This is a genomic window from Vibrio sp. QJM3NY_15, from assembly GCF_057785995.1.
On record NZ_CM173518.1, the window covers coordinates 634,386 to 865,071 of the forward strand.

Consider the following 230,686-nt stretch of genomic DNA (forward strand, 5'->3'; position numbering starts at 1 on the left):
CCTACCAAGGCGTCGAACCTGGAACTCCTTGGGCGCAAGTACCTGATGATTTCCTTTGCCCTGAATGCCATTTAGGCAAAGAAGTGTTTGTGGAGAAGTAGCATGTCGAACATTGTAATTGTGGGTGGCGGTTTCGCTGCCCTACAAACCATCAAAATGGTACGTAAGCTTGACCAAGATATCGCGATTACTATGATCACCGCCGATGCCGGGGTTGAGTACAGTAAGCCGAATCTTTCGCACGCGTTCAGTCAGGAACAAACGCCGGAAACACTGGCTGTACATAACGCTCAACAATTGGCAGAGCAGTACAACGTGGTCATCAAAACCAAAGCACTTGTGAGCGAGATAGATACTGAGCAGCAGTGTGTTCATGTTGATGGCCAATCTATCCACTATTCAAAGTTGATATTAGCGACGGGCGCGACGCCTTTTATACCACCAGCGGAAGGGCTTAAACGCAGCGCAACCATTACGTTAAATAGTTTGGAAGAGTTCGATAAACACAAAGCTCAGATCGATCGCGCTCAACGCATCACTGTGATGGGTGGAGGCTTGATTGGGGTCGAGCTCGCATTCGACCTTCAAACTGCGGGTAAAGATGTCACGATTATCGAACCCGCAAGTTATCTATTGAATAACCTAGTGCCACCTTTCGTTTCGCTAGAATTGGAAAGGGAACTAACAAAAGCAGGCGTTACCGTCGAAACCGATTCTGCAGTGTGTCGCGCAACGTATCTCCCCGATGGAGTGAGGTTGCAAACCACTTCTTCTCGATTGATACGAACCGATATCGTGATTGCCGCAGCAGGGCTAAGACCAAACACACAGTTAGCCACACAAGCGGGAATAGAAGTAAACAAAGGGATTGTGGTCGATACCATCATGAGAACCAGTGTCGAAAATGTGTATGCGATTGGTGACTGCGCCGAAATAGAGGGGCGTGTGATGGCTTATCTTCAGCCCGCTATTTTGTCTGCAAACGTGTTGGCTAAGCAGCTGGCTCTGGGTAACGGAGAGAGCAAAGTGGGCGAAGGAAAGCTCAGCTTGCCTCACATCATCACTAAGGTGAAAACACCGAGTTACCCGATTCAACTCGCAGGGCGCGATATTCAAACCGCTCAGAGTTGGGAAACGCGATTCGATCCTAAAGGCATTGTCGCTAAGGGCTTTAATGAAGATAACCAGTTGGTTGGATTCATTGTCACGGGAGAACACACCAAAGCGGCTTTCCCTCTGCTCAAAGAGCTACAGGCAAGCTCACACGCATAGGCTCAATGACATACGCTCAATAATATACGTTGAATAAAATAAGCGGCATTCGCTAAAACAAAAAAAGCCAGTCAATCGACTGGCTTTCTTGTATCTGCATACTTCGTTATTGGTGCGTTCGCACTATCCAATAAACGAGATGTAACCTTGTAGGATAATCAGGTTAACGATATCGATAAAGAAGGCACCAACAATTGGCACAACCATGAAGGCTTGTGGCGACGGACCGAATCGGTTCACCAAAGAACCCATGTTCATTACCGCTGTTGGGGTTGCACCTAGGCCGAAACCACAGTGACCACCCGCCATAACCGCTGCGTCGTAGTTAGAACCCATTACTTTGAACGTCACAAAGTAAGAGAAGATACCCAACACCACAGCCTGAACCGCAAGGATAACCAAGAACGGAATCGCAAGGTCAAAGATGTTCCAAAGCTTAAGGCTCATTAGCGCCATCGCAAGGAACAGCGACAATGACACCGTACCAAGAATATCGACCGTTTCACTGTCGGTTTTATGCAGCTTAGTCACTTCAAAAACGTTAGTGATGAACACACCGATAAACAACGCGTAAACGAAGTCAGGAATCATCAACCAAGAAATTTCAAAAGTCGCCACCCACTCTTCTAGGTATTTCGCCCCCGAGATACAGATAAGAAGAATGAACAATACTTCAATCACCTTCTTCGCTGTTACTTTGTCTTCTTCATACTCGTTGTAAGTAACAAGCTCAGGAAAACGCTCGTGGGTTTGTGTGCCAGTGCCGTACTCAGATTCAAGCTGGTTTTTATCAATCAACTTTTGAGCGACTGGGCTACCGATAATACCACCGATAATCAAACCAAACGTCGCTGAAGCCATCGCGATTTCTAGAGTATTGGCAATGCCAAACGTGTCTGAAAAAGTTTGAGACCAAGCTGCACCCGTACCGTGACCACCCGAAAGCGTGATAGATCCAGCAATCAAACCCATCAAGGGTTCAAGGCCTAATGCCGTCGCAAGTGTTACACCCACACCGTTTTGGATAATGATGTAAACCGAAGCCACCCCTAAGAATAGGAATACCTTAGCACCACCTTTTATCAGTTGCGTGTAGTTCGCCGCAAGGCCGACCGTTGCAAAGAACATCAACATAAACGTGTTCTGCAGGGGCAAGGAAAACTCAAGATCAAGGCCGTTAAAGTGCAGGGCTGTAATAGCAAAAGCGACAATCAAGCCGCCGACAATGGGCTCTGGAATATTGTACTTTTTGAGAACCGGAAGCTTTGCATTGACGAAATGACCTAGAAACAAAACACTAATCGCGATTAGGAAGGATTCTAGTGGTCCAATTGAAATTAATTGATTCATATAACCTCTATTTTTTTACGTTCTCATCTTCCTTAATGAGTCTAGTTTTATCTGTAATTATTTGTGGTGCTCTACCTATATTTATACAAACTGGAGAGAAATTGTAGATTCGAAAAGCGAACACATTACTGCGCTCACTTGGTGTCATGTTAGTGACACGTTAACTTTTATAGGAGATAAAAGGATTTGTGACAACAATCACCTCCAAAAAGTTGATAACGGCGCGAGTATCCTTGCCGCTGACTCTGCTTTTTTAATACCTAAAAAAGCAAAAAGGAGCTATTGCTAGCTCCTCTTTCATCACCATCACTGGTAATTAGAATTTTTTCGGTGCGTAACCCGTCATAACTTCAATGCGAAGCTCTTTACCAATCTTGGTCATCGGGTGAACAATCACGAGCCCTTTTACAGACTTCTTAAGTTTACCCATATCCGCTTGCTCAGCTTTTGTGATTTCACGGCTAAATGGCATATCAATCAGCGATTTACGCTCTTGATTCACATCAAAGCTTTCTTTGTGTTTAAGCTGTGCAATTTTCTTAGTTAGCTTCTTAATCTCGTCTTCAAATTGACGAACAACAGGACGGTCATTACGAGTTTTAGCAGCCGCTAACTTGTTGCGACACTTGTCTAGACGGTTGTTAATTTGTTGAAGTTCGTTTTTAACACTCATAATAATTTCCTAAGATTAAGCAAGCCAATTCGGATTGGGGCGCGGAGTATAGCACAAGGGTTTACTTGAACCGAAATTTATCTGACAAATAGCCCTTAGAATGAAACATGATCTAAACTGACAATCAATCGCTCACCACTCAAGAGCTATTCATTCTAGGAAATATGGTTCACCATGAGATGGCTATTCACCCGATTATAAGGACATACGATGACATTATTGAAACAAACACTGACCTACAGCCTAGCCCTTGGTTCTGTGTTTGCCACGACTTATGCGTCCAGTGAAACATCCATTGATAATACGCTGCCCAACAACCTTATTGTCGAGTACGCACCACCTCAAACTGAACAAGAAAAACAGCTCAAGCGAGAGATTGAACTCAGTGGCATCAACGACACCGTCATTGACCTCTCCAACCAACTGTTCATGTTTAACCAGCCTTTGGTGATTCAATACGGCGGTGATGAAGGCCCACTCTACGATCCGCAAACACATCACGTACTTATCCCATACAGTTTTTACGCTGAATCACTCGCTTACTTCGAGAAGAACCAATACGAAAAAGAGTACGGAAAATCGGCACAAACGGGTGCCATCGATACCTTGCTTCATACGCTGCTACACGAAGCGGGGCACGGCTATATCGAAGATCAAAAGATCGCCATTCTCGGTAAAGAAGAAGATGCCGTAGATAACCTCGCAACAGTCTTGCTGCTCAACTACGTGGAACATGGCGGTGATGCCGCAATAAGTGCAGCCGATATGTTTGCTTTTGAGTCAGAAGACCGCCCGGAGTATTACGACTTGGGGGAATACATTGATGAACACAGCTTCGATCTCCAACGCTACTTCTCAACCCTTTGCCTTGTGTACGGCAGCGACCCTGAAGCTTATAAAAACTTGCTTGATGAAGTGGAAAACGACTATTTAAAAGATAGGAAAGAGTTCTGTATTGAGCACTTTGATGTGATCACTGGGAATTGGCACCAATACTTAAAAGAGAGTGATGAAGGTTAGTAGAATAGAGCGATATAAGAGGTCTCTATAACGGAATTACTCAACAACAGAATAGGATCAAGTTAGCGGCTCAAACACCTAGCTCTGAAGCCGCTATCACGCGATTTACCTAAACTTTGACTTTATACTTAAGATCTTGGGCTTCATCACCAGTCATGCCTCGAAAGCCCCAGCAATGCGATGGCTGCTCCTTGATGGTGATCTCGATATCAATGGGAGAGATAGACAGCTGCTTTTCTATTTCAGAAAATATCTTCTTAATCAGGCGCTTTTTGGTATTCACCGCTCGCCCTTCCATCATATTGATTTCTATGACGGTATAAGCTTCTGTTCGCCCTTCGGGATAAAAGAAATCATCTCTTTCTAATGGTACAAACCGATGCGCTCGTTTGTCATCAGGTAACCCCATCTCACTGTTCAAACATTGTTGTAAGACATTAGAAAGCTGTAACTTAATCGGATTTAAGCACTCTTTGATACCATAAATAACGATCATGACCATTCCTTTGATGTGATGTCAGGTAAAGAAGAACTAAGAGATAAGCAACGTAAGATAAGCGTGTCACTTGTTATCTACCCATTGACTAATTCTTAACCCATATTACCTAATGACGTAAGTTAAAAAAGGTTAAACCGATTAAAATGCGAATAAACGCGACAAAAAACCATGTCTCCCTCTCTCTAACTTCCTGTTCAATACATCACCCCACATTGATCGAACTTCAACGAGCACGCGTATACATCTCTGAATTACGTACGAATCAAATCAGTACAGACTCAATCATGTATGAACTAAGGAGTGCTATGTGCCGAATTCAGCTGAGAAGATCACACGGATAGAAACCGAATCAGAAACACCCGTAGAGACTTCTCAAGAGCTTGCGGTGTTTCCTCTCCCGTTATTCATTTTGCCAAGGGGCAGACAAAGACTGCGTATTTTCGAACCCAAGTATTTGAAAATGGTCGCTCATGCAGCCCAGGGAGACGGATTCATCATTGCGACTCAGGACAACACCAACTCCGAACGTCTGAGTTCTTGGGGGACAAAAGTGTCTATTGTCGATTTCAATATGTCCGATGACCAAATTCTGGAAATCGATGTTGAAGGCGAACAGTTGGTTCAGCTTCATTCGTCCTTCCGCGACACAGATGATTTAATCAAAAGTGATTTCCGCCCTTTACCTCACTGGCCACAACACAGCTATAAGGTGCCGAACGTGGTGACTGCATTTCTTGTCGAGTTGTTTCGAGAACACGATTCGATCAGAGCACTTTATCCCACTCCTGACTTTGAAAGCCCTCAATGGATCTGTGCTCGACTCCTCGAAATGATGCCTATCCCATTGGAAAAGAAAACCAAATTCACAGAACCCGCTAGTTTTCCGTCTTTAGTTCCCTTTTTGAATCAAATCATTACAGGGCAATAAGCACTTTTATTCACTATAATTTTGTATAGTAGAAATTAATTTAAAATAAAGTGATCCCTACTCTCACTCTTCACGTAGTGTCTATCAAATTCGCATGATGGTTAATTACTATGCAAGTGGAAAGCAGAAGAACAGGGAACGGCAAGGAGCATGTCATTATCCCCGACAACAAACTACCTACCGAAAGTAAGGTACCTACAGAGCTCTCAAGCTGGCTGATTTTGGTTGGTTCAGACAGAGATAAGCAGGCATTTACTTGTTTGTTTAAATTCTTTGCTCCCAAAATCAAGCGTTTTGGCATCAGTAAGTTGGGCGGTGAAGCCGCTGCCAACGAGCTAGTCCAAGACACGATGACCAACGTATGGAAGAAAGCGCATCTCTACAATGAAGAGAAAGGCGCAGCGACCACTTGGGTTTATACCGTTATGCGAAACGCCGCCTTTGATATGTTAAGAAAGGTGAAGGCGAAAGCAGAGCAAACCATCGCTGACGACATTTGGCCAATTGACGCCATGGTAGCCGAATCACAAAGTGATCAGCTTCAGTTTGGCGACCATCTAATGAGCCGTCATGTAATGACTCAAATCGAAAAGCTGCCTCTCGCTCAAAAAACCATTGTGAAAGGTGTCTACTTCCAAGAGTTATCGCAAGAGCAACTCGCCCAACAACTCGATGTCCCGCTTGGAACTGTTAAATCACGTCTAAGACTCGCACTCGCCAAACTAAAAGTTCACATGGGGGAACAAGACCATGATTAAACATCACCCAAATGCGGCAATCTTGAAAGATTTTGTCGATGGCAATCTAGCGGATTCGGTATCTTTGATTGTTTCTAGCCATGTTGAGCTTTGCGAACACTGTCAAAAACAAGTAAGCATGCTGACAGCGCAAGCCGCTGACTCAGTCTTTGAAAGCGATACATCTGCCTTTGAAAATGACACAACAGGGCTAAAACTGTCTGACAGCGAAATGGATGCGTTCCTATCTGACGATGGGGAGTTTGACTTTGATGCTATTGACCAGATTACAGCTGATTTATCACAGGCTGTCGAAGTCGTTGTTGAAGCGCAACAAGAGACAGTGTCTAACACAACCTTCACGATTCCTCGCGCACTCAATTCAGTCGCAAGAAAAGACTGGTTGAACTTGGGCAAGATTTCCCGCGCACGTCTCGATTTTGATGACGAATCACACCACACCAGCTTGCTACATATAGATAAAGACGGACAGGTGCCTTGTCACACTCATAAAGGCTTCGAGATCACGCTTCTTTTAGAAGGCAGCTTCGAAGATGAAATGGGCGTCTACAACAAAGGTGACTTCATCTGGTTAGATGGAGAACACACCCACCAACCTGCGACTAAAGAAGGCTGTGTGTGTTTAACCGTTTCAAGTGATGCCTTGTATTTCACTAAAGGGGTGAGCCAATTGTTCAACCCACTGGGTAAATACATTTATTAGTTTTAAAAGATTCACCGGATACGTCACAAGACTCATAGAGTTGGCTAGTAAGAGAAGTAAAAACCGAACTAAAGTAATGTTTAATAAGCAACAAAACACACAATATAAGAATAACAACGAGCAATGAGCGTAAGGAATTGACCAATGGATAAAAAAATAAAAATAGGCATTAGTGCATGTGTCGCCGGTCATAAAGTTCGGTTCGATACTGGCCATAAGCGTTCTCGTTTTTGCACAGACGATCTTGCAGACTACGTAGAACTTGAGCCAGTTTGCCCAGAGATGGGCGTTGGACTTCCAACGCCTCGTCCTACGATCCGTCAAACAAGAATGTTAGACGACATTATTCATGTTTCTCGACCTGATGGTTCTGGCGATGTCACCGATGAACTGATCGAGTTTGGGCAAAACTATTCAAAGAACAACCAACATATCGCAGGATTCATTGTGTGCCAGAAAAGCCCAACCTGTGGCATGGAGCGAGTAAAGGTTTACCACCACCACGGGCGTGGTTCTGAATCGACAGGCGTTGGCTTGTTTACTCAACAGGTTATGCAAGGCAATCCCCTCCTTCCAGTAGAAGAGAATGGTCGCCTCAACGATCCAATTCTGCGTGAAAACTTTATGACTCGTGTTTTCACATATCAAAAGTGGCTCGATCTTGTCGATGAAGGCGTCACCAAACACAAACTGATTCAATTCCACAGCGCTCACAAATATCTAGTGATGTGCCACCACATTGAAGGCTACAAGAGCCTGGGCAAACTTTTAGCGAGTAACGATTTAGAGATCGATGAGTTGGCTGAAAAGTACATCGAAGGTCTGATGACGGCGCTAATGCATCATGCAAACCGCGGCAGTCATGCTAATACTCTGCATCACTTGCAAGGTTACTTTAAGAAACAACTGAGCAGCGCTCACAAACAAGAGCTCACCAATCAGATTTCATCATTCAGAGAAGGCCTAGTTCCTCTGTTAGTCCCACTAACGCTGATCAACCACTATCTGATGGAATACCCAAACGAGTACCTAGAATCACAAGTTTATCTAAACCCGCACCCACAAGAACTTAAGCTGAGATACGGATATTGAGCGACATTCTATGGATAAGACGAGACCTGAGGATTCACGATAACCCAGCGCTCGTCTCTGCAGTTGAAAACGGCGTCTCTATCGCCGTTTTTATTTCAACTCCGCAGCAATGGCAACAACATCACCTTTCACCGATAAAAGCGGACTTCATTTATCGCCACCTGAAACAGTTTGAGTCACAACTCGCTGAATTCGGTATCACTCTGCTGCACCTCAAAGCCACAGACTTTAACGATCAAGCTACTCAACTCATCAACTTGTGCAAACAGGTCGATGCGACATGTGTGTATGCCAATTCAGAGCCGGAAGTGGATGAGCAGTTAAGAGACAAACGCCTAATCGCTACTGGTATAAAGCTGAAAATAACCGACTGCGATACGATTCTGCCATTAGGTAGCGTACTGAATAAACAAGGTGAGATGTTCAAGGTTTTCACACCTTTCAAAAACGCATGGTTAAAAGAAGTGCAAGCGAAAGGCATCATTTGCAGCCACGCTCCTGTGCATTCAAAAGGATCAGCGCAAGCAGGTTCATCTGAAACGGATTCGCTTCAGAATCCATCACAACTGAAACAATCGTTAAGTGGTTTTTCTGGCGAGTACGATTTCGACTTTCCGCGTACCGATTCGGAGCGTTGGCCACTAAGCCAAGACGTCCTTGAGAGCGTGATCCCCAATTTCTTAGCCAATAAAGTTAACGATTATTCTCGCCTTAGAGATATTCCATCGGTAAAAGGCACGTCTGGCCTTTCCCCTTACTTAACCATTGGCGCTGTGAGCCCACGATGGTTAGCGATTCAATTGATTCAACAACAGCCTGACTTGTTATTTGATACTCAGTTGCCAGCCTTTTCTTGGCTTAATGAATTGATTTGGCGAGATTTTTATAAGCATTTGATGTTCCACCATCCTAAACTGGTTAAAGGTGCGAACTTTCAGCAGAAATACAACGGCTTAGATTGGTATCACGATCACCCGAGCTTTAAGGCTTGGTGTGAGGGTAAGACAGGCTACCCATTAGTTGATGCAGCGATGCGTCAATTGGTTGAGACAGGCTGGATGCACAACAGGCTCAGAATGGTGGTGGCAAGCTTCCTAACCAAACACCTACTGATTGACTGGCGTTGGGGCGAGCGATTCTTTATGTCGCACCTTATCGATGGTGATTTCAGCGCGAATAATGGCGGTTGGCAGTGGGCTTCGAGTACTGGTTGTGATGCTCAACCTTACTTCCGAATTTTCAATCCAATCACCCAGAGTGAAAAGTTTGATCCGAAAGGAATTTTTATTCGTAAGTACATTCCAGAGCTGCAAAATATTCCTGATAAGCATGTGCATTTTCCACATGATTACATTGCAAAAAACGGAATTAACAGCGAATACTGGCAACCCATCGTTGAACACAAAGAAGCACGATTGAGAGCCTTAGCCTTTTTCAAATAATTAGAGTGAATATTATGGATAACTCTCTATGGCTTGATAACTTTCTCAACATGTATCGAGAACTCGGAACCGACAATTTCGACGTGCTAAAGACGGTTTATCACCCTGATATCGAATTCCAAGACCCACTGCATCATGTCAGTGGGATTGTCGCGTTAACTCATTACTTCGAGAACCTCTACACACAAGTCACTAGCTGTTACTTCCACATCGAACACACCTTTGAAGTGAAAGATGAAGCATCCGTTTATTGGACAATGCAATTCGCTCACAAACAACTCAACGGACAAAAGCCGATTGAAGTTCAAGGGCACAGTCATATTAAAATGTTGAACAACCAAGTGGTTTATCATCGCGATTATCTGGATGTGGGTTCTATGCTGTACGAACACATTCCAGTACTAGGTTGCGCGATCAAATCCATCAAAAAAAGAGCGAGCCGATAATGCGTATTATGATCACAGGCGCGACCTCAGGTATCGGCCAATCACTCGCTATAGATTATGCTCAACAAGGGCATCAGGTGATTGCTTGTGGCCGTAATCAAGACAAACTGCAAGCCTTAGTTGATTCTCACGAGACAGACTTATCGCACTCGTCAATTGACCCACTTTGTTTTGATTTGACCGATTACCACAATTTCCCAGCACTCGACCAAGATAAGCCGCTCGACCTACTGATCTTGAACGCGGGTGATTGTGAGTACATCGATGATCCTGTCAATTTCAACGCAGAGTTGTTCGAGCGCGTCATCAACATCAACCTAATTTCAATTGGCTACGCCCTTAAAGCTTGGCTAAAAAACATCAAGCCCGGCGGCCGCTTGGTTTTGGTCAGTTCAAGCGCGAGCTTTCTACCATTGCCAAGAGCCGAAGCTTATGGCGCTTCAAAGGCCGCTCTCACCTACTTAGGTAGAACACTCTCAGTTGATCTCGCCGAGCACAACATTCATGTCTCAATTGTGCACCCAGGCTTTGTTGAAACACCATTAACCGAGCGAAACTCCTTCGCTATGCCTATGATTATTAGTAGCGAGGCAGCCACTCAACGAATCGTAAATGGTATTGCTCAAGGAAAGAGCGAGATCGATTTCCCAAGACGATTCATATTGATAATGAAATTACTAAGAATGCTACCGACTTCAGTTTGGCAAAAACTCGCTTCAAGGATGGTATAACAATGAAAAAAATCGCCATTATAGGTTCAGGTATCTCTGGACTGACTTGCGCACATGTATTAGATAAGCACCACGACGTTACGGTGTTCGAGAAAAATGACTACGTCGGCGGGCACACTGCTACGGTTGATATTGAACACCGAGGCAAGGCGTTTTCAATTGATACTGGCTTCATCGTATTCAACGACAGAACTTACCCAAACTTCAACCAACTGCTTGAGCAACTCGCTGTCGAAAGGCAACCGACCGAAATGAGCTTCAGCGTACACAACACAACGACTAAGTTTGAATACAACGGCCACAGCATCAATTCGTTATTCGCTCAGAGGAGTAATATTTTCAAGCCTCAATTCTGGTCATTAGTGTCTGATATCCTCAAGTTCAATAAGCTGTGTAAAGCCCAGTTCGAAAGCAACCAATTCACGCCAGATGTTACCCTTGGCAACTTCCTGCGCGAGAATCAATTTTCCGACTTTTTTAGTCAGCACTACATCTTACCGATGGGTGCGGCTATTTGGTCGACAAGCTTAGAAGAGATGGAAGAATTCGAACTCAAGTTCTTTATCCAGTTCTTCTACAATCACGGCCTGTTAGACATTGCCAATCGTCCTCAATGGTATGTGATTCCCAAAGGTTCGCGTTCTTACGTCGAGATCATCCTTTCACGCTTGAATAAACCGGTCGCGTTAAACACCTCGATTAAGCAAGTCATTCGCCAACAGTCAGGGGTTACCATTGAATTCGAAGATGGCAGCACACAAGACTTCGACGAGGTAATATTTACGTGTCACTCAGACCAAGCCCTACGTTTGCTGGGCGACGCGACTGAACAAGAACAACAGGTACTAGGGGAGATCCCTTACAGCCGAAATGAGGTGGTGCTGCACACGGATACCAACCTGTTGCCCGACCGTAAACTGGCGTGGGCAAGCTGGAACTATATGCTAGATGGCAACAGCCAAAGACCTGCCTGTGTGACTTACAACATGAACATTCTGCAGGGCATTGAAAGCCAAGACACCTTCTGTGTAACCCTAAACCAAAGTGACGCAATAGCGCCTGATAAAATCATTCGTAGCTTTGTTTACCATCATCCGGTACTTAATTCGAACACGGTAGAAGCCCAACATAAGCGCGAGCAGATCTGCGGTAAAAACAACACCCACTTTGCAGGCGCTTATTGGTACAACGGATTCCATGAAGACGGGGTTCACAGTGCACTCGATGTGACTAAGCGCTTTGGTCTAGATTTGAGCACGAGCTCAGTACGATGAACACTCACACCATCACATCCGACATGGGGATCGCACCCGAAAAGAGTGAAGAGCTCAGCGGCATTTACTGGGGTAACGTACGCCATCGCCGCTTTGGCGATATTACTCATGAATTTAGCTACCAGTTGTACATGATGGGATTAGATCTCGATGAAATCCCTCAAACAACCACTCGCAGTCGCTTATTCGGTACTCAATGGTACAACCCGATTCGCTTTGTCGAATCGGATTATCTCGCTGAAAAAAAAGAAAATGTCACGACTGATGAACCTAAATCACTTAAGCAACGTATAGCATCCAAAGTACAACAACTTGGTGGGGTTTGGTCTGTATCAAACCGTGTGACAATGCTGGCTCAGTGCCGTTGTTTAGGGATTTATTTCAGCCCAATCAACTGTTTTTTCTGTTACGACGAAACTGGTGATTGTCGCTATATGTTAGCCGAAGTGAGCAATACGCCTTGGCGAGAAAGACACTATTATCTCATCGACATGCACAAAGAATTGAAAGTAAAAAAAGAGTTTCACGTTTCGCCGTTCATGGATTTAGACATGAACTATTTGTGGAAAATAAAACCACCAACGAAACGGACGTTAGTACACATCGAGAGTCATCGTAGCGACAAAATTTTTGATGCCACACTAGCACTCTCAAAGCAGTCGGTAACAAAAGCAAACATTAGGAAAACGGTACTGAAGATCCCAGCAATGACAATTAAGGTTGTAATGGGTATCTATTTTCAGGCTCTCAAATTATTTCTGAAAAAAGTACCGTTTGTGGCGCATCCAGACTCAGCGTCTAAAACGCCATAAAGACGTCTAAATTGAAGGCTTGGGTTGGCTTAACGAGACCAACAGTTCTAACCCTCAGCCAGTAAAACTAAATTTAAAACAATTTCTCAGCGAGGTTTCCATGGAACAGCTTGCAAAACAAAACAACAACGTAGAACAACAAGCTAAAGCCGTTGCTGTTTCAAGCAACTGCAAATATCGAGCTCTGATTTTCAAGGTTCTAGAACGTCTGCAATTCGCAAAACTCGAAGTAATAGAACGAGACAAGCATTCGGTGTTCGGAGACAGAGAAGCGACCTTAAGCGCTCAAATTGTTATCCATGATGCGAGCTTTTATCGAGATGTAGTAATGAGCGGCAGTATTGGTGCATCTGAGGCCTACATTGATGGAAAATGGACCAGCCCAGATCTCACCAAAGTGATTCAAATCATGGCTCGAAATCAAGCACAGTTAGACGAGCTTGATGACAAGACGCAATGGATTTCACGAATCAAAAATTTACTGCTACGCCGTAAGAACGCCAACACCGAGCAAGGCTCCAAACGTAATATTCTCGCCCACTACGACATTGGTAACGAGCTATATGAGCGCTTCCTAGACAGTTCAATGCAATACTCTTCTGCTATCTACAGCGAAGATGCGTTAACCCTGTCGAAAGCACAACAGAACAAAATGAAAACCATCTGTGAGCGTTTAGAACTGTCTGAATCAGATAACGTGGTTGAGATAGGCACTGGCTGGGGCGGATTGGCTATATTTATGGCTCAGCACTACGGCTGCCACGTTACGACCACGACCATTTCAGATGCTCAGCACGAGCTGGCAGAACAGCGAGTCAAAGCGCTCGGCTTAACCAACAAAATCACCCTACTCAAAGAGGATTATCGCAACCTCACTGGTGAGTATGACAAGTTGGTCTCTATCGAGATGATAGAAGCGGTCGGACATGAATATCTACAAACCTTCTTTGAAAAGTGCTCTTCTCTGTTGAAGCCTTCAGGGAAAATGCTGATTCAAGCTATCACCATTGCCGACAGTCGTTATGATAAATATCGTAAAGGCGTCGACTTTATTCAGAAGTACATCTTCCCCGGTGGTTGTTTACCTTCGGTTGCCGTGATGACTCAGCATCTTGCGACCAGCACCGACCTTGTCGTCCAAGAAATTGATGACATTGGTCTGCACTACGCTCGAACACTCAACGACTGGAACGTTGCCTTTGAAAACAGCTGGGAAGAGCTCGAATCATTAGGCTATTCAGAAGAGTTTAAACGCCTTTGGGTCTTCTACTTCTGTTACTGCGAAGGGGCATTCCTAGAGCGCGTGATCAGCACTCATCACCTTGTCGCAAGAAAACCTCGTTACTTTGGAGCAAAAGATGAAACGGTTTTGGATTATTAATCTCGTTCTGTTTCAAGCGACCTGGGTTTGCAGCGCCTTCTTTACCGCGCAAGCCCCGTTCGTCACGCCATTGATCGTGGTGGTTCACTTCCTTCTCTCTCCAACTCGCAGTAGCGACTTGAAAATACTCGTCTTATTACCATTGGGGCTATTGCTTGATAGCCTCATGCTCCACTTCGGTATTTTCGCCGTCGACTCTGAAATTGCTAATCAATCTTGGTTCCCAGTTTGGCTCATTTGCCTGTGGATCATGTTCTTAATCAGTTTTAATCACAGCCTGAATTGGCTTTTAAAGTGCTCAAAAGTGATCTTGTTTGTCATAGGGTTCGTAGCAGGTACTAGTAGTTATTGGGGAGGCATCAAAGCAGGCGCCCTTCTTACTACTTGGCCAGATGCATCGGTGCTCGCTGCCCTTGCAATAAGTTGGGGGATTTTGTTGCCCTTACTGGTGGCCGTTTACTCCAACTTAGTACAACCCAAAATGGCAACAACGAGGTGACTTATGGCTTTTCCACGCAACCCTACGCAAGCGTTCAAATCTGAGAGCGATAACAGTCGCGTTCGCACACAAGCAAGCGAGCAATCAAGAAATCGACTGTTTAGCTTAGTCACCTTAACCCTCATTTGCGCGGCACTCCTGTTCACCGGAAGCGCCAAAGCTTCCGCTGTAGACAATCTAAGCAAACGCGGCCAAGGTGAGATGAGCTATCTGTTTTGGACACTCTACTCAGCTGAATTCTACACGACCCCAACCAATTCTGAACGCGCTTTAAAGCTTGAATATTACCGCGCGATTGACAGCAAAGACCTCGTTGATGCCACCCAAGATCAATGGAGCAAACTTGGTTACTCCAACAACAATATCCAACGTTGGTTGAAGCCTTTATACGAGATGTGGCCTAACGTAGAAGCAGGAAGCACACTCACTATCCGCGTAACCGAAGACAACGTGAGTCGTTTTTACTTCGATGAACAGCCTATCGGTATCATCCAAGACAAGCAGTTTGGTGACGCTTTCTTAGCGATTTGGTTATCTGAAAACACCTCTGAGCCCGGTCTACGCAAACAACTTTTAGGTTTAAATAAATGAGTCCAAGAACAAAAATAATCAAACTCGCCCTGGCAATATTGTCTCTCGCTTGGCTAACAGGTTGTGGCTCTGCAAGTTTAGAGAACCACGCAGACACCACCCCAGAGCTCAAGCTGGAAACCTTCTTTGACGGTGAGCTGATGGCCTACGGCATCGTGCTTGACCGCTCTGGTAACTTACTGCGCCGCTTTGACGCCAAGCTCATCGCTACTTGGGACGGAGACAACGGAGAAATCAAAGAGTGGTTCTCCTTTGCTGATGGTGAGCGTTCAACTCGCGTTTGGAACCTCATCAAAACCGGTGACAACACTTACACAGGCACCGCCAACGATGTCGTGGGCACGGCATATGGAGAGACCCAAGGTTCAGCGCTTTATTGGAAATACGATTTAGAAATCGAAGTAGACGGTAGCACTTATGAAGTAGTGCTTGATGATTGGATGTTCTTGATGGACGACAAACGCCTGTTCAACAAAACCGAGATGTCTAAATTCGGCTTTAAAGTCGGTGAAGTGATTTTGTATATCGAAAAACTTTAATTAACTGGCGTTTCTGATTAGCAGTTCCATCAGCGATAACCTCGCCCCCAAAAGACAATCTCAGCCCGCAATGCAATCTCAACCCACAACAGAAAATTGTGGGTTGTTCTGTTTAATCCCTCGAATAGCATACCTGTATGCTCAAGCCTTTGTGCTAAGATGCGCCACCAGCATACAAATGGGCTAAACTCAGTTGAGCGAACGTGATACACAGTTCCACCAATTATGAGCACTTCCCCATTGGTTTCGCTAAGCGTAGATTCCCTACCATGAATAATTGAAAAGGCTTTAAAGCATGAGCAAGTTGACCTCAGCGGAGCGTAAAGCTCGCGACAATGAACGTTTCTCACAACGTGTAAACGACCGCAGAGAAAAAGGCGAAGACGTAGTTGCTTACGCACTGACCAACAAGAAAGCTGTAAAATTCCTGACTAAGTCGGAAAAGAAACGCTTCAATGAAGCAAAAGTCATTCGCCAAGAAGAACAGCGAGTGAAAGATCAAGAAGAGCTCAACAGAATCGAAGACTCATTCACGACCAAACAGTTCGACGACGAGTAATCTGATTTTCAAAAGCGCTGGCCCTATGCCGGCGTTTTTACTTTTTAGTGCTCCTTCTTTTTTCCTTCCTGGCTTACATCACTTTCTCAAACCTCAATTCTATCGAGCAATCTTAGTCATGAGCCTCAGCATCTTGGTCTTAGATCTCAGAAAACAAGCTTTCAAAGCCTTACTATCTCGATTCCATTCAACAATCCCGAGTCCCCATGATTTTAATCACCGGATCAAGCAGCGGTTTAGGCGCAGCTTTAGCTAAGCAATATGCGAGCGCATCAAACAGCCGTCAGCGCTTAATGATCACTGGCCGCAGCTCACAGCGTTTAGCTGAATTAGCGAAAAACCTGCCAGCAGATACCGTCAGCCAAACCTGTGATCTATGTGACCCGAACTCCGTGAGCGAACTGCTTGATGCCTTGCCAGAAACACCAAAACTGGTGGTTCACAGCGCTGGCAGTGGATACTTCGGTAAGATAGAACAGCAAGATCCAGCGGCGATCAGTGACATGCTAAAAAACAATATCGAGTCCTCGATATTTCTGATTCGCGAGCTGGTTCAGCGTTACAAAGATCAACCCGTCACCATTGCTGTCGTGATGTCGACCGCGGCTCAAGGCGCTAAAGCAGAAGAGTCCACCTACTGCGCAGCAAAATGGGCAGTAAAAGGCTTTATCGAATCGGTAAGGTTGGAGCTCAAAGGTCACCCGATGAAAATCGTTGCGGTTTATCCCGGTGGAATGGCGACAGAGTTTTGGGGAACCAGCGGCAAAGCAATGGATACTTCAAGCTTTATGACAGCTCAAGAAGCTGCTCAAATGCTGCAACAGGCGTTAACCAGCACTGAGCATGGATTTGTATCAGATATCACGATAAACCGCGGTTAACGGCTAATGAGAGCATCGAACAGGTAAACAGAGCTATTCGAGCTAATTATTTGTGAGGGTGAGCATGAAAGTGTGCGACAATGCTCGGCGTAAATTCATATTCAAGGTTTATTATGAAACTTCTAGTTCGTAACCTATCGCGCTCTACTGCTGAGCAAGACATCCGTGTTCTATTTTCTGAGTTCGGCTCAGTAAAAGAGTGCAGCCTAGTCTTAGACCAAAACACTGGCGAATCTAAAGGCTTTGCTTTTGTTGAAATGCCAGAGCATGAAGAAGCTAAAGCGGCACTAAACAAGCTGAACATGTCAAAGCTTGGCAGCAACACGATTCGTGTAAAAGTCGCTAACTCTTAATCGAGTAAACGCTTTATAAGCCGCATGGCTTAGCTTAACAGCAGCACAAGCACAGATGATAAAGCCCGTAACGATATGACGTTTTTCAGCGCAATATCGTTACGGGCTTTTTGCTGCTCGCGATTCTCTTTTCCCACAATTCGAATACGCCTACAACCCTTCATGCTCATCAATCGCACGCCTTGCTTCTGCCATTGAACATCCTGATTCCATCACTAACTGCGCGACCGTCATCGAGGGCGTAGCGGCTAACAACGATGCCAAACACACCACAGGCTTAGGCAGCACTTTGTCTATAGCAGTTGCTATCCAATCGTCTTTTTCATGAGTTAACATGGTTTTAAATTCAATGAGTTGATGATCTTGAGCCACCAACAGCCAGTTGCGTGAACGTCGAACTCGCTTCAACTGGCATCCACACTCAGTCGCATTCGCCATCACTTGGCTTTTATCACTCACACGATGTACAAAACTATTCAGTGGGACACTAAACATAACTCTCTGCCAACCAATCTCTACCAATCATTCAAGTGCTCTCGAACTACCACTCAACACTTCAATTCCATCTCAATAAAATCATGCTTAGAATTACACAGACACAAAAAAACCGCCAGTGATGCGCGAAGCAGCCTCGCGGTTTTTCGTACTTTACAGCCTAATGATCAGCATCAGCGGCTAAGCATTTTCAATTCAACATGGATAATCAGCAGCAGCTTTTTGAATCGCCTTTATCGCAGCAGTTTGAACTATCCTGACTTCCTCGCTCAAAACCCTCAATCGCATCAGCCAACGCAGTAAATGATTGCTCAATATTGTCACGCGAGGTGGCGATGTTCATTCGCATAAAATGATAACTCTCAGCGCCAAACCAACCGCCCGGCGTTAACCCCATTTTAGCTTGTTCAAACACCACACTTTTCAATTCATCTTCCGAAAAGCCTAAGCCTGAAAAATCAAACCACACTTGGTAAGTGCCTTGCGGTTGGAAGACTTTTAACTGAGGAATTCGCTGCTCTGCAAATTCGGTAATCCACTTAACTGTGCCTTGCAGATACGCCAACATACCATCTAACCACTCTTCACCCTTTTCGAAGGCAGCAATCGTCGCAAACGTCGTCAAGGCATTACCATGGTCAAGATACATCGCCGCGACATTGGTTTTGAACGCTTCAAATAGCTCATTGTTGTTGGTGTACACATAGCCGTTTGAGATGCTGTGCATGCCGAAGGTTTTCGCCGGAGAGCCAATCAAGGTGATGACCTTGTCGTAATCAAAGCTGGTCAAGCTCGTGAAAGCGTGACCTTCAAAGATAATGTCTGAGTGGATTTCATCGCTGATGATCAGCACATCATGGCGCTTGGCAATCTCGATGACGTGTTCAATTTCTTGCTGCGTCCACACACGACCCGTTGGGTTGTGCGGGTTGCAGAAAATCATCGTTTTTACTTTGTGTTCGATTATCTGCTGTTCCATACCATCGAAATCAATGCGGTAACCTTGCTCATCATTAATCAGTGGGCTGTTCACCATCTGACGATTAGCCTTGTTCACCAAGTTAGAAAACTGGTGATACGCTGGCGTATGGATTAGCACACCATCACCTTCATTGGTGAACTGGCGCAGTAACAACGCAATACCAGAAAGCACACCCGGCACCTGAACGAACTTATCAGCAGATAGGTTCAAACCATGACGCTTTGAATACCATTGCGACAGCGCTTCAAACACCGCTTGCTCATGAAATTCATAAGAGTACACACCACGTTCAACCAAACGATTCAGCTCTTGAGTGATCGGTTCTGCTACCTGAAAATCCATATCAGCCACCCAATATGGGAAGACATCAGTGGTGTTGTAGATACCTTGTAGCATCTGCGGTTTACTTTTAATAAACGCATTTTCGCCGTAGTTAGATGCACTGTTAAAGCTGGTCATATAGATTTCCCAAAGTTTACATTCGATAATTTGTAATCAAATCGATCACACTCATATCAGTAAGACGTTTTCTTTTTTGAAAAAGACGAAAAAGGCACAAAAAAACGTCATTAAAAACACGATTTATATCTTAAAGTGAGTGGGCGTTTGCTGATCGCCCCTAAGAATATCTATAAAGGCTCTGATTTTCTTCAAGTTATACATATCGCGGTGCACCAAAGCCCAAACAGGCATCGGCCAAACCAAACTGGAAGAAACTGAGATCAAATCCTCATCTCTCTCCACAAATTCCCTAGGCATAACCGCAATACCACACCCCGACTCCAAAGCTCGTGCGGCTACCTGAACACTCGAACACAGAAATACAACCTGCGTTTCTGGCACCGTGTCGTATATCCACTCATTCCACAGCAGATGTTGTGGCCTCTCTTTCATGGCGATAAAACGATGCTGCTGCCAGTTATTGTCTTGCGGTAATCCATACTGCTCGATATAGCTTTTGTGCGCGCACAACACCATCTCCACACTAGCGATTGGGAACACGATATTGTCTGGCGTCGTGGGTTTATCGCCACTACGAATCGCAATATCTGCCTCACCATATTCAAGGTTAAACTTCCTCAAATCACCAATAAAATCAACACGCATATTGGGATAACAACGCTGATATTGTTGGATAACAGGCATCAGCATACTTGCCATATCGTTTATTGCAGTAACGGTTAACGTGCCAGAAAGTGCCTGTTCTTTACTTTTGATTTGTGCGCCCAATTGCGAGAAGTGATTCTCTGTCACCTCACCTAAGCGCATGATCTCTAGCCCAGCTTCGGTCGGTAAATAACCTTTGTCATTTCGTTGGAACAACAACACACCAAGCTCAGCTTCGAGAGTGTCGATATGCCTCATCACGGTTGAACGGTGCACGCCCATTTCTTGAGCGGTCGCACTCAGTGTTTGGTGTTGAGCCAGCTTGTAGGCTGTTCTTATCTCATTCCACTTATCCATTTTCTCGCCTTTTCATTTAGCTGCCTCTCGAAGTTATACGTTGCAAAAATGCACACCTCCGTTTTATTTTCGCTCATTTATTACAAATATGAAACGCACTAAGCTATTTCCCCATAGATAAGTGGCTTCCGTGGTCGACAAAAGGCCTGCCGCAAAAAGACAAAGTATGAATAAAGGACAAAATATGAAAAAGGTAGACGTACTCATTATTGGTGGTGGTTTCGCAGGCGTAGCAGCCGCGCAAGAGCTTGAGAAAAAAGGCGTGAGTACGTTATTGGTTGATAAAAAAAACTACTTTGAAGTGACCTACGCGACTCTTCGTAATGTTGCAGCACCAGCGGTGACCAAAGACGATGCGAGAAAGCCCTACCAATCTTTCTTGAAAGGCGCTTTTCTTCAAAGTGGTGTCAGCGAATTAACACGTAACCAAGCCACATTGGATAACGGAAGTACCATTGACTTTAAGATGGCGATCATTGCTTCAGGTACTCGCTACCCGAGCATGCCAATCGCGAAATCGAGCTCTGCGTTCAACCTAACCGATCGCAACAACGAACTATTACAGCACAATCAAAACATCCAAAATGCAGAGAACATATTAATCATTGGTGGCGGGGTCGTGGGTGTGGAACTGGCAGGAGAAATCGCACACGCCTTCCCTAACAAAAAATTGGTTCTCGCACATAGAGGTGAAGCATTGCTTGATGGCTTCAAGAGCAAAACCAGAAGAGTCGCATTTCAGCAGTTAACAGCACTAGGTGTCGAAGTAGAATTTAACACGGGTTACCAAAACATCTCGGGAAGCTATATCGACCAACGAAGCGGTAAAACGGCAACCGCAGACATCGTATTCGAGGCGGTTGGCACCTTACCCAATAGTGAGTTCCTGCAAGCTCAGTTACCACACGTGTTAAATAACAAAGGCTTCGTCAAAGTGAATAGCCAGCTAGAGGTGTCAGGAGAAGACAACCTATACGCACTCGGTGATGTCGCCGATGTGGGCGAAGCAAAGCTGGGGTATCTTGCTCAGCAACAAGGGGAGTTCCTCGCTCGCCTGATCAGCAACAAGCTAAAGAGCAAATCGACAAAAGGTTACAAACGAAACCCATTAATGGCACTGATTCCAACAGGGCCAAAAAGCGGCGTTGCCGAGATGCCTTTTGCTGTTACAACCTTTAAACCTTTGCTCAATATGAAGCAAAAGGATTTGTTCATTAAGAAGGTTTACAGTGCCTTTGAAAGCTAAGCGCGTACTGCCAATTGGTTTTGACAGCGTTACGCATGCTTTATGACGCTACTTATGATTGGGTAGCGTTGCTTAGGCTTTAGCTTCTACCACAATTTCTGTTTTTACCGAGTTGGCAATAAAACAGTTTTTGTGCGCCAAATGATGCAGTTTGTCGAGTTGTTTGGCAGTCGGTACCTTAGAACCTGAGAACACAATGTCAGGTCGCAGAGTCACCTTAGTGACCGATGAGCAGCCTGATTCGTCTTCTTCCAACACACCAACGGCATCATCCACATAAGAGTCGATTACATACTTCTGCTTTGCAGCAATGCCCAAAAACGTCAGCATATGGCAACTAGACAGTGCCGCAATAAAGGCTTCTTCTGGATCAACGTTGGCCTCAACTGAAAACGGCAGTGGCACAACATGAGGTGACGACGAGGCAGGCACAGTGACACCGCCATCGAACTCCCACATATGCCCTCGGCTGTATTGGTTATCACTAAAGGCTTCATCGTCACCACGAGCCCAACGAATCACCGCACTATATTCAGACATAATCCCTTCCTCTATCCATTAGTTATCAAATAATTGGTTCTCAAACGACGAGTTATTTAGCGATCAGCAGGGTGATTGACACCATCATTAGTCACCACATCGCCAATATCAAAAGGGTTCACCCCTTCCAAACAACCGATGTTAAATCCATATTCATTAGGGCTTGAACGGCGTTGATGATGGGTATAGATACCGCAGTTTAAACAGAAGTAATGTTTCGCAGTGTTGGTATTGAATTGATAAAGCTTAAGATGCTCAGCGCCTTTCAAAATCTTAATACCATCCAACGCCACAGAACCCACAATCGCCCCTCTACGACGGCAGATAGAACAATCACAACGACGTGGCTTTTCTATCCCGTTAGGTAGGCTGAGCTCCAATTCGACAGCACCACAATGGCAGGTTGCCTTGTGAAAAGGTTGGATAACCGTGTTACCGACTACTTTCATTTCTCTCTCCAATCACGTCCCTGTATTGCTCGCATCATAACCAGTTCAAAGAACTCTGTCCTTAGGCTGACGTTGAGTTCGAGATATACGTCATGGGTTGAGAGGTGCCTCGGAATGGCGTGGAGAGTTTGAGGCAAGTTAAACACCCACGTCATTCCATATTGAAAAACGGAACCAAGTTACATAAAGAAAATTCCGAGATAAGTGATAACAACGACACCCAGAATCAGTCCAGAGAGCGTCTTACTAATTATTGGCAATTGAATAAAGCGGCTTAATCGATTTGATACAGCAAAGTCCTTCCCTCCCCAATCTAAACGCTTAAAATCGAAACATAAGCTGAGAAATAGAAGGTGGCAGGCTGTCACGATACGAGCATGGAAAAAATCCTCCGCACCAATCGCTATCATAAAGGATGCAATATGGCAGATAGCGAGAGTAAGTTTCGGCAAAACTGAGCGATACTCCACCAACAGCAATTGAATTAACCAAAAGCCATAAATCACTTTTAATTGCCAAGGAACCACTTCACCAAATAAGAGAATCTTGCCCTCTCCTAACAGCAAGGTTTGTTCACCCGTATATACCCAATAGGCAATTGTCGCCGCGAGCACCATCGAGATAAACATCGACAGGTAGGCCTGTTTTTTGAGTTGCACCAATACAAAACCAACAGACTGGAGGACAAAAAACACGACCAAACCTTTATCGACATACTCGACACTCAACCACTGACTCACTGCCATAAAACACAGTAGGTTAAACCCCATTTCGAGACCAAGGATTCGCTTTATCTCACTGGCGTTTTCGACTGGTTTTGTCAACGGCCAGAACAACACAGGCAAAACTAAAGTCAGAGCTAGTGCAAGCCAAATCGAGCTTTGCACAAGTAGATAGAAGCCACTGCCGTACACTAGGCAAAGAAGTAAAAATAGCCCGGATGATAAAGGAGAGTAGACACTTGATTTCATCGACGCTCCTCGCGTTCAGAAGAGACACGATCAACCAGATCTGCAGCACATAGATTGGCAGTTTCAATGCATCGTTCCAGCGTAACGGGGACTCGCCAAGTTTGTCTTGGATCAGACAGGTACTCACCGCTAAAAAAGACGTTAGAAAAGTTATTCATCGTTGTTGATAGCGAATTCTGAGCTGTCGGCTGAGTTAGTGCATGTTGCAGAACCCAATAACGGGATTGCCCACGCTCATTGGTCACCACGTCGCCACAAAAGTAATCGGAATATAAGGTTTCCAATTCTTGAGGTGTCACCATTTTCGCACCAAGACCAACTCTGAAACCTTGATAAGCAGAATGGTCGAGCAAATTTAATTGCCCAAAAAGCTGGAACAGTAATTCATCCTTTACCTGCTTCTCTGTACAAGACAACATCGGCTTTTGGTAAAGGAGGCCGAGCGCCTTATCAAGATCTGTCGCTGTTACCGATAGACATGTCACCTCTCCTTCAGACGTACTTCGAGTCGTCACGTGATAACTCAAGCCCCAAGGAGAATCGAGAACTAATCCCACCGTCCTATTCTTCAATATCGAAGGGACTTGAGAGAAATAGAACTGAAACCCGTGGCTCAGTACATACTCATAATTTAATACTGAACTGATCTCTGAGAATAAAGATTTGATAACGTGAGCGGGAAGCGCGAAGACGTAATAATCAGCTAAGACACGACAATCATTATGTAGCTGCACACTATCAATCCGAGTTCGTTTTTTATTGGGATAAATGGCTTTGGCTTTGTAGCCTAAGTGAAATTTAACGCCTTGCTTTTTAAGATGGTGAGTCAACGGATTAATAAGCGCATCACTAATCGGTTCTTTCATTCCCAAACTGTACGCGTCGGGAGCAGAGGCATGCAGTTCTCCATCTTTATTGTTGAGCAAATCCAAAATGGCCAACGCTGGCGTATCATCCGTTGCTCCAATCCAACCTAATAAGACCGAACGAAGGAAGCCAGCAAGTCCAGGCCTAGACTCATAAGAAAAAAACTCACTAACAGGAACCCCAAGCAGTTCCTCCATCGAATACGGTTTCTGTAACCTTTGCTTAAACCAAAGCGTGTCCTTTATGGGAACTTGAGCATAAAGCATTGAATACGCAGACTTTGCGTCGTCCCATAGCTTTTCAAAGCGGGAAAAATACCCGCGTTGAAACTGTATCGTCTTATTTTTTTGCGCCCAAGAAAACTGAACCATATTCTGGGGATACAGTGAATCTAAACAATTACCAGACTCACGAGGAACCTCTTTAAGGAAATTTATCAAGTTGTAGTTTTTGGCGAAAAACTGTCGATGAGTAAGCTCATGAACCAAGCCTCCCTCATCCACCGTTCCAACACATTTTCCTCCGGTGTAGAGCTCCTTATCGTAAACAGCCACATCGAAGCCTTGTTTTACACAATTATGAGCCACTGCTAAGCCAGAAATCCCAGCACCGAAAATGGCAACTTTGGGCCGCGTAGGGCCGGTGCTAACACCGACCTCACTTTCACTCTCATTGACATAATGACAGGTCATGTTTTCTCCTTAAACTATCGGTTCAAGATGACATGATTCGCGAGCTCTAAACGATATAGGTCGTGATTCGGAAGCTGATTCAATACTGGGTTGATGTCTAATTCAAACGGACTATTAGCCAGTGAACGACACATAATTAGGTCATCCCCAACAATCATCACTTTCGGTGTCGCACCCTCCCAGACAAGTTGTGCCGATAGGTTTAGATCACTGATATTAATTCCGCAATCGTAAGTGCGAGAATGCAAAATACCATTTTCTATTTCGTATCCACCAACTAACGCGATTGGATGCTGAACGGTCGGAAAGACTATCGACTCATTCACCTCAGTAGCTTGTTGAGTTGGGAAAGTTATAGCGTCTTCGGCGTGAACAAAAGAAGCAGCAAGAAGGGTCACGAAGCCAAGAACGTTTTTCATTATATTTCTCCATTATTATATTTATTAGCGGGAATGTTCCCAAATGAGAATCTATATCAAATTCAACATCACAACTATTGGCTTATGTATTTTAATTCTGTGAGAGATACACCATTGATAGGAAAGGCGCCGAGAAAGAAAAAACTGATAAATATTAGATGGTTAAATAGATAAAAAAGACAACAAATGACCAAATGGGTAGAAAAATAGCTCTACGAGAGTTTCTTTGACGTTGTGATTTATTCAGGCTCTGGATGAGGAAATTAATAAACCTGAATAATTACATGAGCTTTAAATCATAAAAAACTCAAATAACAACTCAAAGGCTTCCTTACTAACACATTGATTATTAAGATTTTATAAAACAGGGCAATCTCTCACCTAAACTTGCGAGAAGACAGCTTGATCTTTCCTTCCGACCTCTATTTTTAGCGGCAAAAGGGGATTACCTAGGAGGATATATTTCAATAAGGGTGAAGTACGAACGTGTGACGAACAGAGGGGATTGGTGTCATTTTCGATGAAGAGATCTTTTCACTGACAGACCTCTCATCATAAACATTTGCCGCCAGACAAAGCTGGCCAGCATTGAAGCTTCACTATTGATAAATTAACAATAATTGTTCTCAGCCTGACCTCTCGACCAAACCAGTAAAGTTCTCAAGAAGATAATCCAAAAACAGCCGAATACGTTTCGGCTGATATTTCTTGCTGATGTACACCACATTCAAGTCGGCACTCGATACTGAAGTCGAGGTGTTGAAGTTCTTCATGTAGCCATTAAGTAGCGTCACAAGGCGTTGGTTATTGATGTCATCTTGCACATCGAGTACCGACTTCAACGCTATCCCTTCTCCTTGCAATGCCCAGTATCGAATCACTTCACCATCGTCTGAAAAGCGCTTCGGCACAACCGTCACAGCCTTCTTCATATCATGATCTTGAAAGTGCCATGTCTTGAGCTCTTCATTGCTACGCAGCATAGCCAAACAGTCGTGCTCGACCAAATCTTGTGGTGTTAACGGCGTTCCATGCTTGGCAAGATATTCTGGTGAAGCACACAGCACTCGTCGGCTTGGTGATAAGCGTCTTGAGATCAAGCTACTGTCGACCAATTCCCCATAACGGATCACGATGTCCATGCCTGATTCAGCGATATTCGATAGGTGATCGTTCAAATACAGGTAGGGAATAACGTCTGGATGCTGCTGACAAAATTCCGACAAAATAGGAAGGATGTACTGCTTTCCGATGTCTTTAGGTGCTGCAATCTTTAGTGGGCCTTTAACCTCTTTGACGCCATTTTGAATCAGGTTTTCAGCCTCGCTAACGTTATCCAATATATCCAGACACGCCTTGTGATACAGCTCCCCAGAGTCAGTTAAAGACACATGTCTTGTGCTTCGGTTCAGCAGCTTCACACCATAACGCTCTTCCAACGCCTGAAGCCTTGCTGTCATGGTCGCAGGAGAAAGCCCTAACTCTCGCCCCGCCGCTGCTAACCCGTGATGCTTAACAATGCTCACGAACATCGCCATATCTGAAAACTTGTCCATTCACCTCTCCTACTATTCAGTTAATCCGAATAATGATTTTATATTTTAGCCAATTATCAAATTTAGTCGAATAAATATAATGACAACCATCAGCAGAACACGTAGGAATTCAGAACATGAACAACGAACTTACAAATCAAGAAAAGCACACATTCGTCATCATTGGTGGAACATCAGGTATCGGCAAAGCATTAGCAATGCAATTGAGAAACGAAGACAACACAGTACACATTGCCAGCCGACACACCGGCGTTGATATCAGCGATGAGAAATCGGTTTGTGAATACTTCGAATCGATCGGTGCATTTGATCACTTGGTGATAACCGCGGGGTCATACGCTCCCGCAGGAAAAGTGACAGACGTTGCTATCGCAGACGCAAAAGCAGCATTTGATACCAAGTTTTGGGGAAGCTTAAACGTAGCCAAGCACGCCGCACGTTACATGACTCCAAACGGCTCAATCACACTAACCACGGGCATGCTGTCACGCAAAGTAGTTGCTGGTACTTACGTAAAAACCGCGATTAATGCCGCACTAGAGAGCGTAACTAAAGTGCTTGCCAAAGAGCTATCACCGATTCGAGTCAACGCGGTCAGCCCCGGCCTTACCATGACTGAAGCCTACAAAAATATGGATGACTCAGCTCGTTCAACCATGTACGACAACGCGAAAAACAACTTACCAGCAGGCAAAGTCGGAGAGGCTAAAGATATCGCAATGGGCTATCTATTCGCGATTAACAACCCATACGTAACGGGGTCAATCATCGACATCGATGGCGGTGCTCTACTCGGCTAGCACTCCGCAAAGAAACAAAGAAGCAAAGAACAATCGTTAGGGCGTGTATCTAAACGTCCTAACAAACGAGAATTAACACAGGTACTTCACTATGAAACCAGAAGCGATCCATAAAGAAAAGATCCCATTCCAAGTTTGGATACTGACACTCGCAGCTTTTGCCATCGGCACCGCTGAGTTTGTTATTGCAGGCATCCTTCCACAAATTGCCACATCCCTTTCGATCACCGAAGGTCAAGCCGGATACCTAATCAGTGCTTACGCATTGGCTATCGTTATTGGTGGCCCGATCTTAACCATCTACCTCGCACGTTTTAACAAGAAGATGGTACTGATTGGCTTAATGGCTTTGTTCATCATCGGCAATATCTTGTCAGCCTTAGCTCCTAGTTACCCACTTCTACTTGCAAGCCGCGTTATCGCAGGCTTAGTGCAAGGTCCTTTCTATGGCATAGGTGCAGTTGTCGCGACCAATTTAGTGTCTGAGAAAATGGCAGGTCGTGCTGTTGGTCAAATGTTTGCTGGCTTAACACTCGCTAACGTTCTTGGGGTTCCCGCAGGAACTTGGGTGAGCTTGCAATTCGGTTGGCACACCACTTTCTTTACCGTAGCAGCACTTGGCACCATCGCCATGATTTCAATCTTAACGTCAATAAAATCTTCAGGTCACAGCGAAGCGAAAGACATCAAAACTCAGCTGTTGGCATTCAAAAATCCAATGCTTCTCATCAGCTTGGCGATCACCGCTTTTGCTTGGTCTGGCTTCATGACGCTTTACGGCTACCTTGCGCCTATCGCCATGCACATCACGGGTTACGGTCAAGAATCAGTAACTTGGATCTTAGTAATTGTTGGTGTCGGCTTAATCATAGGTAACACCTTGGGCGGACGCTCTTCTGACAAAGATTTAGGCAAAGCATCGATGTTTTGGGCTATCGCGATGATCGTTTCATTGGTAGTGGTTGGCCTTGTTGTAGACAACAAAATCCTATTCGTTGCAGCTGCATTTGTCTTTGGTATTGCATCATTTGCGAACGTTCCTGCTATGCAGCTTCGAGTAATGAACCACGGTGGCGAAGGCCAAGAACTAGCAGCAACCGCGAATATCTCAGCCTTTAACTTAGCCAATGCCTTCGGTGGCTTCCTAGGCGGCATGATACTCGACAGCCAACTAGGCGCAGGAATGATTCCATTCGCAGCCGTTGTTGTCCCAGTGATTGGTTTGTTGCTTATTGCAAAAGCCAACCGATCTGAAAAGCCACAAAACGACTCTATCTTCAGCCCTGCGGAATCGAAATAGTGACCACCGCACGCTAAATCAATCAACACATGACCGACACAAGGTAAATACCATGAGCAAATTATTCGAAACAGCAGAACTCAAAGATCTAGAACTACAAAACCGTGTGGTTATGGCGCCCATGACACGCGCTCGTACAAGCCAACCTGGAAACGTGCCAAACGACATGATGGCTACATACTACCAACAACGTGCCAGTGCAGGGCTAATCATCACTGAAGCGACACAAATCTCAGATGACTCTCAAGGGTACTCATTCACTCCCGGCGTTTACACAAGCGAACAAGTAAAAGGCTGGCAAAGTGTCACCTCTGCTGCTAAAGAACAAGGCGCAGCGATATTCTGCCAACTATGGCATGTGGGGCGCGTGTCTCATCCAACCTTTCAAAAAGGTGAACTGCCAATCGCGCCTTCGGCACTGGCTCCGGTAGAAACTCAGGTTTGGATTTCTGATGAGAATGGAAACGGCAACATGGTGGATTGCATTCAACCAAGAGAAATGACCCAAGCCGATATCGATCGTGTGGTTCAAAATTTTGCTGAATCAGCAAAAAAAGCGGTCGAGGCAGGCTTCAATGGCGTGGAAATCCACGGAGGTAATGGCTACCTCATCGATCAATTTCTAAGAACCAATTCGAACAAGCGTACCGACAACTATGGTGGCAGTCGCGAGAACCGACTTCGTTTTCTAATCGAAGTAGTGGATGCAGTGATTGATGCGATTGGTGCCGATAAGGTGGGCGTGCGTTTAGCCCCGTTCATCACCTTCAAAGACATGAACTGCCCAGACATCGTGCCAACGATTTTAGAAGCTTCAAAGGCGCTACAAGCACGTGACATCGCTTACCTGCATCTATCAGAAGCAGATTGGGATGACGCTCCAGTTATCCCTGAAAGCTTCCGTGTAGAGCTAAGAGAACTGTTTTCCAACACCATCATCGTCGCTGGCAGTTACACACCAGAACGCGCCGAAGAAGTGTTAAGCAAAGGCTACGCTGACCTTGTCGCATTTGGTCGCCCATTTGTAGCAAACCCAGATCTCGTATCACGCCTACAAAACGGCAGTGAACTATCCGATCTTGACGGCGCCACTCTGTTCGGCGGCAACGAAAAAGGCTATACCGATTATCCAGCGTTGTAGTTGGTTTTGAAGTGCTAACAATGCCTTAAGTTTTCCTTCAGGCAAAAGAAAGGCTCGCATGACTAGTGCGAGCCTTATGCAGTTTAGGGGGTAAACCACAATCTGATATTAATTAGGGGTAATTATTTAACTTATGAGCCAGTATGCACCTGTGCGCATTGATATTCTATTTTTAAATGATTCACAGCCATTAATCAATCGATAAAAGTTAGCGTTTGGTCAATTTAAACCACAATAGTTACAGTGATTTAGTGAACAGCGTCTAGAAATTCACCACAAACCCCATATAAATCAGATTTATAGACTTCTCATTTGCCAATAACTCTCACCATTAGTTGCGAGCTGACTGTGTAAATAATCAAGCGTATCAGCAACCTGTCCGGCAATGCCTTGGGGTGGGTTAAATAACAACAAACCACTTCCGATCAGGCGATCGTCACCCTTGGGATCTCGAAGACGAAGCTCCGATTTAATCGGACTTGGCAGCAAGCCATCTTTTACCGCTGTTACACAGTGGTTCAGAATCAGTGAGCTCTTGTCGTCCGTATAAAGTGGGTACCAAATCAAGGCAGATACCTTCTCAGATTGTTGATACGCCTTAACCAAGGCATCAATCACCGCAAGATATTCAGAATCGGTTTCATAGGGTGGGTCGATAACGATCAGGTGATGATTATCGTGCTTAGCTACATCATCAGGCAGCGCTTTAAGCCCATCGCCTGCGGTAATAGTGAGCTTGCTTGAGACATCAAGATCGCGTTGCAGCTTCTCAATGTTGGTTTGCAATAGGTCGGCTTCGTCTTGCTGGATGTCTGAAAAATAGAAGCTGTCTTGGCTGCGACCTTGTTGATATGCGATGGCAGCAGAACCGGGATACAAAGAGATAAGCTGATTCGGATTGTAGTATTCCAGCACCGACATAAAAGAGCTGAATGCCGACGGAAGATAAGCCTTGTTGTGCCACAAGTACCCGACCCCTTCCGCAAACTCGCCCGCGTGATTGCTTGGTGCTGTTGTGAGGTCGTAACATCCTGTACCTGAGTGCGTGTCGATAACATTGAGGCGTGAGTGTTGCTGCATTAATGATTTAACCAGTGCACTTAAAACTGGATGCTTGAGTGCATCCCCATGGTCGCCTACATGACATTGATGTCGATATTCCATTCCCTTACCTCATTTCTACTGACGTCATCTAAACATACTTCATATCATTGGGGCTTGCCTATTCAATCCATCATTTTTTGAAATAGCTTCTCTTTTCGCTAACTGTCTGACTCTTATAAAAAATAAAGCCCCTCGTTTTGTTATAAACGAAGGGCTTTATTGAAGTTACTGACTAAATCGTCTTGTGAACGAATAGATAACCTAAGGGTACTCACCCTCAACTTCTACTGGCGCTTTCACTTGGTAGTGACAAGGCTGTAGACCAAGTAGCTTAGGCAGTGTGATGCCGACAGAAACAGAAGACCACGTACCGCTGACAATGCCGACAACCAATGCAATAGCAAAACCTTGCAGCGCAGCGCCACCAAGTAGCCAAAGCGCAGATACGGTGATTAAAGTTGTTCCTGAAGTCACCATAGTGCGTGAGAAGGTCGCTTTAACCGATTCATTGAGCAGGTTATCCGTATCGCCGTTTGGATTGCCGCGCAGCATTTCACGCACACGGTCGGCAATGATGATCGAGTCATTCAATGAATAACCGAGAATCGCTAGCACGGCCGCCAATACAGTCAGGTTGAACTCAAACTGAGTAAAAGCGAACAAACCTAAGATAAGCGTCACGTCGTAAATGATTGCAGCAAGAGCACCAAGTGCCAAACGCCATTCAAATCGTACACTCAGGTACAGCATGATCATTAGGAAACACACCAATACCGCCAAGCCACCTTGGTCAACCATGTCTTGACCCACTTGAGGGCCAACTACACTGCTGTTAAGCACTTTTACTTGATCACTCACCGATGACAAAGCATCCACTAAGTTTGGCTGTGGCGCGTCTGTCAGTTGGCTGTAACGAATCGTCCAGCGATCTTGTTCTGCCATACCAACCACTTGAACGTCTTGTTGGAAAGCCGTATCAAGTTTGGTTTTTAACGCATCTTTGGTTACTTGATCAGAGAGCTGAACCTCGGCAACCACACCGCCAGTAAAGTCCAAGCCCCAGTTAAAACCTTTCACTGCCACCAGCATCACAGAGCTCATGAACAGCACAATAGAAATCACAGACATCACCTTACGAAGGCGAGTCATGCTGCTGTTTGAAATAGTCATATTTGAAATACTCATGCTTAAATTCTTACATCGTGGCGTTGGTCACGCCCCCAAACCAAATTGATGATCGCTCGTGAAGCAAATATGCCCGTGAACATACTGGTTAGAAGACCTAAGCCCAGTGTCAGAGCGAAGCCCTGAATCGGTCCATTACCAATGGTGTATAGCGCCACAGCAACAATCATGGTGGTGACGTTGGCATCGAAAATAGAAGAGAACGCACTGTCAAAACCACGGTCGATGGAGCTAGCAAAGCTGCGGCCTTCTTTCATCTTGTCTCGAATACGTTCGAAGATAAGCACGTTAGTATCCACCGCCATACCGACGGTCAGTACCAAACCTGCAATACCTGGCAGAGTTAAGACGGCACCCGGTAGCAAGGCAATCAAACCAAACAATGTGGTCATGTTAACCACCAATGCAGCGTTCGCAACCCAACCAAGGCGGCGATACCACAGCGCCATAAACGTTAGAGTCAGACCAAGGCCAAGCGCCAAAGCAGCAAAACCGTTGGTTACGTTTTCCGCACCCAAAGACGGGCCAATGGTACGTTCTTCAATGATGGTCACAGGCGCAGTCAATGAACCCGCACGCAGTAGCAACGCAAGCTCTTGCGCTTCAGCCAAGCTGCCTGCGCCAGTAATTCTGAAGCGGCTACCCAGTTGAGACTGGATGTTTGCCACACTGATCACTTCACTGTCTTGCTTGCTGTTGCCCGCTCTGTCACGACTGTACTCGCTGTACACAGTTGCCATTGGCTTACCGATGTTATGACGTGAGAACTCAGACATTTTCTTACCACCAGAAGAATCTAGGGTAATGTTTACTTCTGCACTGCCCATCTCACCAATGCCACTACGAGCATCGATAATGTGTTCACCGCTCAGTACTGCTTTGCGAGCGACAACGACACGGTTGCCATCTGTATCTTTTAGCGTTTGAGTATTGCGCGTTGCATTGTCGTACACCGAATAGAACGCCAATGAAGCCGTAGCGCCGATAACATCTTTCGCGGCTGCTGGGTCTTGTACACCCGGCAATTCAATACGAATACGGCTTTCGCCTTGGCGTTGAATCGATGCTTCTGTGATGCCTAATTCTTCAATACGGCTGCGCATTATTTGCAGGTTTTGTTGAACTGTTAGGTTGCGTAGCGTTCTTTGCTCTTCTTCAGACTGAGTTAACGTCAGTGACTTATCTGAACGATCACGTAGCCAATGTGGGAATTCTTCACGAATCAGCTTTTGTGCTTTTTCGAAATCGGCGTCGGTACGGAAATCAAACTGAACTTGGTTGTTCACCACTTTACCGCGTGCATAACGCACCTGACTGGTCACCTCGTCGACCATCGCTTGAGCTTGTGCGTGGTAAACCGGTTCCATGTCCACTTCTAATAAGAACTGCACACCACCACGTAAATCAAGACCTAACTGAATCGGTGCAAAGCCCATGTCAGTCAGCCATTTAGGTGCTGCTGGCTCCATCGCTAGCGCAACCGTCGCGTTGTCGAGGAAGCGCTCATTAAGTACTTCTTTGGCTTTCGCTTGTTGCTCAGCGTCTTCTAAAATGACCACTAAACGTTTGTCTTTTTGAAAGGCTGATTTGGCTTGAATGCCTTCGCTAGCAAGATATTGCGTCACTTGAGTGGCGTCGATCGTCTGCTCAGAACGGTTACTGATTTGAACCGAGGCGTCTTCGCCAAACCAAGAAGGTAGAGCGCTTAGAATCATGATGATGATGGTGGCAATAAGCACCACGTATTTCCACTTTGAGTAGTGGTTAATTTGTTTTCTTGGAATGCGTTTTTTCACAGTCAAGATCTCTCCTTTTTACCAATCACCGTAAACACGTGCTCAAAAATAGCGCCGGGAAAAAGCAGTGATCGAGCGTTTTAACCAGCTAGGATGGCCAGTTATTTACTGCGATTGGTATAACTAATGTTTTGCGAACACGAACGACAACTAGTCACAACCAAAACAAGCTGATTGAGTCATAGTGAGGCTAATAATTGTGTGTCGCTATATTGGGTTAATTGGCAAGTTCAACGGGCACGAGGCGACCATCGATACGACCAATTGAGGGTCAAACGATTAGCTAAGAAGTTCTCGGAAATGCGAGTATTGAATGTTGCCCTCTTTCCACCCAGAAAGCCGGGAAGACGGAGAACTCACAATGCTGGTCCAGTGCTGCTTGGAATCCAACAACGGCGTGTTGAAAAGCAGAGAAGCCAGTATTGAAGGGGGAGAGAAGTCGATCAGTAGATGATACGCAGGCTCAAGGTCGGCCACGCTTTCTTGCTCATTGCTGAGCATACGTCGAAAGGCTGTCGCTTGAAGACTCGATTCAGTGTCGTGATAGTTGGAACTATCATCTAATGACGTGGTGCCAAACTGAACCTTATCGCACTCTAAATAGGCCGACGGATTATCCGCAGTTGCCTGTTTACAAAGATTAGTCTGCGAAGATTGCTCTTGAGCCGAATGAATTTGAAATGGCTTAGAAGGAAACGAATAGCCGTTAGAATTCACTAAGCCAAAGCTCAGTAAAAACAACATTAAGACTAATCGGGTACCCAGTTTAAGCAATCTAATATCCAAACAACATTCTCGTAGATCGTCAATCTACAATACAAATGAAACGCTGTCTTGATTTAAAACATTTTTTTAGAAAATGATTCGATGCAACCGATTAAGCACCCTCGCAATTTAGATTTACATAGATCTAAAACGGCTTCACAACAGGTAATGGATAGATGTTATGAATGGTGGAAAAACAAGAAAGCCAAGCGGTGCTCGCTTGGCTTTGGGTTAAGTGTTTTTTTTTAGCTTTAGGCTTTAGGACGCATGATGTTCTTAACCTTACGGCTATTTTCACCAAAGATACTTTGCACTAGCGCATTCATCTCTTCTACAGAGACCGATCTCGCCACTCGTTCTACTTGAGACAAAGCTTCGATACCGTAGCCATGGAGCAGATAACGAGACACATACCACGCTTGGTCGATAGAGCTCTTCTCTAGAGGCGCGAAATCAGCTTCGAACTGTTTCACTACCGCTCGCATTTCCTCTTCAGAGACACCTTGCAGAAGGTCAGTAATCACCTTATCGATCGCCACTTCGACTTGATCAACGTTCTCCGGCGCTACCATCGCCCCGATAACCCACTCATAACTCGGTTCGCTATCTAACAACTTTGCATACGTATATGGCGAGTAATCTAAGCTCAACTCTTCACGAATATAAGTGTCTAAACGAGCCGCCAGCAAACGTTGCAGTAAGTCTTCCATGAAAACATCTTTTGCCGACATTTTAACTTCAATACTAGGCTCAGAGATAACTCTTAGGACGTACTCTGCGCTATTCACATTGTTGATCGCCAAATCAATGCGTGATTCAGTTGGCTGCTTGTAAGCCACCTTAAAGTCAGGAACCTCGGCTTTTTCTAATGGAATCGAAGCCAAGTATTGCTGAACCAAAGGCTTTAATTCACTTGGGTCGATATCACCCACAATCACCAATTGGTTATGTCTCAATTGACCAAACAGTTGCTGATGAAGATGACTAAGATCTTCCACAGAAACCGCTTCAACACGCTCTTTATCAACAAGATGATGACCACTTTCCTGACGATAAATATTGTGGTTTACCGCTCGTTCAAATTGGCCAACAGGGCTGCTCAAGAAAGATTCTCGACCTTGTACAAACTCCTGCTTCACTGCCTCTAATTGCTCGGGAACAATTTTAGGCGCAGTGATGAAGGTATACAGCGCAGCAAACGTATCTTTAAGCCCATCTTTATTAATATTAAATTCAATCCCATGGCGGGTGTTGCCAATAAAGGAATCGGCTCGAATATCTTCACGGTCAAAATACGCTAAAAGCTCAGAACCCGTAAATTCACCAACACCACTTCGAGCGAAGGTAGGTAACGCAACCTCAACGGCTGGGTATAAGCTTGGATCCAAAGCGGCTCTTCCACCGAGGCTCATGTACATCACACCAACATCATCACCTGCAAGATAATCGCGCAGATACCACATGTCGATACCATTGCTTAGCGTCCACTTTTGGATGTATGGGTCTACGGACATTTGTTCAGCAAGCACAACCTCGCCTTGCGAACTAGGTACAGCAAAGGCACTTGCTGTTCCAATCGTAAGCGGTGGAACTCCCGCCTCGCTATACGTGGCTTTTAAACTATCTAGAGAGTTGATGATCGCTGTTCTGTCTTCGGAGTCATCCATACCAATAACAAGGAAGTAATCATCAGAAAGTAGATTTTTGATGTTGTCGTTAATCACTTCAAGGCTCAAGTTAGCAATGAAGGCTTCCAAACTGACTTGGTAGTCTTTCTGTGATTGGACAATTCGATCAGTGACTAACGCTCTCGCTTTGTAGCTCGCATGTTCAACGCTGTCCATTTTATCCCAGTCATGCTCGATGTTATCCAGCAAGTCTTGGTAGTAGTGCTGCTCGCCAACAATATCCGTTTCCGAAACGCCAAAATCACGCAATGATGCCAATGTAGAAAGCAGATCTTGTTGGATCACTTCACGACCGCCAGCCGGAAACCCAACACTTATTGATGAATAATTCAGAGAGCCCATTTGATAGTTATCAGACGCTATCCATTGAGTTGGTAGTGCTGCATCATTGAATACAGCTTCTAATCGTTGTCGAATCAATTGTTGAGCGGTTTCATCCAACCAGCGTTGATGTTGCTGAGCATGATTTTCAACTCGATTTAAACCTCGGTTAAACGTCAGAGTGATGCTTGGCGCTTCTCTTCCTGCGTACTCAACATAATCATCTTCATTGAACGAGGTCACTTTCTGTTTTTCTGGTCTCGGCGTGTCGCCACGCTCCCAGTTCGAAAACTTTTCTTCAATGAGTGGAATCACGGTTTTGATATCCACATCACCAGAAACGACCAGTTCAACTATTTGAGGTTGATACCAAGTCTGATAAAAGTTGCTAATGCCTTGAGGAGTAGCATTCACAATCGACGATTTAGTGCCTAATGCATCCTGCGATTCATACGGGCCGCCTTCAATGAAGTGGTCAAAGAATTTCTCTCCGAATGACTTATCATCGAGGCGAGCCATACGAAACTCGCCAAGAACCACGCCTTTTTCTTTTTCAACTTCTGAACTTGATAGATCCAGACCGTCACCAATGTCTCGCATCCACGTCAGGGCAGACTGCAATTGGATGTTATCTGGCAAATCTAACTGGTATACCGTCTCTTCATAAGAGGTGTAAGCATTAATATCAGCACCAAAGCTAGCGCCTGCATCTTCAAATAAGCGAATCACGTCATTTTCAGAGAAATTTTTACTGCCATTGAATGCCATGTGCTCCAAAAAGTGCGCATAACCTTCTTGTTGGTCAGTCTCTTGGAACGAACCCGCGTGCACAACTAAACGAACAGATACGGATTCTTCATGATCTGGATAAACATGGTAGGTAAGGCCATTTTCTAGCTGGCCTGATGTCCATGCCGGATCCGGCTGGATTGGAGTTTCGGTGGTTTTTGATGTTGAGCTACAGCCAACTAAGGTGAGGCATACTGCCGCCGCTAAATAATATGTTTTCATAACAACCTCTTAATGTCATTCACCGACAATATACAGATTGAGTTAATGATTATTATTTAATATTTAACTCGATGAATACCTTTGTGATCTAGATCTTCATTTTATAAATCACCATGCGATATGTAAGATCGGCTGTGTTCATTTAAAGTGGCGTTTTAATAAGCGCCTAATGCATCCCTTTAAGCTTGTTTGCTACATACCTTTAAATAGCGCTTGCGAGGCGCGGCTGATAGGTAGTTTCTCGCCGGAAACATAAGCCGACATCTGACCTGAGAGCCCTTTCTTCACCTTATCAATGGCCGAGACTTTCACCACCACTGAGCGGTGGATCTGCCAAAACTCATCAGGATTGAGTTGGGCGATCAGCTCTTTTAATGATACGCGAAGAATGAACTCTTCTAGCGAACCTCCTTGACCCTTCTTAAATATAGACACGTACTTGTCTTCTGCTTTGAAGTAAGCCACATCATCGACGGCGATTAGGTGAATGTCTTCCCCAACACTGGCTTTGAGCCACGTGAGATATTGAGCTTGAACTTGCTGTGACGTCGATTGTGATAACTGCTGAAGTTGACTCATTAACGCCGTGATATCGGGCTGTTCTGGCGTAATACCTGATTGTGTTTGATTGCTCGACAGACGCGCTTGAACCTTCTGACATGTGGCGAGTAGACGCTCTTCGTTGATGGGTTTCAGCAGGTAATCCATCGCATTGTGTTCAAAGGCTTTAACTGCGTATTCGTCATAAGCCGTAATGAACACAATCAATGGCGGCGAATCTAGCTTGTTGAGTTGTTTCGCAAGCGAGATCCCATCCAGCTCCGGCATACGAATATCAAGAAAGACCACATCAGGTTCAAGCTGCTGAATACTCTGCATCGCCTCCAAACCGTTTTGTGCCTTACCTACGATCTCTAGCTCCGGCCAAACCTCAGCCAAGCTCTTGTCTAAGTGATGCCTTAACAGTGCTTCATCGTCTGCGATAATCGCCGTTACGCTCGGCTGTATTGCTGGGTTGTTCATGGTTAATCCTTTAAATTCACACTGTAAATCGTCTATTTTTCGTCACTGTTCTGTACTTTCTGGTGTGTCGTTCTAGACAACTGCGTCAGTCAGCGGTAACAAGATCGTCGAGACTACCCCGCCCTCAGTTTGTTCAGTAATCGTTAGGCTCGCCTTATCACCATAAAGGGTTTCGATTCTTTGACGGATATTGCTTAACCCAACACCATGCCCCGTATTCGCAGAGGGTGTCTTCAACCCAGCACCACTGTCTGACACTTCAATCTTCAACTGCTCTGCTTGTTGAGTAATACGAACATTCACTTGGCCACCAGCGGCTTTAGGCTCAATACCGTGCGTGAGTGCATTCTCGACCAAAGGTTGAATCAAGAAGGGCGGAATCACCTGTAAATCGCTAATCTCGTGTGTTTCAATCGAGAACGCTAAGCGCTCACCCAGACGTATCTTTTGAATATTAAGATAAGCGTCTAACAAGTCGACCTCTTGTGCGATGGTCGATTGCTCGGTGCGGCTGTTTTTCAAAGTCACACGTAACAAGTCGGTGAGTTTTTCGAGCATCAACTTAGCTTTCTCGCTATCACTCTCAATCAACACATTGATGGTCGCAAGTGTGTTGAACAAGAAGTGCGGTTCAATTTGGCTTTGCAGTTGCTTAAGCTGACTCAGCACCACCACCTTCTCTTGATCGGCCTGACGACGCTTGGCCACCTCCAATTCGTTATCAGCGCGTAGTTGTTGCTCTCGGGTATAGAAATAGTAATAACAAACCGAACAGAAGATCACACCGAGCAAGACTACGGATTTAAGGTCAGAGATATTGGCTCCAAAATATCCGTTCAACCAATAGTGCGCGTTCAAGGTACCAAAGGTCATCGCGATCACCATTGAGATACCCACTTCAAGCGTTCGGGATGTCCTCTTGAACAACTTCACTAAGATGAAAGAAGAACCCACTGCGCTGTAACCAAAGCCAAAACTGATCGCGAGGTTAACCACAAGGTCTCCGCCCCAAATCGTTTGAGTGGTGATGGCAATGACGAAACAAAACAGAGTGGTCAGCGTGAAGCTCTTAATCCATGAAAACTGACTGTTTGAAGAAGTGCTCATTAAAATCGTCCTTTGATATTTAAAAGAATCATATGACTATCGGGTAAGTTGGCGTAAGCAGAATCACTTTTACCGCCTAGAAAGCGTGCAGCAAGTTCCAAATCCAACGATGAATGGCCATTATCTAAAGCCTGATAGTTGAGCCACTGGGTAGCAATAAAGCCGCCGTCTTGAGGAGACAACATGACGTCGAATGTCGGCGTGATATCTTCGAGCCAGCCATGTGTCGAATCCAAAGACCAGTGAAACATGATGTTGTGTTGAACCAAATTAGCGTGTTGATAACCTTGAGCGTAAGAACCAGCCAGTGAAGCTTTCATCGGATTAACCGACAAAGACTCGGCACTTTCTATGGCACTTTGCCACTCAGAATTGCTCCAAGCGCGGCTATCAAACCAGTATTCCAAGACTACATTGTGCCCCGTGTCATTGGCCCATGTTAATCCGGCTAACGCTTGATAAGCTTCGCCCTGCTCTTCAAGATAAACCGGTTTAAGCATTGAATCAGGCTGACTGTAGCCAAGGCTTTGTCGCTGATAAACCATCGAACCATGAAACTCCCAAGCGAGGTTTAATACCGAAACTAAACTCGCCCCAAGCAAGCCGTGACGTACATCGTCGTAATAAGCGACCCACTGATACTCGTGATCACCTACAAGATTGTAACGACGTACCCCAAAGCCTTGTTGCTGATTCTGCTTTTCGAATTCATTCACGTCTTGGGAAGTCCATGATGAGTCGCTGTAAAGCAGTGTCCATTCGCCCGTCATATCGAACAGTGACGCCGATGCCACACCCGCGCCCTCTTCTGCCACAATACCCACAGGATTTTGGCGATAAGGTTTGATGATGTCTAACGGTCGGTAGCCATAACCCACGCCCCAATCCAAACGAACCTTGCCAAGTGTGACATCGAGGTAATGGTCACCTATTACTGAATTCGACAGCTCAACACCACCTTGCCAAAACAACTCACGCACAATGAATTCAGACTCAAAGCTCGCGTCTTGTTGTGGAGGATTGTTGCTCAGAATATCGTTGGCTTTCACTGCGAACAGACCAAGCCAATTACCATATCCAACCTCTAGATCCAGCAAGCCATTTAAAGACTGACGATTATCAGACGCTAAAGGGCTGAATGGCGACTCTCTCGATTCAACCGACTCAGCGCTAAGTTGCCAGTCCCACGCCAAGCTCAGATCGTCCGCCTCAACCGTGTTACTCACACAAGACAAGGCAAGCAAAGTAGCGATTGAAGACTTGATGTGGAATCGGCGATTGGAAGCTTTCATGACGTCCACCTACAGACCAGATACGCTGTTACGCGATAAATAAGCAGGGTTGTAATATTTGTCTTCCAAGCTTTTCTCAATCACTTCGCGGTACTCAATCACGGTTTTCTTGCTTGGTTGAATCTTATCGAGCAAGGTCATCGACACAACGGTTGGTAATCCATCTCGCACGCCTTCGGTAAACCACGCTTGCTTCGCCAGTTTACCTGAACGCAGATACATATCCGCTTTAACTGGAAACGCTCGGTCTACCGTTAACCACAGATCAATCGATTGATAGCTGGCACCCTTGGTTTTCGCCGCGAGCTTTAAGTGATGGGTATCGAGTGTCTCGCCAGTCGGCATCTCAACCTGTTGCTCAGCAACCCACTCACCTTGATAATCTTCACTCCACGTCAGCGTCGAGATATCCCCTACCGAGGCTTCACCTAATAGCTTTTGCATCGGTGTGATACGAATTGGTCGGCGAGATTTCGGCATCAACAACCAATAGTTATCTTCTATCATCAGCATCTTTTGACCTGCCTCAACGGCTGATTTAAAGACCACTAATGACTCTCGATTTGGTCTTGTGTAGACGTTGTATTCGCGGGTTTTGTCCAGTTGCTCGTCTTGATATAGCGCCACCAGAGAAACCACTTTAGACGCCTGTTCGCTGTTCAAGCGATAGCTATCCGCCTTCGCGATCATCTCCGTGACTTGTTGTGAATCGACTGCCCAACTTGGTGTCGATACTAGACCCAAAGCCAACACAGAACCTAAAATAGTGAGTGAACGAGTAAATTTATACATAAACCAGCGCCTCCGTGATTGGCTTATTCACGCCTTTGCGAGCAGAGAAATAAGCTGCCAGCAAACATATCGTCAGCACACCTAAAGTAGCGTAACCAACCAATTCTAATGAGAAGTAAATGTTGAGAGGGTAACCTTCGGTTCGACCCGGAGGTGGTGGCATTTGTATATCAACCACCAGCAATAACACCGACACTAAGCCACTCACTAACGCGCCAATCGCACTGCCAATCACAGCCAGCAATCCCGCCTCTTTTAAGAAGCCTGCCACGATTTCAGAAGGGTAACTGCCGAGTGCTGACAATGTGCCGATTTCACGAGTGCGTTCGGTCACCGACATGGTCATGGTGTTAAACAGCGACACGAACACCACCAATGCCATCACAGCACCCATGATGCCGAAGATCCGGTCGTAAAGGTCTTTAACCTTGGTGTAGAAAAACGCGCGATCTTGCCATGGGGTGATCTCTATCTTTGTGCCTTGTTCGCTTTGGCTCGCGCTATTTCGATCTAAAGCAGTTTGGATACGCTGTTGTACGGTCGAAGTCTTGCTTGTTTCAAATAGGAACACCGATAAAGTGCTGACTTTTTCTGAGGCCAAAAGCTCTTGCGCGGTCGTAATATGAACATACAGCTGACGCTTATCCAGCTCAGGCACGCCCGTCGAGTAGATGCCCTGCACCTTAAAATCAAAGGCATTCAAAGCGCCATCACTGGTGGTGGCAAGCAGTGTCACCCAATCACCAACGGCAACTTTGAGGTTACGAGCAAGGTCGGTTCCCAGCATCACTTGTGGCTCTTGGCTGTCGTATCTTGGGGATTTCACATCCGACAGGGTTTGACCGCTGCGCACATCAAGGAATGGTCCTTTCATATCGAACTCACGCTCATTGACGCCCGTTCCCATAAAAATAGTCGACTTGCTGCCGTTAGACACCAAGCCGCTGAAGTAGACTCGTGGTTGAACGCCACGCACATCACTGTCACCAATAATGCTCTTGGTTAGGGCTTGAACGTTGTCCAGACCATTGCTCAGCGGCATGTCTTCGTCTTGTTCAAAGTAACCCGGCGTACTCAAAGTAAGATGACCAGTATCTCGAGCGGTCGATTCTCTCAAAGATTCGTAGGTGTAAAGCCCGTAGCCTCCTGCCGACGTCAGCGCAAATACAGCAATCGCGATGATCAATACCGAAAGTAGACTGCGTCGACCATTTCTTAATAAGTTAAGCCACGCCAAACGCACCGAGGTTGGAAGTAAAAACGTGCTCATTCTTTGTGTTAACTTGCCCATGAGATCGCCTCCGTGGTTGCATCTTGTGACGCCAGTTGACCGTCTATAAGTTCAATGACTCGATCGCAGCGCTGTGCCATTCTCGGGTCGTGCGTTGCGACAAGAAAAGTCGTGCCCATTTCGTGGCCGAGCTCTTTCATAATGTCGATCACTAGGTTAGCGGTGTGACTGTCTAGGCTTGCGGTCGGCTCATCGGCAATCACTAGGCTTGGGTTGTGAATCAACGCTCTGGCTATCGCGACACGTTGTTGCTGGCCGCCTGAAAGATTGTCTGGGCGATGATGTACATATTCACCTAGCCCAACACGCTCTAACATATGTTGTGCTCTGCTCTGCTGTTCTTGTTTCGAGCATTGGTTCAACATCAATGGATAAGCGACGTTCTCAAGCGCCGTCATCACAGGAACCAGATTGAAACGCTGAAATACAAAACCCAACGACTGACGACGAAAACGTGCAGCAGCGATTTGCTCTGTTGGATACGGCTGGCCATCAATATTGATCTGCCCTCGATAGTCCATATCCAACAAACCAAGAACATTCAAAAGTGTACTTTTTCCAGACCCAGACGGCCCACACAAGGCCACCATTTCACCGCGTTGGATGTGTCCATCGACCCCGTTTAATGCATCAACACGTTGACCGCCAGTCACATACGCTTTGCCGATACCTTTAAATTCAATCATTTCGTTGTCCTCTGATTACCCATCATTCTTAAGCGTTCGCAGTTGTTAATGAGCTTTAGTAAACCGCTATTTAGCATTCGCAACGGTTAGTTGGCTTTCGCTATTAGGGCCTTCGCAGTCATAGTTTCGATATTGCCAGCATCGGCAGTTTCCATTTGTTCTAGCCACGCTTGTGCTTGCTTAAGATCTTCAGCACGAATCGACGCCGTGATTGCGTAACGGTAAATCCACGAGGTCGCAGCGAAGTGTTGTTGCTGGAAATCATCTTCCGCAAGTAACGAGAGGAACAGGTCATAACCACGATCGAAATGGTTAAACATGTCTGGCAGAGAGGTGTAAGTCACCGCAGCCATGGCGCGAGTTAGGTAAGAATCTGGCAGCCCTTGAACACGGGGTTGCTCATGAATCGGTTGGTCTTCGTCTTTAAGCAACACCAGTGATTTATCAATGGTCGACAAACCCTTTTCGACATACTTCATCTTGTTCCAAGGCAAGAACGCATCACGCCCCATCAGGGTTTCGGTGCTGCCTAGGTAAACCAAAGTCAGCGGTGTCGCGCCGTCTTGTTGCAACGTGTCGTTAAGGCGTTCGTAAGCCACTTCAACCAAATCTTCATTACCTTGCGCGGCTTGGTTGTAGATATCGAGCACGTCTGAACTTGGGTTCGCCAAAGCTAACGACGGTGCAAACGAAACAAGCGCAATCAGTAATGAACGCTTAAGCAGAGAAGTGGTAGAGCCTAAATTAAATGAGTGTGAAGTAGTCATGATTTCTAATCCCTTTCAAATGTTGACGTTGAAAGATTAACTAGAATTTGTCATGTAGTTTTACCAATGCGACGAATGGTAATTACGAGGAGTGAATGGTTTAGAGAGGGTGTGAGTGGAAAATTCGAAAAGAAAGAATAAAACAGATGGGTCAAACATAATCTGATATTGCCCACTTCAGGCCTTAATCAGAGCTGACTCATTTCTGCCCCATTGCGGGTTAGAGCTACAACTATTTCATGTCATCGTCATTTACAATTTCTGACAAGTTTCTTGCTCACGTACAATACACCCCCAATTTTTAGTCGCTTATAATATCGATCCATTAAATAGAATTAAGTATTTTCAGTTAAAATGTTCAGTTTTTTCAAAAAAGTCAAAAAGTCATACCGTGTCCACAAAACTTTAGGAATATACGGCGTAGACCCCGAATATGCTAGTAAGGTTATTACAGGTTTTGATTTTCACACATTAGACTCCAAGTACAGTGAATTCCGAGATGCCACTGACCTTGAGTATACTCTAATCTGTTTAGTTGAATTGTTCACACAAAAAGAAAAAGATCCAACGTCCAATGCCAGAGATATCGTCTGGTTAGCCGAATGGATTGAGCTACTACTTAACGATGAGTACATGATCCGACAACCTATCTTACAAATAGCGAATGAAGAGCTTCTTCTCGAAGAAAAACATGAGCCTAGAAACATTAATAACGGTTGTTCTAAGTTAAATTCATCAGAGTCTAGTGAAAATCATAAAAGTCCATTATATACCAGTAGAAAAGCATATTGTTGGAATTGCTTTAAGCCGTTGGATTCTTCAACAAACTCTGAGTGTAACTGCTGCGGGTGGCTTATATGCCACAAGTGTGGTTCGTGTACAAAAGAGAAGATTTGCTCGGGTTCACCAGTAAAGAAAAAAAGAAACTCACTCCATTTAAGTAAAGATGAGTCTATTCCTTTTATTCGTTCTGAGTCGCAATTGTTAGTTGATGCTAATGCACTTTTTAACAGTTTTTATAAAAGAGTAAATTCAGGAAGTAAGCTTACCTCTTTTGACATTCAATTCTTGAATATAGTACTCCAAGATGAACGAGTAGGATTAGACCAAATCCATAAAGAATTGATTTTCGGTAACCTTTCTATAGCTAGTATTGATTTGATAAAAAATAATTTGAGAGAATATCATCGTGATAGCATTGTGGCCAAACTAATCCATGAAGATCAAATAGTTAAGGAGAGTTATGAGAAGTCAAATCTTGATGAGTTCGGTGAATATGATAATTCTGAAGAGACCATTTATGGTACAAGTGGGCTTGAAGATAGTAATTGATCTGCACCATCAACACTGGACATCACGTTAAGTGATTCTCCATACCTGAAGTTATTAATAAATTGATAATATTCGACTTTACGAAAATGTTTTTTGTCCAATAGTGAGTTTCAGTACCAACGCTTTCAGTGCATTCCTAAGTTCATACAAACAAAAATAGCCGCTAATCAGCGGCTATTTTTAGCTATCTAAACGAAGCTTCTATTACTTCTAACTTCTACTTCTTCGTCTCTTCAATCACAGCTTTCATCAATACCGATGTATCCATGCGGCCTTGTCCTTCAGCAGACAGTGCCTTATAGGCGTTGTTGGTCTTTTCCGTCAATGGAAGTTGGATGCCTTGGCGCTCAGCTTCATCTAAGCAGAAACCTAAGTCTTTGATCATCCAATCAATGGCGAAGCCGAAATCGAACTTGTCTTGCGCCATTGTGGTGGCGCGGTTTTCCATCTGCCATGAACCTGCTGCGCCGTTTTTAAGACAATCAACCAGAGTTGGGATATCCAAACCTGATTTTTCAGCAAGTACCAAACCTTCAGATAAACCGTTCAATACACCCGCGATGCAGATCTGATTAACCATTTTTGCGCGTTGGCCTTGGCCGACTTTACCCATCAGAACCGACGATTTTCCGTAAGCTTCGAATACAGGTTGAAGGTCGTTGAAAAGCGCTTGTTCGCCGCCACACATGATGGTTAACACGCCGTTTTCTGCGCCCGCTTGACCACCAGATACAGGTGCATCCATAAAGCGAATACCTGCTTGCTTCGCAGCCACTTCAAGCTCTTCAGACAGAACTGCCGACGTTGTGGTGTGATCGACAAGAATTGCGTTTGGCTTCATTGCTGCCAATGCGCCTGTTTCGCTGGTTGTCATGCTGCGCACGTCGTCATCGTTGCCCACACAAACCAATACAACGTCAGCTTCCGCTACACATTCAGCCACAGATTCTGCCGCTTTACCTTGGTGTTTATCAGCCCAGTCTAGCGCTTTGCTGTGAGTGCGGTTAAATACCGTTACTTCAAAACCGGCTTTGACTAGGTGGCCTGCCATTGGGAAGCCCATAACGCCTAGCCCGATAAAACTTACTTTCATTTCTTTCTCCTTTTATTTGACCAAGTCATCGCTATGAAAAGATCGAACACTCTCAATCAATGCATCAATAAGCAGGGTCAAAGCCTTTGGCTGATATTTTCTTTCTTTGTACACTAAATACGCTTGGCGATCACCCCGATGGTACTCAGGGAGCACTTGAATCAGATTCATCTCAGGGGATACATGACGAAAAGGCAATGAAGCAAGCCCCAAGCCTTTTTGCGCCGCGGCCGCCACCGCATGAATATCGTTGACGATGAACTTGGGTTTAATCGTGATCATCTGCTCTAAGCGGTCGGATTTATAGAGCGGCATATCAAACACATCATCGACATTAATCCAATCTTGCAGCTCCAAATCGTCCGGCTTTTCTATTGTTTCACGCGAATCCAAATATTCTTGGCTCGCGAAAAATCCGTGTTTGGCCTTGAAAAGCGGACGAGCAATCATGCCTTCCATGTCTGAGATTTTAAACGTGATCAATAAGTCACGGTCGGTCTGTGGAATGAGCTGCTGCTGGCTCAGGGTCAGGTCGAGCTGAACGTTCGGATATTGAGTGAGGAATTGCTCTACTGTCGACCCTAGAAAGCCACTATAGAAGTTATGAGGCACTGCGAGCTTAATCTTGCCTTGGATAGCATCACGCTCTTCCAGCAAGCTATTAAAGCCTTGATGGATAGATTCCATGCCACTGCTCAGTGCAGCAAAGGCCGCTTCACCGTCTTTGGTGGCCACCAGCTCACGACCTTTCTTTTCTAAAAGTCGGATATTAAGACGCTCTTCCAATGCGGTTAATCGACGCGACATAGTCGACACAGGCAGTTGCAGCCGTTTCGAGGCCGATAGCAAAGAGCCCTCTTCAACCACAGCACAGAATAAGAACAGATCATCAATGTTTCCAAATATGGAATTCATACTTCTATATGTGCCTATTTTTCTCATTAATGGATAGGAGTAACCTTATCTCATCAACAACAGAAAATCACGGGAGAAACATAATATGAACAACAAACAATTTTGGGTAACCGCGATTTTATCCTCCCTAACCATGGCGACTATCATGTCTGGGTTAATTTCTGGCTACAAAATGGGATTCAGCCACGAATGGCCGCCAATCTGGATGCAAAGCTTTTTCATCGCTTGGCCTTGTGCCATCGTGCTCAACCTCACCGTGCTCCCTTTGATCAGAAAACTATCAGCATGGATTTGTCGCCCGAGAACGCTTTGCGTACCTGAAATTACGGAACGATGATCAAGGGTTATGTTCAAGGGTTATGTTCAAGGGTTATGTTCAAGGGTTATGTTCAAGGAGCTATGATCTAGAAGCTGCCATCAAAGAACTAAGTTCAAAAAGCTATTTCTATGGATAAACGCCTGAATTACGCCCATAAAAAAACCGAGCACTAGGCTCGGTTTTTTGTATTCTATATTCTACTCACAAGAGCAAAGCTATCAATTATAGATTGATATTACAGCTCTGCGTTGTGGTAAACCTGCTGAACGTCATCACAGTCGTCAAGCATGTCTAAGAACTTCTGGAACTTCTCAGAATCTTCTTCAGCTACTGGCGTAGTTGTTTGAGGAACGAAAGTGATTTCCTCAACGTCTAGCGTTAGATCAGGGAACGCAGTGTGTAGTGCTGTCTTCGTTTTGAAGAACTCAGTCGTTGGAGCGAATACAGTGATAACACCGTCTTCTAGCTCAACGTCAGTCACGTCTACGTCTTCCATCATTAGCGTTTCTAGGATGATCTCGTCATCTTCGCCTGCAAACTGGAATACAGCTTGGTGAGCGAACATATGAGAAACAGTACCTTCAACACCGATTTTCGCGCCAGTTTTAACGAAACATTGGCGAACGTCTTGGAAAGTACGGTTACCGTTGTCAGTTAGACAGTCAACGATTACGCTTGTGCCACCTGGGCCAAAACCTTCGTAACGAGCTGGTTGGAAGTCTTCACCGCCGCCGCCGTTCGCTTTATCGATCGCTTTGTCGATAACGTGAGCGGGTACTTGGTCTTTCTTCGCTTTAGCAATCAGGTGCTTAAGAGGTAAGTTCATGTCTGGGTCAGAGCTGCCGTTCTTAGCCAGTACGTAAATCTCTTTACCGTATTTAGAATAAACTTTAATTTTTGCGCCTGCAGTTTTCGCCATTGAGGCCTTGCGCACTTCAAAACTTCTTCCCATCGGGATCTTCTCTCTGATTCAATTAACGGTGCAAATTCTAGCAAATTACTGTGTCATTTCAATTCAACAGCTTTGCTGGGTAAGGTTTATCTGCGTTTATGCGACACCCATTACCCGTTTGTATTTTTCAACAGACTGATCAAACCAAGCCTTTTCTTCTGGATCACCTAGCTTCATTGCTTCTTCAACAATGGCTTCAGGGCCACATTTCGCTTGCTTCAGTTTCCATACAAGAAACGATGCTTGCTTATCCAGTTCGATTTTATTTTTCTCACTGGGTGGAAGGAGTGAAAGGTTGATAGACATTATTAGCCTTCGTCTGTAATACGCTTGGCCGAGAAATATATCATAGAGCAGCCTCATAAAACCAATACTATGAGCAATAGTGGGGGTTGTAGGACGAGAAAGCAGCAAGTCGCTGATGCAGGTCAAGCTAGTTTGGGAAAGAGTGTTTGGCTGAAGAGTGACTGTAATCGAAAAACAAAGGCTTTAAAGGTTAGCTTGTTGTGTTTGCTAGTTGGCATCTCACAAACGAATTGCGGATAGTGCCAAAATTTAGATTTGTGTGATGGTACCACTGAGATATTAAAAAAGTTGAATATCAATATTGAACAATGAATAAATACCCATATATATAGTGAGTATAATTTTATACGACTACTAGGGTAACAAAAATGTCGTTCATGTACGAATCTGCCGAACAAAGACTGTCTAAGAAACTAGCAGAAGAAAAAGAATACCTTTGGGATGGAATTAAATCATTAGAGAAAAAACTATCCGATACCCAAGAGTCGTTAAGTCAGTTAGAAAAATCAGCTCCCGAACATTACTCAAAAGTTGTTGGCGCTAGAAACAAAGTCACATCAATCAAAAAACAATCAGAAGCGCATCTACAGACGATTCACGACATAGCAAAAGCTATCGAAGAAGATAAAGAAAAGTTTGATGGTTTCAAGATTAGTATTCATGACAGCTTCGAGAAAATAGAGGGCTTTGAAAAAGATGCTGCGATTTTTTTAGAAAGTATCTCCAGCAACGAAAAAGAATATAGAGAAACGAAAGCCTCTATTGATAGCACTTTAGTTGAATTGGAAAAGTTAGCAGACGAGAAAGAACTACTAACAGATAGAATAACGTCAATCACAGAACAAGTGGAAACATCGGAAACGCTCTCAAAGAGATTGAAATCTCTGTTAAGTAACGCGGCAGATGAACGAAATGAAATTTCAGAAATCCATAAAGAGATATTCGGTTATACATTTGAAAACGAAGGTGGTGAAGTTAAAGCTGTTGATGGGTTGCAAAAGACGCTTGAATCTAGCTATCAAAAAATCAAAGAAGACCTATCAAATTTAAATGCTGCTGTCGTAAAATCTAAGGAGAACCAAGAGAAAACTCTACAATCTTTCGACGATGATTTTAATAAGCAAAAACAAGAATTTTTTGCCACAGCGGAATCACAAAAGAAAGCTATTCTTGATAAAATATCTTCGCTACTTCCTTCCGCTATGACAGCTGGGCTATCGGCCGCTTATGCAGACAAAATAAAGGTTGAACAAGAGCAGCTTATAAAACACGAATCATCTTTTAAATGGGCAATTGTCGGACTAATCATTTGTTCATCAATACCAGTTGCTTTCACACTCATTCGTGTAATGTTCTTCAAAGAAGATTTTTCGCAAGTGTTTGATGAAGCGCCCAGTTTGTTTTCAATGATGTTACCACTTTACGCTCCAATACTTTGGGTCGCGTACTCCTCTAATAAAAGTTATAAACTTAGTAAAAGGTTAATTGAGGAATATACGCACAAAGAAGTTTCTAGTAGAACATTTGAAGGTTTATCAACTCAAATTTCTAGCATTGGAGAAGATGATACAAGCGGTGAGCTCAGAACTAGACTGTTATTTAATCTACTTCAGGTGAATAGTGAAAACCCTGGCAAACTCATTTCTGATTATAATAATTCAGATCATCCAATAATTGACGCTATTGATAAAAGCTCTAAGTTAGCAGACTCTATTAAAAAGCTAGATAATGTACCTGTGGTTAGTCAATTGTTAAAACACTTAAGTGCCAGAGAGCAGGCTAAAGTTGACGAAAAAATTAAAGAGTCAAAAGCAATTTTAGAAGCTCAATTAAAGGATTCAAACGAAGAAAATCATGAATCTAAAAGACAATTAGATAGTTGAGACAAAGTAGATTTAATGTTGTGTGAGCCCTATAAATTTCTAGCTCAAGAGTATTTATATCGACTTCAAACACATTAGTCACTTTGACCAGTAATGTAGCTTCATCCTGTACTTTAATTGGTCAATGAACCTAAATAGCTGCCAACATTCAGTCTGAACATTGGCAGCTTTTTAGCATCGACTTTCTCAGTTCAATCAGAAACTATTCACTCACCACGAACACATCGCAACGTGAGGCGCAGATGAAGTCATTCTTGTGTAGGCCTTTGATTGAGTGGCTCCACCAAGTGACGGTGACTTTACCCCACTCCAATAAAATCGAAGGGTGATGGAATTCTTCTTCTGCCAACTCTGACACTTTGTTACTGAATGCCCATGCTTGTTTGTAGTTCTTAAACTTAAACACCTTCTCAAGCTGTGGGATGCCGTCTCTTTCGATGATCTGCCAATCAGACAACTCCAACAATAAAGACTGTTGCTCGTCTTTACTTAAGGCAATCGCGTCGATACTGCAGGCTTCGCATTTTTGTTCATTCAACATGTGTTGGTTCCTTGGGTTCAAAAAGTGGTGGTAGTAATCCCTCGTCTATCGCGAGATCAGCTTGCTGTACTAGGTTTTCCTGACTGATTTTGAATAGCTCAGACAGCTCATCAATCACGTAATATTTCGGTTGTATGATGTCGATGCGATAAGGGGTTCTCAAAACCGTTTGCAGATCGAACCGCTCACGAACGGCCAAATCCCCTCCCAACGCATACATGGTTTCCGCTGGAGACGAAAGAATGCCGCCGCCATAGATTTTCAGCCTATCGCCTTCTTTTACTAAACCGAACTCGACCGTAAACCAATACAAACGGGCCAGATACGCGCGTTGTTTGGCTGTCGCTGCTTGGCCTAGTTTTCCGTAATGCTCAGTGAATGTCGCAAAATCGGCATTGGTGAGCATGGCACAATGGCCGAAAATTTCATGAAAGAAATCAGGTTCTTGTAGGTAATCGAACTCATCTCGCGTTCTCAGAAATGTCGCCACTGGGAATTTCTTATTGGCGAGCAAATCAAAGAAACGATCGAAATCGATCAATGCAGGCACAGGCTGCACCTGCCAACCTGTTGTTTCCATTAGCACTTTGTTTATCTCTGGAAGCTGGGGAACTCTGTCTAATGGCAGATCCAGCAGGGTCAAACCGTGTAAATAGGCATCGCATGCGCGGTCGTGAATGACGTCCAGTTGCCTTTTCACTAAGTCGTGCCAAATGGCGTCTTCTTCGAGGCTCCACTCAACCCATCCCTCTTGGCTCACGGGCTTAGAATGATATTGAGTCATTACACACCTCCTTTCGAATGTCTCCCTTTAAGCCTATCTCCACTCCTTATATCCGCCAATTTGCGCGATTTTTCGAAACAAGCGATCGTGTAACATTTTATTTACACAATTCCGTCACACCCTTATTTTGCTGATCTTTTGACTTTGTAAAACCTAAATACCAGACTGAAAACGTTAACTTTTTGTTAAAGGTAAAGGAATGCACGAAAACAATAAGCCAGTTTGGCAGCCCTGCGACCAGCGTATCGCACACGCCAACGTAACCCAATTCATTGATAGCCTTGATCAACAGAGCGTACTCGGGCGGGAATTACAAAACTATGCGGATCTCCATCAATGGTCTGTGGAACATCCAGAGTCGTTTTGGCAGAACGTATGGCAGTTTTGTGGAATGGTTGGTTCGCAAGAAAATGACATAAAAATTCAAGGTGAAAGCCACTGGCAGCAGCCTAAATCGAATCGTGATGCGGTTTGGTTTCCGAATGCTCAAGTTAACTACGCCGAAAACTTGCTGCATTCAGCAAAAACGTTGCCAAACGAGCTTGCGATTTGGTTTGAGAATGAGCGTGGCGAGCAGCAAAGCTACACATGGCAAACCTTGGTTGAGGAAGTCTCTAGCGTTCAACAATGGCTTAATGATATTGGTGTTCAACAAGGTGATGTGATTGCTGCTTATACGCCTTATCTTCCTCAAACCGTGATTGCGATGTTGGCAACTACTAGCTTAGGTGCGATTTGGACATCGACCTCTCCCGACTTTGGCGTCGAGAGCGTGATTGAGCGATTTGGCCAAGTGAAACCCAAGGTGCTGTTCACCTGCGATGGCTACACCTTCAATGGAAAAACGTTCGATATGACGGACAAGAACAACGCCATCATTGAGCATCTCAGTGAACTAAAACAAGTGTGTCAGATCGGGTATTTACAAAAGAACAATTTTGAAAATGACGTGTCGCTCCAAAGCTGGCACAACATCATTAATCACTATCAGCCACAACCTGTGCGGTTTGTGCGTGTCGGATTCAATGAACCACTGTTTGTGCTCTACTCTTCCGGCACAACAGGCAAGCCAAAGTGTATTGTGCATTCTGTTGGTGGCACCACTATCAATCACCTAAAAGAGCATCAGCTTCATTGCGATATTAAACCGAGAGATCGCGTGTTCTACTACACCACTTGTGGTTGGATGATGTGGAACTGGCACGTCTCTGCGCTCGCCAGTGGGGCTTGTTTAGTGATCTTTGATGGTAGCCCGGTTTATCCGCAACCTAACGTTCTATGGGATTTAGCGCAGCGAGCTGATGTATCGACATTTGGCACCTCAGCCAAGTATCTAGAAGCGATCGAGAAGGCAGAGCTCTCACCTATCGACAGCCACAACCTTCCTAAATTAAGAACACTTTGCTCGACGGGTTCAGTGCTCTACCCAGAGCAGTTCGATTACGTCTACAAACACATCAAGCAAGACCTACATTTAGCGTCCATTTCTGGCGGCACGGATATTTGTGGCTGCTTTGTTTTAGGCAACCCTATTTCGCCAGTGTATCGCGGTGAGTGCCAACAAGCCGGGCTCGGGGTCGACATCGGGGTGTTCAATTCGTCTGGTCACAAGGTTAATTATGAACGTGGCGAACTGGTGTGTACAAACTCCCTACCCAACTTCCCTGTTGGCTTCTGGAATGACACCGGAGAGCGCTACCACAGCACTTACTGGGACAAGTTCGATAATGTGTGGCATCACGGTGATGAAGTCGCACAGAGCGAACATGGCGGCTACCTGTTCTACGGGCGAGGCGATACCACACTCAACCCCGGTGGTGTGCGAATTGGTACTGCCGAGATCTACCAGCAAGTGAACACCATTGAGGGCATCATCGATTCCATCGCCGTCGGTAAAGACATCGACCGTAATGAGCAGATATGGCTGTTCGTTCAACTACAGCAAGATGTGGATCTAGATGATAAGTTATTGGCAGCCATCAAAAGTAAGCTCAAATCATCATGCTCGCCAAGGCACGTGCCAAGCCAGATATTTGCGATCAGCGACGTGCCAAAAACGCGCTCTGGCAAGTTGGTGGAATTGGCGGTGAAACAGGTGATTAATGGCAAGAGTGTCGAAAACCTCGGGGCTATCGCTAACGCCGAGGTTTTGGAAGAGATAAAGCGTGTTGTTTCGCCTTAGTATTTAGACCAAGAACGTGGAGAGCTATCTCCAATTTTCACTTGGCTGTCAGATAACATCTAGAGTAAAGGCAGCCGATTGAAAACCGATGACTGAGTGAAGCAAGCAACGGGAGAAGCATTAAACACTGAACACTTTAAGCAGCCCTTGATTAGCCGATAAAAACCGAATCGAAACCACTCTTTAAGCTCGTGAGCCACCACCTCAGTTTTGCCCCATACCGTTTCTAAAGTTCTTAATGAGATCTGAACGTCATATTTAAAACAAAAATGTTAAATTATTCATTTTTTGGGCTGAGATAATATTCACTAAAGACGAATCATTTATACAAAAAAAGAGTCCACCACTGGATTGTATCCCAGCTTATGGATATTTAATCGAATTATAATAATTACCGTTTCCACAGCTCTATTTCTAGTGAAATGATAATTTGATAGCTATCACATTTAGAACCGTTATTTTCCCATACTATCTCGGCATGTTAATTACTTAAGAGTAATTAAAAAACTAGTCACTCCTATTAATAAGCTTGAATTTAATTATAAACAAGCAGTTAATCCCTACGTAAAATAAATAAAATCATTATTAAATGATCGGAGACATTATCATGCGCATAGTATTAGCTTTAGGCGGTAACGCTCTTTTAGCAAGAGGCCAAGCATTAACGGCTGAGAACCAACGTGAAAATATAATCAAATCAGCGGCGAGTATTGCAGCAATCGCACGCGAGCATGAGATTGTTATCGTTCATGGTAATGGCCCGCAAGTAGGTTTGTTGATGGAACAAAACGCGGCTTATAGCGAATATTCGCCAGAGACTACCCCATACCCAATGGATGTGCTCGGCTCTCAAACCTGTGGCATGGTGGGCTACATGTTACAACAAGAGCTCAGAAACATTGACCCTGAATTAGACGTAGCGACGCTAGTCACGCAAACTGAAGTATGCAAAAAAGACCCTGCGTTTGCTAACCCGACAAAATTTGTTGGGCCTGTATATACAGAGCAACGAGCTAAAGAATTAATGGCTCAAAGCACAATGCAGTTTAAAGCTGATGGCGAGTACTACCGACGCGTTGTGCCTTCTCCTATGCCAAAAAGCATTGTTGAAATTCAGCAAATTGAAACTCTTCTAGATACAGAAAACCTTGTTATCGCTTGTGGCGGCGGCGGTGTTCCCGTGAGTATTGAGCAAGGTAAGAGTACTGGCGTAGAGTGCGTCATTGACAAAGATCTTACGGCTGAACTACTGGCTGAAAAAATCCATGCCGACTTATTTATTATCTTAACCGATGGTTCGATTTTCCGTAACTATGGTAAAGAAGACCAAGCAGAAATGAAGCAAGCAACGCCTGCTGGTTTAGCAGAATTTTCATTCCCTGCTGGTTCTATGGGACCAAAAATTGATGCCGTTTGTAAATTCGTTGAAGCTGGCTTAGGTAATGCGGCGATTGGTTCATTATTTGATTTAGATAAAATAATCACCAATGAAGCTGGCACTCTGATAACGAAAGGCGAAGGTATTGTTTATTACTAAGATCATCGAGTAATAAATACTACTAATATGAAATCTATTACAAGCCTCTTATTTAATTATAATGAGGCTTATTTTATTAGGACCGTTTAATGCTAGTGAGATAAATATTCATAAAATTAGAAATTAAACCTGAAAATAATAAATACATAATATCTTTAAATATACCAAAGCGTTATTGTAACGAGACTTCATCCAAATAACGTTTCCGGTTCATAAAAAATAATTAAATATGTTTACATCGGTGCATTCGCATCCGCTTGGTTCTCTGGCATTGCATCAATAAAGGCGGCTAACTGATTACACACTTCGACAATCGAGTTAATTAACGGATACGGCGACATATCAACGCCAAAGCGCAGCGCGTTATACACCTGTGGCACCAAGCAGATATCAACAATACATGGTGAATCGGTGAGGCTATAAACTGAATCACCGTGTGCTTTTCTGTGCTTTGCCAACTTCTCTTCTAGAGCACAGAAACCTTGGCTCATCCAATAGTGAAGCCAATCCATTTTTGCCTCTCGCTCGCACGACAACTCTCGCTCCAAATACTGCAACACGCGCAGGTTATTAAGAGGATGAATTTCCATCGCAATGTCCTGAGCCATCGCCAGTGCTTGATAGCGCAGTGGTGTTTGCTCTGGAATCAACAAGGTGTCTGGGCTGCTCTCACACAAATAGTGTTCATCGAGATATTGAAGAATAGCCAGCGACTGATTGAGTTGAACGTCACCATCCACCAGCACCGGCACTAATTCACTGGCATTGAGCTCACGATATTGCGGATCATGTTGCTCGCCGCCATTACGCACCAAATGCACCGACTTCGACTCATAGTTGAGTTGCTTTAGGTTCAACCCAATACGCACTCGATAGGCAGCCGAAGAGCGCCAATAACCGTAAAGTAAAATGTTCTTGTTCACGATGCTCTCGCTCATACTGAAACCCTATTACGTGGATTATAGCACTCGATACTGGCTCACTTTTTGGTCTATCGCGCCAAAAATGGAATCGCCCGCCGCATCAAACATCTCAAGCTTAATCGAGTCACCAAACGACATGAATTGAGTCGACGGTTTACCATCGCGAATCGTCTCTATCATGCGTACTTCAGCAATACAGGAGTAGCCCACACCACCTTCCGCAATTGAGGTACCGTGGTCAGTGCCTTGCTTATTCGATACCGTACCTGAACCTATGATTGCACCCGCCGATAGTGGGCGAGTTTTCGCAGCATGGACTACTAGTTCAGCAAAGTTGAAAGTCATATCGACGCCCGCATTCGGACAACCAAAAGGCTGGTCGTTGTAGGTCGATATTAATGGTAAATGTACCTTACTGCCTTTCCACTGTTCACCAAGTTCATCGGGTGTGACGGCAACCGGAGAAAACGCCGAAGACGGTTTAGACTGGAAGAAGCCAAAGCCCTTCGCAAGCTCAGCGGGAATCAAGCCACGCAGCGACACATCATTCACCAACATCAGTAAACGAATCGAATCATGCGCCTGTTTAGCACTTGCGCCCATAGGGACGTCACCGGTCACAATCGCGACTTCTCCTTCGAAATCTATACCCCACTCATCGCTGGCAAATTCGATGTTGTCACGAGGGCCGATAAAGGCATCAGAGCCGCCTTGGTACATTAATGGATCAACCCAGAAGCTTTCTGGCATTTCAGCACCACGAGCCTTACGCACCAACTCAACGTGGTTTACATAAGCACTGCCATCAGCCCATTGATATGCGCGTGGCAGAGGCGATTCACAGTACTGAGATGCAAAGACTTCACTGCCAGTCACATGCCCGTAGTTTAACGAGGTGTATAACTCTTGTAACTGAGAAGCCACGCTGTCCCAGTTATCCAGTGCTACCTGCATGGTGGGTGCAAGGTGCATCGCATGGAAGATTTCAGTGGCAGCCACACACTGTTTGAGATCTTTACTCACGACCATCAATAAACCATCACGAGTACCATTTTTCTTGGTTGCTAATTTCATCTTTGCTGTCCCTTACTTCTCTTGCCAACTGTAGACATATTCTTTGTTTTCAACGCTATCGAGTTCATCAGAGAACTGCAGTGCATGGCGAGTATCGATCATCACCGCGACTTCATCGGTGAACTTCTTCTTGTGCGCTTGCCCCGCCTTGAAAGCTTTTGGGTGAGGCCCATGCGTGAAGCCCGCTGGGTGGAAAGTCACCATGCCCGCTTCAATATTGTCGCGACTGAAAAAGTCACCAGCGTGATAGAAGAGTACTTCGTCGTAATCATCATTGTTGTGGTAGAACGGCACTTTCAATGCACCGGGGTCGCTCTCAATCGGGCGTGGTACAAAGGTGCACACCACAAAGCCTGCGCCAACAAACGTAGTGTGCGCAGAAGGTGGCAAGTGGTAGCGATGTGACATCAGCGGTCTGATATCGCGCCAATTCACTTTCACCACCGCTAAGTCGCCATGCCAACCAATCGCATCCAATGGATTGAACGGATAGGTGATCACGCTGACTTTGTCGTGGCGCTTCACCTGAACCTGAGTCTGGTTTTCTGAATACTGAGCGCGGAATTGATCATTGATAGAAGGGATGTCGAGCACAGCAGGATCAAACACCGCGTGATTGCCAACCATGCCTTTCTCTGGCAAGGAGTAAGCCGCGTCTGTGTTCTCAATCATCAAGATAAACATCGGCTCGCTTGGCTCTAAACGCCAGTTGGTCGAGCGCGGGATCATCACGTAATCCCCTTCACTCACTGCTAGATGACCATAGTCACAATAAAGATCGGCGCTGCCTTGGTGAATGAACAGCAGCTCATCACCGTCGGAATTACGCACCAAGAAATCCATCTTCTCATCCATTCGCCACACACGAATTTTGCAGTCCGCGTTGTGCAAAAGATGAGGCACCGCCCAAGGGGTTATCTGGCTAGCTTTCTCCACCAGCGTAAAATCAAAAGCGCGAGGACGTAAATCGCCCTCCCACTCCGACCAACCTGTTGGGGCATGTTGGTGGTGAAAATGAGCGGCAGGGCCGAAGAATCCACTTCGGCCCGCCTCTCGCTCATAAATTGCCTCTTCGGGGAAGTCGGCATGCGCTTGTTTAGAGCACACACCCTCCCGATGAGGAAACGAGATCCATTTATGCATCGTCTAATACTCCTCGACGAATCTGGTCCTCTTCAATCGATTCAAACAGCGCTTTGAAGTTACCTTCGCCAAAGCCTTCGTTGCCTTTACGCTGAATGATTTCAAAGAACACAGGCCCAATTACCGTCTGTGTGAAAATTTGCAGCAAGATGCCGTCTTTGGTCGGCGCGCCATCAATCAGAACGCGTAGGTCGCGCAGCAAATCAGTGTCTTCCCCGTGGCCTTTCACACGATCGTCAACTTTCTCATAGTAGGTATCTGGGGTTGGCATAAAGTCCATGCCGCGATCACGCAGAGTTTTCACCGTTTTGTAGATGTCATCCGTAGCAAGCGCGATGTGTTGGATACCTTCGCCGTTGTATTCACGAATGAACTCTTCAATTTGTGATTTGTCGTCGGAAGACTCATTGATAGGAATGCGGATTTTGCCGCATGGGGAGGTCATGGCGCGGCTAACAAGGCCTGTTAGCTTGCCTTCAATGTCGAAGTAGCGGATCTCACGGAAGTTACCAAGACGCTCATAAAACCCAGACCACACATCCATATTGCCTTGTTTCACGTTGTGCGTGAGGTGGTCGATTTCATACAAGCCAACATTGGCTTCGGCCATGCGCTGTTCCGCATCGTCATAGAACCGGAAGTCGACGTCGTAGATGCTCTGCTTGCCATAACGATCCACAAAATAGAGCAGGCTTTCACCGATGCCGTAAATGGCAGGAATGCTCAGTTCCATCGGCCCTATTTCCGTTTTGTACTCTTCACCGCCGCCCTTAAACGCTTGCTCCATTGCAGCGGTTGCTTCATTGACACGAAAAGCCATACCGCACACCGATGGCCCATGCACTTTAGCGAACGCTTCCGCTTGGCTGTGAGGCTGTTCATTGACGATAAAGTTGATGTCACCTTGTCGATACAGCCAAGCCTCTTTTGAGCGGTGCTTGGCGATCTCAGCAAAACCAAGTGACACAAACAGCGCTTTAAGTTGCTCAATTCCCTTGTGGTCAACGGCCGTGTATTCAACAAACTCGAATCCATCCGTGCCAAGCGGGTTGTATGTATCCACCATGAACTTTCTCCTTGTACCTATTGGTTTTGTATTACTGGTTTTTATTACGTGACTTCTTATTGCTTGAAGAAGTGTGCGTGTTTTTTGTCCTTAATTAAATTTGGCCCACAAGCCGAGATAATGGAATGGGTGGAGGAAAATGGGCAATTTCGATGAAACCCTGTCAATTTGTAAAATATTTGTTACACACAAACCATCAAGACAAGAAAGTGAGTGCTATCAAGGGATTGAAAGATGGTGGTTTGATTTACAGCAGAGCAAGAGATGTTATTGAATTGTTACATGCATCCTTTTGTCAGCTAAGGTAATAAATCGAACATTAGACTGATGATGCAAAAAAGCCGCTGTAGTCAGCGGCTTGATGAGTTCTAGAGCGAACCTAATTCGAAGATAAGATTCTGTTTAATCCCAGTCGAGGATCGACCAATTCGGTTGATCAGCCAGTGCTTTCAAACGCGGGCATGGGTTTACCAAATAGGCAAAATCAGCGTGTTCACACAAAGGTAAGTCGTTGATTGAATCCGTATAAAAGTGAATGTCTGAGTAGTTAGTTTCTTGATTGTCTAACCACTCTTTTAAACGGGTGACTTTGCCTTCACGGTAGCTTGGCACACCTGATATTTGAGAAGTAAAACGGCCTTGGTTTTCAATCAAGTCGATACCGAGTGCATTCTCAATACCAACCTTACGACCGACCGCTTCCACTAAGAAAGTCACGCTGGCAGAGATGATCAACATGTCGATATCATCATTCTCAAGCTGCTCAATCAAAGGTTTCGACTGCTTAAACTGTCTAGGTAAAATATGCTGTTCAACACACTCTTCCACCAATGCGGTGACTTGCTCTGTTGGCATATCGGCCAAAGGCTGCATGGAAAACGTGAGGTAATCTTCCATGTTCAGTTTTCCTTCCGAATACAGGCCCATTAAGCGCTTATCTTCTTCAATAAAGTTGGGCGCAGTGGCAATGCCCTTTTCAACCAAGAACTCATTCCAAAGCATTGCTGCATCGGCATTGATCAGCGTTTCATCCATATCAAATACATACAAAGGTTTGAACATCTTAGGCTCTCACAGGTTGAATTTCGTTAAGGTTAAACAGGAGTTCAAGTTCGCTGCCGTTTGCCAACAGTCGTTCAGAGGAACGGTTAAGTAGGTCGACGGTTAATTCACACTCATCAACGTCCACTTGGTATCGAATCACGTTACCCAGCAGCTGGTGGTTGCGAATGGTGCCTGTTTTTGGCGCAGAGATATGCTCGCCATACTGTCGACCTTGCTCTTTAACGTAGATAGATTCAGGTCGAATCGCCACCTTCCATTCGGTTTCAATGTTGAACAGCTGCTTGGCCTTGTTCGCTTGCACCAAATTGTAATGCCCCATGAACCCTGCCACGAACTCATTGGCTGGCTGAGTGTAGATCTCTTCGGGTGTGCCGGCTTGCACGATCTCCCCTTTATTCATCAAGAAGATACGGTCAGACATGATCATCGCTTCTTCTTGATCGTGAGTAACGAAGATCGTGGTCAGGTTCATCTCTTTTTGAATATCTCGGATCTGTTGGCGCAAATGTTTACGGATCTTTGCATCCAGCGCTGAAAGCGGCTCATCGAGTAATAATATACGAGGCTTAACCACCAAGGCTCTTGCCAAAGCCACACGCTGACGCTGACCGCCTGATAGTTGATGTGGGTAGAACTTCTCTTTGCCCGTTAAGTCCACCAGCCCAATCACTTTCGCGACTTCGCGCTTAATCTCGTCAGCAGCAAGCTTTTTCATCTTGAGGCCAAACGCAATGTTTCCTTCAACCGTCATATTCGGGAACAGCGCATAAGATTGAAACACCATGCCGATGCCACGCTGTTGCGGCACCTGGTGAGTAATCTCTTCACCATTCACCCAGATCTCGCCACCATCGACCGGATTCAGGCCGGCCAAGCTGCGCAATAGAGTCGATTTACCGCAACCACTTGGGCCAAGCAGAGTAATGAATTCGCCCTTCTCGATGGAAAATTCAATCTCTTCAAACACTGTGTTGTCACCAAAGCTCTTGGTGAGATTTTTCGCATTTACATAGCTCATTATTTTGTTCCCTGGCTGAAACGACTTGCCAACCAAGTCAGTAAGAAAATAAACAGGAAGTACGTCATAACAAGGGCTGACGTGAAGTGGCCACTGGTTTGACGCATATTGTATAAGTAGATTTGCAGTGTCTCGTAGCGTGTACCGACCAAGATATTGGCAAACACGAACTCGCCCAATAGGAACGAGAACGACAAGAAAAGCGACGCCATTAAGCCTTTCTTAAGGTTTGGCAGAATAATCAATAAAAACGCCTTGGTCGTGCTTGCACCGAGTAGGTGTGCTGCGTCCATCAAGTCGCGCAAGTTGATTGCTTCAAAGCTGTTGGCAATCGCGCGATACATGAATGGCAGCGCGATGGTGAAGTAAGTACCTATCAGAATCCATGGCGTGCCTATCAGTGAGATTTCGCTATCGGCATACAGCTGAAGCAAACCTACCGACGACACCACAGGCGGCACAGCGAATGGTAATAAGATCAATATATTCATCACCTTGTCGAGTTTCGGGAAATAGTAAAACACCACGAAAATCGCAGGCAGAACCAACACCACACTCAGTGACAGCGCCGCCACACAGATAAACAGTGAACGACCAAAGGCTTGTAAGAAGCGAGGATCCGTCAGCAGGTTGATGTACCAATCTAACGTGAAGCCATCCGGCAGGATCGTTGCGCCCCATCGAGAGGAGATCGAGTAGATAAAGGTCGCTAAGATCGGGATCATCATGATGCCAACGACCGAATAGACAACCGTTTTGTGAAAGCGAGTATTTACGGTGTTCATTACTTTCTCTTCCCTGCGTAGCTTTTGCTGATCAGCCATTGGTTAATCACGGTGATGAAGGCCAGCATCGCCATCAGAATCACGGAAATTGCAGCGGCTAGGTTGGGTTCTAAGAACAAGTCGCCCGATACCAAGCTCGCGATTCGAATCGTAATCACGTTGTAGTTGCCCGAGGTCAACGCATACACGCTCGCATACGCACCAATCGCATTGGCAATCAAGATAATGAAGGTGCCAAACAAAGCCGGAGATAGCACAGGCAGCGCGATTTTGGTCCAGTACTGCCAAGTTTTCGCGCCAAGCAGTGCCGAAGCTGCTTGCCAGTCGTCACTCAAGGCATCGAACGCTGGATACAGCAACAACACCGCTAATGGGATCTGGAAATAGATATAAATCGACAGCAAGCCCCACTTGCCGTACAGGTCAAAATCTCCCAATAGCCCGTACTGCTTGAGCAATAAGGTGATCGCACCATTGGTGCCAAGGATGATGATGAAGGCGAACGACAAAGGTACGCCAGAGAAGTTGCTGCTCATGTTGGTAAACGCAATCACCGCATCGCGGATTTTAGAATCAACGCGGCGCAATGAAGAGACCAACAGAGTCGCGATCGCTAAACCAACAATACTCGACCAAATCGACAACCATAAACTGTTGCCAAAAGCCTGCATCATGAAGGCAGAATCGAATACTTCAGAGTAGTTTTCGAGAGAGAGCTCATCGTCATAGAAGAAGCTGTTGATCAGCACCCAAACCATAGGTGCCAGTTGGAACAGATAGAAAAACAGGGCGAAAGGCGCAAGCCACAAAGCGGGCTTGAAGCGTTGAAACAAAGATTTGGTTTTGGGTTGAAGCGCAGAGCCATCGCTCTGCGTGATTACAGAACTGCTCATAGGGCCAACAATTCCTGAGTGTAAGATTTATCGTGTTCAAGGTTTAGCAACTGACACACGCTGCCGCAGATATCGGTCTGTTTCACTGAACATTCTTGGTGTGTGAACTTGTCACCAATCACAAAGAATGGCACTTCACGCTCTTCAGGCAGAATGCCACCGTGAGACAAGTCATTGTTCATGCCGTGGTCACTGGTGATGATCACCTGGTAACCATCATCTACCCATTTCTCAAGGTAGTTCGACAGGTAGATATCCGCGCCACGTGCACTATTACGGTACTGGCGAGAATCCAACCCATGCTTGTGTCCAATATCGTCAATGTTCATTGGATGAATCAGCAAAAAATCAGGCTGATAAGTCACGCGCAGGTGCTCGGCATCCAAGAACAAGGCTTCATCTGGGTAGTGATCCCAGTGATAGAAACAGCCATGTTGAATGTTCATGGTCTCATCGTTGGTAAAGCGGTCACGCACAGCATCAAATGGCGCTCGGTTATACAACTCGCTCACCCAATGATATGCCGCTGCAGCCGTCACTTTACCTTGCGATTTAGCCAAGCTAAAGATCGACTCGTGATTCGACAAACGCACGATTTGATTGTTAACGATGCCACTCTCGACAGGGCGAACTCCCGTTAAAATGCACTCATACAGTGGGCGTGACATGGACGGCAATTCACATTGCACAGGGTAAAGCGTGGCACGCAGCTTGTTTTTTTGCGTGCTTATGATTTGCGAAGTGCCCTGTTGGCTCAGAGGAACGCTGTGGTTACTGTTTTTCGAGTCACTAAGTTCTAGAAGACCGTTCAGGTAGCCCATGCAATCACGGGCTACCTGATAATTCAGTCCATCTAGAACAACAAGGATAACCTTATTGCTCATGGTCTATTCTCTATTGCTTGTTTCTATAAGCCACCTACTACAGGTAGCGTGTTAAGCGGGGGTTATTGCTGGTGAATCAATACGCTTTCTTGCCATTGACGCGGCAGGCGGCGTGCTGATTTTTCCCATGCTGAGAAGTCAGTTACTGGGTGAACGTTGCTGTATTGCTCGTTTGAGATCAGCTTGTCTTGTACTGATTTAGGCAGCGTAACGTTGCTACGGATTGGACGCGCGTAACCTTCTGCTAGGTTGATTTGGCCTTGGTCGCTGAAGATGTATTCACGAGCCAACTTCGCCGCATTCGGGTTTTGTGCGTATTTGTTGATGATGGTGGTGTAACCAGAGATCACTGAGCCATCTTGTGGAATGCTTACAGTAAAGCGCTCACGGTCGATCTTGTCGCGGTAGTTCAGTGCGTTGAAATCCCACATGATCGCTACTTCCACTTCGCCTTTTTCAAGGTTCGCAATGCTTGGATCTGTGTAAGATAGACGACCTTGCTTCGCTAGTTCACCAAAGAATTTAATCGCTGGTTTCAGGTTCGACTCGTCACCGCCATTAGCAAATGCTGCCGCTAAAATCGCGTTGTTTGCTTGCGCGGCTACACCTACGTCACCGACTGTTACTTTGTAGTCGCCTTCTAGTAGGTCGCTCCAAGATTTGGGTGCATCTTCAACAAGGTTGTTGTTTGAGATGAACGAGATAGTACCGGTGTAAGCCAGAGCCCAGTGACCATCTTTATCCTTTGCCCAGTCTGGAATGTCATTCCAAGTGGTTGGCTTGTATGGCTGTGTTACGTCTTTTTTCACAGCGACACGTGCAAAGGCGAAACCAACATCACCGATATCTGCGGTTGCGTTTCTTTTCTCTGCTTCAAATTTTGAGATCTCTTGTGCCGAGCTCATGTCCGTATCCTGATGCTTCAAACCGTAGTTTGCTTTCAGGTCAGTCCATGTGCCTTTCCAGTTTGCCCAACTGTCTGGCATACCCACACTGTATACCGCACCCTCTTTTTGAGCGGCTTCAATCAGTGACTTAAGATCAGCATCCTTCGCCATCGCTGGCATTGAAAGTGTTGCCGTTATTAGCGTTGCGCCAATCAGTTTGGCTGGCGATACAGTTGAACGGCTAAGCAAAGTTTTCATTATCTCTATCCTTCTGGACTAGGTCAGTAAGTTCGTTTTGTATGCTATCGCCAGAGTGTGACGCTTTCGCGCAAGTTATTTGACAGTTAGGATGCATTTTCGTGGCAGTTATATTTCACTCATATGACAGTAAGCCTTTGTTTACTGTCACATTCCTGTTAACTCCATGGTTTACCTTATTAAGTACACGAACTTATGGACTAGATCAGCAATGAGAACATTGGGTACAGGGCAATCAGGGACACAGCTAGGCAGAATTAAGGCAAGCATCAGAGAACAGCTTCAAGCAGGCATCTTCACCGAGGGGCAAAAACTGCCATCCGAAAGAGATCTCAGCGAGCTGTTTTCCACCACACGAATCACGCTCAAAGATGCGCTGGTGTCATTAGAAACCGAAGGCTTGATATACCGAGAAGAACGCAGAGGCTGGTATGTGTCACCCGAACGGATTCGCTACAACCCATTGTCACGTTCTCACTTTCATCAAATGATTCGCGAACAACATCGTATTGCAGAAACAAGGCTGCTGAGCACCCGAACAGAAATGGCAGCGGGCGATTACGCCAAAGCGTTAGAGATAGAACAGATAACGCCGATACACGTCATTGAGCGATTACGCTTTATTGATGGCAGAGCGGTACTCTTCGTTGAGAACGTCTTGAAAGCACCGCTGTTTGAGAAGGTATTATCAGAAAACCTCACCATGTCGTTGACGGGTATCTACCGAGAAAAATACGGCTACGAAACCCAACGCTCGCGCTTTGACGTGGTTCCTACTTCAGCCCCTGCGCATGTTGCCAAGGCTCTGAATTTGGCAGAGGGCCAGCCAGTTCTTAAGATCTGCCGAGTGAACTACAAACAAGACGGTGAGCTAATGGACTGCGAACTGGAGTACTGGCGACCTGATTCTGTGGTGATCCATATTGATAGTATTGGGTAGCACGTAAGAAATAGATTAGAAAATAGGAAACCAGCACATACAAAAACTCCGACTGATTAGGTCGGAGTTTTTATTTTCAACGGTTCCGTTTGATGAGGAACTAACTAAACAATCTTTTGCTCATCTTCTTCTTTGGCCGAATCGGTTTCCTTAGATAAAAAACTGGCAACGATCTCTCTCAGTTTCCCTTGATTAACCGGCTTTGGTAAAAACTCATCCATACCCACATCAAAACACAAATGCTTGTCTCTCTGCACAACGTTAGCCGTCAGCGCGACAATTGGAATATGCTTTGAAGAGCCCTCTTCGATCGCTCTGATCTGTTTCGTCGCTTCGAAGCCATCAAGAACGGGCATCTGGCAATCCATAAAGATCATCACATAGTCATTGGCTTTAAACTTCTCGACACCAATTTCCCCGTTGTCCGCGATATCCACTTCAAGACCAAGCTTCTTAAGCATCATCTTAGCGACTTGTTGATTCACTCTTGAATCTTCAACGACCAACACTTTGCCGCTAAAAGAGGCGGTGACCGCCGCAGGTTTTGGTTCTTCTTTTAAAGCTGTTTTCTCAGGCTCTGCTGGTTTAGCAACAGCTGCCGGTTTGGTTTCTGGCACAGGCTCATTGTCTTTGAACGCCACCTCGCCTCGATTTGGGTAGGTGAAGGTCGAAGTATCTGCCGCTCTCGCTAGCACCTCACTGATGGTCCACTTAAGCTGGTTATCTTGATATGGGCGAGCAATGTAAGCGACAAAGCCGACTTGCTTGGCTCGAACTTCATCCTGCTTTCTTGGGTCAGCAGAGATCATCACCAACTTCGGACAACCTTTCTCAAAGCGTTCAAGCAAACTTCTGGCTAACTGGAAACCATCAATCGATGGCATCACCTTATCTATCAGCACTAAATCATAAGGCGTCGATTGAGCAATGGAGTCAGCCACCAGCGCTAATGCTCTCGAACCTGTCTCACAGCATTCCGATGTCACTCCAAAGGACTGCAGTTGCGTCGAAGTAATCCGCATGTTGAGCTGGCTATCATCCACCAACAGCACGGAGATCTTGTTAAAGTCGATACGGCTCTCTTCCACTTCCAAACACGGATCAAAGTCAGCGGTGAAATAGAATGTACTGCCCTGCCCTTGCACACTAGTGAGCTCAAGCTTGCTGCCCATTAAGGTAACGATTTTGTCGCATATCGTTAAACCAAGCCCAGTACCGCCATAGATACGAGTTGTGCTGCCGTCGGCTTGTTGGAACTTATCAAACACCGATTGTTGTTTGTCTTCCGCAATACCAATGCCGCTATCTTTCACCTCGAATCTGACTCTCAGCTTTTGCTCAGGTTCTGTGATTTCTTCTAAGCGAAGTGAAAGCGTGATATGGCCATGCTCAGTGAACTTGATTGCGTTGCCGACTAGATTATTCAGAACCTGTCTTAACTGGGTGCCATCGCCGATCACCATGGTTGGAATCTTAGGATCAATGGCCAGTTGGAATCTGAGCCCTTTTTGTTCGGCTTTCACTCTGAAGGTCGACTCAACATCAGCAGCAATACCCATCATTTTCATCGGCTCTTGCTGAAGCTCTAAACGACCAGCTTCAATCTTCGAGTAATCGAGAATGTCATTAATCAGATCAAGCAGCGTGAGCGAAGAGGTATTGAGCATGTCGACATACTCTTTTTGCTCTTTCGGCATGTCCATTTCAGAAAGCAGAGACGATAACCCGATGATGCCGTTCATTGGAGTACGGATCTCGTGACTCATATTGGCAAGGAATTCACTCTTGTTGCGGTTGGCTACCTCTGCGGTGTTTTTGGCTTTTTCCAATTCTTGGTATTGTTGGCGAATGCGTTCAATAGACTGGTTATAGCTCGACTCTAGCGTCGAAATCTCATCTTGATAGGTACATTCGGTTGGGGTGAGAAAACGTGGCTTGTTGTCTTCTACTTGTTGCTGGTTAATTTGAGAAGACATGATCATCAAGCGTTTGACGACTAGACGATAAACGATCGTTAGACACACCAGAGAGAGCAAGAAGATTTTCACGGCTTCGAAGGCGAGTAACAACAGAACCCGTTCTTCGAAATCATCGAGGATAATACTTAAATCAGCTTGCACCGTTAATGTGGCAAGGGGGTAATCTTTCCCTCCCATTTGGTGCACCATTTCCCAAGACTGGGAGTACGACTGACCAGAGGTTGCTTGACCCAGTTCTAGAATTTTTTCATCGGGGCTTTCTATGAGTAGATAACTCACAGAGGGTAAACGAGAGATGCCTTCAGCTTGCACGAACAGTTGAGTTCGGTCTTCCACCCACAAGCTCGCCGTTAAACCGGAGAGGTAGCCAGCTTTAACCTGTTCGATCTGAGAACTGATAAAAGAAACTCGATTTTGGTACTCCACATATAATCCCAGACCTGTCACTATGACTGTGAATAAAGTGCTGATTGCGATTATTGTCCCGATCAACTGTCGAGAGAGTCCAATATAGCGTTTTCCTTTTTTCACCATACACAAATTACCATTATTGTTATCCTAGCAAACTACAATTACTCAACTAGTATAATAGTAGTCATTCATCAAATAACTAGGGAAGGTTATGAAAAAACATCTTATCGTTGCATCCATAGTCAGTTTGTTTTCAAGCAGTTATGCTTCTGCAAGCGAACCTCTTCACTACTACATTATTGCGAGCCAAGCGCAACCTTTTCAGATCGAAACTGACGGGTCATCTCACAGAGGAATGGTTTCAGATATCGTGGAAGCGGTATTCGATGACAGCCAATATGAGATCAACTACCACACCTACCCTTTTAACCGAATGATCGACAAGCTTGATGCAAGAGAGAATCCAAACTGGGTAACCTACGGCAGCCCAAGCTGGGGAAATATCCAGTCGGTTAACCTGTCTAAAGATCCGATTTACAATGTAAAACACGTATTACTCAGCAGCGGTAAAAAGCCGTTTGAGTTTAATACTATCGACGATTTAAACGGAAAAGCGGTGGTGTTGCTGGTGGGATTTGAGTATCCGAACCTAGAGCCTTACATCAAACAAGGTAAGCTCAACGAAATTCGAGTGAAAGATTACACGGCTGCGTTTCGTGTCCTGAACCGAGCACCTGGTGATACTGTGTTTGTTGAGATGGAATCACGAATCAAATATAACCTAAACGAGCAAAAGCTGAGTATTGATGACTACCAGATGCAAGAGTTTGGCTCTGTAATCAATAACTACCCTATCCATTTGGCGTTTGACCCTGAGATGGATCCTAAACTGCAAACCTTCATTAACCAACGTCTCGACCAAATGAAAGACGATGGACAGCTCAACGACATCGTACAGAGCTACTTATAACGGCAGAGTCAGTGATAGCTTGATACCGTAGTTTGGCTCTCTTCGATAACCAAACTACCTCTAGACCGAAAAGGCCGCCCTGCTTAGCTATAGACTAAATAGCAGGACGGCCTTTTTAATGCGAAGAAGCTAACGCTGATAGACCCGTTCTAATAACTGAACTCGAACAAACTAGTGCGAAGCAATCAAATGCCGTTGCTGAGTGCGAAGCTGGTGACGCACTGCCATCAGAATCTTACCCAAATGGTTCTCGCCGGTTCATCCCCGCCATCGCCCCAGAAGTGGTCTTTGTGCGAATGTTCTTTGATCACCGAATCTCCGGTATTGGTAAGAAACAACGCAAACTGTGGATTCTGTCTAAACTTCTCCGTCACAATGAACTGCATCACTTCAACACGAATGTCATACCAATCTTCACGTACTTGATCTTCATAATCACGACTCAACGAAAATGCTTCAGCAGGCGAACAGGCTTCCAAAATAGTATTGCGCAGTTCTTGAGAGGCGAACTTCATCGCTTGATAATAGTGTTCGCTGGTAGCCCATACTTGGTCGTCGACCTTAATGGGGCAAGCCGCAAAATTTGAAAGGTATCCGTTTGGATCTTCAGGTTCATAAAACAGCACTTCTTTGGCTTGAGCCACAGAATTAGACATAGCCTTCTCCTTACCAACGACATCGCATATTTTTGCTTTAACTTTAAAATTAGTGGCGTTGCATATTGCTGTCAAACAACTTAGTTCAAGAGTAAGCCATCAGCGTGTTTTTAGCAGGAAAGAGAGGTATGAAGCGAGTTTTTATTAATTAAGAAGTGAATGGGATGTGGTTGTTTAAAAATGCAGTTAAAGAAATAAAATCTATATAAATCAAAGGGTGGTATGTGACCACCCTTGAAATACAGTTGGAAATTTTAGTGAATCAAGCCAAGATCTCTCGCTTCTTCCAGACTAAAACCGCTTTCTCTAATTTCTCTTAGAGTCTCGATACGACGACGAGCTTCAGCAGACTTCATTTTCTGTTCTGGTTTGAAAGATACTTCTTCTTCAGCATCCCACTTGTTTGCAATATTTGTCATTTCGTCATGGTTGATAGAATTAATGGACATGTTTTCCTCCGAAAAGCACCATGTAATGGACAGCTAATCTGTAGCAAAAGCTAAATCACTTGTTAAGAAATTCTGTACTGAAATGTGATGATTCCGACGCTTCACAAAGCTAATTAATAAATGCCTCATTTAAACTTTGCCAAAGCCAAATTCTGCAATTACATTTACAAGATTCCCCACTAGAAATGTGGTTTGATCTAACTCTCATTTTCTCCTTTCTCAATGTTACTTTTCCACTGAAATCTCATGAAATAACCCTAGATTAATTTCGAGGCACTTCATTCTTTTTGTGCTCACTGCTTTCACTAAATTCACTTCATGTTAATGATAATGGTTATCAATATCATAACTGAGTATTTAGTATGTCTAGTGAACATTCAGAGACACCGCTTCTCCAAGTGAAGAATTTATGTGTCGATTACATTACCGATAACGGCGATTTTAATGCCGTCAAATCGGTAAGCTTTAACATCAATCAAGGAGAGATTTTCGGTTTGGCCGGCGAATCAGGGTGCGGAAAAAGTACCATCGCGTTTGCCATTAATCGTTTACACAAGCCGCCCGCTTTCATCTCGGGTGGGAAGATCATATTCAACGGGCAAGATCTGCTCGGTTTATCTGACGACCACTTGAACACCTTGCGTTGGAGCGAAATCGCAATGGTTTTCCAAAGTGCGATGAACTCACTCAATCCCGTTCTTCCTATTCAAGAGCAATTCGCTGATGTTTTGCGTCATCACAAAGGGATGACAGACGAACAAGCCAAAGACCGCGCAGAGAAGCTCCTCGACCTTGTAAACATCCCTCGCAACCGTCTCACCGAATATCCACATCAGTTCAGCGGAGGGATGCGTCAACGCTTGGTGATAGCCATTGCGCTCGCCCTCAACCCCAAGTTGATCATCATGGACGAGCCGACAACAGCACTGGATGTGGTTGTACAACGCGAGATTCTGCAACAAATACATCAACTCAGAGAAGAGTTTGGTTTCTCTATACTCTTCATCACCCACGACCTCGCACTAATGAGCCAATTATGTGATCGCATTGCCATCATGCGTCACGGTCAAATAGTTGAAGTTAATCAAGCCTATGAGATCCGTAACAACCCACAGCACTCCTACACCAAAAAACTTTGGAGTTCGTTCCCTAATATTCACCAACACGCTCACGCGACGGCGTGCTAGGAGGCTCCATGACACAACCCATTATCCAAGTAAAAAACTTAGTCAAAGAGTTCACCGTGGGCGGTGGCTTTGGTAAAGAAGAAATATTTAGAGCACTGCATGGCGTGAGTTTCGATATCTATGCCGGAAAAACACTGGCTCTCGTTGGTGAATCTGGCTGCGGTAAAAGCACTTGCGCTCGATTGATGACCAAGGTCTACCCTGCTACCGAAGGGGAAATTCTATTCAACGGCAAAGACATCTCAACGCTCAACAGCCGAAAAGATATCTTGGATTACCGCAGTCGTGTACAGATGGTGTTTCAAGACCCATTCGGTTCGCTTAATCCAACTCACACCATAGAGCACCACTTAACGCGCCCACTTAAGATTCATAAGCAAGTCGCCAATAAAGCGGCTCTAGAAGAGCGCCTTAAAGAGTTACTCACGCTGGTGGAGTTACCCGTCGAAACTCTAACGAAATACCCTCACGAGCTCAGTGGCGGCCAAAGACAGCGGGTTAACCTAGCCAGAGCACTTGCGGTTGGGGCTGAAGTCATTCTTGCCGATGAACCGACCTCAATGTTGGATGTGTCGATAAGGCTTGGGGTGCTTAATCTCATGCAGAGAATGAAGAAAGAACTTGGCATCGGATTTTTGTACATTACTCATGATCTTGCGACTGCCCATTACATCGCCGAAGAAACAGCTGTGATGTACAAAGGCCAGATCGTCGAATGGGGATCAACCCAGTCGATCTTAACCAATCCGCAGCACCCATATACCAAACTGTTGATCTCAGCGGTACCGGATCCTGATCTGCCATTTGGCGAACTTGTCAAAAATGAACCAAACTATTCAGTGAACGCTGATCTAATTCGAGAGCAGAGCAGTGAAATTCAGCATGAGATTAAGCAAGTTGCTGATAATCACTTTGTAAAACAGTGGGATAACGTTGCATGAATGAACTAGACACTTGGTTAGAGCGGATCGGAGATTGGTACAAAGACCGAAAGCATGATCAAGTGGAACGGTTAGAACCTTTGATCTTAACGCCTCCAGATGCACTCTGGGGGCCTTTGATCACGGATGAACAGAGCAAAGGCATCGCGTGTTGGTTGGATGGGTGCCTGAGAATCTTTACTTTCTATCGAAACTCAATCGAAAACCCACACCATCAAGAAAAGGCCTATCAATACCTGATGTTTGCTTACGGTAAGCTTCAGGCAGTGTCTTGTGACCCAAAAGCGGAACCCGGCCTACAAGAGTGGTGTACCAAGCGAGTACAACACTTATGTGTGCTGGCTTTGGAGTTTGCTAACCAACAACAAGAACCACGCTGGCAACAAGAATCGGAAAAGTTGATCGAATCACATGTGCGTTTTATGGCAAGCCAACCACAGAACGATGATCAAGGGAGAGCTAAACACCAACTTCATTGATCAACCCTATCTCGATCAAACATCAAGTCAGAGTCTCCTCAAAGTTAGATCCGTAGAAAGCATGATCTCACCTTGATCATGCTTCGGAGTTTTATTCTGTAAACTATTGAATTTTAATGATTCGATGAATTTCAGACAAAAAAAAGCGAGTCCCTTAGGAACTCGCGAAAATCTATTCAGTATGATGTAACAAAATATGAGCCAATCTATTAATCATAAGAAAGGACAAAGGTTGTCTATTCGGGATAAATAATAATCAACTAGGTGCTCTATATTGTCAGCACATTGTCAGCATTAGGTGCGGTTATTATCAACACCTAATGATGTTCAGATCATCCATTCAGCGGCGATTATAGGACTCAAGGCTAGTGGCCAATCGCCATTTCATCGAGCGCTAAGAACACATTTTCGTCTAAGTGACCTTCGTGAACTTGCTTGCATACCTTGCGGCGTACAGCCAGGCCAGAAATAAGACGCTCAATTGAAAGGTGTCGATTACTGGTGCTATCACGGTCGTTGTAGAGTTCGATCAGCTTACTCAACGTTTCGTAAGGAATCACATCCTCTCCAACTCTTAACCAATCAAGCTTCTCAATGAGCTCAGAGCACTCTTCTTTGATTGAGGCATGTGAGTGCCCGGTCATTGCTGATAAAGCCGTTATACTGCGTTCTAGAGCCTCTGAAGAGGTATATTTAGATAGGGTTATCATGATCTCGTCAGCATTGATCTCAACAGAGTGCTTACGTTGTTTAACTCTGCGCCCTAGCTTGCCTCTTGGTGAAGGAGCTTTACGCTGAATAGGCTCAAATTCGCCATCAATGATTTCAGATAACTCTTCCAGCTTTTGCTTAGACACCATTTCATTGCGCAGTGGGTTCGGCAATGTTGGCGCCATGTTTCGCTTACCTGCATTGGTGGTGCGCGCTCTTGAGTAACGCAGCACTTCTTCAACGTTACATTTGATATCGACCTGATAATCGGTGGTCTTGCCTTTTTCGATCAACGCCGTGATCGTCAGATGGTAACCCCACAGATTGACGAGGAAGGTATCTTCTTGCTCCCCTACTTCGCCCAACTTTCTCAGTTCGCGGATCAGATCCATCGAAAAACGACGCCAATCAATGTTACGCGCCAGTTTTTGATTCAGTTCGCTCAATAGCATGCAATCAGAATGACGACGCGCCATACGGCTTCTGAAGTACGAATACATTTGGAAGACCAAGGTATGTTGCTTCAGGATCTCTGGTGGGAACAGGAAGAAATAATCGCGCGTTAGGAGCTCTTCATAGAACGATGGCTCCCATACCAAGATGTACAGGTTCGGTTTAATGCGAATTTCGCCGTCAGAGCCCTCTGTAGGCGCTTCTTCCGATGCGGTGATGGTTCTGGCTAAGAATCGGAAACGGTCGCTCTTAAAGCCTTCTGGCATGTTCTCACTAAGCCAACGGCCAGTAAGCTCATGTAACTGAAAATCGGTAAACTCAATGCGGTCAATGCTGTCTCGAATAGAGTCACGAGCCGGGCCGCTGTCTTTCTTGCCACGCAATGAAAGAATATCCGTGATGTAGAGCGGCGTTTTGTTCGGGGTGTGCTTAGCATCTAGGTGGTAATCGTCTTGATGATGATCATGGTATTGAACCGTCAACGTGAATAACGCGAATAACGTCATCAGATCATCAACGGTCATAATGTTTTTTGAAGATCGTGTTTCGATCACAGCTCGAGTTCCCGAGATCGAAACCATCGATTTCTGGTAGCTCTTACGGGTTCTAGGTGGCGCTAACGCTTGATCGATAATCCCAGCCCAATTGGTTGGCGAGACAATAAATTGATCCGCTTCATCTTTCATCGTTGGTGGGGTATTAAGACCGTGCTCATTCAATAAACGTTTGTTTACTTTGGTTTGTGCGAGGGCTTTAGAACGCTTTTGCTTTTCGTTTTGTTTCACACTTTCAGTCACTAAGCTGGTGGCACCTAGCACTGATATCAACTGATTGGGATTAACAAAGCGATGTAGCATCGTTTTGCCTGCAAGGCCTTCTTCAAAGCGAACTGGGATTTGTTTGAAAAGTCCGATATTTACAGCCGCTCTGAGCCTTTGCTGTAAGGCAGCACGAGTGACTTGCCCATCGGTTGATTCGATTATTTCAGTGGTTGAAACGTATCCATCTTTGCTGCTAAACCCGCGAAGTGAAATTAGGTTGAGAAGCTCAACGATGCTTTTCGTGACCCCTTTGAAGTGTTGATATTGTTCTATCCATTCAACGGCTGTTTCAGATACCTCAAATAAATGACCATCTTTGTGGCTTCGTGCCTTAATTAACAATTTCTCTTCTGGTTTCATTTTTGATCCGTATCACACTAACCGTAATTTCACTATAGTTCCTGAATGATAAAGAAAGAATGATCATAAATAAAGAGAATTTATTGGCTTTTAAATAACTGATCTTTTTGATTAATATGATCTTAAATGATTAAGTGATCTAATGATCAGGGCGATCATTTGCTTTTAAGTTACTGAATTTAAAGTGTAAAAAAAATATCACTTGGAAAGCATGATCATAAAGATAACGAAACGATGATCATAAAAGTTAAGAAAGCATGATCACTAAACATCAGAACGATGATCATTAAGTCATTGTAAGCATGATCATTATTGGTTCGAAAGCATGATCATTATACTTATACAGCTTATCCACAGTCCACAATTGATCGACGAGGTTTAAATCATCAATGTGGATATTTTCGTTGGCTATTTTATCGGAACAATGATCAAGTAATGCGACTTTTACATCGCTCCTCCCCTTTTCTGTTTAAAACTTACTCGGTATTGATTACATAATCGATGGTTGGGGACTTTTGGCTCGATACTCAATAAATCAGGAAGCATGATCATGAAATTGTCATGTTTCTGCATTTCCAATCCGTGTCGATTGAATTTCCCATCAATGAGGCCTTATAGAGCTTGAATCCCCATTGCAAAAGCATTTGTCCGTAAGTTAGCTGTCAATTTACATGCTTCCGGAACGATATTTACTTGATCATTTTTCCGGAAGTTGATCATTTCGAACGGGCACTCATGCGGATCAATATTGGCGAGTTTACACCTTGATCATGCTTCATAATATAGCCTTATTAATTTTCTTACGAGTTCTGTATCCCATGATCATTCTTCCGGTTGAGGCTTCATTTTCTTTTTTTTAGTGACGTCTCATCTTCGCTTTGTTTTTTATTTTCCAAACGATTTTCTAGTTTTTACTCTTTGTTGGTTGCAAACCTGTCAATTTCGAATGCAAATCACACGAACCGTAATCTATGCTTGTGTTTCAATCGTTCCGAAGCTTTTTGACTGAAATTCCATTTACATTGTAAATAAGTGATGCTGTAACATTTTAAATGTAGGGTAGAAATAGCACTGTTATACATGACAAAAAAGGTCACTTTTGTGTCTGTCTTAGCCGTTGTTTCATCAAACTGTAAAAATACAGTCTATTTTATGTGATTTTACTCATAAATGTATGTTCATGTTTTTGTTGTGTTTGTTGTTAATCGCTGTACAATTTGTACTTAGTTAATCATTACGGAAACTGGCAATGAAAAGAGAACAAACGATTGATAAGCTCTATCAGCTGGCCGAACAAACTCAACAAGTTCAGGCTGACCGAATTGAGATTATTCTGGAAGAGCGAAGTGATGAGCATTTCCCTCCAATGTCTAAAGCTATGATGGAGACGCGTTCAGGCTTAACTCGTCGTAAATTGGATGAGGCTATCAACAAGCTTGAAGCAGATGGTCATCAGTTTACAAAGAACAACGCCAATCATTACTCGATTTCATTGACCGAAGCTCACATGCTGATGGATGCGGCTGAAGTGCCGAAGTTCCACCAACGTAAGCAGCATGTAGACAATAAGCCATGGGTTATTAACGTACAGAACCAGAAGGGTGGTACGGGTAAATCAATGACAGCGGTTCACCTAGCGGCTTGTTTGTCTCTGAATTTAGACAAGCGCTACCGTATCTGTCTGATTGACTTGGATCCACAAGGTTCTTTGCGTCTGTTCTTAAACCCACAAATTAGTGGGGCAGAGCACGACAGTATCTATTCTGCCGTTGATATCATGTTGGACAATGTGCCTGAAGGCCAAGATGTTGACCTTGAATTCTTGCGTAAGAACGTACTATTGCCAACACAGTATCCGAACCTAAAGACGATTTCGGCGTTCCCAGAAGATGCGATGTTTAACGCTGAAGCGTGGCAAAGCCTGTCTCAAGATCAGTCACTTGATATCGTTCGTCTTCTTAAAGAGAAGCTTATCGACAAAATCGCCGATGATTTTGATGTGATTATGATTGATACCGGTCCGCACGTTGACCCGCTAGTGTGGAACGCGATGTACGCATCGAATGCACTTCTTATCCCATGTGCTGCGAAGCGTTTGGACTGGGCTTCAACGGTTAACTTCTTCCAACACTTGCCAACTGTGTATGAGATGTTCCCAGATGATTGGAAAGGGCTTGAATTTGTTCGTCTTATGCCAACGATGTTTGAAGACGATAACAAGAAGCAGGTATCAGTATTAACTGAGATGAACTACTTGTTGAATGACCAAGTCATGATGGCAACGATTCCAAGAAGCCGTGCCTTCGAAACTTGTGCTGATACTTACAGCACGGTTTTCGACCTGACGGTTAGCGACTTTGAGGGCGGTAAGAAAACTCTAGCCGTTGCTCAAGACGCGGTACAAAAAAGTGCTCTAGAATTAGAGCGAGTATTACATAGCAACTGGCCTTCACTTAATCAGGGATAACAAAAATGGCAATTAAAACATCTGACTTAAATGCAAAGCTATTTGGTAAAGCAAACAAACGCCGTGTAGCAACACCTCAAGAAGCGCAAACAGCCGCAAAAGAGCAAGCTCAAGTGATTGAACTTTCGGTTGCGGGTGAAGAGCTGGTTTCATTTGAATTGGTTCGAATTCCTGCAGCTGACGTTGCGACTCGAACGGTTGTTTTTGAAGACAATGCTCGTGAGCAATCTTTCTTAAATGAACACGCTCTTTCTGATGTTCTGACTACGTTAAAAGAACGCGGTCAGCAATATCCAGCGGTTGGTCGTAAGAATAAAGATGGCAAGATTGAAGTTCTTGATGGTAGCCGTCGTCGTATGTCATGTATTTTAGCGGACAAAGAGTTCCTAATTTACGTAGCGGAAAACATTAACGGTGAACATGCTAAGTTTTTATCAGACGTTGCAAACGCTCATAAGCCACTTTCTCTTTACGAGAAGGGTAAAGAGATGCAAGCGAAACTGGATAAAGGCGAAGCTGAAGACCAAAAAGCATTAGCTAAAATGTTCCAGTGCAGTGAAGCTTTGGTGAGTGGCGCATTAAAAGCGGCGGCTTTACCACTTGAATTGCTACAAGCTTACCCGAATGTGAGCGACCTTGGTCGCCCAACGATTGTTAAACTGCACAAACAATTTGGTGGTTTAACGGGTGAACAGCAACAAACATTGCTGACTAAGTGTGATGCTTCTGAAGGTTTTGTATGGCAGCGTAGTGAAGCGCAAGGTGTAACGCGTTTAACGAAAGACGTGACCGAAACTTTGGAAGGTTGGATTCTTGAATTGGCACCTGCGCCAACGAAGAAAGCATCTCCAAAAGTTGAGCTGATCAAAGGTCGTGCTTCATACAGCCGCAAAGGTTCAAACCTAGCTTTGAATCTTAAAAAAGTGGATGACGCGACGATGCAAGAAATTTTGAACTTCGTTCAATCAAAACTCGATTAAGTTTACAAACTATCGAATGACTCTAAAGCCGCTTTATGCGGCTTTTTATTTGGCTGTGATAAACTGTGTTTAGATGAATCTGGACGCTAATTATGACGAACCCAACAAACACCTTTCTACATACTCTTTCCCAAACCGCCGAGCATAATCAGCACCGTTACGGTGTTGTCTTTTCTGGTGATCGTGATTGGCAAGACGCTACGATTCAGATCTTTCTTGATGCTTCTTTAGCTCAAACAGTTTTCCAGATGGGTGGTTCGCCTTTTCAATCGGTAACACATGTTCCGGTTAAAAAGGGGCAACAACTCCTAGGTCGAGAATGCCAACTACTTGTTTGTGATTTTAGAGAGCAGTTTGATGCCAACAGTTTTAGTGCGGCACTGGGTGCGTTAGTTGGTGGCGGTTTGTTGTTGGTTATCCCGCCCAAATCAGATGAATCTGAAGAGAGTTTGAATTCTACTTTTGGAAAACGTTGGTTAGCGTCCAATTTCGCCAAACTGTTTTCTGTTTCACAAGACGATGAACAACTAACGCAACTCTGTACTCGTAATTCTTTGCCTGAAGAATTAACCCAACCGAATTTGTTCGATAGATTTGAGCAACAAAAGACGGCAGTAGAGTTGGTTAAGAAAGTCGTCTCTGGACATCGAAAGCGTCCTTTGATTCTCACTGCAGACAGAGGGCGCGGCAAGAGTTCGACATTGGGTATCGCGTCTGCGGAGCTTTTGGTTGAGCGTCACGGGCTCAATATCATTGTCACCGCACCTTCGGTTAAAGCGGTTGAGCCAGTATTTGCTCACGCACGCCAACGACTAGACCCTTGTGACGTTATCAATGCTACTCATATTAGCCATCAAGGTGGCAGCCTAAGATTCGTTGCACCAGATGAATTACTTCAATCTAAGCCTGATTGCGATTTGTTATTGGTTGATGAAGCGGCAGCTATTCCGATCCCGATGCTTAAATCTATGGTCGGCAGTTATCACCGTATGGTTTTTTCAACCACGGTTCATGGATATGAGGGAAGTGGGCGAGGGTTTGGCATTAAGTTTGAGTCTTGGCTTTCTGAACATCGTCCTGGATGGAGGGGCTATAAGCTTGAGCAACCAATCCGCTGGAATAACAACGACCCTCTAGAACGTTGGTTGTTTGATTGCTTCCTTCTGAGTGGCGAGGTTTTATCGGGGAGTTCTGTTGTTCATGAGGCTGGTGATTTTTCTGACGAGGTGCTCAGCCAACTGAACCTGGTCGAGCTATCTAAAAACGAGTGTCTAGCGAACCCTGAAAAGCTTCAGCGATGTTTCTCTCTTTTGGTCGACGCTCATTATCAGACATCACCCAATGACTTAATGCAGTTTCTCAATAATCCGGCTATCCACTTATACGCAGCTTGGCAGCAAGATATTTGCTTGGGTTGTATGTTGGTGACGGAGGAGGGCGGTTTAGATAAAGATCTGATTGCTCAGATTCAAATAGGAAAGCGCAGACCTCAAGGACATCTTGCTCCAGTGTTGTTAGCGAATCAGCTCGGCTCTATTGAAGCGGCAACAAACCGTTGTATGCGTGTGATGAGAATTGCGGTTTCAATTGACCATCAAGGCTTAGGCTTAGGGAGTTGGATGCTTGAGCAGTTATCGAAGCAAGTCTCCGATATGGATTATCTGGCAACGAGTTTTGGTGCCACCAGCGAATTGGTTTCTTTCTGGCGACGTAACCAATTTACTCCCGTGCATATTGGGCATCAAAGAGATCAAGCGAGTGGTTGTCACTCGCTGTTGATGGTGAAGCCACTTGTCATTAGTGCTAACAATTGGGTCGCTCAGGTGCAGTCTCAGTTTGAGCAAAGTTTTTGCTTTCTCGTCTCTGGTTCTCTAACTTCTCTTGAGGTTGATATGGTTCGCGCTCTATTACCAAGCCAGTCACTGTCAGTTAGTGAGTTAGAAAAGAAGTTGCTTCGCAACTATGTAGAAGGCGGAAACAGTTACGACAGTATTGGCTTTATCACGTTGAAATTAATTCTAGCGAGAAACATTCAACTGTCGAGCGAGCACTCATTGCCATCAACAGAGCAGCCTATTAATTCTGAACGACAACATCGTGATGCCGATTATTCGGCTATCTCTGATTTGTTGATTGCAAAAGTAGTGCAACAAAAAGGGTGGGGGGCTTGTGTTGAACAGTTCAATCTTACCGGGCGTAAGCAAGCAGAAGTTCAGCTTCGACAAGATATCTCTATATTGTTGTCCAATTTACAGTGTAAATAGGCGAGGCGATTTTCCAAATTAATTTACAGTGTAAATCCTAAATGGCGATTTACACTGTAAACTGAAATCTATCTTTTGCTTCTTCTTCTTCTTCTTCGATTACTGGTTACTAACGCTTCCCCTAATTTTACTCTTTTTTCCTAAATCATCATATTGACCTAGTAACCCTAGAATTGGAAAGTACCGTCTCAGCATTTTAATTTGAACGTTGAGCTCATCAACTCAGACACCCGAATCTCGTTTACTCAATCGAATACCTGTTTACTGATGTGCGTTTCAATACAGACCTTCATCATCGCTTTTATCGAGTGTTTACTTGGTGTCTTCATCTGAGGCTTCCCCTCCATCGAATAATTCTAATGGTATTCATGCTCTATTTTCCATTGTCAGGTTCTAGAGCTCTATTCCAAAATTGCTTTCAAAAATCGCCGATTATGATTGTAAAGGTGAGCCCGCTCATAAAATGCGTGTGTCTTATTTCTGAGTCATGTTTGCACAATCGAAAGTAAGTGATGTGACGCTGATTATTCTAATGTGGTGATTCTAAGCTAAGAACGAATTATATAGACTGAATAACAACTGAGTCATTAGGGATACTCGATTCGAATGTGGGACAACATTGTTACTTTGTCAGAAGATAAGCTGCAGGTGGTTGCTCGTTTGCCATCTGGATTTGTGGTCGACGCAAGCTTTGATAACAAGACATTGCCACCAGCCTTGGAAGCTTTGAACGCATCTAACTATTTTCTTTTCGAAGAAGAGGTACTGCGCTTTGTCACTCTTTCTAAAGAAGGTAAGGGTGAAGCTTATGAGGGAATCTTGATTGCCGAAGTTCGTCATGCCAGTGTTGCGGTCGAATTGTCAGATGATGAGATGCTCGCGAGCCTTGTCGTGACTGGACCCTATAATGGACATCCGCTGCGTGGTAGCGACATCATTCACTGTTTGGCTCAGGCCCACATAACCAAAGGCATTAATAAATTAGCGCTTAGAAAAGTGTTGATGATGAGCAGCAAGCTAAAGCCTGGAGAAAAATTTACTCAGCCAGTCGCTCAAGGCACACAACCCGTAAAGGGTAAGGATGCGAAGTTTGCCGCCTTGGTTGAAGACATTACTCGCCAAGTCTTAAAGCCACGCAGCAAAGACGCTGGCAAGATTGATATGCGAGATTTAGGTGAGACCATTACCGTTGGTCAAAATGATCACTTGATGAAGCGCACTCCTGCGACTAAAGGTATTGCTGGCTTTACTGTTCAAGGTCGAATCATCCCACCACTTCCTGGACAAGACAGTTTAATCAAACCTGGCAAGGGCACCTACATTTCTCCCGACGACCCTAATTTACTTCTCGCCTCATGCCCTGGTTTACCAATCATTAAAGAACGCAGTATTGAAGTTGATGATGCGCTATGTGTCAGCAATGTTGATGTGTCTACCGGTCACGTTAAATTTAAAGGTAACGTTTTTGTCTCTGGAAACATTGAACCGGGAATGATTGTTAAGGCGACAGGCTGCATTACGGTTGGTGGTTTTATTGAATCGGCCGAGGTTCAAGCGCAAGGGGACATTAAAGTCGCGAAGGGGATTATTGGTCACACTACGAAAGAAGGTGAGCCCAAGTCTTGCAAAGTATTTACCAAAGGTTCCATTACTGCCAGCTACGCTCAAAATGCAGAGTTACAAACGGGTACCGATCTTCGTCTTGGTGTACACAGCATGGGTAACGAGATTCGATGTGGGCATGACCTTATCGTGATGGACACGATGAAGAAGCATGGCACGCTCAGTGGCGGAGAAGCTAAGGTGGGTGGCAAAGTGGAATGTGTCTTCTTGGGCGTAGAAGGGGATACCGCAACTAAGGTTCATGGTTTTGCGCGCTACGATGGTTACCGACAGAAGATTGCAGAACTCAAAGAGGTGTATAAACACGCGCAAGAACAAACCATGGGCGTAATTCGCCAAGAGCTCGAATTTAAGAAGCGGCCAAAAGCGGAAAGAAGCGAAGAGCAAGCGCAGGAGATTGAGCAGCAACGAGAAAAGAATAATCTCGCGATTGAAAATACTAAGTCGCAGTTGGATACACTCGAAGCGGAGTTTGAAACCAACCTTGCCGAGTGCACCGTAGAGGCACACGAAAAGGTGTATACCCGAGTAACGATTCAGTTTGGCGATGAAACAGTCACAACCAAACGAACTCATGGCGGCAGTGTTTTCTCGTTCAACCAATATGAGATTCAATGTTCGTTCAAGATGGAACAAGAAGATATCTCGTTGTAATTGGTGCCCATTTGCGGCACCGATTCAGTCGCTATCAAGAATATCTTCATCGCAATACGACATCATGTTAGAAGAAAGATACCTGTGAAGGACATTGCCCCTGATGTTCATTAGATAAAACAAAGACCAACTGCTATTCAATATTCTTCATTAATCAGAAGACCACACAGAGCGAATATCTGGCCACCCCCAATTAGTGAGCGATACATCTTCTAAGACGCCGTGAAAACGTAATGTTTGAGTGTGATGGAACATAGGAGCAATCCAATATTCACTGATTAGTGTTGAAGCGATGGGTTCTAGTGCTGTTAGATAATCTTCAAGAGGAGTGAATGCTCGTACGTTTTCCAATTGTTCATCAAGCCACCTTGCATTTTCCTCTCCCAGTGTGTGGTACAAAACGTTATTGCTGTAGAAATTAGAAAACGCTGAAGCATGACGGTTATCATCCAAATTGGTATTCGTTAAGATTAGTGTTTCGTTGAGCGTGCCGTTCTCTGCTTTTTCACTCAACTCTCGATAGGAATACATTACTATTTCAACCTTACAGCCGTGATCGGTCAGTACAGAAGAAATAGCGCGAGCGCATCGACGCAATGCTGTGTAATTGTAACCTGCGATGGTGATGGTTTTTGGTAACGCGCTGACTTCACCAAACGGGCGTAATACGGGGCTCCAAATGGGTAATAAGTTGTTGGCTAGTACGCTGCCGTAATGCGTTTTCTCTTTACGAAACAGTTCGAGCAGTCGCTGGGGGTGAATTAGCTCCGTAATGTAACGACGTTGGGCACGTGTTAATGGATGTTTCGTATGCTGATTGAATAGAGCGAATAAGCAGCCGTCTTCAGTTCGACTGTGTTGACTCGAGTGAGAGGCATTCGGTGTTTGTATTGAAACCTCAATACCGCTCGTGGTTTCAGATACTTGGATAGGAGCATTACTTGATAGCGATGGGTTCTCCATTTTCTCATCATTAACAATCCAAATCGTGACTAAATCGACTAACACACGACACGCATAGTAGCCATCGAACGCTTGCAGCTTTAGTTTATTTTTATCGTGCTCGACCACAGAGAATGGGCCACTTCCAATCACCGAGTTGTTGTTTGCAACATTCACTTGGCTCGCTGGCTGAATGCCGTATTTGACGCCTGAAATAAGCCCAGCGAACCCACGATCCGGTTTGTTCAATGTAAATACAACTTTCAGAGGATGCGGCGCAGTGATATCGGTGACGTGCGCTAGCTCTTTTTGGTAATACGGAAGAGCGCTAAGCTTGGCAAACAGGCTCACAACAGTATCCGCATCGATTGGTGTATCGTTATGGAACGTTAGCCCAGGACGAAGATAAAACGTCCATTGATAATTATCTTCATCATAACGCCAGTGATGAGCAAGCTCAGGCCTGACAACGCCATTGTCATGACTGGATACCAAGCAGCAATAAACCTGACGCAAAAAGAAACGCTCACTACAACGGTGTAATTGGTGGGGGACAATGCGCTCAAACATTCGCTTATATGTCAGCTGGATGTTCACTCGGCCTTCTTGAACAGAAGTCCCAGAGGTTGTTTTTAGGAGGCGGCCAAACATCGCCTCATCTTCATCGAGAATCGCTAATGCTCTCTCATACTTGCCTTGTTGGATTCGTTCTAGCGCAAGGCTCTCTTTTAGGGCGCTTAGCTCAATGTTTAAAAGTAGCGTTGATCGTTGATTTCGACCCGCTTTGGGCTGCCAGGTTAACCAGTCCAACTCCTGCATTTGAGACAATAAGTTGCGAGCATGCCGAGGAGAAGTACACAGTAAATCAGCAACTTCCTGTACTGTGGTTTTTATTTTGCTACCGACACCAATTGTTATGATTCGCTGGTAGTATCGAAGCAGGTTGAGATTAGACACTAAAAGCCCTTAGTTAATGAATAGCTTTGCATTTTACTCAACTTAGCTTTTAAAAAATAAGAAAATGTTCGGCTACTTTGTTCCTCTTTTGTTGTTATTTCAGATAAAAAAAAGGGGGAGCTGATGCTCCCCCTTTGCTTTTTAGTGATATTGATTTAGTTAGATTCTTTAAGTCACATGATCGCTTTAACTTGCAGCTCTTACCTTACCTTGCTTCAAGTCTGACAGAACTTGCGCTTTTGGACCGTCGGCAATAATGCTGCCTTTCTCCATCACAATCACTCGATCAACAATGTCTAACATCGAAGTCTTGTGCGTGATCAGAATTAAAGTTTCGCTAGGTAACAGTTGACTAAGTTGGTGCTTGATGTGCATTTCAGAACGGTTATCCATGGCACTGGTTGGCTCATCCATCAATAGCACTGGCGGACGACCTAAGAAGGCTCTAGCAATCGCGATAGCCTGACGTTGACCACCCGATAGCAATCCGCCACCTTCACCGACTTGGCGCTCTAAGCCCGCAGGATCTTGTTGAGTGAAAGCAGTAACGCCTGCGCGGTTAGCAGCATCCATAACATCGCGGTCATCAACCAATGGGCGACCTAATGTGATGTTGTCTCTCACTGAACCATAGAACAAGTTACTGTCTTGCGGTACACAGCCTATATTGCGTCGTACGTCGACATGGTGAAGTTGCTCCATGTCGGTGTCGTCTATACGAACATGGCCCTCTGTGGGCTTGTAGAGGCCCATAATCAAGCGCTCTAAAGTCGTTTTACCTGAACCGATACGGCCGATTATCGCGACTTTCTCGCCGGGTGTAATGGTTAGGCTCAAATCTCTCACTGACGCGACCGGAGAATCAGGGTAGTGGAAGGTTACTTTATCCAGTGCAATACGGCCTTGGATGATAGGGCGGTGGATATAACGCTTTCCTTCTTCCTGCTCATCAGGCATAGACATCACCTGTTCGATTAAGGTCATCGAAGATTTCGCCTGATTGTAACGCGTCGAAAGCAATGAAAGTTGAACAAGAGGCCCAATCGCACGGCCACTCAACATGGTCGCAGCAATCAAGCCACCCATCGTAAGTTCGCCTTCTGCAATTAGATACACGCCAAAAATGATCATACCGACGTTGGTACTTTGCTGAACAAAGCCTGCAGTGTTTTGGATGCTGTCAGTAATGCGGCGACTTTTGATGTTCCAGTTCGCCATGTGCGCGACAGCTTCTTCCCAACGGAATTGGAATTGGCTTTGAGCGCTGAAAAGCTTAACGGTTTCTAACCCCGCCAGGCTCTCAATTAAGTTCGCGTATTTCTGAGAAGCAAGGCGTGACCCTTCTTCAATGGTTCGACGCAGTGGGCCTTGGATTAACAATGCATAGATGATCAGAACCACAACACCGACCACCGGAACAAACACTAGATTCCCTGCCATTAACCAAATTAAAGCCAGGAACATCAGAGCGAACGGTAAATCGATTAACGAGCCAATCGTCGCAGAGGTAAAGAACTCACGAATCGATTCGAACTCTTGTAGATTTTTCGCAAAAGCACCGACTGACGCCGGTTTTGCTTCCATGCGAATGCCGAGTACTTTACTGAATAGCTTGGATGAAATCAGAATGTCCGACTTCTTACCCGCGACATCAATAAAGTAACTTCTCATCAATTTCAAAAGCAGATCGAAAAGGAAGACGACGAAGATCCCGCTTGCCAGTACCCATAAGGTTTCAAAGGCGAGGTTGGGTACCACTTTGTCGTAGACCAATCGAGTAAACATCGGGGCCGCGATGGCGAAGACATTGATCAAGATGGATGCGATAAGCACGTCTCGGTAGATGTTTTTCGATTCCCAAATGGTGCTCCAGAACCAGTGACCTTGACGTGTTTTTAGAATCTCTGGTGAGCGTTCATCGTAGCGAAACTGTTTTTTGACCAAGAAATAGCGGCCAATAAACTGTTCTTTCAGTTCCTCGACTGGAATGACGATGGGTACCATTCCACTTTCTGCGGTGATGATCTCGGCTTCTTGTTTTTCCAAATCGATACTATTAAGAACACATGCCTCACCCTGCTTGAGAAGTAAAACAGCAGGCAAAATAAGATGAGGGATGCTTTCTAGGTCGGAACGGTTTTCTTTCGCCACTAATCCCGCACGCTCGGCAGAGCGAGGGAATAGGAAAGGGGTGAGCTTTCCGTCTGATAGTGGCAGTCCATTGATCAACGCTTCGGGCGAGTTAGCTAACCCGTAATATCGGCTAACGTAGATCAATGAGTTCAATAGTGGATCTTGCATGCGATATAACCTTACTACTATTTATCAACAATGAAGCCTTGGAACACTTCTACGTAGTTATCAGACAAAATATCAAGCTGAGTCTGAGTTTCAATTCGTGACGCAATGGTCGTCACGCCAAGGTTATGAGCCGTTCTTGAGATCGACGTTAATGTGAATTTCTGTTTTTCATCATCAAGGTTATGAGTAAACAGGTAATCGAGCTTCACATAGCTCGGACGGTACTCGTTAATGTAATCCAATGATTGGAAGTTACGTCCGTAGTTATCGACACCAAACACCGCGTCAGCGTTGCGAATGGTGTTACACAGTAGCGCGGTGTAGTGCGGAACGTTGATGAAACAGTTTTCTGGAATCTCAAAGTGGAGTAGGTGAGCGATTGAGGCATTTTGCTCAAGAGTTTTGCCAATCCAACGGATGAAGCTTGGCTGAGAAATACTACTTGGTGAGATATTGATAGCAACAGGGCTTGTTACTTCTTTTGCATTAAGCTTTTCAATCATTTTCTCGATAACGTATTGGTCGAGAATATGGCTCATTTCAAGTTGCTCTAGTGCGTACAAGTATTGGTTTGCACCGTAACGAACTCCGTCTTTCTCAATCGCAGAGAACACCTCTTGGTGATAGGTTTTGCCAAAGGCATTGTTTGCAGCTTGAAGACGGAAGGTGATGAGGTCGTTGATGATCGCTTCTTCAACCAACATACGCCATTGCTGTTTACCCATCACAGCGCCATGATCGTCTGCAGTGACGTAGCCATAATTAAGTTCACGGTTCGCTTTCGCACTTGAGAGCGCGTTATCCACCAGCGACATGATTTCGGTACTGGTTTTACGTTTGTTACTGTATGTCACACCAAGCGCAATGTGTGGGTTTGCCATACCGGTTGGATCTGAACCTAGGTTTTGAATGCAGTTTACGATGCTGCTCGCGACGAGTTTCAGTTCGCTCTCGTCGATGTTTGGCATAATGAAGCCAAACTCGTCACTCGAAATACGAGCGATGGTGATATCTGGCGATGAAATTGACGCTTGTAACTGTTCAGCCAGTTGGTGAACTAAGGCATCACCTTCTTGGTAGCCTTTTTCATCGTACTCTTCACTAATAAATTCGGCTTTTAGTACCGCTAAACCACCTAAACTTGACTCTTCTAACCACTGAGTTAACTGAGACATGTAGTAAGCGCGGTTACCTAGTTGAGATACAGGGTCGATATAAGCGCGTTCACGCAGCTTCTGAGCTTCTTTCGCTTGGTTCTTAAAGGCCTGTTCAACTTGTGTCGACATGTGGTTAATACCATCAACCACTAAGATCAAATCTTTGGTTTTCGGACGAACCAGTGGTTCGCCAAACTGGTTTTTGGCGATCTGATCCATTTTGGTAATGATCAATGAGAGAGGGCGCAGTGCTCGCTTGAGGATCCACGAGATCGAGATCAAACCCAGTAAAAAGATCGCACCAAAAATAGTCAGTAAGCGTGTAAATGCCTGCCAGAGTTGATCATAAGCAGGACCTGGGTGACTCACGATCTCAACTTCTGCCAGTTGCATCCAGCCACTGGTGATCACGCGGCGGTCATGAACGGGTTCAAATAGGTTTAAACTCGTAAACCATTCCGGTACTCCCGTTGATTTCACTGGGTAAGAGCGAAGAATATCGTCTCCGGTGTCTAGAAAAATCAATCGAACGACGGAGTAAGAACTGCCATCAAACAGGGCGTTGATAACAGACTCCACTGCCACCTTGTCCTTTTCTTCTAGGTAAGGGGCGAGAGCCAGTCCAACAGTGTTAATGGTATTACTTACCTCAGAGCGTTGCTGCTCCTCTAAGTATCCACGGGTGGTATTGAATTCGATCATAAAAACTGACGTCATCAGCAGTATGAACACCGCAACCATCCCGACCACAAGCTGTTTATATAAAGTCATTGTACCTACTCATCGTAATTGATAATGGGTTTGTTTAATTTTAGAGAGCGCTCACGAGAACGTAAGTCGTTCCATAAGCTCAATCTTGAAGATTTCCCTGCTAGCTTACCGCTGCCTGCTGCCGACTTAATTAACCAAAGGTTTTTACCATTGAAACTGTAAATTGGTCGTAGGTCGCCGCGCTTAGAACCGCGTTTTATCTCAGGGTTTAAGTTGTCCAAAATGAGTGGCTCTGCACTTGGTTTCGAGTAGTAAGCCAACACCATATGGAATTGGTTTAACTCGAGTGCTTTTACGTACACCAATCTTAATTTTTTGTCTGGCACGCCCAGTTCGAGCAAAGAGAAGTACTTCGCGATGGTGAAATCTTCACAGTCACCCGCGTTACTGCCTAAGAACTCCAGTGGCGTTGCCCAGTAATCGTTCTTTCCCCAAAGTATGCTGTCATCGACAAAGTACATTTGGTTGAAGAATTGATTAATGGATTCGAGCTTTTCTCTTTCGCTTAATCCACCATAGGCCGCGATATTTGAGCGCCATGTGGTGACTCGCTTAGCGGCTCTCTCTCCATAGGTTTCGGAAACAGCATCAATCCAACGTTGGTCACTCTTATTGAGTGCCGCAGAGGTAAAGGAGGTGAGGACCAACAGCAAAAGCGAGAGCCGAGACTTCATAGCCTTCGCTCTTGGGGTTGGGTTGCGCATTGAATAGCAGTGTTCAGCATCAAGCGTCCTTACTCTTTTAGTGCATTGTTCTGAGCGCTAAGTATTGGTTTCAACATGTACTCAAGAACGGTTCTCTTACCTGTGATGATATCCACTGAAGCTGTCATACCTGGAATGATCGGCAGCTCTTCGTTTTGTCCAAAATTGTGCTTTTCGGTGCGGACACGCACGATATAGAAGCTGTTGCCTTCTTCATCTTGCGTAGTATCGGCACTGATGTGCTCTAACACGCCTTCTAGACCACCGTATTTAGTGAAGTCATAGGCACTGAATTTAACGATGGCAGTCAATTCTGGACGTAGGAAAGCGATGTCTTGCGGGGCGATTTTCGCTTCAACCAATAGAGAGTCTTCAGTCGGTACAATCTCAACGATGTCCATACCCGGTTGGATAACACCACCGACGGTATTAATGCCAAGGGTTTTGACTGTGCCCGTTACCGGAGAAACCACGACAGTACGGTTTACTCTGTCTTCAAGGCCGACTGCGGATTCGGTTAATGCAGAGAGTTTGTCTTGTGCTTGGTTGAGTTTTTCTTGCTGCTCTGAGCGAAAGTTCAGCGCAGCATCGATACGGCTAAGCATGGATTCTTTAATAGCAGAACGTAGAAGAGGGACTTTGAGCTCACTTGAGGTCATTTCTCGGCGAGTATCGTTAACTTGTCTTTGCAGCTTAAGTAATTCAATTCTTGGTACCACGCCTTCATCGGCAAGCGGTTTGGTGATATCCAGTTCTTGGCGAGCAAATTGGTAACTCTGTTTTAGGTTACGAACACGCGCCTTAATCTCAATTAGGTCCTGTTGTTTCTGTTCAACCTGTTGATCAAAAACAGAAAGTTGGTTTTTAAGGTTATTCAGATCTTGACGATATTCTGCTTTTTGGCGATTCACCAGTTTTGGTTGAAGCTCGTAAAATTTTGGAGGGAAGGCCAGTTTACCGTAGTCGAGTAAGACACTTTTTTTCCACTCTGCTACAGAGAAATCTTCGTCGATAACAACACTGGTTAACGAGGCTGAAAGCATTAAGACGTTGGCGGTTAAGTTGGCTACTTGTTGCTCACGTTCGCGAAAATCCGAGCGAAAACGAGTATCATCGATCAATAGTAGTTGTTGACCTTTTTGAACTCGTTGGCCTTCTCTAACCAATATCTCTTTGACTAAGCCACCCTCAAGGTTTTGAACCACTTGGATTTGAGAGGAAGGGATGACCTTGCCTTGGCCAACGGTGACTTTGTCTATTTCAGCCCAATTTGCCCACGCAATAGCAGCAACAAAAAACAGAATGATTACCCACAACATTATACGCGCGCTAGTTGGCGTATTGAGTAGCAGTGCCGCTGTTTTATCATCGACGTACTCAAGTTCGGTATCGTTCAATTTGCTGAAATTTTTCTGACTCATAACAGTCCTTGTGTGCTGAATAAAGGTGCAAGCCTATTGAGTGTATTCTTAGTTCTAAGAAATGTTAAGAATTTGTTCGCTTAAATCTTTGAATTTATATATTTTTTAAGAGTTATCGATTTTTGAAATCCGTTTTGTCGAGTTGGTGTTTCCTAAGCTTGTCATACAGCGTTTTTCGAGAGACTTGGAGCTCTTGTTGTACCTCTTTCAGTCGTCCTTGATGGCGATGTAGTGCCTCGATTAAAATTATTTGTTCAAAGCTATCAGTACGTTGGCTTAATGACTGTTGTTGCTCTTCAATTTTTACATCAAACTGGTTTTCTTCGTTTTGCTCATTTTCATCACTGTCGAGAGACGGTTGCTTTACTTGTGTCAAAACTCTGAGCTCGGCATGTTGGCGAAGCTGGCGTATGTTTTCGCTCCAATGAGTAGCGATTAACCGTAGAATCTCTTTTTCTGTGATAACGGGCGGTGGTAACTGATATCGACTTGCTGCACCACGAGCAAAATGTTTAAACAAAGAGCCGATATCTTCCGTTCTTTGCGCCAAGGGTAGTAAATTAAATCGGCGCAGTTCACCTGTAATTGTAGTAGGAACTACTGTAGTTGCGATAATGATACAAGTTGCATTGGTCTTGCATGAGTTTTCACGAAGTAGAGTGGGTTTTAGAGCCAATAACCATAGCCATTGATCTGAAGTTAATGCTTCTGTTTCATGGATATAAAGTGTTCCGCCCTGATGTTTACGGAATAATTGCAGAACAAACTGATCAAACGTAGCTTGGTCACTACACGGTAAATTGAACGCGGCGATTGGGCAAAGCTCAGCGGTATGATGGCTGTGTAAATCGTGTGTGTACTGCGCTGTGATTCTTTTTCCTGTCCCTAGATCCCCAACAAACAGCAATAGCGGATTGGCTTTGGTATCTAAGGTGATTAACTCCCGACGTAAGGTTTGCATCGAAGGAGATTGCCCAATCAGTTTCGGCCCGACCTGATTTTGCATCGCCAGTTCTTTTCTTAGCAGATTGTTCTCTTCTACTAATGCCAGTTTGTCAGCCGCTTTTTTTACCGCGGTGAGTAAAGCATCGACCACAAACGGTTTCTCTAGAAAGTCGTAAGCGCCAGCTTTCATTGCGGACACTGCTGTTTGCACGTCGCCATGTCCGGTGAGCACAATCACTTGGAAATGGGGATTATGACTGAGCAATTGCTGTGTCAATTGAATGCCATCCATCACTGGCATGTGAATATCGGTAATCACGATTCCAGCTTGAGTAACGTTGATCTTCTTCAGTGCCTCAATGGCATTGGGAAAACAGACAACATCGATGCCTTCTATAAGCATGGCTTGTTCTACTGAGTCTCGAATTGCTGGCTCGTCGTCAACAAAATAGAGTTTGGGCATAGATTGCAAAAGCGGTGTCCTTAGCATTTACAGATAAATAAAGTTATTTATAACAGGGTATTAGCTTTAATTTCGATAGAGCGGAATATCGAGTGAAAATACCATCCCCGATGGTACGCGCGGGTTCGCGTTAATGGTGCCGTTATACGCTTCAATGATGCGTTTCGATATCGAAAGTCCCAATCCTAAGCCTTCTGGTTTAGTAGTGAAAAATGGGTCGAACAGTTGATTCAGCTTGTCGTTAGTCATTCCTATCCCGTTATCCCACACCATAAGCTTGCAGATGTCGCCCTGCAATTGCCATTCGATTCCAATCTGCGGGCTCGGTTGTTGGGTTAAGTATTGGTGGTCTAAAGATCGCTGTTCTATCGTTTGTTGTAACAGGTCTTGTTGCTGAAGTGCCTGCTGCTGAAGCGCTTGAGTGGCGTTGTGGATCAGGTTCACCAGCACTTGCTCTAGCTCGGTTGGGTGAATGGCGATATTGAGGTCATCCGGTATGGTGCTTAATCGAAGCGTGATGCCTTGCTTGATCATCACAGCGCTCAGAATACTGGTCGAGTTATTGACGGCTTGATGTAGGTTGGCGACGTGATGTTCTTGTTTGGTGACCTTGCGAGTAAAGACTTTGAGCCGAGCGATGATGTCGGTAATAGTGCTGTTGAGGCCAATCATTTTTTCCAGGTTACTTTTAACCAGATCTGAGCGATCCATCTCAAGCAGTTTTAGGCTGTTTTCACTGTAGGTTCTTAGCGCAGCAAGTGGTTGGTTGATTTCGTGATTGATGCTGGCTGACAACTCTCCAAGCACGGCTAACTTTGCGGTTTGTGTCAGCTCTTGCTCCGTTTGCTTAAGCTTTAACTGAGATTCTTGATATTGGTAAATCGTCTGCTGAAGTTGATCGTTAGATTGCTTTAAATAGTGGGTTCGCTTATCAACGGTGTGCTCTAAATTTTGATTCAATTGAGTTAACGCGATCTTAGCTAAGTACGTTTGACGCCAAGACCAAGCAATGAGCACGACTAAGCTGTAGATAACCAGAAAGATGGCATCTATCTGCAGGACTTTACGTAATTCGGCCTTGGTTTCTTTTAAGGCAACCACTTGGTACTGATTATTACTGGTTGAGGCAGGATAAAGCTTAAAGTTGCCTAGCTTGTTTAATTGATTCCTTGTCAGCTGTGTTTGATTGTTTGTCGACGGGCTACTGTTGTTGCTGCTGGTCACTGATGAAGCTTGAAAGGCGTCAATGATCGATATTTGGCTTTGACCGTATTGGCGGTTGCGCGCAATTTCTTGTTGTTGCCCTTTAGTTAAAGGCAACAATGATTGGTAAAGCCAATTGGGTTGGCTAGAAAGAAACACCACTTGATTTGAATCGAGTACAACGATCTCAAAGTCATCGCTGGTCAGGATATTTTCAAGGTTCTCTAAACTGACTTTAACGGTAATGACCCCAACGATGTTGCCAGCAATATACAAAGGTGACGATAAAAAGTAGCCCCTAACATTTGAGCGTGCGCCAAGGGCAACATAATGGGTTTTATCGCCTTTAATGGCGGAAGCAAAGTAGGGACGAAAAGAGAAGTTTTCACCCACAAAGGTACGCGGCTTTTGGTAGTTACTCGACGCGACGACTGTTCCACTTTGGTCATGAATGTAGATGGTGTCTGCTTGGCTTTGATTCGACCATTCAAACAGCAACTTATTGAGATCTGTGGCAGTCATTTTGTTTGCTAGAGCGTCGTGATCAAAATAAGAGAGCAAACGTGGATCGTGGCTAAGCAAATCAGGAATTTGCTTGAATTTATCGAGCTCAGAATCGATTTGCAGATTGGCTTTGTTGGCGGCTTCATGAAGTTGTTGTGCGACGATTTTTTCTTGATACTGCACGGCCATAAAGTGAGTCGCACTCAGTCCTGCAATGCCTAACAACAATGAGAATAAAACAAAGGGTGTTAGAAGGTTAGGCCGTTTTTTAGTCACTGGTATCTCAGCTTATGATCCGTTTATATATAGACTATCAATATGATGGTTTGAGTACCGAGATCTTGTTAACACCGAACGCTTTCTGTAAGACAAAACCACGGCTTAGACTTGTGTTTCAAAGGATTACAGCGCAAAATCACAAAAAATTAAAAGGAGCAACGAAATGGAACTGACAGATATTCGTCGTGAATACGCTAAGGGTGGGTTGAGACGTAAAGACTTAGCCGCAGACCCTATTGAGCAATTCAATCTATGGTTAGAGCAAGCCATCGAAGCTAAGATGACTGACCCTACTGCCATGACAGTTGCCACGGTTGATGAAAATGGTCAGCCATTTCAACGAATTGTTCTGCTAAAGAATGTTGATAAAGACGGTTTCGTTTTTTACACCAACTTAGGTAGCCGTAAAGCGCACCAACTGGAGCACAACAGTAAGATAAGCCTGCATTTCCCTTGGCATCCTCTAGAGCGACAAGTTCACATTACTGGCACCGCTGAAAAGCTGACAGCAATGGAAAACATGAAGTACTTCTCATCTCGCCCGAAAGAGAGCCAGTTGGCTGCCATCGCAAGTAAGCAAAGTAGCCGAATTTCTGCGCGTGGAATCTTGGAAGGTAAGTATTTAGAGCTTAAACAGAAGTTCGCGAAGGGAGAGATCCCAGTGCCTTCTTTCTGGGGCGGCTTCCGAGTACGTGTTGATAGCATTGAGTTCTGGCAAGGTGGCGAACACCGCTTGCATGATCGCTTCTTGTTCTCACGCCAAGACAACAGCTGGGATATCGATCGCCTAGCGCCTTAGTTTGGCCTTAGTTTGAATCTGTTGTACCAATCAAAAGATACCGTTGATTTTGTGTTTTCTCACATCAACGGTATTTTTTCGTCTGTACTTTCATCTGGGTACGAGCGTACAGAGCCGTCAATCAGTCGCTGTGTAGAACAACCGAGATCTGTTTTTTGAGCAGAGTTTCTGGAATCACTGAACCTAGCCCTGAATCCAACGCAAACTCTATTAACTGGCTTTTACTACGAGCATCGAACTTCTGCTTCAATCTCGCGACATGGCCTTCGACGGTCTTGATTGAGATATTTAACGTCAGTGCAATGTATTGGGGTTTCTTACCGAACAGCAGTAAGAACAGCACTTCTGATTCTCGTGCCGTCAGCTTCTTTTGCAGCTTAGACACTCGCGGTTTTGAGCCCGCTATCGATGCTTGATTTCCTTTCTCACACGTCGCCTGACACACCCAATGACCAACCTCTAAGATGGCCGTATCAGTGAGCTCTTGACCATAGAAAATCGTACCTTGAACCTTGTCATTGTCATCAAGCCAAGGGGTCTTGGTAAAGATATGTGCGTGCCAACGCCCGTCTGGATAAGGATGAATATCGAGAATCTTGAGCGTGCAGCGCGTGTCCATCACATGCTTGTCTTGAGCCCTAAAGTCTTGTGCACATTCGGTGGTTTGGCTCGGCATATCGAAATCGGTTAAGCCAGTACAGCTTTCCCCCGGCTTCAATCCTATCAACTGGTTGTAAGCGAGATTGGCGTAGACGAAGACAGAGTCAGTATCTTTACAGCCCCAGCAGCCTGGTAGTTGTTCAAATAAAGAGCGATGTATGGAGTTTAAAGGTTCTGACAAGGTTTTATCTCGTTAGGTGCGACACATTGATAATATCAGTTTCTTATTGAGCTGCAATGGCAATTCGGGGCTCAACGATGAGCACGCCGGATACGCTGAACAGCCATTAAACGGATCGTTGATTAAGTGTCTACCTTGAGGAGAATAGCTGAACGGAAGGGTGGATAAACAGGCAAAAAAAAGCCAGCCTGAAGATGGGCTGGCTAAAGACAAGATATGCCTTGTCGACATGTAGAAGATTTCCAGGTTAATTCGCGAGGGTCGTGCAAATTAACCTGAGGCATCAGTTAGATACCCAGAGTGACTTACTACTCTATCGATGAATCTACTCCTAGGAGTACTTATGCATAAGGGGGGAATTCCCCTATAAACGCCTCTCAATGTGAGAATTGAGAACCTAGAGTAAATATTTCAAAATATTGAACAAGTAATCGAGTGCTTATAGCTCTCGCACTACTCGGAATCCTAGATAATTGGCTGCGGTTGAAGGCGCGACATACAGTTCATTAAAGACCTTAGCTTCTTCAGGTGAGAAGCTCCACGCTCCGCCTTTTGCTAAACCTTTCTGAGTGGCTGTCCATTCCCACACGTTGCCAACCATATCGTAGAAGCCCGTTGGCGTTGGTAAGAACGACTTAACTGGTGAAGTGCTGACGTTTGACCAAGGTGTGCCAGCCCAGCCTGTATTCGCTTTGCCAGACTTGAATTCGTTGCCCCACCAGAAGTTGGTATCTTGGCCAGCTCTTGCTGCCGCTTCCCACTCTTGTGGTGTTGGTAGACGATAAGTGAAGCCAGTGTTTTTAGACAACCAACGCGTATAAGCTTTGGCATCATTCTGGCTAACACAAACAACGGGAGAGTCGTCCTGTTGTTTAAAGCCTGGGTTTTGCCAATGCTTGTCTGATACTGAGGTTATTTCCGCATTTGTAAAGGTGTCGCAGGTATTCATTAACTCTGCGTCTGTCTCGTAGCCTGTGCTCTCTGCAAACGCTTTAAAGTCGCGGACTCGTGTTGGTGTCGCTGCAAGGGCGAAAGGCTTCTTAATGGTGACTTGCTGTGCGTTGTTTTCACCTAACAAGTAACGACCTGAACCTACCACAATCATTTCTGGGCTTTGAGCGTTGGCTTTCATTGGGTCTGCGAACTTGGTACCCACATTCAATGAATTTTGCTTAGCTTGTAGCACCGCTCTGAGATTGTGATCGCGAGCGATTTTCAATTCTTGATGGAAAGAAAGGTAACCTTCTTTCTCGATGGTGATCATGTGCTGACCAGTAGGTAACATCACCTCAACGGGTGTGCTGCCATATTTCACGCCGTTGATCGAAACTTTGTCGTTGTACTGGTTTGAACGAACCACCAAGTTAACCCAAGCGACTTCTTTTTGCTGATCGTTGGCTTGTTGCTCGCTTTGGGTGAAACAGTTTGATGATTGAATACCCAGCAGACGGCAAGGTGTGTTCTTGTCTGGGCGAGTCTCTAGATTCGCTGCAATTACTGCTCGGTAACGGTTATCTTCAGAGAAGCCAGAGGATTTCACTTTGTGTTGCAGGACGTGAATATTCAATGAAGCCGACGCTAGGTGCTCTTTTACAGCTTTCGATTCAGTCGCGTTGTCTACGAGGCTATGCTGGAATTGCTTTACGGCTTTTTGAAGTGCCAAGGTCACGGTTTGGTCTGAGCACTGTGCCAGTGTCATGTCGCTGCTACAACGATTGGTAAAGCTGACCGTTTGCTCTTGTGTTTGAGTGATCTCGTTTCTTAGTCGCTCGGCTCTTGCTCTTAGCTTGTCTTGATTGAGGTTTGCGATTGAAGCTTCTGCTGCCGCTTTCTCTGCTTGAATCGCCTCAAGTTCCATCACCAAGCCTTGCTGTGTCTGTTCAGAATCAGACATCGCAAGTTTGTTCTCTTTTACGGTTTTCCAAGCCCCTTGGAAAGCGTTTTGAGCGAGTGAAATATCAAAGTCAGGTTCATCAATCATACGAGCGTAATCTTGCTCTAGGTTCGCTTTCGCTTTTGCTAGGTCTTGTTCTGCTTTAGCGGTCAGCTTTGCTACACGCGTAGATTGCTGTGCATGGTTATCGACTTGATTTTGTTTGTCTGCGAGCTTTTTATCGACAGCCGTTAAGTCGGCATGCTTTTCGAAAAGCGAGCTTTCAATGTCGGTGACAGATGACGTGGTTGCTGGTGGTGCTTCAGCGAAAACAGCCGGTGTCATTAAGCAGGGAGCAAGTGCAAATAGTAGAGCTGGAAAACCTTGGCGCATGATGGGCTACTTCAATCGTAATTTAGGTTAATCAAATATTCTAAACGAAAACGCCATTTCGTCTGCAGCTACTTTCTATAACTATCAACAAAATGGCGAGTATTCATTCAGCTTTGTGAAACAGGCACGGCTATTTCAATCGGGCTTAACGGTTTATATCGGATTTAATTTCTATACCCGACTTAGCTTTCTTTGCTAGGAAGAAGCTTAACCCAGATTGTATCGCTGCCATTGATGGTTACAGAGCGGTTGTAAGATTCGTAACCCTGCTTTGAAATGGTCACCTGGTGACGTCCGCTTGGTAGTGCAACCTCAATTGGTGTGCTGCCATACTTGATGCCGTTAATGGTGACTGAATCATTGTACTGATCAGAACGAACGGTCACATTTGCCCATTGCTTGTCATTTTTCTTAACGACAGCGGCTTGACTGCCTGTTAGACAGTAGCGAGTAGACACGTTCAACAAGTTACAAGCGGCAATGGCTTCAGGTTTCGCTTGAAGCTGAGCTTGTATCTGCATGAAGTATGCGTTGTTGCCGGAGAAACCACTCTTGATTGCTTGGCTGTCTTGAACATGGATGTTCAGTTGAACACCTTGCAAGTTTTGCTTCGCTAGTGTGCTTTCTGTGAGCTGCTCAAGTAATTGGGTCTTGAACGTTTGAACGGCTTTTTGGTTCGTTAGGTGTTTACCTTGAGATGTACATTCACCGAGTGTCATTGTTGATGCACATGTGGTGGTGTAGCTGGTTTCAAGAACGGCACTTTCACGAAGTTCTGTTGCAATACGTTTAACACGAGCTTCAACTTTTGACTCTCTCAAGTTAGCCAGCTCATTATTAAGACGCGCTTGCTTTTGCTTGATTTGAGAAAGGTGAATTTCACCCTCGTTCATCGCTTGTTGGTTATCTAACTGAGACGATTGATTCTCTTTAACGGCAGCCCAAGCATCTTGGTAGCTTTTCTGGAAAGAGACCAAATCAGTTTCTGGATCTTCAAGTAAGCGACTGTACTGTTTGTCGAGTACAGACTTAGCTCTGTTACGTTTTGCCTTAAGTTCTTCACCTTCGCGCAACAACTTACTATTTTTGTTTTGTAGTTGTTTTAGGTTTTCAGTCGCCGATACTTTGGTTGCTGAAATACGCTCAATATCTGAGTTTTTCTCTGTTAGCTTTGCATCGATAGCTGAAACGGGATCGACTTGATTCAGTTCTTCAGCTGATACCGATGCAGATACCCAAAGTGGGGATAGCGCAAGTAAAAGCGCTGAAATTCGAAAGTTAGTCATAGGTCCCTGCAACTTGTAGATTGAAATTGGCTCGTTAATAAAGTGTCTACTTCCTAGTTGTGAGTCACTAGTTATTAGCAATTAACACAGTACCCGTCTTTATACCGTTTTATTGCTATCCAATCTACTCAAAAGCCAAGTTTCGGTACTTCGGATACACTTTTTACAGGTTTATCGCCAATTATTTGAGCTATATAAGAAAATTTATTCATTATGTTAGGGTGCTGAAGTATTTATTGATGACATGGTTTTTTGTGTTGGTGTGCTTGCTTGTATGAGTGCTTGCGAAGCCCCTAAACTCACCGGAACGATTGGTTTTACAATGGCCGTAGTTTATACACTCTTGATCATCTTTCCGGAGGCATGATCAAGACGATCGCGATAATGATCTTTTGTTAAAGGTGAGGAAATGACTCTCATGATCATTTACAAATTCATCTTATGCAGATTTCAGAGTATTATTCTTACTATGTCGACCTGAATATTTTGCTGTTATGCCAAAACCGTTACCTTTTCCAAACCTAGACCTGTCCCCGCTAGGCCTTACTGGCCCTCGTCCTGCGGAGATCATTACTTTGCCATCGCATATGGATTGCCACGAGCATCATTATTCGCAGGTGGTTATTGGGCTAAAAGGTCAGGCGGAATTTGAAGTGAGCGGTAAAGGTAATCTTGTCGGTCCAGGGCAAGGTTGTGTAGTCACGGCTCGCTCTGATCATGCTTTCGGCGGAGTGGTTGGTCAGTCGGATATTCTCGTGCTCAACATGCCTATGCCAACCGATGATGACCCTCTGATGCTGGAGAAGATTAACCAGTTAGAATCATCGAACGTCTATTTCCAATTAGATGCGCAAATTCAAAAGCTTATCCATATGTTGGTGCAAGAGATGCAGGCCAGTCCTGATGATCTGTTATTAAGCCGTGCGTGCAATGATACAGTGATTGCGTTGATGCAAAGACACATCTCGGCATTTGAAACCTCAATCAAAGATTCACGCTTTGATCTTGAAGCGTTGGATCGCTACATAGAACAGCATTTAGCAAATAAGATCTCCGTCGCGCAGCTTGCGGGTAGTGTGTTCTTGGGTGAAAGCCAGTTCCATATGTTATTCAAAGAGCAAATGGGCATTACCCCTCATCAGTACGTTCTTGGCAAGCGTATCGACCGTTCTCGTCGTTTAATCGAACAAGGTAATCTAAGCCTTGGTCAGGTCGCTGAACTGGCTGGTTTCTCCGGTCAATCTTCCTTTACTCACACCTTTTCACGCCTTCAAGGCATGTCACCATCCCAATACAAAAAGAAAATTTCTGTTAAATAGTGAAACAAAACGGCATATTATTTTAAAGTTTCATATGTGACCTTGTGTTTGTTTTGTTAATAAAGCGAGTTTTTAGCAAAAAACTCGGAGTTTTTGACAAGTAATCCTTATATACTCTAAATACACTGCAGCCATTGTAGAGATCCCGAACTCTTTTCGGGTGTGAGATTAAGGAAAACGCATGTTTACAGCTACTGATGTGTTAAAGCCAGAATTCAACGAGCAGTCGCTTGCTGATCTTTGGACGCTTATCTCACCATTATATATGGTGGATGAAACCCAATGGCTAGAGCAACTTCTGCCGCTAGCTACCCCTTCTGAGTCTGAAAAGCAGCAAATTACAGACAAAACGACGTCGTTGATTGAGTCTATCCGTGCGGATAAAACATCTATTCAGATGATCGACGCCTTGTTGCTTGAATACAGTTTAGATACTCAAGAAGGCATCTTGCTAATGTGTCTGGCGGAAGCCTTGATGCGTATTCCTGATTCGGCAACCGCTGATGCGTTGATTCGCGACAAACTTAGCGTTGCGGATTGGAAATCTCACCTGAAGAATTCTGACTCGGTTTTTGTTAACGCATCAACTTGGGGCCTAATGCTAACAGGCAAAGTGGTTGGGCTTTCATCTAAAGAGCAGAGTGCAGGTCAAGCGGTTAACCGTTTAGTGAACAAGCTTTCTGAGCCGGTGATTCGTAAAGCGATGCACCAAGCGATGAAGGTGATGGGTCACCAATTCGTTCTTGGTCGCAGCATTGCTGAAGCGCAGAAGAACGGTAAGTCTATGCGTGACAAAGGTTTTACCTACTCATACGACATGCTAGGTGAAGCGGCACTGACCACAGCTGACGCAAACAAATACTTCAAAGATTACCTAATGGCGATTGAAGCCGTAGGTCGAGACACGTATGTCTCTTCAAAATCGAGCCCTGCGCCATCGGTATCTATCAAGCTTTCTGCGCTTCATCCACGTTACGAAGTAGCGAACGAAGACCGCGTACTGACTGAACTTTGCGACACGCTAGAGCAGTTATTGCGCCGAGCAGTAGAGCTCGATGTTGCGATTACGATTGATGCTGAAGAAGCGGATCGCCTAGAGCTTTCTCTTAAATTATTCGAAAAACTGTACCGCACTGACCTTGTAAAAGGTTGGGGTAAATTTGGTCTGGTTATTCAAGCTTACTCAAAGCGTGCACTTCCGGTTCTAGTATGGCTAAACCGCCTAGCGAAAGAGCAGGGTGATTTGATCCCGCTTCGCTTAGTGAAAGGTGCTTACTGGGACAGCGAAATCAAATGGTCGCAACAAGCGGGCTTTACTGATTACCCAGTTTACACACGTAAAGAAGCGACAGACGTAGCTTACCTTGCATGTGCGCGTTATCTATTGAGCCCAAGCGTTCGTGGCAATATTTTCCCGCAGTTTGCGAGCCACAATGCTCATACGGTTTCTGCTATTGCCGTAATGACCGACCATAAAGACTTTGAATTCCAACGCTTACACGGCATGGGTGATTCTCTGTACAACCATGCGATGGAAGCTTACCAACAGTCGGTACGTATCTACGCACCGGTTGGCAGCCATAAAGATCTACTGCCATACCTAGTACGTCGCTTACTAGAAAACGGTGCAAACAGCTCGTTTGTACACCGTCTAGTTGATGCGCGTTGCCCAGTGGCAGAGCTGACTCAACATCCTGTCGATATGCTTCTGGCGTTCGATACATTGCACAACACTAAGATTCCTCTGCCTCCAGCGGTTTTCCCTGAGCGTAAGAACTCTTACGGTGTGAACATTGATATTGAAAGCGAAGCGCATCAGTTTGAAGAGCAAGTAAAAGGCTTCTTAAACAATCAATGGACTGCGGGCCCTGTGATCAACGGTGAATCTCTTGCCGAAAGCATGATCAAGGCTGATCAGAACGTTGAGCAAGTGACGGCACCTTATGATCGTCGTATTAATGTGGGTCAGGTGGCTTTCGCTAACCTTGATCATGTTTCCGCAGCGATCACTGGCGCAGACGCAGCATTCGCTGATTGGAACGCAACTTCGGTTGAAACCAAAGCGGCAGCACTTGATAAGCTGGCTGACTTGATGGAAGACAACCTCGCTGAGCTGGTGGCGATTTGTCATCAAGAAGCGGGTAAGACAATTCACGATAGTGTTGATGAAGTACGTGAAGCAGTCGACTTCTGTCGTTACTACGCAAAACAAGCAGATAACCTACAAGGTTTCGAACTAAAAGGTTTTGATGGCCAAACACGAATCGCTTCTCGACAAGGTCGTGGTGTGTTCGTTTGTATCAGCCCTTGGAACTTCCCTCTAGCGATCTTCCTTGGCCAAATTACTGCAGCACTAGTGGCGGGTAACACGGTTGTGGCGAAGCCTGCCGAGCAAACAAGCTTGATTGCAGCTCGCGCGGTTGAACTGATGAATGAAGCGGGCTTCCCTGCTGGCACCATTCAGTTACTACCGGGTCGCGGTGCTGAGATCGGCAGTGCACTAACAAGCCATGATGCGATTGCGGGCGTTGCCTTTACTGGTTCTACGCCAACGGCACAGCGTATCAATGTGTCATTAGCCACTCGTAACGCTAAGCCAGTTCCGTTTATTGCGGAAACAGGCGGTCAGAACGCGATGATCGTCGACAGTACTGCACTGCCTGAACAGGTAGTTCGTGATGTGATTCGTTCAGCATTCGCTTCAGCAGGTCAGCGTTGTTCTGCACTACGTGTGCTTTACATCCAAGAAGACATTGCAGACCGCGTGGTTGGATTGATTCACGGTGCAATGGACGAGCTGAGTGTTGGCATTCCACACCTTCATAAAACCGATGTTGGCCCTGTTATCGACCAAAACGCGAAACAGAAGCTAATGGCGCACTTAGAAAACATGACCAATACCCAGAAGAAGGTGGCTCAACTTTCTCTAGGTACGGATTGTGAACATGGTGATTTTGTTCCACCAAGTGCTTTTGAAATTGATGACATCAGCTGCTTGAAAGAAGAACAGTTTGGCCCAGTGCTACACATTGTTCGCTTCAAAGCGAGTGAGCTAGCGCAAGTGGTAGACCAAATCAACCAAACCGGTTTTGGCCTAACCATGGGTATCCACAGCCGTAACGAGACAACTTACCGTTGGATCGAAAAACACGTTCGTGTGGGTAACTGCTACATCAACCGTGACCAAGTGGGCGCCGTTGTTGGTGTTCAACCATTTGGTGGTCAAGGCTTGTCAGGTACTGGCCCTAAAGCGGGTGGTCCTCACTACCTATACCGTTTTACTGATGTTCATTTCTCTCAATCACAAGACAAGGCATAAGGAGCATTACCATGGTTCATCAAGTGACAGGTTTTTCTGATGCTTTGCTAGCGTGGGAACAATGGAATCTTACCGACTTTGATTACAAGAGTGCTCAGGTACTTGCGCTTAAATCAGAGATCGAAAGTCAATCTGCGCCTTTGGCGACGGTGGCGACTTATCATCTAGAGCAAGCGTCTGTGCTGCTTTCTGAACATCACCTAATGGCAGGTCCTACGGGCGAAACCAATGAGTTGTATGCCGCTGGTCGCGGTGTGGCTTTGGTGATTGTTGATGATTGCGAAGAGAAAGTGCCAGCGCTGCAAACTGCAATGGCTTTGATTACTGCTGCGCTATTGGCAGGTAACAGCGTTCAATTGTGCAGTGATGATGTGCAGTTCAATACCTTAGTTGCAGACGCAGCTAAGTCGGCGAACTTGCCAACTAACTTGGTGCAAGTTGCCTCGTATGACGCTGCTCAACAGTTGTTGTCTTGCGATGTACGTAGCGTGGGTTACGTAGGTAACTCGCAAACGGCACAAGCTATCAATTTACAGCTTGCTAAGCGTGACGGTGCAATCGTCGGTTTAGTCGCTGAAACGGATCTGGCGACAATGAATGTTGCCAATGATCCACACCTATCGCTGCGCTTCATTACCGAGCGTACGCGAACTATAAATATAACAGCCGTGGGCGGTAACGCGACCTTGCTCGAACTTGGAAGCGAAGCTCACTAACCTTCAGTAAAATTGGCTCTAAGCACTTTTGGTTCTTTCCAATGTTGGTTTTTTCCATTGTTGGGTTTTCTCCATCTTTGGATTTAACTGATAGTGCTTTGGAGCCTGAATACCTAACTCAATGCACTTGCTTGCCTTTACGGTGAGTGCCTTGCATTGAATTAGGCATGGAAGGCTTTCTACAAAATGAGGACTATCAAATGATAGAAAACAGTTTTGCAATAACGACGACGTTCATTGCGTATCTAATTATGATGCTAGCGATCGGTGTTATTGCTTACAAACGTACATCTAACTCAACTGACTACTTCCTAGGTGGTCGTTCGTTAGGCCCATGGCCTGCTGCACTTTCTGCTGGTGCATCAGACATGAGTGGTTGGTTGCTACTTGGCCTGCCTGGTTACGCTTACGCTGCTGGCTTTGAAGCATTTTGGCTTGCTGGTGGTCTGCTTGTTGGTACTTGGGCAAACTGGTTAATCAGTGCAAAACGTCTACGTACTTACAGCATTACGACTGAATCACTGACGCTGCCTGAGTTCCTATCTCGTCGTTTCAATGATAATTCTAAGCTGATCCAAACAATTTCTGCTTTCTTTATCCTTTTATTCTTCCTTTTCTACACAAGTTCAGGCTTGGTAGCAGGTGGTAAATTGTTTGAAACGGTATTCGGCCTAGATTACACAACTGCGGTAATTATCGGTACGGTATGTGTGGTTTCGTACACCCTATTTGGTGGCTTCCTTGCGGTATCTTGGACTGACTTAGTTCAAGGCTTGCTAATGTCTGCTGCGCTATTGATTGTACCAATCGCGGCAATGAACGGTGGCCTAGGTCAGCTGTCTAGCGACCTGCACAACATCAACCCAGAGCTACTTACGCTATGGAATGATGCGAAGGGTGAGCCGCTTTCTGCTATTGCGATCATCTCGCTAGCTGCATGGGGTTTGGGTTACTTCGGTCAACCACACATCTTGGCTCGTTTCAAAGCAACTCGTTCAAACAAAGATCTTGTGACAGCACGCCGCATTGCGGTTATCTGGACTGCACTGTCTATGGTTGGTGCAATGCTAGTGGGTCTTGTTGGTCTAATTTACGTGACTAACTCTGGCGCACCTAAGCTAGACGATGGCGAGAAGATCTTCATGCTTCTTGTTAACGCGATGTTCCACCCAGTAATCGCAGGTATCCTACTTGCTGCAATCCTAGCGGCAATCATGAGTACTGCGGATTCACAACTTCTTGTTTCTTCATCTGCAATGGCAGAAGACTTGTACAAGCAAGTTCTGAAGAAAGACGCAACATCAGAAGAGATTGTTCGTGTAGGCCGTTTCGCGGTTATCCTAATCTCTCTAATTGCACTTGTTCTAGCGATGACGCCAGACAGTTCAGTACTAGGCCTTGTATCTTACGCATGGGCTGGTTTTGGTGCTGCGTTTGGTCCAGCTATCGTATTGAGCCTGTACTGGTCTCGTATGAACCGTAACGGCGCTCTAGCGGGTATCGTGGTTGGTGGTGTTACGATTGTACTTTGGAAACAGTTCACGGGCGGTTGGTTCGATGTTTACGAAATCGTACCGGGAATCATCCTATCGACTATCTCTATCGTTGTAGTTAGCTTGATTACTGGCGAGCCAGAAGATGAAGTTAAGAAGCAACATGCTGAGTTCGAGAAGAACCTAGTTGAGCTAGACTAATTTACATTGTAAAAATACAGATGAATTAGCAAAAACAATTGCAACAAATAATAGAGTCACTTCGGTGGCTCTATTTTTTTGACCAGTCCCTAATGCTTTCGACTTCTTTTTGATCGATATTCAATGACTCCAAGAACTCTTGGTGAGCACTCGGTTCCATCTTCTCAAACTGTTTGTGCCAGTTCTTCATGTCCTCTTCGCTGAATCCAGCATTCTCCATTACTTTAACCCAGCGATCCTTAGTCAGCGATTTCTGCTCAAGCAATTCAGGTTGTTCTAATAGCATGACAATTGCTTTTTGCTGCTGGCGAAGATTCTGAATCTCTTTGTCTAGAGCATTGAACTGGTTCACTAAGGTTTGCTCTTGTTTCACGTCGTCTTTGCGATCAAGTAGCGCGGTAATTTCTTGGATGGATAATCCAAAAGAGCGGTAAGAGATAATGCTTTCTAAGCGAGCCTGTTCCTTCTCACCATACCAACGGTAGCCATTGTCTGAACGACAGTTAGGTAGTAACAGCCCTGCACGTTCGTAATAAAGAATGGTGGTGCGTGAGATGTTATAGGCTTTGGCTAGTTGAGTAACAGTGAGCATTGGCTGCCTCTTTATGATCCAGAAGAAGTTGAGAAGTAAAAACATCAGAGAGTCGCATATTCTAATCACGGCTTATTGAAGTGTATCGTTAGCAACCTTACTAAAGTCGTGAACTCGCAATGCTTAAATCATACTTCTAGGTCTGTGATATTTCAGTTTTCGTTTGGATACATTACAGTGACTTATGGTGACGCAGTCAATGGAAGGAAGATAGAAGTGCCTCAAGTGATCCCCAATATCGGCTTTAATCATGAAAAAACGGCGCAAGCTGAGCTAGAGCTGATCCCGCTCTCTAGGCTTTATTCTGATCACACAATCAACCATGATCCGCAACAGCCTCATCGTGTTAGCTTTTTCATGATTATCTTTATTGAACAAGGCTCAGGCACTCATATGGTCGACTTTGAGGACTATCCTTTTCGCCGAGGAAGCGTGTTGTTTGTACAACGAGAACAAGTACACGCGTTTGATTTCAGCAACCAGCCACAAGGCACTGCTGTTCTATTTACGCAGGCATTTTTGGACAATGTCCATGCTAATATGCGGCTTCCAAATTATACGCCAACCCACTTAAATAAAGCGCATTCAGCACTCCTCGCGCTCGATGAAACGCATTGTGATCGTACTCAGAGCTTGCTCAGTCAAATACGAGTAGAGCTTAGCGATCAAAATACGGACCCCTTAATAGTGATGTACCTGTTTTCGGCATTGGCTTTAGTGCTGCACTGTTTGCGCCCCGAAGTTAAGCAAGACCAACTGAACCCTCAACAGAGTATTAAGTTCGCTCGTTATTTTGAGCTGCTTGAAAGTAATTACCTGCGTGTACGCGATGCCAATTGGTACGCTAATCAAATCAATACCACTTACAAAACCTTAAACCAAATCTGCAAGATCGCGACGGGTTTAACCGCAAAACAGATCATCGATTCATTTACCGTGTTAGAGATGAAACGCCAGCTGGTGGTTACTAGCATCACTTCACAAAAGATGGCGAGTGACTTTGGTTTTGATGATGCAAGTAACTTCGTAAAGTACTTTAAAAATCACACCTCAATGACGCCGAGTGAATTCCAAAAGAAGTACGCCAAGCCATCCCTGTCATAATGGCTAATGGTGAATAGTTAATGGCGTAAGGTTCGATATCTACCATTTTTACGCCTAAATACACTCTGCCGAGAGTCCCCCTTGTTGATTACTATAACTTCCAAGCCAACGAGAGGACTTAAAAATGAAAACAATAACTAAATCGACATTACTAGCGGCAAGCGTACTTAGCGCTTCTACCTTCGCAACCACTGCGGCTGCTCAAGAGCTTTCTATTCAAGAGAAAGGTGTTGCCGTGATTTCAAGCATTGAAACTGGCGACCCTAAAGCCGCGAGCTACATCAATCCAGACAAATACATGCAGCATAATCTTGCGGTCGGCGATGGCTTAGCGGGATTTGGTGAAGTGCTGAAAATGCTTCCAGAAGGCACAGCGAAAGCGCAAGTTAAGCGCTCATTTCAAGATGGTGACTACGTCGTTATTCATACCGAGTACAACTTCTTTGGGCCGAAAGCGGGTTTTGATGTCTTTCGATTTGAAGATGGTTTGATTGTTGAACACTGGGACAACCTACAAGAATTGGCTAAGCCAAATGCCAGTGGACGAACTCAATTTGATGGCTCGACTAAAGTCGTAGATCTAGAGAAGACGGATGAAAATAAGCAGCTGGTCAGTGGTTTTGTAAAAGATATTCTGATTGCTGGTGATATGTCGAAGATTAATCAGTATATCGATAACGAAGACAGCGCTTACTTACAGCACAACCCAGGTGTAGCCGACGGCTTGAGCGGGTTGGGTGAGGCATTGGGCGCGCTAGCAGAAGCTGGCATGCCAATGGTTTATACCGCTAACCACAAAATCTTAGGCCAAGGTAACTTTGTGCTTGCGATTAATGAAGGGCAGTTTATGAATCAACACGTCGCTTTTTATGATCTATTCCGTATTGATAATGGCAAGATCGTTGAGCACTGGGACACCATCGAAGCCATTCCAGAACGCTCTGAGTGGAAAAATGATAATGGTAAATTTGGTTTTTAGTTAGCAGTAAATTGAACTCAAAATTATCTCAATAAGCGGTGCTTTCACAATGGAAGTGCTGCTTTTTCATGTGTGAATTTGACAGCAGATTCGGGCTAGGTACTGTCCTTAAGGGGTTTTACAATGTAAATCGAAACCGATTGATGGGGGGAAATAAAGAAAAATCGTGTGAGATTGATGACGTTTGATGTCAAAAAATGGAAGAGAAAAATGGCTATTTTTTGAACTTAGCGCCCACTTTTGTTATTAGCTCGGTGAATTGTGGAACCGAATTGGACATGATGTGTCAATTGTCAGTAACCACTAAAGACCTATAGGACAAAGGTATGCCTGATCTCTATTGCAAAGGATGTAAAAAAACAACACTACATAAGTCTATAATGAAACGTTGTGAATCAGAGCCTGAGACGACTTCTGGCCGCATGTTGCAATGGACATCTAAGCTTTTTAGTGGCAACCAGTACTACGATATGGAAACACAACATTTTTGCCGAACGTGTAATTGCCGTTGTGAATCTGGAAGTATCGTTCCACAAGTTGGCTTAGCTTAGCCAATAGTAAGTACTTACTCATTTAGAATAAAAAACCTCCGCTTTGGAGGTTTTTTTGATTTTTATGCGGCTTTTAACGCTAGCTCTGCTTCAATGGAGTTGCCATCAATTTTCACGTCCCATCCGTAGTTGGAGTACTCACTTGCGAGTGCTTGAGCGACGTCTTTTGATACGGTTACGTGTGTCCATGAGCCAATGCCATAAGGCTTATATGCCAGTTCCTGCGTTTTCATAATAGAGTTATCCTTTCTCTTTGATAATTATATTATTCACTTTGGCCTATATCCTTTCTTTCGTTTCTGGCTCAACTTATTTGTTATTGAGGTCATTTTTATAATAATTTGTTAATGACCAGAAGATGATTTATAAGGGTTGTTATCAGTTTGTGTTGATTTATATTCTCCATGAATACTGAGGGTGTATTTAGTTTTTTAAATGTGTGAGCGGGGTTTTGCTCCATTTTGATCACTATGGAATATACTGAGCCGAATTTAGAATGTTTAAGGAATGTTATGTCTCAGCATCAACTCGATCGTATCGATAAAGAGATACTAAGAATTCTGCATATGAAAGGGCGTTTGCCGGTTGTGGAGTTGGCAAAACAAGTCAACTTAACCACTTCCCCATGTTCCGATAGGCTCAAACGATTGGAAAAAGATGGCTATATCACGGGTTATCATGCTGAGTTGTGTTCAGAGAAGTTGGGGCTCGATGTTCAAGTCTTTATTCATATTCGACTCGACCAAACGAGCTTCTCTATCTTTGATAAGTTTGCACAGGCGGTTGAGTTGATGCCTGAAGTGGAGGAGTGTTATTCCCTCTCGGGTGACTTTGACACTATGATCAAGGTTCGAGTGAAAGACATGAAGGCATACCAAGCGTTTATGGCAACCAAGCTGGGTACACTGCCGGGCGTGATCCAGACTCGCAGCGAAGTGGTGATCGAAGAGCACAAAAAGGGCTTTGGTGTGAATCCTGAGCTTTTAGCAAACCTAAAATAGCGGCCTACTTTCGTTGTACAAAGGTTATTTAGATATAAAAAATGGAAGCTAATAAGCTTCCATTTTTTGTTGAATGTCAGATAAAGAGCAGTCCGATAAACTTTTCCGGCTTACAGCGTAATTGCCGCAGAGATTAAGCCAATCACACCACCGAATACACCGCCCCAAACCACTAACCAACCAAGGTGCTTCTTGATCATGGTCTGAACCATCTCTTTCACGAGTTTTGGCGTTAGTTCATTCAAACGCTGATCGATGATCGCTTCAATGTTCTCTTTGATTTCATCCATCATTGCAGGCGATTCAAGTTCATCCTTGATGGCATTTTTTACCGAATCACTCTTGCTGATTTCAATCACAGACTCTTGCATCTTCTCTACAAATGGCGCTTTCATCGGCTGTAGTGCCTCTGTGCCGCCAACCATTGCCAACATGCCGCCAAACTGTGAGTTCTCGATAACATGAACCAGTGAATCGAATGCAGGGTTAAAGTCGATCTTCTTAATCACGGGCTCTAGATTGAGCGATTTTCCAGTCATCTCACTGTTGAGAAAGCGGTCGATGTTACTTTCAGTAAAGAACTGTTCCATCATGAGTTGTTTAATCGCGGCCTTGAACTCTTCAAAACGAGCTGGAATAACACCAGAACCGTATAAGCCGGGGACTTTTTCGAACAACATGTGAATCGCAAGCCAGTTGGTGATGGCACCAGAAAAGGCGAATAGACCCGCATAAAGCAAGTATTGGTTTGCTGTCGCATAGCCGCCAGCAAGCAGTGCTAACGCAATAACGTTAGTTAAGACACTTTTGTTCATGGTTGATCTCTAGAAAGAATACTGCGCGCATTTTAAGAAAAAAACGCCAAGAAAAAAACAAAAGGATCGACGAAGTTTATGGGACAGGTAGGAAAGAGTGCTAAATAACAGGCATAAAAAAGGCTAGCCTCCCCCCGAAGTCTAGCCTTATTCCAGAACGCGCAAGCGAAGCGTCTTGATCTGTTATCGCTATTATATAATTACGACATAACATTCTGCCACGTGTAATTTACCAGTATTTAACATTTTGGTGTGAATTACGCCGCACTTTTAAAATAGCACATAAATTAAGCACTCGTTTTGTGTTCAAGGTCGTCAGCAATGAAGCCACCGGTTTGATGACTCCACAGTTGAGCGTAGATACCGTTTTGGCTAATAAGCTCTTGGTGCGTGCCTTCTTCAACGATATTACCTTGGTCGAGTACGATCAAACGGTCCATTGCTGCAATGGTCGATAGACGGTGTGCAATCGCAATCACTGTCTTGCCTTCCATCAACTCAATCAAACTCTCTTGAATCGCAGCTTCTACCTCTGAATCGAGCGCTGATGTTGCTTCATCAAGCACCAACAGCGGCGCATTCTTCAGAAGTACGCGCGAGATAGCGACACGTTGACGTTGACCACCTGAAAGCTTAACACCTCGCTCACCCACTTGAGCATCGTAACCGACGTTGCCAAACGGGTCGGTTAGCGTTTCGATAAACTCATGAGCGTGTGCCTGTTTGGTTGCGGCATACACTTCTTCATCTGATGCGTCAGGACGCCCGTAAAGAATGTTGTCTTTGATCGAACGGTGCAGCAGTGAGGTATCTTGAGTCACCATGCCGATATTGCTGCGCAGCGAGTCCTGTGTAACCGATGAGATTTCTTGGCCATCAATCAAAATTCGACCATTTTCTACATCGTGGAAGCGCAAGAGCAAGTTAACTAATGTCGATTTACCTGCCCCTGAACGGCCAACCAAGCCCACTTTTTCACCCGGTTTAATGTTGAGGTTAAGGTTGTTAATCACACCCTTATTCTCACCGTAGTTGAAACTCACGTTATCGAAGTTGATGCTGCCTTGTGGAACATCTATAGGTTTCGCATCTTTTTTGTCTTCGATAGCGATGGGCTTAGACAGTGTTTTAATGCCATCAATTACAGTACCTAGGTTTTCAAACAGACCGCCGATTTCCCACATGATCCACTTAGACATACCGTTAATACGCAGAGCCAAGCTGACTGCAATGGCAATCGCACCCACAGTGATTGCGTTATCTAACCACAGGTAGATAGAGATACCGGCAATGCTGAATACCAACAAGTAGTTCGCAAATTCAACGCAGATGTTGAAGCCAGTTACCAAGCGCATTTGGCGATGGACTGTGTCTAGGAAGCCTTCCATGCCTTCTTCGGCGTATTCGGTTTCTCTTTTACTGTGTGAGAAAAGTTTGACCGTCGCGATGTTGGTGTAGCTATCAACAATGCGTCCTGTCATCAGTGAGCGAGCATCCGCCTGTTCTGAAGATACGTCTTTCAGCTTTGGTACGAAGTGCAGTTGAATGCCGACGTAAATGAATAACCAAATCAACATTGGAGCCATTAATCGCCAATCCGATTCAGCGAGCATGAACAGCATCGCTGTAAAGTAAACCGTCACATAAACAAACACATCGACCATTTTGGTCACGGTTTCACGTACCGCGAGCGATGTTTGCATGACTTTGGTGGCAACACGCCCGGCAAAGTCATCTTGATAGAACGACAAGCTTTGCTTCAAAAGGTAGCGGTGCGCTAACCAACGAATCGACATTGGATAGTTGCCCAGCAAAGTTTGGTGAAGCAATAGCGAATAAACGCTGATCAAGATTGGCATCACGACCAGTAACAGGATACCAAGCCCCATCAGAGTGGATTGGTTGTCTGCCAAAAAGGTGTCTGGGTTGCTTGTTGATAGCCAGTCAACCAGTTGTCCCATGTAACCGAACAGCGCGACTTCGATGATCGCGATGGTCATGCTCATCAAGCCGAGCAAGATCAACGGTTTTTCAAAACCTCGTGTGTAATGGCGGCAGAATGCCAGTATTCCAGTAGGAGGTTGTATCGGCTCTCCTTTTGGAAAGGCTTCAGTAAAGCCTTCAAATTTCTTGTACATAGTTTTCCCTTTATAAGCTACTGCATCTTTGAGCCAGAGCATCTTGATGTGCAGCTTTGTTTTTATAGTCTTGATTTGAATTTTTCAGTCTTAGTTTGAAATTATATAAGTGCCAATGCGTTCTTATAAGCATTAAGTCATTCGATGGATTTTGGCTTTTAACTTTATTTTAAGCACTTAGCTTTAATCACTTGGTTCTAACGTTAAATGCTTTGTGTAAGCGACGAAGGAAAGGTCTAAAGAGTGTCTTTCATGACGCTTATTTTAGATTGAAGTAGACAGGAAAAGTTAAGCTTATTTCAAACGTAATTGATGGTTATGCAACGATGATAATCCTAACGTTAAATGGATTAAATTGTAACCTAAACTCGCGGCAAGCTAGAGAATGAGTTTCGGATATTTATTCAGTAAGTTCTTAAACTGATATGCAAACCGTTGGTTCTTTCTGATGTGCTGTTATCTTGCAGTAAAAATTACCGAATAAACTGAGTTTTGCAGTAATTGTTTGGGATAAATATTCAAATCATTATTATTTTCAGTGAATATTGTCGTAACAACTTGTTTACAATTCTGAGGTAAATAAAAGATAGGGACGGTTGAGATGTTAAACCTACACAAAAAATCACTTCACATTACTAATGTTCAAAACGCCAATTGCGTTGTTATGGTGCCGCCAAAAGAATTTAAATTTAACGAAGAAACTGCACGTGATAACGAGTTTCAAAACAGAGTCAATCTGACTGAAGCTGAGGTTAAGTTAGAAACGATGGCCGAGTTTAAGACTATGGTCGCTTCGTTGCGTAAAGAAGGTGTGCAAGTTGTAGAGTTTGATTATCCCGAATTAGGCGTAGAAACGCCCGATGCCGTATTCCCAAACAACTGGTTCAGTACTTGTGGTGATGGCAGTTTATTCACTTTCCCTATGGCCTGTGAAAACCGTCAACATGAAGTTAAGCCACATGCTCTAATTGAAGCGCTAGAGGCGTCTGGTCGTATTGTTAACCATAGTGAGTCTATGGAGTCGTACGTTGCTCAAGGTTCTTATCTAGAGAGCACGGGCGTGATGGTTATCGATCATATTAATAAGACGATTTATGCGGCGCTTTCTCAGCGTTGTGATCGTGAAGTGTTAGAAGACTATGCGAAGCGTATTGGTTACTCACGCGTGGTTTCGTTCCAAACAGCATTACCATCGGGTCAGCCGATTTACCACACGAATGTGATGATGGCGATTGGTGATAACTTCTGCGTGATCTGTGATGAAGTGATTCCAGAATTTGAGCGCCGTTTTGTGGTGAAATCACTTGCTAAAGATAAGCAGGTTATCTCTATCTCAATCGATCAGATGAACCGATTCTGCGGCAATATTCTGCAACTGGAAACAGTGAATGGCGATAAGGTAATCGCGATGTCTCAATCGGCTTACGATGCTTTTTCTCCAGCGCAATTAGCTCAGCTTTCAACACACGGTAAGCTGCTACCATTTAACGTGAAAACGATAGAAGATATAGGTGGTGGTTCGGTGCGATGCATGTTGGGTGAGGTGTTCTTGCCAACGCGAGTTAATCTCCTGTAGCAATTATAGAAAGTGTAGCAAGCGACTGACTTCAGTCATGAATCTATGAATACCACTCTTATCGCAGAGTGGTATTTTTGTATTGGTCTATCTTTGTATCGGTCTACCAGAAGTAAGAAGACCGAAACAAGAAAACCAGAGCTCGATACAGGAGCTAACGTACAAAAGTTAACGAAAAACAGCTACTGAAAAAAGCTATGAAGCGCTCTTGAAAGCCCTGTGTTCGATGAACTGAGTTGAGAGTGCGACCACTTCCTTAGAGTACACAAGCGCGGTGTGATTGAGCTTGAGGGCGCAGGTATCTGTCGCGCCTCGCAGGTTGGCGTCTTCGAGTGTGACCGTACCATCCCCTGGGTTTCTTCCCAGAACAATCCGCCCGACACCAGCGTCGTAGGTGCCCGTAATCACGCCAATTGGCACATCAATATCGTAGTCACCTAATCCATCACTTAAGATCATTTTGCTCGAACCAAATATAAAGCCAAGACCGTGATTCGACAGTGTTTTAGCGATAGTAGCGCCATTGTGCGGCGTGCCAGCGGTAATAATGCAGGTGTCTGCAAAGTCGGGTTGGTAAAACTTAAAGTAGTGACGAATGAGCAAACCACCCAGTGAGTGACCAAAGAAGTAGACTTCATCGTATTCATCAAAACGCGCATTAATAAAGCGATTGAGGCGTTTAGCGGCCGAAGGGAAACGCAGCGAGTTGTAGGCAAACTTGTGGGTAGTAAAGCCGCGTTTTTTGAAATTCCTATCCAGATATTGCATGATCAACGAAGGCATATATAGACCATGAATTAAAACTATATGTTTGTTTTTATTGTTCATTTTTGTCCTCCGTCTGATGGTGTCCCCAGTATATTTAGTCATAAATCTAAACTCAATAAAACTTGCGGCTAATGGGACACAATAGACAGAGGTGTACGTTATAGGCAGAGTGCTCGTTATAGATAAAGAGTGGTTACTTCGATCTCACTCCTCCATACACATCAATGGTTAAGCCACCTTCTTTCGCATAGGTATTCGGCGTTAGGCCGATGGTTTTCTTAAGGTAGCGAATTAGGTGTGGCTGGTCGCTAAATCCAAACTGGTAGGCAACATCTATCCAATCAATGTCATCAAAATTTCGTTTATAAAGGTATTCGAGCATCGCCTCGAGTTTGTTTATCGACTGGCACTGTTTTAACGTTAGTCCTGTCACCTTGTTGAAGCTTCTCTCTAAAGTCCGTTGCGAGCAAAACAGTTTGTCGCCGAGCTCAGCAATCGGTGTTGTACTAAGTACTTCTAACACCTTACGCGTGAGTTCGCTGTGTCTGTCTGTTTTACCTGTCGATAGCCAAGGCAGCAGTAAAGAATCCAACCGCTCACAACAAGCTTCAAAGTCGGTTTGAGCGAGCTTGATCAGCGACATTGCTTCGGCATTAGGATTATCTAACAAATTGGCGAGCTCGATAGGGTTAACATGGTCTAAGCTGGGGTGTGGGCAGTCTGGAATATTTAACGAGTACAAGGCACCAACATGGAACTTGATACCCAAATGAATAAACGGTTTCGAGTGATCCAGTTCAATCGCTTTATGGTGTGGTAGTAGCAGATGACAGCCAACGCCTTGATCGACTTGTTGCTCGATCGTGTAGTGATACGCTTGTTCATTTGGCGATAAAATCAAGTGTGCCGATGGATCGGGATTGAGTGTCGGAAATTGATGAGTTTGAGCGTCGGGCGTTTTTTCAATCAGCCAGTAGCAATCAATGAACTGAGCAACTTCAGGAGATTTCGGAGACTGTAACCAATTGATCATTCGGTATTCTATTTAGGGTTAACGTTACTATAACTATATGTGTCTATCGTTGGGGAAGATAGTTTTCTCTTTGCTGAGCGCGTAATGACTAACCACAAACAATAAAGCCCATAACCGTTGGATGTATAGAGTCACAGTTATAGGCTTTACTTATGCTAGCTTCGCTCGGGCAGCGAGCAAGTCGTTAAAGTAGAATTCTAACTAAAATCGAATTGCAGGATTCGGTTCTTAGATGACAAACCAGCACGGCTTATCGCTTTCTGCGCACCGATGTTGCTGCTTTCTGTAGAACACATCGTTTCCAAACCTTGGCTGGTGGCGTGCTGTGTTAGAAAGTTCAGAACGCGTGTAGCTAAGCCTTTTCCACGTTCTTGTTGCGCGACAATCATACCCAAGTCAGCAAACTGAGTTTGGTGTTCATCGAATTTACGACACTCTCCTGTAGCAAGAATACTGTTGTTTTCCCAGTAGCCCCATAGCTCTTGGCGGGCAATCAAATTACCGTAGTAACCGGTGAGCCACTCTTTAGGCGCGCCAATCGCTGATGAAGCAAATTCGACTAGCTGATCGAGTTGCTTTTCCGTCGCGAGAGTCATCTCGATATTTTCAATGTTGTTTGCGACGGCTGTTGTACGCTGGCGGAACATCAGTGCGTTGACTTTGAAGGACTCGGTATTGTCCAAGCATAGTGACAGGTATTGCGGCTCTGCTGTGCTAACGAATGCGCCTTTCACCTCACCAATCACAGAGCTGTTGTTTTCGATGATCAAGGTGAACAAGTCGGCAATGTTCGCGTTGGCTGTTGCTGTTAGGAAAAACTGAAGCAAGTAGCCTTCACCATTCAACACGCAATAACCGACAAGCTTGCCGTTTTCGTAAAAACCAAAATGGTCAGACATTGGTACAAAACCGAAATGCCACATGCCATCGAGTGGTGCTGTTGAATCAGCAAAGTAAGCCGTTTTAAGTTCGCTTAAGTCGCTAAGTGATGAGATTTTTTTGATGTCTAACATCGCGTTCATTCCTGTTGTTTCAATTTGGTAGAGTGCGTAGCTGCTGTCTGGTTCTCAGGTGCGTCGAACGACGATGAGATAGATTGATTAGCTGAGCCACGTTTCAATGACAGCAAGTGTAGGCGAGTAACTGAGATAGGTATTGAACAAAAACGACAGTTTTAGATTAGATAGAAAACAAAAAGGGGCTCATACAATGAGCCCCTTTAAATCAGTATTTGAAAAGAACTACCGACACGGTGCGAAGATGTCTTGGCTCGCTCGGTACTCTTTGGTTTGCACGTCCATTAGGCCAAGCAAGGAGTCGAACAGGTTATCGTGAGAAAAGCTCTGCTCTTTCCCCGCCTTTCTTAAGCAGGTCTCGCTTATCCCTTTCTGCGCCGCAAAACCATCAGACATCCATAGGATCATCGGTACGTGGGTTTGTTCTTTTGGTGCCAGCGAGTAGGGCATGCCATGAAGATACACGCCATTCTCCCCTAAAGACTCTCCGTGATCCGAGATATACATCAGCGCGACATTGTACTTGTCGGTTAGTTTCTCCAGTTTCTGAATCGCCTGTGAGAGAAAGAAATCCGTGTACAAGATGGTGTTGTCGTAGGTATTAACCACTTCTTCTTTGGTGCAGTTTTCAATGTCGGCGCGAGCGCAGTCTGGTGTGAATTTCTTATGATCGTCAGGGTAACGTTCAAAGTAAGTCGGCCCGTGAGATCCTGAAATGTGATAGAAAATGATGCTATCTTGCTTAAGATTTTGAGTATCTTGCTCGAAGTTCTCTAACATCGCTGTGTCGTAGCACACATCGTTGTTACACAGAGGGTCACTGTCTTTGGCGACGAGAGTCATCTCTTTGATTCGATGTGCGACGGCTTTGTCTCCCCCATCATGCTCTCGCCAGATGGAATGAATCCCCGCGCGGTTCATAATGTCGACTACGTTATCTTGGTTATAGGCTTTGTCGCGGTCGTAGTTGCTGCGATTCATGTTAGAGAACATGCATGGTACAGAAACGGCGGTGGCGGTTCCGCACGACTGAACGTCAGAGAAAAATATCGGGTTGTAAGGCTTGGTATGAGCATTGGTTTCTTTCTCATAGCCATAATATTGGTAGTTGTATACACGTGCGGTTTCACCAAGAACAAACACTAACAATGTTGGTTTTTCTGCTTGTTTCGCTTCTGGTTTTAGCTGCGCATCTAACCCTAACTCTTGATAAGGGATAGGCTCTTTTAAGTAGGTGTTATTGATGTATTTGACCGTTGATGCCACGTATTCGGTTGGGATGATCATCTTTTTGATGTGCGAGTTATTGCGGCCAATCGAAACGTAATCTTTGTAAAACAGCCCTGCAATAATGGCGATGACGATCAAAGAAGAGAGCAGCCCAATCGACTTCCAGACAAAGAAATCTTTCCAAGACTCTCTCTTAAGTTTGGTTAACAAGAGGATGAGTGACGGAATACCACCCATCGCGAGTAACCATAAGATGGAGTGGGTACTTACATAGCTTGCTGCTTCACCACTATTGGTCTCGAATACATTTTCTATCATCCCGTAGTCTACATAGATGCCGTAATTGAACATGCTGTAGCTGACGAGTGTCGAGGTGATCAGCAACAAAATAAAAAACGGCTTGGAGAATATCGGCCAATTAAAGACTTGGAAGATAAAATTGAAGGCAGCAAGGAAGAAGATCGGGATGGATATAAGAAACGCGACACTTTCAGACTTTGATGCCTGAACAATACTAAACAGTTCTAGGGAGAGAGGGATATTGATGACAAGCAGATAATACACAGCCAACACAAAGGGCAGCTTGTTTATCGACATGTTTAAGCTTGGAAGGTTCATAGGTTTTGTTTTCCTGCGTCTCTTATTCCTTTATTTTAGTCTCGCTACCAAGAAAGCTCTAATATCAACGCATAAAGCTCAAATAAGTAATGGTGAGCGATAAACTGGCTAAAGTGACATGACGCGATGGGTTGTGTAGATACAAAAAATTCACTTTACTGAGTGACCTTTATGACAAGGTGGAACAGCAAAGTGAATTAGTGTGTTCAGCTTATTCTATGTGGTTCAATCACATTAGAAGTTGTATGAACCGCCGAAGCTAATGCTGCTGAATGCTAATGTGTGATCATCGTTTTTGAGTGACCCATTGCCATAAGAGTAGTTATCGACACTTACTGCGTCTGCTTGCGAAATCAAGCGTAGCGTTAGATGTTCGATTGGCGTGTATTCAACACCAACACCAAAGTGGAAACCCGTACCGCTATCATCATCATACAGAGCTGCTTTATTTGCGTTTAGGTCAACAGAGCTTAAACCAGCCAATACGAATGGGCGGATTGTGTTGTCGAACGTATAACCTAGGTTTGCTGATACAGATACAGATGTCGGTGATAGTTTGGTTGCACCCTGCTTGTAGTCTGCGTAATCTGTGTAACCAAGTTCAACACCAACGATACGGTTGAATTGGTAGCCGCCGTATAGGTTGTAGCCCATGCCATCTGAATCTAAATTACCGTGGCCGTCAGTGTCAGAATCTTGGTAGACACTAAGTCCGCCACCAATATACGCACCGCCGTCAGTGCCTGCTGCTAAAGCTGGAAGAGAAACCGCGCTGATTAAACCCAGTGCTAATGCTGATTTTGTTATCTTATTCATCTTTCCTACTCACTCTTTAATGTCATGCCAGTATCAATAATTTTTGTTTTGCGACCTTTCGACCGTTGGTGAGCATTATTCCGTAGTCTTGTACCTATTACTGTATGGCTTTGTAAGTTGAATCGTTACATAGTAGAAAAAATACATATCAGATTGCCTATTGAGTCAGGTTGTTCAAACAAGGAATAAACATGCTAACGAAACAAAACACAGGTTTGGTGGTTGTGGACGTACAAGGCAAGCTCGCGCGCCTTGTTGATGAGAGCGATACGCTGATTTCTAACTGTGGAAAGTTGATTAAGGGTGTTCAGGTTTTGGGGCTGCCAATTGTTAGCTTGGAGCAGAATCCAGAAAAGTTAGGTGCTACGGTCGACGAACTGAATGACCTATTGAGTGATGCTAAGCCGATACCAAAATTTACTTTCAACGCATGTGACGAACCTAAATTTGTTGAGGCTGTGCAAGACAAGGGTGTGGAGACTTGGTTAGTGTGTGGCATTGAGGCTCATATTTGTGTCTATCAAACCGCATTGGGTTTGTTGGATCTTGGACACAAAGTTCAGGTAGTTGGCGACTGTATTAGTTCGCGAACGGCACTCAACAAAGATCTGGCAATCCGTCGACTAACGGATGCTGGTATCCAAATTACGGGATTAGAAATGAGCTTATACGAGCTAGTGAAAGATTGCCGCGCACCAGAATTTAAGTCCATTCTGTCCTTGATTCGTTAACTTGGGTTTCCTTAAGGTCCGATTCGTTATTTTCCCCCTTTGAAGAGGTTCATTTGAATAACCTAATTGTATTTACCGGTGGGCCGGGATCGGGCAAAACCTCGGTCATCGACGCTTTGAAAAGCAAGGGCTATCGCTGCGCACCAGAAGTTGGGCGTAAAGTGATTCAACAACAAGTTGAGCAACAAGGGAGTGCCTTGCCATGGTTAGATAAAGTAGCCTTTCGCGATGAAATGGTGCGAGAAGAGTTAGCCAGTTATCAAGCGTACGAATCGAGTGAACAGCAGGTTTTCTTTGATAGAAGCATCGTGGATTCATACGGTTACAGCTTGTTAGAAACGCTGCCTATTTCAGAGTCCTTGCTGAATAACTGTAATGAGCTCGCATACAACAGCAAGGTATTTATCTTCCCGCCTTGGGATTCGATTTTCATCAATGATCAAGAACGTAAGCAAGACTTCGGCGAAGCGATCGCCACCTACGAAAAGATGGTGACAGCCTATAACCAATTCGGTTATCAGTTGGTGGAAGTGCCCAAGTTATCTGTAGAGGAAAGAGTCGAGTTTATCTTAACTTCAATTGATTCAGGCGAGTGATTTCTAGAAAAACACAACGAAAAAGCCCCGTAGTATCGACTCAATTGAGTGAATACAGCGGGGCTTTTTTATTCAGATTTAGTTTGTGGTGTACTAGCGGCGAGAAGCTTGGTTTCGGTAACGTTTAATCGCCGAGAGGCTGTCGGTCGCCTCCGCCTCGGTAGGAATCAAGCGCAACCTTCAAGCGACGCAATTTGTCACGTGAACGGTTCTTGTGATTGACCGCCATGCCCATCGAAAGCACATCCACTAACGCTAACATAGCGTAACGAGAAGCCGATGGTTTGTAGATGAAGTCGGTTTCCATATGTTTGATTGGTAACAAGATATCCGCAATTTTTGCTAACGGCGTGTCTTGTGGGGTAATAGCGATGATCTTAAGGCCATACTGCTTGGCTAACTCGGCAGTTTCAGTGATCACGGGCGTAAAGCCTGTTGCTGAAATCATCACCATCACGTCATTGGCATCTGCCGTGGCAGCAACCATACGTGACATCAAGCCATCGTTGTACGACACCACTGGGTAGCCTAAACGAAACAGTCGATGTTGCAGCTCTTGAGAAGCAATGGTCGAACCGCCACCCATGCCGATAGCAATGATCTGTCTGGCGTTATGCAGCCAGCTCACTGCAGTTTCAACGTCTTGCTCTTTGAACAGAGTTCGGTTGATATCTAGGCTCTGCTTGATTGATTCGTAGATACCTTGATAGCCCGTTTGGTCAACAGGTTCGAGGATAAAGCGCTGGCCAACGGTTAGCGTCTGAGCCAACTTAATCTTCATATCACGCACGTTGCTGCAACCGATCGCTTTAGCAAAACGTGTGATGGTGGCTTCACTCACTTGAGCACCTTCGGCTAGCTCTGTGATGCTGGCATTGGCAGCAAAATCAATGTCATCCATGATCAGCTTGGCGACTTTCTTCTCTGCATCACGAAGAGCAGGAAAACGCTCTGTTATCTGTGAAATGATATCTACTTCTAAACTCAAGAATCCTGATCCTTTGTTGATGGGGCTATTTGCTAATACCTGGTCATTGGTCGCTAAAGCTTAGCCCCGTAAGTATATCTTATTGTTTCGTTGATTCTAGCTTATTGAAAAATCGACCTAGAAACAGGTTTCCACCCAGTTTGTTACCTGATGGTCGTCATCGCTGATGGCAATGTAGCGCCATTTGTCGAAGGTTAAACAAGGATGTGAGGTAGAGAACGCAATCATGTCACCTACTTCAATCTCAGAAGAACCATCGGTTTCAACAAAGGTATGTTGATCCATCACCGCAGTAGAGGTTAAGCCTTTCACTGAGATTGCTTCGCCGTTGCGATAGCCGCGCTCGGCAATTGGTAAGCCTGCATCAAAGGCCACATCACGCTTGCCTAGCCCAACAACTAACTTGGTCGGTTCAGGACGAGAGATAACATAAGCCCACACCTCAAGTGCCGATTCTAAATCACCACCCAATTCACACGCGTAACCTTGGTTTACTTGGGCACGTTGCAACACCTTGCTTTGTGCGTCTAGGTAAATACCAGTATCGTGAATGGCATAGCAACCCGGGCGGATAATAGCCAAGTAATCGGTTAGGTTCGCCAAGCATTCTGCCACCACGTCATACCATGCCGAGCCTGCGCCAGTGATAATAGGTTGCCCTGCAATTAGGCCATCTGATGCAAGGCTTTCGATCGAAGTGAGTGCCTGATTTAAGAAGGTACGAATGTCTTGTTCTGCATTGTCACCGTGAATTACACCCTCGTACACCTCAATACCTGCCAGCGAAAGGGCTGGTGTGTCTTGGATAGTCTTAGCCAGTTCTAGAACTTCTTGTGGTGAACGACATCCACAACGACCACCCGGTACACCAAATTCGATCAGTACCTTTAGCGTCTGCTTTGTATTGGCGAAATATTGGTTAAGTTGCTGCACGTTTACTGAAGAATCCACACAACAGTAAAAGTCGACATCAAACTCACTGATCAGCTGTTCAACGATCGCCATGTTGGTTTTGCCCACCAATTGGTTAGCCATGATGATGCGTTTTGCACCTGCCATAGCTGCAATTTCGGCCTGTGCAGGCGTCGCGACGGTAATACCCCAAGCGCCATTTTCTAGCTGTTGGCGGAAAAAATCAGGTGTCATGGAGGTTTTGCCGTGTGGCGATAATTTAACCTGATGATGATCGGCGAATGATTGCATCCAATTTAGGTTATTGGTTAAGGCTGATTGCTTGATAACCGCAACCGGAAGCGAAACATCTTCATCAATCAGTCGATAAACACCGTTCTCAGATTGTGATACCGCTCTCCCTTTTTGGCCTTTTTCAGTCAAGATAAAACCTTCTTTTTGATACTTTCTAACATTTTCGAGTGCAGGGTTATTTTTCATTGCTGATTCCTAACATGATGTAAGTCGTTGTTTTGTTATGTTTAAATATATCATTCTTATTGTTTGTGATAGAAACTATCACACAATTTAAAATATAATGTGTGTTTTGTCACTGAAAACAATCGGCCAAATTTTTAAGATAGCTTCATCAACACAGTGGATTGAGAGAGTGAAAAATGTTGTTCGATACGATAATTAAAAATGTAGAGGTGTTTGATGGCACCGGCGAACAATCGTTTTGTGCCGATGTAGCAATCCGAGATGGAAAAATCGCCGAAATTGGTCAAATCGATCATGAAGATTGTGGCCAATTGGTTGAAGGAGCAGGCTTAGCATTGGCTCCTGGTTTTATCGATGTACACACACATGACGATACCAATGTAATTCGTTACCCAGACTGCCTGCCTAAGATCAGCCAAGGTGTCACAACCGTGATTGTTGGTAACTGTGGTATCAGCGCATCACCAACCGTTTTGGCTGGTGATCCACCTGACCCAATGAATCTTTTAGGCGCACAAGCTGACTTTAAATACCCAACTTTCACCGCGTATGCACAAGCAGTAGAGCAAGCTCAACCGGCAGTAAATGTCGCAGCGTTAGTTGGCCATACCACATTGCGTAACCAAGTGATGGACGACCTGCAACGCACTGCAAGCGAAGACGAAATCGCAGCGATGCAAACCAACCTTGATTTGGCGATGGAACAAGGCGCATTAGGTTTGAGCTCTGGTTTGGCTTACGCAAGCGCGAAACAAGCGAATGCTAACGAAGTGATGCAGCTAGCGAAAGTGCTTTCTAGTCACGGTGGCATCTATACCACGCATATGCGTACCGAATTTGAAGAGATCTTAAGCGCGATGGAAGAGGCGTTTGAGACAGGACAATACGCAAAAGTGCCTGTTGTTATCTCTCACCTTAAATGTGCAGGTGCGGGCAATTGGGGCAGAACCGTTGAAGTGCTTGATTTGATGGACAAGGTCTCTGAGCACCAAGATGTGTCTTGCGACTGTTACCCATACTCAGCGAGTTCTTCGACATTAGATTTGAAACAAGTGACCGACGATTTCGACATATTCATCACTTGGTCTGAAGCAAAACCAGAACATGCAGGCAAAACGCTTAAGCAGATTGCTGATGAAATGAATCTCCCCCTGATGGACGCAGCAAAAGCGCTTCAACCAGCGGGCGCGGTTTATCACTGCATGGATGAGAACGACGTAAAGCGCGTATTGAAATACAAACTGACCATGGTCGGTTCAGACGGTTTACCTAATGACCCGCATCCACACCCAAGATTGTGGGGCACCTTCCCGAAAGTGCTAGGTCACTATTGCCGAGACGAAAAACTGTTCTCGTTGCCAGAAGCGATTCACAAGATGACTGGAATGTCGGCTCAGCGTTACAACTTAGCGGGCCGAGGCGAAGTTCGCTGTGGTGCCTTTGCCGATTTAGTTTTATTTGATCCAAAGAATATTAAAGATACAGCAACATTTGAAAATCCTATTTCAGTTGCTCAAGGAATAGAAAGTGTATTTGTAAATGGTGAGTTAACTTACCAGCAAGGAAAAGTAAGAAATAATCGTTCAGGCGTTTTTATTTACCGAAACTAGAATTTAAATTATTTATTAAATTCAGATGATTATAAAAACGGTGAATTAATTTAAATATATTGGAATAGAAACGGTTTTATCTATAAAGCCAATATTATCTATAAATAAGTGGAGTTAAAAAATGACTATTAAACGTTACGGTGTTGAAGGCGGTACAGGTACAGGCGGACAACATTTACCATTTGCACGTGCAACTGAAGCAGGTGGTTTCCTATACGTTTCTGGCCAGACACCGATGACAGATGGTGAAGTGGTTGAGGGTGGCATTGTTGACCAGTCTCGCCTAGCGATCCAAAACTGTGTCGATATCATGACTGAAGCGGGCTACGGCCTAGAAGACGTAATGCACGTAAAGGTTGTGCTAACGGATTCTCGTTACTTCCAATCTTTTAATAAGGTATTCAAAGAGTTCTTCGGTGCTAACCCACCGGCTCGTATCTGTATGGTTTGCGACTTAGTTGTAGACGTGAAGGTTGAAGTAGATGTGACTTGCTACCGCGCCGATCGCGGATAGTAATAACCTAATCACAATTACCTACTTAGAGAGTATTAGGGGTTAGTCATCCCTGTTATTATCCTTTAATACTCTCACCCTACATTTATAAAAATTACTTTAATTAAAAAAGATAAAATCAATAAAGTAATTATATGAAATATAAAATGAATGAATCATAAATAAAGTTCAAGAATGAACTCAATATTTCACTGAGAGGTGTCAAATGAACAGCACACTTTTTCTTACAGGCTTCGGCGTGTACGTATTATTTTTAATTTGGTTAGGCTGGTTTGTCTCGCGTAATCAAAAATCTGGCGAAGATTTCTTATTAGGTGGCCGTGGCCTACCTATGTTCTTAGTACTTGGTACAACAGTAGCGACGATGGTCGGTACGGGTTCAAGTATGGGGGCGGTTGGCTTCGGCTACGCAAATGGCTGGGCAGGTGCTCTGTACGGCATTGGTGGTGCGATAGGCATCCTATTACTTGCACTTTGGTTTGCTCCGGTTCGTAAATTGAACTTCATGACCATGAGTGAAGAGCTGGCTTACTATGTTGGCGCTAACCGCATCGTGAAAAACGTTGTAGGTGTACTGATCTTTGTCGCTTCAATTGGTTGGTTGGGCGCACACATTCTAGGTGGCGGCATGTACCTAGCGTGGATTGCAGACATCGACCTCAATCTAGCGAAAATCATTATTGCTGCGGCATTCACTATTTATGTGGTGATCGGTGGTTACACCGCGGTTGTGTGGACCGATACCATTCAAGCGATCATTCTTTTTGCTGGCTTCATTTTGATGGCGGTAATGTCAGTTGATTACATCGGCGGCATGGATAACCTTTACGCTGCGATGGACCCTGCTGCTACGAGCTTTTTAGCAATCGATAAACTGGGTCTTCTGCCTGCAGTTTCTCTAGCTGTGGTTATTGGTGTGGGTGTTCTTGCGACGCCTTCATTCCGTCAACGTATCTACTCGGGTAAAGACGTATCAACCGTTCGTCGCTCATTTGTTGCATCGGGTGTGTTGTACCTTTTCTTCTCAATCATCCCTGCAATCATTGGTATGGCAGCACACGCCATTGACCCATCATTGGATAACGCGAACTACTCGTTCCCTTATGTTGCTGCAACGGTTCTTCCGGTTGGCGTTGGCATGATTGTTCTTATCGCGGGTCTTTCTGCAACCATGTCGAGCGCAAGTTCAGATGCGATAGCAGGTGTTTCTATCCTACTTCGTGATGTTTACGTGATGTTCACTGGCCGCGTACCAAACAAAGAGTCAATGGTGAACTACTCTCGCTTGGCACTGATTGTGGTGATTGGTTTTGCACTGTTGTTCGCACTAACGTCAAACGACATCATTGGCTACATCACGAAAATGATTTCAACCGTAATGTCGGGCATGTTTGTGTGCGGTATGTTGGGTCGATTCTGGAAACGTTACAACTGGCAGGGTGCTCTTGCTACGCTAGCGGGTGCATCTGTGGCTTCATTTGTCGTAATGCTAAACGCAGACTATACGGCTTTCTGGGGCAACCCTGTGATTCCTTCTTGTCTAGTGGCTCTAACGGCGGGTGTGCTGGTAAGCCTATGTACTCCGGCTAACCAAGTGACACCAGAAATGGCGAAAGCAATTCTTGATGACGAGCGCGCTCTGATGGAAATGGAATTGTCAGACTCAGGTGTACTTGAAGAAGACGCGTCTTCTCAACGTCCTGCAAATCAAACAAGCTAATCTAAAACGCTCCACAGCGAGTTAGTACCACAAATTCAGTACAACAAGTTGTGGAGTGGTTTAGCTAGCTCAGGCTCTGCTTCGCGGTAGGGCCTTCTTCCCCATTTATCTCTCTATTTTAGGATCTGCTATGCCTGCATCTTCTAACTTCAATATTGCTTTCTTTGGCGAGTGCATGGTCGAAATCAGCGGCTCTCCATTAACCAAAAAATTCGGCGGTGACACGCTCAATACCGCACTTTACCTTTCTCGCTTAACCCAACATCAAAACCTCTCTGTTCATTACGCGACGGGTCTTGGTAGCGATGAACTGTCTCAAAATATGATTGATAGCTGGCAGCTAGAGGGTATTCAAACCAATTTCGTTGAACGCATTGCGAACAAGCTGCCTGGACTCTACATGGTCGAAACCGATGAAACGGGCGAGCGACACTTTCACTACTGGCGCAACGATGCGGCAGTAAAATCTTACTTCCATGCTAATGACTTGAATAAGCTTGAAATCGCTCTGACAGAGAAGCAAGTCGACGCGGTTTACATCAGCGGTATCAGTATCGCGATATTGGATGATGCCTCTCGTGAGCGCCTATTCAAAGCCACTAGAGTGTTCTCAAACCAAGGCGGCAAGGTAATTTTTGATAACAACTATCGCCCGCAACTTTGGAGCACCGAGCAAGCTCGACATTGGTACTCCAAGTTACTGCCATTGGTCGATATTGCCTTGATTACCGAAGACGACGACCTGCTTGTCTGGGGTAACTCAGAGAGCGTTCAACAACGCTGCCTGCGTTTGGGTTGCCAAGAGGTCGTCATCAAACGTGGCTGCGAGCCATGCAAGATTGTTCAAGTTGAACAGGGCGATATTGTTGAGAATTATGTCTCAGCGACGCGTGTTTCTAACGTGGTCGACACCTGCGCGGCGGGCGATTCATTCGCTGCGGGTTATTTAGCTGCGCGTCTTACTGGCGAGAGCGCCACCGACGCAGCCGAACTTGGCCACCAACTGGCTTCAATCGTTATTCAATACTCTGGCGCAATCATCCCCGTGAGCGCTATGAGCCAACTGATTAAAAAATAAAATAAAAAGCGGAATTATTATGTCTCAAGAAATGATCAACAAACTTAAGCAATTCAAAGTTATCCCTGTTATCCAAATCAACAAGGTTGAACACGCGATTCCACTGGCAAAGGTGTTGGTAGAAAACGGCCTACCAGTTGCTGAAGTCACATTCCGTACTGAAGCGGCAGCTGACGCGATTCGTGCGATGCGCGATGCGTATCCAGAGATGTGTATCGGTGCCGGCACAGTATTAACGCCAGCGCAGATCGACCTAGCGAAAGAGTCCGGCAGCGAATTCATCGTGGCTCCGGGTCTAAATCCAAATACTGTAAAACGTTGCCAAGAAATCGGTATGCCAATCGTTCCGGGCGTAAACAACCCAAGCCAAGTTGAGCAAGCGCTAGAGCTTGGTCTTAACTTCTTGAAGTTCTTTCCTGCAGAAGCGTCTGGTGGCATCAACATGGTGAAGTCTCTGCTAGCGCCATACGTTGATGTGTCTTTAATGCCAACGGGCGGTATCGGTAAACACAACGTGAATGACTACTTAGCAGTGGATCGCGTGGTGTGCTGTGGTGGTACTTGGATGGTGTCGCCAAAGATGATCGAGAACGAGCAATGGGATGAGATTGCAGTATTGGTTCTTGAAGCGGTCGCTCTTGTTAACGAGCAATAAGCTTTTGACCTAACGATAAGCTTGGAGCTCGCAACAATTTTTTGAACTAGCGAGAACAAGCTATCGAATGAGAGATAACGAACAACAGCAGTGGCTGATGGTTCTGTTTTGTGAATCGCCTCTGATAAACAAAACAGAACCATATTTATATAGGAAAACTAATAATGAAAAAAACTATATTATCCCTATTGATTTCAGGTTCAGTAGTGTCCCCAATGGCGTTAGCAATGGCTCCAAATGCCGATCTAAATTTAATGCCTTACCCACAAACGGTCGAGCTGCAAGCTGGGCAAGTTAAGGTCGACGGTAACTTCAAGGTTTACATCAAAGGCTTTAATTCTGATCGCGTTGAGTACACGGCGAAACGCTTTATTGATCGCCTTGAGCGCCAGACGGGTGTGCCGATTCTAAATTGGCAGGTGGATAGTGCAGACGAAGCGAACCTGATCATTGATATCGACGCGGCGCCAAAGTCTGAAGTACAGAACATCGACTCTGTAGAGTCCTACAAAATTACGACTCAGGGTGAACAAATCACGCTGAGCTCTCCAAGCCCATATGGCGCTATCCACGGCATCGAAACCCTTTTACAGCTCGTTGAAACCACTGCGACTGGCTACCACATTCCTGCTATAACCATTGTCGATGAGCCTCGCTTCCGCTGGCGTGGTGTCTCTTACGATACTTCACGTCACTTCATTGAATTCGATGTGCTGATTCGTCAGTTAGATGCGATGGCGTCGGCGAAGATGAACGTGTTCCATTGGCACTTCTGGGACGATCAAGGCATTCGCATTCAAACCGAATCATGGCCGCGTCTGTGGTCTGAAACTGCTGATGGTAATTACTACACCAAAGACCAAATTCGCTACCTAGTTGAATACGCTCGTAATCTTGGTATTCGTGTGATTCCTGAGGTCTCTCTTCCGGGCCATTCTTCTGCGGTTGCTCATGCTTACCCGCGCCTGATGTCTGGCGCGGAAGGTCAAAGCTATGATCAAGAGCGTGGCTGGGGCGTGTTTGAACCACTGATGGATCCACTGAACCCTGAAGTCTATGAGATGCTAGGTGATGTGTTTGATGAAGTGACCAAGCTGTTCCCTGATGAGTACTTCCACATTGGTGGCGATGAGCCGAATTATGCACAGTGGAAAAACAGCGAAAAGCACCAACAGTTCATTGAAGAAAACAATATCGATGGCGAGCGTGGTCTGCAGTCTTACCTCAATGTAAAAGTTGAGAAGATGCTCGAAGAGCGCGGTAAGAAGATGACTGGTTGGGATGAGATTTGGCATAAAGACCTGCCGACTTCCATCGTAATTCAAAGCTGGCAAGGGCACGACAGCATTGGTCGTGCGGCGAAAGAGGGCTACCCAGGTATTCTTTCTACAGGTTACTACCTAGATCAACCTCAGCCGACGAGCTACCACTATCGCAATGACCCAATGCCAACTGGCATCACAGTTGACGATAAGCTGCACAGCGGCGAAAAATTCGTGACGTACCAATGGCAGAAGCCTCGTTCAAAAGGCGGCCCACGTAAGGGAACACTGACTATCATTGAAGCGAAAGACGGCACTTTCCGCGCATTCAGTGATTACAACGGCAAGTCTCGTGAAGAGATCTACATCCTTGATTATGTGCCGGGTAAAACTTTTGTCGGTCACTTCGATAACTTCATGTCGTACACCGAGTTTAACTTGAACTTGAATCCAAATGGGTTTGCGGAAGGCAGTTACCAACTGGTGGGTAACGTGCGTTGGCCAACCACAGGTGAAGTGATTGCGAGCAGTGATGTTGAAGGCAGCGTGATTCCTGAGCCAAACGGTGGCTACCCTGCGGAGCTAACCGACAAGGAAAAAGAGCTGATTTTAGGTGGTGAGATCACCATGTGGCTAGAAAACAAAGACAGCCTCACGGTCGAAAACTACCTATGGCCGCGCAGCTATGCGATTGCAGAGCGCTTTTGGTCTGATGCGGAATTGACGGACGAGCGCAGCATGTACAAGCGTATGAAAGCGATGGATACATGGTCTGAAGTGTCGGTTGGCCTACGTCATCATGCGGATGCGGACATGCTGTTAAAACGTATTGCCAAAGGGCAGGATATCCACGACCTGCGCGTGCTTGCGAAATACACTGAACCAGCACAGTACTATGCTCGCAACTGGGAGAAGTGGAACTCAACTGAACCTAAGGGCACTTTATACAGCCAATACGAGCGTCTAAACCGCTTTGTTGATGCACTGCCAGTCGAAAGCTACGCCGTGTATGAGATGCAAGATTTGGTCAACGAAGTCGCGACGGGTAATCAACAAGCGCTTGAGCAACTTTCACAGCATTATCATCAAGCAAAAGCGGCTGCACTCGCTGCTAAAACTGTCTTCGCAGGTAATGTATCTTCGGTAGAGACTGTGATTGTCGCAGAGAAAACGGCGGAAGTCGCAGACTTGGCGTTAACCTTGATTGCTAAAGCACAAGCGGGTGAGAAAATTCGAGCATCAGATGCGAATGCCTACCAAGCGATACTGTCTGATTCAGCGAAGATCTACGACGAATCGATCATCGCGATTGTTCGCCCGACAGAGCTCTTGTTGAAGCAGTTAGCTTACTAAGCCGTTAACGGATTAGCGAATAAGTCACACGCCAATAATTGAATCAAAACCGCCCTCTGTGGGCGGTTTTTTAGTTTTAGCTTCTCAATAGAGTGTGAATTCGAAACTCTGTGTAAGCGATTACTCACTATCAATATTCTGTAGCGTTAACGTGAATGTCATGCCTTGATCTGGGTTGTTCTTGGCTATCAAGGTGCCTTGCATATCCCGCACATTGTTTGCAGTGATAGCCAGCCCGAGTCCTAAGCCTTCGCCCATCTTTTTGTTCGTATGAAACGGTTCGAAAATGGTTTCGAGTTGGTCTTCTGACACGCCACAGCCATTATCTTGCACCTTGATGATCACACGTTGTTGATCGGTATGTGCGCTGATAACAATGGTCGCGGGTGTTTGATTCTGCGTAGCGTCCACAGCATTTCTGATTAGGTTGCCAAGCACTTGACGAAGTCGCGCCTCTTCTCCCATCACCATCGAAATATTAGAGGCGACACGTATGCGAATATCGACGTTGTCTAATTCGGCTTGGTGAATTCGTAGGGTTTCTTGCAGTGCCTCGGTGAGAGAAACTGGATAGGGCTTCTCAAGTCTTTTAAAGGCGAACGACTTCAATTGACTGGTCATGTTTGCCATTCTGTCGATGAGGCTCATGACTAAGTCCATGTTCGCTTTCAACATCTTGGTCTCACCTCTTTCCATCAGTAATTGATTACTTGAAAGCAGGGTTTTTAGACCAGTAAGCGGTTGATTAAGCTCATGAGTGATCGCACTCGACATCCGCCCTAATGCGGCAAGTTTGCTTGATTCCACCAACTCTTGCTGCGCGTCTTTGAGATCTTGGGTTCGCTCTTCTACCCGAAGTTGCAGTGTTTTATTGGCGTTTTGTACTGCAATTTCTGCTTTCTTACGCTTGCTGATGTCGATTACGGTACACAGGTAATAAGGCGTTGAATGCCAAGGAAATGAGCTAATAGAGAACAGCACAGGGAAGTAGCTGCCATCACTGCGCCTTGCCATGGTTTCGACGCTGGTGATCTCGGCCAGCTCTTGGTGTTGTTCCAAGTTCTTGAGTAGTTGTAACGTGGTTGAATTTGGGTTGCCTGCTTCAAATAACTGCCATGCCTTAATGTTGCTGATCATCGAATCAGAAAGGCAAAAGTAGTTCTTCGCCATCAGGTTAATATCGTGGATATGACCATGTTTATCGATCAGCACCAGCCCAACGTGGGTTTTATTGATCATTCCAGACAGTCGTTTTTCTGACTCTTCGATGAGCTTTTGGATTCGCAGATTACTGAGCTTTTTCTGACGTCTTTGATAAAGAATAACTAGCAACAGCAGAATGAAAAGACAGCCAACTGCCACACTCCAGCTGATCCAGCTAGTGGTCTGGTTGAGGCTGGTTAATGGCGTCAGGTAGGTTAAACGCCAATTAAGGTCATCTAACTTGATTGACTGAATCAGGTAATCTTTATCTTGCAGCCGCCACACGCGAATATGGGTTTGGTCGTACAGCTCGCGTTTTGTTGTGCTTGGTTGTGAGTTGAACGTGTCGTTGAACCAGTCTGCGCTCAGTCGTTTATCACTCGACAGAAAGAACTGATCGCGAGGGTTCTGGAACAGGATCGCTTCACCATCGGCAAACCATTGATCGGTCAGCAACGATAGGTCGATTTGTACTGCAACAATACCGACCACATCGGACGCCCGATAAACCGGCGCGGCAATAAAGTAATCGGGTGTTACGCCTTTGTTTTTTGTCACTACAGAGATAGCACCACCTTGCTGGTGGATTTTCGACACAATCGTACTGGCGTTCTTTTTACTCAGTTTGCTTCTTTCAACGCTCGATACTAACAACTCGCCTTTGCCTGAAAGCAGATACCAGCCCTTGGTGTTGGCCGCTTTATCCAGTTGAATCAGCTGCTTCTTAATGCGCTTTTCGAGGCGGGCTTCACCATCAATGAAACGCACACTGGTTTCATCGTTCGTCACTAGGTAGGGCAGATAATAGAAGCGTTTCAGGGTACGTCTGGCTTCGGCAATGTATCCGAGGAAGCGCTGTTCTGCATAGCGTTGGGCTTGTTCGAGCTTCCATTGGCTTATGCCACTTTTGGTGGTTACCTGAACCAAACCAATTAATAAACAGGCACATAGGAATAACCAATATCGATTGTTATTCATCATTGCTGATCAAATCCTTTTAAAACTAGTGACTTGAGAAGGTTTTCTGTTTGCTTTTTAAGCGAATGGAGAGTGAGACAAGTTGAAGCTAACAAACATTATAAAACTGTTAAAGGAGTGTTATTCAAAGTGGGAGCTAGCTCCTTTTCGTCTGCGGATTTTTTACATACCGTGGGCGACATTATTCAGAGGTAAGTGGCGGAACCAAACCATGCAGCGTATAGCTTTGATTGAAGATGATGCAATTGTGCGTCAAGCAACCAGCCAATGGTTACAATTAGCTGGCTTCGATGTCACCGCATTTGAGGTTGGGCAAGATGCGTTAAACGCGGTAGAGCAGGGTGATTTCCAAACCATCATCACCGACGTTCGTTTACCAGATATTGATGGTGTTGAGTTGCTTGCGCGATTTAAGCAGTTAGTACCTGAGGTGCCTGTCATCTTGATTACGGGTCACGGTGATGTCGATATGGCCGTGAAGGCGTTACAGCAAGGCGCGTATGATTTCATTGAAAAGCCATTCGACCCTGAGCGCCTCTCTCAAACGGTTTCGGAAGCGGTCGACAAACATCAAAGTGGCCAAGACAGAAACAGTCGTCAGAACTATCTGGATAACCTGAAGGGCATTGAACAGGTGCTGATTGGTCGCAGTAAAGTGATGTGTGAATTGCGAGAGCAAATACAAAAAGTCGCCTCGATTGATACCAATGTGATCATTTATGGTGAAACTGGCTGCGGTAAAGAGCTGGTCGCTTCTTGTTTGCATGAGTTTAGCCTGCGTAAACCCCATCCGTTTGTACCGCTTAACTGTGGCGCAATCCCAGAAAATCTCTTTGAAAGCGAGCTGTTTGGACACGAAGCCGGAGCGTTTACTGGTGCGGCCAAACGACGCATTGGTAAGCTGGAATTTGCCGACAAAGGCACAGTGTTCCTTGATGAAATAGAAAGTATGCCGCTGTCGATGCAGGTCAAAGTGCTGCGCACCTTGCAAGATAATGTCGTAGAACGCGTCGGCGGTAATCAGCAACAACATGTTGATCTGCGAGTGGTCTCTGCCTCGAAAAGCGATCTACTGAATCACCCCTATTTTCGCCAAGACCTTTTCTATCGTTTGAACGTTGCCCAACTGCATTTACCTCCCCTTAGTGAACGAGAAGACGATGCTTTGATTCTTTTCGAACACTTCACTCAAGAAGCGAACAGTGAAACCCGAGTTGCCAGTGAGGCCGATCGCTATGCCTTGTTGTCGTATGCGTGGCCGGGCAATGTGCGTGAACTGCGCAATGTTGCGATTCGTTTTGCGTTGGATGAAAGCTTAACAGTGGGCGATATCTTGGCGTGTCGCCCCAATTCTGTCACAGAGTCCACAACGGCAGGCATCCCGTTGGCGGTTCAAGTGCAGAGCTTTGAACGGAAAGTGATTCATGATGCGCTAGTGCGTTATCAGGGGCGTATCAATGATGTGATGCAAGATTTGGATTTACCCCGTCGAACATTGAACCAAAAGATGGTGCGTTATGCGTTGAACCGAAGCGATTATGTCGATTCGTAAGTGATGATGAGATTAGAGAGGCTGTCTGAATCAATGAGCAAAAAATGGCTCATCATATATTTATCATTTTATAAACATTGATCACGCAAATGTAACACAGTGTGACTTGGCTACCTTTAATCCGATGTTATTCGCGGTTTGGGATAAGCAAAAAATAGCTCATTGATTCGTAGTCAAATAAGCAAGAAATGGCTTGCTTTAGGTACGATTTGAAATAAATATCAATTAAAACAGTAACTTGAAAATTGGCATTGTGCTTGCTATCTAGCAATTGTTGTTAACAAAAATATAACGTGAATAACTCTACATGGAGAGTAATAATGAAATACAACAAGCTAGTTAAAACTTTAGCAATCGCAATGGCCTCTATCGGCCTTATCAGCAATGCCTCAGCTCAAGAAGATCGCAGCTACATTTTAGCGACGGCCTCAACGGGTGGTACTTACTATCCAGTGGGTGTGGCTTTAGCGACATTGAGTAAAGTTAAGCTTGCGCCAAAGCAGCACTTTTCTTTGGCGGCTATCAGCTCAGCAGGATCGGGCGAGAACGTGAAACTTCTCAATGAGAACGAAGCACAGTTTGCCATTCTGCAAGGTTTATATGGCGCGTGGGCGTGGCAAGGGCTTGGTCCATATGAGAAGTCAGGCAGTCAAAAACAACTGCGTTCAGTCTCTATGTTATGGCAAAACGTTGAACACTTTATTGTGCGTTCTGATCTGACAGAAACGGGCACCATGAGTGATCTAGAAAATCTAAATGGCAAGAAATTCTCTATCGGTAAGAAGAACTCAGGTACAGAGAATTCAGGACGCCAGATCATGCAAGGTCTGTCGGTTAACCCAGAACAATTTAAACTCGCCTTTATGGGTTACGGCGGCAGTGCCAGCGCACTACAAAATGGCACTATCGATGGCATGAATACGCCCGCTGGCGTGCCTGTTGGTGCGGTAACTCAAGCGTTTGCAGCCTTGGGTGAAGACATTCAAATCCTGTCGTTTACTGATGCGCAAATCAAGCAAGCGAACGGCGATTACAACATTTGGACTAAATATGAGATCCCTGCAAACACTTATCCAGGTGTTGATAAGCCGATTACCACTATTGCTCAACCCAATTTTCTAGCGGTTCGTGAAGACATTTCTGAAGAAGACGTGTATCAGCTGACCAAAGCTATCTATGAAAACCTACCTTTCCTACAAGGTATCCACAAAGCAACCAAAGCAATGGCTCTCGAGAAAGGGATCGCAGGTCTGCCTGTTCCGCTTCACCCGGGCGCTGCACGTTACTACCAAGAAGTGGGCATCGATGTCCCTTCTGAGTTGATCGTTAACTAGCTTATCTGTTGTCAGGTAGCTATTGGTTCGTGAGTTAATGATTTGTCGCTAGCTAACTGTTGGTCTGTGAACTAACGGTTTGTTGCCCTCAACTAACCCCTTCGTGACTTAATTGCTTGGTGCACGTTCGCTCAAGAATTTGTTCGTGCGCCTCCTCACTTTATGGATTTTCTCTTCGTGTTTGCTGCGGAGAGCAGGAGTTTTCTATGAGCGATTCGCTGCAGCAGGAACTGAAAAAATTTGAACTGCCGACCCGAACGGATTTTCCGTGGGTAGGCAAAGCGATAACAACAATGGGAGTGATCCTCTCGTTGTTACACATTTGGTTTAACACCTTATCTACCTTGCCTGAGCTCTGGATCTCGGCGACCCACTTCGCCGGTTTTGCGATCATTTGTGCGCTTTGGTATCCCGCCCATATCTCACTGAAAAAAAGCAAAATTGCTCTGGCGGTAGACATCGGAATCGCTTTGGCGGCTCTGGCTTGTCTTATCTATATCCCCTTTGCAGAAGACGCCCTTTATGAGCGAGGCGTGAAGTTTATCGCCAGTGATTGGTTCTTCTCTATCTTGGCGATTGCCATCGTTATTGAGCTGATTCGCCGCACCATGGGCTGGTTTATTCCGGTGCTTATCTTGGTGTGTTTGAGCTATGTGGTGCTGTGGGGACAATGGACCAGCGGCATCTTCCACTTCCCGGGTCTAAGCCTTGAAACACTGCTTTATCGAAGCTTTTACTCATCAGAAGGGATGTTCGGTTCGATCTCTAGAATCAGCTGGACCTTCGTGTTTATGTTCATTTTATTTGGCGCATTCTTAGTGCGTTCGGGTGTCGGTGATTACATCATTGATGTGTCTCGCGCAGCGGCTGGCAAGGTGATTGGTGGCCCAGGCTTTATCGCGGTAATTGGCTCAGGCTTGATGGGATCGGTGTCTGGTTCGAGCGTAGCAAACACCGTATCGACGGGTGTGATAAGTATTCCGTTGATGCAAAAGGCAGGCTTCCCTTCGCGTTTCGCGGCAGGTGTTGAAGCGGCGGCATCGACGGGCGGGCAGTTGATGCCACCAGTGATGGGGGCAGGGGCGTTTATCATGGCGTCTTACACCCAGATCCCTTATGTCGACATCATTGCGGTTTCCTTCTTACCTGCGCTTATCTACTTTTTGTCTGTGGCATTTTTCGTACGTATTGAAGCAAAACGCAGTGGCGTGCAAAAAGTCACTTCTGGCTGTGAACCTCTATTGAAGGTATTACTGTCGGGCTGGCACAACCTGATCCCATTAGCGGTGTTGGTGACTCTGTTGGTGAAGGGCTTCACGCCGACTTACGCAGCGGGTATCTCGATTCTGTCTGTCGTGGTGGCTTCATGGTTCTCTAAAAATCACAAAATGGGTCCAAAGGCGATCATCGAAGCGCTTTCTCAAGGCGCAAAAAACATGGCAACCACGGCGGTATTGTTGGTGGGTATTGGCCTCGTTATCAACGTGATCAGTACGACCGGAATTGGTAACACCTTCTCGCTGATGATCAACAGCTGGGCGAACGGCGACTTGTTGGTGATGATTGCCTTAATCGCGTTGGCATCTTTGATTTTGGGTATGGGCTTGCCAGTAACCGCGGCTTACATCGTGTTGGGTACTCTGTCTGCTCCTGCTCTGTACAAGCTGATTGCTGAAAGCCAGTTGCTCGACTTGCTGGTTTCAGGTCAGTTACCTGAACAGGCAAAAGCCATCTTCATGTTGGCGGCACCAGACAAACTGGATTTACTAAATGCGCCAATGGCACTCGAAACAGCCAAAGAGATGATTGCGTTAGTCCCTGCTGATTTTGTCGAAACGCTACTTGAGCAAAGCTTAGGCTTGGAAGCAATCAGCCTTGCACTACTTTCTGCACACTTGATCATCTTTTGGTTATCGCAAGACAGCAATGTGACTCCACCGGTTTGTTTAACCGCATTCGCCGCCGCAACCATTGCTAAAACGCCACCGATGAGAACGGGATTAATGGCATGGAAGATCGCAAAAGGCTTGTACTTAGTGCCATTGTTGATTGCCTACACCAACTTAGTAAGTTGGGATGTGACCTCCGTTTTGGTCACGGGTGGTTTTGCTATTATTGGTACTTACGCGTTTGTTGCTGCGATTGAAGGCTATCTAGAAAATAAAATTAATCTGCTGACTCGTGCTGTGTTAATCGTGCTGGGTGTGGCATTGGTTTGGCCTGACATTTCCGTCGTGATTCGCCTAGTGTGCGTTGCACTTTTCGTTGGTCTCTTTATTCACACGGCTCGTCAATACGATGCTAATCAAGTGAAAAAGGAATCGGAAGATGAGCAAGAATCTTTGCCTCAAACCGAACCTGACACTGTCGCGTCTTCCCTATAATTAAAAGGATTGAATGTAGGAATATTATGAACTCAACATACGACTATATTATCGTTGGTGGTGGCATTGTTGGCGTGTCGACGGCATGGCAATTACAGCAAGCTCATCCTGACAAAAGTATCCTTTTAGTCGAAAAGGAGCGTGGCTTTGCGCAGCACCAAACAGGTCATAACAGTGGTGTGATTCACGCTGGCGTTTACTACGCTCCGGGCAGTTTAAAGGCGGATTTTTGTAAGCGTGGCGTAGAGCGCACCATCGCCTTTTGCAGTCAGCACGATATCCCTGTCGAAAACTGTGGCAAGCTGTTGGTCGCGACCAATGAGCAGGAAGTGGAGCGCATGAACGCGCTCTATCAACGTTGTCATGATAACGACATTGATGTCGACCTCTTAGATCAAGCGCAGCTGAAACTTGCCGAGCCGAACATCACGGGCTTGGGCGCGATTTATGTGAAAACCACCAGTATCGTCGACTACAAAAAAGTCACCGAAGTGATGGCTCAAGAGTTTGTTGAAGCGGGTGGTAAGCTCAGCCTTGGTACTGAGGTGATTATGGCAGATGAGCAAGAAGATGAGGTGCAGTTAACGTGCAAAGTAGATGGTCAAACTCTACAACTGAACAGCCGATTCTTGATTACATGTTCAGGTTTGATGGCCGACAGAATGACCAGCATGCTTGGCATTGAAACAGACTTCCAAATCGTCCCATATCGCGGTGAATATTATCAGTTGGATGCTAAACACAACCAAGTGGTGAATCATCTTATCTATCCTATCCCTGACCCAGAACTGCCTTTCTTGGGCGTGCATTTAACACGCATGATTGATGGCTCCGTAACAGTAGGGCCAAATGCAGTTCAAGGCTGGAAGCGAGAAGGTTATGGCAAGCTTAACTTTAGTTTCAAGGACACTTGGCAGATGCTGAGTTTTACGGGCTTTTGGAAAGTGACTGCGAATAATCTAAAAACCGGTTTGGTCGAGTTTAAAAACTCGTGGTGGAAGCCGGGCTATCTAAAGTTAGTGAACAAATATTGCCCGAGCATTACGGTGTCAGATTTCAAACCTTACCCAGCAGGCATTCGTGCCCAAGCTGTACTGAAGGATGGTACCTTGGTTCACGACTTCTTGTTTGCGGAAAGCCCAAGAAGCTTGCACGTGTGCAATGCACCATCGCCAGCGGCGACTTCGGCGATGCCGATTGGTGAGTATATTTGTGGCAAGGTGATGCGTAAAACCGCCAGATAATAGCGCTAGATTAGCGAATCTCAGTAATAAAAAAGACCATCATAATGATGGTCTTTTTGTATTTAATCGCTTGTTAAGAGCATAATCTGAGAAGACGGTGCATCACGCTACAGGCAGTAGAGGGAACTGCGATTTCGAAGGGAGACTTCTTCACCATTAAAGCTGTCGTATATATGGATATCGGGTTCAGCCTTAAGATAACGACTAGGGTTTTTTACCTCTCTCATCTTGATGTAGTTTTTGTGTGGCGATATTTTTTCAATCGCTTCTACTCGATAGTAAGTGTTGGGTTTAGCGAGTATTTCAGCTTCATCCGGTTTGAACGTGTAAGCATTGATCGCCCGACCTGCTGACTTTAATTCAATTTTGAATTGAGCGGCAGAGGCGCCTTCGTAAACACCAGCCGACGAAAAGTTCTTGGCAACACTCGGTAATGTCGAAGTCGATAAAAACGCTTTCTCGTGCAGAATGTCACCGATGTTGAGCTTTTCCAGTAGCGAGTTCTTGATTGATGAACCTCGATAAACGGTACCCTTGTAGTTGGGTAATTTATTCATCACATTCCGCATATGAAAGACTCGCGACTTTAATGTTCGACCAAACATTTCTGACAAATACCCTTCAGGTTCTCCCGCCCTCATGTATTCATTGACCACGTCGTGATCCACTCGGCCATAGTTTTTGATTGCGGAATACTCTTCTGGCACCATCTTTTTTTCTGCTTTTACATGGTGCGTCGTTGCCCAATCCATCAAGTCATCCGCAATTTGTTGTTGCGCCTGATAGGAGAGTGAACGCCCTTTAAACTCAGGAAACTCCTCACTTTGTGCCGAAAAACTTGTCATTAAAGAGAGACAAAGCACTCCAATAAATTTTTTCATTGCTTGATCCTTAGTTTATGTGCAAACGAGAGAGTGCCAAAATGACGCTTCTACTTCTTCGCCTGAATAGAGGTTATATTTCTGAGTATTTTTGACGGCAGACGCCTTCACTGTCTCAACGCCGATGTAGGTATGGTTAGAAGTTCGCTCTATCTGGGTGATTCGAAAGTGTGCATTTGGCGCAAATAGAACCTCTGCTTCTTTGCTGTATTCCGAAAGCCCTGCAATGGTGTGACCCCCTTGATTGATCTTTACTTCAAACAGCACTCGCTTGAGCCTTTGTGGGGAGTTGGGATGCACTACCGAAAAGCGCTTAGCGACTTCTGGGAGAGTAGAGGTTGAAGTAAATGCTGGCTCGACCAACACGTCCCCCTCTTCGAGCTTGTTAAGCAGAGATAGTTTTACCCAAGTCCCTCGATAGGCGGTCCCTTTGTATTTTGGCAGCTTGTTGAGAGCCGATTTAACCGTGCGAATGTACTGCCTCGCATCCGCCCCCGCGACACCCCATGTTGAGGTGTCAGTTGCTCTTAGGTAGTCATTAGCGGTCTGATAGCCGGAAATTGAAAAGTCTTCCACAGCTTCCTTTTCATTGGCAGTTATGAAGGAGTAGCGCCAACCATTGGAAGCCTTTGACCAGTCGTTGAAGTCTTCTGCTAGCTGGGTGACCTCTTCCTCTGAACGGTTTGGCTGTTTGATCGCATCAAACGGTTGAGAGAAGGCAGTAAAACTCAGACAACAAAGAAGTAATAAAAAACGAATATTCATAGTGGTCATCCGTTATTGGTATTGGTAGCTGTTTGGGCTTAAGTCGCAAGGAATGCCGAAAGTATTCTGGTTGATTACGGCAGACTGAAGTGCGCGAAACGTATTAAGTTGTTGTCGAGTGACTGCGTCGTACCATTCTGAGATAGGTGAAAGCCAGTACAGATCTTCTTCTTCAGCCACACTGAGAAGAACTCTCTTAAGGTGCGGATAGTAGATCAAGCAGCTGCGACCCGGTTTGTTGGTAAAGCTTTCATTGGTGCGGCTTAAGCTGTCTAGTTTTTGGTTGAGTTCTGAGGCTGGATTAAACAGTGCCTCAATTGAGCGCTCCAAACGGGCATCATAGTTATCAGGGATAATGTCTGAAATTAGGTATCGCATTAGGTGCGCGGGTAGCATTTCAGAGAATAGAGCGGGAACATCCTCTAATCCAGAAGCGTAATGCCCTGTAGAAATGTGCTGTGAGTGGATGATTGACGTGTAACGTTGGAATTGGCCCACTTGTGAATGTAGCCACTCAATACCGTTGCTGTCTGACACGCTTATCGCCTCGGCAAGTCGAGTTTTCACTATTCCTTTAGCCAGCTGTAGCGTATTACCTTGCAGGTCCGTAATGTCTAGCGATGAAGACTTGAGTGCTGAGTAAATTAATGGCGCGTTAGTTTCGAGATCGGCACTACCTGGATAAGTAAAACTAAAAAATTCTACTGCTTGCTTGGCCTGCCATTCGCTTGCCAGCGCCACAGCGATGAGGCTTTCGAGCTTTTGATAACGCTTTGAGTGTACATTTGCGTATTTGCCCGAATAGTTAGTATGCCAATTGTTGATGTAATGCAGCGACGATTGACGTGATAGGTTCACTGTTTGAAGGTAAGAAGGGCTCCAGCCTGCGCATGAACTGCCACCTGTACATTTACCTCCTAGTTGCGCGGTTGAATCTAACAGCCAGTGATAAACCTGTTGTTTATCGAATTCGGCTTGTTGTTTTAGGCGTTGCTGTGCAGAAAAATTCAAGATCTGTTGCTCTAACCAATGCTCCTCGTCTTCTGAGTTCCAGCCATTGGCAATCAAGGTGCTTAGCGTATCGAAAAGAACTCGCTTCACCACTTCTTTATTCGGCGGGTAGATTTGCGCAATAACCGTATCTTCAGATGGATTAAACGGGCGAGTTTCCGCTGGTATCCAAGCATATTCGACACAGCCACGAAAATTAGGATCTCCTCCGAGAATACCAATACGGACGCACTTTCTGTAACCGCTTTGGAGAACAATCTCTTTGTTGCGTATTTCTTGTGTGCTCGCAGGGCGGCCAAGAATGCTGCGTGTCATTTCGTCGATAGCGTTTCGTTCCGCTTGCGCCTTGAGGAAGTTATGCATGGTGTCTACAGAGCCTGAACTGAATAGTTGTTCAACGGCGATTTCACCTTGTGTAAACATCTCTTTTTGCAGCTTACTCTTGAGCAAATTGACATGGTTGTCCGCGGTTTCAATGATCTGCGTCTTTGCTGCTAACGTTCGGGTATAAAGTTGTTCCACAGCGGCTTGGTCAAGGCCCGGAATTTGTCCTGTTCGCAAGGCATCAAGTTTGGTAATCGCTTCATCCAGTAGTTGTTGCTGGCAGTGTTGGAGTTTGGCAAGAGCTCGATTGGCTTGGCGTTTTGACGGCACCGCTGGTGGACGGTTATTGTTTTCTTCAACATCTTGTTGAGGGTACAGCTCTGCCAATGCTTGGGCTTCTTCGTTACAGCTTAAGGCAATGTCTGATGCGAAAAGGCGAGAACCTTGATGATCGACTGCAAGCTCGCTAAAGAGGGTTTTGCGCAGTTCATGCTCGACACCTGTAATCAGCTCTTCTGCCATGATGGTTTGAGCTTGAACGACTTCTTGATAATGCTGTTGGTATTTGAGTGCAAGATCGGTCGCGAAGCCTTGTGCTACTGCGTTTAACATAGCCTGCTGTTTGGATGCGAGTTCAGCCCAATGGTTTTTGTCTCTCAGATCTTGCTGAGTAATCAGGTCATCATGAACGCGATAACTATAATGGTCACCCGCCGCAATCCTATCCCAACGGCTACTCAATATTTGACGATCTATTTCTCTGGCTGGAAGCTTTAATACGCCAAACCAATCGACCAACTCCATAACGGTGGCGAACCTGTCATAAGAGGTGCGCGATTCGTCCTGAAAGCTATTGGCCACGTCATTTGCCCAAAGGCCGACTGCAACCGCATCACCAATTGGGCCCAAAGCTTCTAACGCGCCTTTTGCCAGGTTACTGGTTGAACGCCCCAAGGTTTCCATTAACCGTGTCGCTTCTACCGGTTCAATTGCAATCGCCGAGGCTGGCCCTGTATCCAGTAATGTGGCGGTTTCTGGCAAAATATCACTGGCTTCGGATAGAGATGGTTTTAAGTCGATAATGTGTTCCGGCGCCGATGGAAAAAGGTTTTCAGGGGTAATGCCATCACTAAATGCATCGTAATTTTTTTGGCGGATTTGGTGGAAGCTTTCACTATCTAAGACGTTATATTCGTCCCCGATCTTACAGATTTCAAAAGCGCCGGCGCTAGATGAAATTATGGCCGAAATGAGCGCTAATCTATTTAATTTCATAGAGTTATCCTTATTGTTTGTGGAGTTGTTTGCTTATTTTAGAAAGCAAAAAGCCTCTCCTTGCCAATATGGCAAAGAGAACGCTAGGGATTTAGTGTGTTGGTTGATACGATAAATCGTTGAATCAAGCCTCCTTAGAGGTGGCTTGATTGTTTAACTTCGATGTTGTCAGTAGGGGGAACTACTTCTCCTACTTAGTGTTAAATGAACACAGGTTTTAACCGTTTATCTTGAACGTGCTAACCGCTTACGGGAGCCTTGTGATGGATGTCCGCAAGACTCTGATTAATTTCTCCAGCGACAAGCGTTTGCTCTACCGTCGCGGTGGTAATTTGAGACTTCCTATCTTCAACAGTGGTGATTGAGTTGTTGGCCTCGTGTTGAAGTGAGGTGATAACGTCTTTAACTTTGGTGGTACTTTGTTGAGTACGGTTAGCGAGGTGGCGAACCTCATCGGCTAAGATGGCAAAGCCAAGTCCTTGAACACCAGCGAGTGCAGCTTCGATGGGGGCACTAAATTTGTATCCCAACGGTTTTCTGTTACTTACGGTTGACGATTTTTTGAAATTTTTCCAATTTAATAAGCTCGTCGTCATGATTAAAATGACAGTTAATCCCGTAAAAGAAATAATGTTTTTTAGTTTATTACTCATAACTAATCCCAATATAAGTAGTGTTTGATTTGTATAATTCAGGGTTGTCCCTGCTGAATTGAAAACAAAACTTATAAAATGCACATATAAACTCGAATAATTTATAGATAATATACATCCGTTTGATATATGCAATATTTATTATATGTATTGGTTGTCTGCCTTTATGATTATGTGGAGTGCTGGATTTAATTGAACCAGTTCTTCCTTATGTCGCCGATCTGGTCTTACTTGTTGTTTTTGTTGGCTATGTGTTTGTTGTCGCTTACTCCGTTTTTAGTATTTATCCTCTTTTATTACATGGGTATGATGTTGAGCCTCGTTAAATAAGTAATTAAATAAGCGTTTGTGAAATTATATTTAAATAGACGTTTGGATTTGGGGGTTAGGTATTTTTTTAACGAGTTAGAGAGCAATAGAATAAGCATTAACTAATTAAGTGATCGCTTTATTATTCGTGTTGGTTATTTATAGAATTGAATATAAGGTAGGCGTGTTGGGATTAAGGGATTAAAATTCCTTAGTTAAAATATAACTTTTTATTTATATTCTGGGATTCTTAATTAGCTTTTGGTGAAGTAACTATTTTCATCTACATCTACACTTACGTTACCACTGAAAAAAACGCAGCCAGTTCAGCTGCGTTATGTTTTTGCCTAAGTAGTTTGCCAATAGGTTAGCTACTATTGGTTAGTTACTGCAAACCCGGCACGAAGTTAGCGACAATGGTGACATCGTTAAAGTTACGGTAGCCGCGAACCATGATGTTGAATTCACCCGCTGGTTTGTTCAATACACACTGTTCGTTGCTGCTGTTCTGGTATGGACGGCAATCGTAGCTCGCTTTCGATACGGTACCATTGTGTTTCACATAAAGGTCGGCATCGCCACTACGAGGGCCTGTTAATGTTACCGTTAACTGACCTGCACTTTCCGTCGTAAATGTGAAGAATTGCTCTTCACCATATCCTGCAGTAAGTCCTTCAACAGGCACGTCATTTTGCAGCTTTTTAGGGCCCGTAACTGGCGAATCAAGGCTGGTTTCGACAAGGTAAGCAATGGCTAGTTTGGCGAACTTGGTCGCGTGTGTCGCCGTTGGATCGGAGTTTTCAAGTGTGTCGTGCTGAGTATGAATATTTGGGTTGTAGTCGTTGAACATGCTCTCGAATGGCATGGCGGCTGGGTAGCCAACATTGTGCCAAGAGGCGTGGTCAGAACAGGCATAGCCACAGTCATCGAAACCGTAACTGATGTCACTAGCATAAGTGTCGATCAGCTCGCTCAGGTAGGCGGTTAAGTTACTATCGGTATAGTCTGTGATGAAGGTAATATCGTGCGCTGAACCGTTGTAGTTGGTCATGTCTAATTGCAATACTGACACAACGTTTGCTTGCTCGTCTCTTAATGCATTGGCGACATCTTGTGAACCGCGCAGTCCCACCTCTTCTGCGGCATAGCCATAGAACTTAATGGTTTTGTCTGGCTGAATGCCACTGGCGATCATCAGGCGAAGCGACTCTGTTACCGTTGCAATACCAGACGCATCATCATCGGCTCCCGGTGAGATGGTGCCTTCGCTTGTCCAAGAGCCAACGGTCGAATCAAGGTGTCCACCAACAACGACGATCTCTTCAGGATATTTAGCGCCAAGCAGTGTCACTTCAACGGATTTCTGCGGGTATTCGGCATGCGTGATCTGGCGTGCAGATGCGTACGGTACATCTTTAATCTCGGTTTCCCAACGCTCTAAAAGCCAATCTGAAGCAGCGACACCAGTAGAAGTAGTATAAAAACGGTTGGTGAAGTTGGTTAGATTTTCAATGGTTGTGACCATGTTGTTCGGCTCGACCTGAGCGAGTAGGTCGTTTACTGTATCTTGATGGCTGATCACTGGCTTTTCGAAGGTGCTAATTGTCAGTGGCATCGCTGCGGCTTTGAGTGCGCTTGCTTTGTCTTCGTGCACCATGTAGCCACCACAACGGTGGGTTTCTTCGTGCATGTGGCTGGATAGTTTCGCCAGCTCTTTCTGGTTGATTTTCGCGACGATGGAATGCTTGTTTCCAGTCACGCTTGGGTAAACTGTTGCGCCATGTTGAGTCATTATATGCTGTGCGTCAGCATCGGTGGTGATCCAAACTTCTTCGTTCGCTGGTGGTGTAATACCTAGGGATGCGTAAGCCGAAGTACTGGTGGTTAAGGCTAAAGAACCTCCGAGTACAGCCAAAGCTAGCATGCTTTTTTGAATAGCCATTTGTCGTCCTTTTTATGGTGAGTATTGTTGTGGTGATTGTTGTGAATTTTGTTTAGTGCGTGGATGTTTTTGTGTAGATGTTTCATTTTCTAAACAGATAACCGCGAAAAGGGCCCCTTTCGGAGCCCTGAATTTACTATCGATTATTGTGTTTTAATGAAACGGTAGTGCTTGGTTTCTGAACAGATATCGCTTGAGGTACACACTTGGTACTCCACATCCACTGTGCCGTTGTGACGGAACTTGTCGACGTATGAGTTGAAGTCTGTAGCACCAACATTCTTGCCATTACGCTTAATCACGAAGTAGTCGTTGGTGTCGTAATCCCATGCCAGCTTAACGCGAGCTTTGCCATTCGGGTTTTTGTTACCAAACTTCAGTTTTAATGGGAAGCCTTCCGCTGAGTCACCTTCAATCGTAATCGACTTGCTTGTTGATGTTGCAACGCCTGCATCGTCAGTCACGGTTAGAGTCACCACGTAGTCGCCAGCTTCAGCGTAGGTATAACGAGTCACTTCACCGGCTTGTGTGTTGCCATCGCCAAGGTTCCATTGGTAAGAGACGATCTGACCATCGCTGTCCGAACTTGTGCTGCGCAGTTCTACTTCTTTGCCGACAATGGTGTGTTCGAAAGAAGAGACTGGCGGTACGTTAGCGTTGCCTGATTCGTATGATGCTTTTAGGTTTGCACCTGCGTAATCTGAGTAACCCAGAATGTTCACCGTGTAGCGACCAGCTGTTGGGTTTTCAATTACACATACTTCATCGGTTACGCTTTCACTCTTACAGATATTCTCTTGAGAGCTTGGCGCATAATCTAGACCAACATACATATCCGGATCACCAGTAGACACAGCAAGATCAATCGTTAGCTTGTCTTGGCCTTCTGGTACTTCGATATCGAAGTAAGTTTTTGAGCCTGTTTCACCAGCAACTGCGGCTTCAACACCGTTTTCAAGGCGTTGATATTCCGGTTCTGGCGGCAGTGGTGGCTCTGCACATGGGGTAACACCCACCAGACCGAACGCAGAAACAACGTCATCGGCATTGTAGCCAAGGTCGTTTGCTGAGTTTTTCACGCCACAAGCACCCTGCCAGAAGTCACTGTTTTCCGACCAGTAAATTTGGTTAGATAACACGAAAAGCTCGAATGCTTTTTTGGTATCCCAACCTTGCGTGGTTGCAAGATGGTAGAAGGCTTTGTTAAACACACCAGAGCTGTAGTGAACATTCAAGCCATCGTAGTACTCGGATGCATTATTGATTGAAGAACCATCGCGTGATGGATCGTCCATGTAACGCAGAGCCCCGTCGCCTTTAAATATATTACGGCCGACCATCCAGTCGTTGGTACCTTTCATGTAGTATTCTGCCGCTTCACCTGCCATATCAGAGAAAGCTTCGTTCATACCTCCGGATTGGTTTGCGTAAACCAAACCTGAGTTTTGCTCAGTGAAACCGTGGCTCACTTCGTGCGCTGACACATCTAGACTTACAAGTGGGTAGAAGAAGCTTTCACCATCGCCAAAGGTCATTGCCTTGCCGTCCCAAAATGCATTTTCGTAGTTAGTTCCGTAGTGAACACGCATCATGAGTTTGAAAGAGAGCGGCGCTGTGTCGAACCAGTTCTTATACATGTCGAACACGATGTTACCGAAGTAGTGCGCATCGTTGAGTGGAGAGAAGGCTCCATTCACTTCTTTATGCTCGTTACGAGGACATTCATAACTGTAAGTGGTGTCGCCGTCTGTCGCACCATTTAGGTCAACGGTGACAACATTTTCCGATTCCATCACACATTCTGTGCCATTTTCTACCACATCAAGGTAGTGGTAGTCGGTACCGTACTCGTACATGCCCGTTTTTTCGTTACCACCGGGACCTGTACCGATCTGTGCGTGAGCAATACCTTCCCAACGGTCGATAACTTCGCCGGTGTGTGCGTCTAGCATGGTGAATGGTCGAGTCGGCTGTTCGCTACCTTCGACAAGATAAGAGACAACGTAGACAAGGCGTGTTTTGTCATGTCCTTGTTTTCCTGAACCTTGATAAATAAACAGTTCATGCTGGACGTTGTCTAAAGATTTACTGGTTAAGCCCTGAACCTTGAGATCTTTACTCGCAAGCTCAACCGCTTGAGAGCTGTTGATCGATGGCTTAACAAAAGATCGCTCTAGGGTCGTCGTTTTAAGGTAGTTGCCTTGAACAGACTTAAGTGCGCCACCTTGTACACTTTGGGTGGCATTTAGGTAATGTCCCCATACTGGCGTTCCCCAGATGTTTTGTTGGATCTTAACTTTGTAGATGCCACGCTTTTTGAGGTTAACTTCCTTTACCATCTTAAAGCTAGAGGCGTTACTGACACCTAATTGAGTGTTCAACCCAGAAAAGCTAGTAAAGTTGATCGGTTGATCGATGCTAACTGATTCACTTGCATGTACTGATAAAGACATAGCACTGGCTATAGCAACGGCAACTAAACGCTTTTTCATTTTCATTGTTATTTTCTCTTTCCATGTAAAATCCATGAAAACGTAACAAAATTTTCACAACGAATTTACATCATTCGATCTGATTAATTAGTAGCATGGCAATGATCTCTTTTATTCATGAAACTTATATCTTGCACATTTACAGCTAGTAATCATTTCTGTTTATTTTTGAACCAATTTACCTTTTTCATTTATAAAATGATGATACTTTTATTAAGTGTTAATTTTTCAAGAGAATTAAGTTTTTTGCGTAAATTGAACTGTGCCGCAATTTACGTGTGATGGGTTGATAGAAGGATCAACGATTTGGGGAGTTCAGTTTGAGCGAAAGACTCTTAAGCGAATTTAAAGGCAATTTTGATAAGGAATTGACGACTTTTGGGCTTATTTTCTGAATTGTTAGTTACAAGAGAGTTAGCCAAATAGGGCTTTATTTGGCACAGAGCACAAAAACGGCTGGATGAAAAAAGCCAGTGACGAGGTCACTGGCTTAGATGCACTTAGTTTGTACAGGCTAGCGTGTAAAGGCACACAAGCTTTAGCAAATTACTGCTTTTTAACGAGCTATTGCTTTCTAACGAGCTATTGTTTTTTACGAATTATTGTTTCTTACCGCCAACTTGAACGTAGTCGATACCGATAATACGGTTGATAATACCTAGCACAGAGCTTGTATCAGAGTTTGTTGAACGAATAGTATCAACCGTTGCACCTTCAGGTACTAATTCCATTGCACGATCTTGTGTGTTACCAGGAACTTGGAAACCAACAATGTTGAAGCTCTCAGCGTGCGCTGTGTAAACTTCTTCGTTGTGGCTGATACCTGAACAACCTGCTAGAGAAACAATGCCTAAAACAACTAATAACTTTTTCATAAAAATACCCTAAGAATGATTGGAATCGAGATGGCAAGCCACAAAGGCAGTGTCGTGATTATCTAGATTCAATAAGTTCATGGGAGACAGCATCTCCCGACCGATGTTGAACATTATTCCAGAGGTGTTTTGTAGTTACTGTATGGGTTTGTCAGCTGAAACATTACATAGCTGAATGGTTATGGTGAATACCGCACCTTTTAAGGCTTGGCTCTGACCAACTTCCACGGTTGCGTTGTGTTGAGCACAGATCTTCTCGACGATAGACAGCCCTAAACCATGGCCGCTCTTGGCTTTGTTACGCGCTTTGTCGCCAACGTAAAACGGTTCAAACAGGCGAGCCTGATGTTCTTGAGCCACACCATCACCATCATCATGTACTGCAATCTGCAGTTGTTCTTGATGCACGCTGGCTTCAATCAACACTTGAGAGCGTGCGAATTTCATGGCGTTACGGACGAGGTTATCTAGGGCGCGGTTCAGCAGTATTTCATCCGCCAGTATCGAGCTAGGTTGCTCTGGCAGTGATAGGTCGATGTTGAGCTGAGTATCCTTGTTCCAACGCGTCATCGCATGATCGAGAAGGTCTCTTATCTCTAATGGTTGTTGTAGATTTTCGAGGTCGCAGCTATCCAGTTTGGCGTAACACAACAGCTCATCAACCATTTTCTCCATCTCTTCGGTATCTTCGACAATGCTTTCTACGGTGTCTTGCTGAGATTCGTTGAGTGGCGTGTCTTTGAGCATTTCAGCTTGCCACTGAATACGAAATATTGGCGTGCGCAGTTCATGAGCGACGGCATTGGTGAGTGAGCGATTGCTCTCAATCAAGCGGTGAATGCGGTCGGCCATTAGATTAAAGGATTTGTTGAGTGATCCAATTGCGATGCCACTAGAGGTTTCGGCTCGCGCAGAAAGGTCGCCTTCTGCAAAGGCGAGAGTCGCAGCTTCAAGTTTCTTAACTCGGCGGAAGATAATAAATAGGTGACATAAACCGTACAAGATAAAGCTTGCTAAAAAGAACAACCAAATGAGGTCATCCTCTAATTCTATCTTTTGCCTAACGAACGCTTCACTGTTGGGTAGATAATGATAGGTATTGTCGCTGCTTGCTAAGCGAAACCAAAGGTCACGTTCATCATCGTGAAAGATAAAGGTATTTGGGTTGGTAGAGAAGAACTCTGAAACTGGGCTTGGTATTTCATCTTTTGGGTTGAACGTCACCAGTTTATTGCGAGTGGTTTCGACAAACTGGTTCATTGCTTGTTGAGCCGCTTCAAGGCCTTGATTCTTAGCGATGTTCTCTATCAGTTGCTGGTGGGCTGTCGCTTCGTAATCTTGTAGTACATATTCGTAGTCGGTATTGAGCTGATAGACACAGATCTCGTAGGCGACAAGGCCGGTCATAAAGCAAACTAACAGCCCTAACAAGGACTCCAAATAGATACGTCGCATAATCGATCTCTTTCATTACGCTCGTTTAGAGCGAAGTTAATGCCAGGCGGTTGAAACAAATAAATAGCCTTTACCGCGAATGGTCTGAATTTTTTCTGCTGGTGTGTGGTCGTCGCCCAGAATTTTTCTTAGACGTACGACTTTGTTGTCTATCGTCCGATCGATCCCGTCGTACTCAATGCCACGTAGTGTTTGCGTCAAATAGTCACGTGATAACGGAGTATCAGGGTTGCTCGCTAACAACCAAAGTAGGTCAAATTCACTGTCGGTGAGTGACAAAACTGCACCTGAAAGTTCACACTTCTTATACGTGTTTTTCAGAACGAGTTGATCAAACTGAAGGTTGTCTGAGTCATCGACTGAAGCGGTATTGGCGTCTTGGCGGCGTAATAGCGAACGAACTCTGGCCAGCAGAACTCTTGGTTTGATTGGCTTGGTGACATAGTCATCAGCCCCTGTCTCTAAACCAGCGACGTGATCAAAGTCGTCATCGCTAGCGGTGAGCATCAAGATTTTACCTTTATAGTGCGTACGCGTCTGTCGGCAGATTGTAAGCCCATCAGTTACAGGAAGCATCAAATCCAGCAGCACGATGTCAGGTTGCTCCGCGAGGATGGTCTGTGCGGCATCGCTGCCATCGTCCAATACGGTGACATCAAAATCTTGCGCGACAAAGTAGTCTTGCAGCATTTTCTGAAGTTTCAAATCGTCTTCCACGATGATCATTTTAGGTTTTGTCATTCCATTATCAGCCTTGTCGTGCGTTTAATTTATTGAGATTACGTGAGGGAGCCTTACCTAGTGGTTAGCTATTGTGGCATCTCCAATTTGCATGCTTTACGTAAAATACCTGACATGAATGATTAAACACTTTCCACGCCAGTTCAATGATGATTTTGAATTTGTGCGAAAATAAAAAACAATGTTCAAAAAGACATACATTCTCATACATTCGCACGACAGATGTTTTCTTCTTTAAATAATAGAATTTTCCAATCAAACATTTTTGGGAATTACCATATGAATAGCTATAGAAAAACGTTATTGGCATTACCTTTGATTCTTTTAGCTGGCTGTAACTCAAGCTCTAACTCAGGCTCTAGTTCTGGTAACGCGGCCACTAAAGCGCAAGTGAAACCTAAGGCGGATTATGTATTCTCATCAGTGAAATTAGGCAAGTTGTATCAAGAACGAGAAGAACTTCAAGAGTCAATGAAGCTTGATTACGATGGTGTGCAATATGAAACCATTCAGTTTTCTGAAGAGCTCAGTGATGAGCAAAAGGTGGTTAGGCTAGCAAGTCGCTTAGGTCAGAGTGTTGATTTGTATCTTCCTGATGCAGGCGTCGATAACTGCGGTCTTTACAGTGAAGGCAATTACTATGATTCGTTTGATTGTGGTACGGCTCAACGTTCAATTGGCAATGATACGACGTTAATCCAAGCGACAACGAATGGTAGAAAGCTTGCCGTTAAGCTTGAGTACCAAAATGAGTTGTCGCAATACGTAACGAGCCTAGGTTCGACGATTCTGAGTAAAACCAAAAATGGTAATAAAGTCACCATCACCACATCGTTTGCCTTCAACGCTTTTTACCGCGATGTGCTCAACGAGACTGGCGCTGTTGAGCGCATTACTTCCACTCTAGGCGCATCAACCTATTCTCAGCTTTTTGATATCGTGAAGTTATACCGAGGCAGTGAGATGACGTTGAAGTTCACTAACCATATTGGTGGTAGTGCTGATGACGAAATCAACATGTACACCGGGCGCATGATCAATAACAACAAGATGACGACGGTTGTGACTCCACCGGGTTCGGTTTTCTCGGGAGGTACGGATCTATTCGCTGCTGGCAACCCACGCATATTGCAACGCGCGGATACCACCAAAGCCATTGAGCTGAATAAACAGGTGGGTGTGCATAGTTGGGCTGAGGGTGATAAAACGGCCAAAGAATTCCCATACACCAATGAGAGTCATCGTCAGCAAGCGACCTATTTTCAAAAGGTGATGGGAGATAAAGGGATCGATTTCTATATCTTCACTTTAGATTCTGCACCTGCTGCTGGTGAGCACTGGATGACCAAAGCCGACTCTGATAAGTACGGTTTCATTACGCGTATTGAGTAGTTAAAGAAAGTAGCACTAACGACTCCGCAAAGGTTGGTGATGGCTCTGTCATTATCGGCCTTTTTTTGTGCCTGTTGTTTCTGCATTGGTTCCGGGTTGTTAGGCTAGTGGTTCCATCGCTCGAATTGGACTTTTTCTATCGGTAGAATTCATTGGTTAGGTTGTCACATCGGAATGGTGAATAAATTCTTCATTTAACACTCATGTAACAATTAATTCCCGCAGATCGCGTGATAAGAATGTGTAATCACGGCACTTTTTTGTCGATAGAATTTATTATGCGCAGCCTTACTCGCTGATAGGTTTCTATAATCTAACGTGTAAGGAGCATGTGAATGACTAATAAGGACGATCATTTATGCAGTTACTGGCAGGCACTCTGACACACTACGCTAACCCTCAAGCACGCCCTGAATTGGAATACTCGAGTGAGCAGCGTGACATTTTAAGTGTTGCGAACTCTCAACAAGCGATTAAAGATATTTCTCAATGGCCAGGCTACTCTGTTACTCCTTTGCATGAGCTGAATGCAATCTCTGCTGAGATCGGCGTAAACAAGTTTTGGTACAAAGATGAATCGCAGCGTTTTGGCCTAAAGAGTTTTAAAGCACTGGGCGGCGCGTATGCCGTTGCTCGTCAGCTTCAGATTGAAATCGCCAATCGCTATGGGAAGAACCCGACCATCAGTGAGTTGCTCAACGGGGAGTGGAAATCAGAAGTTGCTGAAATCGTTGTCAGCTGTGCGACAGACGGAAACCATGGTCGCTCCGTCGCATGGGGCGCACAAATGTTTGGTTGTGGTTGTGTTATCTACATTCACCGTGACGTATCGGAAGGCCGCAAGCAAGCGATGGAAGCGTTCGGTGCAGAAGTGGTACGCATTACCGGTAACTACGATGAATCTGTTCGTTTGGCCGACTCAGAAGCTAAAGCGCAAGATCGCGTGATTGTTTCGGACACCTCTTACGAAGGCTATATGGAAATCCCTAAAGACGTTGCTTTGGGCTACACCGTGATGTTGGCTGAAATTGTCGAGCAACTTGATGGTGAAATCCCAACCCATGTCTTTGTACAAGGGGGAGTGGGTGGTCTAGCTTCAGCAGTTTGCGGCTACTTCTGGGATCTGTGGGGCGCCGATCGCCCACGCTTTGTAATTGTCGAACCTGAGCAGGCTAACTGTTTACAGAAGAGTGCTCAAGCGGGTAAACCTATTGTGGTTACGGGCGACTTAGAAACGTTGATGGCAGGACTCGCATGTGGTGAAGTTTCAAGCTTGGCGTGGACGATTCTACAAAATGGTGCTGATGATTTCATGACGTTGAGTGAAGAAGCTATTCCGCAAGCGATGCGTATGTTGGCGAGTGGCGAGCAAACGGAAGTGGCGATTGAAGGCGGGGAATCTGCCGTTCCTGGGTTTGCTGCGGCGATCATCGCTAAGCAAGATTCCCAATACGCTGAAAAACTGAATTTGACTCAAGATAGCCGAGTGCTAGTGATTGGTACTGAAGGGGCAACTGACCCGGATCTCTATCAACAGATCATCGACAATAAAATCTAATAACTAGAAGTACATAGTTAGCAGTTAGCTGTTAAGAGCTAATCGCGAACAACGAATAATAAAGTAAGCCCCAAAGTTGACGGTATGTAAGGTTTCTTCATACCGTCTTTTTTCCTCTATTTTTGACTTCATCGCACGACACGCCTTGTTTGCTAATTTCGCTGGTCATCAATCGATCTGGTCATCAATCACGCTGCTCATCAATTGGAATCGTCAGCCCAACCTTGACGTTATCCATCACCACATTGGTTTGAAAGCTCTTGATATTGGCATTATCAAAGAAGGCTTCACGAGTAAAATTGTCGTAACCCTCCATATCCGCTGCCGTAACAATCATGATGAAATCTGAACTGCCGGTGACGTAATAGCATTGCTGTACTGAGCGGTTCGAACTCATCTCTTTTTTGAAGTTGTGCATTAAATCCACACGCTCACGCTCTAGCGTTACCTGAACGATAAACGTCATTCCGTGTCCGACTGCTTTTGGGTTGATCACGGAGACATCAGCTTGAATAACACCTTGCGCTCTCATGCGTTTTAAACGGCGTTGAACAGCAGCAGGAGAGAGCCCGACCTTTTCTGCAATCTTGTCAGAGGTAGTTCTGTTTGAGTCTTGTACGATGTTGAGGATCTTCTTGTCGAAACTGTCGACCACCAATGCAGGTTGCTGTGTCATACCCATACTTCCCAATATCTGTTTGTAAATTAATTGTTTCTTTGAACCAGTGTGTGATCGAGTTAAAGGTATTTAGCTTTAACATTTAGACCTCAATGAGCGAGAACAAAAAACCACTATAACGCAGAAAAAATGCGGAATTTCTGCACAAGAAGGTCACCATTTAATGATAATCCTTAAAGTTATCGGTGCATTATTAATCTTGTGAACGAAATGTAAAGATCAAATCGACAGAGTTTGAAAATTATATGAAACATGTTGTTAACATCCTTTGGGCGATGTTAACTCTCGCTCAAGGAGTTGGAAAGTATGAAATCTGCAACCGCTACTTTACAGTTTGAATTAGAAAAATTGGCACCAGCAGGACGCGTCGGTGTGATTGCGTTAGCGACAGATTTCAATATTGAGCGTGATTTAAACGCGCTGTATCCAAACGATGTGCAATCGTTCACCAGCCGCCTAAGAAACTACAACCCGTTGACGATAGAGAACCTGCGTAAGATGGAACCGGGAATCGCTGCTTGTGCCGATACCATCCTACCGGGTACTGAATTGGATGTGGTGATCTACGCTTGTACCTCTGGCACTGTGGCGATTGGCAGCGAACGCATTACGCAGCTTATTCATCAGTCTCGCCCAAACGCTGCGGTAACGAATCCGGTGACCGCTGCCTTAGCGGCTTTCGACAGCTTTAAAGCGAAGCGTATCTCGGTATTAACGCCTTATACCGAAGCCGTGAATCAAGACGTGGCCGCATTTTTTGAGTCTCAAGGCATTGAGGTGTTGAGCATCGCAGGCTTTGGTTTTGAAGATGACACCGCGATGACGTTCATTTCTCCAATGGACATTAAACAAGCCGCACTACAAGTTTTTGACCCTGAAGCGGATCTTCTGTTTATCTCTTGCACGGCATTGCGCGCAGCATCGGTGATTGAATCCATTGAAGTGCAATTAGATAAACCTGTTGTCAGCAGTAATCAGGTGTTGGCTTGGCATTCGCTTCAGCTGTTGAACTACCCCATACCCATTAAAGGCTTCGGTGCACTGCTAGAGCACCATCTTCAACCATCCTCAGATAATTGCCGAGGGTCGCAGTCGTTGTAACGACCTTTGATTAAGGCTGCTCGCTTAGTGTTTACATTCAGCAGCCAAGCTAACTCCATATTTAATAAGACAAAGAATGACACTTTGGGAACACTACTATGCCGTCTACTTTTTCGATAAAACCAGACCAACTGTCTTCACAGCTTATCCAGAACATGACGGAATGGCGTCAACATTTACACCGCTTTCCTGAGTGTGGCTTTGACGTGAACCTGACCTCTGATTTCATCGCCAGTAAGCTTGAGAGCTTTGGTATTGAAGTGGTGCGCAACATCGGTAAAACAGGATTAGTAGGGATACTTCGTTCCGGATCAAGAGAGGCGAGTATTGGCCTGAGAGCAGATATGGATGCTTTGCACATTCATGAACAAAACAGCTTTGCGCATTGCTCACAACACGATGGAAAGATGCACGCCTGTGGACACGATGGGCACTCTGCAATGCTGCTCGGCGCTGCAAGCTATTTGGCCGAAAACTTATTGTCAGGGAACTCAACCTTCGATGGCACGGTGTATTTCATTTTTCAACCCGATGAGGAGCACGGTTGCGGCGCGCAAGCGATGATTGATGATGGCTTGTTTGAGCGATTCTCGATTGATGAAGTATACGGCGTTCACAACTTCCCCGGCTTAGCGGAAGGTGAATTGATGGTTCGCCCGGGCTCGCTAATGGCCAGTGAAAGCAGTTTTGAAATCACCATCAATGGTGTGGGTGGACATGCTGCTCTGCCGCATCAAGGGGTCGATCCTCTCGTCGTTGGTTCGCAAGTGATTCTTGGTTTGCAAACCATCGTGTCTCGCAATCTAAGTGCGATCCACGACACTGCTGTGGTCTCTGCGACTGAATTTATTACCGATGGCACGGTTAACGTCATCCCGACTCAAGTGGTCATTAAAGGCGATTGCCGCTGCTTTACTGAAGCCTCTCTCGATCGAATCAAACAAAGTATGGAGCGAATCGTGGCGGGCATTTGTCAGGCAGCTGGCGCGACTTACGACTTCGAGTTTATCAATACCTTCTACCCAACCATCAACAGCGAGCAACAAACCCAGTATTCGGTTACCGCCGCGCAGAAGGTACTTGGTGTTGAGAACGTTAATGACGCCTGCGACCCACTGACAATTTCGGAAGATTTCTCAAGCATGTTACGCGTTAAACCGGGCTGTTATGTGCTGCTGGGTAATGGCACGGAATCGGTCGGTGGCTGCGCATTGCATAACCCCGAATATGACTTTAACGACGGCATCTTAAAGCTCGGTGCGAGTTACTGGATTCAGTTGGTGAACGATCGTTTGGCAAGATCAATTTAGAAACACTTATTTAGAAAAATGAATTAGAAGCAACTCAATGAGAAGCAATAAGTAAAGAAACAGATTCAGCAGTGACGGATTTGGCACTGCAAGATGGCTGACTTTAAACGGAGTTTATTGTCGACACAGCCAAAACTGAAGCGCGTGAAGTGATCAAGGTCATCAGCGTGTAATTAGGATAATAAAAAGGAAAGACAGGATGAAACGATTAGGCGTAGCACTGCTAAGTTTGAGCATGGTTTTTGGCGTTCATGCCGAAACATGGAAGTTTGCTTCAGAAGAGGACAAAACAGACGTTCAAGATATCTATGCGCAAAAATTTGCGGAAGTGATTAAGAAGGAATCTGATGGCGACATCCGTGTTCGCATCTATTACTACGGTCAACTAGGTACAGAGAACGACATCGTAGAACTGGCTGCTAAAGGCACGATTCAATTTGTGTCGGTAGGCGCGGGTCACTTAGGGTCTTATGTTCCTGAAGTACAAGCGGTGAGCTTACCTTATGTGCTGGGCACTAACGAAGCGATCACGCATAAGGTCTTAACGGAAAGCCCAACTATCTACAACAAGCTGGCACCTAAATTTGAGAGCGTAAACTTAAAGCTGTTGTCGATGATGTCTGAAGGCGAAATGGTTTGGGGCGGCAATAAACCTATCCGTACACCTGAAGATTTTGCTAACCAGAAAATCCGTACTTTCACTTCAACCATCCCTGTTGAAACCTACAAAGCGTTTGGTGCAACACCTACTCCTCTTTCTTGGGGTGAAGTGTACGGTTCACTGCAACTTAAGACCATCGATAGCATGGTTAACCCGATCTACTTCATCTACAACGCGAAGTGGCATGAGGTTCAAGATTACCTAATGTTCCCAGGTCAGCAACCTTATGTGAGCACGGTTTCGACCAACAGCAAGTGGTACAACGGCCTGTCGGAAGAGAAGCAAGCGATGGTCGACAAAGCGATCACCGCAGCAGACCAAGCGGCTTACGACTATCAGATCCGCATCAACAAAGAGAACATGGACAAAATCTTGAAAGAGCGTCCAAACATGCAAGTAGTGGTGTTAACCGAGGAAGAGCGTGAACGCTTCAAGGTCCTCAGTCAAAAGCTGCACACGACTTACTATGACGTGGTAGCAAATGCTTATCCTTCTGGTGAGCAAAGTGAAGCGCGTGAGGGTGCGAAAACCATTCTCGAAGAAATCCTAGATGAAGTGAAGGCTGCTTCAGCGACGCAATAGAAAGCGTTGTTGGGATGAATGCTATCCGCTGTTTATTGGCAGCGGGTAGCTTATCCCCACCTTCTCCAAATTGTGGCAATGGACCCCTGTCACTGAACGAAGTATGGAGCACTGCCTGTTATGAAAGAACTGCTACATAAAATAAGCGTCGCGACAGAAAAGCTAGAACGCTTTTTAATCATGACCGCCATTCTCGCGATGATGATCAATTCCACGGCCAATGCGATTGGTCGCTACGCCTTTAATAAAAGCCTGTTTTTCTCAGAAGAGCTCAATCAGTTTTTGATTGTCTCTGTCACCTTTATTGGCTTCGCTTACGCGGTGCGCCAAGGTCGAAATATTCGTATGACCGCGGTCTACGATTCATTGAGCACTAAAGCTCAGAAAGTTCTCACAACCATCATTGCGCTACTTACCGCCATGTTGATGTTTTACCTCACCTACCATGCGTTCTTCTACGTCAAAGAGCTGAAAGATATCAATCGATTAAGTCCAGCTCTACAGTTCCCGGTTTATTGGGTATACGCGATCATTCCTATTGGATTTTTCATCGCAGGATTGCAATACAGCATGAGTTTTTTGATGAACTTACTGCACAAAGAGATCTACGTGTCATTTGACGTGATTGAAAACAGAAACACAAAAGTAGGTGAGTTCGAATGAGCGATGTTGCACAGTTTTTCTCGGACATTATTGCCGGCGAATTAGATATTTATGTCATCACATTTACTCTTGTTTCTGTGATGGTGATTTTGCTGTTTTTGAGCTTCCCGATGATTGTACCGTTAGCGGTTGGGGCCTTAATTGGCTTGATTCATTTCTCTCAGGTTGAGCCGGGAGTACTGATTCAGCAGATGGTCACGGGCATTTCGCCGAACGCATTGATTGCGGTACCCATGTTTATCTTGGCAGCAGATATCATGACGCGTGGACACACGGCCTATAACTTACTTGGTTTAATCCAAGCGTTTGTCGGACATCTGCGCGGTGGGTTACCGATTACGACGTGTATCAGCTGTACTTTATTTGGTTCTGTTTCCGGTTCGACCCAAGCGACCGTGGTGTCGGTTGGCCAAATCATGCGTCCGAAGTTACTTCAGGCAGGCTATAAAGACAGCTTCGTGATGGCGCTGATCATCAATGCCAGTGACATCGCGTTTCTTATCCCGCCGAGTATCGGTTTGATTCTTTACGGAACCTTAGCCAACGCCAGTGTGGGTGAATTATTCATTGCTGGTATTGGCCCAGGTTTAGTACTCGCGAGCCTGTTCTCTTTGTACAGCTATGCCTACAGTGTAAAGCACAGCGACACCATCACTTTGGTTGAAAAAGCCAATACCTCAGAACGTATTGAAGCGATTAAGAAAGCGATTCTTCCTCTTGGTTTCCCAGCTTTGATTATCGGTGGTATTTATTCGGGCATTGTCACGCCAACCGAAGCGGCCTCATTCGCTGTGTTGTATGCGAGCATCGTTGAGTGCATTTTCTATCGCAAACTTGGCGTGAAAGACATCTGCGATGCGGCGTTAAATACTGGCTTGATTACGGCGGTGGTATTTGTGCTGGTGGGTGTTGGTCAGGCGTTCTCTTGGTACATCTCGTTTGAACAAATCCCTCAAGAGTTGTTGGCTCCTCTCAATCTAGAAGATGCTTCTCCCGAGTTCATCCTGTTTGTTATCGCACTGACTTTCTTTGTCGGTTGCATGTTCGTGGATTCATTGGTAGTGCTGCTTATCTTGACGCCAATCTTCATGCCGATTGTTGATGCAGCAGGCATCGACCCAATCTTGGTCGGAGTGATGGTAACGCTACAAATGGCGATTGGGTCGGCAACGCCTCCATTCGGCTGTGACATCTTTACCGCGATAGCGATTTTCGAGCGTCCTTATATAGAAGTCATCCGCGGAACATTGCCGTTTTTCCTTATCTTGATATTGATGTCTGCGTTGCTGATTTTCTTCCCAAGTATCGCTCTGTTACCAAGAGACATTTTATTCAATTAATCCGTCGAGTTACCCTTATTCAATCAAGGATAGAGATATGAGTATATTGCCGTTAACACCTCCGCAGAGAGGGTTTGAATCAGCAGAACTAGAGCAACGTACTGTCGAGTTGCAACAACGTCTTCGCGCACAAAACATCGATGCTGCGTTTTTCACGACCGAGCCTGAATTCCGCTATTTTAGTGGTTTTAAATCGCAGTTTTGGGAAAGCCCAACTCGACCTTGGTTTTTGGTGGTGCCAGCGGTTGGTAAGCCCATAGCGGTAGTACCAGAGATCGGTGTGGCTGGCTTTGACGATACATGGATTGAAGATGTGCGCAGCTGGCCGTCACCAAGGCCAGAAGACGATGGCGTCTCTTTATTAGCATCTACGTTATCTGAGGTCTCCAAGGGTTCTCGCAGAATAGGTTCGATGATTGGCCCGGAAACACATCTGCGTATGCCTGCCACTAACTATGCGTTGTTACAGCAGAAGCTGAGCCAACACAGTGTGGTTGATGTATCGCTGATGGTTCGAGATCTGCGTAGTGTTAAATCTCAAGCGGAGATCGATAAAGTACGCTTTGCTTGCCAAGTCACGGCTGCGGGCTTTGAGTATCTTCGTCATCATCTCGCGATAGGGATGACAGAACGACAGGCGTGTAAAGCCATGCATTTGGAGATGCTGCGTTTGGGTGCCGATGCTTGCCCTTATCTGATTTCTGCATCCGGCCAAGGTGGCTATGACAACATCATCATGGGACCAACCGATCGTGTGCTCTCTGAAGGAGATGTATTGATCATCGACACGGGGGCTAACTTTGATGGCTACTTTAGCGACTTTGACCGGAATTATGCGTTTGGGCATGCGCAGCCAGATACAATAGCGGCTTATGACGCTGTTTATCAATCGACAGAAGCGGGGCTCGCGATTGCAGAGCCGGGACGCACCACTGGAGACGTGTGGCAAGCCATGTGGTCGGTGCTCGAAAAGAACGGTGCACTCGGCAACGATGTGGGTCGCATGGGTCACGGCTTAGGCATGCAGCTAACCGAGTGGCCATCACATGTGCCCAATGGTGACGTGATATTAAAACCCGGTATGGTGTTCACTCTTGAGCCGGGGATGGCATTTGCGAAGAACCGCATGATGGTGCACGAGGAAAACATCGTTATCACAGAGTCTGGCTGCGAGATGTTGCACCAAAGAGCATGGCAATCTATGCCGATTATTGGCTAGTCAATCATTGAACCTCGTTTCTAGATCTAGTCTTAGTTCTATTATCTGGCTCTGAAATTGAGGCGTCACCAAGTAGAGCATCCATTCGTTACAAGATGCTCTGCTTTTCATTCTATGTACACCATTCTGCCACTCCGATTATTACGTTTAAGTTGTCTCAAACGACGTTTGACTCTTCTTATACGATTCTCTTCCTTTGTTTAAATCTTGTGCTTATTGAGCAAAAACATTTGACCAATAACTATCACACCTCAAATCTTTAATGATTTTATTTGGTGGTCTAAATGATATTTAAGTTATTGTTTTAAAGTGATTTATTTGATTTTGAATGGTGTGTTGTTACGAGTTTGTTTTAAATAATCATTTGAACCCTAATTAAATTTCTGTCATTTTATACTTAACTGAACGTTCAATATAAAATAGAAGGACTAAGAAATGCCCAAGGTTGGGATGCCTGACATACGTAAACCACAGCTTGTTCAAGCCACCATGACGGTGATTGATAGAGTAGGTTTACATGCCGCGAGTATTGCGTTGATCAGCAAAGAAGCGGGAGTCTCCACTGGCATTATTAATCACTATTTTGGTGGAAAGCATGGGCTGCTCGAAGAGACCATGCGAGAAATACTGCGTCAACTTTCGAATACCGTAACAACAGAATTAAAAGCGCTCCCTGCCGATGCTCACCAGCAAAGGATCAACGCTATCATCAACGGTAATTTCGAAGGCTATCAAGCGGAAAACAAAGTGTCGAAAACATGGCTCGCATTCTGGTCTTATTCGATGCATGACGCTCAACTCAAGCGCCTTCAACGCGTGAATGAAAAGCGTTTGATTTCTCACTTACTTATTGAATTAAAATCGATTTTTCAACCTGATCAAGCGGAATTGATCGCACACGGCATCGCATCATTAATTGATGGCATCTGGCTGAGAGGGACGCTCAATCCTGAAGGCATTAACGCCGATAAAGCTCGTGCAATCATCAATGACTACTTAGACAAGCAGCTTACGTTTTACTCGTGTCAGCGCGATTAATGATTCATCAAAAATTCTAGTGAGTGAGCTCAAAAGGCTCGCTCTCAACAACGATATGCATTCACAAATACATAGACCGATAGAGTCTAACAACAATAATTAAGTCAGAAGATCAAATGGAAATGAACTCGTTATACATCGATGGTAAAGCGGTTGACGCTACCTCAGGCGAAACTTTCGTCAGCATTAACCCAGCAAACGGCGAACCTATCGCAACGCTTGGCCAAGCTTCTTCAGCTGACGTTGAAAATGCGATTGAATCGGCGAAGCGCGGATTTGCGGTATGGTCAGCAATGACAGCCGTAGAACGCAGCCGCATTCTTTTAAAGGCGGTAGAGATACTTAGAGCTCGAAATAATGACCTTGCGAACCTTGAGGTTGTCGATACGGGCAAGCCGTTACAAGAAGCGATCGAAGTTGATGTGGCTTCTGGCGCTGACGTTATTGAGTATTTCGCAGGGCTAGCACCTACGCTGCAAGGCGATCAACAACCTCTTAGTGACACCCAATTTTTCTACACACGTCGTGAACCGCTAGGTATCTGTGCGGGTATTGGCGCGTGGAATTACCCTATCCAAATCGCAATGTGGAAATCGGCTCCAGCACTTGCTGCGGGTAACGCGATGATTTTCAAACCTTCAGAAGAAACGCCGCTAACAGCTCTGAAGCTTGCAGAGATCTTCACAGAAGCTGGCCTTCCTGATGGCGTATTCAACGTAGTTCAAGGTGACTACCGAGTGGGTCAAATGCTAACGGCTCACCCTGACATCGCTAAAGTGTCGTTCACAGGCGAAACCGGTACGGGCAAAGCGGTAATGTCAGACAGTGCTAAAACACTTAAGTCTGTAACGATGGAGCTCGGTGGTAAATCACCAATGATCATCTTTGATGATGCGAAATTGGACGATGCGGTGTCGGCTTCAATGGTCGCTAATTTCTACACCCAAGGCGAAGTGTGTACTAACGGTACTCGTGTTTATGTACACGAAAACATCTATGACGCATTTATCGACCAACTTAAAACACGCACTGAGAAGCTGATCATTGGTAACCCAATGGACATGGAGACTCAGATCGGCGCGTTGATTTCTAAAGAACACCTTTCAAAAGTCCTTGAAGCAATTGAGTTGGCTAAACAGTCGGGTGCAACTCTGCTGACTGGCGGTTATCAAGTGACGGACAACGGCTTAGCAAACGGCAACTTTGTTATTCCTACTGTATTCACTGATTGCCATGACGACATGCCTCACGTTCAGCAAGAAATTTTCGGCCCTGTTATGTCGGTGCTGAAGTTCACTGATGAAGACGATGTGATTCGTCGCGCTAACGATACCAAATATGGCCTAGCGGCTGGCGTGTTCACGCAAAACCTTTCTCGCGCTCACCGTGTTATTCATCAAATGCAGGCGGGTATTTGTTGGGTTAATACATGGGGTGACTCACCTGCAGAAATGCCTGTTGGTGGCTACAAACTTTCAGGGGTTGGCCGTGAAAACGGGCCAGAGACTCTACTCCATTATACGCAGACTAAGAGCATTCTTATTGAACTTGGCGACTACGCCAGCCCTTATGCCTAACGCGTAACACTCAATTTTATGAGCTAGCTTAACAGAGCTAGCTCCACTGACTCATCTCAGGGAAATCAAACATGGAACAACGCTACGATTATATTATCGTCGGCGCGGGTTCGGCCGGCTGTGTGTTAGCGGATAGGCTAACGGAAAGCGGTGAACATAGCGTTTTATTACTGGAAGCGGGTGGTACGGATAAGAGTATTTTTATCCAAATGCCGACTGCGCTTTCTTACCCGATGAATACTGAAAAGTACGCTTGGCAATTCGAGACTCAACAAGAACCGGGCCTTGATGGACGTGAACTGCATTGTCCACGCGGCAAGGTGTTGGGTGGCAGCTCATCGATTAACGGCATGGTTTATGTTCGTGGCCACGCTTGTGACTTTGACCAATGGGAAGAAGAGGGCGCAGCCGGTTGGAATTACCAAGCTTGTTTGCCTTACTTCCGCCGTGCTGAATCATGGAACAAAGGTGGTGACGAATATCGTGGCGACAATGGCCCAGTCGGCACTTGTAACGGTAACGATATGGCGCTCAACCCGCTTTACCAAGCATTCATTGATGCAGGTAAAGACGCAGGTTACCCAGAAACACAAGATTACAACGGCTACCAGCAAGAAGGCTTCGGCACCATGCATATGACGGTAGACAAGGGTGTTAGAGCCTCAACCTCTAACGCTTATCTACGTCGTGCATTGAAGCGTTCAAACCTCACCTTGAAAAAAGGCATCGTGGCGCGTCGTTTCTTACTTGAAGCACAAGACTCAGAAGGCCAATCAGGCTTGAAAGCCGTTGGTGTCGAGTTTGAAAAGTCAGGTAATACCCAAGTGGCTGTGGCGAACAAAGAAGTGATCTCTTCTGCGGGCTCTATTGGCTCGGTTCAACTGCTGCAACTTTCTGGTATTGGCCCGAAAGCGGTGCTTGAAAAGGCGGGCGTTGAGCTTAAACACGAACTCAGTGGCGTCGGTGAAAACCTACAAGACCACTTAGAAGTGTACTTCCAATATCACTGTAACGAACCCATCACGCTCAACAGCAAGCTTGGTTTAGTCAGCAAAGGCATGATTGGCGCAGAGTGGATTTTGACTCGCAAAGGTTTGGGGGCCACTAATCACTTTGAATCGTGCGCGTTCATTCGTTCTCGCAAAGGATTGAAGTGGCCGAATATTCAATATCACTTCCTGCCAGCAGCGATGCGTTACGACGGACAAGCGGCCTTTGATGGTCATGGTTTCCAAGTTCATGTCGGCCCTAACAAACCTGAAAGTCGCGGTACGGTAGCGATCACTTCTGCTGACCCACATGCCAAGCCAGAGATAATTTTCAACTACATCTCGACCGAACAAGACCGCCAAGATTGGCGCGATTGTATTCGTCTAACGCGTGAGATTTTGTCGCAACCTGCGATGGATGTTTACCGTGGTGAAGAGATTCAGCCGGGTCTAAGCGTAACTTCTGATGAAGCGATCGACGAATGGGTTAAGCAGAACGTTGAAAGTGCTTATCACCCTTCTTGTGGCTGCAAAATGGGCGCTGATGATGACCCAATGGCGGTACTTGATGAAGAGTGTCGTGTTCGCGGCATTGATAATCTGCGCGTGGTCGACTCCTCTGTTTTCCCTGTTATTCCAAACGGTAATTTGAACGCACCGACCATTATGGTTGCTGAGCGTGCTTCCGATTTTATTTTAGGTAAGCCCGTTCTAAAAGAGCAAAACGTTCCGGTATGGATAGCACCGGAATGGGAAGAAACACAAAGAATCAATAAGCCAGTACGAGAAGCGTAAGTATCTGTTATTGGTTTAAAAAAGCAAAATCAGCAAAGAATAAAAACAACAAGTAACAAGCAAAAAATAACAAAACTAATTAGTCAAAAGTCAGAAGAACTGCTCTCTATCGGCGTTGATATCGAGCAGAAAAAGGAAAGATAAAAAGGAACCATTATGACGACTCTAAATATTCAGAACGTGACGACAAAAACGTTAACAGCACTAGCCATCAGCTCATTTGCATTTGGTGCGAACGCTTCTGTTGAACCACAACAATGTGAAAACGTACGCTTCGCTGATGTTGGTTGGACAGACATTACCGCAACAACGGCTGTCACTTCTGAGCTACTGAAAGGCCTAGGCTACAAAACCAAAACTGACCTACTTTCAGTACCGGTTACTTACTCTTCAATGGCGAACGGCGATATTGACGTATTCCTAGGTAACTGGATGCCAACTATGGAAGGCGACATCGCTAAGTACCGCGAAGCGGGAACGGTTGAGACAGTGCGTGCCAACCTTGAAGGCGCAAAATACACGCTTGCTGTTCCTAAATACGTGTACGACTCTGGCGTGAAAAGCTTCGCCGACCTAGCAAAACATGCCGACAAATTTAAAGACCGCATCTACGGTATTGAGCCGGGTAACGATGGCAACCGCTTAATCCAATCAATGATTGATTCTGACGCGTTTGGCTTGAAAGATTTCAGCCTAGTGGAATCAAGTGAAGCGGGCATGGTATCGCAAGTATCTCGCGCTGCTCGTCGTAGCCAGTGGATCGTTTACCTTGGTTGGGCACCGCACCCAATGAACAGCAATGTTGAGATGGAATACCTATCAGGTGGTGACGACTTCTTCGGCCCTAACTACGGCGGCGCGAATGTTTACACCAATGTTCGTTCAAACTACTTGTCTGAATGTGCAAACGTCGGTCAACTTCTGCAAAACCTAGAGTTCACTCTAGAGATGGAAAACCAGTTGATGGAAGAGATTCTTAACCAAAAAGTGAAGCCTGAGAAAGCGGCTCAACAATGGTTGAACAATAACCCTCAACAAGTTGAAGCTTGGTTAGACAACGTAAAAACGCATAAAGGTGAATCAGCGGCTCAAGCGGTTACTGAATACCTAAAACAAGTTAAAGCTTAGTTTTACCTACCTATCGATCTATTTATCAAAGCTCTATAAATAAAAAAGGTGGGCTTGCCAATTGTCTATTGGTTTGAAGTAGCCCACCCATAATAAAAGGCAATATTGTGAATTTTATTACGGAAAACAAAATCCCTGTTGGTCAATGGATGGAAGCGGGTGTTGATTGGCTAACAATCAATGCAGCAGGATTCTTTGACGCTATTTCGATTTTTCTAGAAACCGTCATTATGTTTTTAGTCGATGTATTTAAGTGGATGCCACCGGCTTTACCAATCGTGATGACCGCAGCGATTGCATGGTATTTACACCGTAAACCCTCGCTTGTGATTTTCGTGGTTGCAGCTTTGCTGACTATTTTAAACCTTGGCTACTGGCAAGAAATGCTGGAAACCTTTGTCCTCGTTTTTGCAGCGACAACGATTTCCGTATTAATTGGCGTTCCAGTTGGCATTATGGCCGCGCATCGCCCTTGGTTGTATACGGTGCTTAGACCCATTCTTGATTTAATGCAGACGGTTCCAACGTTTGTGTATCTGATTCCGACTTTGGTTTTATTCGGCTTGGGCATCGTTCCTGGCTTAATCTCGACCATCATCTTCGCCATTGCCGCACCAATTCGTTTGACTTACTTAGGCGTCACCAAAGTACCTGAAGAGTTGATTGAAGCGGGTAAAGCGTTTGGTGCGAGCCGCATGAAATTGCTGATGAAGGTCGAATTACCGGCTGCTTTACCAAGCATTATGGCAGGTGTCACCCAATGTATTATGTTGTCGCTTTCGATGGTGGTTATCGCTGCTCTTGTCGGTGCTGACGGGCTTGGTAAACCTGTTGTTCGCGCATTGAACACAGTGAACATCTCACAAGGTTTTGAAGCCGGGCTGGCGATTGTATTAGTCGCTATTATTCTTGATCGCTTGTGCAAAACACCAAACCAGAAGGAAGCTTAATCATGTCTAACTCTCAGGAACCAAAGGCTATGGATGCGATTACCATTAAAAACCTCGATGTTGTGTTTGGTGATAAGCCGAAGCAAGCGCTTGAGCTGCTCGACCAAGGTAAAACTCGCCAAGAGATCATTGATGAGACTGGCCAAGTCGTTGGCGTAGATAATGTGTCGCTGACCGTTGAAGAAGGCGAGATTTGTGTGCTGATGGGTTTGTCTGGTTCTGGTAAATCATCTTTGCTTCGCGCAGTTAACGGCTTGAATGAGATCAGCCGTGGCTCATTGGCGATCAAAGATGGAGACAAGCTGGTTGATTTAGGTGAACAGTGCGACGAAGCGACTCTGCGTCACCTTCGTACTCACCGCGTTTCGATGGTGTTCCAAAAGTTTGCCCTAATGCCTTGGTTAAACGTGTTAGATAACGTGGCGTTTGGTCTAGAAATGCAAGGCGTAGCCAAAGATGTTCGTCGTGCTAAAGCGCGTGAGCAGCTTGAAATGGTGGGTTTGGCAGAGTGGGAAACCAAGTATCCGCATGAACTATCTGGCGGTATGCAGCAACGTGTTGGCCTAGCGCGTGCCTTTGCGATGGATACCGACATTCTTCTTATGGATGAACCGTTTTCAGCGCTGGATCCGCTGATTCGTGCGCAGTTGCAAGATGAGCTAATTCTATTGCAAAACAAGCTTAACAAAACGATTCTGTTCGTGAGTCATGATTTAGACGAAGCGCTGAAGATTGGTAATAACATTGCGATCATGGAGTCAGGTAAATTGATTCAACATGGTAAGCCTGAAGAGATCGTACTCACGCCAAAAACGGAATATGTGAAAGATTTTGTCGCACATACTAACCCGTTGAACGTATTGAAAGGTCGTTCGTTGATGCAGCCACTGGATTCTTTGAAACAAGAAGATGAAAGTTGGAAGATCTGTGACTCTAAAGACTTATGGATTGAGCAGAGTGAAGGTACTTTGTCTGTAAAAGGTGAATCGACTTTAGCGCTTGTTAAGTGGAACGAATCTGACGATTTAACGGCAATCAGCGCGTCAAGTGTTGTAGTGGCAAGTCCAGAGATTGGCATGCGCGATGCGATTAAACTGAAACAGCTAAGTAATCACCCGATTTTGCTTGTGGAAGACAATAAACTGGTCGGTATTTTGGATAACAGTGAATTTTATAATGCGCTTACTGGTAACTTTCAGATGAATACCGCTGCGTAAAGTTTCGTTTTTCAGCTTAGCTATTGAGGCTGGTTTTTTATTGGGTGGAGAGGGTTAAATCTCTCTACCTCTATGATTATTAAAATATATTATTCTTTGAGCTTGTATTCTCTGACTCATTATTTTTGCCTTCATTGAAGCTTTGATTCCCCCTTCATTAAGCAAAAGTGCCGTACCACGCAAGTTTAGTGGTATAGAAAAGATTGAGAATAGTATTAACATCAGTACAATGCGGAAAAATCAATGAAGTAAATTATCAATTTACAGTGTAATTCGAGCGATCCTAAGCTGTTCAGTTTGGAAATCTCATCGCCCCGGCACTGTAAAGTCACTCACAGTATATTAGTACAAAGGTCTGCATCTTGGATAAACATGACGAAATCTTGGTCGCTATTCGCCAAATTATTCGCGCTATCGATTTACACTCGAAAAAGCTGAGTAAAGAGTATGGTTTGACGGGCCCTCAATTGATTTTAATGCGCGCAATCCAAGAGATGGGTAATGTGACGATCAAAGAATTGTCTAATCAAACTAATGTGAGTCAAGCGACGACAACGACGATCATCGATCGCCTAGAGCTTAATGGTTATGTGCAGCGTATCCGTAGTGTTGCTGATCGACGTAAAGTTCATGCGAATTTGACGGAGAAAGGCCAAGAGCTACTTAACAATGCGCCACCACCGCTACAAGATAACTTCGTTAAAAAATTCCAAAACCTAGAAGCGTGGGAGCAAAGCCTGTTGCTTTCTTCGATGCAACGTGTGTCTTCAATGATGAACGCCGAAGACATCGACGCTGCCCCAGTTCTACAGCTTGAAGGCATTGCTAACGTTGCTAAGAGCTAATTAGCTAGCTGAGTTAATTGTTTTAAAAACAAAATCTTAAAATAATATTTAATGGTCGCTTTGAGCGGCCATTTTTGATCTTATAGCCTCTATCCCTTTGACTATTTCAGTCTAAACTGTCTTCTAATTATCCCTTTCGATTTTAAATTCCCAAGCTTTTTGATTTTTAATTTGTTTAACGTTTATTCACTTATTTCATAAACGCATTGACGATTCTCTGACAAAATAATACTAGACCGACCGGTTTGTTGTGTATTATTGTGTGCCTCTCCTAACCATGAGGTGATGTATGAAACATGAATTGACGGCGACACAAATGACAGCGACGTTGAAGAGTATGCAGGAAGCTTTTGCAGATGATCCGATGCCCACTGTGCCGGTGAGAATAGAACAGTTGCTTGCGCTGAAATCTGTTCTGCTCGATTACACAGACCGTTTGTGTGCCGCGGTAAGTGAGGACTATGGTCACCGCAGCCGACAAGATACTTTGATGGCCGACATACTTCCTTGTTTAGGAAACATCGATCACACCATCGAGTGTTTGCCGCATTGGACAACATCTTCAATTCGCCACTCCGGTCCTTTGCTTTCCACTTCTCGTGTTGAAGTGGTTTATCAGCCTAAAGGCGTAGTGGGGATCATTGCCCCGTGGAATTTCCCTATCATGTTATCCGTAGGCCCGCTCATTTCAGCCTTGGCAGCGGGCAATCGCGCCATGATCAAGATGAGTGAATTTACGCCAGCAACCAATGACGTTTTAAGACAACTATTGGATGAAGTCTTCAATGCCAACGAGGTATGTCTTGTTGAGGGCGAGGTCGAAATAGCCGCTGCGTTTTCTGCATTGCCGTTTGATCATCTTCTGTTTACAGGGTCAACCCAAGTGGGTCGTCAAGTGATGAAGTCAGCGGCTGACACGCTAACTCCCGTCACTCTTGAGCTTGGTGGCAAGTCTCCAGTCATCGTGGCAGAAGACATCCCGATTGATATTGCTGTCGAGCGAATCATTTATGGCAAGAGTCTCAACAACGGCCAAGTGTGTGTCGCGCCTGACTACGTGCTACTTCCTGAAGACAAACTCGAAGGTTTTATTGAGGAATATAAAAAACAATATCAACTGCTGTTTGATGAAGGGGTCTATTCCGAGAATTTGACGTCCCTAATCAACCCTCGCCAATGCGACCGCATCGTGGGTTTGTTGAATGAAGAACAACAAGCGGGAACTCGAACTGTGGCCTGCCATGACGACGCGATGGACTTAGATTGCCAACGACTGGTGACACATCTGATTGTTGAACCAAGCTTGTCATCTAAGGTGATGAACGAAGAGATTTTCGGCCCACTATTACCCTTGATTACGTATCGCAATATCGAAGAGGCGTTCCAAATCATCAATAGCAAACCAAGGCCTTTGGCGCTGTATCTGATGAGCTTTGATTTGAGTTTACAGGCTCAGGTTAAGCACCAAGTGCATTCCGGTGGAATGTGTATCAATGACTGTGTTTTCCATTTAGCGGTTGATGATGCGCCGTTTGGTGGCATTGGTGAATCAGGGCAGGGCAATTATCACGGTAAAGAAGGTTTTCTCACTTTCTCCCATGCCAAAACAGTTTTGGAAACGGGCTTAGAACATCGAGTTAAGCATCTGTTTTCAAAAGAAGACAACGAATTAAAAACAGCAGTGATGAGCATGCTTGGTAAGTAAATCATTTCTGTCATTACGCTATTCATTATTAAGAAGTTATTTTTAGAGGGTATTTTATGTTGGAACGCTTTTTTGAACGAACCATGAAATCGTATTTGATGATTACTGGATTCTTAACCGCCACTGCTTTTTCCACCTTTTTGGCTCCGGATTGGAGCATGCAGACCTTATTTTCTTACAACGATACGATGATGGAAAATAAAGAGTATCTGTTGGGTACCTATCAGCACTGGGGTGTGATGGTTGGCTGTATTGGTGTGTTGCTGATGTTTTCGGCCAAGTACAAATCACTGCGTACTTCGACCATGATTTACAGCGCATTTGAGAAGTCGATGTTTGTTGGCATCTTTTTATACAACGTCTGCATTAATGATTATGAGTGGTTTTTCGGTTGGAGCGGCGTGTTTGCGCTCGATGCGTTTGTGACCATCTACTCTTTGGTTTATCTGTATTACTATCTCAACCGAGACAAAAAAAAGGTACCCGCTCACTTGCGTTAACCTCTGTCGTTCAGCTCGTTGAATCTAATATTTTTAAGTCCGCATTTGCGGGCTTTTTTTGTTTCAGACAAATGATCCTCAACGATCTTAATTGACATATCTTTGACATTAACACTCTAGACCGACCGGTTTGTATTGGTTATTGTTTAGTCATCAAACATAAACGAGGTAAACACCATGACTACCAATAACTTTAACTTTCAACTGAAAACCATTGTTCATGCTCAAGAGAACGGCATCGAAAATATCCCTTCTTTATTTGCTCGCTTAGGCGCGAAAAGAGTCGTGCTTTTTTCTGACAAAGGCTTGGAGTCTTTGGGCTTTGTTGAACAATTCTCTGCGTTGTTTGTAAATCAGACGGCGAATCAAGAAGCAAACCAACAAGCGGCTCAGCTCGTTGGTGTGTACACCGATATTGCGCCAGATGCGACTTGCGACAACATCAATGCTGCGATTGAGTTTGCTAATAGCTTAAATGCCGACGCTATTTTGTCTGTCGGTGGCGGTAGTGTGATTGATGCTTCCAAGGGCGTGAAATACGCACTTCATAAGCAGATTGATGATATCCGTACCGTGATTGCTGGCGGTGGCTTTATGGAAGTGTGGCCAAACAACGAAGATATTCGAGTGCCCCATATCGCCGTACCAACAACGGCTGGCACGGGTGCTGAAGCTTCTCCGATCGCGGTTTTTTATAACGAGCATGAAAACATCAAGGCAAGTTTAGTGGCGTCTGGTTTGGAGGCTGACATAGCGATTCTTGATCCGACCGTCACCACCAAGCTACCTGCTCACCTGACTCGCTCAACTGCGATGGATGCACTAACGCACGCCGTTGAGGCCATTGTGTCTCCAATGAGCAATGCGTTTACCGACGCTTATGGTATTCAGGCTGCAAAACTGATTGTAGAAAACTTACCCGTGGCACTTAGAGAACCAGAAAACCTAACAGCACGCGGCAACCTTCTTCAAGCAAGTACCATGGCGATCTCTGCTTTCTATTCGTCTTTGGGCGGCATTCCGATTCATAACTGTGCTCACGCTTTTGGTGCGATTAGCCACATTCCACATGGCGATGCCAACACGGTACTGATGCCGGTTGTGATTGAAGCGCTGCCGGAATTCTATATGCCTAATGCGGCGAAGTTAGCTCAAGCTTTCTCGGTCGATACTACCGGAACCGATGAGATGGTTTACCTGAGAGTGTTGGATTTCTTAAACAACTTCCAAACCAGTGTCGGTGCGATGAAACGTTTCAGCAGCTGGGACTTTGATGAGCAAGAGAAGCGCAATATTGCTCAAGCGATTGAGAAAGACATCTGCTTCCAGTTCTATCCAATCTCAAAACATACGATTGAACAGATTATAGAAAAAGCGATTTAGTCGTCTCATTAAGCATTCAAAAAACTCACTGTAAATCGAGGACAAATTATGAAGATTGAAAACGTATTGCTATCGAGCTTGTGCATCATCGCGCCATTCCTACTTTTCGCTTAATTCACTCGACAGGGACGTTGTGACCTTTATTCCCGAGGAGGAAATAAATGTTCAATAAACGTTTAACTACCGTGATTCTGACTGGTGCTTTGGCTGTTCTGCTTTTTGCTAAGGCAAGTGTGGGAAGCGAAAGCTCCACGGCTTTATCTGAACAACATCAAGATGCTGTTCAGCTGTTGGATGAAGCATATGAAGGAAAGTCTGAAGCGCAACTTGCTCTCGCTTATCGGTATTTGAGCGGTGATGGTGTTGAGCAGAATGACGAGAAAGCGGCGGAATGGTTTGAAACCGCAGCCAGTGCCGGTAGCCCTGAAGCTCAAACACAGCTTGGCCTAATGTACTTCTCTGGAAGTGGCGTTCAGGTTAGCCAAGCGGACGCTGTCACCTGGATCGGTTTGGCAGCTGCTCAAGATTATGACCCTGCGCTCGACTTATTACATTGGATGTCCCAAGCCGCGCACTAATTCAGATTCTAACCCAGGTTAATCACAGAAAAAGTTAATCACAGAAATTGGAGAACGTCTTATGCAGACATTCAAGAAATCCCTACTATTCACCGCGATGGCCGCCGCAAGTAGCGCCGCCTTCGCCACCGAATCAGACAAGCCGAACATCGTTGTTATTGTCGGTGATGATGTTGGCTTTGCTGATACCCAGCCTTATGGCTCAGAAGCCGAAACCCCCAACTTGATGGCGTTGGCTGAAGAGGGGGTTAAATTCACTAACTTCCATGCCTCACCAACCTCATCAGTGACTCGCTCAATGATGTTAACTGGAGCGAACAGCCACGAAGTTGGGCTAGGCACTTTCGATTATGCTGTCTATCCGGGTGCGATTGGCAAACCGGGCTATGAAGGCTACCTGACCAAGAAGGGCGTAACAGTGGCTACGCTGCTCAAAGAAAATGGCTATAACACGTATTTATCGGGTAAATGGCATTTAGGTCATGATGATGGGTTCCTGCCCGATGACCGAGGTTTTTCGGAAAGTTACGGCATTTTAGCGGGCGGTTCGAATCACTTTAACCGCGACATGATGTTCCCTGCCAAAAACGCGGCTACCGCTGAAGCGCTTCAAAAAGGCGACATTCCCGGCGTTGAAGTTGAGCCTACATACAGAAACGGTGAAGTCGTTGAGGATAAATACAAAGGCGAGTACTCCGACCAAGTTTACACCAACGAACTCATCAAGATGATTGATGGCAAGAAAGACGACGGTAAGCCTTTCTTCGCTTATCTTCCTTTCACCGCCATACACCTTCCGTTGCAAGCACCAGAATCAGCGTATCAAGATAAAGTCGACTACTACGTCGAGCATGGTTGGGATTCGATTCGTGAAGACCGCTTTGAACGTATGAAGGAGATGGGCGTCATTCCTAAAGATGCCGATATCTCAAATCGTAATGCATTAAGTCGCCCTTGGGACTCTTTGTCTGAGAAACAACAAGAGTGGTATGGCAAGAAGATGGCGGTGGCGATGGGCATGATGGAGATGCAAGATCAACAAGTCGGTCAGGTTGTCGATTACCTAAAAGAGATCGGTGAGTACGACAATACCTACATTATGTATCTGGCAGACAACGGTCCTGAAGCTGCGGATATTACCGGTGAAAATATCAGTGATTTGATTCGCACATGGACGGCGCATCATTTCGACAACTCGACGGAAAATCTAGGGAAAGCCAACTCTAGCGTTTCATTAGGCCCTGAGTGGGCAAGCGCATCAACCGGTGGTTTGTCTTGGTATAAAGCGTACACGGCAGAAGGTGGTATTCGTGTGCCGTTTATCGTTAAGCCTGCGAAAGCGCTTTTAGAGGGCGATCAAGCGCTGCAACCCGGCACTCAAACCGATGACTTATCACAAGTAAAAGACATCGCAGCCACCATTCTTGAAATCGCCGATGTTGAGCACCCAGGAACAGAGTACCAAGGTCGAGAAGTCGCACCAATGAGTGGTGTGAGCTTGTTGCCTTACTTCAAAGGTGAAACGGCAGAGGTGCACAGTGCGGATAATGCGATTCCATTTGAACTGTTTGGCAGCGGCATTTTGCTCAAAGGGGATTACAAGATCATCCGAATCTCTACAGGCATGGGCGGTGACAGTGAATGGCACCTGTACAACACCAAACAGGATCCGGCTGAGCAGCATGACTTAAGAAACCAAATGCCAGACTTGTTTTTAGAGATGGTTGCTGAGTATCAAGAGTACGAAAAAGCTCAAAACATTGTGCCAGTTGATGAAGCGTGGAACCCGTTTGAGAACGTGAAATAGAGGAAATGAACCACTCGGCCAACCTGATGACACAAGCTTGGTTGGTCGATGAACACCGTGTAAAGGAATTACGAATTGTTTTAGCTAATACAATAACTTTTACATCGAGGAATTCTTCATGACGACATTACCACTATCAAACCTGAGTTCGGTTCCGCAGTTTAACGGCAAGGCGCACAGCAAGCTTCAAGCGTTGGCAAAACCTATTGGTGCGGTGTGTAATATCAGTTGTACTTACTGTTATTACTTAGAGAAACAGCAGCTGCTTGAATACCCCAAAGGATCTCAATATGTGATGGATGAAGCGCTGCTAGAGCTCTATATCAAGCAGTACATTGAGGGGCAGAATACGCCGGAGATTATCTTTTCTTGGCATGGTGGAGAACCAACTTTGTTGGGGATTGAATATTTTCAAAAGGTGGTCGCACTGCAGAAAAAATACTGCCCTAGCCACAGCAAGATCAGCAACGACCTTCAAACCAACGGCACCTTGTTGAATGATGATTGGTGCGAGTTCTTCAAGAGCAATGACTTTATCATTGGTGTGAGCATTGATGGCCCCGAACACTTACACAATCACTACCGAACCAACCGTGCAGGCAAAGGCACTTTTTCTCAAACCATCCGTGGAATCAGTTACTTAAAAAAACATAACGTTGAGTTTGCGACCTTAACCTGTGTGAACGATGTGACAGGAAAATACCCGTTAGAAGTTTATCGTTTTCTGCGTGACGAAGTGGGTTCAAAGCAGCTGCAGTTTATTCCTGTGGTCGATAAGCGCGAAGCTCACACCAACAACCAATGGCTCACTCATCAACAAGCGATCATTCCTGTCTCTGGCGAAGTTGAGTCGTGGAGTGTCGGTTCAACGCAATGGGGAGAGTTTCTTTCGACTGTTTTTGATGAATGGTTCGAACACGATTTTGGTCGAGTGCTTGTGCCTTATTTTGAAAACTTCGTCGGTGTGTGGATGGGAAGAGACAGTACCATGTGCACCTTGAGTGAAATCTGTGGAAAAGGGTTAGCGGTTGAACCCAATGGCGATGTGTATTCGTGCGATCATTACGTCTTTCCTGAGTTTCAGTTGGGCAATATTAATGAGAAGCCGCTATCGACGCTGGCGTTTTCACCCGCTCAGCAAACCTTTGGATTCGCGAAGCAAAAGTCGTTGCCCAAACAGTGCCAAACTTGTGAGTTCAAATTTGCTTGTCATGGTGAGTGCCCCAAGAACCGAATTATCAACAGTCGTGATGGTGAAGCCGGACTAAATTATCTGTGTGAAGGGTGGCTCAAATTCTTTCAACATATCGACCCGGTACTCAATGCTTTGCTAAAAACCAATAACCTAGCGCCACGGATGGGGTAATCGAATCAATGACGTGATAAGCAAAAGCTTAGGTAGAAAAAGAATAAGTCTGAAAACAAAAGAGGCTCGCTATATAAAGCGAGCCTCTTAGTGTGTAGGAACTGGTTAATCTTTTGAGCTCATCGCAAGCAATGTCTCTTCCATGGCATTGTTCAGAATCGAACGGTTGCGCTGCATCGCGGCCATGAGCGTAGAGCCTAGCCATAAGCCATAAAGCGTGCGAGATAGTGATTCAGGATCTTCGATAGTGAAATCACCGGCCTCATTGCCTTCTTCAAACAGCTTAGCCATACGCAGGATGATCTTTTCAGCGCCTTCAGCCATGGTTGATTGCAAGGGGTTAGCAGAGCCTGACACTTCACCTGCTAGCTTGACCACAAGGCACTGAATATTGAAGTCTTCAGTCAGTTTCGACGCACACCAAAACTCGAAGTACGTTTTAACGCGGTCACGACGAGACAGAGTCTCATCACTCAGAAAGTCATCAAGCTTAACTAGGTGCTCATCAAAGTAGTCGGCTAGAAGGATCTCGCCAAAGTGCTCTTTGGATTTGAAGTAATGGTAAAAAGAACCTTTAGTTCCTTCGGCTTGGTTGATGATTTTCATCAGGCCAACACCAGCAAATCCGTGTTCATTAATAAGGCTAAACCCTGCATCGAGCATAGCTTGTCGCATGTCTTTCATTGATCTTACTCTTTATGCCGAGAATGATGATTAGTGTAGCGATATGCATACCAACCGTCCAGTCTAGAGCGTTAGTATGTTGTCGATAATTGATTCGTTTCGTCAAAGTGGCTTTATCTTCTATTTGTGCTTCTAAGCCACAAAACTTTTTTCACGATAAGCGCATGCCATAAAACGAAAATAACAACCTTAAAGGGCTTGTCTGGTGCCTTGAAATGGCCAAATTGGGGTGTTTCAAGTGGCTGTTTTTGTTGGTTTTTAATTTGATGTTTTCTTAAGATCACAATGGTAGTCTTAGCTTGATTTCTTTAGGGGGCTAAATGGACACCAATAACAGCACTTATCATCAGCACAGTTTTGCTCAGCAAGATTTATCAGAGCTAACATTTACAACCTGTACTTTTATTCGTTGTGATTTCAGACGTTCGAACTTGCGTGATGCGACATTTATTAATTGTAAGTTCATCGAACAAGGTGATATTGAGGGATGCCACTTTGATATTGCAGACTTACGAGATGCAAGTTTCCAGAACTGCCAGTTGGCGATGGCCAATTTTAGTAACGCCAATTGCTATGGGATTGAGCTACGTGAATGTGACTTGAAAGGGGCGAACTTTACTCGTGCGAATTTTGCCAATCAGGTGAGCAATCGCATGTATTTTTGCTCGGCATACATCACGGGTTGCAACCTGTCTTACGCTAATTTTGAACAAGCTTGTTTAGAGAAGTGTGAGTTATTTGAAAATCGCTGGATAGGTACTTACCTTGGCGGAGCGTCACTAAAAGAGTCCGATCTTAGCCGAGGCGTGTTCTCGGAAGATGTGTGGGGACAATTTAGTATGCAAGGGGCTAACTTGTGTCATGCAGAACTTGAAGGGTTAGACCCTCGCAAAGTAGATACAACAGGAATCAAAATTGTCGCGTGGCAACAAGAGCAACTGCTTGAAACCATGGGTATTGTGGTGATGCCTGATTGATAGCTGTAATTTCCAACGGCAGGCTATTTTGATTGGAATATGTAAGCTTTCGCTATAAAAGAAAAGCCCAAAGCTAATAGCTTTGGGCTTTCTGTATTTGGAGCCTGCATTTTATAATGAAGTTTAGAAAAGAGAATGCTTGGCGAATATAGGGCTGATTAATGCATACCTGAACGCATTTTGTCGCAGAGTGCAAAGAACACGAATAGGATAAAGCATACTAGCGCGACACACAGCGAGGCTATGATGGTTGTGGCATCTTTGGAAATCAGTGGAACGACGATAGAAGCCAACGCGACCAACATAACAAGGATATGAACGATTCGTCCAAGAATAGGGTTTTTATGACAGAATGAAGCCCATAGGTAACGCATTTTTAACACCCGCACAATATTAGTGGATTTATTCTATTTTCTTAATGAGTATTTTGTAAATAGGTTTTAGTTACAGGTGCCCATAAATATGATCTAAGTCGTTCTAGTATAAAACTGGTTAAATAACATAAAGTTATTATTTATTGATAGAATGCGTAACATTTATATGAGAATCATGGTATTCCGTATTCTTTAGTATTGTAAGTCAAATATTGTTCGATTTTTGGTTTATTGACTGAAGATCTCATTTATTGAGTCTTCTATTAAGAGGCTGGTTACTTACTAATATTTACCTAGTAAATATCACTCAGGCTACAATCAAAATTTTAACCAGCTACACTTTTTCTGTTATTTATCAAAGCGACGCCTCAAACTGAGATCACAGTAATCTTGTCAGTTGTCGTGTTTGATATACTCATAATTCGTTCGAAAAAGATGACGGAGATGATATGTCGAAAACCGCGAAGATCATTAATGAAGATAAGCTGGTAAAAAAAGCAGTTGAGGTCGGTTTTAAGATGGCAAAACTACAAGGTTTTGATTTGCCACATTCATCCCAACCGATAAAGGTTAAAGCGGTGTATTTGTTCCTTGTAGAGGTAAATCAGATCACACCGTTACCTGATGATAAGCTTGATGGTGCCAACATTAAAAAACGTTTGGCGCTATGGATTCACAAAGCACTGCCTGATAATGACCCATTGAAGTAAGGGCGCCTTCGCCTTTATCGTCTTCAATAAAAATTCCTATGTGTTTCTAATTGAAAAAGCCTAGCGATCCCTCGCTAGGCTTTGTTGTTTTTGTATCCTTTTTTATCAATGATAAATTGCTGTTTCTTCTCGTTTACACAGCTTGTACCGGTTCTGCTGGTTTGTGGTTTTCGCCTTTATTTGAGCCATTGTTGGTGATGTGGTCATACTTTTCAGTGAGGTGATCTTGAATTTTTTGGTGATACGCGCCGTTCAGTTTGTAGAAGCGGAAGTAGATGATTAACGCAATAGCAAAGAAGAAAGCAGGTAGGCCGACCATGATGCATTGCATGCCAAATACGGTTTCAGGGCTTTGCACTACGTTAGGTACATAGTCGACGGCAGTGAGCGAGATACCGATGAAGAAAGCGGCAAATGCAGAGCCTGCTTTTACGACCAAAGTTTGCACAGAGTAAGCAATACTTTCACAACGAGCACCCAGTTTAAATTCACCGTAATCGACCGTGTCGGCAACCATGATCACGTTGAGTACCCAAAACAGTGCAGTACCGATTTGTAGGAATACACCCGCCGTTGAAATCAACAGAATGCTTTGTTTGTCGTACATGCCAACATAGATCAGAACAGCACTGCCTAAAATAGGGAAAGTGGAAGCACAAGCCCATAGAGTGCGGCGTGAGAACATTTTTGCGAGTTTAGGAAACAGCACCAGTGTGATGAGGTTCGCGATGCCCGCATAAGCCATGTAGTAAGGGAACAACTCTTCGTTACCTACAACATAGGTGAAATAGTAAACCGCGAAGGCTGTGATGATGTTGGTCGCCAAGTTGTAAGACAGTGCCATGCATAGAACGCTGGTCAATTGGTCATTTTTGTAGATAAGTGACAGTAGCTTTTTCAGTGATACTTTTTCTTCAGGCTGTGTGGTGTCGAGGTTCGCGGTTGAATAGCGTTCTTTGACATTACGCAGTGTGATAAATGTCGATACTAAGAAACAGGCAATCAACAGTAGCGTAAATATTTGAAACCCAAACCCCTTGTCGTCGCCACCTACATAGTTGACGAAGGGCATTGCAATGGCAGCGGTGACTATCCACGCGAGGCTCGCAAAGAAGCGAGGGTATGGGACTAACTCTTCGCGTTCGCGTTTATCCAAGGTGAGTGTTGGGACTAACGACCAAAAAGGAATATCCATTAGTGTGTAAGTCATGCCCCACAAAATATAAGTGACAGCGGCATAGGCGATTAACCAAGGGCCTTCGATGTAATGCGCACTAAACACCATGAGTAGCACGACAGAGTTGGCGAGCGTGCCGATTAAAATCCAAGGTTTGAATTTGCCCCAACGGGTGCGCGTATTGTTGACCAACCAGCCCATGATTGGGTCGTTGACCGCATCCCAAATACGGGCGACGAGAAAGATGGTTCCGACGGTAGCGGCAGAAATTCCGACTACATCCGTGTAGTAAAACATTAGGTACATATAGACGATGGTGATTGCGAAGTCTTTACCAAACGCCCCAAAGCCATAACTTAGCTTGGTATTCATAGAGATACTCATTGCCACTCCTTACGCCTCCTCAGTAAGAAGGCGCTAATATTCACGTTATTGTATTTTTTATTAGTATGAAATTACTTGTTAACCCACTCTGGTAGCCAATCGTCATGAGCTTCAATCAAGTCGTCAACCAGCGCGTATATCTCTTCTATTCCAAGTACCGCGGCTGTATGTGGGTCCAGCATCGCAGCATGATAAATACGGTCGCGGTTTTCAGTGAGAATGGCTTCCGTTAATAGAGTTTGAACATTGATGTTGGTCTGCATTAATGCGGCCAAGTGGCTAGGTAGGCGACCAGCTTTGATCGGCTGCACACCATTCGCATCAACTAAACAAGCGACCTCAACACAGCAGCCTTGCGGTAAGTTGTCGATCAAGGCTTCATTTTTCACATTGCCGTAAATGACGCTCGGAGTGCCTGTCCAGATAGAATTCATGATGGTGCTGGCGTACTCATGAGATTCATCAACGGTAATTTTGTCAGCTGTTTTAAATTCTTGAAGGTCGCGTTTCCAATCGGCTATTTGCTCGACACAGCGCTTCGGGTACTCATCAAGTGGCACTTTATAACGTTCAATTAAATCTGGGCGATTCGGCTTGATAAAGTAGGGGGTGTATTCCGAAAAATGTTCAGAAGACTCAGTCACAAAGTAGCCCAATTTTTTGAACATCTCGTAGCGAACCAAATTTGTGCAGCGACCATTGTGATAAATACCCGGTTTAGGCGCTTGGCCACTCTCAAAAGCTTCAAGTAGATCCGGATAAATATCGATGTACTCACCACTTGCTGTTTTCTTCTCAAGAGTGAGGTAGTAAGCCATGTGGTTGATGCCAGCACAGGTATAGCGAAGGTCTGAATAGTCTAAGTTTAGGTCGCGCGCTAATTCTTCTGCTGTGCCTTGTACTGAGTGGCATAAACCGACTTGTTTGATGTGCGGGTATTTCTCGTACATCGCCCACGTGTTCATCGCCATAGGGTTGACGTAGTTGAGCATAGTGGCGTTCGGACAAACCTCGGTCATATCTTCACACACGCTCCAAAGGTGCGGGACCGTGCGTAGCGAACGCATAATACCGCCTGGGCCTAGTGTGTCTGCGATGGTTTGTTCTAGGCCATGGCGTTTACACACCTCGAAATCCGTGACCGTACAAGGTTCATAACCGCCGATTTGGAAAGCGATGACAACGAAGTCTGCATCTTGTAGTGCCTCTTTTTGATTTAAGTGGCATGAAATAGAGCCAGTAGCACCAGATGATTCCATGAGTTTACTGACGACTAGGTGTGACTCTTCTAATCGGGTCTCATCAATATCCATCAGGGCGACATGAGCGTTTTGTAGTGCAGAACGATGGAAAACGTCACCAAGAATGTTCTTAACAAAAATGGTTGATCCTGCACCGATGAATGTGATCTTAGGGCTTTGCATAGTGGAATCCTTTATCTCTCTGAGTTCTTTGTTGATACAGACAAATTACACCTAGAACCCACGTCGATTCGTCTCAGATAATCAAATAGCTCTCCCGTTTTCTAATATTTTAAAATCATTGAATGGAAATCTTAGGAAATGGGATAACTTGCTGGCTTTTGAGGAGAGGGGTTGTGCAATGAAGCGAGTTTTGCACTTAAGGTGCTGACTCTAATCACATTGTGCTGATCTTATGAAATGGGGTATTTCGGTACTATGATCGCTTTCAGAGTTTTATTATCGGGGAACTGCTAAAAGTCATTTATACGATTTCCTAAGGAACGAGATATGCCGCAATCAACCCCTGATACGCTGAGAATTATCACTTTAGATAAGTACTCATCCGAGACCGTGTCGGTAAGCCCGCTTTCTCTCTATTCTTCCTATGAGAAAATCGATATCGAACTCAGAGCTCCTCACTCCATGCCCGGCTATCATTGGCATGGTCAAATTGAGGTGAATATTCCTTTTGGGGACGATGTGGAATACATCATTAACGGCAGCCTAATCGTGGTTAAGAGCGGATCGATTGGCTTGTTTTGGGCATCGGTACCTCATCGACTCACCAATCCCGGCCAAAGCCATAATATGGGGATCATCAACATACCGATTCATCATTTTATGTCGTGGACTCTCAGTCGGGATTTAGTCAATCAGATAACTCACGGCAGTGTGTTGCAATCGAATTCTTGTTCGCTAGTGAGTGAATTTGAAATTGCCCGTTGGGTACAAGAGATAAAGCATTCGTCAGAAAGTCGCCAGCAGTTGGCCATCGATGAAATTGGCTTGATGCTTAAGCGAATCTGCCTTGATGGTTGGCAACAACTGCTCGTAAATCGACAGGACAAATCGACCTCAAAAGGGGTGTCGAAACACTCTCAATTTTATGTCAGCCAAATGTTGGAATACATCGCCACGCATCACAACCAGCCATTAACCGTGAAAGGTATCGCAGAACATATTGGATTACATGCCAACTATGCAATGAACGTATTTCAACGAACGATGCAGATGACCATTAAGCAGTACATTACTGCGATGCGCATCAATCATGCTCGCGCTTTACTGAGTGATACGGACAGAACCATTCTCGATATCTCACTCACGGTGGGCTTCAATTCGAGTAGCCGATTCTATGAAACCTTCCAAACGTACATTGGCGCCACGCCGACGCAATATCGAAAAATAGCGAGGGAAGATCATCGGTGGAGCAGTCATGGATCCAGCCCCGTCTACGACCTTGAGAAAGGTGCGTGTGATGGTAAAAGGCCGCTAACGGTCACCGATAATTTAAAGGAAAAGTGGTAAGTATTTATTCCCGTTGCGTAAAGATGGCTAATACCCTGAACTAGGGGCTAAGGGGCTAAGGGGCTAAGGGGCTAAGGGGCTAAGGGGCTAATAAAGCAGAAATAGCCCTTGATATCCCCCAAGCTTAACTTCGTTAACATAGTCGCCAATATCGCCATTTGCATCGACTGGCCTCATTGGTTTTTTTAATGGAATACTGAGTTTCGGTGCCGAGTAAAAGTCTGAGTTCTGTCCATGAAAGTCTGTTCGATAAAGGACTCGGCCATGCTCAAATTCCCTGGCAAGCACCATGTCTTGTGGGCCACCTTCTACTGCGTAGTGATCCGATTGATAAACAAAGTAACTATGAGTTGGCAGTAATTGAACCTTACCGTTCGGCAGATCGGCATGCTCAATGTGGTCTTGGGAAGCGTTTCCCACAATCGTGTAATCAGCAGGTTGTGGGCTACTCGTTGAAAGCATCAAAGGGATGGCTTCAAAACCTTGAGGTATCGAACGAGTGGGGGAGCCTAAATCAACGGCGAGTAATGCGGTTGGTCTATAAGCTATGTTCTTTGGTATACCACTTTTCCAGAAGTTGTCTTTGGTTGTATTGTTGCTCCCATATACGTAGCCGCTGTTCCACTGGTTGAAGTAACTGTGTTTGGGGTGGTAGTTGAGGTAAAAAATAGCGAGTGTTGAGTACTGGTCTTGTTTCCAGTTTTCTTCGTTGTTTCCAAAATATTCAACTCGGCCAAAGCGCGTGGTTGCTTGAAATATCACATTTTGTTTGCCGTGTGCCAACGCAGAATTATCCCAAAATTTAGACAGCCCCGCATAACCACTGAATCCTGTCGACGGGAATAAATAATGCTCTCTCAGATAGACATTTCCCGCTTTGATTAGGTGTGATTGGCCATGCCGACCATAAAGATTGGCCGTTCCAATATTGAGCCCAACGATCGGATTGCTGTCGTGCGCTGTTAGCTTCTGTAGGAAGGAGGTGAATTGAGTTTGGTAAACTTGGTCTGCGTCGTCTGAGCCTACAATAAGCTCCATTTCACTGACTTTTCCACCCATATACACCTCAAACTGATTGCTGCCCATGAGCTTATTGGTGTCGTCGTTATACGCCCCGCGCAGGCCTTGCTGAGCCCAATGTTTGGAATAGTAAGCTTGCACTGCACTTAATAACTGTGGATTAGTTAGATTGGTCAGCGCCCATGATGAATTTTGATTCCACATTCGTCCAAAAGGAATGACGCGAGATTCCCAACGAAAGCGCGCCGTGGCCGATTTGTTGGTTCGATTCTGATACTCAGAAGGTGATAAGTAGTTATCTCTATTTAGATCAGCGGCTTGGTCAAAGCCGTGAATTTTCCGCCAATGTTTGGCTTTACCGGATGATTTCGAATCTGTATTTGGAGTGGGAAAGGGTAGGTTCTTGATATCGAACTTAGGGAAACTGTCTTTTAATTGAACTTGATTTAAGCGAGGTCGAATATCGCTTGAACTGCCTTGCCAACGGATCCTGAGAACGTATAAATGGCCACCATCTCGCACAAATGTAGAACCAAAATACTGCCCGCCACCGTAACTCTGACCACTGCCATCGTGAGTCGTTGCTCTGACCCAATTCGAGGGCAATCGCCAGTTTACCGCTTGGCTTTGAGTCATATTCTGTGTGTGATCGTTAATTATGTCTAAGCGAGCCCATGTCGTGGATTGGCCTAGATCATTCGTCGATGTTGGATATTCAATATGGAATTCTCCGCCTTGTGCAAAGCGTGAAAATTCGAATGTTAAGCTATCGAACTTCTCCGAATGGTAAACGTAAAGTGCTCCGCCACGTTCGAAATGTTCAAACACATCAGCATCCCAAGGCGGCTGCTGATAAAGTGCATAGCCCGCATGTTTTTCGTCTGCGGTATAGCCAACGATCATAGGCTTACGGCTTAAAAGCGTATTTTCACCGTGCGTTGTATCCAGCTCCGCAAGAATAGTATCTTCTGAAAAGTGTAAGAAGAAGTCTTCGTAATCAATGTTGTTTTTCTCTGCCGTGTTTCTAATTTCGTCTTCCAACGCTCCCGAATTTAGTTCTAACTTTTGGTTGTACATATAGCCGATGCTATTGGCTTTTTCGTTGTCACTTTTATTGCAGTAAGCCCCAAATACTAAATCACTGTTATCTATCTCCCAATCAATCACTTTGTCTGTTGATACAGCTGAGCCTTGCAGGTTGTTCCCTTGCTCATGCTGGCCGGGCAGCACAATGGCGTAGTTGGCTAAACTGGCATTTGGAAGTGCGAGGCTGATAAAGGAGAGGAGTGACAATAACGAGGTACAGTGTTTTTTCATGAAGCTTCCTAGCGACGATGGGAGTCACCTTGTAGTGGTCAATAAATACCGGAGACTCGCTAAAGCAAAAATAACAAAATGTTCTCTGAGTAATATAAGCGTAGCAAACCCTGTCAATGAACTTATCGTCTCTAACTTGACAGCTTAGAGGTTACTAACAACTATTAAGTTGATGATTTTAAATCCGTAATCCATAGATTTACCGAAGTTGCATGATTAAGGGCGTAGGTGTGGATATTTTTATGACGTTCACCTTGAGTGAACTCGATAAATAAGGAGAGGATGCCTCTTATGATGTCTTTACTATTTTTGTTGTTACTTGTGGCGATGGTATGCGGGTTTTTCGGTAAGAAAACCGCCGCGTATGGTTTTTTCGCTGGCTCAGTGATCCTTGGTTTGTATTGGTTTAACCACCATGCGACTGACCCTCTATCGATCTTGTTGTAAGGAGCTAGCATGAATCGAAATCAGTTAACTCTTCTGAATGCGCTTGGTTTACTGGGTATGACAGCCGTTTTGTTGATCGGCTTTATTCTTCAGTTTGTCCTCAATGAACTTCCTTGCCCACTGTGTTTACTGCAACGGATTGGCTTTGTGATGGTCGCGTTTGGCTTCATGTTGAATGTGGTTTATGGGCCTCAACCTCGTCACTATGGGGTTGTGTTAATTGGCGCGTTGTATGGAGTGGCCACATCGTTAAGACAAGTTTCCCTACACGTGATTCCGGGCACTCCTGGTTACGGTAGCCCTATTTTTGGGATGCATTATTACACTTGGGCCTTTGTGTTGTTCGCTGCAACCATATTGGGTGTTGCCGTGATCTTGATACTAACCAATAAGGCCGAGTCTCATGAACCCTACAAAATGAGCAACTTTGGACGGATTGTGTGTTTACTAGCAATCGTGGTGGTGGCATTGAATGCTATTGCTACATTTGTCGAATGCGGTCCTTATCAGTGCCCTGATAATCCGGTGAGCTATTGGTTACTTAATTAAGGGACTGGTGGCTCGCTAAGAGGAGATGGGGAAAAGTATTAAATCTAATACCCCAAAAGAAAAGCCACAGCATTCGCTGTGGCTTTTTGATTAGAGTTGTGGAGTCTTTTAGTTAGCTAGAGTGATGTAAGCCGTTCCAAACAATGTCGCGGTATCGCGGTTGGTTGGTGTCACCTTCAGTGCTAAATAGCATGATGGTTGCGTCTTGGTTTAAACCTAGCTCATCACGTACTGCTTGGTCTGCGCCTTCACGACATAACGTGTAAAGTAAACCAAGTGTGATAGCACCAGATTCGCCACTGATCACTTGCTCATCACCACTAAGTGGGTTGCCAAGGATACGCATACCTGTTGCTGAAACATTGTCGTCAACCGAAATAAAGTGATTGCTGCAATCACGCAGTACAGGCCACGTTACTGGGTTTGGTTCACCGCAAGCAAGGCCTGCCATGATGGAGTTCATCTCGCCCGTTACATTAACCATTTCGCCTTTCTCGCCAGAGCGGAAAATGCAATCTGCCGCCGCTGGTTCAGCAATGATGGTTTCAAAGGTGTCAGCTCCCAGTTTATCTGCAAGGTAACCCAACACACCACCTGCCATTGCGCCTACACCGGCTTGCAGAAGAACGTGAGTTGGAGCGCCGAACTCCAATGCTTGAGCTTGCTCAATCGCTTCATCTGCCATTGTCATGTAGCCTTGAGAAATCCACGTTGGGATCTCTTCATAACCCTCCCATGCAGTGTCTTGAACTAGCATCCAACCGTTGTCTTGAGCGGTTTGGTTCGCCATGCGTACCGTGTCGTCGTAGTTTACTTCTGTCACGATACATTCAGCGCCTAGGCCTTGAATACGGTTAACGCTTGCTTGAGATGAACCTTTTGGCATATAAACCACGGCTTTTTGGCCCATTTCACGAGCAGCCCAAGCGACACCTGTACCATGGTTGCCTGCGGTTGCTGTAGTAAAAACAAGTGGTTTTTCTAGTTTTGAAGCGACCGTTTTAAGGTTGATCTCAGAGATATCAATGCCAAGGTGCTTTGCCAATTGGCGACCCAGAGCGTAAGAACCGCCGAGTACCTTGAATGCATTCAAACCGAAGCGTTTTGATTCGTCTTTAACGAGGATCGCCTTAACACCAAGCTGTTTAGCAAGATGTGGAAGAGACACGAGTGGAGTGGGTTGGTAGCCTTCGATCTGGCGGTGAAACTCACGCGCTTGTTGCGCTTGAGAAGCGGTAAACAGTTCGCAGACTTGACCAGTGTAGAATGAATTTTTTGATAGTTTTAACATAGGGCACACTTAGATACAGGCAGAGGAATTAAAGGCCATCAACGATGCTTAATGACCTTGTTTTTCGTTATAGCTTCACGTTATTGGATTAAGCTATACGTCTTCAATTAAAGCGGTTCGTGATTACTTGATGTAAGCGATCGCTTCTACTTCAACTAATGCGTCTTTTGGTAGACGAGCCGCTTCAACACAAGAGCGTGCAGGTGCGTTCTCTGTACCAAATACTTCCGTGTACACCTCGTTAAATGCAACGAAGTTTTCCATATCAGATAAGAAACATGTGGTTTTAATAACGGTATCCAGTGAACCACCACTTTGTTCCAAAACTGCTTTTAGATTTTCTAGTGACATACGAGCTTGCTCTTTGATGCCACCTTCAACAAACGCCATTGTTTTTGCATCAAGCGGTAATTGACCTGAAGTGAAGATTAGGTCTTTGAATGCCATACCTTGAGAGTAAGGGCCAATTGCTGCTGGTGCTAGATCTGTATGGATTTTTGTTTTCATTTCGTTTCTCTTTATAGGATTTCTATGCTCTAAACTCGCGGATGTATTTGTAAATAGCGTGGCGAGTAATACCAAGACGCTCAGATACGAATGCTGTCGCCTCTTTTAATTCGAAAATACCGTTCTCAAGCAATAGCTTGGTAATGGCTTTGTTTCGACCTTTTAAGTTGACTGACTCATCGTTGTCGACTTCAAAAATAGCGTGCTCAAGCGCTTGCTCAATCACTTCTGTTGTTGAAGCTCCAAAGTTCTCATGCACACCCACAGGGGCATGAGCCATGTCTGGCATTAAAGTTTTTATGATCTCAGGAAACGGGTGAGACAAGTTCATATTGATACAGAACAGCCCAATCGGTTTGCCATTTTCTCCAGCTAGCACACAGGTCGTAGATTTAAGCAGTGACCCATCTTTGCTGGTGGTGAAGTAACTCTTTGGCGTGACCTCACCAGTGCTCTCAAACACACTCAGCATTTTCAGCCCTAGATCGGTGATAGGTGACCCTACTTCTCGACCCGTGTGGTGGCCGTTCACTATCTTCACTACCGACTTTTCAAAGCTCTCAAATGAATGAATCACAACCTCACAGTGCGGACCAATAAAGTCGGCAATGGTTTCGGCTAAGCGAAAGTTCAGTGCGAGATGCTCTCTATCATTGTCGGTGAATTCAACGTTAAACGATTTATATGCTGATGCGTTCATTTTAGACCACTGTTGTTAACTTTAATTGCCTTTCATTATCTTTGGTTAATCGATGTATTTCAAGTTGCCAATTAACTTTATGTAACTATAAGACTATATATCCGCTCCCTACACAAGCCTAAAGTTACAAATAAGTACCCAAAATTGATCGTAATCAACAATATTTCCAGTTTTAGATGGTTTCTGGTCACTATAGTTAACCCTAAGATCTTGGTCACATTATTTAACTGAAATGTCAGTAAGATGCTCAGCGTAACGTAAACAAAATTGAACTATAGGGTTGGTTACTGGTTGTGAAGAGCAGCAGAAGTGCCTACCTAAATACAATAATTAGAGGTTCCAATGACTAACTACCTAAACCGCGGCTTTGAACAAGCTGAGTTTGAACACAGAACATCACGCGCTCAAAAAGTCATGCATGAGATGAATCTGGATGCGATGATTTTCACAACCGAGCCAAACGTTCGCTACTTCACTGGCTTCCACACTCAGTTTTGGCATAGCCCAACTCGTCCATGGTTTGTCATCGTTCCTGCAGAAGGAAAGCCGATTGCGATTGTTCCTGAAATCGGAGCAAGTGGTATGGCGGGAACATGGGTCGACAACATTATTACTTGGCCTTCTCCTCGTCCTGAAGATGATGGCATTAGCTTAGTTGCTAGCGCATTGAACTCTCTGCCTTGTCGTCATGGCCGAGTAGGCGCAACGCTGGGCATTGAATCTCACTTACGTATGCCGGTGAACAACTACTTGAAATTAACCACCATGGTTAAGAAAGACTTTGTTGATGTGTCTTTAGCAATGCATGAACTTCGTCAGATCAAATCACAAGCTGAAATTGAGAAAACACGTGAAATCTGCCGCATTACTAACGTTGGGTTTAGCAAGATTCCGGGTTACGCAAAAGCCGGCATGACCGAGCGTGAAATCTGTAAACAGTTCCGTATCGATATGTTGTTAGAAGGTGCGGACGAATGCCCTTACATCATCGCAGGCTCAGGGCCAGATGGTTATGACAGCATCATCATGGGTCCTACCGATCGCATTATTGAACCGGGAGATGTGTTGATCATCGATACGGGTGCTGTACGTGATGGTTATTTCTCTGATTTCGACCGTAACTGGGCATTTGGTCATGCGAGTGAGCAAACCAAAGCGGCATACCGCGCTACTTACGAAGCGACCACGAAAGGCTTCGAGGCAGCGAAACCGGGCGCAACCACGACGGACATCTACAACGCGATGTGGGGAGTACTAGAAGCCAATGGTGCATTGGGTAACGACGTTGGTCGTCTAGGTCATGGTTTAGGTATGGAGCTGACAGAGCGCCCGTCTAACACGGCTACCGACAACACAGTACTTAAGCCAGGCATGGTGATGACACTAGAACCGGGCATGGTTTACGCGCCGGGTAAGTCGATGGTTCACGAAGAGAACATTGTGATCACTGAAGACGGCGCTGAATGGTTGAGCGAACGAGCTGAACCAGAATTGATCATTATTTAGCTCAAAATTTAACACCTTACAAATTTAACACCCTACAAAAGCTGACTCTGGATTCTGGAGTCAGCATATAAAAACTATAAAAATACGAGTTTCTCATGCAAACAATAGAACAGTTTCGACAATTTGAAATCCCATTACAGCACGTTCAGGCTCCAAGGATTGGTCGAGTTCATATCGGTTTAGTGCAACTAAGTACTGACCACTCTTTAGAGATGGACTGGGCAAAATTACTGGGCACACAAGCAGGAATGTTTAGCTCCCGTGTTTATTACAGCAGCGAAATGACTCCAGAAGCACTCGACCAAATTGCGGTTGGGATCAGCGAAGCATCCGATCTGATAGCGACGGGTTTACCCATGGATGTCATGGCGTTTGGTTGCACTTCAGCTTCTATCATTATCGGTGAAGAAAAAGTCGCTAACCTTCTTACACAAAATCGCGGTGATATTCCCGCAACCAACCCATGGACAGCTGCTCAAGCCGCATTTAAGCACTTGGGTGCAAAGAAAGTTGCCGTGTTTTCCCCCTACCCAACAGAAGTGAATTTCCCTCTTTATCAACAACTGACTGCCGCTGGCTTTGAAGTTCCTGTTTTAGGTTCACTTGGCATTGAGAAAGACACTGACATCACGACGGTTTCAAAGGAATCGATGATGGAAGCGTTGAGCAAAATGTTGCCGGGCTCTGGTGCCGATGTGGTGTTTATGTCTTGCACCAACCTTCGTGTTCTTGACCACATTCAAGAGATTGAAGATCGATTTGGTATCCCAGTCGTGTGCAGCAACTCTGCGATGTTCTGGCACTGCATGCACTTAGTCGGCAACAAAGCTCAATGTCCAGGTTACGGACAATTGCTAAATCAATAGCAACCAATGAATAAAGGAATTTTAAGATGAGTAATACAACTAAAGGTTGGTTAGCTGCCATTTTCATTGGCATGCTTTGGGGTATTCCGTGGATCGTAGGGACACCTATTTTAGAAGTAATGGACGCACAAGTCTTGGTATGGGTTCGCTATACCGTCGCTTTCATTACTCTGTTTGTGATTATCCAAGTCAGCAATGCGATGGGTAAACCACAGAAAAAAGTCGATTTTAAACTTAATTGGGCAAACCGACACGACATCTTCTGGGCGGCATGTTGCGGCATTATTGGTCAAGGTGCTTTCAGTTTTCTATCGTTCCTATCTCTTGATTACATTACCGCTTCAGAAAACGGCGTGATCCAAGGCCTTATCCCAATCATCATTTTGTGTGTCGGTTTCCTTCGCCACGGCGAGCGTTTTACACCACTACAAATATTGGCAGCTGTTGGCGCCTTCGTTGGTGTCGCTATTTTGGTCATGGACCCTTCTGTTGAAGGCAGCGGATTTAACATTGGTCACTTGATCTGTCTGGGTAGTGCCGCGAGCTTCTCTACGATGGCTTACGCTCGTGCCAAGCTTGCTGAGAAATATGGTTCAGTAGCGACGATGTATCACCAGTTTGTTTTTGCGGCAATTGGCTTCGGTCTTTACCTACTGGTTGTCGGCGCCGATTTCTCTTCAGCTCTCGGTATTTTCAGTTCTCCACTTCGTATGGCTTGTATTGCAATTCTGGGTGTGGGTATTTCAGGTATCAGCTACCTAATCTACATCTATGCAATGGAACGAGTCGGCGTAGACGGAACGGGTATGGCACTTAACTTGATGCCTCTGTCTTCTTTCGTCCTGGCTGTGTTTGCTCTCGGTGAAGCGGTGACGCCAATGCGACTACTAGCGATTGCAGTCGTTATTGGCTCAATGATGTTGTTCATGAAGTTTGGTAAGGCGAAGAAAAAAGCGCCTCAGCTGAAAACAGCGACAGACGTTAACTAGCGAAAAACACTCAATAAAATCATGAGTAACAAGGCGGTGTGCGCACCGCCGTTACCTAAAAATTATGGAAGATAGACAGATGAACACAACAAACAGAGACACATTTTTAGGATGGACTGCTGCCATTGCTGTTGCCTGTATCTGGGGCGTAACTGGGGTGGTATCTAAGCCGCTCTCTATGGCTGTTGACCCGATGACATTGGTATTTTTCCGCTACGTTACTGCGGTAATTGGCCTTTCCATCATTTTCTTTTTTACATCACGTAGCAAAAGCTTAAGCGCTGACTTGGGTTCTTCGTTAAAGATCGATACCAAAGATATTGGTCGTATTGCGCTTTGTGGCATCGTTGGACAAGGGGTGTTTTCACTGTTCAACTTCCTTTCTCTTTCTCACATTGGTGCGACTGAAAACGGCGTTATTCAAGGCATGCAGCCGTTCGCGACGGTTTTCTTTGGCATGATGTTTATGAACTTTCGTATGAACAAGATTCAGTGGGGTGCTTTCATTGCTTCTGCGGTTTGTATTTACGCAATGAGTGTTGGTCCGACAAACTCCATTGAAGGTGGTACACCATTACTAGGTTACGTTTACGTGACGTGTTCAATGTTGGCGCTGGCGTGGACTGCTCACTTACGAGCTAGCTTGGCGGACAAATACGGTTCAGTTGTTTCGATGCTTTACCAATACATCTCAGTTGCAGTAATGGGCATCATCGTTGTATTGACCATGGGCTTAGACCTGTCTCAGATTTACATTATCTTCTCTAGCCCGCTGTTAATTGCTTTGCTTATTTTCTTAGGTACGGGTATCTCCGGCGGTAGCTACTTGATTCAATTGTATTCTTTCAAGCGTATCGGTGTCGAAAAGGCAACGATGGCATTAAACCTAATGCCTTTGGTTGGCTACTTAGTGGCGGTTTTAACACTTGGCGAACAGATGGCAATGGGCAAAACCATCATTGTTTCATTAATTGTGGTCGCACTTTACGTGTTCACGAAGTTTGAGACAAAGCAGGAAGAACAATCTTCAGAAAATTTAGCTTGCGATAAAAAAGCAACACCAGAAGCGAGCTAAGTGATGAAATCAGTGACTAAAGGTTGGATGGCAGCGATTGGCGTAGGGTTGTTATGGGGTTCAGAGGGCGCATTAGCTACCTTGCCATTACAAACCATTGATGCGCGATTGTTGGTGTGGCTACGCTACATGATGGCATTCTTTGTTTTATCTTTAGTCCTGATTTTCTCAGCAATGATCCACAAGAAAACTCAAAGCAAACCGAAGTTGGCGTTTAGTTGGGCTAATCGGAGCGATCTATTCAAGTTGTTGGTATGCGGTGTCGTTGGCCAAGGTTTGTTTAGCTTTCTTTCGTTTCTCTCGTTGGACTATATTTCACTGTCAGAGAATGGCGTCATTCAGGGACTTGTTCCCATTGCTATCTTGGCGATAGGTCAGCTTTTTTACGGCGCTCGATTTACTCGCATGCAAATCGTCTCTAGCGGAATTGCTTTGGTTGGCGTCAGCATGTTAGTGCTCGCTCCTCCGTTTACGTCTCAAGATAGAGGAGTAAACATCGGGCACCTGATTTGTCTATTGAGTGTGCTGAGCTTTGCGTCGGTGACTCACTTGCGCGCTCAGCTTGCAGAAAAATACGGTGCAACTTGCACCATGCATTATCAATTTGGTTTTGCGGCGGTTGGATTTTTCATTTACTTACTGGTTTCAGGCCTTGATGTACCAAGCCTGTTACTAGTGATTCGCCCTTCTTGGTCGTTACTCTGCATTATTGTGCTGGGTGGCTTTGTATCAGGGCTGGGCTACATCGCATACATATACGGCATAGAGCGTGTTGGTGTTGAAGGCAGCAGTATGGCTTTAAACCTCATCCCTATGTCTGCATTTTTCATCGCTGTTTTGGTGTTTGGAGAACTCATCACACCTTTTAGGGCGCTGGCTGTTGGCTTGATTATTGTGGCAATGATGCTGTTTGCTGCATCCAACAAGTCCCGCGAGATGACATCTAAAACAGTTTTAACAAATTAATTTTAAGTATTTATTGGAGTTTCCATGACTAACATTGCCAACGTTACAGAATGGCGCCGCCATTTACATCAGTACCCAGAGTTCGGCACTGAAGAGTTCATAACATCTGAATTCGTAGCGAACAAGCTCGAAGAGTTCGGCATTGAAGTTCACCGCGGTATTGGCGGAACAGGTGTGCTTGGAATTCTGAAAAATGGCACAAGCGATCGCTCGATTGGTCTACGTGCGGATATGGATGCGCTGCGCATTCATGAACAGAACACTTTTTGTCACGCTTCAAAACATGAAGGAGCGATGCACGCTTGTGGACATGATGGCCATACCGCGATGCTACTGGGTGCGGCGCAAGAGTTAGCAACCAGTAAGCAATTCGATGGCACTGTGTACTTCATTTTCCAACCAGATGAAGAGCGAGGCACAGGAGCGAAAGCGATGATCGCTGATGGCCTGTTCACTCGTTGGAATATGGATGCGATTTACGCTATGCATAACTTACCGGGTATCCCAGAAGGTAAATTTGTGACTCGTCCAAGCTCGCTTATGGCAAGTGAAAGCAGTTTTGAGATTGTGATCAAAGCGACGGGCGGCCACGCGGCGATGCCACACATGGGAACCGATCCGATTGTTGTTGGAGCTCAGGTGGTCACAGCACTGCAAACCATCGTTTCGCGTAATTTGAGCGCCATTGATGAGACGGCGGTTATCTCGGTGACTAACTTTGTTACCAATGGCACCGTGAATGTGATTCCTTCGCAAGTGACTATTTCTGGTGACACTCGCAGCTTTACCGATCAAGCATTGCATAAGATTGAAAAAGCGATTGAGCGTGTTGTCGCTGGCCAGTGCATGTCGGCAGGTGTTGATTATCAATACCACTTCAACAACAGCTTCTTATCAACGATTAACACGCCTGAAGAGACGGCTCACGCAGTGAAAGCAGCACAAGCGGTTGTTGGTGAAGATAATGTGAATGGAGCTTGTGAACGCTTCACCATCAGTGAGGATTTCTCGTTCATGTTACGCGAAGTTAAAGGGTGTTATGTGCTAGTTGGGAATGGTGTTGGTGAATGTGGAGGCACTGCGCTTCATAATCCACACTACGATTTCAACGATAACATTCTGGAGCATGGTGTTGGTTTCTGGAAGACTTTGGTAGAACAACAATTGTCACAGTAAGTTGATGAAAAAAAGAGCGAGAGGCTAACCTCTCGCTCTTTTTGTATGTAAGGCGTTCTCAAATTGGTGAACGGCTTTGCTGGTTTGCTTAGTTTGCTTAGCGATTTACCTGCTCAACAATCTCTCGCGTTAGGCGGGCTATCTCATCCCACTCTCCGTTTTCAACGAGCTTCTTATCCACCATCCAAGTGCCACCGCAGGCTAATACTTGAGGTACAGCCAAGTAATTATCGATGTTTGATGACGTAATGCCGCCTGTAGGCATTAGCCGAATATCGCCGTATGGGCCAACTAACGACTTAACCATACTGATGCCGCCCGATGCTTCTGCTGGGAAGAACTTGAGAGTCGTTAATCCCATTTCTAATGCCGCTTCAACGGTGCTTGGATTGTTCACACCCGGGATAATATCAATGCTGATCTCTTGGCATGCTTTAACCGTGTTTGGATTGAATCCCGGAGATACCACAAAGGTTGCGCCCGCTTCTTTCGCGGCCAGTGCTTGCTTACCATTCAAAATCGTTCCGGCACCAATCAGCATGTCAGGCTGAGCTTCTCGTAGAAGTCGAATAGCTTCAACAGCGGCGTCAGAACGAAAAGTAATTTCTGCTGCAGGAAGACCGTTTTCCGCTAAAACTTTACCTAGTGGAATAATATCTTCAGCGTTATCAATCGCGATAACAGGGATAACTTTAAGTGCTTTTAATTGGTCATTAATTGTAGGCATGGGTTTACTTCTTAATAGGGTTTGAAAGAGTATCGGTGATGGCTTTTGGAATAATTGCACCGTGGTGCTGAATAACTAGTCTCGCGAGAGCATTACCTTGTTGGCAGGCTTCTGAAACAGAACCTCCAGAGAGGTAACAAGATAAGAAACCACCGTTAAAAGAGTCACCAGCAGAGGTGCTATCAACCACAGTCTCGACAGGTGTTGTTGTGACTTTTATTGGCACATATTCGGGGCTTTCACTGATCAAGCAGCCTTCAGCACCAAGCTTTACAACAACCGTTTTGACGCCGAGTGTATGCAGTCTTTTGATGGTGTCTTGTGGCGTTTGATCGCCCCATAGCAGTTGTTCGTCATCAAAGGTAACCAAGGCTATATCTGTCGTTTTATAGGCAAGCTGATAAGCTTCTTTGGTTGCGTCTTGTGAGTCCCACAACTTTGGTCGGTAGTTACTATCAAAGGCGATGGCCACACCACGTTCACGTAGACCTTGGATGATGGTGAGTAACTTTAGCTGATCGCCATGAGGTAAGATCGCCAGAGAGATTCCACTCAAAAACACCATATCGACATCTTCAAGTTGGGCGGTTATCTTATCGAAATCGGGATGCTGTACCATGTAGCGAGCAGCCGAGTCATTACGCCAATACAGAAATGTGCGTTCACCAACGTCATCTAATTGAATCAGATACAGGCCTGGCGAGTGCTGCTCGTCAATCAGTACGAAATCAGTTGATAGCCCTTCATCTTGCCATCGGTTAAGCATCTGCTGACTGATAGCGTCAGAGCCTAACGCTGTGACATAACTGGTACGAATCACAGGTGCATCTGACGAACAGGAATAGCTGGTGGCACTTCGGTTCAAATAAACAGCGGCGTTGAGCGTATCCCCACCATAGGTCTGTTGCATGGTACCGAATGGAGCGCCGTTCAGTTCTATCATGCACTCGCCGATAATCGCAATGTGGCTCATAGTGTGCCCTTACAGAAAGATTGGTATTGCTAGGTATAAATGATGGAACGTGGCTACAAGGAAAGTAGCCACGTTGATTCTTTTCCCAATAGCTTGAGAGGAGGTCTTACTTGTTGTCTAGTTTCACGAACAACAGCGTTAGAACATAAGACAGTGCGAACACACCAACCACGCCCATTAGTGCTTGAATGAAGTTTTGCGTACCGCCTGCAAGGTAAGCCGGTAAGCTGAAGACAGAAGAAAGAATGTAGCTGGTTAAGTGAGTATCTATCGTGACCGAGATAGCACCGAACACACCCGCAGCCAAACTTGCCGTCATCATTGCTTTGGTGTATTTCGTTAGGACACCAAATAGAGCTGGTTCCGTGATGCCTAAGATAGCGGTCACGCTTGAGCCCATCGTGATTGAAGATTGCTCTTTAGAAACTGTCTTGCGTTGCTTGTGCCAGATTGCCATTGTCGCACCAGCAATTGCCATGTTACCTAAGCACATGATCGGCATAAGTAAATCCTTACCATACAGCGCAAAGTTATTTAGGCTGATTGGTGTCATGCTGTGGTGGATACCAAATACGATGGTAATCGGGCGAGTCAGACCGAAAACAAAGCCTGTTAACGTCGGAGAGATTTCCAGTAGTGAACTCATCACCCAACCCGCGCCATTACTTAGCCAGATACCCGCAGGGCCAACAAATGATAGTGTGATGGTTGAAGTCACCGTAAAGGCAAGCAGTGGTGTAAATACAGGCTTCGCAGAAGAAGGAACTAGACGGTCAACTAACGGAGTCACCTTAGACAATAACCAGATTGCTAGAATCGCAGGAACAATCGCGCCGCCGTAGTTAAGCAGTTCAATAGGAACCACGCCTAGCACCGTCAGCTCAGGTGCCGCGCCAGCATCTTTTAGCATCACCGCTTTATCTACTAGCTTGGGGGCTAACATTGCAGAGGAAACAGCAAGCGCGATGTATTCGTTCACCTTAAATACTTTGGCTGCAGAGAAAGAGACCAGCATAGGCAAGAAGAAGAACACAGCAACAGAGATAGAGCGGAAGAAATAAACCGTGTCAGAGCTTTCAGAGATAACATTGGTTGCGATAAGGCCTGAAAGTAGACCCATCAACATACCTGCACCGGCAATCGCTGGGACTACAGGGCCGAATATACCCGCGACAATGCGCATCACGCCTTGGAACAGTTTGCCTTTCTCTAGCTCATCAGCCGGATTAGCGTCAGCTTGTTGAGTGTTTGATAGCGCGTTAAACCACTTCTCTACTTCAACACCGATGATGACTTGAGTTTGACCTTGTTGAAGTACCACACCTTTCACATCAGCGATCTGCTTGATCGCTTCTTCGTCTACCAGAGACTCGTCTGCCAATTTGAATCGCAGCCTTGTCATACAGTGTGTGATACTCACGATATTGTCTTCACCACCAAGTGCAGTGACTAATAACTGTATATTTTCTTTGAAATTTTTCTTTTTCGATGATGACTTCGAGTTATTAATAACGGCATCACTCTTTTCTACCATTTGCATACTACACCTGTTATTGGAATATATTTAACTCGAGTAATCATAACGACAACCAATTTAATTCCAACGCAGTAAAAAGAGATCTCAATCACACTTGAAATTCGAAAAATTATTTTTTCACCATTTTTGGCCAATTGGTATGTTTTGTTAATCAAAAAAAAACACTTAACGTACCAATTATTTTTACCGAAAATTAGCGCTTGAAATGTGGTTTTTAAAGCGGTTAGATAATAGGAGTTGACTTAAGTTTAGGTTATTTAATTGTGAAAGAAACTATTATATCTGATATCCATTGTATTATTACTAAACCAGACAGACACAATCTCATTACCGTGGTAGTTGAAACGAATGAAGGCGTGACTGGGTTTGGTTGTGCGACATTCCAACAACGACCGCTTGCTGTAAAAACAATGGTCGATGAATATTTAAAACCTATTCTTATTGGTAAAAACGCCAATAATATTGAAGACTTATGGCAAATGATGATGGTCAACGCTTATTGGCGAAATGGTCCTGTTATCAATAATGCAATTTCCGGTGTTGATATGGCACTGTGGGATATTAAAGCCAAATTGGCGGGTATGCCGCTACATCAATTATTTGGTGGTAAGTCTCGTGATGCTATTCCGGTATACACACATGCGACTAGCGACACAATGGAAGGTATTTATGAGCTGGTGGAATCTTTCCTAGACAAAGGCTATAAGCACATTCGTTGTCAGCTTGGTTTCTATGGCGGTGTTCCAACCGATTTGTATACCACTCAAAACCCGACTGAAGGTTCGTATTACGACCAAGATCAGTACATGGACAATACACTAACGATGTTTAAGTCGCTGAGAGAGAAATATGGTAATAAATTCCATATTCTTCATGATGTTCATGAGCGCCTTTTCCCAAATCAAGCAATACAATTTGCCAAAGAAGTTGAGCAATATAAGCCTTACTTCATTGAAGATATTCTGCCGCCAAATCAAACGGAATGGCTGGATAATATTCGCAGTCAAAGTTCGGTTTCATTGGGTTTAGGGGAGTTATTTAATAACCCTGAAGAGTGGAAGTCTTTGATTGCTAACCGCCGTATTGATTTCATTCGTTGTCATGTTTCACAGATTGGTGGCATTACCCCGGCTCTGAAACTTGGTCACTTATGTCAGAATTTCGGTGTTCGTATTGCATGGCACTGCCCGCCAGATATGACACCAATTGGTGCAGCGGTAAACACGCATTTGAATGTGCATTTACACAATGCGGCTATTCAAGAGCATGTAGAATACAACGAGAATACACATAAGGTGTTCCCGAATGCGGCAGAGCCAATCAATGGTTACTTATACGCATCTGAAATCGCAGGTATTGGTGTTGAAATCGACCGAGAAGTCGCCGCTGAATTCCCTGTAATGTATCGCCCCCACGAGTGGACTCAAAGTCGCCTTCCTGATGGCGCGATTCACACTCCATAACTCAAACAGTACCTATTCGGTCACTGAGTAACGCAATAAAATAGCCGCACTAGCGGCTATTTTTATCTCTGAAATTCATACTCTCACTGTTAAAAGGCGTGTGATACGTGCATTGGTAGTTGATGTCGATAATGTCGCTGACAATGAACGTTCGCCAGAGGTTAAGAACCCTCGGTTGGTGATGTTCATCGCTGCTGAATTCTTTTTACAACCCAGAAGGTCAGCGTCATCTTTGGATACGTTGATCGCTTGATAGGTAGTGAGGTAACTGTCGATCTCTAAATCGTGTGCTAACGCGTGTTTTTGAATGGAGTTTTCAATGATCTCTGTATTCATTTCAGGGAAGATACTGACAGGTATCTTTGCCTCTTCAATCTGAACGACTTTATTATTTATTAACCTCAGTCGTCTAATCTTCCAAATATACTCATCATCAGCTAACGAAAATATTTGTTGTTCATGTTGGTTTGGTAGCGTTTTATTTAATTGAATCTTTTTATAAGATATTTCTTCAAAGCTATTTTCAGTGATTGAGTTATAGACTAGGGGAGTACCAATTAAAGAAGTATTAACAAAATACCCAGACCCAATTTTCGATTTTACCATTCCAATCGCCTCTAACTTTGCGAGTGCCTTGCGAATGGTGAAACGAGATAACCCATATATTTCAGAGAGTTCTCTTTCAGCTGGCAGTTTGTGATTAATACTGTTTTGGCAGATCTTGCTCACAATATCTTGAACAACTAATTCGTACTTTTTCATAGGCCAATAACTTTTAAAGTGTATTCACAGTGATTAAAGAATAGTGAACTAAATCAGGGATTCAGCACGCTCTTAATGACTTGAAATTGTAACATAGAAGGCCATATAGGTGATGGTAATAACGGTTCGTTAGGCGTGTTATCGAGTTCGTTCAAACAAAAAGCACGTCATCATTGGCGTGCTTTTAGTAAGTTGCGTTTGCTCAACTCTCAGTAAGCTAACGAGTTACAACTACTACTTCGCTAAGTTTTCATTTCTTAGCTTGGTTAATTCTTTCAGGCGTTTGGCATACTCTTTTTGGAATTCGTCAGGGTCAACATTTTCAGACACTTGAGCGAAAACTCGCATCTTGTTGCCGCCGTAGATCTTGGCAAGGTCGTCGTTGCTGTAGCCACGCTTCCAAAGCTCATCTGTGATCGCGGCAAGGATCTTCGCTAATTCGCCATTGCCCGTCGCCCCTTTGTTAAAGGCTTCAATCATGTAGCCGCCATCGTCGTACATTTTGGCATTTTTGGTTGCGAAATCGATCACCATGTCCGTTGAGAACATATCATCCGTTGCGATACCGACATGGTCTACGCCTACCAGTTTCACATAGTAATCAATCATATCTGCGGCTTGGACTGGAGAAATATCTTCCGGCCAAACACCGTCCATCATCCACTCGGTAAATGTTGGTGCAATGTAGCCTCCTGATTTCGCTGCGCGTATCGCTTCATCATCAGGAATAGCACGGTAACAACCTTTTGGCGTTGCATTTGGCTCACTCTTATAAAGGCCAGCAGGCACTGAGTGCGTGTAAACAAATGGCGTTCCAGGATAATTTGTTTCCATGTAATCCATCGCATCATTGGCTGTCTTAGATCCCGTATGGCTGAGATCGAGGATCACATCGTATTGACCCATTGAGTCGATAACGGATTTTCCCCATGGGGTGAGACCTATATCTCGACCATTGTAGGCCGCTAATTGCCCTGAACCGGTTCTGAAAATGTCGTTATAAGCCAAGATCATGCTTTTTAGACCCATGTCCTTCAAGATCGCCATCTTGGTGACATCTTCGTCCAAGATAGTAGCGGTTTGGCTATTCCAAAGAACCGCGGTTTTTCCTTCTGTGTGAGCTTTCTCAATATCGTGGTTTGAATGCGCTACGATGAAATTCTCAGGCTGCTTAGCCATGGCGGAACGATGCTTGTGATGGTGGAATAGGAAATCATCAAAGTTATGGTCAGCCGCTGTTACCGTGTACTCATGCCCAGTGATACCCGCGTCACGTGCGCCTTGAAAGTAGTCCAATAGCTGTTGGTCATCCTTCCAACCTGCACCGTACGGGCTTGCGAGCATACCAATCACGATAGTATCTTGAACGAATGTTTTGGCTTTGTCTGATGCTGGCCAAGTTTTGCTTTCGATACTCGCTTGGGCAACACCACAACTCATTGCAATGCTCGCCGCGACTAACGTTATCTTTTTAAACATGAAAACCTCCCAATTACTGGCTTAAGTCCATTTATATTTATGCCTAAATTTAATAGTAGACCCTGACGGTATCGTCGAGTTATTTAAAATTGATAACCCTGTCATATTTAGAAATCAAATCTGTTGTTGTTAGATATGTATTTCACTTTATTGATGAAAACTCTAGTTAAGGCTTGTTAACTTGAGTCTGTTGTAGCTAAGCTCAAAATGGTAAATGTGCATTTAGAGACATGGGTAAAGTAGAAGAGGAAGGTTAAATGGGTCTTGATATTCCGTTGATCGATAAGCGCGTGGTGTCTCACTTTCAACAAGGCTTGCAAGAAAAAAAATGGCTTGCTCTGAGTAACTCATCGTCAGCAAAATTGGCTTCAGATGTTAACTTGCCATTCAGCATGGATACGTCATCAGCGAGGTATGTGCCATTTAATGTATTTGCGCTTTTCTTGAGGAGTTTGAAAGATCACCTGAGCCCCTCTGCGTTCACTTCTTTACTGTTAGAGAGTGCAGACCGCGCTGCTCAAGAATTGCAATTCTCGGAACTTTCCATACAAGATTTTTTGCTTCAATTTCCAGTTGATAACTTGCTTGTAAAGCAGGGTTCAGGATGCTTGTCGATTTCATTCAAAATGACAACGAGTGTGGCAAGTCATGTTGAGTCTGAGTTGTTTCTTATCGTTTATACCCACGCTTACTTTAAATCGCATTATGCCGATTTAGGAAAACCGATCCGTTATGACCTAGTTACGCGAAGTTCAGAACAACTGAGTGAGCTAAAAATCCAAACGGACACACCACAGTATTTAGGTCAGGCGAGTACATGTATTCAGTACCCTCCACTGGCGAAGGAATGTGCCTTGGAAGTACAAGCCCAGTCGATGACAGATACCAGTAAAGTCGCTGAAGCGCTGTCGCCATACATTGGGCGAATGGATCTCGACTTGGATACATTTTGCGACTTAAATTCGCTCGGGAAACGCACCATTCAACGAGCGCTTTCACAAGAAAATACGACCTTTAGAGAGGTTAAAGAGTCATTGGCCTTTGATTTTGCAAAGCGTGTACTTGCTGAACAAGCATACTCGATAGCGGATGTTGCTCAGCACTTAGGGTATGCCGATGCATCGCAATTTATTCGAGCTTTCAAACGAGCCAATGGCATCACGCCGTACCAATGGAAAAAGCGGAACTCGTGAAGCGTCATCACTTCATTTTTAACTTATTGTTCCACTTGCGAATATTGAGAAGGCCATCGAAATGATGGCCTTTTTTGTGCTCAATTGATTGTATCTCATACGAGAGGTCATTATTTTATCAGTATTAATTATGAATCTTGATATGCGGCATTTTGTGTCAATCTGAAACACTGACACTCGATCGACTAATGTTTTCGTTTGAGGATGTAGAAAATGAAAAGATACCCGTCTAAATCAATCGTTACATTCTTGATTTTAACGTTATCGGCGCTGGTTTTATTGGTTGCGGCAGCATTTCAAATTCGCGGAGAACCAACGTGTGTTGATTGCTACGAATCAGACAAAGGGCAGTTCAAATATGTTCTCTATGATGGAACGTCGCCCTCTGTTATTCCAAGCATCCATAATACCTTATTGATTAACCGCACTCCCTTAATGAAAACGTTCGAGCTTGATTCTATGCCGCCAGTCACCGTTAGGGTGTGGCGAAACCAAAAAGCCTATTTGGATGAGCAGGAGCGGAGCATAGGGTATCGATATGCTTTCTCTACGGGGTATATTGCCCCTAAAAGCAATGAAATTAGGCTGCTCTATTTTGGTGGTGAGATCCATAAAACCGCATTGCATGAGTTTGTACACTTGCTGACTCTGCAAGTGAATCCGAATTTTGCAAACAATCCACGGTGGCTGTGGGAAGCTATCGCTATCTATAAGTCTGAAGATTATTGGTTTCACTTGAGTAACAGACATGCCATCAGTCGCCGTTTCGATGGGCTAGTTCAGGATTTTTATCATAAGCCGAACAGTAGCTCGGCTGTTTATGAGCTTGGGTATACGGTCGGTGAGTTTATTGAACGTTCATGGGGAGAAGCGGCGCTTGTTGATCTCATTAAGAGCAATGGGGATCCATCACAGTTTACCGACCAGTCAATAGAATCGCTGTTTTCTGATTGGGAGAAGTTCGTCAGAACCACGTACTTGAGTGGCCCGAAAAGTGAGTATGAAAAGGCCATGGAACGAAGCCCATTCGATAGAAGAGACACGTCTAACTAATCAAAAAAGAGGTGATGTTTTATATGTACATCGCCTCTTTTCTATTTGTTCTTTTAATTAGCTTTATTGTTCGGTATTCAGATGTCGAATCAACTTCGCTGGTGTACCACCGTATAAGCAGTCTGGCGGTACATCGCTGTTGACTACAGAGTTCGCTGCAATCACTGAGCGAGCCCCAATTGTCACGCCTTGGTTGATCACTGAGTTACCGCCAACCCACACATCATCTTCGATTGTAATTGGTAAACAGAAGGTTTCCCATTTACGGCGGCTACGATAATCAAGGGAGTGTGATGGCGTATAGAATTGGGCACTTGGTCCAATTAAAACATTGTTACCGATCTTGATGTTCGCACCATCTAGCATTACTGCGTTCATGTTAATGAAGGTATCTTCGCCAATCTCGATGGTTTTGCCAAACTCACAATGAAAAGGGGGCTGGATTAAGCTGCTACTACCAACCTTACCAAATAGCTGCTCTTGCAATGTGTGTTGCTGGTCTGGGTCTTGGTGGTTGTTGAAAGCCATTAGCGCCTTTCTGGCATTGGAACGCATGGTATCAATTTCTTGGTCTGCACCATCATACACTTGCCCAGATAGCATCTTTTCTAGTTCAGTTTTAACGTTTGTATTACTCATGCTTGCCCACTTTCCGAGAGTCTCGGTTTAATACCAATCGTAGTAAATAACTGGTCATCCTAGCTGGTTAAAACGCTCAATAACTGCGTTAGAAATTTTGATTGTAGAATAACTACTTATCGAAAATTTCTGCCTTGTTCTTAAGCCTTTTTCCTGCGCTATTTATGATCACTTACTTACTGTGATTGGTATAAATGACGAATACTGCAAGATTAGCGATTTTCGGGCATAAAAAAAGAGAAAAGCCTCAGCCTTTCTCTTCCTGTTTTTCTACTTAGCAATCAAGATTGCTTAAATTAGATTTGCTCAACGAAACCCATTAGGTGCTGTTTCACTTCGTCTGAAGCAAAAGCGCTCTCCACTGAGTACTTGTAGATTTCTACGTAGTCTTCTTTTGTTAGGCCGAATGTTTCACACACACGCTTCACTTCGTTGGTCATGGTTGTGTTCGACACAGTACGGTTATCTGTGTTGATCGTAACAACGATGCCGTCTTTCTTGAATTCAGCAATTGGGTGGTCGCTGAATTTGTGAATACATTTAGTTTGAACGTTACTTGTTGGGCAAGTTTCAAGCGCAACTTGCTTCACTTTAACGATGTTGTACGCGTCTTCGTTACCTTGGATGTGAACACCGTGGCCGATACGTTCAGCGTCAAGCATTGTCACTGCATCGTAAACGTTTTGACCATGCCATTGCTCACCAGCATGAACGGTAATGCGGTAGCCTTTTTCAAGAGCGTATTGTGTGTATTCTGGGAATTCAGCACAGAAGCCTGGCTTTTCGCCACCTGCGATATCAAACGCCACAACACCTTTACCTAGGTAGGGTTGGCCTGCGTCGATTACGTCTTTGATAGAGTCTTTAGGGAACATACGAAGCACAGACATGATGTAGTTGCCTTTGATGTCGTATTTCTCTTCAGCGCGCTTCATGCCTTTTACTGCACTTGCAATGATCGTATCAAGAGACAGACCTTTATTTACGTGCAGGATTGGTGCGAAGCGAACTTCTAGGTACTTAACGTTTTCCAGTGCAGCGTCTTCGTAAAGCTCGAAAGAGATACGTTCAATCGCTTCTTCAGTCTGCATTACTTGTAGTGGCAGGCTGAAACAAGCCAGATACTCATCTAGGTTTTTGCAATCTTCTGCCACCGTTAGAGATTGAACAACCGCGTCGCGATCTTCAGGTAGTTCGATATTGTACTGTTTTGCTAGGTCAATAATCGTATCTGGGCGAACACTTCCGTCTAGGTGGCAGTGTAAATCAATCTTTGGTAGTGCTAGAAAATCCATGAGTATTCCTTAATTCTATTATTATTTGAGCGTGTTAACTCACATGCGCTAAATTTACCAAGACAATGATATGATTTAAAGTGACAATTAATCATCATTAACCTGAATTTAGGGAATATCATGGTAGATGTTAAAAGCTTACTTAAATGCGATATGAATTTGCTGCTTTGCCTACACGTTCTCATTGAAGAGCGAAGCGTGAGCAAAACCGCAGAGCGACTCTTTTTGAGTCAATCTGCGGTAAGTAAACAGCTCACCAAACTCAGAGCTTTGTTTGATGATCCGCTGTTTGAGCGAGAATCCAAAGGGCTATTTCCCACACCCAAAGCACTCGCGTTAGCGCCTAAGATTCACCAAATTCTACTGCAGATCGAAAAGCTGACCGTTCCCGAAGTTTTCGATCCTAAAGACAGTGAGCGTACTTTCACTATAGACCTTGTTGAAACCGCCTACACCGCGATCTATCCGCACTTTATGCCGACAGCACTTGCCGATGCGCCGCACATTACCATCAACAGTTCGACGTGGAGCAGCGACAGCTTCAAGCGTTTACTCAAACGTGAGGTGGATTTTGGTATCGGTATATTTGAGCTAGATGAGCGCGCTTCTACCCATGTCCAGTGTATCCCTGACGAGTTGGATTACGTGGAACTGTGCTTGGATTATTCTGTGTGTTTGATGCGTAATGACCACCCAGCCTTGCAAGAAGAGTGGAACCTCGACACTTTTTTGAAGTATCGACACATACAGTTGGTGACGGGTGGAGCGGGTGACTGGTTATTGATGGAAGTGCTTAACTCCAAGCAGCTTGAAATCAACAAAGCCGCGAATGTTTCAGACATCACCAGTGCCATTAAGCTGTGTAAGCAGAGTGATTTACTGATGTGTTACCCATACAACTCAGTACGCGATTACATTGATAGCGGAGAGTTAGTGATGAAGCCCGTTCCGGTTGATTTGGTGCCGGGAGGCTTGTTCCTTCTATGGCACAAATATTTCGATTCAGAACCGAGCCATAAATGGTTGCGCGATCTGATCATTGAACAGACTCGATAGTTGAGATGTACAATTTATTCAAGCTATTGAAAGATAAGACAAACGTAGTTATTTGATAAATAATCCAGTTTTATTTCGTCTTTTGGAATTAAGCTTCGTCTTATTCTGGGTGCTATTTTTATTTGGAAGATGAGAGATGACAATTCCACGGTTACCACAACAAATTATTGAAGACGCGTGTGAGTGGGCGATCATGCACGGTGTTGCGTTTCGCCAGTCAGATAATACCGCGAGGCATTGTCCTTTCAGCATTGCTCCTATGACTATGGAGCGTGAGGTGTATGAACACTTGTTGAAGGTAACACCGCTGATCACCAAGTTAATCAGCAATGTTTCCGAAGATCATGATTTCTTGCAATCATCACTGAATGATATGGCCAAAGCTGATCCGTTTTTTGGCCGTTTGATGGAGCTGCATCAACAAGCACATGGCGAGCTGTCTCATCGTCTTTATCCTGCTCGTCAACCGTTGTTATTAATGCGTACTGACTTCATGGATGATCGCCAGCATGGCGCGAAAGTGATCGAGTTTAATGGCATTGCAGCAGGGATGGCACCATTCGGACAAAAGGCCACAGAGTTCCATGATTACATGCAAAATCAATGGCCTGAGACTTATCAGGGCTGGCTTGAAGATAAATCTGCAACACCTGCTGAAAACCAAGGCTTAACGCAGTTGGCTTATGGTATTGCGACTTCAGCAAGAAAAGTGCGAGCTGACTTTAATGATTCAGATAAGCCAACATTCTTGATGGTAGTGCAAAAGAATGAAGACAATGTTTACGACCAGCACCTACTCGAAATTGAACTGCAAAAGCAGGGTGTACGTACGGTTCGCCGTACTTTCGAACAACTGAGCTGTCAGCTTTCATCGGGTGATAACCAACGCTTGTTACTGCAAGATGTCGGCGCTGTCGATGTGGTCTACCTAAGAGCGGGCTATCAGTATTCAGACTACTGGGCACCAGAACTCAACGAATCGGTTTGTTGTCATACACTAAGCCAAACGCGCGTGTTTATGGAGCAACACCATGTCGCAATGAACGCGACCATCAGCCAACAATTAGCGACCAGTAAAACCATGCAAATGCTGCTGACCATGATGCCAGCATCTGAATACGCACGCTGGGGTTTAACGTTAGAAGAAGCAGAACTGGTGAAAAGTGTCTTGGCTGATATGAAGCCAATTAATACCGATACTATCGAGTGGTTCAATAGCGTGGCGATTAAACAAGAGTGGGTGTTAAAAAACCAAGGCGAGGGCGGTGGCCATTGTGTCTTTGGTGACGACATCAGCGAGCAACTGAGCCAACTTAAGCCAGAAGAGTACGACGCATGGGCATTGATGCAGCGCTTGTATCCACACGAACGTGACGTACCAACCATTGCGGTGCGTGACACTCAACAAACGCTAGTGACAGATTTAGTCAGCGAAGTTGGCCTATTTACCGCTTACTACCAAGGTAAGCCAGTTACCGAATTAGACGGTTATGCGGGATATCTTATTCGTAGCAAACCTGCGAGTGAGAATGAAGGCGGGATCCACAGCGGAAAGGGGATTCTCGATTCATTGGTGTTGATTGATTAGTGCTTAATTCTGAACAGTGACAGATAGCAGTAAGGCCAGCGCATGAACGTTGGCCTTTATGGTCTTTAAAGTGCAATGAATTAATTAGTTCTAGGTTTAAATCATAGATTTTATTCCAGTGATTATGTCTTATTTTCAATTAACAAGCTGCGCTGGTGTAAACGGTAGATTGTGAATAGATTGGTGGCAATAAATGCTCCTTCGACCAAAGATCCGCCGATAGAACCAAGCCAAATATTGTGGCTAATCCAACAAAGTGAGTTGAACAGAATAAAGGATCTCAGTGTTACACCTTGTTTGGTAAATAATGCCCAAGTGGCAACTGAAGAACCTAAAACGGTTATGAATTCAAAGAAGTGTGTGATGTTAGGTAATGTCATTACCCACATTAAACCAATGAAAAACCACATCACTTTGCGTGATTGAGTTTTGATGGAAGCATAACTACGAAGTGCGTTAATCATCACGCCAATGGCAGCAACTGTAGCTCCCATTAAGGTGAAGTGAATTCCCATGAACAGACAGAACATCATCATCTGATAACGAAATCGCATGTCGTCTTTTTGCCAAAAGGCCATCACGCCAACTAGGAATGCAATTCCGCCAATACCTTGTGCTATTGCGTTTTCCATACTCGTTCCATCAGTCAATTTAAGTTTATGAACAAAAATTCAGCCCTCTAATTAGAGGGCTGGTTAATGCTTTAATTGACTACTTAAAGCTAATTATTGTTCGATGAATGTGATTATTGATTCACTAAAGCAACGGCTTCACGAGTTAAATGAGCCAATTCTTCCCAATTGCCTTCTTCAATTAGCTTCTTATCCACCATCCAAGTACCGCCACATGCGAGTACTCTAGGTATCGCTAGATAGTCTTTAATGTTGTTAGGGTTAATGCCACCTGTCGGCATGATCTCAATATCCGTGTAAGGCGCAAGAAGTGATTTAACCATGTTGATGCCACCAGACGCTTCAGCAGGGAAAAACTTCAATGTGGTTAAGCCCATTTCTAGAGCGGCTTCTACTGTACTTGGGTTGTTCACTCCAGGAATGATGTCAATACCAATTTCTTGGCAAGCTCTTACTGTGTTTGGGTTAAAGCCAGGAGAGACGACGAACGTTGCGCCCGCTTCTTTAGCCGCGATCGCTTGCTCACGATTGAGTACAGTGCCTGCGCCGATCAACATATCTGGTTGTGATTCACGAAGTAGACGAATAGCTTCGACAGCAGCCTCAGAACGGAACGTAATTTCTGCTGCAGGCAAACCATTTTCAGCTAACACTTTACCCAGAGGGATGATGTCTTCAGCGTTGTCGATAGCGATCACAGGGATAACTTTCAGTGTTTTTAGTTGTTGTTTGATGTTCATTGGTATTCCTTAAATGGCTGTGATGGCCGCTTGAGTAAGTTCTTTTGCAATAATGGCACCGCGATGTTGGATAACGACGCCTGCCATGGTATTGCCACGCTGGCACGACGTTGTTAAGTCTTCGCCAGCAAGGTAAGCAGATAAAAACCCGCCATTGAATGAGTCTCCTGCCGAGGTCGTATCAACGACATGTTCAACAGGTAGGGTCGGCACCGCCCGTGGAGCCGAAGCGGTACCAGAGTTTAGATTTATGTCACTTTGAATTGTGGCATCTTGAATGAGGCAGCCATCTGCACCCAGTTTGACGATGCATCGCTTAACCCCCAGCACTGTTAGACGTTCGATAGTTTGTTCAGGTGAAGCATCTCCCCAAATCAACTGTTCGTCATCGAATGTCACTAACGCTAAATCCGTCAATGTATACATGGCTTGGTAGCTGTTTTTGACGGTCTGGTTTTTGTCCTGTGGCCAAAGCGCAGGGCGGAAGTTACTGTCGAAGGCGATCTCAACGCCTTGCGTCTTCAATTCAACCAAGATGTTCAATAACTGGATACGATCTTGTTCAGGCAAAATTGCTAATGTGATGCCGCTGAGAAAGACCATATCGACGTTGCGCAAAGCTTGTTTTATCTGGCTAAAATCTGGATGTTGCAACAGGTACCGTGCTGCTGATTGATTACGCCAGTATAAGAAGGTACGCTCACCTGCGTCATCAAGCTGAATCAGGTATAGGCCTGGGGTACGTTGGCTGTCTTGTAGAACTAGATCCGTCGACAGCCCTTCTTGTTGCCAGCGTTCTAACATTCCCTTGCTAATCGGGTCTGCACCTAAAGCCGTGACGTAGGACACTTTGATGTCATTTGGATTGAGGTTGGCCTCACAGCCGCGGCTTAGATAGACCGCAGCATTGAGTGTGTCTCCGCCAAACGTTTGATGCATTGAGCCGAACGGTTTTCCGTTAAGCTCGATCATGCACTCACCAATAATGGCGATATGTTTCATGGGTTACGCCCTCTCTTCGAAGTAGCGTTTTGCGTTACCAAAGCAGATGTCTTCGACCATTGGGCTAAGCAGTGACATGTCGTTTGGCACTTCACCGTTTTCAGCCCAACGACCAAGCATGTCACACAGAATTCTGCGGAAGTATTCGTGGCGTGTGTACGACAAGAAGCTACGAGAGTCAGTCAGCATTCCGACAAACTGGCTAAGCAGACCAAGCTGAGATAGCTGCTCCATTTGGCGTTGCATGCCATCTTTCTGATCGTTGAACCACCAACCAGAACCAAACTGAACTTTGCCCGCGATGCCACCACCTTGGAAGTTCCCAATCATGGTGGCCATCATCTCGTTATCGCGAGGATTTAAGCAGTAAAGGATGGTGCGAGGTAATTCATTGCTTTGATCCATCTCGTCTAATAGGTGAGCCAATTCGAAGGCAAACGTCTTGTCGCTGATCGAATCAAACCCTGCATCTGCGCCTAACAGTTGGAACATACGCGTGTTGTTATTGCGTTGAGCACCAATGTGAAGCTGCATTACCCAACCCATTGCTGCGTATCGCTTACCTAACCACACTTGAACGGCTGTTGAGAACTGTGCACATTCTAAATCGGTGAGCGTTTCGCCGTTGAGGCGTCGAGTTAACAGAGCATCCAAATCCGATTCTGATGGAATAGGTGCGTAGCGAACCACTTCGATTCCGTGGTCTGCTGCACGGCAGCCATGGTCGTTGAAATGCGTTAGGCGGCTGTCTAAAGCACTCAATAGATGATGGAAGCGAGTGATCTCAACGTCAGCAACCATGCCTAATTTTTGTAGGTAATCAGCAAAGCCATCAAGTTCAATTTTGAACGCTTTATCTGGGCGCCAGCTTGGTAGAACCTTCACACCAAATGAATTGTCTTGAGCGATCGCTTTATGGTGTTCAAGAGAATCAATTGGATCGTCTGTCGTACCTGCCATCACCACATTCATTTGCTTCATGATGCCGCGAGCACTAAATTCTGGTGTCGCTAATAGCTCGTTGCCTTCGTGCCAAATTTGGTCAGCTGTTTCTGGGCTCAATAGAGTGCCAGTAATACCAAATGGGCGACGAAGTTCTAAGTGAGTCCAGTGGTAAAGAGGATTACCTAAGGTTTGAGGGACGGTTTTTGCCCATGCCATGAACTTATCATAATCGCTTGCCCCTCCAGTAATCAGACGCTCATCAATCCCTGCTGAACGCATACCACGCCATTTGTAGTGGTCACCTTCAAGCCAAATCTTAGACATGTTTTCGAACTGACGATCTTGAGCCACTTCTGCCGGGTTTAGATGGCAGTGATAGTCATAAATCGGCTGGTGGCTTGCGTGTTCGTGGTACAAACGGCGTGCAGTCTCATTCGACAGTAAAAAGTCTTCACATAAGAAATTCTTCATTGCTTATACTCCTTATAATGCAGCCACGGTAGCAACAGCACCATGTTCAATTAATGATTGGTACGCTGAACTTACTGCATCAATCACCTGTGGGTTTTGACCTAGCTCGGCAGGGAAAATCGCTTCAACCGCAAGTAACGTCGGAACCACAGAAGTATTGAGTCCATGCTCGTCGCAGATCTGACGAAGTGTGTCTGCCATTGGATCGCGAACATCGATCTCATTGCCTTGCTCATCAACACCCGATACATAGCGCATCCAGCCAGCGATGGCCGTCGCAAGCCATGAGAAGTCTGAGCCTTGCTCTAAATGGAATCGCAAGCTGCCACCCATACGCTGAGGGATCTTCTGACTACCATCCATCGCAATCTGCCATGTCTTATGTTTCAAACTTGGGTTGGTGAAGCGGTTGATCAGCAAGGTTGCGTAACCTTCCAAATCAGTCCCTTCAGGCATAGTTAGTGAAGGTGCTTGGGATTTCATCATCATGTCAAAAGCGGCTTTGCGGTAGCCTGCATCTGTCATGGTGTCGGAAATATGGTCGTAACCACCAAGGTATCCAAGGTAAGCAAGGAAAGAGTGACTGCCATTGAGCATACGCAGTTTCATCTCTTCGTAAGGCACTACATCTTCTACGAACTCTGCGCCAGCAACATTCCAGTCTGGACGGCCTGCCACAAAGTTATCTTCAATCACCCATTGGCGGAATGGTTCACAGGCGATGCCACATGGATCTTCACAACCTAGCAGTTCTGCAATTTCTGTCAGTGTCTCTTCGGTTGCTGCAGGTACGATGCGGTCAACCATGGTGCATGGGAAGGTGACATTGGTTTTAATCCAATCACGTAATTCTGGGTCAAGCAGTTGAGCGAACTCAATGATCGCTGCTTTTGCCACATGACCGTTCTCTTGCACGTTGTCGCAAGACATGACCGTGAATGGTGTTAAGCCACGTTCGCGGCGAATTTTTAGGGCTTGGACAATGTAACCTAATGCTGATTTAGGTTGAGTTGGGTTAGCTAGGTCAGCGATGACTAATGGGTTATTTTTGTCGAGTTTTCCGGTCGCTGGGTCAGCGCAGTAGCCTTTCTCTGTGATCGTCATCGACACGATCGCCACTTGAGGCTCAGCCATTTTTTCTAAAACAGCTTCGATACCGTCTAGGTTTGGATGCAGTGATTCAGTCACTGAGCCGATTACTTTAACGTCTGTGGATTCAGCGCCTTTTTCAGCAACGGTGTAAAGGTGGTCTTGCGCGCGAAGTGATTCAATCAAATCTTCGCCGCCGAATAGGTTAATTTCGCAAATACCCCAATCAGTGTTGGTTTTGCTTAGCATTTCATTGGTGAATAGCGCTTGGTGCGCTCGGTGAAATGCACCGAAACCAAGGTGCACAATACGGCTTTGGAGTGCTGAACGGTCGTAGTCAGGTCGTAATACAGTGTTTGGCAGCGTAGAGTTAGCAACAGTCTTCATTATTCAGTTCCTTTTCCCGCCAGCGAACCAGCGGGATTTTATTATTTGATAAAGCGTTTGAGTGTTGAGCAGTCTTAGAATGTATCTGTGACCAAATTACGAACCATAGCCCAGTACTAATTCAGGTAGGAACAAGCTCAGCTCAGGGATAAAAGTAACGGCCATTAGGGCTGCAATCAGTGCAGCATAGAATGGCAGCAAAGGTTTGATGACTTTGTCGATGGCAATGTTGGCAACCGAACAACCGATGAATAGAGCACTACCTACTGGCGGCGTGCAGATACCGATAGCAAGGTTGAAGGTCATCATGATGCCGAAGTGCACAGGGTCGATGCCTAGGTCTAGCGCGATTGGTAGGAAGATTGGTGTGAAGATCAGTACCGCAGGTGTCATATCCATGAAGATACCCACAATCAGCAGAATCACGTTGATAATCAGTAGGATCATTAGCGGGTTATCAGAAACCGCCAGTAATGCATCAGCAATCATGTAAGGCACATCGGCGTTCGCCATTGCCCAAGACATCCCCATTGATGCGCCAACAAGTAATAGAACGATAGAAGTTGTTACTGCAGACTCAAGGATGATCTTTGGAATATCACGCCATTTTACTTCACGGTAGATAAGCACGGCTAAAACAAACGTGTATACCACGGCAATCGCAGAAGCTTCAGTTGCAGTAAAGATACCGCCAATGATGCCACCCATGATGATGCCGATCAGTGCCAGAGAAGGCGCTGCTTTTAGGAAGGTATCCCAAACCATTGATAATGAAGGACGAGCTGCAACAGGGTAACCACGACGTTTTGCAATAATACCCGCCACAATCATGATACTTAGCCCCATGATGAGACCTGGGATGTAACCCGCTAAGAACAATGCTGCGATTGAAGTACCACCAGAAACCAAAGAGAAAACGATCAGCGTGTTACTTGGTGGAATCAATAGACCAGTAGGACATGAAGTAATGTTTACCGCCGCAGAGAAGTTTTCGTCGTAGCCGTCTTTCTTTTGCAGAGGAGACATGGTGCCACCCACTGCAGCTGCCGATGCTACCGCTGATCCTGAGATAGAGCCAAACATCATGTTTGCCATCACGTTTACGTGTGCCAATGAACCCGGCAGACGACCACCCAACACTTTCGCGAAGTTGATCAGACGCAGTGCAATGCCGCCTTGGTTCATGATGTTACCCGCCAAAATGAAGAACGGGATTGCCAGTAATGCAAAGTTATCAAGACCAGCGGCCATGCGTTGAGCAACCACCGCGATAGCCGGCTCAAGCGGTAAGCTCATTAAGATGGTTGCTAGTGACGATAAACCAATCGCAAAAGAGACGGGTACACCGATTGTAAGCAGTACAGCGAAACTACCGAATAAGGTCAGTATTACTTGCCATTCCATTGTGAAATCCTTCTATCAATCAAGTTGTGAGTCGGTGATCAAATCGTCACCTGACATTAATTGTTTAACGCGTTCGTAAGTAAATACGACGGAGTAAAAAATCATTAAAGCGCCACTAATCGGTAAGCAGAAGTAGATGTAGCCCATTTCTAAACCTAGAGCGGGAGTCAGCTGTCCCATCGCAAGCGTTTTAGCAGCAAGTTGGCTTCCACCGTGCACCAGAACGATATAGGAGAAAGAAGCGATGGCTATTTGGATAACGATTTCGTTGATTAATTTACGTTTGCCAGTCAGCTTCATCGTAAGCAGGTCGATGGCAAGATGGCGTTTCAGACCCGTTGTATAGGCGGCACCAATTAAGGCTACCCACATAAAGAGATAACGCGCGAGCTCGTCGGTAACAGTACTTGGTTTGCCAATAACATAGCGGGATAAAACCTGCCATATCACACATAGCACTAAGAAAGACGATAGAGACACTGTAAAGGCGGCCAACCCTCTATTTATGTAACTGACCAATTTATTCATGTTTATTTCCTTTCAACAAAATTGCGTATCTCATAACAATTGGTTTACCAATGTAAGAAACTGTTTCTATGTAGGGATAGTATGTTCAAAAATCTGGCTGAATCATAAGCTATTCATTTTTTGGTTGGCGTGAGCAACTTCACAAATGATTTTGGTTGACCAATTTGTGGGTTTTTATTGTGATATTGGTCAATCAATTTTAATTTCAGCTTTGACGGTTCCTTTTTTGAGCCCCAATATGAGCCCATAACAAAAAACACCCTACATTTTGGATAACCAATCCACGGAGAATAAGAATGATGATGACGCGTAAAACTTTGATTAGTGCGGTTGTCGGTGCTGCTTTCACTTTTGGAGCAACAGCTTCTGCTTATGCAGCGACAACATTAAAACTGAGCCATAACCACCCTCGTGACCATGCAGTACATGAAGCGATGACGTTTATGGCGAAAGAAGTACGTGAATTGACTGATGGTGAGGTGCGTATTCGTATTTACCCTGACGCTCAATTGGGTACACAGCGTGAATCTATGGAGCTGATGCAGAACGGCGCTTTAGATATGGTGAAAAGCAATGCTGCTGAGCTAGAAGCTTTTTCTCCTGCTTATTCATCATTCAACATGCCTTACTTATTCCGCGATCAAGCGCACTACTACAGTGTGACTGATGGTGAAGTAGGCCGTGACATTCTTAACTCTTCTCGTGATAGCGGCTTTATTGGTGTGACTTACTACGACGCTGGTGCACGTAGCTTCTATACCAATAAGCCAATTAACACGCCAGAAGATCTGAAAGGTTTGAAAGTTCGTGTTCAACCAAGCCCATCAGCAATTGCGATGGTGAAAGCGTTAGGCGGTAACCCAACGCCACTAGCTTACGGTGAGTTGTACACAGCACTGCAGCAAGGTGTAGTGGATGCGGCTGAAAATAACATTCCTTCTTTCAGCTTGAGCCGTCACAGTGAAGTGTCTAAATACTTCAGCTTAGATGAGCACACGATGGTTCCGGATGTGTTGGTTATCTCAACCAGAGCATACGATAAACTGACTACAGAACAACAAGATGCGCTAATGAAAGCGGCAAGTGATTCATCTGAATTGATGAAAAAATTGTGGGCTGAATCGGAAGCAAAAGAGCGTGCTAAAGCCGAGGAAATGGGCGTTACTTTTGTGGAACCAGACAAGGCTGCGTTCGCACTCGCGGTTCAACCTATGTATGACGCGCTAGATAAAACGGATCCAGAATTGAGCGCATTGATTGATCGTATTCAGTCTGTTGAATAACGAGCAAATATAGAAAAAATAGTAATACAAAAACAAAGTGTTACTGCATTTTAGGATATAGAGGTTGACCAATTATATTTGGTCATTATGATGGCGAGAGAAATACAATGGAAAGAAGTGACAATATCATCATGATGCCTTTCGAGCCGAAAAGACCTTATCAGGAGATAGGGTTAGTACTAAGAAGAGAACTGATTGAAGGCCTGTATAAGGTTGGAGATCGATTACCTCCAGAACGCGATATTGCTGATCGTCTAGATGTAAGCCGCACAGTGGTGCGTGAAGCGATCATCATGCTGGAGCTTGAAAACTTAGTTGAGGTGAAAAAAGGGTCGGGTGTTTATGTCCTGAACATTCCAACTCATTCTCGCGAGAATGTGGTCAGCGATGATGCTGGTCCATTCGAGATGCTGCAGGCCCGCCAATTACTGGAAAGTAATATCGCGGAGTTTGCGGCAACTCAGGTCACTCCGGGCGACATCATTAAGATGCGCTCTGCACTCGAACTCGAGCGCGAAGAGCTTGCAAGCGGCACCACCGATTGCAGCGGAGATGAAAGATTTCACATGTGTATTGCAGAGGCCACTCAAAACTCTGTTCTGGTAGATATGCTGAAACAATCCTGGGATCGACGCGAAAAGAGTCCAATGTGGAATAAACTCCACTCTCACATCAGTGGTCAAGATTATCGTGAAGAATGGTTAGATGATCACGCTCGTATCCTCGCCGCCTTACAGCGCAAAGATCCTGTCGCTGCTAAGAACGCAATGTGGCAACACCTTGAGAATGTTAAACAGCGTTTGTTAGCGCTGTCAGACATTGATGACCCAAACTTTGATGGCTACTTATTTAGTTCCAACCCAGTGGTGCTGCTTAGCACAGAAAGTTAGTTCTGAAAGCTAACGTTGAATTCAGCGACAAGGCTCCTCTTGAAAGCTGATTTATCCACTAGGTTGTAGATAGGTAATCGTCTTTAGACCGGCGTAGACCGGTGCTATCTCGGGCAGTAATTGTCATTGCTGCCATTAAGAAGTCGTTATTGCATTTAGCTTGATTAATTCGAGCCGGCTAAGTGCGTCTTAAAGAAAGGTAAGTCTCATGGAACAAACGTGGCGTTGGTACGGCCCTAATGATCAAGTTTCGCTAGACGATATTCGTCAAGCGGGCGCAACTGGTATTGTGAATGCACTGCACCATATTCCAAATGGTGAAGTTTGGACAAAAGAAGAAATCCTTAAGCGTAAAGTCATTATCGAAGAGAAAGGTTTAACGTGGTCGGTCGTAGAAAGCGTGCCGGTGCACGAAGAGATCAAAACTCAAACTGGCAACTACCAGCAGTGGATTGATAACTATAAGCAAACTCTGTCTAACCTTGCTGAGTGTGGCATTGACACGGTTTGTTATAACTTCATGCCTGTGTTGGACTGGACACGTACTGATTTAGAATTTGAAATGCCAGATGGCTCTCGCGCACTGCGTTTTGACCAAATTGCGTTTGCGGCATTTGAGCTGCATATCTTGAAGCGTCCGGGTGCAGAATCGGACTATTCAGAGTCAGAGCAAGCGCAAGCGTTGGATTACTTCAACAACATGACGCCTGAGCAAATTCAGCAACTGACCAACAACATTATCGCCGGTTTGCCGGGCGCTGAAGAAGGCTACACACTTGAAGCGTTTCAAGCACAGCTAGACCGCTATGCGGGCATCGACAAAGATAAACTACGTGAGCACATGTCTCATTTCCTTGCTGAGCTGATGCCTATCTGTGATGCGAATGGTTTGAAGATGGCGGTTCATCCTGACGATCCACCGCGTCCAATTTTGGGCTTGCCTCGCATCGTTTCAACGATCGAAGACATTGATTGGTTGACCGAGCATGTGCCAAGCAAAATGAATGGCTTGACGATGTGCACGGGCTCATACGGTGTACGTGGCGACAATGATTTGGTCAATATGATCAAAAAGCACGGTGACCGAATTTACTTTACGCACCTGCGTTCTACTAAGCGCGAAGAGAGCAACCCAATGACATTCCACGAAGCGGCTCACCTAGATGGTGATGTGGACATGTACAACGTTGTAATGGCAATTTTGGATGAAGAAAATCGTCGTGCAGAAGTGGGCGATCACCGTTTAATTCCAATGCGTCCGGATCACGGTCATCAAATGCTGGATGACCTGAAGAAAACCACTAACCCAGGTTATTCGGCGATTGGTCGATTGAAAGGCTTGGCTGAAGTTCGCGGCTTAGAAATGGCATTGAAACGTGCTTTCTATACTAAGTAACGACGGCATCGAGCTTTAAAATACTCCTAAAACCAGAACACATGTTCTGGTTTTTTTGTATCTGCTCTTAGCAAAGCCATGAATTGATAGCACAACAATCACGTCCCTAACTTGGTAAAAGCTAAGGGTGTTTGTCCGATTTGTTGTTTGAAAAAGGCAATGAAAGCGCTGTTCGAAGAGAACTCTAAATAGTGCGCAGTGTCGGTAACGGTTCGGTTTTGAGCAAGCAGTTCGATCGCCTTAATCAAACGCCATTGTTGACGCCAATCTTGATAGGTCATGCCGGCTTCGGCTTTAAATAGACGAGTGATGGTTTTGCTACTGGCTCCAACGGATGACGCCAAAACATTCAACGGAGGGACGATAAAATCGGCTTTGTTGACTTGTGTGCAGAAACGCGCCAATCGTCGATCTGTTGGGAGTGGAAGCATTAAGGTTTGGTGCGTTAAGGAATGGAATTCTTCCCAAAAAAGCGCAGACGTATTGAGTGTCTTGTGCTCCGCGATATCCCATTCCCATAATGCGATCTTATTGATCAGCGCTTTCAGTAAATCGTTAACTTTAATCGTTGTGATCTCTTCTGGGCACTCAAATACATCGGTATCAAAATACAGAGAACGATACGCGACCACGTTGGTCATTTGTGCTCGGTGTGGAACATGTGGCGGGATCCACACAGCCTTAGTCGGAGGCAGAATACACAAAGCATTATCCAGTGTTAAGGTAATGCACCCTTGCGGCGCATAAAGTAATTGCCCTTTGCGATGCTGATGAATACCTGAATCATGCTGTCCTAGCTCTGCCGCTATTCCCACTACGCTTGCTTCAATGCTATCAGCATCAAAAGCACAACTATCATCGATAAATGCCATTTGTCCCAACCTTGTTGTTTTTGGTTTTAATGTTGTTAACGAGCCAAGATTAGTTTCCTCTAGACTTCCCGTCAAGTTCACTGGTCTTGGAAAAATGATGAAAACAAAACCTTCTTTATGGCAAATGGTGCTGCTGTTGATGTTCCCTCAAATCGCAGAAACCATCTATAGCCCGACTCTGGATTCTATATCGAAATCCTTTGATGTGAGTTACACACAAGCGGCACAAACCCTCTCTATCTACTTCTCTGCATTTGCGTTGGGTGTGGTGGTATGGGGTGTGTTAGCAGATAAATGGGGACGTCGCCCTACCATGTTATTCGGTATTGGGTTATTCGCCTGTTCGGCACTTATTGCCATGCAAACCGACAGTTTTACGTGGTTGATGATAGCAAGAGCAATGGGCGCTTTCGGACTTGCGGTTGGCTCTGTCGTTACTCAAACCATGCTTCGAGATGCTTTTAGCGGAACAGAGCTAGCCAAGGTGTTTGGTTACATGGGCATGGGGCTGTCGATTAGCCCAATCATCGGGTTATTACTAGGTGGCCAATTGAGCGAGGCGGGTGGGCATCAATATGTGTTTACTGCCTTGTTAATCATGGTGTTGGCGCTGCTAGTACACAGTTTATGGTCTTTGCCGGAAACGCAGCAGTCTAAGCAGCCGTTGCAATTAAAATCGCTCAGTATCCACATGATCAAAGACGGCGATATTTGGGTATCGGCACTGATTGTTGCGTCGTTCAATATTGCGCTGTTTTCGTATTACCAACTGGGTTCATTCACCTTCTTACAACTTGGATTCAGTATCGAGCAGTTTGGCTATAGCGGTGTCGTACTTGGGTTCGGAACCTTGTTGGGAAGCTTGGTTAATAAGGCGCTATTGAAGCGACAAGTTTCATCTATCTCTTTGATTAGCTTAGCGGCAGGGCTTCAAACGGTAGGCGCAGTGGGTGTGTACCTTTCACAACATTCGATCTGGTTCTTGCTTCCGATGATGTTGGTGGTTATGGCGTTTGGCATTGCGATTCCTAATGTATTGAGCCGAGCGCTGGTGCGTTACCAATCTCAAGCAGGAAGTGCAGGTGCATTGTTTGGTTTGATGTATTACACCTTGATTGGTTCTGGGCTCGCTTTAGCGGGAATGATTCAAGACTTAGGTGTGGTGTTGGTATTTTGTGGTGCGTTATCTGTGTTGGTGACGATACGCAGCCGACTCTAGATTTAACGGTAAGTCTCTCATTCATATTGATAAATTCCGCGCCCTATTTGATGCGGGATTTATCATTCTATCCTTTCGTAAATTTGGATATTGACATGGGTAGAATGATCGCTCTACCATGTATGTAGAACAATCACTCTACCTTTAGTCAGGTATAAGAGATCCGCATGTTAAGAGAACAAATTGCAGAGAGCCTTGAGGTTGCGTTTAGTCAACATGGTTTTGCAGAGCCGAGTGTGGCTCAACTAAAGACGGCATGTAATGTCAGCCTACGTACGCTCTACAAACATTATCCATCGAAAGAAGCGATGATAGTGGGTGCCTTAGAGCACCGTCATCACCGTTACCTAAATTTCCTATTAGAAAGTGCGCCTGATGATGGCCTGGCATCCATGCTGGATATCTTCGACAAGTTACAACAGTGGATGGAAGAGTATGCGCCACACGGTTGTATGTCGATGAACGCGATGGCGGCTTTTCCTGACAACGAGATAATTAATCAAGCTGTTACTGAACATAAACGAGAAGTAAAAGCACTTCTGGGTAAGCAGAGTCAACGAGACTATCTGGCTTCAGAGCTTTTTCTACTTCATGAAGGTGTATCAAGCGCGTGGCCAGTGTTAGGCGAAGAAGCGGTGACATCAGCACAGAATATGGTGACAAAATTACTCAAGGAAACACGATGAAATTCGAACTACCAAAAACAATGAAAGGCGTAGAGATGTTGGGTCACGGCGGAGCAGACATGCTTGGCTACCGTGAAGATATCGCTGTTCCTCAAATTGAACCTAATGAAGTGCTGATCAAGGTGATGGCTGCAGGCGTGAACAATACAGATATCAACACACGAATCGGTTGGTACTCTAAAAGTGATGACTCAGACGACGCAAGTTGGTCTGGTGAAGCGTTGAAGTTCCCTCGTATCCAAGGTGCTGACGTGTGTGGTTTTATCGTGGCAGTCGGCAATGAAGTCTCTGCTGATCGTATTGGTGAGCGTGTTCTTATCGAACCTTGT

The 230,686-nt window shown here is 45.0% G+C and carries 198 protein-coding genes and 6 pseudogenes (2 of these 204 only partly in view); 104 read left to right on the forward strand and 100 right to left on the reverse strand.

The genetic code is table 11. From position 1 onward, the window contains the following. On the forward strand, positions 1–101 hold the final stretch of the coding sequence (norV, locus tag AC3CKG_RS19250) for an anaerobic nitric oxide reductase flavorubredoxin (RefSeq protein WP_372149386.1). 1,405 nt of this gene lie to the left of the window's left edge; only the last 101 of its 1,506 coding nucleotides appear in the window; its start codon lies off the left edge, out of view; it ends in the stop codon at positions 99–101. A gap of 1 nt (position 102) precedes the next feature. Then, positions 103–1,272 carry an NADH:flavorubredoxin reductase NorW gene (gene norW / locus AC3CKG_RS19255; RefSeq protein ID WP_488529816.1) on the forward strand — a complete coding sequence of 390 codons (1,170 nt, stop codon included), beginning with the start codon at positions 103–105 and terminating at the stop codon, positions 1,270–1,272. Positions 1,273–1,395: 123 nt separating this feature from the next. Here norW and gltS read toward each other — a convergent pair whose 3' ends face one another. Then, on the reverse strand, positions 1,396–2,622 hold the full coding sequence (gene gltS / locus AC3CKG_RS19260) for a sodium/glutamate symporter (RefSeq protein WP_004732723.1): 1,227 nt from the start codon (positions 2,620–2,622) through the stop codon (positions 1,396–1,398). A 316-nt stretch (positions 2,623–2,938) separates the two neighbouring features. Then, positions 2,939–3,295 (reverse strand): YibL family ribosome-associated protein, encoded by a 357-nt coding sequence (locus AC3CKG_RS19265; RefSeq protein WP_010432454.1) that lies wholly within the window; start codon positions 3,293–3,295, stop codon positions 2,939–2,941. Positions 3,296–3,505: 210 nt separating this feature from the next. Here AC3CKG_RS19265 and AC3CKG_RS19270 point away from each other — a divergent pair, with 210 nt between their 5' ends. After that, a complete protein-coding gene (locus AC3CKG_RS19270) occupies positions 3,506–4,315 on the forward strand; it encodes a DUF4344 domain-containing metallopeptidase (protein ID WP_488529817.1) in 810 nt (269 codons plus the stop codon). A gap of 109 nt (positions 4,316–4,424) precedes the next feature. Here AC3CKG_RS19270 and AC3CKG_RS19275 read toward each other — a convergent pair whose 3' ends face one another. Next, entirely contained in the window at positions 4,425–4,811 is a 387-nt protein-coding gene (locus AC3CKG_RS19275) for a tautomerase family protein (RefSeq protein WP_009846092.1), read from the reverse strand. A gap of 310 nt (positions 4,812–5,121) precedes the next feature. On the opposite strand from AC3CKG_RS19275, the gene AC3CKG_RS19280 reads away from it, so the two are divergent. The 16 genes from AC3CKG_RS19280 to AC3CKG_RS19355 all read left to right on the forward strand — a co-directional run bounded on the left by AC3CKG_RS19280 (position 5,122) and on the right by AC3CKG_RS19355 (position 17,803). Then, positions 5,122–5,742, forward strand: a complete 621-nt coding sequence (locus AC3CKG_RS19280) for an LON peptidase substrate-binding domain-containing protein (protein ID WP_017100713.1) — start codon at positions 5,122–5,124, stop codon at positions 5,740–5,742. A gap of 110 nt (positions 5,743–5,852) precedes the next feature. Further along, a complete protein-coding gene (locus tag AC3CKG_RS19285; RefSeq protein ID WP_009846090.1) occupies positions 5,853–6,500 on the forward strand; it encodes a sigma-70 family RNA polymerase sigma factor in 648 nt (215 codons plus the stop codon). After that, entirely contained in the window at positions 6,493–7,203 is a 711-nt protein-coding gene (locus AC3CKG_RS19290) for a ChrR family anti-sigma-E factor (protein ID WP_488529818.1), read from the forward strand. The genes AC3CKG_RS19285 and AC3CKG_RS19290 overlap by 8 nt, the downstream gene beginning before the upstream one ends. Before the next feature lie 144 nt (positions 7,204–7,347). Next, positions 7,348–8,295 (forward strand): YbgA family protein, encoded by a 948-nt coding sequence (locus AC3CKG_RS19295; protein WP_009846088.1) that lies wholly within the window; start codon positions 7,348–7,350, stop codon positions 8,293–8,295. Next, complete coding sequence (phrB, locus tag AC3CKG_RS19300) at positions 8,292–9,737, forward strand: deoxyribodipyrimidine photo-lyase (RefSeq protein ID WP_488529819.1); 1,446 nt, start codon at positions 8,292–8,294, stop codon at positions 9,735–9,737. The genes AC3CKG_RS19295 and phrB overlap by 4 nt, the downstream gene beginning before the upstream one ends. Positions 9,738–9,751: 14 nt before the next feature. Further along, positions 9,752–10,183, forward strand: coding sequence for a nuclear transport factor 2 family protein (locus AC3CKG_RS19305; protein WP_488529820.1), 432 nt, complete (start codon positions 9,752–9,754; stop codon positions 10,181–10,183). Continuing rightward, complete coding sequence (locus tag AC3CKG_RS19310) at positions 10,183–10,914, forward strand: SDR family NAD(P)-dependent oxidoreductase (RefSeq protein WP_488529821.1); 732 nt, start codon at positions 10,183–10,185, stop codon at positions 10,912–10,914. The genes AC3CKG_RS19305 and AC3CKG_RS19310 overlap by 1 nt, the downstream gene beginning before the upstream one ends. Positions 10,915–10,916: 2 nt before the next feature. After that, complete coding sequence (locus AC3CKG_RS19315) at positions 10,917–12,188, forward strand: NAD(P)/FAD-dependent oxidoreductase (RefSeq protein WP_488529822.1); 1,272 nt, start codon at positions 10,917–10,919, stop codon at positions 12,186–12,188. Then, positions 12,185–13,000 carry a DUF1365 domain-containing protein gene (locus AC3CKG_RS19320; protein ID WP_488529823.1) on the forward strand — a complete coding sequence of 272 codons (816 nt, stop codon included), beginning with the start codon at positions 12,185–12,187 and terminating at the stop codon, positions 12,998–13,000. Before AC3CKG_RS19315 ends, AC3CKG_RS19320 begins: the two co-directional genes overlap by 4 nt. Positions 13,001–13,100: 100 nt before the next feature. After that, positions 13,101–14,381, forward strand: coding sequence for a class I SAM-dependent methyltransferase (locus AC3CKG_RS19325; protein ID WP_488529824.1), 1,281 nt, complete (start codon positions 13,101–13,103; stop codon positions 14,379–14,381). Then, the gene (locus AC3CKG_RS19330) at positions 14,359–14,880 is read left to right on the forward strand and encodes a DUF2878 domain-containing protein (protein WP_065111740.1); all 522 of its coding nucleotides are present in this window, start codon (positions 14,359–14,361) and stop codon (positions 14,878–14,880) included. Before AC3CKG_RS19325 ends, AC3CKG_RS19330 begins: the two co-directional genes overlap by 23 nt. A gap of 3 nt (positions 14,881–14,883) precedes the next feature. Beyond that, positions 14,884–15,471: a chalcone isomerase family protein gene (locus AC3CKG_RS19335; protein ID WP_488529825.1), complete on the forward strand. Its 588-nt coding sequence runs from the start codon at positions 14,884–14,886 to the stop codon at positions 15,469–15,471. Then, positions 15,468–16,010: a DUF3833 domain-containing protein gene (locus tag AC3CKG_RS19340; RefSeq protein WP_488529826.1), complete on the forward strand. Its 543-nt coding sequence runs from the start codon at positions 15,468–15,470 to the stop codon at positions 16,008–16,010. The genes AC3CKG_RS19335 and AC3CKG_RS19340 overlap by 4 nt, the downstream gene beginning before the upstream one ends. A gap of 295 nt (positions 16,011–16,305) precedes the next feature. Continuing rightward, positions 16,306–16,569: a hypothetical protein gene (locus AC3CKG_RS19345; RefSeq protein WP_017098840.1), complete on the forward strand. Its 264-nt coding sequence runs from the start codon at positions 16,306–16,308 to the stop codon at positions 16,567–16,569. Positions 16,570–16,775: 206 nt separating this feature from the next. After that, on the forward strand, positions 16,776–17,450 hold the full coding sequence (locus tag AC3CKG_RS19350) for an SDR family NAD(P)-dependent oxidoreductase (protein WP_488529827.1): 675 nt from the start codon (positions 16,776–16,778) through the stop codon (positions 17,448–17,450). Positions 17,451–17,563: 113 nt separating this feature from the next. Then, complete coding sequence (locus AC3CKG_RS19355) at positions 17,564–17,803, forward strand: RNA recognition motif domain-containing protein (RefSeq protein ID WP_009846076.1); 240 nt, start codon at positions 17,564–17,566, stop codon at positions 17,801–17,803. A 150-nt stretch (positions 17,804–17,953) separates the two neighbouring features. Here AC3CKG_RS19355 and AC3CKG_RS19360 read toward each other — a convergent pair whose 3' ends face one another. From AC3CKG_RS19360 to AC3CKG_RS19370, 3 genes are all read right to left on the reverse strand, one after another. Further along, on the reverse strand, positions 17,954–18,298 hold the full coding sequence (locus AC3CKG_RS19360; protein ID WP_099165963.1) for a ribosome recycling factor family protein: 345 nt from the start codon (positions 18,296–18,298) through the stop codon (positions 17,954–17,956). A 208-nt stretch (positions 18,299–18,506) separates the two neighbouring features. Continuing rightward, positions 18,507–19,739: a MalY/PatB family protein gene (locus AC3CKG_RS19365; RefSeq protein ID WP_102513749.1), complete on the reverse strand. Its 1,233-nt coding sequence runs from the start codon at positions 19,737–19,739 to the stop codon at positions 18,507–18,509. 123 nt (positions 19,740–19,862) lie between these two features. Then, positions 19,863–20,744: a LysR family transcriptional regulator gene (locus AC3CKG_RS19370; protein WP_488529828.1), complete on the reverse strand. Its 882-nt coding sequence runs from the start codon at positions 20,742–20,744 to the stop codon at positions 19,863–19,865. Between the two features lie 184 nt (positions 20,745–20,928). Here AC3CKG_RS19370 and AC3CKG_RS19375 point away from each other — a divergent pair, with 184 nt between their 5' ends. Continuing rightward, entirely contained in the window at positions 20,929–21,990 is a 1,062-nt protein-coding gene (locus tag AC3CKG_RS19375) for an NAD(P)/FAD-dependent oxidoreductase (RefSeq protein WP_488529829.1), read from the forward strand. A gap of 72 nt (positions 21,991–22,062) precedes the next feature. On the opposite strand, the gene AC3CKG_RS19380 is transcribed toward AC3CKG_RS19375, so the two are convergent. From AC3CKG_RS19380 to AC3CKG_RS19405, 6 genes are all read right to left on the reverse strand, one after another. Further along, a complete protein-coding gene (locus tag AC3CKG_RS19380; protein WP_488529830.1) occupies positions 22,063–22,530 on the reverse strand; it encodes an OsmC family protein in 468 nt (155 codons plus the stop codon). 56 nt (positions 22,531–22,586) lie between these two features. After that, positions 22,587–22,979 (reverse strand): GFA family protein, encoded by a 393-nt coding sequence (locus tag AC3CKG_RS19385; protein ID WP_488529831.1) that lies wholly within the window; start codon positions 22,977–22,979, stop codon positions 22,587–22,589. Between the two features lie 179 nt (positions 22,980–23,158). After that, positions 23,159–23,950: a hypothetical protein gene (locus AC3CKG_RS19390; RefSeq protein ID WP_488529832.1), complete on the reverse strand. Its 792-nt coding sequence runs from the start codon at positions 23,948–23,950 to the stop codon at positions 23,159–23,161. Beyond that, on the reverse strand, positions 23,947–25,509 hold the full coding sequence (locus AC3CKG_RS19395; RefSeq protein ID WP_488529833.1) for an NAD(P)-binding protein: 1,563 nt from the start codon (positions 25,507–25,509) through the stop codon (positions 23,947–23,949). The genes AC3CKG_RS19390 and AC3CKG_RS19395 overlap by 4 nt, the downstream gene beginning before the upstream one ends. A 14-nt stretch (positions 25,510–25,523) precedes the next feature. Next, a complete protein-coding gene (locus AC3CKG_RS19400; RefSeq protein WP_017107995.1) occupies positions 25,524–25,928 on the reverse strand; it encodes a hypothetical protein in 405 nt (134 codons plus the stop codon). A gap of 626 nt (positions 25,929–26,554) precedes the next feature. Then, positions 26,555–27,484: a LysR family transcriptional regulator gene (locus AC3CKG_RS19405; RefSeq protein ID WP_488529834.1), complete on the reverse strand. Its 930-nt coding sequence runs from the start codon at positions 27,482–27,484 to the stop codon at positions 26,555–26,557. A gap of 116 nt (positions 27,485–27,600) precedes the next feature. On the opposite strand from AC3CKG_RS19405, the gene AC3CKG_RS19410 reads away from it, so the two are divergent. From AC3CKG_RS19410 to AC3CKG_RS19420, 3 genes are all read left to right on the forward strand, one after another. Further along, positions 27,601–28,284, forward strand: coding sequence for an SDR family oxidoreductase (locus AC3CKG_RS19410; protein ID WP_102351925.1), 684 nt, complete (start codon positions 27,601–27,603; stop codon positions 28,282–28,284). Positions 28,285–28,375: 91 nt separating this feature from the next. Then, positions 28,376–29,584 (forward strand): MFS transporter, encoded by a 1,209-nt coding sequence (locus AC3CKG_RS19415; protein ID WP_488529835.1) that lies wholly within the window; start codon positions 28,376–28,378, stop codon positions 29,582–29,584. A 52-nt stretch (positions 29,585–29,636) separates the two neighbouring features. Then, the gene (locus AC3CKG_RS19420) at positions 29,637–30,725 is read left to right on the forward strand and encodes an alkene reductase (protein WP_488529836.1); all 1,089 of its coding nucleotides are present in this window, start codon (positions 29,637–29,639) and stop codon (positions 30,723–30,725) included. 297 nt (positions 30,726–31,022) lie between these two features. On the opposite strand, the gene rlmJ is transcribed toward AC3CKG_RS19420, so the two are convergent. From rlmJ to AC3CKG_RS19480, 12 genes are all read right to left on the reverse strand, one after another. Then, entirely contained in the window at positions 31,023–31,889 is an 867-nt protein-coding gene (gene rlmJ, locus AC3CKG_RS19425) for a 23S rRNA (adenine(2030)-N(6))-methyltransferase RlmJ (RefSeq protein WP_488529837.1), read from the reverse strand. A gap of 201 nt (positions 31,890–32,090) precedes the next feature. Continuing rightward, positions 32,091–33,014 carry a protein translocase subunit SecF gene (gene secF, locus AC3CKG_RS19430; RefSeq protein ID WP_017108000.1) on the reverse strand — a complete coding sequence of 308 codons (924 nt, stop codon included), beginning with the start codon at positions 33,012–33,014 and terminating at the stop codon, positions 32,091–32,093. Between the two features lie 2 nt (positions 33,015–33,016). Further along, positions 33,017–34,816: a protein translocase subunit SecD gene (gene secD, locus AC3CKG_RS19435; protein WP_102344428.1), complete on the reverse strand. Its 1,800-nt coding sequence runs from the start codon at positions 34,814–34,816 to the stop codon at positions 33,017–33,019. Positions 34,817–35,089: 273 nt separating this feature from the next. Next, positions 35,090–35,554 (reverse strand): hypothetical protein, encoded by a 465-nt coding sequence (locus tag AC3CKG_RS19440; RefSeq protein ID WP_029235766.1) that lies wholly within the window; start codon positions 35,552–35,554, stop codon positions 35,090–35,092. A 272-nt stretch (positions 35,555–35,826) separates the two neighbouring features. Then, positions 35,827–38,595 (reverse strand): M16 family metallopeptidase, encoded by a 2,769-nt coding sequence (locus tag AC3CKG_RS19445; RefSeq protein ID WP_488529838.1) that lies wholly within the window; start codon positions 38,593–38,595, stop codon positions 35,827–35,829. 192 nt (positions 38,596–38,787) lie between these two features. Then, on the reverse strand, positions 38,788–39,618 hold the full coding sequence (locus tag AC3CKG_RS19450) for a LytR/AlgR family response regulator transcription factor (protein ID WP_488529839.1): 831 nt from the start codon (positions 39,616–39,618) through the stop codon (positions 38,788–38,790). Between the two features lie 72 nt (positions 39,619–39,690). Beyond that, positions 39,691–40,725 (reverse strand): sensor histidine kinase, encoded by a 1,035-nt coding sequence (locus tag AC3CKG_RS19455; protein ID WP_488529840.1) that lies wholly within the window; start codon positions 40,723–40,725, stop codon positions 39,691–39,693. Beyond that, a complete protein-coding gene (locus AC3CKG_RS19460; protein WP_488529841.1) occupies positions 40,725–42,017 on the reverse strand; it encodes a hypothetical protein in 1,293 nt (430 codons plus the stop codon). The genes AC3CKG_RS19455 and AC3CKG_RS19460 overlap by 1 nt, the downstream gene beginning before the upstream one ends. Before the next feature lie 9 nt (positions 42,018–42,026). Further along, positions 42,027–42,809, reverse strand: coding sequence for an outer membrane lipoprotein-sorting protein (locus AC3CKG_RS19465; RefSeq protein ID WP_488529842.1), 783 nt, complete (start codon positions 42,807–42,809; stop codon positions 42,027–42,029). Beyond that, positions 42,802–44,100, reverse strand: a complete 1,299-nt coding sequence (locus AC3CKG_RS19470; protein WP_372160447.1) for an FtsX-like permease family protein — start codon at positions 44,098–44,100, stop codon at positions 42,802–42,804. Before AC3CKG_RS19470 ends, AC3CKG_RS19465 begins: the two co-directional genes overlap by 8 nt. After that, positions 44,088–44,786 carry an ATP-binding cassette domain-containing protein gene (locus AC3CKG_RS19475; RefSeq protein ID WP_372160446.1) on the reverse strand — a complete coding sequence of 233 codons (699 nt, stop codon included), beginning with the start codon at positions 44,784–44,786 and terminating at the stop codon, positions 44,088–44,090. Before AC3CKG_RS19475 ends, AC3CKG_RS19470 begins: the two co-directional genes overlap by 13 nt. A gap of 86 nt (positions 44,787–44,872) precedes the next feature. Beyond that, entirely contained in the window at positions 44,873–45,553 is a 681-nt protein-coding gene (locus AC3CKG_RS19480; RefSeq protein WP_372160445.1) for a hypothetical protein, read from the reverse strand. A 354-nt stretch (positions 45,554–45,907) separates the two neighbouring features. On the opposite strand from AC3CKG_RS19480, the gene AC3CKG_RS19485 reads away from it, so the two are divergent. Next, positions 45,908–46,885: a hypothetical protein gene (locus AC3CKG_RS19485; RefSeq protein ID WP_488529843.1), complete on the forward strand. Its 978-nt coding sequence runs from the start codon at positions 45,908–45,910 to the stop codon at positions 46,883–46,885. Between the two features lie 217 nt (positions 46,886–47,102). Here AC3CKG_RS19485 and AC3CKG_RS19490 read toward each other — a convergent pair whose 3' ends face one another. After that, positions 47,103–47,978: an NAD(P)-dependent oxidoreductase gene (locus AC3CKG_RS19490; protein ID WP_488529844.1), complete on the reverse strand. Its 876-nt coding sequence runs from the start codon at positions 47,976–47,978 to the stop codon at positions 47,103–47,105. Between the two features lie 12 nt (positions 47,979–47,990). After that, positions 47,991–48,893, reverse strand: coding sequence for a LysR family transcriptional regulator (locus tag AC3CKG_RS19495; RefSeq protein WP_029221917.1), 903 nt, complete (start codon positions 48,891–48,893; stop codon positions 47,991–47,993). Positions 48,894–48,978: 85 nt separating this feature from the next. On the opposite strand from AC3CKG_RS19495, the gene AC3CKG_RS19500 reads away from it, so the two are divergent. Then, complete coding sequence (locus AC3CKG_RS19500; RefSeq protein ID WP_004732619.1) at positions 48,979–49,230, forward strand: DUF2798 domain-containing protein; 252 nt, start codon at positions 48,979–48,981, stop codon at positions 49,228–49,230. A 217-nt stretch (positions 49,231–49,447) separates the two neighbouring features. On the opposite strand, the gene AC3CKG_RS19505 is transcribed toward AC3CKG_RS19500, so the two are convergent. Further along, positions 49,448–50,164: a YebC/PmpR family DNA-binding transcriptional regulator gene (locus AC3CKG_RS19505; RefSeq protein ID WP_108099842.1), complete on the reverse strand. Its 717-nt coding sequence runs from the start codon at positions 50,162–50,164 to the stop codon at positions 49,448–49,450. Positions 50,165–50,260: 96 nt separating this feature from the next. Further along, a complete protein-coding gene (locus AC3CKG_RS19510; RefSeq protein WP_004732615.1) occupies positions 50,261–50,470 on the reverse strand; it encodes a DUF3283 family protein in 210 nt (69 codons plus the stop codon). Positions 50,471–50,838: 368 nt separating this feature from the next. Here AC3CKG_RS19510 and AC3CKG_RS19515 point away from each other — a divergent pair, with 368 nt between their 5' ends. Further along, positions 50,839–52,353, forward strand: coding sequence for a hypothetical protein (locus AC3CKG_RS19515; protein ID WP_372138011.1), 1,515 nt, complete (start codon positions 50,839–50,841; stop codon positions 52,351–52,353). Between the two features lie 202 nt (positions 52,354–52,555). Here the strand turns inward: AC3CKG_RS19515 and AC3CKG_RS19520 are convergent, their stop codons facing one another. Both AC3CKG_RS19520 and phhA read right to left on the reverse strand, forming a co-directional pair. Beyond that, on the reverse strand, positions 52,556–52,894 hold the full coding sequence (locus AC3CKG_RS19520; RefSeq protein WP_372138009.1) for a 4a-hydroxytetrahydrobiopterin dehydratase: 339 nt from the start codon (positions 52,892–52,894) through the stop codon (positions 52,556–52,558). Then, positions 52,884–53,678, reverse strand: a complete 795-nt coding sequence (phhA, locus tag AC3CKG_RS19525) for a phenylalanine 4-monooxygenase (protein WP_488529845.1) — start codon at positions 53,676–53,678, stop codon at positions 52,884–52,886. Before phhA ends, AC3CKG_RS19520 begins: the two co-directional genes overlap by 11 nt. Before the next feature lie 199 nt (positions 53,679–53,877). Here phhA and AC3CKG_RS19530 point away from each other — a divergent pair, with 199 nt between their 5' ends. Continuing rightward, positions 53,878–55,860 carry an acetoacetate--CoA ligase gene (locus tag AC3CKG_RS19530; RefSeq protein ID WP_488529846.1) on the forward strand — a complete coding sequence of 661 codons (1,983 nt, stop codon included), beginning with the start codon at positions 53,878–53,880 and terminating at the stop codon, positions 55,858–55,860. 607 nt (positions 55,861–56,467) lie between these two features. Then, positions 56,468–57,397 (forward strand): carbamate kinase, encoded by a 930-nt coding sequence (locus tag AC3CKG_RS19535; RefSeq protein ID WP_012601290.1) that lies wholly within the window; start codon positions 56,468–56,470, stop codon positions 57,395–57,397. Positions 57,398–57,630: 233 nt separating this feature from the next. Here the strand turns inward: AC3CKG_RS19535 and maiA are convergent, their stop codons facing one another. The 4 genes from maiA to hppD are packed head-to-tail and all read right to left on the reverse strand — an operon-like array spanning position 57,631 to position 61,603. Continuing rightward, on the reverse strand, positions 57,631–58,335 hold the full coding sequence (gene maiA / locus AC3CKG_RS19540; protein WP_488529847.1) for a maleylacetoacetate isomerase: 705 nt from the start codon (positions 58,333–58,335) through the stop codon (positions 57,631–57,633). Between the two features lie 21 nt (positions 58,336–58,356). Then, positions 58,357–59,394, reverse strand: coding sequence for a fumarylacetoacetate hydrolase family protein (locus AC3CKG_RS19545; RefSeq protein ID WP_488529848.1), 1,038 nt, complete (start codon positions 59,392–59,394; stop codon positions 58,357–58,359). A 12-nt stretch (positions 59,395–59,406) separates the two neighbouring features. Continuing rightward, complete coding sequence (locus AC3CKG_RS19550) at positions 59,407–60,537, reverse strand: homogentisate 1,2-dioxygenase (RefSeq protein ID WP_017075602.1); 1,131 nt, start codon at positions 60,535–60,537, stop codon at positions 59,407–59,409. After that, positions 60,530–61,603, reverse strand: coding sequence for a 4-hydroxyphenylpyruvate dioxygenase (gene hppD / locus AC3CKG_RS19555; RefSeq protein ID WP_017100488.1), 1,074 nt, complete (start codon positions 61,601–61,603; stop codon positions 60,530–60,532). Before hppD ends, AC3CKG_RS19550 begins: the two co-directional genes overlap by 8 nt. Positions 61,604–61,728: 125 nt before the next feature. On the opposite strand from hppD, the gene AC3CKG_RS19560 reads away from it, so the two are divergent. Next, positions 61,729–61,911, forward strand: a complete 183-nt coding sequence (locus AC3CKG_RS19560; RefSeq protein ID WP_488529849.1) for a hypothetical protein — start codon at positions 61,729–61,731, stop codon at positions 61,909–61,911. A gap of 94 nt (positions 61,912–62,005) precedes the next feature. Here AC3CKG_RS19560 and AC3CKG_RS19565 read toward each other — a convergent pair whose 3' ends face one another. The 6 genes from AC3CKG_RS19565 to AC3CKG_RS19590 form a co-directional block, all read right to left on the reverse strand. Continuing rightward, positions 62,006–62,665 (reverse strand): HAD family hydrolase, encoded by a 660-nt coding sequence (locus AC3CKG_RS19565; RefSeq protein ID WP_102442387.1) that lies wholly within the window; start codon positions 62,663–62,665, stop codon positions 62,006–62,008. A 1-nt stretch (position 62,666) separates the two neighbouring features. After that, complete coding sequence (locus AC3CKG_RS19570) at positions 62,667–63,686, reverse strand: ABC transporter ATP-binding protein (protein WP_488529850.1); 1,020 nt, start codon at positions 63,684–63,686, stop codon at positions 62,667–62,669. After that, entirely contained in the window at positions 63,686–64,471 is a 786-nt protein-coding gene (locus AC3CKG_RS19575; RefSeq protein WP_488529851.1) for an ABC transporter permease, read from the reverse strand. The genes AC3CKG_RS19570 and AC3CKG_RS19575 overlap by 1 nt, the downstream gene beginning before the upstream one ends. Beyond that, the gene (locus AC3CKG_RS19580; RefSeq protein WP_372201744.1) at positions 64,471–65,364 is read right to left on the reverse strand and encodes an ABC transporter permease subunit; all 894 of its coding nucleotides are present in this window, start codon (positions 65,362–65,364) and stop codon (positions 64,471–64,473) included. The genes AC3CKG_RS19575 and AC3CKG_RS19580 overlap by 1 nt, the downstream gene beginning before the upstream one ends. After that, positions 65,361–66,248: an alkaline phosphatase family protein gene (locus AC3CKG_RS19585; protein WP_102328045.1), complete on the reverse strand. Its 888-nt coding sequence runs from the start codon at positions 66,246–66,248 to the stop codon at positions 65,361–65,363. The genes AC3CKG_RS19580 and AC3CKG_RS19585 overlap by 4 nt, the downstream gene beginning before the upstream one ends. 62 nt (positions 66,249–66,310) lie before the next feature. Next, positions 66,311–67,393, reverse strand: coding sequence for an ABC transporter substrate-binding protein (locus AC3CKG_RS19590; protein ID WP_372146004.1), 1,083 nt, complete (start codon positions 67,391–67,393; stop codon positions 66,311–66,313). A gap of 211 nt (positions 67,394–67,604) precedes the next feature. On the opposite strand from AC3CKG_RS19590, the gene AC3CKG_RS19595 reads away from it, so the two are divergent. Further along, positions 67,605–68,333: a UTRA domain-containing protein gene (locus AC3CKG_RS19595; protein WP_065676069.1), complete on the forward strand. Its 729-nt coding sequence runs from the start codon at positions 67,605–67,607 to the stop codon at positions 68,331–68,333. Positions 68,334–68,437: 104 nt separating this feature from the next. Here the strand turns inward: AC3CKG_RS19595 and AC3CKG_RS19600 are convergent, their stop codons facing one another. After that, positions 68,438–70,846 (reverse strand): response regulator, encoded by a 2,409-nt coding sequence (locus AC3CKG_RS19600; RefSeq protein ID WP_488529852.1) that lies wholly within the window; start codon positions 70,844–70,846, stop codon positions 68,438–68,440. An 88-nt stretch (positions 70,847–70,934) separates the two neighbouring features. On the opposite strand from AC3CKG_RS19600, the gene AC3CKG_RS19605 reads away from it, so the two are divergent. Next, positions 70,935–71,693 (forward strand): substrate-binding periplasmic protein, encoded by a 759-nt coding sequence (locus tag AC3CKG_RS19605; protein WP_102280105.1) that lies wholly within the window; start codon positions 70,935–70,937, stop codon positions 71,691–71,693. A 171-nt stretch (positions 71,694–71,864) separates the two neighbouring features. On the opposite strand, the pseudogene ybiA reads toward AC3CKG_RS19605, so the two are convergent. Then, positions 71,865–72,349, reverse strand: a pseudogene (ybiA, locus tag AC3CKG_RS19610) (riboflavin biosynthesis intermediates N-glycosidase). Between the two features lie 254 nt (positions 72,350–72,603). Then, positions 72,604–72,798, reverse strand: coding sequence for a hypothetical protein (locus AC3CKG_RS19615; protein WP_488529853.1), 195 nt, complete (start codon positions 72,796–72,798; stop codon positions 72,604–72,606). Between the two features lie 362 nt (positions 72,799–73,160). Between AC3CKG_RS19615 and AC3CKG_RS19620 the strand changes: the two genes are divergently transcribed. The 3 genes from AC3CKG_RS19620 to AC3CKG_RS19630 are packed head-to-tail and all read left to right on the forward strand — an operon-like array spanning position 73,161 to position 75,405. Continuing rightward, positions 73,161–73,985 carry an ABC transporter ATP-binding protein gene (locus tag AC3CKG_RS19620; RefSeq protein ID WP_099165987.1) on the forward strand — a complete coding sequence of 275 codons (825 nt, stop codon included), beginning with the start codon at positions 73,161–73,163 and terminating at the stop codon, positions 73,983–73,985. An 8-nt stretch (positions 73,986–73,993) separates the two neighbouring features. Continuing rightward, a complete protein-coding gene (locus tag AC3CKG_RS19625; protein WP_372204668.1) occupies positions 73,994–74,926 on the forward strand; it encodes an ATP-binding cassette domain-containing protein in 933 nt (310 codons plus the stop codon). Beyond that, positions 74,923–75,405, forward strand: a complete 483-nt coding sequence (locus AC3CKG_RS19630; RefSeq protein WP_102307866.1) for a transcriptional regulator — start codon at positions 74,923–74,925, stop codon at positions 75,403–75,405. Before AC3CKG_RS19625 ends, AC3CKG_RS19630 begins: the two co-directional genes overlap by 4 nt. 365 nt (positions 75,406–75,770) lie before the next feature. On the opposite strand, the gene AC3CKG_RS19635 is transcribed toward AC3CKG_RS19630, so the two are convergent. Beyond that, the gene (locus AC3CKG_RS19635) at positions 75,771–77,750 is read right to left on the reverse strand and encodes a replication initiator protein RctB domain-containing protein (RefSeq protein WP_017111265.1); all 1,980 of its coding nucleotides are present in this window, start codon (positions 77,748–77,750) and stop codon (positions 75,771–75,773) included. A 1,249-nt stretch (positions 77,751–78,999) separates the two neighbouring features. On the opposite strand from AC3CKG_RS19635, the gene AC3CKG_RS19640 reads away from it, so the two are divergent. The 5 genes and pseudogenes from AC3CKG_RS19640 (at position 79,000) to AC3CKG_RS19660 (ending at position 85,738) form a co-directional block, all read left to right on the forward strand. Next, a complete protein-coding gene (locus tag AC3CKG_RS19640; RefSeq protein ID WP_004732566.1) occupies positions 79,000–80,217 on the forward strand; it encodes a ParA family protein in 1,218 nt (405 codons plus the stop codon). Between the two features lie 5 nt (positions 80,218–80,222). Then, complete coding sequence (locus AC3CKG_RS19645; protein ID WP_488529854.1) at positions 80,223–81,197, forward strand: ParB/RepB/Spo0J family partition protein; 975 nt, start codon at positions 80,223–80,225, stop codon at positions 81,195–81,197. 92 nt (positions 81,198–81,289) lie between these two features. Continuing rightward, a pseudogene (locus AC3CKG_RS19650) lies at positions 81,290–81,583 on the forward strand (tRNA(Met) cytidine acetyltransferase TmcA domain-containing protein); the annotation flags it as partial. 201 nt (positions 81,584–81,784) lie between these two features. Further along, positions 81,785–83,461, forward strand: a pseudogene (locus AC3CKG_RS19655) (GNAT family N-acetyltransferase); the annotation flags it as partial. Positions 83,462–84,067: 606 nt separating this feature from the next. Beyond that, the gene (locus AC3CKG_RS19660) at positions 84,068–85,738 is read left to right on the forward strand and encodes a flagellar assembly protein A (protein WP_065106003.1); all 1,671 of its coding nucleotides are present in this window, start codon (positions 84,068–84,070) and stop codon (positions 85,736–85,738) included. A gap of 150 nt (positions 85,739–85,888) precedes the next feature. On the opposite strand, the gene AC3CKG_RS19665 is transcribed toward AC3CKG_RS19660, so the two are convergent. From AC3CKG_RS19665 to AC3CKG_RS19700, 8 genes and pseudogenes are all read right to left on the reverse strand, one after another. Further along, the gene (locus AC3CKG_RS19665) at positions 85,889–87,637 is read right to left on the reverse strand and encodes an SgrR family transcriptional regulator (protein WP_488529855.1); all 1,749 of its coding nucleotides are present in this window, start codon (positions 87,635–87,637) and stop codon (positions 85,889–85,891) included. A 186-nt stretch (positions 87,638–87,823) separates the two neighbouring features. Further along, positions 87,824–89,938: a type I secretion system permease/ATPase gene (locus tag AC3CKG_RS19670; protein WP_065106001.1), complete on the reverse strand. Its 2,115-nt coding sequence runs from the start codon at positions 89,936–89,938 to the stop codon at positions 87,824–87,826. A 17-nt stretch (positions 89,939–89,955) separates the two neighbouring features. After that, positions 89,956–91,866, reverse strand: coding sequence for a bifunctional diguanylate cyclase/phosphodiesterase (locus AC3CKG_RS19675; RefSeq protein WP_065106000.1), 1,911 nt, complete (start codon positions 91,864–91,866; stop codon positions 89,956–89,958). A gap of 5 nt (positions 91,867–91,871) precedes the next feature. After that, the gene (locus tag AC3CKG_RS19680; RefSeq protein WP_029223589.1) at positions 91,872–92,540 is read right to left on the reverse strand and encodes a transglutaminase-like cysteine peptidase; all 669 of its coding nucleotides are present in this window, start codon (positions 92,538–92,540) and stop codon (positions 91,872–91,874) included. 59 nt (positions 92,541–92,599) lie between these two features. Then, entirely contained in the window at positions 92,600–93,991 is a 1,392-nt protein-coding gene (locus tag AC3CKG_RS19685) for an HlyD family type I secretion periplasmic adaptor subunit (protein WP_229633459.1), read from the reverse strand. A gap of 112 nt (positions 93,992–94,103) precedes the next feature. Continuing rightward, a complete protein-coding gene (locus tag AC3CKG_RS19690; protein WP_372138085.1) occupies positions 94,104–95,399 on the reverse strand; it encodes a response regulator in 1,296 nt (431 codons plus the stop codon). A gap of 66 nt (positions 95,400–95,465) precedes the next feature. Then, a pseudogene (locus AC3CKG_RS19695) lies at positions 95,466–96,575 on the reverse strand (sensor histidine kinase); the annotation flags it as partial. Between the two features lie 59 nt (positions 96,576–96,634). After that, positions 96,635–97,382, reverse strand: a pseudogene (locus AC3CKG_RS19700) (cache domain-containing protein); the annotation flags it as partial. Positions 97,383–97,548: 166 nt separating this feature from the next. Between AC3CKG_RS19700 and pdxH the strand changes: the two are divergent. Continuing rightward, the gene (gene pdxH, locus AC3CKG_RS19705; RefSeq protein ID WP_004732548.1) at positions 97,549–98,184 is read left to right on the forward strand and encodes a pyridoxamine 5'-phosphate oxidase; all 636 of its coding nucleotides are present in this window, start codon (positions 97,549–97,551) and stop codon (positions 98,182–98,184) included. Positions 98,185–98,305: 121 nt separating this feature from the next. On the opposite strand, the gene AC3CKG_RS19710 is transcribed toward pdxH, so the two are convergent. The 3 genes from AC3CKG_RS19710 to AC3CKG_RS19720 all read right to left on the reverse strand — a co-directional run bounded on the left by AC3CKG_RS19710 (position 98,306) and on the right by AC3CKG_RS19720 (position 102,577). Further along, a complete protein-coding gene (locus tag AC3CKG_RS19710; RefSeq protein ID WP_102280090.1) occupies positions 98,306–99,025 on the reverse strand; it encodes a helix-turn-helix transcriptional regulator in 720 nt (239 codons plus the stop codon). 439 nt (positions 99,026–99,464) lie between these two features. Then, positions 99,465–101,291 carry an SUMF1/EgtB/PvdO family nonheme iron enzyme gene (locus tag AC3CKG_RS19715; protein WP_372137986.1) on the reverse strand — a complete coding sequence of 609 codons (1,827 nt, stop codon included), beginning with the start codon at positions 101,289–101,291 and terminating at the stop codon, positions 99,465–99,467. Positions 101,292–101,473: 182 nt separating this feature from the next. After that, the gene (locus AC3CKG_RS19720; protein WP_065105994.1) at positions 101,474–102,577 is read right to left on the reverse strand and encodes a PEGA domain-containing protein; all 1,104 of its coding nucleotides are present in this window, start codon (positions 102,575–102,577) and stop codon (positions 101,474–101,476) included. Between the two features lie 494 nt (positions 102,578–103,071). Between AC3CKG_RS19720 and AC3CKG_RS19725 the strand changes: the two genes are divergently transcribed. The 4 genes from AC3CKG_RS19725 to putP all read left to right on the forward strand — a co-directional run bounded on the left by AC3CKG_RS19725 (position 103,072) and on the right by putP (position 109,625). Next, positions 103,072–103,896 carry an AraC family transcriptional regulator gene (locus tag AC3CKG_RS19725; protein WP_017106066.1) on the forward strand — a complete coding sequence of 275 codons (825 nt, stop codon included), beginning with the start codon at positions 103,072–103,074 and terminating at the stop codon, positions 103,894–103,896. A gap of 181 nt (positions 103,897–104,077) precedes the next feature. Next, on the forward strand, positions 104,078–107,215 hold the full coding sequence (gene putA / locus AC3CKG_RS19730; protein ID WP_102299933.1) for a bifunctional proline dehydrogenase/L-glutamate gamma-semialdehyde dehydrogenase PutA: 3,138 nt from the start codon (positions 104,078–104,080) through the stop codon (positions 107,213–107,215). 11 nt (positions 107,216–107,226) lie between these two features. Then, positions 107,227–107,931 carry a 1-pyrroline-5-carboxylate dehydrogenase gene (locus AC3CKG_RS19735; protein WP_102299932.1) on the forward strand — a complete coding sequence of 235 codons (705 nt, stop codon included), beginning with the start codon at positions 107,227–107,229 and terminating at the stop codon, positions 107,929–107,931. 167 nt (positions 107,932–108,098) lie between these two features. Further along, positions 108,099–109,625, forward strand: coding sequence for a sodium/proline symporter PutP (gene putP / locus AC3CKG_RS19740; RefSeq protein ID WP_017111250.1), 1,527 nt, complete (start codon positions 108,099–108,101; stop codon positions 109,623–109,625). Positions 109,626–109,695: 70 nt separating this feature from the next. On the opposite strand, the gene AC3CKG_RS19745 is transcribed toward putP, so the two are convergent. Beyond that, positions 109,696–110,217: a MerR family transcriptional regulator gene (locus AC3CKG_RS19745; protein WP_488529856.1), complete on the reverse strand. Its 522-nt coding sequence runs from the start codon at positions 110,215–110,217 to the stop codon at positions 109,696–109,698. Between the two features lie 216 nt (positions 110,218–110,433). Here AC3CKG_RS19745 and AC3CKG_RS19750 point away from each other — a divergent pair, with 216 nt between their 5' ends. The 3 genes from AC3CKG_RS19750 to AC3CKG_RS19760 all read left to right on the forward strand — a co-directional run bounded on the left by AC3CKG_RS19750 (position 110,434) and on the right by AC3CKG_RS19760 (position 112,851). Beyond that, the gene (locus tag AC3CKG_RS19750; protein ID WP_488529857.1) at positions 110,434–111,321 is read left to right on the forward strand and encodes a helix-turn-helix domain-containing protein; all 888 of its coding nucleotides are present in this window, start codon (positions 110,434–110,436) and stop codon (positions 111,319–111,321) included. Between the two features lie 124 nt (positions 111,322–111,445). Continuing rightward, positions 111,446–112,300 (forward strand): hypothetical protein, encoded by an 855-nt coding sequence (locus tag AC3CKG_RS19755; RefSeq protein ID WP_372247756.1) that lies wholly within the window; start codon positions 111,446–111,448, stop codon positions 112,298–112,300. Between the two features lie 380 nt (positions 112,301–112,680). Further along, positions 112,681–112,851 carry a hypothetical protein gene (locus tag AC3CKG_RS19760; protein WP_020477240.1) on the forward strand — a complete coding sequence of 57 codons (171 nt, stop codon included), beginning with the start codon at positions 112,681–112,683 and terminating at the stop codon, positions 112,849–112,851. A gap of 62 nt (positions 112,852–112,913) precedes the next feature. Here AC3CKG_RS19760 and AC3CKG_RS19765 read toward each other — a convergent pair whose 3' ends face one another. Then, a complete protein-coding gene (locus tag AC3CKG_RS19765) occupies positions 112,914–113,084 on the reverse strand; it encodes a hypothetical protein (protein WP_017111248.1) in 171 nt (56 codons plus the stop codon). A gap of 279 nt (positions 113,085–113,363) precedes the next feature. Here AC3CKG_RS19765 and AC3CKG_RS19770 point away from each other — a divergent pair, with 279 nt between their 5' ends. Beyond that, positions 113,364–113,852, forward strand: a complete 489-nt coding sequence (locus AC3CKG_RS19770; protein WP_488529858.1) for an Lrp/AsnC family transcriptional regulator — start codon at positions 113,364–113,366, stop codon at positions 113,850–113,852. 110 nt (positions 113,853–113,962) lie between these two features. Here AC3CKG_RS19770 and AC3CKG_RS19775 read toward each other — a convergent pair whose 3' ends face one another. Both AC3CKG_RS19775 and AC3CKG_RS19780 read right to left on the reverse strand, forming a co-directional pair. Further along, complete coding sequence (locus AC3CKG_RS19775; RefSeq protein ID WP_102434490.1) at positions 113,963–114,667, reverse strand: DUF445 family protein; 705 nt, start codon at positions 114,665–114,667, stop codon at positions 113,963–113,965. Positions 114,668–114,954: 287 nt separating this feature from the next. After that, on the reverse strand, positions 114,955–116,805 hold the full coding sequence (locus AC3CKG_RS19780) for an ABC transporter ATP-binding protein (RefSeq protein WP_488529859.1): 1,851 nt from the start codon (positions 116,803–116,805) through the stop codon (positions 114,955–114,957). 601 nt (positions 116,806–117,406) lie between these two features. Between AC3CKG_RS19780 and AC3CKG_RS19785 the strand changes: the two genes are divergently transcribed. Beyond that, positions 117,407–118,381, forward strand: coding sequence for an arginine deiminase-related protein (locus AC3CKG_RS19785; protein WP_017106242.1), 975 nt, complete (start codon positions 117,407–117,409; stop codon positions 118,379–118,381). A gap of 195 nt (positions 118,382–118,576) precedes the next feature. Here the strand turns inward: AC3CKG_RS19785 and AC3CKG_RS19790 are convergent, their stop codons facing one another. From AC3CKG_RS19790 to AC3CKG_RS19810, 5 genes are all read right to left on the reverse strand, one after another. Then, a complete protein-coding gene (locus AC3CKG_RS19790; protein WP_065105947.1) occupies positions 118,577–119,209 on the reverse strand; it encodes an esterase/lipase family protein in 633 nt (210 codons plus the stop codon). Positions 119,210–119,342: 133 nt separating this feature from the next. Next, positions 119,343–120,182, reverse strand: a complete 840-nt coding sequence (locus AC3CKG_RS19795) for a helix-turn-helix domain-containing protein (RefSeq protein ID WP_488529860.1) — start codon at positions 120,180–120,182, stop codon at positions 119,343–119,345. A gap of 197 nt (positions 120,183–120,379) precedes the next feature. After that, a complete protein-coding gene (locus AC3CKG_RS19800) occupies positions 120,380–121,195 on the reverse strand; it encodes a GNAT family N-acetyltransferase (RefSeq protein ID WP_102307881.1) in 816 nt (271 codons plus the stop codon). 228 nt (positions 121,196–121,423) lie between these two features. Then, positions 121,424–123,046 carry a phosphoethanolamine transferase gene (locus AC3CKG_RS19805; protein ID WP_488529861.1) on the reverse strand — a complete coding sequence of 541 codons (1,623 nt, stop codon included), beginning with the start codon at positions 123,044–123,046 and terminating at the stop codon, positions 121,424–121,426. Positions 123,047–123,280: 234 nt separating this feature from the next. Beyond that, on the reverse strand, positions 123,281–123,862 hold the full coding sequence (locus AC3CKG_RS19810; protein ID WP_076670925.1) for a porin family protein: 582 nt from the start codon (positions 123,860–123,862) through the stop codon (positions 123,281–123,283). A 191-nt stretch (positions 123,863–124,053) separates the two neighbouring features. On the opposite strand from AC3CKG_RS19810, the gene AC3CKG_RS19815 reads away from it, so the two are divergent. Continuing rightward, on the forward strand, positions 124,054–124,593 hold the full coding sequence (locus AC3CKG_RS19815; protein WP_488529862.1) for a hydrolase: 540 nt from the start codon (positions 124,054–124,056) through the stop codon (positions 124,591–124,593). 53 nt (positions 124,594–124,646) lie between these two features. Further along, positions 124,647–125,189 (forward strand): AAA family ATPase, encoded by a 543-nt coding sequence (locus AC3CKG_RS19820; RefSeq protein ID WP_488529863.1) that lies wholly within the window; start codon positions 124,647–124,649, stop codon positions 125,187–125,189. 124 nt (positions 125,190–125,313) lie between these two features. On the opposite strand, the gene AC3CKG_RS19825 is transcribed toward AC3CKG_RS19820, so the two are convergent. Further along, positions 125,314–126,177 carry a MurR/RpiR family transcriptional regulator gene (locus tag AC3CKG_RS19825; RefSeq protein WP_012600047.1) on the reverse strand — a complete coding sequence of 288 codons (864 nt, stop codon included), beginning with the start codon at positions 126,175–126,177 and terminating at the stop codon, positions 125,314–125,316. Positions 126,178–126,294: 117 nt separating this feature from the next. Beyond that, positions 126,295–127,569, reverse strand: coding sequence for an amino acid deaminase (locus tag AC3CKG_RS19830; protein WP_488529864.1), 1,275 nt, complete (start codon positions 127,567–127,569; stop codon positions 126,295–126,297). 176 nt (positions 127,570–127,745) lie between these two features. On the opposite strand from AC3CKG_RS19830, the gene AC3CKG_RS19835 reads away from it, so the two are divergent. The 6 genes from AC3CKG_RS19835 to AC3CKG_RS19860 all read left to right on the forward strand — a co-directional run bounded on the left by AC3CKG_RS19835 (position 127,746) and on the right by AC3CKG_RS19860 (position 135,761). Then, a complete protein-coding gene (locus AC3CKG_RS19835) occupies positions 127,746–129,179 on the forward strand; it encodes an N-acyl-D-amino-acid deacylase family protein (protein WP_488529865.1) in 1,434 nt (477 codons plus the stop codon). A gap of 121 nt (positions 129,180–129,300) precedes the next feature. After that, a complete protein-coding gene (locus tag AC3CKG_RS19840; RefSeq protein WP_004732497.1) occupies positions 129,301–129,693 on the forward strand; it encodes a RidA family protein in 393 nt (130 codons plus the stop codon). A gap of 205 nt (positions 129,694–129,898) precedes the next feature. Further along, entirely contained in the window at positions 129,899–131,413 is a 1,515-nt protein-coding gene (locus AC3CKG_RS19845; RefSeq protein ID WP_102447303.1) for a sodium:solute symporter family protein, read from the forward strand. 130 nt (positions 131,414–131,543) lie between these two features. Then, positions 131,544–132,491, forward strand: coding sequence for a sugar kinase (locus AC3CKG_RS19850; protein WP_488529866.1), 948 nt, complete (start codon positions 131,544–131,546; stop codon positions 132,489–132,491). Between the two features lie 19 nt (positions 132,492–132,510). After that, the gene (locus tag AC3CKG_RS19855; protein WP_488529867.1) at positions 132,511–133,146 is read left to right on the forward strand and encodes a bifunctional 4-hydroxy-2-oxoglutarate aldolase/2-dehydro-3-deoxy-phosphogluconate aldolase; all 636 of its coding nucleotides are present in this window, start codon (positions 132,511–132,513) and stop codon (positions 133,144–133,146) included. A 164-nt stretch (positions 133,147–133,310) separates the two neighbouring features. Beyond that, on the forward strand, positions 133,311–135,761 hold the full coding sequence (locus AC3CKG_RS19860) for a family 20 glycosylhydrolase (RefSeq protein WP_488529868.1): 2,451 nt from the start codon (positions 133,311–133,313) through the stop codon (positions 135,759–135,761). A gap of 120 nt (positions 135,762–135,881) precedes the next feature. Here AC3CKG_RS19860 and AC3CKG_RS19865 read toward each other — a convergent pair whose 3' ends face one another. Then, on the reverse strand, positions 135,882–137,945 hold the full coding sequence (locus tag AC3CKG_RS19865; RefSeq protein WP_488529869.1) for an ATP-binding protein: 2,064 nt from the start codon (positions 137,943–137,945) through the stop codon (positions 135,882–135,884). 208 nt (positions 137,946–138,153) lie between these two features. Between AC3CKG_RS19865 and AC3CKG_RS19870 the strand changes: the two genes are divergently transcribed. The 4 genes from AC3CKG_RS19870 (at position 138,154) to lhgO (ending at position 144,456) form a co-directional block, all read left to right on the forward strand. Continuing rightward, complete coding sequence (locus tag AC3CKG_RS19870; protein WP_488529870.1) at positions 138,154–139,494, forward strand: sigma-54-dependent transcriptional regulator; 1,341 nt, start codon at positions 138,154–138,156, stop codon at positions 139,492–139,494. 320 nt (positions 139,495–139,814) lie between these two features. Then, the gene (locus AC3CKG_RS19875) at positions 139,815–140,828 is read left to right on the forward strand and encodes a TAXI family TRAP transporter solute-binding subunit (protein WP_048610053.1); all 1,014 of its coding nucleotides are present in this window, start codon (positions 139,815–139,817) and stop codon (positions 140,826–140,828) included. Between the two features lie 206 nt (positions 140,829–141,034). Continuing rightward, positions 141,035–143,212, forward strand: a complete 2,178-nt coding sequence (locus AC3CKG_RS19880) for a TRAP transporter permease (protein ID WP_102502656.1) — start codon at positions 141,035–141,037, stop codon at positions 143,210–143,212. Positions 143,213–143,238: 26 nt separating this feature from the next. Next, positions 143,239–144,456: an L-2-hydroxyglutarate oxidase gene (gene lhgO / locus AC3CKG_RS19885; RefSeq protein WP_372138848.1), complete on the forward strand. Its 1,218-nt coding sequence runs from the start codon at positions 143,239–143,241 to the stop codon at positions 144,454–144,456. Between the two features lie 107 nt (positions 144,457–144,563). Here the strand turns inward: lhgO and AC3CKG_RS19890 are convergent, their stop codons facing one another. From AC3CKG_RS19890 to AC3CKG_RS19930, 9 genes are all read right to left on the reverse strand, one after another. Next, entirely contained in the window at positions 144,564–145,337 is a 774-nt protein-coding gene (locus AC3CKG_RS19890) for an ADP-ribosyltransferase (RefSeq protein WP_065111637.1), read from the reverse strand. 15 nt (positions 145,338–145,352) lie between these two features. After that, on the reverse strand, positions 145,353–146,102 hold the full coding sequence (locus AC3CKG_RS19895; RefSeq protein WP_488529871.1) for an ADP-ribosyltransferase: 750 nt from the start codon (positions 146,100–146,102) through the stop codon (positions 145,353–145,355). A gap of 12 nt (positions 146,103–146,114) precedes the next feature. Further along, entirely contained in the window at positions 146,115–148,712 is a 2,598-nt protein-coding gene (locus tag AC3CKG_RS19900) for a hypothetical protein (RefSeq protein WP_488529872.1), read from the reverse strand. Positions 148,713–148,951: 239 nt separating this feature from the next. Beyond that, on the reverse strand, positions 148,952–149,365 hold the full coding sequence (locus tag AC3CKG_RS19905; RefSeq protein WP_102559973.1) for a methyl-accepting chemotaxis protein: 414 nt from the start codon (positions 149,363–149,365) through the stop codon (positions 148,952–148,954). Positions 149,366–150,059: 694 nt separating this feature from the next. Further along, entirely contained in the window at positions 150,060–151,616 is a 1,557-nt protein-coding gene (locus AC3CKG_RS19910; protein ID WP_488529873.1) for a M28 family metallopeptidase, read from the reverse strand. A 143-nt stretch (positions 151,617–151,759) separates the two neighbouring features. Beyond that, positions 151,760–154,114 (reverse strand): M4 family metallopeptidase, encoded by a 2,355-nt coding sequence (locus tag AC3CKG_RS19915; protein WP_237298611.1) that lies wholly within the window; start codon positions 154,112–154,114, stop codon positions 151,760–151,762. Between the two features lie 593 nt (positions 154,115–154,707). Beyond that, positions 154,708–154,983, reverse strand: coding sequence for a hypothetical protein (locus AC3CKG_RS19920; RefSeq protein ID WP_017065177.1), 276 nt, complete (start codon positions 154,981–154,983; stop codon positions 154,708–154,710). 135 nt (positions 154,984–155,118) lie between these two features. After that, complete coding sequence (locus AC3CKG_RS19925) at positions 155,119–156,438, reverse strand: sensor histidine kinase (protein WP_102297014.1); 1,320 nt, start codon at positions 156,436–156,438, stop codon at positions 155,119–155,121. A gap of 36 nt (positions 156,439–156,474) precedes the next feature. Further along, positions 156,475–157,179: a response regulator gene (locus tag AC3CKG_RS19930; RefSeq protein WP_017088801.1), complete on the reverse strand. Its 705-nt coding sequence runs from the start codon at positions 157,177–157,179 to the stop codon at positions 156,475–156,477. A gap of 279 nt (positions 157,180–157,458) precedes the next feature. Here AC3CKG_RS19930 and AC3CKG_RS19935 point away from each other — a divergent pair, with 279 nt between their 5' ends. Both AC3CKG_RS19935 and AC3CKG_RS19940 read left to right on the forward strand, forming a co-directional pair. Then, the gene (locus tag AC3CKG_RS19935; protein ID WP_488529874.1) at positions 157,459–158,571 is read left to right on the forward strand and encodes an alpha/beta hydrolase; all 1,113 of its coding nucleotides are present in this window, start codon (positions 157,459–157,461) and stop codon (positions 158,569–158,571) included. Positions 158,572–158,929: 358 nt separating this feature from the next. Then, positions 158,930–160,129: a diaminopropionate ammonia-lyase gene (locus AC3CKG_RS19940; RefSeq protein WP_488529875.1), complete on the forward strand. Its 1,200-nt coding sequence runs from the start codon at positions 158,930–158,932 to the stop codon at positions 160,127–160,129. Between the two features lie 184 nt (positions 160,130–160,313). Here the strand turns inward: AC3CKG_RS19940 and AC3CKG_RS19945 are convergent, their stop codons facing one another. Beyond that, positions 160,314–160,805 (reverse strand): Lrp/AsnC family transcriptional regulator, encoded by a 492-nt coding sequence (locus AC3CKG_RS19945; RefSeq protein ID WP_488529876.1) that lies wholly within the window; start codon positions 160,803–160,805, stop codon positions 160,314–160,316. A 309-nt stretch (positions 160,806–161,114) separates the two neighbouring features. Here AC3CKG_RS19945 and AC3CKG_RS19950 point away from each other — a divergent pair, with 309 nt between their 5' ends. The 19 genes from AC3CKG_RS19950 (at position 161,115) to AC3CKG_RS20040 (ending at position 183,562) form a co-directional block, all read left to right on the forward strand. After that, positions 161,115–161,909: a maleate cis-trans isomerase family protein gene (locus AC3CKG_RS19950; RefSeq protein ID WP_488529877.1), complete on the forward strand. Its 795-nt coding sequence runs from the start codon at positions 161,115–161,117 to the stop codon at positions 161,907–161,909. Positions 161,910–162,007: 98 nt separating this feature from the next. Beyond that, entirely contained in the window at positions 162,008–163,219 is a 1,212-nt protein-coding gene (locus AC3CKG_RS19955; protein WP_488529878.1) for a M20 aminoacylase family protein, read from the forward strand. Between the two features lie 199 nt (positions 163,220–163,418). Beyond that, complete coding sequence (locus AC3CKG_RS19960) at positions 163,419–164,462, forward strand: TRAP transporter substrate-binding protein (protein ID WP_017105430.1); 1,044 nt, start codon at positions 163,419–163,421, stop codon at positions 164,460–164,462. Positions 164,463–164,582: 120 nt separating this feature from the next. After that, positions 164,583–165,125, forward strand: coding sequence for a TRAP transporter small permease (locus AC3CKG_RS19965; protein WP_017111213.1), 543 nt, complete (start codon positions 164,583–164,585; stop codon positions 165,123–165,125). Continuing rightward, entirely contained in the window at positions 165,122–166,465 is a 1,344-nt protein-coding gene (locus tag AC3CKG_RS19970; protein ID WP_488529879.1) for a TRAP transporter large permease, read from the forward strand. The genes AC3CKG_RS19965 and AC3CKG_RS19970 overlap by 4 nt, the downstream gene beginning before the upstream one ends. A 37-nt stretch (positions 166,466–166,502) precedes the next feature. After that, positions 166,503–167,684, forward strand: coding sequence for a M24 family metallopeptidase (locus AC3CKG_RS19975; protein WP_488529880.1), 1,182 nt, complete (start codon positions 166,503–166,505; stop codon positions 167,682–167,684). A gap of 435 nt (positions 167,685–168,119) precedes the next feature. After that, positions 168,120–168,722 (forward strand): transcriptional regulator BetI, encoded by a 603-nt coding sequence (betI, locus tag AC3CKG_RS19980; RefSeq protein ID WP_012600068.1) that lies wholly within the window; start codon positions 168,120–168,122, stop codon positions 168,720–168,722. 116 nt (positions 168,723–168,838) lie between these two features. Beyond that, positions 168,839–170,299: a betaine-aldehyde dehydrogenase gene (gene betB, locus AC3CKG_RS19985; protein ID WP_017105435.1), complete on the forward strand. Its 1,461-nt coding sequence runs from the start codon at positions 168,839–168,841 to the stop codon at positions 170,297–170,299. A gap of 71 nt (positions 170,300–170,370) precedes the next feature. After that, the gene (gene betA / locus AC3CKG_RS19990) at positions 170,371–172,083 is read left to right on the forward strand and encodes a choline dehydrogenase (RefSeq protein WP_488529881.1); all 1,713 of its coding nucleotides are present in this window, start codon (positions 170,371–170,373) and stop codon (positions 172,081–172,083) included. A 156-nt stretch (positions 172,084–172,239) separates the two neighbouring features. Next, on the forward strand, positions 172,240–173,211 hold the full coding sequence (locus tag AC3CKG_RS19995) for a choline ABC transporter substrate-binding protein (protein ID WP_076670981.1): 972 nt from the start codon (positions 172,240–172,242) through the stop codon (positions 173,209–173,211). 107 nt (positions 173,212–173,318) lie between these two features. Continuing rightward, positions 173,319–174,161 carry a choline ABC transporter permease subunit gene (gene choW / locus AC3CKG_RS20000; protein ID WP_009845976.1) on the forward strand — a complete coding sequence of 281 codons (843 nt, stop codon included), beginning with the start codon at positions 173,319–173,321 and terminating at the stop codon, positions 174,159–174,161. 2 nt (positions 174,162–174,163) lie between these two features. Beyond that, entirely contained in the window at positions 174,164–175,378 is a 1,215-nt protein-coding gene (gene choV / locus AC3CKG_RS20005) for a choline ABC transporter ATP-binding protein (protein WP_488529882.1), read from the forward strand. Between the two features lie 362 nt (positions 175,379–175,740). Continuing rightward, positions 175,741–176,223, forward strand: a complete 483-nt coding sequence (locus AC3CKG_RS20010; RefSeq protein ID WP_065105893.1) for a MarR family winged helix-turn-helix transcriptional regulator — start codon at positions 175,741–175,743, stop codon at positions 176,221–176,223. Positions 176,224–176,512: 289 nt separating this feature from the next. Then, positions 176,513–177,928 carry a coniferyl aldehyde dehydrogenase gene (locus AC3CKG_RS20015; RefSeq protein WP_488529883.1) on the forward strand — a complete coding sequence of 472 codons (1,416 nt, stop codon included), beginning with the start codon at positions 176,513–176,515 and terminating at the stop codon, positions 177,926–177,928. A gap of 56 nt (positions 177,929–177,984) precedes the next feature. Next, positions 177,985–178,428: a hypothetical protein gene (locus tag AC3CKG_RS20020; protein ID WP_488529884.1), complete on the forward strand. Its 444-nt coding sequence runs from the start codon at positions 177,985–177,987 to the stop codon at positions 178,426–178,428. A 177-nt stretch (positions 178,429–178,605) separates the two neighbouring features. Continuing rightward, complete coding sequence (locus AC3CKG_RS20025) at positions 178,606–179,811, forward strand: iron-containing alcohol dehydrogenase (protein WP_488529885.1); 1,206 nt, start codon at positions 178,606–178,608, stop codon at positions 179,809–179,811. Positions 179,812–179,972: 161 nt separating this feature from the next. Then, positions 179,973–180,389: a tetratricopeptide repeat protein gene (locus AC3CKG_RS20030; RefSeq protein ID WP_488529886.1), complete on the forward strand. Its 417-nt coding sequence runs from the start codon at positions 179,973–179,975 to the stop codon at positions 180,387–180,389. Positions 180,390–180,450: 61 nt separating this feature from the next. Further along, positions 180,451–182,196, forward strand: a complete 1,746-nt coding sequence (locus AC3CKG_RS20035; RefSeq protein WP_488529887.1) for an arylsulfatase — start codon at positions 180,451–180,453, stop codon at positions 182,194–182,196. A 118-nt stretch (positions 182,197–182,314) separates the two neighbouring features. Next, on the forward strand, positions 182,315–183,562 hold the full coding sequence (locus tag AC3CKG_RS20040) for an anaerobic sulfatase maturase (protein ID WP_488529888.1): 1,248 nt from the start codon (positions 182,315–182,317) through the stop codon (positions 183,560–183,562). Positions 183,563–183,667: 105 nt separating this feature from the next. On the opposite strand, the gene AC3CKG_RS20045 is transcribed toward AC3CKG_RS20040, so the two are convergent. Next, positions 183,668–184,246, reverse strand: a complete 579-nt coding sequence (locus AC3CKG_RS20045) for a TetR/AcrR family transcriptional regulator (RefSeq protein WP_488529889.1) — start codon at positions 184,244–184,246, stop codon at positions 183,668–183,670. A gap of 320 nt (positions 184,247–184,566) precedes the next feature. On the opposite strand from AC3CKG_RS20045, the gene AC3CKG_RS20050 reads away from it, so the two are divergent. Continuing rightward, entirely contained in the window at positions 184,567–185,223 is a 657-nt protein-coding gene (locus tag AC3CKG_RS20050) for a Qnr family pentapeptide repeat protein (RefSeq protein WP_488529890.1), read from the forward strand. Between the two features lie 158 nt (positions 185,224–185,381). Here AC3CKG_RS20050 and AC3CKG_RS20055 read toward each other — a convergent pair whose 3' ends face one another. Continuing rightward, positions 185,382–185,597 carry a hypothetical protein gene (locus AC3CKG_RS20055; protein ID WP_026012328.1) on the reverse strand — a complete coding sequence of 72 codons (216 nt, stop codon included), beginning with the start codon at positions 185,595–185,597 and terminating at the stop codon, positions 185,382–185,384. A gap of 449 nt (positions 185,598–186,046) precedes the next feature. Between AC3CKG_RS20055 and AC3CKG_RS20060 the strand changes: the two genes are divergently transcribed. Next, complete coding sequence (locus tag AC3CKG_RS20060; RefSeq protein ID WP_004732406.1) at positions 186,047–186,307, forward strand: DUF5062 family protein; 261 nt, start codon at positions 186,047–186,049, stop codon at positions 186,305–186,307. Between the two features lie 133 nt (positions 186,308–186,440). Here the strand turns inward: AC3CKG_RS20060 and melB are convergent, their stop codons facing one another. Together melB and melA are read right to left on the reverse strand one after the other, a co-directional pair. Next, positions 186,441–187,868 carry a melibiose:sodium transporter MelB gene (gene melB / locus AC3CKG_RS20065; RefSeq protein WP_488529891.1) on the reverse strand — a complete coding sequence of 476 codons (1,428 nt, stop codon included), beginning with the start codon at positions 187,866–187,868 and terminating at the stop codon, positions 186,441–186,443. A 71-nt stretch (positions 187,869–187,939) separates the two neighbouring features. Continuing rightward, on the reverse strand, positions 187,940–189,292 hold the full coding sequence (melA, locus tag AC3CKG_RS20070; protein WP_488529892.1) for an alpha-galactosidase: 1,353 nt from the start codon (positions 189,290–189,292) through the stop codon (positions 187,940–187,942). Positions 189,293–189,619: 327 nt separating this feature from the next. Between melA and melR the strand changes: the two genes are divergently transcribed. Further along, a complete protein-coding gene (gene melR, locus AC3CKG_RS20075; protein WP_488529893.1) occupies positions 189,620–190,639 on the forward strand; it encodes a transcriptional regulator MelR in 1,020 nt (339 codons plus the stop codon). Positions 190,640–190,726: 87 nt separating this feature from the next. Here the strand turns inward: melR and AC3CKG_RS20080 are convergent, their stop codons facing one another. Continuing rightward, positions 190,727–192,976, reverse strand: a complete 2,250-nt coding sequence (locus AC3CKG_RS20080; protein WP_488529894.1) for a hypothetical protein — start codon at positions 192,974–192,976, stop codon at positions 190,727–190,729. Positions 192,977–193,267: 291 nt separating this feature from the next. Between AC3CKG_RS20080 and AC3CKG_RS20085 the strand changes: the two genes are divergently transcribed. Further along, positions 193,268–193,423: a DUF5993 family protein gene (locus AC3CKG_RS20085; RefSeq protein WP_017075701.1), complete on the forward strand. Its 156-nt coding sequence runs from the start codon at positions 193,268–193,270 to the stop codon at positions 193,421–193,423. Positions 193,424–193,432: 9 nt separating this feature from the next. After that, complete coding sequence (locus tag AC3CKG_RS20090) at positions 193,433–193,972, forward strand: disulfide bond formation protein B (RefSeq protein WP_488529895.1); 540 nt, start codon at positions 193,433–193,435, stop codon at positions 193,970–193,972. Between the two features lie 112 nt (positions 193,973–194,084). On the opposite strand, the gene dpaL is transcribed toward AC3CKG_RS20090, so the two are convergent. The 3 genes from dpaL to AC3CKG_RS20105 form a co-directional block, all read right to left on the reverse strand. Next, the gene (dpaL, locus tag AC3CKG_RS20095; RefSeq protein ID WP_488529896.1) at positions 194,085–195,263 is read right to left on the reverse strand and encodes a diaminopropionate ammonia-lyase; all 1,179 of its coding nucleotides are present in this window, start codon (positions 195,261–195,263) and stop codon (positions 194,085–194,087) included. A gap of 123 nt (positions 195,264–195,386) precedes the next feature. Continuing rightward, on the reverse strand, positions 195,387–195,770 hold the full coding sequence (locus AC3CKG_RS20100; protein WP_004732389.1) for a RidA family protein: 384 nt from the start codon (positions 195,768–195,770) through the stop codon (positions 195,387–195,389). Positions 195,771–195,792: 22 nt separating this feature from the next. Then, positions 195,793–196,470: a helix-turn-helix transcriptional regulator gene (locus AC3CKG_RS20105; RefSeq protein ID WP_017095787.1), complete on the reverse strand. Its 678-nt coding sequence runs from the start codon at positions 196,468–196,470 to the stop codon at positions 195,793–195,795. 342 nt (positions 196,471–196,812) lie between these two features. Here AC3CKG_RS20105 and AC3CKG_RS20110 point away from each other — a divergent pair, with 342 nt between their 5' ends. The 6 genes from AC3CKG_RS20110 to AC3CKG_RS20135 all read left to right on the forward strand — a co-directional run bounded on the left by AC3CKG_RS20110 (position 196,813) and on the right by AC3CKG_RS20135 (position 203,048). Next, positions 196,813–197,976, forward strand: a complete 1,164-nt coding sequence (locus tag AC3CKG_RS20110) for a M24 family metallopeptidase (RefSeq protein WP_048662519.1) — start codon at positions 196,813–196,815, stop codon at positions 197,974–197,976. Positions 197,977–198,071: 95 nt separating this feature from the next. Next, positions 198,072–198,842 carry a maleate cis-trans isomerase family protein gene (locus AC3CKG_RS20115; RefSeq protein WP_108195090.1) on the forward strand — a complete coding sequence of 257 codons (771 nt, stop codon included), beginning with the start codon at positions 198,072–198,074 and terminating at the stop codon, positions 198,840–198,842. Between the two features lie 26 nt (positions 198,843–198,868). Next, positions 198,869–199,831: a DMT family transporter gene (locus AC3CKG_RS20120; RefSeq protein WP_052879296.1), complete on the forward strand. Its 963-nt coding sequence runs from the start codon at positions 198,869–198,871 to the stop codon at positions 199,829–199,831. A 79-nt stretch (positions 199,832–199,910) separates the two neighbouring features. Further along, on the forward strand, positions 199,911–200,906 hold the full coding sequence (locus tag AC3CKG_RS20125) for an EamA family transporter (protein WP_372227682.1): 996 nt from the start codon (positions 199,911–199,913) through the stop codon (positions 200,904–200,906). A gap of 3 nt (positions 200,907–200,909) precedes the next feature. After that, the gene (locus AC3CKG_RS20130) at positions 200,910–201,872 is read left to right on the forward strand and encodes a DMT family transporter (RefSeq protein ID WP_488529897.1); all 963 of its coding nucleotides are present in this window, start codon (positions 200,910–200,912) and stop codon (positions 201,870–201,872) included. A 24-nt stretch (positions 201,873–201,896) separates the two neighbouring features. Continuing rightward, the gene (locus AC3CKG_RS20135; protein WP_102297830.1) at positions 201,897–203,048 is read left to right on the forward strand and encodes a M20 aminoacylase family protein; all 1,152 of its coding nucleotides are present in this window, start codon (positions 201,897–201,899) and stop codon (positions 203,046–203,048) included. Between the two features lie 97 nt (positions 203,049–203,145). Here AC3CKG_RS20135 and AC3CKG_RS20140 read toward each other — a convergent pair whose 3' ends face one another. The 3 genes from AC3CKG_RS20140 to AC3CKG_RS20150 form a co-directional block, all read right to left on the reverse strand. After that, entirely contained in the window at positions 203,146–203,775 is a 630-nt protein-coding gene (locus AC3CKG_RS20140; protein WP_372227681.1) for a bifunctional 4-hydroxy-2-oxoglutarate aldolase/2-dehydro-3-deoxy-phosphogluconate aldolase, read from the reverse strand. A 4-nt stretch (positions 203,776–203,779) separates the two neighbouring features. Then, on the reverse strand, positions 203,780–204,748 hold the full coding sequence (locus AC3CKG_RS20145) for a sugar kinase (protein ID WP_488529898.1): 969 nt from the start codon (positions 204,746–204,748) through the stop codon (positions 203,780–203,782). 106 nt (positions 204,749–204,854) lie between these two features. Then, positions 204,855–206,288 carry a PTS transporter subunit EIIC gene (locus AC3CKG_RS20150; protein WP_102279992.1) on the reverse strand — a complete coding sequence of 478 codons (1,434 nt, stop codon included), beginning with the start codon at positions 206,286–206,288 and terminating at the stop codon, positions 204,855–204,857. Positions 206,289–206,548: 260 nt separating this feature from the next. Here AC3CKG_RS20150 and AC3CKG_RS20155 point away from each other — a divergent pair, with 260 nt between their 5' ends. Then, positions 206,549–207,748 (forward strand): enolase C-terminal domain-like protein, encoded by a 1,200-nt coding sequence (locus AC3CKG_RS20155; protein ID WP_488529899.1) that lies wholly within the window; start codon positions 206,549–206,551, stop codon positions 207,746–207,748. 49 nt (positions 207,749–207,797) lie between these two features. Here AC3CKG_RS20155 and AC3CKG_RS20160 read toward each other — a convergent pair. Both AC3CKG_RS20160 and AC3CKG_RS20165 read right to left on the reverse strand, forming a co-directional pair. Continuing rightward, positions 207,798–208,510: pseudogene (locus AC3CKG_RS20160) on the reverse strand (GntR family transcriptional regulator). Positions 208,511–208,744: 234 nt separating this feature from the next. Then, entirely contained in the window at positions 208,745–209,989 is a 1,245-nt protein-coding gene (locus AC3CKG_RS20165; RefSeq protein ID WP_488529900.1) for a membrane dipeptidase, read from the reverse strand. A 257-nt stretch (positions 209,990–210,246) separates the two neighbouring features. Between AC3CKG_RS20165 and AC3CKG_RS20170 the strand changes: the two genes are divergently transcribed. Both AC3CKG_RS20170 and AC3CKG_RS20175 read left to right on the forward strand, forming a co-directional pair. Next, the gene (locus AC3CKG_RS20170; RefSeq protein WP_488529901.1) at positions 210,247–211,182 is read left to right on the forward strand and encodes a helix-turn-helix domain-containing protein; all 936 of its coding nucleotides are present in this window, start codon (positions 210,247–210,249) and stop codon (positions 211,180–211,182) included. Between the two features lie 213 nt (positions 211,183–211,395). Then, positions 211,396–212,235 (forward strand): hypothetical protein, encoded by an 840-nt coding sequence (locus tag AC3CKG_RS20175; protein WP_488529902.1) that lies wholly within the window; start codon positions 211,396–211,398, stop codon positions 212,233–212,235. A 63-nt stretch (positions 212,236–212,298) separates the two neighbouring features. Here AC3CKG_RS20175 and AC3CKG_RS20180 read toward each other — a convergent pair whose 3' ends face one another. Then, positions 212,299–212,874 (reverse strand): sugar O-acetyltransferase, encoded by a 576-nt coding sequence (locus tag AC3CKG_RS20180; protein WP_102300122.1) that lies wholly within the window; start codon positions 212,872–212,874, stop codon positions 212,299–212,301. Positions 212,875–213,170: 296 nt separating this feature from the next. Then, entirely contained in the window at positions 213,171–214,169 is a 999-nt protein-coding gene (gene add / locus AC3CKG_RS20185; RefSeq protein ID WP_488529903.1) for an adenosine deaminase, read from the reverse strand. Between the two features lie 120 nt (positions 214,170–214,289). Here add and AC3CKG_RS20190 point away from each other — a divergent pair, with 120 nt between their 5' ends. Both AC3CKG_RS20190 and AC3CKG_RS20195 read left to right on the forward strand, forming a co-directional pair. Continuing rightward, positions 214,290–215,225, forward strand: coding sequence for a LysR substrate-binding domain-containing protein (locus AC3CKG_RS20190; RefSeq protein ID WP_017098499.1), 936 nt, complete (start codon positions 214,290–214,292; stop codon positions 215,223–215,225). 136 nt (positions 215,226–215,361) lie between these two features. Further along, positions 215,362–216,813, forward strand: coding sequence for a glutathione synthase (locus tag AC3CKG_RS20195; protein WP_488529904.1), 1,452 nt, complete (start codon positions 215,362–215,364; stop codon positions 216,811–216,813). A 122-nt stretch (positions 216,814–216,935) separates the two neighbouring features. Here AC3CKG_RS20195 and AC3CKG_RS20200 read toward each other — a convergent pair whose 3' ends face one another. The 7 genes from AC3CKG_RS20200 to AC3CKG_RS20230 all read right to left on the reverse strand — a co-directional run bounded on the left by AC3CKG_RS20200 (position 216,936) and on the right by AC3CKG_RS20230 (position 224,011). Beyond that, positions 216,936–217,445 (reverse strand): YgjV family protein, encoded by a 510-nt coding sequence (locus AC3CKG_RS20200; protein WP_488529905.1) that lies wholly within the window; start codon positions 217,443–217,445, stop codon positions 216,936–216,938. Positions 217,446–217,558: 113 nt separating this feature from the next. Next, positions 217,559–218,185 (reverse strand): bifunctional 4-hydroxy-2-oxoglutarate aldolase/2-dehydro-3-deoxy-phosphogluconate aldolase, encoded by a 627-nt coding sequence (locus AC3CKG_RS20205; RefSeq protein WP_102340085.1) that lies wholly within the window; start codon positions 218,183–218,185, stop codon positions 217,559–217,561. 9 nt (positions 218,186–218,194) lie between these two features. Beyond that, the gene (locus AC3CKG_RS20210) at positions 218,195–219,187 is read right to left on the reverse strand and encodes a sugar kinase (protein WP_488529906.1); all 993 of its coding nucleotides are present in this window, start codon (positions 219,185–219,187) and stop codon (positions 218,195–218,197) included. A 3-nt stretch (positions 219,188–219,190) separates the two neighbouring features. After that, entirely contained in the window at positions 219,191–220,603 is a 1,413-nt protein-coding gene (gene uxaC, locus AC3CKG_RS20215) for a glucuronate isomerase (RefSeq protein ID WP_488529907.1), read from the reverse strand. A gap of 12 nt (positions 220,604–220,615) precedes the next feature. Then, a complete protein-coding gene (locus AC3CKG_RS20220; protein ID WP_488529908.1) occupies positions 220,616–222,079 on the reverse strand; it encodes a fructuronate reductase in 1,464 nt (487 codons plus the stop codon). A gap of 96 nt (positions 222,080–222,175) precedes the next feature. Further along, on the reverse strand, positions 222,176–223,483 hold the full coding sequence (locus tag AC3CKG_RS20225; protein ID WP_054542885.1) for a TRAP transporter large permease: 1,308 nt from the start codon (positions 223,481–223,483) through the stop codon (positions 222,176–222,178). Positions 223,484–223,498: 15 nt separating this feature from the next. Further along, the gene (locus tag AC3CKG_RS20230; RefSeq protein WP_048609952.1) at positions 223,499–224,011 is read right to left on the reverse strand and encodes a TRAP transporter small permease; all 513 of its coding nucleotides are present in this window, start codon (positions 224,009–224,011) and stop codon (positions 223,499–223,501) included. Between the two features lie 299 nt (positions 224,012–224,310). On the opposite strand from AC3CKG_RS20230, the gene AC3CKG_RS20235 reads away from it, so the two are divergent. The 3 genes from AC3CKG_RS20235 (at position 224,311) to uxuA (ending at position 227,580) form a co-directional block, all read left to right on the forward strand. After that, on the forward strand, positions 224,311–225,294 hold the full coding sequence (locus tag AC3CKG_RS20235) for a TRAP transporter substrate-binding protein (RefSeq protein WP_054546316.1): 984 nt from the start codon (positions 224,311–224,313) through the stop codon (positions 225,292–225,294). A gap of 107 nt (positions 225,295–225,401) precedes the next feature. Further along, a complete protein-coding gene (locus AC3CKG_RS20240) occupies positions 225,402–226,184 on the forward strand; it encodes an FCD domain-containing protein (RefSeq protein WP_050643471.1) in 783 nt (260 codons plus the stop codon). A 208-nt stretch (positions 226,185–226,392) separates the two neighbouring features. Continuing rightward, entirely contained in the window at positions 226,393–227,580 is a 1,188-nt protein-coding gene (uxuA, locus tag AC3CKG_RS20245; RefSeq protein WP_488529909.1) for a mannonate dehydratase, read from the forward strand. Between the two features lie 98 nt (positions 227,581–227,678). On the opposite strand, the gene AC3CKG_RS20250 is transcribed toward uxuA, so the two are convergent. Next, on the reverse strand, positions 227,679–228,452 hold the full coding sequence (locus AC3CKG_RS20250) for an AraC family transcriptional regulator (protein ID WP_488529910.1): 774 nt from the start codon (positions 228,450–228,452) through the stop codon (positions 227,679–227,681). A gap of 97 nt (positions 228,453–228,549) precedes the next feature. On the opposite strand from AC3CKG_RS20250, the gene AC3CKG_RS20255 reads away from it, so the two are divergent. The 3 genes from AC3CKG_RS20255 to AC3CKG_RS20265 form a co-directional block, all read left to right on the forward strand. Then, a complete protein-coding gene (locus AC3CKG_RS20255; RefSeq protein WP_488529962.1) occupies positions 228,550–229,671 on the forward strand; it encodes a multidrug effflux MFS transporter in 1,122 nt (373 codons plus the stop codon). A 167-nt stretch (positions 229,672–229,838) separates the two neighbouring features. Next, positions 229,839–230,357, forward strand: coding sequence for a TetR/AcrR family transcriptional regulator (locus tag AC3CKG_RS20260; RefSeq protein ID WP_102362878.1), 519 nt, complete (start codon positions 229,839–229,841; stop codon positions 230,355–230,357). Next, on the forward strand, positions 230,354–230,686 hold the start of the coding sequence (locus AC3CKG_RS20265) for an alcohol dehydrogenase family protein (protein WP_488529911.1). The gene runs 723 nt beyond the window's last position; 333 of the gene's 1,056 nt are visible here — the first part of the coding sequence; its start codon is at positions 230,354–230,356; the stop codon falls past the right edge of the window. The genes AC3CKG_RS20260 and AC3CKG_RS20265 overlap by 4 nt, the downstream gene beginning before the upstream one ends.

Excerpts from the sequence above, each read along its gene's own strand:
- AC3CKG_RS19880 (WP_102502656.1), top strand. The coding sequence starts at position 141,035 with ATGAGCGATTCGCTGCAGCAGGAACTGAAAAAATTTGAACTGCCGACC.
- AC3CKG_RS19535 (WP_012601290.1), top strand. The coding sequence starts at position 56,468 with ATGCGCATAGTATTAGCTTTAGGCGGTAACGCTCTTTTAGCAAGAGGC.
- AC3CKG_RS19745 (WP_488529856.1), bottom strand. The coding sequence starts at position 110,217 with ATGCTCACTGTTACTCAACTAGCCAAAGCCTATAACATCTCACGCACC.
- AC3CKG_RS19960 (WP_017105430.1), top strand. The coding sequence starts at position 163,419 with ATGAAACGATTAGGCGTAGCACTGCTAAGTTTGAGCATGGTTTTTGGC.
- pdxH (WP_004732548.1), top strand. The coding sequence starts at position 97,549 with ATGGAACTGACAGATATTCGTCGTGAATACGCTAAGGGTGGGTTGAGA.
- gltS (WP_004732723.1), bottom strand. The coding sequence starts at position 2,622 with ATGAATCAATTAATTTCAATTGGACCACTAGAATCCTTCCTAATCGCG.
- melA (WP_488529892.1), bottom strand. The coding sequence starts at position 189,292 with ATGCAAAGCCCTAAGATCACATTCATCGGTGCAGGATCAACCATTTTT.
- AC3CKG_RS19475 (WP_372160446.1), bottom strand. The coding sequence starts at position 44,786 with ATGATTGAATTTAAAGGTATCGGCAAAGCGTATGTGACTGGCGGTCAA.
- AC3CKG_RS19835 (WP_488529865.1), top strand. The coding sequence starts at position 127,746 with ATGTTGTTCGATACGATAATTAAAAATGTAGAGGTGTTTGATGGCACC.
- AC3CKG_RS20145 (WP_488529898.1), bottom strand. The coding sequence starts at position 204,748 with ATGAGCCACATTGCGATTATCGGCGAGTGCATGATAGAACTGAACGGC.
- maiA (WP_488529847.1), bottom strand. The coding sequence starts at position 58,335 with ATGAGCGAGAGCATCGTGAACAAGAACATTTTACTTTACGGTTATTGG.
- AC3CKG_RS19375 (WP_488529829.1), top strand. The coding sequence starts at position 20,929 with ATGAAAAAGGTAGACGTACTCATTATTGGTGGTGGTTTCGCAGGCGTA.
- lhgO (WP_372138848.1), top strand. The coding sequence starts at position 143,239 with ATGAACTCAACATACGACTATATTATCGTTGGTGGTGGCATTGTTGGC.
- AC3CKG_RS20190 (WP_017098499.1), top strand. The coding sequence starts at position 214,290 with ATGGTAGATGTTAAAAGCTTACTTAAATGCGATATGAATTTGCTGCTT.
- AC3CKG_RS19455 (WP_488529840.1), bottom strand. The coding sequence starts at position 40,725 with ATGAGCACTTCTTCAAACAGTCAGTTTTCATGGATTAAGAGCTTCACG.
- AC3CKG_RS20030 (WP_488529886.1), top strand. The coding sequence starts at position 179,973 with ATGTTCAATAAACGTTTAACTACCGTGATTCTGACTGGTGCTTTGGCT.
- AC3CKG_RS19570 (WP_488529850.1), bottom strand. The coding sequence starts at position 63,686 with ATGAGCTATGTAAATGCGAAAAATCTCACCAAGAGCTTTGGTGACAAC.
- AC3CKG_RS19310 (WP_488529821.1), top strand. The coding sequence starts at position 10,183 with ATGCGTATTATGATCACAGGCGCGACCTCAGGTATCGGCCAATCACTC.
- AC3CKG_RS19875 (WP_048610053.1), top strand. The coding sequence starts at position 139,815 with ATGAAATACAACAAGCTAGTTAAAACTTTAGCAATCGCAATGGCCTCT.
- AC3CKG_RS20060 (WP_004732406.1), top strand. The coding sequence starts at position 186,047 with ATGTCGAAAACCGCGAAGATCATTAATGAAGATAAGCTGGTAAAAAAA.
- AC3CKG_RS19720 (WP_065105994.1), bottom strand. The coding sequence starts at position 102,577 with ATGACTAACTTTCGAATTTCAGCGCTTTTACTTGCGCTATCCCCACTT.
- AC3CKG_RS19900 (WP_488529872.1), bottom strand. The coding sequence starts at position 148,712 with ATGAAATTAAATAGATTAGCGCTCATTTCGGCCATAATTTCATCTAGC.
- AC3CKG_RS19950 (WP_488529877.1), top strand. The coding sequence starts at position 161,115 with ATGAAATCTGCAACCGCTACTTTACAGTTTGAATTAGAAAAATTGGCA.
- AC3CKG_RS19440 (WP_029235766.1), bottom strand. The coding sequence starts at position 35,554 with ATGTTGTTTTTACTGAGCTTTGGCTTAGTGAATTCTAACGGCTATTCG.
- AC3CKG_RS19265 (WP_010432454.1), bottom strand. The coding sequence starts at position 3,295 with ATGAGTGTTAAAAACGAACTTCAACAAATTAACAACCGTCTAGACAAG.
- AC3CKG_RS19645 (WP_488529854.1), top strand. The coding sequence starts at position 80,223 with ATGGCAATTAAAACATCTGACTTAAATGCAAAGCTATTTGGTAAAGCA.
- AC3CKG_RS19420 (WP_488529836.1), top strand. The coding sequence starts at position 29,637 with ATGAGCAAATTATTCGAAACAGCAGAACTCAAAGATCTAGAACTACAA.
- AC3CKG_RS19520 (WP_372138009.1), bottom strand. The coding sequence starts at position 52,894 with ATGTTGAATGAACAAAAATGCGAAGCCTGCAGTATCGACGCGATTGCC.
- AC3CKG_RS20225 (WP_054542885.1), bottom strand. The coding sequence starts at position 223,483 with ATGGAATGGCAAGTAATACTGACCTTATTCGGTAGTTTCGCTGTACTG.
- AC3CKG_RS19910 (WP_488529873.1), bottom strand. The coding sequence starts at position 151,616 with ATGGCTATTCAAAAAAGCATGCTAGCTTTGGCTGTACTCGGAGGTTCT.
- betA (WP_488529881.1), top strand. The coding sequence starts at position 170,371 with ATGGAACAACGCTACGATTATATTATCGTCGGCGCGGGTTCGGCCGGC.
- add (WP_488529903.1), bottom strand. The coding sequence starts at position 214,169 with ATGGATTTTCTAGCACTACCAAAGATTGATTTACACTGCCACCTAGAC.
- AC3CKG_RS19370 (WP_488529828.1), bottom strand. The coding sequence starts at position 20,744 with ATGGATAAGTGGAATGAGATAAGAACAGCCTACAAGCTGGCTCAACAC.
- AC3CKG_RS19830 (WP_488529864.1), bottom strand. The coding sequence starts at position 127,569 with ATGAAAAATAACCCTGCACTCGAAAATGTTAGAAAGTATCAAAAAGAA.
- AC3CKG_RS19560 (WP_488529849.1), top strand. The coding sequence starts at position 61,729 with ATGGGTGGAGGAAAATGGGCAATTTCGATGAAACCCTGTCAATTTGTA.
- putA (WP_102299933.1), top strand. The coding sequence starts at position 104,078 with ATGTTTACAGCTACTGATGTGTTAAAGCCAGAATTCAACGAGCAGTCG.
- AC3CKG_RS20220 (WP_488529908.1), bottom strand. The coding sequence starts at position 222,079 with ATGAAGACTGTTGCTAACTCTACGCTGCCAAACACTGTATTACGACCT.
- AC3CKG_RS19715 (WP_372137986.1), bottom strand. The coding sequence starts at position 101,291 with ATGCGCCAAGGTTTTCCAGCTCTACTATTTGCACTTGCTCCCTGCTTA.
- AC3CKG_RS19630 (WP_102307866.1), top strand. The coding sequence starts at position 74,923 with ATGAATGAACTAGACACTTGGTTAGAGCGGATCGGAGATTGGTACAAA.
- AC3CKG_RS19780 (WP_488529859.1), bottom strand. The coding sequence starts at position 116,805 with ATGTACAAGAAATTTGAAGGCTTTACTGAAGCCTTTCCAAAAGGAGAG.
- AC3CKG_RS19450 (WP_488529839.1), bottom strand. The coding sequence starts at position 39,618 with ATGAACAACCCAGCAATACAGCCGAGCGTAACGGCGATTATCGCAGAC.
- phhA (WP_488529845.1), bottom strand. The coding sequence starts at position 53,678 with ATGACTCAATATCATTCTAAGCCCGTGAGCCAAGAGGGATGGGTTGAG.
- AC3CKG_RS19940 (WP_488529875.1), top strand. The coding sequence starts at position 158,930 with ATGCAGTTACTGGCAGGCACTCTGACACACTACGCTAACCCTCAAGCA.
- AC3CKG_RS19305 (WP_488529820.1), top strand. The coding sequence starts at position 9,752 with ATGGATAACTCTCTATGGCTTGATAACTTTCTCAACATGTATCGAGAA.
- AC3CKG_RS20150 (WP_102279992.1), bottom strand. The coding sequence starts at position 206,288 with ATGCAAATGGTAGAAAAGAGTGATGCCGTTATTAATAACTCGAAGTCA.
- AC3CKG_RS19770 (WP_488529858.1), top strand. The coding sequence starts at position 113,364 with ATGTCTCAGCATCAACTCGATCGTATCGATAAAGAGATACTAAGAATT.
- AC3CKG_RS19405 (WP_488529834.1), bottom strand. The coding sequence starts at position 27,484 with ATGGACAAGTTTTCAGATATGGCGATGTTCGTGAGCATTGTTAAGCAT.
- AC3CKG_RS19785 (WP_017106242.1), top strand. The coding sequence starts at position 117,407 with ATGTTAAACCTACACAAAAAATCACTTCACATTACTAATGTTCAAAAC.
- AC3CKG_RS19675 (WP_065106000.1), bottom strand. The coding sequence starts at position 91,866 with ATGACTTTATATAAACAGCTTGTGGTCGGGATGGTTGCGGTGTTCATA.
- AC3CKG_RS19285 (WP_009846090.1), top strand. The coding sequence starts at position 5,853 with ATGCAAGTGGAAAGCAGAAGAACAGGGAACGGCAAGGAGCATGTCATT.
- AC3CKG_RS19400 (WP_017107995.1), bottom strand. The coding sequence starts at position 25,928 with ATGAAAAACGTTCTTGGCTTCGTGACCCTTCTTGCTGCTTCTTTTGTT.
- AC3CKG_RS20090 (WP_488529895.1), top strand. The coding sequence starts at position 193,433 with ATGAATCGAAATCAGTTAACTCTTCTGAATGCGCTTGGTTTACTGGGT.
- AC3CKG_RS19495 (WP_029221917.1), bottom strand. The coding sequence starts at position 48,893 with ATGAATTCCATATTTGGAAACATTGATGATCTGTTCTTATTCTGTGCT.
- AC3CKG_RS19920 (WP_017065177.1), bottom strand. The coding sequence starts at position 154,983 with ATGAAAAAGTTATTAGTTGTTTTAGGCATTGTTTCTCTAGCAGGTTGT.
- betI (WP_012600068.1), top strand. The coding sequence starts at position 168,120 with ATGCCCAAGGTTGGGATGCCTGACATACGTAAACCACAGCTTGTTCAA.
- AC3CKG_RS20120 (WP_052879296.1), top strand. The coding sequence starts at position 198,869 with ATGAGTAATACAACTAAAGGTTGGTTAGCTGCCATTTTCATTGGCATG.
- AC3CKG_RS20025 (WP_488529885.1), top strand. The coding sequence starts at position 178,606 with ATGACTACCAATAACTTTAACTTTCAACTGAAAACCATTGTTCATGCT.
- AC3CKG_RS19690 (WP_372138085.1), bottom strand. The coding sequence starts at position 95,399 with ATGCCCAAACTCTATTTTGTTGACGACGAGCCAGCAATTCGAGACTCA.
- AC3CKG_RS20180 (WP_102300122.1), bottom strand. The coding sequence starts at position 212,874 with ATGAGTAATACAAACGTTAAAACTGAACTAGAAAAGATGCTATCTGGG.
- AC3CKG_RS19595 (WP_065676069.1), top strand. The coding sequence starts at position 67,605 with ATGAGAACATTGGGTACAGGGCAATCAGGGACACAGCTAGGCAGAATT.
- AC3CKG_RS20050 (WP_488529890.1), top strand. The coding sequence starts at position 184,567 with ATGGACACCAATAACAGCACTTATCATCAGCACAGTTTTGCTCAGCAA.
- AC3CKG_RS20135 (WP_102297830.1), top strand. The coding sequence starts at position 201,897 with ATGACTAACATTGCCAACGTTACAGAATGGCGCCGCCATTTACATCAG.
- AC3CKG_RS19355 (WP_009846076.1), top strand. The coding sequence starts at position 17,564 with ATGAAACTTCTAGTTCGTAACCTATCGCGCTCTACTGCTGAGCAAGAC.
- AC3CKG_RS19340 (WP_488529826.1), top strand. The coding sequence starts at position 15,468 with ATGAGTCCAAGAACAAAAATAATCAAACTCGCCCTGGCAATATTGTCT.
- AC3CKG_RS19790 (WP_065105947.1), bottom strand. The coding sequence starts at position 119,209 with ATGAACAATAAAAACAAACATATAGTTTTAATTCATGGTCTATATATG.
- AC3CKG_RS19510 (WP_004732615.1), bottom strand. The coding sequence starts at position 50,470 with ATGTCTATCAACCTTTCACTCCTTCCACCCAGTGAGAAAAATAAAATC.
- melR (WP_488529893.1), top strand. The coding sequence starts at position 189,620 with ATGCCGCAATCAACCCCTGATACGCTGAGAATTATCACTTTAGATAAG.
- AC3CKG_RS19975 (WP_488529880.1), top strand. The coding sequence starts at position 166,503 with ATGAGTATATTGCCGTTAACACCTCCGCAGAGAGGGTTTGAATCAGCA.
- AC3CKG_RS20210 (WP_488529906.1), bottom strand. The coding sequence starts at position 219,187 with ATGAAACATATCGCCATTATTGGTGAGTGCATGATCGAGCTTAACGGA.
- AC3CKG_RS19735 (WP_102299932.1), top strand. The coding sequence starts at position 107,227 with ATGGTTCATCAAGTGACAGGTTTTTCTGATGCTTTGCTAGCGTGGGAA.
- AC3CKG_RS19620 (WP_099165987.1), top strand. The coding sequence starts at position 73,161 with ATGTCTAGTGAACATTCAGAGACACCGCTTCTCCAAGTGAAGAATTTA.
- AC3CKG_RS19855 (WP_488529867.1), top strand. The coding sequence starts at position 132,511 with ATGTCTCAAGAAATGATCAACAAACTTAAGCAATTCAAAGTTATCCCT.
- AC3CKG_RS19545 (WP_488529848.1), bottom strand. The coding sequence starts at position 59,394 with ATGAAATTAGCAACCAAGAAAAATGGTACTCGTGATGGTTTATTGATG.
- AC3CKG_RS19270 (WP_488529817.1), top strand. The coding sequence starts at position 3,506 with ATGACATTATTGAAACAAACACTGACCTACAGCCTAGCCCTTGGTTCT.
- AC3CKG_RS19390 (WP_488529832.1), bottom strand. The coding sequence starts at position 23,950 with ATGAAATCAAGTGTCTACTCTCCTTTATCATCCGGGCTATTTTTACTT.
- AC3CKG_RS20170 (WP_488529901.1), top strand. The coding sequence starts at position 210,247 with ATGGGTCTTGATATTCCGTTGATCGATAAGCGCGTGGTGTCTCACTTT.
- AC3CKG_RS19345 (WP_017098840.1), top strand. The coding sequence starts at position 16,306 with ATGAGCAAGTTGACCTCAGCGGAGCGTAAAGCTCGCGACAATGAACGT.
- AC3CKG_RS19935 (WP_488529874.1), top strand. The coding sequence starts at position 157,459 with ATGAATAGCTATAGAAAAACGTTATTGGCATTACCTTTGATTCTTTTA.
- AC3CKG_RS19685 (WP_229633459.1), bottom strand. The coding sequence starts at position 93,991 with ATGAGTCAGAAAAATTTCAGCAAATTGAACGATACCGAACTTGAGTAC.
- AC3CKG_RS19865 (WP_488529869.1), bottom strand. The coding sequence starts at position 137,945 with ATGATGAATAACAATCGATATTGGTTATTCCTATGTGCCTGTTTATTA.
- AC3CKG_RS20230 (WP_048609952.1), bottom strand. The coding sequence starts at position 224,011 with ATGAATAAATTGGTCAGTTACATAAATAGAGGGTTGGCCGCCTTTACA.
- AC3CKG_RS19995 (WP_076670981.1), top strand. The coding sequence starts at position 172,240 with ATGACGACTCTAAATATTCAGAACGTGACGACAAAAACGTTAACAGCA.
- AC3CKG_RS19600 (WP_488529852.1), bottom strand. The coding sequence starts at position 70,846 with ATGGTGAAAAAAGGAAAACGCTATATTGGACTCTCTCGACAGTTGATC.
- uxaC (WP_488529907.1), bottom strand. The coding sequence starts at position 220,603 with ATGAAGAATTTCTTATGTGAAGACTTTTTACTGTCGAATGAGACTGCA.
- AC3CKG_RS19810 (WP_076670925.1), bottom strand. The coding sequence starts at position 123,862 with ATGAATAAGATAACAAAATCAGCATTAGCACTGGGTTTAATCAGCGCG.
- melB (WP_488529891.1), bottom strand. The coding sequence starts at position 187,868 with ATGAGTATCTCTATGAATACCAAGCTAAGTTATGGCTTTGGGGCGTTT.
- AC3CKG_RS19565 (WP_102442387.1), bottom strand. The coding sequence starts at position 62,665 with ATGTTCAAACCTTTGTATGTATTTGATATGGATGAAACGCTGATCAAT.
- AC3CKG_RS19320 (WP_488529823.1), top strand. The coding sequence starts at position 12,185 with ATGAACACTCACACCATCACATCCGACATGGGGATCGCACCCGAAAAG.
- AC3CKG_RS19330 (WP_065111740.1), top strand. The coding sequence starts at position 14,359 with ATGAAACGGTTTTGGATTATTAATCTCGTTCTGTTTCAAGCGACCTGG.
- AC3CKG_RS20080 (WP_488529894.1), bottom strand. The coding sequence starts at position 192,976 with ATGAAAAAACACTGTACCTCGTTATTGTCACTCCTCTCCTTTATCAGC.
- AC3CKG_RS19925 (WP_102297014.1), bottom strand. The coding sequence starts at position 156,438 with ATGCGACGTATCTATTTGGAGTCCTTGTTAGGGCTGTTAGTTTGCTTT.
- AC3CKG_RS19795 (WP_488529860.1), bottom strand. The coding sequence starts at position 120,182 with ATGATCAATTGGTTACAGTCTCCGAAATCTCCTGAAGTTGCTCAGTTC.
- AC3CKG_RS19815 (WP_488529862.1), top strand. The coding sequence starts at position 124,054 with ATGCTAACGAAACAAAACACAGGTTTGGTGGTTGTGGACGTACAAGGC.
- putP (WP_017111250.1), top strand. The coding sequence starts at position 108,099 with ATGGAAGGCTTTCTACAAAATGAGGACTATCAAATGATAGAAAACAGT.
- AC3CKG_RS19380 (WP_488529830.1), bottom strand. The coding sequence starts at position 22,530 with ATGTCTGAATATAGTGCGGTGATTCGTTGGGCTCGTGGTGACGATGAA.
- AC3CKG_RS20100 (WP_004732389.1), bottom strand. The coding sequence starts at position 195,770 with ATGAAAACAAAAATCCATACAGATCTAGCACCAGCAGCAATTGGCCCT.
- AC3CKG_RS20085 (WP_017075701.1), top strand. The coding sequence starts at position 193,268 with ATGATGTCTTTACTATTTTTGTTGTTACTTGTGGCGATGGTATGCGGG.
- AC3CKG_RS19890 (WP_065111637.1), bottom strand. The coding sequence starts at position 145,337 with ATGAAAAAATTTATTGGAGTGCTTTGTCTCTCTTTAATGACAAGTTTT.
- AC3CKG_RS19680 (WP_029223589.1), bottom strand. The coding sequence starts at position 92,540 with ATGAAGTCTCGGCTCTCGCTTTTGCTGTTGGTCCTCACCTCCTTTACC.
- AC3CKG_RS19800 (WP_102307881.1), bottom strand. The coding sequence starts at position 121,195 with ATGTTAGACATCAAAAAAATCTCATCACTTAGCGACTTAAGCGAACTT.
- AC3CKG_RS19365 (WP_102513749.1), bottom strand. The coding sequence starts at position 19,739 with ATGACCAGCTTTAACAGTGCATCTAACTACGGCGAAAATGCGTTTATT.
- AC3CKG_RS19350 (WP_488529827.1), top strand. The coding sequence starts at position 16,776 with ATGATTTTAATCACCGGATCAAGCAGCGGTTTAGGCGCAGCTTTAGCT.
- AC3CKG_RS19955 (WP_488529878.1), top strand. The coding sequence starts at position 162,008 with ATGCCGTCTACTTTTTCGATAAAACCAGACCAACTGTCTTCACAGCTT.
- AC3CKG_RS19635 (WP_017111265.1), bottom strand. The coding sequence starts at position 77,750 with ATGAAACCAGAAGAGAAATTGTTAATTAAGGCACGAAGCCACAAAGAT.
- AC3CKG_RS20240 (WP_050643471.1), top strand. The coding sequence starts at position 225,402 with ATGGAAAGAAGTGACAATATCATCATGATGCCTTTCGAGCCGAAAAGA.
- AC3CKG_RS19725 (WP_017106066.1), top strand. The coding sequence starts at position 103,072 with ATGCCAAAACCGTTACCTTTTCCAAACCTAGACCTGTCCCCGCTAGGC.
- AC3CKG_RS19845 (WP_102447303.1), top strand. The coding sequence starts at position 129,899 with ATGAACAGCACACTTTTTCTTACAGGCTTCGGCGTGTACGTATTATTT.
- norW (WP_488529816.1), top strand. The coding sequence starts at position 103 with ATGTCGAACATTGTAATTGTGGGTGGCGGTTTCGCTGCCCTACAAACC.
- AC3CKG_RS19530 (WP_488529846.1), top strand. The coding sequence starts at position 53,878 with ATGCACGAAAACAATAAGCCAGTTTGGCAGCCCTGCGACCAGCGTATC.
- AC3CKG_RS20140 (WP_372227681.1), bottom strand. The coding sequence starts at position 203,775 with ATGCCTACAATTAATGACCAATTAAAAGCACTTAAAGTTATCCCTGTT.
- secF (WP_017108000.1), bottom strand. The coding sequence starts at position 33,014 with ATGAGTATTTCAAATATGACTATTTCAAACAGCAGCATGACTCGCCTT.
- AC3CKG_RS19670 (WP_065106001.1), bottom strand. The coding sequence starts at position 89,938 with ATGCAAGATCCACTATTGAACTCATTGATCTACGTTAGCCGATATTAC.
- AC3CKG_RS19290 (WP_488529818.1), top strand. The coding sequence starts at position 6,493 with ATGATTAAACATCACCCAAATGCGGCAATCTTGAAAGATTTTGTCGAT.
- AC3CKG_RS20175 (WP_488529902.1), top strand. The coding sequence starts at position 211,396 with ATGAAAAGATACCCGTCTAAATCAATCGTTACATTCTTGATTTTAACG.
- AC3CKG_RS19410 (WP_102351925.1), top strand. The coding sequence starts at position 27,601 with ATGAACAACGAACTTACAAATCAAGAAAAGCACACATTCGTCATCATT.
- AC3CKG_RS20020 (WP_488529884.1), top strand. The coding sequence starts at position 177,985 with ATGTTGGAACGCTTTTTTGAACGAACCATGAAATCGTATTTGATGATT.
- AC3CKG_RS20125 (WP_372227682.1), top strand. The coding sequence starts at position 199,911 with ATGAACACAACAAACAGAGACACATTTTTAGGATGGACTGCTGCCATT.
- AC3CKG_RS19315 (WP_488529822.1), top strand. The coding sequence starts at position 10,917 with ATGAAAAAAATCGCCATTATAGGTTCAGGTATCTCTGGACTGACTTGC.
- hppD (WP_017100488.1), bottom strand. The coding sequence starts at position 61,603 with ATGGTGGATACATACAACCCGCTTGGCACGGATGGATTCGAGTTTGTT.
- AC3CKG_RS19465 (WP_488529842.1), bottom strand. The coding sequence starts at position 42,809 with ATGTATAAATTTACTCGTTCACTCACTATTTTAGGTTCTGTGTTGGCT.
- AC3CKG_RS19605 (WP_102280105.1), top strand. The coding sequence starts at position 70,935 with ATGAAAAAACATCTTATCGTTGCATCCATAGTCAGTTTGTTTTCAAGC.
- AC3CKG_RS19930 (WP_017088801.1), bottom strand. The coding sequence starts at position 157,179 with ATGACAAAACCTAAAATGATCATCGTGGAAGACGATTTGAAACTTCAG.
- AC3CKG_RS19395 (WP_488529833.1), bottom strand. The coding sequence starts at position 25,509 with ATGACCTGTCATTATGTCAATGAGAGTGAAAGTGAGGTCGGTGTTAGC.
- AC3CKG_RS19505 (WP_108099842.1), bottom strand. The coding sequence starts at position 50,164 with ATGGGAAGAAGTTTTGAAGTGCGCAAGGCCTCAATGGCGAAAACTGCA.
- AC3CKG_RS19615 (WP_488529853.1), bottom strand. The coding sequence starts at position 72,798 with ATGTCCATTAATTCTATCAACCATGACGAAATGACAAATATTGCAAAC.
- AC3CKG_RS19275 (WP_009846092.1), bottom strand. The coding sequence starts at position 4,811 with ATGATCGTTATTTATGGTATCAAAGAGTGCTTAAATCCGATTAAGTTA.
- AC3CKG_RS19490 (WP_488529844.1), bottom strand. The coding sequence starts at position 47,978 with ATGAAAGTAAGTTTTATCGGGCTAGGCGTTATGGGCTTCCCAATGGCA.
- AC3CKG_RS19625 (WP_372204668.1), top strand. The coding sequence starts at position 73,994 with ATGACACAACCCATTATCCAAGTAAAAAACTTAGTCAAAGAGTTCACC.
- AC3CKG_RS20110 (WP_048662519.1), top strand. The coding sequence starts at position 196,813 with ATGACTAACTACCTAAACCGCGGCTTTGAACAAGCTGAGTTTGAACAC.
- AC3CKG_RS20260 (WP_102362878.1), top strand. The coding sequence starts at position 229,839 with ATGTTAAGAGAACAAATTGCAGAGAGCCTTGAGGTTGCGTTTAGTCAA.
- AC3CKG_RS19515 (WP_372138011.1), top strand. The coding sequence starts at position 50,839 with ATGTCGTTCATGTACGAATCTGCCGAACAAAGACTGTCTAAGAAACTA.
- AC3CKG_RS19500 (WP_004732619.1), top strand. The coding sequence starts at position 48,979 with ATGAACAACAAACAATTTTGGGTAACCGCGATTTTATCCTCCCTAACC.
- AC3CKG_RS19840 (WP_004732497.1), top strand. The coding sequence starts at position 129,301 with ATGACTATTAAACGTTACGGTGTTGAAGGCGGTACAGGTACAGGCGGA.
- AC3CKG_RS19775 (WP_102434490.1), bottom strand. The coding sequence starts at position 114,667 with ATGAACAAAAGTGTCTTAACTAACGTTATTGCGTTAGCACTGCTTGCT.
- betB (WP_017105435.1), top strand. The coding sequence starts at position 168,839 with ATGGAAATGAACTCGTTATACATCGATGGTAAAGCGGTTGACGCTACC.
- AC3CKG_RS20165 (WP_488529900.1), bottom strand. The coding sequence starts at position 209,989 with ATGTTTAAAAAGATAACGTTAGTCGCGGCGAGCATTGCAATGAGTTGT.
- AC3CKG_RS19640 (WP_004732566.1), top strand. The coding sequence starts at position 79,000 with ATGAAAAGAGAACAAACGATTGATAAGCTCTATCAGCTGGCCGAACAA.
- AC3CKG_RS19760 (WP_020477240.1), top strand. The coding sequence starts at position 112,681 with ATGAAACGTTGTGAATCAGAGCCTGAGACGACTTCTGGCCGCATGTTG.
- AC3CKG_RS19755 (WP_372247756.1), top strand. The coding sequence starts at position 111,446 with ATGAAAACAATAACTAAATCGACATTACTAGCGGCAAGCGTACTTAGC.
- AC3CKG_RS19295 (WP_009846088.1), top strand. The coding sequence starts at position 7,348 with ATGGATAAAAAAATAAAAATAGGCATTAGTGCATGTGTCGCCGGTCAT.
- AC3CKG_RS19470 (WP_372160447.1), bottom strand. The coding sequence starts at position 44,100 with ATGGGCAAGTTAACACAAAGAATGAGCACGTTTTTACTTCCAACCTCG.
- AC3CKG_RS20250 (WP_488529910.1), bottom strand. The coding sequence starts at position 228,452 with ATGGCATTTATCGATGATAGTTGTGCTTTTGATGCTGATAGCATTGAA.
- AC3CKG_RS19585 (WP_102328045.1), bottom strand. The coding sequence starts at position 66,248 with ATGAGCAATAAGGTTATCCTTGTTGTTCTAGATGGACTGAATTATCAG.
- AC3CKG_RS19970 (WP_488529879.1), top strand. The coding sequence starts at position 165,122 with ATGAGCGATGTTGCACAGTTTTTCTCGGACATTATTGCCGGCGAATTA.
- AC3CKG_RS19895 (WP_488529871.1), bottom strand. The coding sequence starts at position 146,102 with ATGAATATTCGTTTTTTATTACTTCTTTGTTGTCTGAGTTTTACTGCC.
- AC3CKG_RS20040 (WP_488529888.1), top strand. The coding sequence starts at position 182,315 with ATGACGACATTACCACTATCAAACCTGAGTTCGGTTCCGCAGTTTAAC.
- AC3CKG_RS20235 (WP_054546316.1), top strand. The coding sequence starts at position 224,311 with ATGATGACGCGTAAAACTTTGATTAGTGCGGTTGTCGGTGCTGCTTTC.
- AC3CKG_RS19765 (WP_017111248.1), bottom strand. The coding sequence starts at position 113,084 with ATGAAAACGCAGGAACTGGCATATAAGCCTTATGGCATTGGCTCATGG.
- AC3CKG_RS19485 (WP_488529843.1), top strand. The coding sequence starts at position 45,908 with ATGTTCAGTTTTTTCAAAAAAGTCAAAAAGTCATACCGTGTCCACAAA.
- AC3CKG_RS19385 (WP_488529831.1), bottom strand. The coding sequence starts at position 22,979 with ATGAAAGTAGTCGGTAACACGGTTATCCAACCTTTTCACAAGGCAACC.
- AC3CKG_RS19550 (WP_017075602.1), bottom strand. The coding sequence starts at position 60,537 with ATGCATAAATGGATCTCGTTTCCTCATCGGGAGGGTGTGTGCTCTAAA.
- rlmJ (WP_488529837.1), bottom strand. The coding sequence starts at position 31,889 with ATGGAATATCGACATCAATGTCATGTAGGCGACCATGGGGATGCACTC.
- AC3CKG_RS19870 (WP_488529870.1), top strand. The coding sequence starts at position 138,154 with ATGCAGCGTATAGCTTTGATTGAAGATGATGCAATTGTGCGTCAAGCA.
- AC3CKG_RS20115 (WP_108195090.1), top strand. The coding sequence starts at position 198,072 with ATGCAAACAATAGAACAGTTTCGACAATTTGAAATCCCATTACAGCAC.
- AC3CKG_RS19905 (WP_102559973.1), bottom strand. The coding sequence starts at position 149,365 with ATGAGTAATAAACTAAAAAACATTATTTCTTTTACGGGATTAACTGTC.
- AC3CKG_RS20255 (WP_488529962.1), top strand. The coding sequence starts at position 228,550 with ATGAAAACAAAACCTTCTTTATGGCAAATGGTGCTGCTGTTGATGTTC.
- AC3CKG_RS20205 (WP_102340085.1), bottom strand. The coding sequence starts at position 218,185 with ATGAACATCAAACAACAACTAAAAACACTGAAAGTTATCCCTGTGATC.
- AC3CKG_RS19860 (WP_488529868.1), top strand. The coding sequence starts at position 133,311 with ATGAAAAAAACTATATTATCCCTATTGATTTCAGGTTCAGTAGTGTCC.
- AC3CKG_RS20035 (WP_488529887.1), top strand. The coding sequence starts at position 180,451 with ATGCAGACATTCAAGAAATCCCTACTATTCACCGCGATGGCCGCCGCA.
- AC3CKG_RS19805 (WP_488529861.1), bottom strand. The coding sequence starts at position 123,046 with ATGAACCTTCCAAGCTTAAACATGTCGATAAACAAGCTGCCCTTTGTG.
- AC3CKG_RS19965 (WP_017111213.1), top strand. The coding sequence starts at position 164,583 with ATGAAAGAACTGCTACATAAAATAAGCGTCGCGACAGAAAAGCTAGAA.
- AC3CKG_RS19415 (WP_488529835.1), top strand. The coding sequence starts at position 28,376 with ATGAAACCAGAAGCGATCCATAAAGAAAAGATCCCATTCCAAGTTTGG.
- AC3CKG_RS19580 (WP_372201744.1), bottom strand. The coding sequence starts at position 65,364 with ATGAGCAGTTCTGTAATCACGCAGAGCGATGGCTCTGCGCTTCAACCC.
- AC3CKG_RS19915 (WP_237298611.1), bottom strand. The coding sequence starts at position 154,114 with ATGAAAATGAAAAAGCGTTTAGTTGCCGTTGCTATAGCCAGTGCTATG.
- uxuA (WP_488529909.1), top strand. The coding sequence starts at position 226,393 with ATGGAACAAACGTGGCGTTGGTACGGCCCTAATGATCAAGTTTCGCTA.
- AC3CKG_RS20130 (WP_488529897.1), top strand. The coding sequence starts at position 200,910 with ATGAAATCAGTGACTAAAGGTTGGATGGCAGCGATTGGCGTAGGGTTG.
- choV (WP_488529882.1), top strand. The coding sequence starts at position 174,164 with ATGTCTAACTCTCAGGAACCAAAGGCTATGGATGCGATTACCATTAAA.
- AC3CKG_RS19590 (WP_372146004.1), bottom strand. The coding sequence starts at position 67,393 with ATGAAAACTTTGCTTAGCCGTTCAACTGTATCGCCAGCCAAACTGATT.
- AC3CKG_RS20055 (WP_026012328.1), bottom strand. The coding sequence starts at position 185,597 with ATGCGTTACCTATGGGCTTCATTCTGTCATAAAAACCCTATTCTTGGA.
- AC3CKG_RS19660 (WP_065106003.1), top strand. The coding sequence starts at position 84,068 with ATGTGGGACAACATTGTTACTTTGTCAGAAGATAAGCTGCAGGTGGTT.
- AC3CKG_RS20045 (WP_488529889.1), bottom strand. The coding sequence starts at position 184,246 with ATGAAAGACATGCGACAAGCTATGCTCGATGCAGGGTTTAGCCTTATT.
- AC3CKG_RS19445 (WP_488529838.1), bottom strand. The coding sequence starts at position 38,595 with ATGAAAACATATTATTTAGCGGCGGCAGTATGCCTCACCTTAGTTGGC.
- AC3CKG_RS20105 (WP_017095787.1), bottom strand. The coding sequence starts at position 196,470 with ATGAACGCATCAGCATATAAATCGTTTAACGTTGAATTCACCGACAAT.
- AC3CKG_RS19325 (WP_488529824.1), top strand. The coding sequence starts at position 13,101 with ATGGAACAGCTTGCAAAACAAAACAACAACGTAGAACAACAAGCTAAA.
- AC3CKG_RS19360 (WP_099165963.1), bottom strand. The coding sequence starts at position 18,298 with ATGTTTAGTGTCCCACTGAATAGTTTTGTACATCGTGTGAGTGATAAA.
- AC3CKG_RS20195 (WP_488529904.1), top strand. The coding sequence starts at position 215,362 with ATGACAATTCCACGGTTACCACAACAAATTATTGAAGACGCGTGTGAG.
- dpaL (WP_488529896.1), bottom strand. The coding sequence starts at position 195,263 with ATGTTAAAACTATCAAAAAATTCATTCTACACTGGTCAAGTCTGCGAA.
- AC3CKG_RS20200 (WP_488529905.1), bottom strand. The coding sequence starts at position 217,445 with ATGGAAAACGCAATAGCACAAGGTATTGGCGGAATTGCATTCCTAGTT.
- AC3CKG_RS19480 (WP_372160445.1), bottom strand. The coding sequence starts at position 45,553 with ATGACTACTTCACACTCATTTAATTTAGGCTCTACCACTTCTCTGCTT.
- AC3CKG_RS19850 (WP_488529866.1), top strand. The coding sequence starts at position 131,544 with ATGCCTGCATCTTCTAACTTCAATATTGCTTTCTTTGGCGAGTGCATG.
- AC3CKG_RS19945 (WP_488529876.1), bottom strand. The coding sequence starts at position 160,805 with ATGACACAGCAACCTGCATTGGTGGTCGACAGTTTCGACAAGAAGATC.
- AC3CKG_RS20015 (WP_488529883.1), top strand. The coding sequence starts at position 176,513 with ATGAAACATGAATTGACGGCGACACAAATGACAGCGACGTTGAAGAGT.
- AC3CKG_RS19575 (WP_488529851.1), bottom strand. The coding sequence starts at position 64,471 with ATGAACACCGTAAATACTCGCTTTCACAAAACGGTTGTCTATTCGGTC.
- AC3CKG_RS19335 (WP_488529825.1), top strand. The coding sequence starts at position 14,884 with ATGGCTTTTCCACGCAACCCTACGCAAGCGTTCAAATCTGAGAGCGAT.
- AC3CKG_RS19460 (WP_488529841.1), bottom strand. The coding sequence starts at position 42,017 with ATGAAAGCTTCCAATCGCCGATTCCACATCAAGTCTTCAATCGCTACT.